214 protein-coding genes and 1 tRNA gene (2 of these 215 cut by a window edge) are annotated in these 224,349 nt (G+C 64.1%); 100 read left to right on the top strand and 115 right to left on the bottom strand.

All coding sequences use genetic code 11. From position 1 onward, the window contains the following. The 4 genes from SA496_RS27660 to SA496_RS27645 form a co-directional block, all read left to right on the top strand. Window positions 1-699: the 3' portion of a CapA family protein gene (locus SA496_RS27660; protein ID WP_330114778.1), read on the top strand. The gene continues 774 nt to the left of window position 1, outside the view; only the last 699 of its 1,473 coding nucleotides appear in the window; the start codon falls outside the window, past its left edge; the stop codon is at window positions 697-699. Window positions 700-843: 144 nt separating this feature from the next. Further along, the gene (locus SA496_RS27655) at window positions 844-1,920 is read left to right on the top strand and encodes a M14 family metallopeptidase (protein WP_330114777.1); all 1,077 of its coding nucleotides are present in this window, start codon (window positions 844-846) and stop codon (window positions 1,918-1,920) included. Between the two features lie 112 nt (window positions 1,921-2,032). After that, entirely contained in the window at window positions 2,033-2,794 is a 762-nt protein-coding gene (locus SA496_RS27650; protein ID WP_330114776.1) for a substrate-binding periplasmic protein, read from the top strand. Between the two features lie 181 nt (window positions 2,795-2,975). Next, window positions 2,976-4,955: a DEAD/DEAH box helicase gene (locus SA496_RS27645; protein WP_330114775.1), complete on the top strand. Its 1,980-nt coding sequence runs from the start codon at window positions 2,976-2,978 to the stop codon at window positions 4,953-4,955. 260 nt (window positions 4,956-5,215) lie between these two features. On the opposite strand, the gene SA496_RS27640 is transcribed toward SA496_RS27645, so the two are convergent. The 3 genes from SA496_RS27640 to SA496_RS27630 all read right to left on the bottom strand — a co-directional run bounded on the left by SA496_RS27640 (window position 5,216) and on the right by SA496_RS27630 (window position 8,087). Next, window positions 5,216-5,791: a YceI family protein gene (locus tag SA496_RS27640; RefSeq protein WP_120653536.1), complete on the bottom strand. Its 576-nt coding sequence runs from the start codon at window positions 5,789-5,791 to the stop codon at window positions 5,216-5,218. A 31-nt stretch (window positions 5,792-5,822) separates the two neighbouring features. Next, window positions 5,823-6,377 carry a cytochrome b gene (locus SA496_RS27635; protein WP_120653537.1) on the bottom strand — a complete coding sequence of 185 codons (555 nt, stop codon included), beginning with the start codon at window positions 6,375-6,377 and terminating at the stop codon, window positions 5,823-5,825. 234 nt (window positions 6,378-6,611) lie between these two features. Then, a complete protein-coding gene (locus SA496_RS27630; RefSeq protein ID WP_120653538.1) occupies window positions 6,612-8,087 on the bottom strand; it encodes a flavin monoamine oxidase family protein in 1,476 nt (491 codons plus the stop codon). Between the two features lie 162 nt (window positions 8,088-8,249). On the opposite strand from SA496_RS27630, the gene SA496_RS27625 reads away from it, so the two are divergent. Beyond that, window positions 8,250-9,656 carry an adenosylmethionine--8-amino-7-oxononanoate transaminase gene (locus SA496_RS27625; RefSeq protein WP_330114774.1) on the top strand — a complete coding sequence of 469 codons (1,407 nt, stop codon included), beginning with the start codon at window positions 8,250-8,252 and terminating at the stop codon, window positions 9,654-9,656. A 156-nt stretch (window positions 9,657-9,812) separates the two neighbouring features. Beyond that, entirely contained in the window at window positions 9,813-10,532 is a 720-nt protein-coding gene (locus SA496_RS27620) for a 16S rRNA (uracil(1498)-N(3))-methyltransferase (protein ID WP_330114773.1), read from the top strand. 115 nt (window positions 10,533-10,647) lie between these two features. Here the strand turns inward: SA496_RS27620 and SA496_RS27615 are convergent, their stop codons facing one another. The 8 genes from SA496_RS27615 to pilG all read right to left on the bottom strand — a co-directional run bounded on the left by SA496_RS27615 (window position 10,648) and on the right by pilG (window position 24,568). Beyond that, a complete protein-coding gene (locus SA496_RS27615) occupies window positions 10,648-11,118 on the bottom strand; it encodes a chemotaxis protein CheW (RefSeq protein ID WP_153918760.1) in 471 nt (156 codons plus the stop codon). A 10-nt stretch (window positions 11,119-11,128) separates the two neighbouring features. Continuing rightward, a complete protein-coding gene (locus tag SA496_RS27610; RefSeq protein ID WP_120653542.1) occupies window positions 11,129-12,148 on the bottom strand; it encodes a chemotaxis protein CheB in 1,020 nt (339 codons plus the stop codon). Further along, a complete protein-coding gene (locus SA496_RS27605) occupies window positions 12,145-20,037 on the bottom strand; it encodes an Hpt domain-containing protein (RefSeq protein WP_330114772.1) in 7,893 nt (2,630 codons plus the stop codon). Before SA496_RS27605 ends, SA496_RS27610 begins: the two co-directional genes overlap by 4 nt. A 9-nt stretch (window positions 20,038-20,046) precedes the next feature. Further along, the gene (locus tag SA496_RS27600) at window positions 20,047-20,907 is read right to left on the bottom strand and encodes a protein-glutamate O-methyltransferase (RefSeq protein ID WP_120655302.1); all 861 of its coding nucleotides are present in this window, start codon (window positions 20,905-20,907) and stop codon (window positions 20,047-20,049) included. A gap of 62 nt (window positions 20,908-20,969) precedes the next feature. Beyond that, on the bottom strand, window positions 20,970-23,018 hold the full coding sequence (locus SA496_RS27595; protein WP_153918756.1) for a methyl-accepting chemotaxis protein: 2,049 nt from the start codon (window positions 23,016-23,018) through the stop codon (window positions 20,970-20,972). 139 nt (window positions 23,019-23,157) lie between these two features. Further along, window positions 23,158-23,694 carry a chemotaxis protein CheW gene (locus tag SA496_RS27590; RefSeq protein WP_120653545.1) on the bottom strand — a complete coding sequence of 179 codons (537 nt, stop codon included), beginning with the start codon at window positions 23,692-23,694 and terminating at the stop codon, window positions 23,158-23,160. 55 nt (window positions 23,695-23,749) lie between these two features. Continuing rightward, entirely contained in the window at window positions 23,750-24,115 is a 366-nt protein-coding gene (gene pilH / locus SA496_RS27585; protein WP_077524194.1) for a twitching motility response regulator PilH, read from the bottom strand. Between the two features lie 45 nt (window positions 24,116-24,160). Continuing rightward, the gene (gene pilG / locus SA496_RS27580) at window positions 24,161-24,568 is read right to left on the bottom strand and encodes a twitching motility response regulator PilG (protein WP_003455569.1); all 408 of its coding nucleotides are present in this window, start codon (window positions 24,566-24,568) and stop codon (window positions 24,161-24,163) included. 267 nt (window positions 24,569-24,835) lie between these two features. Here pilG and gshB point away from each other — a divergent pair, with 267 nt between their 5' ends. The 7 genes from gshB to SA496_RS27545 all read left to right on the top strand — a co-directional run bounded on the left by gshB (window position 24,836) and on the right by SA496_RS27545 (window position 30,718). Further along, window positions 24,836-25,798: a glutathione synthase gene (gshB, locus tag SA496_RS27575; protein WP_153918755.1), complete on the top strand. Its 963-nt coding sequence runs from the start codon at window positions 24,836-24,838 to the stop codon at window positions 25,796-25,798. Between the two features lie 56 nt (window positions 25,799-25,854). Then, entirely contained in the window at window positions 25,855-26,748 is an 894-nt protein-coding gene (locus SA496_RS27570; protein WP_120653547.1) for an energy transducer TonB, read from the top strand. Window positions 26,749-26,861: 113 nt separating this feature from the next. Next, the gene (locus tag SA496_RS27565) at window positions 26,862-27,428 is read left to right on the top strand and encodes a YqgE/AlgH family protein (RefSeq protein ID WP_120653548.1); all 567 of its coding nucleotides are present in this window, start codon (window positions 26,862-26,864) and stop codon (window positions 27,426-27,428) included. After that, on the top strand, window positions 27,428-27,868 hold the full coding sequence (ruvX, locus tag SA496_RS27560; RefSeq protein WP_120653549.1) for a Holliday junction resolvase RuvX: 441 nt from the start codon (window positions 27,428-27,430) through the stop codon (window positions 27,866-27,868). Before SA496_RS27565 ends, ruvX begins: the two co-directional genes overlap by 1 nt. Window positions 27,869-27,890: 22 nt before the next feature. Further along, on the top strand, window positions 27,891-28,403 hold the full coding sequence (pyrR, locus tag SA496_RS27555) for a bifunctional pyr operon transcriptional regulator/uracil phosphoribosyltransferase PyrR (protein WP_120653550.1): 513 nt from the start codon (window positions 27,891-27,893) through the stop codon (window positions 28,401-28,403). Window positions 28,404-28,439: 36 nt separating this feature from the next. Further along, complete coding sequence (locus tag SA496_RS27550) at window positions 28,440-29,447, top strand: aspartate carbamoyltransferase catalytic subunit (RefSeq protein ID WP_120653551.1); 1,008 nt, start codon at window positions 28,440-28,442, stop codon at window positions 29,445-29,447. Further along, window positions 29,447-30,718 carry a dihydroorotase gene (locus SA496_RS27545; protein WP_120653552.1) on the top strand — a complete coding sequence of 424 codons (1,272 nt, stop codon included), beginning with the start codon at window positions 29,447-29,449 and terminating at the stop codon, window positions 30,716-30,718. The genes SA496_RS27550 and SA496_RS27545 overlap by 1 nt, the downstream gene beginning before the upstream one ends. Before the next feature lie 60 nt (window positions 30,719-30,778). On the opposite strand, the gene SA496_RS27540 is transcribed toward SA496_RS27545, so the two are convergent. From SA496_RS27540 to SA496_RS27530, 3 genes are all read right to left on the bottom strand, one after another. Further along, entirely contained in the window at window positions 30,779-31,813 is a 1,035-nt protein-coding gene (locus SA496_RS27540; protein WP_120653553.1) for a sensor domain-containing diguanylate cyclase, read from the bottom strand. Window positions 31,814-31,895: 82 nt separating this feature from the next. Then, on the bottom strand, window positions 31,896-34,175 hold the full coding sequence (gene ptsP / locus SA496_RS27535; RefSeq protein WP_120653554.1) for a phosphoenolpyruvate--protein phosphotransferase: 2,280 nt from the start codon (window positions 34,173-34,175) through the stop codon (window positions 31,896-31,898). Between the two features lie 22 nt (window positions 34,176-34,197). After that, window positions 34,198-34,677, bottom strand: a complete 480-nt coding sequence (locus SA496_RS27530; protein ID WP_077524243.1) for an RNA pyrophosphohydrolase — start codon at window positions 34,675-34,677, stop codon at window positions 34,198-34,200. Window positions 34,678-34,822: 145 nt separating this feature from the next. On the opposite strand from SA496_RS27530, the gene SA496_RS27525 reads away from it, so the two are divergent. Then, window positions 34,823-35,476, top strand: a complete 654-nt coding sequence (locus tag SA496_RS27525) for an HAD family hydrolase (RefSeq protein ID WP_120653555.1) — start codon at window positions 34,823-34,825, stop codon at window positions 35,474-35,476. A gap of 75 nt (window positions 35,477-35,551) precedes the next feature. Here SA496_RS27525 and SA496_RS27520 read toward each other — a convergent pair whose 3' ends face one another. From SA496_RS27520 to ilvA, 3 genes are all read right to left on the bottom strand, one after another. After that, window positions 35,552-36,019: a DUF2269 domain-containing protein gene (locus SA496_RS27520; RefSeq protein WP_120653556.1), complete on the bottom strand. Its 468-nt coding sequence runs from the start codon at window positions 36,017-36,019 to the stop codon at window positions 35,552-35,554. A gap of 19 nt (window positions 36,020-36,038) precedes the next feature. Further along, complete coding sequence (locus tag SA496_RS27515; RefSeq protein WP_153918747.1) at window positions 36,039-36,497, bottom strand: DUF2269 domain-containing protein; 459 nt, start codon at window positions 36,495-36,497, stop codon at window positions 36,039-36,041. Window positions 36,498-36,570: 73 nt separating this feature from the next. Continuing rightward, the gene (ilvA, locus tag SA496_RS27510; RefSeq protein WP_256660882.1) at window positions 36,571-38,085 is read right to left on the bottom strand and encodes a threonine ammonia-lyase, biosynthetic; all 1,515 of its coding nucleotides are present in this window, start codon (window positions 38,083-38,085) and stop codon (window positions 36,571-36,573) included. Window positions 38,086-38,228: 143 nt separating this feature from the next. On the opposite strand from ilvA, the gene rpiA reads away from it, so the two are divergent. Further along, window positions 38,229-38,900, top strand: coding sequence for a ribose-5-phosphate isomerase RpiA (rpiA, locus tag SA496_RS27505; protein WP_120653559.1), 672 nt, complete (start codon window positions 38,229-38,231; stop codon window positions 38,898-38,900). Between the two features lie 90 nt (window positions 38,901-38,990). Next, window positions 38,991-39,323, top strand: coding sequence for a YegP family protein (locus tag SA496_RS27500; protein WP_120653560.1), 333 nt, complete (start codon window positions 38,991-38,993; stop codon window positions 39,321-39,323). Here the strand turns inward: SA496_RS27500 and SA496_RS27495 are convergent, their stop codons facing one another. Next, entirely contained in the window at window positions 39,324-40,247 is a 924-nt protein-coding gene (locus tag SA496_RS27495) for an SdiA-regulated domain-containing protein (RefSeq protein WP_120653561.1), read from the bottom strand. It abuts the gene before it with no gap. Window positions 40,248-40,366: 119 nt separating this feature from the next. Between SA496_RS27495 and SA496_RS27490 the strand changes: the two genes are divergently transcribed. From SA496_RS27490 to SA496_RS27460, 7 genes are all read left to right on the top strand, one after another. Further along, window positions 40,367-41,383, top strand: a complete 1,017-nt coding sequence (locus SA496_RS27490) for an AraC family transcriptional regulator (RefSeq protein WP_120653562.1) — start codon at window positions 40,367-40,369, stop codon at window positions 41,381-41,383. A 229-nt stretch (window positions 41,384-41,612) separates the two neighbouring features. Beyond that, window positions 41,613-42,662, top strand: a complete 1,050-nt coding sequence (locus SA496_RS27485) for an ABC transporter ATP-binding protein (RefSeq protein ID WP_330114771.1) — start codon at window positions 41,613-41,615, stop codon at window positions 42,660-42,662. Further along, window positions 42,659-43,573, top strand: coding sequence for an ABC transporter permease (locus SA496_RS27480; protein WP_330114770.1), 915 nt, complete (start codon window positions 42,659-42,661; stop codon window positions 43,571-43,573). The genes SA496_RS27485 and SA496_RS27480 overlap by 4 nt, the downstream gene beginning before the upstream one ends. Further along, window positions 43,570-44,358 (top strand): ABC transporter permease, encoded by a 789-nt coding sequence (locus tag SA496_RS27475; RefSeq protein ID WP_153918739.1) that lies wholly within the window; start codon window positions 43,570-43,572, stop codon window positions 44,356-44,358. The genes SA496_RS27480 and SA496_RS27475 overlap by 4 nt, the downstream gene beginning before the upstream one ends. 29 nt (window positions 44,359-44,387) lie before the next feature. After that, window positions 44,388-45,431, top strand: a complete 1,044-nt coding sequence (locus SA496_RS27470; protein ID WP_120653565.1) for an ABC transporter substrate-binding protein — start codon at window positions 44,388-44,390, stop codon at window positions 45,429-45,431. Between the two features lie 536 nt (window positions 45,432-45,967). Next, a complete protein-coding gene (locus tag SA496_RS27465) occupies window positions 45,968-47,359 on the top strand; it encodes an APC family permease (protein ID WP_153918737.1) in 1,392 nt (463 codons plus the stop codon). A 34-nt stretch (window positions 47,360-47,393) separates the two neighbouring features. Next, window positions 47,394-48,425, top strand: a complete 1,032-nt coding sequence (locus SA496_RS27460; RefSeq protein ID WP_120653567.1) for a histone deacetylase family protein — start codon at window positions 47,394-47,396, stop codon at window positions 48,423-48,425. Window positions 48,426-48,482: 57 nt separating this feature from the next. Here the strand turns inward: SA496_RS27460 and SA496_RS27455 are convergent, their stop codons facing one another. The 4 genes from SA496_RS27455 to SA496_RS27440 all read right to left on the bottom strand — a co-directional run bounded on the left by SA496_RS27455 (window position 48,483) and on the right by SA496_RS27440 (window position 52,096). Beyond that, window positions 48,483-48,830, bottom strand: coding sequence for a NirD/YgiW/YdeI family stress tolerance protein (locus SA496_RS27455; RefSeq protein ID WP_120653568.1), 348 nt, complete (start codon window positions 48,828-48,830; stop codon window positions 48,483-48,485). Window positions 48,831-48,945: 115 nt separating this feature from the next. Continuing rightward, window positions 48,946-49,887: an SdiA-regulated domain-containing protein gene (locus SA496_RS27450; protein ID WP_120653569.1), complete on the bottom strand. Its 942-nt coding sequence runs from the start codon at window positions 49,885-49,887 to the stop codon at window positions 48,946-48,948. Between the two features lie 85 nt (window positions 49,888-49,972). Next, the gene (locus SA496_RS27445; protein WP_153918731.1) at window positions 49,973-50,638 is read right to left on the bottom strand and encodes a fumarylacetoacetate hydrolase family protein; all 666 of its coding nucleotides are present in this window, start codon (window positions 50,636-50,638) and stop codon (window positions 49,973-49,975) included. Between the two features lie 66 nt (window positions 50,639-50,704). After that, window positions 50,705-52,096 carry an FAD-binding oxidoreductase gene (locus SA496_RS27440; RefSeq protein ID WP_120653571.1) on the bottom strand — a complete coding sequence of 464 codons (1,392 nt, stop codon included), beginning with the start codon at window positions 52,094-52,096 and terminating at the stop codon, window positions 50,705-50,707. 188 nt (window positions 52,097-52,284) lie between these two features. On the opposite strand from SA496_RS27440, the gene serA reads away from it, so the two are divergent. Beyond that, on the top strand, window positions 52,285-53,514 hold the full coding sequence (gene serA, locus SA496_RS27435; RefSeq protein WP_120653572.1) for a phosphoglycerate dehydrogenase: 1,230 nt from the start codon (window positions 52,285-52,287) through the stop codon (window positions 53,512-53,514). An 82-nt stretch (window positions 53,515-53,596) separates the two neighbouring features. On the opposite strand, the gene SA496_RS27430 is transcribed toward serA, so the two are convergent. Further along, the gene (locus SA496_RS27430; protein WP_280358634.1) at window positions 53,597-54,028 is read right to left on the bottom strand and encodes a DUF4399 domain-containing protein; all 432 of its coding nucleotides are present in this window, start codon (window positions 54,026-54,028) and stop codon (window positions 53,597-53,599) included. Window positions 54,029-54,153: 125 nt separating this feature from the next. Between SA496_RS27430 and SA496_RS27425 the strand changes: the two genes are divergently transcribed. Further along, window positions 54,154-54,684 (top strand): transporter substrate-binding domain-containing protein, encoded by a 531-nt coding sequence (locus SA496_RS27425; RefSeq protein WP_120653574.1) that lies wholly within the window; start codon window positions 54,154-54,156, stop codon window positions 54,682-54,684. Between the two features lie 3 nt (window positions 54,685-54,687). On the opposite strand, the gene SA496_RS27420 is transcribed toward SA496_RS27425, so the two are convergent. Then, window positions 54,688-55,179, bottom strand: a complete 492-nt coding sequence (locus tag SA496_RS27420; protein ID WP_330114768.1) for a DUF523 domain-containing protein — start codon at window positions 55,177-55,179, stop codon at window positions 54,688-54,690. Window positions 55,180-55,401: 222 nt separating this feature from the next. On the opposite strand from SA496_RS27420, the gene SA496_RS27415 reads away from it, so the two are divergent. After that, entirely contained in the window at window positions 55,402-55,959 is a 558-nt protein-coding gene (locus tag SA496_RS27415; protein WP_330114767.1) for a DUF6160 family protein, read from the top strand. A gap of 12 nt (window positions 55,960-55,971) precedes the next feature. Here SA496_RS27415 and SA496_RS27410 read toward each other — a convergent pair whose 3' ends face one another. Beyond that, complete coding sequence (locus tag SA496_RS27410; protein ID WP_120653577.1) at window positions 55,972-56,589, bottom strand: 2OG-Fe(II) oxygenase; 618 nt, start codon at window positions 56,587-56,589, stop codon at window positions 55,972-55,974. Window positions 56,590-56,795: 206 nt separating this feature from the next. On the opposite strand from SA496_RS27410, the gene SA496_RS27405 reads away from it, so the two are divergent. Next, window positions 56,796-57,551 (top strand): hypothetical protein, encoded by a 756-nt coding sequence (locus SA496_RS27405; protein ID WP_330114766.1) that lies wholly within the window; start codon window positions 56,796-56,798, stop codon window positions 57,549-57,551. 80 nt (window positions 57,552-57,631) lie between these two features. Here SA496_RS27405 and SA496_RS27400 read toward each other — a convergent pair whose 3' ends face one another. Continuing rightward, entirely contained in the window at window positions 57,632-58,573 is a 942-nt protein-coding gene (locus tag SA496_RS27400; protein WP_120653579.1) for an alpha/beta hydrolase, read from the bottom strand. Window positions 58,574-58,694: 121 nt separating this feature from the next. On the opposite strand from SA496_RS27400, the gene SA496_RS27395 reads away from it, so the two are divergent. Beyond that, window positions 58,695-59,270, top strand: a complete 576-nt coding sequence (locus tag SA496_RS27395; protein ID WP_330114765.1) for a DUF6436 domain-containing protein — start codon at window positions 58,695-58,697, stop codon at window positions 59,268-59,270. Here the strand turns inward: SA496_RS27395 and SA496_RS27390 are convergent. Continuing rightward, a complete protein-coding gene (locus tag SA496_RS27390) occupies window positions 59,267-60,304 on the bottom strand; it encodes an AraC family transcriptional regulator (protein ID WP_120653581.1) in 1,038 nt (345 codons plus the stop codon). The two genes, SA496_RS27395 and SA496_RS27390, sit on opposite strands and share 4 nt — an antisense overlap. 112 nt (window positions 60,305-60,416) lie before the next feature. Between SA496_RS27390 and SA496_RS27385 the strand changes: the two genes are divergently transcribed. After that, window positions 60,417-62,798 (top strand): penicillin acylase family protein, encoded by a 2,382-nt coding sequence (locus SA496_RS27385; RefSeq protein ID WP_330114764.1) that lies wholly within the window; start codon window positions 60,417-60,419, stop codon window positions 62,796-62,798. A 142-nt stretch (window positions 62,799-62,940) separates the two neighbouring features. Here the strand turns inward: SA496_RS27385 and SA496_RS27380 are convergent, their stop codons facing one another. The 5 genes from SA496_RS27380 to pilT all read right to left on the bottom strand — a co-directional run bounded on the left by SA496_RS27380 (window position 62,941) and on the right by pilT (window position 68,325). Beyond that, the gene (locus SA496_RS27380) at window positions 62,941-64,125 is read right to left on the bottom strand and encodes a trans-sulfuration enzyme family protein (protein ID WP_330114763.1); all 1,185 of its coding nucleotides are present in this window, start codon (window positions 64,123-64,125) and stop codon (window positions 62,941-62,943) included. Beyond that, window positions 64,122-65,501, bottom strand: a complete 1,380-nt coding sequence (locus tag SA496_RS27375; RefSeq protein ID WP_330114762.1) for a pyridoxal-phosphate dependent enzyme — start codon at window positions 65,499-65,501, stop codon at window positions 64,122-64,124. The genes SA496_RS27380 and SA496_RS27375 overlap by 4 nt, the downstream gene beginning before the upstream one ends. A 145-nt stretch (window positions 65,502-65,646) precedes the next feature. After that, on the bottom strand, window positions 65,647-66,042 hold the full coding sequence (locus SA496_RS27370) for an NINE protein (RefSeq protein ID WP_120653585.1): 396 nt from the start codon (window positions 66,040-66,042) through the stop codon (window positions 65,647-65,649). A gap of 75 nt (window positions 66,043-66,117) precedes the next feature. Continuing rightward, entirely contained in the window at window positions 66,118-67,263 is a 1,146-nt protein-coding gene (locus SA496_RS27365; RefSeq protein WP_330114761.1) for a PilT/PilU family type 4a pilus ATPase, read from the bottom strand. A 27-nt stretch (window positions 67,264-67,290) separates the two neighbouring features. After that, window positions 67,291-68,325: a type IV pilus twitching motility protein PilT gene (pilT, locus tag SA496_RS27360; RefSeq protein WP_028629028.1), complete on the bottom strand. Its 1,035-nt coding sequence runs from the start codon at window positions 68,323-68,325 to the stop codon at window positions 67,291-67,293. Between the two features lie 163 nt (window positions 68,326-68,488). Here pilT and SA496_RS27355 point away from each other — a divergent pair, with 163 nt between their 5' ends. The 12 genes from SA496_RS27355 (at window position 68,489) to SA496_RS27300 (ending at window position 77,879) form a co-directional block, all read left to right on the top strand. After that, entirely contained in the window at window positions 68,489-69,184 is a 696-nt protein-coding gene (locus SA496_RS27355) for a YggS family pyridoxal phosphate-dependent enzyme (RefSeq protein ID WP_330114760.1), read from the top strand. A 10-nt stretch (window positions 69,185-69,194) separates the two neighbouring features. Beyond that, window positions 69,195-70,013 (top strand): pyrroline-5-carboxylate reductase, encoded by an 819-nt coding sequence (proC, locus tag SA496_RS27350; protein ID WP_120653588.1) that lies wholly within the window; start codon window positions 69,195-69,197, stop codon window positions 70,011-70,013. A gap of 10 nt (window positions 70,014-70,023) precedes the next feature. Beyond that, window positions 70,024-70,617 carry a YggT family protein gene (locus SA496_RS27345; protein WP_120653589.1) on the top strand — a complete coding sequence of 198 codons (594 nt, stop codon included), beginning with the start codon at window positions 70,024-70,026 and terminating at the stop codon, window positions 70,615-70,617. A gap of 7 nt (window positions 70,618-70,624) precedes the next feature. After that, window positions 70,625-70,921: a DUF167 domain-containing protein gene (locus SA496_RS27340; RefSeq protein ID WP_120653590.1), complete on the top strand. Its 297-nt coding sequence runs from the start codon at window positions 70,625-70,627 to the stop codon at window positions 70,919-70,921. A gap of 210 nt (window positions 70,922-71,131) precedes the next feature. Beyond that, entirely contained in the window at window positions 71,132-73,120 is a 1,989-nt protein-coding gene (locus SA496_RS27335) for a dynamin-like GTPase family protein (protein ID WP_330114759.1), read from the top strand. Between the two features lie 110 nt (window positions 73,121-73,230). Then, the gene (gene metX, locus SA496_RS27330) at window positions 73,231-74,370 is read left to right on the top strand and encodes a homoserine O-succinyltransferase MetX (RefSeq protein WP_120653592.1); all 1,140 of its coding nucleotides are present in this window, start codon (window positions 73,231-73,233) and stop codon (window positions 74,368-74,370) included. A gap of 3 nt (window positions 74,371-74,373) precedes the next feature. Continuing rightward, window positions 74,374-74,994 carry a methionine biosynthesis protein MetW gene (metW, locus tag SA496_RS27325; RefSeq protein WP_330114758.1) on the top strand — a complete coding sequence of 207 codons (621 nt, stop codon included), beginning with the start codon at window positions 74,374-74,376 and terminating at the stop codon, window positions 74,992-74,994. A gap of 16 nt (window positions 74,995-75,010) precedes the next feature. Continuing rightward, on the top strand, window positions 75,011-75,430 hold the full coding sequence (locus SA496_RS27320; RefSeq protein ID WP_077524144.1) for a DUF4426 domain-containing protein: 420 nt from the start codon (window positions 75,011-75,013) through the stop codon (window positions 75,428-75,430). Then, entirely contained in the window at window positions 75,427-76,020 is a 594-nt protein-coding gene (gene rdgB / locus SA496_RS27315) for an RdgB/HAM1 family non-canonical purine NTP pyrophosphatase (RefSeq protein ID WP_120653594.1), read from the top strand. Before SA496_RS27320 ends, rdgB begins: the two co-directional genes overlap by 4 nt. Next, complete coding sequence (gene hemW / locus SA496_RS27310) at window positions 76,017-77,201, top strand: radical SAM family heme chaperone HemW (protein ID WP_120653595.1); 1,185 nt, start codon at window positions 76,017-76,019, stop codon at window positions 77,199-77,201. Before rdgB ends, hemW begins: the two co-directional genes overlap by 4 nt. A gap of 60 nt (window positions 77,202-77,261) precedes the next feature. Next, the gene (locus SA496_RS27305; RefSeq protein WP_120653596.1) at window positions 77,262-77,585 is read left to right on the top strand and encodes a DUF3392 domain-containing protein; all 324 of its coding nucleotides are present in this window, start codon (window positions 77,262-77,264) and stop codon (window positions 77,583-77,585) included. Window positions 77,586-77,624: 39 nt separating this feature from the next. Continuing rightward, the gene (locus SA496_RS27300) at window positions 77,625-77,879 is read left to right on the top strand and encodes a hypothetical protein (RefSeq protein ID WP_120653597.1); all 255 of its coding nucleotides are present in this window, start codon (window positions 77,625-77,627) and stop codon (window positions 77,877-77,879) included. Window positions 77,880-78,090: 211 nt separating this feature from the next. Here SA496_RS27300 and SA496_RS27295 read toward each other — a convergent pair whose 3' ends face one another. The 5 genes from SA496_RS27295 to SA496_RS27275 all read right to left on the bottom strand — a co-directional run bounded on the left by SA496_RS27295 (window position 78,091) and on the right by SA496_RS27275 (window position 82,046). Next, window positions 78,091-79,434, bottom strand: a complete 1,344-nt coding sequence (locus SA496_RS27295) for a DUF1329 domain-containing protein (protein ID WP_120655304.1) — start codon at window positions 79,432-79,434, stop codon at window positions 78,091-78,093. A gap of 154 nt (window positions 79,435-79,588) precedes the next feature. Further along, a complete protein-coding gene (gene trmB / locus SA496_RS27290) occupies window positions 79,589-80,308 on the bottom strand; it encodes a tRNA (guanosine(46)-N7)-methyltransferase TrmB (protein WP_153918716.1) in 720 nt (239 codons plus the stop codon). Window positions 80,309-80,477: 169 nt separating this feature from the next. Further along, entirely contained in the window at window positions 80,478-81,272 is a 795-nt protein-coding gene (locus tag SA496_RS27285) for a thiazole synthase (protein WP_077524138.1), read from the bottom strand. 89 nt (window positions 81,273-81,361) lie between these two features. Beyond that, the gene (thiS, locus tag SA496_RS27280; RefSeq protein WP_120653599.1) at window positions 81,362-81,562 is read right to left on the bottom strand and encodes a sulfur carrier protein ThiS; all 201 of its coding nucleotides are present in this window, start codon (window positions 81,560-81,562) and stop codon (window positions 81,362-81,364) included. Window positions 81,563-81,668: 106 nt separating this feature from the next. Then, window positions 81,669-82,046: a DUF423 domain-containing protein gene (locus SA496_RS27275; protein WP_120653600.1), complete on the bottom strand. Its 378-nt coding sequence runs from the start codon at window positions 82,044-82,046 to the stop codon at window positions 81,669-81,671. 66 nt (window positions 82,047-82,112) lie between these two features. Here SA496_RS27275 and mtgA point away from each other — a divergent pair, with 66 nt between their 5' ends. Next, complete coding sequence (mtgA, locus tag SA496_RS27270) at window positions 82,113-82,805, top strand: monofunctional biosynthetic peptidoglycan transglycosylase (protein ID WP_120653601.1); 693 nt, start codon at window positions 82,113-82,115, stop codon at window positions 82,803-82,805. Window positions 82,806-82,933: 128 nt separating this feature from the next. Here mtgA and SA496_RS27265 read toward each other — a convergent pair whose 3' ends face one another. From SA496_RS27265 to ltrA, 6 genes are all read right to left on the bottom strand, one after another. Continuing rightward, window positions 82,934-83,536 carry a hypothetical protein gene (locus SA496_RS27265; RefSeq protein WP_120653602.1) on the bottom strand — a complete coding sequence of 201 codons (603 nt, stop codon included), beginning with the start codon at window positions 83,534-83,536 and terminating at the stop codon, window positions 82,934-82,936. 60 nt (window positions 83,537-83,596) lie between these two features. Further along, window positions 83,597-84,451, bottom strand: a complete 855-nt coding sequence (gene rpoH / locus SA496_RS27260) for an RNA polymerase sigma factor RpoH (protein WP_120653603.1) — start codon at window positions 84,449-84,451, stop codon at window positions 83,597-83,599. 113 nt (window positions 84,452-84,564) lie between these two features. Beyond that, complete coding sequence (gene ftsX, locus SA496_RS27255; RefSeq protein WP_153918714.1) at window positions 84,565-85,584, bottom strand: permease-like cell division protein FtsX; 1,020 nt, start codon at window positions 85,582-85,584, stop codon at window positions 84,565-84,567. Next, the gene (gene ftsE / locus SA496_RS27250) at window positions 85,584-86,252 is read right to left on the bottom strand and encodes a cell division ATP-binding protein FtsE (protein ID WP_069081568.1); all 669 of its coding nucleotides are present in this window, start codon (window positions 86,250-86,252) and stop codon (window positions 85,584-85,586) included. Before ftsE ends, ftsX begins: the two co-directional genes overlap by 1 nt. Next, window positions 86,249-87,664: a signal recognition particle-docking protein FtsY gene (ftsY, locus tag SA496_RS27245; protein ID WP_330114757.1), complete on the bottom strand. Its 1,416-nt coding sequence runs from the start codon at window positions 87,662-87,664 to the stop codon at window positions 86,249-86,251. Before ftsY ends, ftsE begins: the two co-directional genes overlap by 4 nt. A 205-nt stretch (window positions 87,665-87,869) precedes the next feature. Continuing rightward, window positions 87,870-89,603, bottom strand: a complete 1,734-nt coding sequence (ltrA, locus tag SA496_RS27240; RefSeq protein ID WP_330114756.1) for a group II intron reverse transcriptase/maturase — start codon at window positions 89,601-89,603, stop codon at window positions 87,870-87,872. A 1,137-nt stretch (window positions 89,604-90,740) separates the two neighbouring features. Between ltrA and SA496_RS27235 the strand changes: the two genes are divergently transcribed. The 4 genes from SA496_RS27235 to SA496_RS27220 are packed head-to-tail and all read left to right on the top strand — an operon-like array spanning window position 90,741 to window position 95,218. Then, window positions 90,741-92,096 (top strand): M16 family metallopeptidase, encoded by a 1,356-nt coding sequence (locus SA496_RS27235; RefSeq protein WP_330114755.1) that lies wholly within the window; start codon window positions 90,741-90,743, stop codon window positions 92,094-92,096. Next, on the top strand, window positions 92,089-93,576 hold the full coding sequence (locus SA496_RS27230) for a M16 family metallopeptidase (protein ID WP_120653607.1): 1,488 nt from the start codon (window positions 92,089-92,091) through the stop codon (window positions 93,574-93,576). Before SA496_RS27235 ends, SA496_RS27230 begins: the two co-directional genes overlap by 8 nt. Continuing rightward, a complete protein-coding gene (rsmD, locus tag SA496_RS27225; RefSeq protein ID WP_330114754.1) occupies window positions 93,576-94,193 on the top strand; it encodes a 16S rRNA (guanine(966)-N(2))-methyltransferase RsmD in 618 nt (205 codons plus the stop codon). The genes SA496_RS27230 and rsmD overlap by 1 nt, the downstream gene beginning before the upstream one ends. A 14-nt stretch (window positions 94,194-94,207) precedes the next feature. Beyond that, complete coding sequence (locus tag SA496_RS27220) at window positions 94,208-95,218, top strand: hydrolase (protein WP_330114753.1); 1,011 nt, start codon at window positions 94,208-94,210, stop codon at window positions 95,216-95,218. A 42-nt stretch (window positions 95,219-95,260) separates the two neighbouring features. Here the strand turns inward: SA496_RS27220 and SA496_RS27215 are convergent, their stop codons facing one another. After that, entirely contained in the window at window positions 95,261-95,926 is a 666-nt protein-coding gene (locus SA496_RS27215) for a TetR/AcrR family transcriptional regulator (protein ID WP_120653610.1), read from the bottom strand. Between the two features lie 259 nt (window positions 95,927-96,185). On the opposite strand from SA496_RS27215, the gene SA496_RS27210 reads away from it, so the two are divergent. The 7 genes from SA496_RS27210 (at window position 96,186) to ggt (ending at window position 102,880) form a co-directional block, all read left to right on the top strand. Then, window positions 96,186-97,616, top strand: a complete 1,431-nt coding sequence (locus tag SA496_RS27210; RefSeq protein ID WP_330114752.1) for a coniferyl aldehyde dehydrogenase — start codon at window positions 96,186-96,188, stop codon at window positions 97,614-97,616. Window positions 97,617-97,644: 28 nt separating this feature from the next. Beyond that, the gene (locus SA496_RS27205; RefSeq protein ID WP_330114751.1) at window positions 97,645-98,190 is read left to right on the top strand and encodes a twin-arginine translocation pathway signal protein; all 546 of its coding nucleotides are present in this window, start codon (window positions 97,645-97,647) and stop codon (window positions 98,188-98,190) included. A gap of 40 nt (window positions 98,191-98,230) precedes the next feature. Then, the gene (locus SA496_RS27200; RefSeq protein WP_330114750.1) at window positions 98,231-99,826 is read left to right on the top strand and encodes a GMC family oxidoreductase; all 1,596 of its coding nucleotides are present in this window, start codon (window positions 98,231-98,233) and stop codon (window positions 99,824-99,826) included. A 25-nt stretch (window positions 99,827-99,851) separates the two neighbouring features. After that, a complete protein-coding gene (locus tag SA496_RS27195; RefSeq protein WP_120653614.1) occupies window positions 99,852-100,235 on the top strand; it encodes a phosphopantetheine adenylyltransferase in 384 nt (127 codons plus the stop codon). A gap of 76 nt (window positions 100,236-100,311) precedes the next feature. Next, window positions 100,312-100,791 (top strand): pantetheine-phosphate adenylyltransferase, encoded by a 480-nt coding sequence (gene coaD, locus SA496_RS27190; RefSeq protein WP_028629060.1) that lies wholly within the window; start codon window positions 100,312-100,314, stop codon window positions 100,789-100,791. A gap of 130 nt (window positions 100,792-100,921) precedes the next feature. Then, entirely contained in the window at window positions 100,922-101,173 is a 252-nt protein-coding gene (locus SA496_RS27185) for a YfhL family 4Fe-4S dicluster ferredoxin (RefSeq protein WP_028629061.1), read from the top strand. A gap of 3 nt (window positions 101,174-101,176) precedes the next feature. Beyond that, a complete protein-coding gene (gene ggt, locus SA496_RS27180; RefSeq protein WP_153918701.1) occupies window positions 101,177-102,880 on the top strand; it encodes a gamma-glutamyltransferase in 1,704 nt (567 codons plus the stop codon). A 160-nt stretch (window positions 102,881-103,040) separates the two neighbouring features. Here ggt and SA496_RS27175 read toward each other — a convergent pair whose 3' ends face one another. The 5 genes from SA496_RS27175 to SA496_RS27155 form a co-directional block, all read right to left on the bottom strand. Continuing rightward, window positions 103,041-104,888, bottom strand: coding sequence for a Na/Pi cotransporter family protein (locus SA496_RS27175; RefSeq protein WP_330114749.1), 1,848 nt, complete (start codon window positions 104,886-104,888; stop codon window positions 103,041-103,043). 128 nt (window positions 104,889-105,016) lie between these two features. Beyond that, window positions 105,017-105,355, bottom strand: coding sequence for a multidrug transporter (locus SA496_RS27170; RefSeq protein ID WP_153918699.1), 339 nt, complete (start codon window positions 105,353-105,355; stop codon window positions 105,017-105,019). 72 nt (window positions 105,356-105,427) lie between these two features. Then, window positions 105,428-106,006: a lysophospholipid acyltransferase family protein gene (locus tag SA496_RS27165; protein ID WP_153918697.1), complete on the bottom strand. Its 579-nt coding sequence runs from the start codon at window positions 106,004-106,006 to the stop codon at window positions 105,428-105,430. A gap of 63 nt (window positions 106,007-106,069) precedes the next feature. Beyond that, the gene (gene mutM / locus SA496_RS27160) at window positions 106,070-106,882 is read right to left on the bottom strand and encodes a bifunctional DNA-formamidopyrimidine glycosylase/DNA-(apurinic or apyrimidinic site) lyase (RefSeq protein ID WP_153918695.1); all 813 of its coding nucleotides are present in this window, start codon (window positions 106,880-106,882) and stop codon (window positions 106,070-106,072) included. Window positions 106,883-106,906: 24 nt separating this feature from the next. Then, the gene (locus SA496_RS27155; RefSeq protein WP_162945905.1) at window positions 106,907-107,719 is read right to left on the bottom strand and encodes an HDOD domain-containing protein; all 813 of its coding nucleotides are present in this window, start codon (window positions 107,717-107,719) and stop codon (window positions 106,907-106,909) included. Between the two features lie 230 nt (window positions 107,720-107,949). On the opposite strand from SA496_RS27155, the gene SA496_RS27150 reads away from it, so the two are divergent. From SA496_RS27150 to SA496_RS27135, 4 genes are all read left to right on the top strand, one after another. Next, the gene (locus SA496_RS27150; protein WP_153918693.1) at window positions 107,950-109,146 is read left to right on the top strand and encodes a class I SAM-dependent rRNA methyltransferase; all 1,197 of its coding nucleotides are present in this window, start codon (window positions 107,950-107,952) and stop codon (window positions 109,144-109,146) included. Between the two features lie 259 nt (window positions 109,147-109,405). Beyond that, complete coding sequence (gene ilvD, locus SA496_RS27145; RefSeq protein WP_153918691.1) at window positions 109,406-111,244, top strand: dihydroxy-acid dehydratase; 1,839 nt, start codon at window positions 109,406-109,408, stop codon at window positions 111,242-111,244. 302 nt (window positions 111,245-111,546) lie between these two features. Beyond that, window positions 111,547-112,920, top strand: coding sequence for a nucleobase:cation symporter-2 family protein (locus SA496_RS27140; RefSeq protein ID WP_120653623.1), 1,374 nt, complete (start codon window positions 111,547-111,549; stop codon window positions 112,918-112,920). A gap of 43 nt (window positions 112,921-112,963) precedes the next feature. Continuing rightward, a complete protein-coding gene (locus SA496_RS27135) occupies window positions 112,964-113,428 on the top strand; it encodes a metallophosphoesterase family protein (RefSeq protein ID WP_153918689.1) in 465 nt (154 codons plus the stop codon). Between the two features lie 59 nt (window positions 113,429-113,487). Here the strand turns inward: SA496_RS27135 and SA496_RS27130 are convergent, their stop codons facing one another. Next, a complete protein-coding gene (locus SA496_RS27130; RefSeq protein ID WP_120653625.1) occupies window positions 113,488-114,000 on the bottom strand; it encodes a dihydrofolate reductase in 513 nt (170 codons plus the stop codon). Window positions 114,001-114,307: 307 nt separating this feature from the next. Here SA496_RS27130 and SA496_RS27125 point away from each other — a divergent pair, with 307 nt between their 5' ends. The 3 genes from SA496_RS27125 to SA496_RS27115 all read left to right on the top strand — a co-directional run bounded on the left by SA496_RS27125 (window position 114,308) and on the right by SA496_RS27115 (window position 118,703). Then, entirely contained in the window at window positions 114,308-115,846 is a 1,539-nt protein-coding gene (locus SA496_RS27125; protein WP_120653626.1) for a nucleobase:cation symporter-2 family protein, read from the top strand. A gap of 96 nt (window positions 115,847-115,942) precedes the next feature. Continuing rightward, entirely contained in the window at window positions 115,943-117,340 is a 1,398-nt protein-coding gene (locus SA496_RS27120; protein ID WP_330114748.1) for a DUF2868 domain-containing protein, read from the top strand. After that, the gene (locus tag SA496_RS27115) at window positions 117,333-118,703 is read left to right on the top strand and encodes a GTPase/DUF3482 domain-containing protein (protein ID WP_153918685.1); all 1,371 of its coding nucleotides are present in this window, start codon (window positions 117,333-117,335) and stop codon (window positions 118,701-118,703) included. The genes SA496_RS27120 and SA496_RS27115 overlap by 8 nt, the downstream gene beginning before the upstream one ends. A 15-nt stretch (window positions 118,704-118,718) precedes the next feature. Here SA496_RS27115 and SA496_RS27110 read toward each other — a convergent pair whose 3' ends face one another. The 4 genes from SA496_RS27110 to SA496_RS27095 are packed head-to-tail and all read right to left on the bottom strand — an operon-like array spanning window position 118,719 to window position 122,150. Beyond that, window positions 118,719-119,717: a ribonuclease T2 family protein gene (locus tag SA496_RS27110; protein WP_330114747.1), complete on the bottom strand. Its 999-nt coding sequence runs from the start codon at window positions 119,715-119,717 to the stop codon at window positions 118,719-118,721. A gap of 46 nt (window positions 119,718-119,763) precedes the next feature. Then, on the bottom strand, window positions 119,764-120,558 hold the full coding sequence (locus SA496_RS27105; protein WP_120653630.1) for a thymidylate synthase: 795 nt from the start codon (window positions 120,556-120,558) through the stop codon (window positions 119,764-119,766). After that, the gene (gene lgt / locus SA496_RS27100; protein WP_120653631.1) at window positions 120,558-121,358 is read right to left on the bottom strand and encodes a prolipoprotein diacylglyceryl transferase; all 801 of its coding nucleotides are present in this window, start codon (window positions 121,356-121,358) and stop codon (window positions 120,558-120,560) included. The genes SA496_RS27105 and lgt overlap by 1 nt, the downstream gene beginning before the upstream one ends. A 9-nt stretch (window positions 121,359-121,367) precedes the next feature. Next, on the bottom strand, window positions 121,368-122,150 hold the full coding sequence (locus SA496_RS27095) for a sulfite exporter TauE/SafE family protein (protein WP_120653632.1): 783 nt from the start codon (window positions 122,148-122,150) through the stop codon (window positions 121,368-121,370). A gap of 169 nt (window positions 122,151-122,319) precedes the next feature. Here SA496_RS27095 and SA496_RS27090 point away from each other — a divergent pair, with 169 nt between their 5' ends. After that, complete coding sequence (locus SA496_RS27090; protein ID WP_153918680.1) at window positions 122,320-123,072, top strand: NRDE family protein; 753 nt, start codon at window positions 122,320-122,322, stop codon at window positions 123,070-123,072. A 122-nt stretch (window positions 123,073-123,194) separates the two neighbouring features. Here SA496_RS27090 and SA496_RS27085 read toward each other — a convergent pair whose 3' ends face one another. The 8 genes from SA496_RS27085 to SA496_RS27050 form a co-directional block, all read right to left on the bottom strand. Next, window positions 123,195-124,079 carry an ABC transporter permease subunit gene (locus tag SA496_RS27085; RefSeq protein WP_120653634.1) on the bottom strand — a complete coding sequence of 295 codons (885 nt, stop codon included), beginning with the start codon at window positions 124,077-124,079 and terminating at the stop codon, window positions 123,195-123,197. Beyond that, window positions 124,076-124,957: an ABC transporter permease subunit gene (locus tag SA496_RS27080; protein WP_162945906.1), complete on the bottom strand. Its 882-nt coding sequence runs from the start codon at window positions 124,955-124,957 to the stop codon at window positions 124,076-124,078. The genes SA496_RS27085 and SA496_RS27080 overlap by 4 nt, the downstream gene beginning before the upstream one ends. Before the next feature lie 23 nt (window positions 124,958-124,980). Next, a complete protein-coding gene (locus tag SA496_RS27075; RefSeq protein WP_120653635.1) occupies window positions 124,981-126,123 on the bottom strand; it encodes an ABC transporter ATP-binding protein in 1,143 nt (380 codons plus the stop codon). Window positions 126,124-126,263: 140 nt separating this feature from the next. Further along, window positions 126,264-127,334 carry a polyamine ABC transporter substrate-binding protein gene (locus SA496_RS27070; RefSeq protein ID WP_371924425.1) on the bottom strand — a complete coding sequence of 357 codons (1,071 nt, stop codon included), beginning with the start codon at window positions 127,332-127,334 and terminating at the stop codon, window positions 126,264-126,266. A 162-nt stretch (window positions 127,335-127,496) separates the two neighbouring features. Beyond that, window positions 127,497-128,597, bottom strand: a complete 1,101-nt coding sequence (locus tag SA496_RS27065; RefSeq protein ID WP_153918676.1) for a polyamine ABC transporter substrate-binding protein — start codon at window positions 128,595-128,597, stop codon at window positions 127,497-127,499. A gap of 158 nt (window positions 128,598-128,755) precedes the next feature. Beyond that, window positions 128,756-130,123 (bottom strand): aspartate aminotransferase family protein, encoded by a 1,368-nt coding sequence (locus SA496_RS27060; protein WP_330114746.1) that lies wholly within the window; start codon window positions 130,121-130,123, stop codon window positions 128,756-128,758. 62 nt (window positions 130,124-130,185) lie between these two features. Further along, window positions 130,186-131,544: a glutamine synthetase family protein gene (locus tag SA496_RS27055; RefSeq protein WP_153918672.1), complete on the bottom strand. Its 1,359-nt coding sequence runs from the start codon at window positions 131,542-131,544 to the stop codon at window positions 130,186-130,188. A 141-nt stretch (window positions 131,545-131,685) separates the two neighbouring features. Continuing rightward, window positions 131,686-132,438: a gamma-glutamyl-gamma-aminobutyrate hydrolase family protein gene (locus SA496_RS27050; RefSeq protein WP_120653638.1), complete on the bottom strand. Its 753-nt coding sequence runs from the start codon at window positions 132,436-132,438 to the stop codon at window positions 131,686-131,688. Window positions 132,439-132,716: 278 nt separating this feature from the next. Here SA496_RS27050 and SA496_RS27045 point away from each other — a divergent pair, with 278 nt between their 5' ends. From SA496_RS27045 to aguA, 5 genes are all read left to right on the top strand, one after another. After that, window positions 132,717-134,102: a glutamine synthetase family protein gene (locus SA496_RS27045; RefSeq protein ID WP_120653639.1), complete on the top strand. Its 1,386-nt coding sequence runs from the start codon at window positions 132,717-132,719 to the stop codon at window positions 134,100-134,102. A 149-nt stretch (window positions 134,103-134,251) separates the two neighbouring features. Continuing rightward, window positions 134,252-135,310 (top strand): polyamine ABC transporter substrate-binding protein, encoded by a 1,059-nt coding sequence (locus SA496_RS27040; protein WP_330114745.1) that lies wholly within the window; start codon window positions 134,252-134,254, stop codon window positions 135,308-135,310. A gap of 236 nt (window positions 135,311-135,546) precedes the next feature. Beyond that, window positions 135,547-136,191, top strand: a complete 645-nt coding sequence (locus SA496_RS27035) for a TetR/AcrR family transcriptional regulator (protein ID WP_120653641.1) — start codon at window positions 135,547-135,549, stop codon at window positions 136,189-136,191. A gap of 195 nt (window positions 136,192-136,386) precedes the next feature. After that, entirely contained in the window at window positions 136,387-137,265 is an 879-nt protein-coding gene (gene aguB, locus SA496_RS27030; RefSeq protein WP_153918668.1) for an N-carbamoylputrescine amidase, read from the top strand. 221 nt (window positions 137,266-137,486) lie between these two features. After that, the gene (gene aguA / locus SA496_RS27025; RefSeq protein WP_153918666.1) at window positions 137,487-138,593 is read left to right on the top strand and encodes an agmatine deiminase; all 1,107 of its coding nucleotides are present in this window, start codon (window positions 137,487-137,489) and stop codon (window positions 138,591-138,593) included. 190 nt (window positions 138,594-138,783) lie between these two features. Here the strand turns inward: aguA and SA496_RS27020 are convergent, their stop codons facing one another. From SA496_RS27020 to SA496_RS26990, 7 genes are all read right to left on the bottom strand, one after another. Beyond that, on the bottom strand, window positions 138,784-138,999 hold the full coding sequence (locus tag SA496_RS27020; protein WP_003455791.1) for a TOBE domain-containing protein: 216 nt from the start codon (window positions 138,997-138,999) through the stop codon (window positions 138,784-138,786). 37 nt (window positions 139,000-139,036) lie between these two features. Next, window positions 139,037-139,846 (bottom strand): aliphatic sulfonates ABC transporter ATP-binding protein, encoded by an 810-nt coding sequence (gene ssuB / locus SA496_RS27015; protein WP_120653644.1) that lies wholly within the window; start codon window positions 139,844-139,846, stop codon window positions 139,037-139,039. Beyond that, window positions 139,843-140,628 (bottom strand): aliphatic sulfonate ABC transporter permease SsuC, encoded by a 786-nt coding sequence (gene ssuC / locus SA496_RS27010; protein ID WP_120653645.1) that lies wholly within the window; start codon window positions 140,626-140,628, stop codon window positions 139,843-139,845. The genes ssuB and ssuC overlap by 4 nt, the downstream gene beginning before the upstream one ends. Before the next feature lie 10 nt (window positions 140,629-140,638). Further along, entirely contained in the window at window positions 140,639-141,802 is a 1,164-nt protein-coding gene (ssuD, locus tag SA496_RS27005) for an FMNH2-dependent alkanesulfonate monooxygenase (RefSeq protein WP_330114744.1), read from the bottom strand. A 49-nt stretch (window positions 141,803-141,851) separates the two neighbouring features. Next, window positions 141,852-142,829, bottom strand: a complete 978-nt coding sequence (locus SA496_RS27000; protein ID WP_120653647.1) for a sulfonate ABC transporter substrate-binding protein — start codon at window positions 142,827-142,829, stop codon at window positions 141,852-141,854. A 100-nt stretch (window positions 142,830-142,929) separates the two neighbouring features. Then, complete coding sequence (locus SA496_RS26995) at window positions 142,930-143,568, bottom strand: peroxiredoxin (protein ID WP_120653648.1); 639 nt, start codon at window positions 143,566-143,568, stop codon at window positions 142,930-142,932. Between the two features lie 484 nt (window positions 143,569-144,052). Beyond that, window positions 144,053-145,384 carry an OprD family porin gene (locus SA496_RS26990; RefSeq protein ID WP_280357925.1) on the bottom strand — a complete coding sequence of 444 codons (1,332 nt, stop codon included), beginning with the start codon at window positions 145,382-145,384 and terminating at the stop codon, window positions 144,053-144,055. A 405-nt stretch (window positions 145,385-145,789) separates the two neighbouring features. Here SA496_RS26990 and tauA point away from each other — a divergent pair, with 405 nt between their 5' ends. From tauA to SA496_RS26965, 5 genes are all read left to right on the top strand, one after another. Beyond that, window positions 145,790-146,770 carry a taurine ABC transporter substrate-binding protein gene (gene tauA / locus SA496_RS26985; protein ID WP_330114743.1) on the top strand — a complete coding sequence of 327 codons (981 nt, stop codon included), beginning with the start codon at window positions 145,790-145,792 and terminating at the stop codon, window positions 146,768-146,770. A gap of 88 nt (window positions 146,771-146,858) precedes the next feature. Continuing rightward, a complete protein-coding gene (tauB, locus tag SA496_RS26980; RefSeq protein WP_120653650.1) occupies window positions 146,859-147,641 on the top strand; it encodes a taurine ABC transporter ATP-binding subunit in 783 nt (260 codons plus the stop codon). After that, window positions 147,638-148,471, top strand: a complete 834-nt coding sequence (gene tauC, locus SA496_RS26975; protein WP_120653651.1) for a taurine ABC transporter permease TauC — start codon at window positions 147,638-147,640, stop codon at window positions 148,469-148,471. Before tauB ends, tauC begins: the two co-directional genes overlap by 4 nt. Window positions 148,472-148,586: 115 nt before the next feature. Then, window positions 148,587-149,420 (top strand): taurine dioxygenase, encoded by an 834-nt coding sequence (gene tauD, locus SA496_RS26970; RefSeq protein WP_330114742.1) that lies wholly within the window; start codon window positions 148,587-148,589, stop codon window positions 149,418-149,420. A 71-nt stretch (window positions 149,421-149,491) separates the two neighbouring features. Then, window positions 149,492-151,546 carry an OPT family oligopeptide transporter gene (locus SA496_RS26965; protein WP_330114741.1) on the top strand — a complete coding sequence of 685 codons (2,055 nt, stop codon included), beginning with the start codon at window positions 149,492-149,494 and terminating at the stop codon, window positions 151,544-151,546. 77 nt (window positions 151,547-151,623) lie between these two features. Here the strand turns inward: SA496_RS26965 and SA496_RS26960 are convergent, their stop codons facing one another. The 10 genes from SA496_RS26960 to SA496_RS26915 all read right to left on the bottom strand — a co-directional run bounded on the left by SA496_RS26960 (window position 151,624) and on the right by SA496_RS26915 (window position 161,390). Next, complete coding sequence (locus SA496_RS26960) at window positions 151,624-151,920, bottom strand: DUF971 domain-containing protein (protein WP_120653654.1); 297 nt, start codon at window positions 151,918-151,920, stop codon at window positions 151,624-151,626. Continuing rightward, a complete protein-coding gene (locus SA496_RS26955) occupies window positions 151,920-152,885 on the bottom strand; it encodes a HEAT repeat domain-containing protein (RefSeq protein ID WP_120653655.1) in 966 nt (321 codons plus the stop codon). Before SA496_RS26955 ends, SA496_RS26960 begins: the two co-directional genes overlap by 1 nt. Next, entirely contained in the window at window positions 152,882-153,736 is an 855-nt protein-coding gene (locus tag SA496_RS26950; RefSeq protein WP_153919572.1) for an ABC transporter ATP-binding protein, read from the bottom strand. The genes SA496_RS26955 and SA496_RS26950 overlap by 4 nt, the downstream gene beginning before the upstream one ends. Further along, on the bottom strand, window positions 153,736-154,515 hold the full coding sequence (locus tag SA496_RS26945; RefSeq protein WP_330114740.1) for an ABC transporter permease: 780 nt from the start codon (window positions 154,513-154,515) through the stop codon (window positions 153,736-153,738). The genes SA496_RS26950 and SA496_RS26945 overlap by 1 nt, the downstream gene beginning before the upstream one ends. 89 nt (window positions 154,516-154,604) lie before the next feature. Continuing rightward, window positions 154,605-156,011, bottom strand: a complete 1,407-nt coding sequence (locus tag SA496_RS26940; protein WP_330114739.1) for an ABC transporter substrate-binding protein — start codon at window positions 156,009-156,011, stop codon at window positions 154,605-154,607. A 192-nt stretch (window positions 156,012-156,203) separates the two neighbouring features. Beyond that, complete coding sequence (locus SA496_RS26935; RefSeq protein ID WP_028629110.1) at window positions 156,204-156,449, bottom strand: 4Fe-4S dicluster domain-containing protein; 246 nt, start codon at window positions 156,447-156,449, stop codon at window positions 156,204-156,206. 79 nt (window positions 156,450-156,528) lie between these two features. Beyond that, window positions 156,529-158,253: a fumarate reductase/succinate dehydrogenase flavoprotein subunit gene (locus tag SA496_RS26930; protein ID WP_330114738.1), complete on the bottom strand. Its 1,725-nt coding sequence runs from the start codon at window positions 158,251-158,253 to the stop codon at window positions 156,529-156,531. Continuing rightward, on the bottom strand, window positions 158,250-158,999 hold the full coding sequence (locus tag SA496_RS26925) for a GntR family transcriptional regulator (protein WP_120653661.1): 750 nt from the start codon (window positions 158,997-158,999) through the stop codon (window positions 158,250-158,252). Before SA496_RS26925 ends, SA496_RS26930 begins: the two co-directional genes overlap by 4 nt. Before the next feature lie 180 nt (window positions 159,000-159,179). Continuing rightward, on the bottom strand, window positions 159,180-160,370 hold the full coding sequence (locus SA496_RS26920; RefSeq protein ID WP_120653662.1) for a trans-sulfuration enzyme family protein: 1,191 nt from the start codon (window positions 160,368-160,370) through the stop codon (window positions 159,180-159,182). Window positions 160,371-160,607: 237 nt separating this feature from the next. Then, on the bottom strand, window positions 160,608-161,390 hold the full coding sequence (locus SA496_RS26915) for a MetQ/NlpA family ABC transporter substrate-binding protein (RefSeq protein ID WP_280357935.1): 783 nt from the start codon (window positions 161,388-161,390) through the stop codon (window positions 160,608-160,610). 287 nt (window positions 161,391-161,677) lie between these two features. Between SA496_RS26915 and SA496_RS26910 the strand changes: the two genes are divergently transcribed. The 6 genes from SA496_RS26910 to SA496_RS26885 all read left to right on the top strand — a co-directional run bounded on the left by SA496_RS26910 (window position 161,678) and on the right by SA496_RS26885 (window position 167,044). Continuing rightward, window positions 161,678-162,679, top strand: coding sequence for a D-cysteine desulfhydrase (locus SA496_RS26910; protein WP_330114737.1), 1,002 nt, complete (start codon window positions 161,678-161,680; stop codon window positions 162,677-162,679). A 111-nt stretch (window positions 162,680-162,790) separates the two neighbouring features. After that, entirely contained in the window at window positions 162,791-163,588 is a 798-nt protein-coding gene (tcyJ, locus tag SA496_RS26905) for a cystine ABC transporter substrate-binding protein (RefSeq protein WP_120653665.1), read from the top strand. Next, entirely contained in the window at window positions 163,585-164,253 is a 669-nt protein-coding gene (gene tcyL / locus SA496_RS26900; protein ID WP_077521557.1) for a cystine ABC transporter permease, read from the top strand. Before tcyJ ends, tcyL begins: the two co-directional genes overlap by 4 nt. Continuing rightward, the gene (gene tcyN / locus SA496_RS26895) at window positions 164,253-164,999 is read left to right on the top strand and encodes an L-cystine ABC transporter ATP-binding protein TcyN (RefSeq protein ID WP_330114736.1); all 747 of its coding nucleotides are present in this window, start codon (window positions 164,253-164,255) and stop codon (window positions 164,997-164,999) included. The genes tcyL and tcyN overlap by 1 nt, the downstream gene beginning before the upstream one ends. A gap of 358 nt (window positions 165,000-165,357) precedes the next feature. Continuing rightward, window positions 165,358-166,545 carry an MFS transporter gene (locus tag SA496_RS26890; RefSeq protein WP_120653667.1) on the top strand — a complete coding sequence of 396 codons (1,188 nt, stop codon included), beginning with the start codon at window positions 165,358-165,360 and terminating at the stop codon, window positions 166,543-166,545. 124 nt (window positions 166,546-166,669) lie between these two features. Then, complete coding sequence (locus SA496_RS26885) at window positions 166,670-167,044, top strand: nuclear transport factor 2 family protein (protein ID WP_120653668.1); 375 nt, start codon at window positions 166,670-166,672, stop codon at window positions 167,042-167,044. Window positions 167,045-167,084: 40 nt separating this feature from the next. Here the strand turns inward: SA496_RS26885 and SA496_RS26880 are convergent, their stop codons facing one another. Beyond that, window positions 167,085-168,005 (bottom strand): sigma 54-interacting transcriptional regulator, encoded by a 921-nt coding sequence (locus SA496_RS26880; RefSeq protein WP_120653669.1) that lies wholly within the window; start codon window positions 168,003-168,005, stop codon window positions 167,085-167,087. Between the two features lie 68 nt (window positions 168,006-168,073). Next, the gene (locus SA496_RS26875) at window positions 168,074-168,655 is read right to left on the bottom strand and encodes an RBBP9/YdeN family alpha/beta hydrolase (protein ID WP_120653670.1); all 582 of its coding nucleotides are present in this window, start codon (window positions 168,653-168,655) and stop codon (window positions 168,074-168,076) included. A 214-nt stretch (window positions 168,656-168,869) separates the two neighbouring features. Here SA496_RS26875 and SA496_RS26870 point away from each other — a divergent pair, with 214 nt between their 5' ends. After that, window positions 168,870-169,787, top strand: a complete 918-nt coding sequence (locus SA496_RS26870; protein ID WP_330114735.1) for a LysR family transcriptional regulator — start codon at window positions 168,870-168,872, stop codon at window positions 169,785-169,787. A 48-nt stretch (window positions 169,788-169,835) separates the two neighbouring features. Here SA496_RS26870 and madM read toward each other — a convergent pair whose 3' ends face one another. The 13 genes from madM to SA496_RS26805 form a co-directional block, all read right to left on the bottom strand. Next, window positions 169,836-170,600: a malonate transporter subunit MadM gene (madM, locus tag SA496_RS26865; RefSeq protein WP_120653672.1), complete on the bottom strand. Its 765-nt coding sequence runs from the start codon at window positions 170,598-170,600 to the stop codon at window positions 169,836-169,838. Window positions 170,601-170,605: 5 nt separating this feature from the next. Then, window positions 170,606-171,007: a malonate transporter subunit MadL gene (gene madL, locus SA496_RS26860; RefSeq protein ID WP_120653673.1), complete on the bottom strand. Its 402-nt coding sequence runs from the start codon at window positions 171,005-171,007 to the stop codon at window positions 170,606-170,608. A 61-nt stretch (window positions 171,008-171,068) separates the two neighbouring features. Further along, window positions 171,069-171,989: a malonate decarboxylase subunit epsilon gene (gene mdcH / locus SA496_RS26855; protein WP_120653674.1), complete on the bottom strand. Its 921-nt coding sequence runs from the start codon at window positions 171,987-171,989 to the stop codon at window positions 171,069-171,071. Continuing rightward, a complete protein-coding gene (locus SA496_RS26850; protein ID WP_120653675.1) occupies window positions 171,986-172,603 on the bottom strand; it encodes a malonate decarboxylase holo-ACP synthase in 618 nt (205 codons plus the stop codon). The genes mdcH and SA496_RS26850 overlap by 4 nt, the downstream gene beginning before the upstream one ends. A gap of 92 nt (window positions 172,604-172,695) precedes the next feature. Further along, window positions 172,696-173,478, bottom strand: coding sequence for a biotin-independent malonate decarboxylase subunit gamma (gene mdcE, locus SA496_RS26845; RefSeq protein WP_330114734.1), 783 nt, complete (start codon window positions 173,476-173,478; stop codon window positions 172,696-172,698). Further along, window positions 173,475-174,329: a biotin-independent malonate decarboxylase subunit beta gene (locus tag SA496_RS26840; protein ID WP_330114733.1), complete on the bottom strand. Its 855-nt coding sequence runs from the start codon at window positions 174,327-174,329 to the stop codon at window positions 173,475-173,477. The genes mdcE and SA496_RS26840 overlap by 4 nt, the downstream gene beginning before the upstream one ends. Next, window positions 174,322-174,639, bottom strand: a complete 318-nt coding sequence (locus SA496_RS26835; protein WP_120653678.1) for a malonate decarboxylase subunit delta — start codon at window positions 174,637-174,639, stop codon at window positions 174,322-174,324. Before SA496_RS26835 ends, SA496_RS26840 begins: the two co-directional genes overlap by 8 nt. Window positions 174,640-174,641: 2 nt before the next feature. After that, entirely contained in the window at window positions 174,642-175,493 is an 852-nt protein-coding gene (locus tag SA496_RS26830; protein ID WP_120653679.1) for a triphosphoribosyl-dephospho-CoA synthase, read from the bottom strand. Beyond that, window positions 175,493-177,154 (bottom strand): malonate decarboxylase subunit alpha, encoded by a 1,662-nt coding sequence (gene mdcA, locus SA496_RS26825; RefSeq protein WP_120653680.1) that lies wholly within the window; start codon window positions 177,152-177,154, stop codon window positions 175,493-175,495. The genes SA496_RS26830 and mdcA overlap by 1 nt, the downstream gene beginning before the upstream one ends. Window positions 177,155-177,388: 234 nt before the next feature. Further along, window positions 177,389-177,790 (bottom strand): ExbD/TolR family protein, encoded by a 402-nt coding sequence (locus tag SA496_RS26820; protein ID WP_120653681.1) that lies wholly within the window; start codon window positions 177,788-177,790, stop codon window positions 177,389-177,391. 1 nt (window position 177,791) lies between these two features. Then, window positions 177,792-178,499 carry a MotA/TolQ/ExbB proton channel family protein gene (locus SA496_RS26815; protein WP_120653682.1) on the bottom strand — a complete coding sequence of 236 codons (708 nt, stop codon included), beginning with the start codon at window positions 178,497-178,499 and terminating at the stop codon, window positions 177,792-177,794. 33 nt (window positions 178,500-178,532) lie between these two features. Beyond that, complete coding sequence (locus SA496_RS26810) at window positions 178,533-179,360, bottom strand: energy transducer TonB (RefSeq protein ID WP_330114732.1); 828 nt, start codon at window positions 179,358-179,360, stop codon at window positions 178,533-178,535. A 383-nt stretch (window positions 179,361-179,743) separates the two neighbouring features. Further along, a complete protein-coding gene (locus SA496_RS26805) occupies window positions 179,744-180,646 on the bottom strand; it encodes a TauD/TfdA dioxygenase family protein (protein WP_120655309.1) in 903 nt (300 codons plus the stop codon). 162 nt (window positions 180,647-180,808) lie between these two features. On the opposite strand from SA496_RS26805, the gene SA496_RS26800 reads away from it, so the two are divergent. After that, a complete protein-coding gene (locus SA496_RS26800; RefSeq protein WP_330114731.1) occupies window positions 180,809-181,723 on the top strand; it encodes a LysR family transcriptional regulator in 915 nt (304 codons plus the stop codon). A gap of 280 nt (window positions 181,724-182,003) precedes the next feature. Here the strand turns inward: SA496_RS26800 and SA496_RS26795 are convergent, their stop codons facing one another. Further along, window positions 182,004-183,056 (bottom strand): ABC transporter substrate-binding protein, encoded by a 1,053-nt coding sequence (locus SA496_RS26795; protein ID WP_330114730.1) that lies wholly within the window; start codon window positions 183,054-183,056, stop codon window positions 182,004-182,006. A 303-nt stretch (window positions 183,057-183,359) separates the two neighbouring features. On the opposite strand from SA496_RS26795, the gene SA496_RS26790 reads away from it, so the two are divergent. Continuing rightward, a complete protein-coding gene (locus SA496_RS26790; RefSeq protein ID WP_371924242.1) occupies window positions 183,360-184,946 on the top strand; it encodes an ABC transporter permease in 1,587 nt (528 codons plus the stop codon). Beyond that, window positions 184,943-185,806, top strand: coding sequence for an ABC transporter ATP-binding protein (locus tag SA496_RS26785; RefSeq protein ID WP_120653687.1), 864 nt, complete (start codon window positions 184,943-184,945; stop codon window positions 185,804-185,806). The genes SA496_RS26790 and SA496_RS26785 overlap by 4 nt, the downstream gene beginning before the upstream one ends. A 67-nt stretch (window positions 185,807-185,873) precedes the next feature. Here SA496_RS26785 and SA496_RS26780 read toward each other — a convergent pair whose 3' ends face one another. From SA496_RS26780 to SA496_RS26770, 3 genes are all read right to left on the bottom strand, one after another. After that, the gene (locus tag SA496_RS26780) at window positions 185,874-186,845 is read right to left on the bottom strand and encodes a GGDEF domain-containing protein (protein ID WP_120653688.1); all 972 of its coding nucleotides are present in this window, start codon (window positions 186,843-186,845) and stop codon (window positions 185,874-185,876) included. A gap of 75 nt (window positions 186,846-186,920) precedes the next feature. Beyond that, window positions 186,921-187,949 carry a DUF2955 domain-containing protein gene (locus tag SA496_RS26775; RefSeq protein ID WP_120653689.1) on the bottom strand — a complete coding sequence of 343 codons (1,029 nt, stop codon included), beginning with the start codon at window positions 187,947-187,949 and terminating at the stop codon, window positions 186,921-186,923. Next, entirely contained in the window at window positions 187,949-189,010 is a 1,062-nt protein-coding gene (locus tag SA496_RS26770) for an HlyD family secretion protein (protein WP_120653690.1), read from the bottom strand. Before SA496_RS26770 ends, SA496_RS26775 begins: the two co-directional genes overlap by 1 nt. Before the next feature lie 154 nt (window positions 189,011-189,164). Here SA496_RS26770 and SA496_RS26765 point away from each other — a divergent pair, with 154 nt between their 5' ends. Together SA496_RS26765 and SA496_RS26760 are read left to right on the top strand one after the other, a co-directional pair. Continuing rightward, on the top strand, window positions 189,165-190,130 hold the full coding sequence (locus SA496_RS26765) for a LysR family transcriptional regulator (RefSeq protein ID WP_120653691.1): 966 nt from the start codon (window positions 189,165-189,167) through the stop codon (window positions 190,128-190,130). Window positions 190,131-190,219: 89 nt separating this feature from the next. Then, the gene (locus SA496_RS26760; RefSeq protein ID WP_153919523.1) at window positions 190,220-190,423 is read left to right on the top strand and encodes a hypothetical protein; all 204 of its coding nucleotides are present in this window, start codon (window positions 190,220-190,222) and stop codon (window positions 190,421-190,423) included. 306 nt (window positions 190,424-190,729) lie between these two features. On the opposite strand, the gene desA is transcribed toward SA496_RS26760, so the two are convergent. Further along, a complete protein-coding gene (desA, locus tag SA496_RS26755) occupies window positions 190,730-191,914 on the bottom strand; it encodes a delta-9 fatty acid desaturase DesA (protein ID WP_120653693.1) in 1,185 nt (394 codons plus the stop codon). Between the two features lie 172 nt (window positions 191,915-192,086). On the opposite strand from desA, the gene dibA reads away from it, so the two are divergent. From dibA to SA496_RS26720, 7 genes are all read left to right on the top strand, one after another. Next, window positions 192,087-193,991, top strand: a complete 1,905-nt coding sequence (gene dibA / locus SA496_RS26750; RefSeq protein WP_153919520.1) for a phosphodiesterase DibA — start codon at window positions 192,087-192,089, stop codon at window positions 193,989-193,991. 196 nt (window positions 193,992-194,187) lie between these two features. Beyond that, on the top strand, window positions 194,188-194,370 hold the full coding sequence (oscA, locus tag SA496_RS26745; RefSeq protein WP_077524552.1) for a sulfur starvation response protein OscA: 183 nt from the start codon (window positions 194,188-194,190) through the stop codon (window positions 194,368-194,370). Window positions 194,371-194,497: 127 nt separating this feature from the next. Then, entirely contained in the window at window positions 194,498-195,496 is a 999-nt protein-coding gene (locus SA496_RS26740) for a sulfate ABC transporter substrate-binding protein (RefSeq protein ID WP_120653695.1), read from the top strand. 134 nt (window positions 195,497-195,630) lie between these two features. Beyond that, on the top strand, window positions 195,631-196,449 hold the full coding sequence (gene cysT / locus SA496_RS26735; protein WP_120653696.1) for a sulfate ABC transporter permease subunit CysT: 819 nt from the start codon (window positions 195,631-195,633) through the stop codon (window positions 196,447-196,449). A gap of 10 nt (window positions 196,450-196,459) precedes the next feature. Next, on the top strand, window positions 196,460-197,332 hold the full coding sequence (cysW, locus tag SA496_RS26730; protein WP_120653697.1) for a sulfate ABC transporter permease subunit CysW: 873 nt from the start codon (window positions 196,460-196,462) through the stop codon (window positions 197,330-197,332). A gap of 5 nt (window positions 197,333-197,337) precedes the next feature. Next, window positions 197,338-198,327, top strand: coding sequence for a sulfate/molybdate ABC transporter ATP-binding protein (locus SA496_RS26725; RefSeq protein WP_330114729.1), 990 nt, complete (start codon window positions 197,338-197,340; stop codon window positions 198,325-198,327). A gap of 190 nt (window positions 198,328-198,517) precedes the next feature. Beyond that, window positions 198,518-199,270 (top strand): sulfite exporter TauE/SafE family protein, encoded by a 753-nt coding sequence (locus SA496_RS26720; RefSeq protein ID WP_442965068.1) that lies wholly within the window; start codon window positions 198,518-198,520, stop codon window positions 199,268-199,270. Between the two features lie 39 nt (window positions 199,271-199,309). Here SA496_RS26720 and SA496_RS26715 read toward each other — a convergent pair whose 3' ends face one another. Next, window positions 199,310-199,711, bottom strand: coding sequence for a hypothetical protein (locus SA496_RS26715; protein WP_330114728.1), 402 nt, complete (start codon window positions 199,709-199,711; stop codon window positions 199,310-199,312). 124 nt (window positions 199,712-199,835) lie between these two features. On the opposite strand from SA496_RS26715, the gene SA496_RS26710 reads away from it, so the two are divergent. Both SA496_RS26710 and SA496_RS26705 read left to right on the top strand, forming a co-directional pair. Further along, on the top strand, window positions 199,836-200,624 hold the full coding sequence (locus SA496_RS26710) for an MmyB family transcriptional regulator (RefSeq protein ID WP_330114727.1): 789 nt from the start codon (window positions 199,836-199,838) through the stop codon (window positions 200,622-200,624). A gap of 121 nt (window positions 200,625-200,745) precedes the next feature. Further along, window positions 200,746-201,492, top strand: coding sequence for a hypothetical protein (locus SA496_RS26705; RefSeq protein WP_120653701.1), 747 nt, complete (start codon window positions 200,746-200,748; stop codon window positions 201,490-201,492). Window positions 201,493-201,678: 186 nt separating this feature from the next. Here the strand turns inward: SA496_RS26705 and SA496_RS26700 are convergent, their stop codons facing one another. Continuing rightward, window positions 201,679-202,203, bottom strand: a complete 525-nt coding sequence (locus tag SA496_RS26700) for an Mpo1 family 2-hydroxy fatty acid dioxygenase (protein ID WP_153919515.1) — start codon at window positions 202,201-202,203, stop codon at window positions 201,679-201,681. 84 nt (window positions 202,204-202,287) lie between these two features. Between SA496_RS26700 and SA496_RS26695 the strand changes: the two genes are divergently transcribed. Next, window positions 202,288-202,983 (top strand): Crp/Fnr family transcriptional regulator, encoded by a 696-nt coding sequence (locus SA496_RS26695; RefSeq protein ID WP_330114726.1) that lies wholly within the window; start codon window positions 202,288-202,290, stop codon window positions 202,981-202,983. A gap of 126 nt (window positions 202,984-203,109) precedes the next feature. Here the strand turns inward: SA496_RS26695 and SA496_RS26690 are convergent, their stop codons facing one another. Continuing rightward, window positions 203,110-204,123 carry an AraC family transcriptional regulator gene (locus SA496_RS26690; protein ID WP_120653704.1) on the bottom strand — a complete coding sequence of 338 codons (1,014 nt, stop codon included), beginning with the start codon at window positions 204,121-204,123 and terminating at the stop codon, window positions 203,110-203,112. Window positions 204,124-204,223: 100 nt separating this feature from the next. Here SA496_RS26690 and SA496_RS26685 point away from each other — a divergent pair, with 100 nt between their 5' ends. Both SA496_RS26685 and SA496_RS26680 read left to right on the top strand, forming a co-directional pair. Next, a complete protein-coding gene (locus tag SA496_RS26685) occupies window positions 204,224-205,297 on the top strand; it encodes a fatty acid desaturase (protein WP_330114725.1) in 1,074 nt (357 codons plus the stop codon). A gap of 96 nt (window positions 205,298-205,393) precedes the next feature. After that, on the top strand, window positions 205,394-205,558 hold the full coding sequence (locus SA496_RS26680) for a rubredoxin (RefSeq protein ID WP_120653706.1): 165 nt from the start codon (window positions 205,394-205,396) through the stop codon (window positions 205,556-205,558). 138 nt (window positions 205,559-205,696) lie between these two features. Here SA496_RS26680 and SA496_RS26675 read toward each other — a convergent pair whose 3' ends face one another. Further along, a complete protein-coding gene (locus SA496_RS26675) occupies window positions 205,697-206,644 on the bottom strand; it encodes an autotransporter outer membrane beta-barrel domain-containing protein (RefSeq protein ID WP_256660885.1) in 948 nt (315 codons plus the stop codon). A 121-nt stretch (window positions 206,645-206,765) separates the two neighbouring features. Between SA496_RS26675 and SA496_RS26670 the strand changes: the two genes are divergently transcribed. Together SA496_RS26670 and SA496_RS26665 are read left to right on the top strand one after the other, a co-directional pair. Further along, window positions 206,766-207,668, top strand: coding sequence for a DMT family transporter (locus tag SA496_RS26670; protein WP_120653708.1), 903 nt, complete (start codon window positions 206,766-206,768; stop codon window positions 207,666-207,668). Window positions 207,669-207,728: 60 nt separating this feature from the next. Beyond that, window positions 207,729-208,649 carry a LysR family transcriptional regulator gene (locus SA496_RS26665; RefSeq protein WP_153919499.1) on the top strand — a complete coding sequence of 307 codons (921 nt, stop codon included), beginning with the start codon at window positions 207,729-207,731 and terminating at the stop codon, window positions 208,647-208,649. On the opposite strand, the gene SA496_RS26660 is transcribed toward SA496_RS26665, so the two are convergent. Next, the gene (locus SA496_RS26660; RefSeq protein WP_120653710.1) at window positions 208,638-209,210 is read right to left on the bottom strand and encodes a TetR/AcrR family transcriptional regulator; all 573 of its coding nucleotides are present in this window, start codon (window positions 209,208-209,210) and stop codon (window positions 208,638-208,640) included. The two genes, SA496_RS26665 and SA496_RS26660, sit on opposite strands and share 12 nt — an antisense overlap. 87 nt (window positions 209,211-209,297) lie before the next feature. Between SA496_RS26660 and SA496_RS26655 the strand changes: the two genes are divergently transcribed. Then, the gene (locus tag SA496_RS26655; RefSeq protein WP_120653711.1) at window positions 209,298-210,038 is read left to right on the top strand and encodes an SDR family oxidoreductase; all 741 of its coding nucleotides are present in this window, start codon (window positions 209,298-209,300) and stop codon (window positions 210,036-210,038) included. 103 nt (window positions 210,039-210,141) lie between these two features. Further along, window positions 210,142-210,732, top strand: a complete 591-nt coding sequence (locus tag SA496_RS26650) for a 2-hydroxychromene-2-carboxylate isomerase (RefSeq protein ID WP_120653712.1) — start codon at window positions 210,142-210,144, stop codon at window positions 210,730-210,732. Here SA496_RS26650 and SA496_RS26645 read toward each other — a convergent pair. From SA496_RS26645 to gabD, 4 genes are all read right to left on the bottom strand, one after another. After that, entirely contained in the window at window positions 210,693-211,949 is a 1,257-nt protein-coding gene (locus SA496_RS26645) for an HDOD domain-containing protein (protein ID WP_153919493.1), read from the bottom strand. The two genes, SA496_RS26650 and SA496_RS26645, sit on opposite strands and share 40 nt — an antisense overlap. A 119-nt stretch (window positions 211,950-212,068) precedes the next feature. Further along, window positions 212,069-213,280, bottom strand: a complete 1,212-nt coding sequence (locus tag SA496_RS26640; protein WP_330114724.1) for an HDOD domain-containing protein — start codon at window positions 213,278-213,280, stop codon at window positions 212,069-212,071. A 348-nt stretch (window positions 213,281-213,628) separates the two neighbouring features. Further along, complete coding sequence (gabT, locus tag SA496_RS26635) at window positions 213,629-214,906, bottom strand: 4-aminobutyrate--2-oxoglutarate transaminase (protein WP_153919487.1); 1,278 nt, start codon at window positions 214,904-214,906, stop codon at window positions 213,629-213,631. A gap of 169 nt (window positions 214,907-215,075) precedes the next feature. Further along, complete coding sequence (gene gabD / locus SA496_RS26630; protein ID WP_120653716.1) at window positions 215,076-216,527, bottom strand: NADP-dependent succinate-semialdehyde dehydrogenase; 1,452 nt, start codon at window positions 216,525-216,527, stop codon at window positions 215,076-215,078. A 321-nt stretch (window positions 216,528-216,848) separates the two neighbouring features. Here gabD and SA496_RS26625 point away from each other — a divergent pair. Beyond that, window positions 216,849-216,925 (top strand) — tRNA-Arg (locus SA496_RS26625). 60 nt (window positions 216,926-216,985) lie between these two features. Here SA496_RS26625 and SA496_RS26620 read toward each other — a convergent pair. From SA496_RS26620 to SA496_RS26590, 7 genes are all read right to left on the bottom strand, one after another. Then, the gene (locus SA496_RS26620; protein ID WP_120653717.1) at window positions 216,986-217,978 is read right to left on the bottom strand and encodes an asparaginase; all 993 of its coding nucleotides are present in this window, start codon (window positions 217,976-217,978) and stop codon (window positions 216,986-216,988) included. Between the two features lie 62 nt (window positions 217,979-218,040). After that, complete coding sequence (locus SA496_RS26615) at window positions 218,041-218,898, bottom strand: ABC transporter permease (RefSeq protein WP_153919484.1); 858 nt, start codon at window positions 218,896-218,898, stop codon at window positions 218,041-218,043. A gap of 4 nt (window positions 218,899-218,902) precedes the next feature. Then, entirely contained in the window at window positions 218,903-219,916 is a 1,014-nt protein-coding gene (locus SA496_RS26610) for an ABC transporter substrate-binding protein (protein ID WP_153919482.1), read from the bottom strand. 34 nt (window positions 219,917-219,950) lie between these two features. Further along, on the bottom strand, window positions 219,951-222,605 hold the full coding sequence (locus SA496_RS26605; protein WP_330114723.1) for a TonB-dependent receptor: 2,655 nt from the start codon (window positions 222,603-222,605) through the stop codon (window positions 219,951-219,953). 113 nt (window positions 222,606-222,718) lie between these two features. Beyond that, complete coding sequence (locus tag SA496_RS26600; RefSeq protein ID WP_120653721.1) at window positions 222,719-223,669, bottom strand: FecR domain-containing protein; 951 nt, start codon at window positions 223,667-223,669, stop codon at window positions 222,719-222,721. Continuing rightward, complete coding sequence (locus tag SA496_RS26595) at window positions 223,659-224,183, bottom strand: sigma-70 family RNA polymerase sigma factor (protein WP_120653722.1); 525 nt, start codon at window positions 224,181-224,183, stop codon at window positions 223,659-223,661. The genes SA496_RS26600 and SA496_RS26595 overlap by 11 nt, the downstream gene beginning before the upstream one ends. Window positions 224,184-224,301: 118 nt before the next feature. Beyond that, window positions 224,302-224,349, bottom strand: the 3' end of a protein-coding gene (locus SA496_RS26590) for a phosphate/phosphite/phosphonate ABC transporter substrate-binding protein (RefSeq protein WP_330114722.1). It continues 738 nt past the right edge of the window; the window shows 48 of its 786 coding nt (coding positions 739-786); its start codon lies beyond the right edge, outside the window; it ends in the stop codon at window positions 224,302-224,304.

Below are 224,349 nucleotides of genomic sequence, written 5' to 3'. Positions count from 1 at the left end.
GACAAGCGCGACCAGGCGGACATCCTGCTGAACCTGCGCCAGGCCAAGCAAACCTCCGACTTCACCATCGTCGCCCAGCACACCCACGAGCCGGACAACTTCACCTCCTCAGTGCCCAATTACCTGCCGGCACTGGCCCGCAGCCTGGTGGACAACGGCGCCGACATGCTCTGCGGCCATGGCCCGCACCAGATCCGCGGCATCGAGGTCTACAACGGCAAGCCGCTGCTCTACTCCCTGGGCAATTTCTGCTTCATGGACAACAGCCAGCAGGTGATTGCCCGTGACGAGTGGGAAGAAATGGAATGGTTGGCCGCCGAGGCCATCGTCGGCCCCAAGGGCATCACCAACCCGCGCATTTCCACTCCGGCCGAATTCCTCGAGTGGAAACGCGTGGTGGGCATCTTCAGTGAGCCGATCTGGTTCGAAAGCGTGGTTGCTGAATGCCGCTTCAACGCCGAAGGCCGCCTCAAGGAACTGCTGCTACACCCCATCGAACTGGGCTTCGAAGGACGTGACGCCGAGCGCGGCATTCCGCGCCTGGCCTTCGACAGCGAGGACAACCAGCAGCAGGCACGGCGCATCCTCGAGCGCCTGCAGGTGCTGTCCGCGGAATTCGGTACACGGATCGAGATCGACACCGTGGAGTTCGGCCAACGCATCAGCAGCATTGGCCGGGTGCTGATTCCGACAACCTGATCGACTCGCGCCACATCTGGCGGCCCACCCGGCCTCCGGACGCCCTCCAACCCTGATTCGCTGTCGCCAGGCGCCGGCCACAAGCCGGTGCCCGGGCACGGCTACGCCCGTGAACGACCAAAGGCGCCTGACCCGGAACCTGAAATGGACCTGACCTGTTTCTCTCGCGATTACGCGGAGGCCCGCGAAAAATTCCTCGAAATCTGCCACCAGCGCCGCCTCACCGTGGAATCCCATAACCACCCGATGCAGGGTCGCGACAATGAGCAACTTGCACTGGATGTGGCCTTCAGTGGCCCGCGCGACGCCGCCAACCTGCTGGTGATCAGCAGCGGCTGTCACGGCGTCGAGGGATTCTGCGGCTCGGCGATCCAGATCGACCGTCTGCGCGACGGAGACTGGAACGAGCGCTGCCGGCGCGACAACCTCGCCGTGCTTTACCTACACGCACTCAATCCCTACGGCTTCTCCTGGTTGCGGCGGGTGAACGAAGACAACGTCGACCTGAATCGCAACTTCGTCGACTTCGGCCAACCGCTGGCGAACAACCCCGATTACCGGGCGGTGGCCCCCTGGCTGATGCGGCCGGGGCTGCTGAGCGACTTGCGTCTGGTGGGCTATGCACTGCGTCATGGCAGGAAAAGCCTGCAGGCCGCTATTTCACGGGGCCAGCACAGTGACCCGCATGGCCTGTTCTTCGCCGGCGCCCGCCCAACCTGGAGCAACCTGACCCTGCGCCGGGTACTGCGCGAACACGCTCGCCAGTGCCGGCGTATCGCCTGGATCGACGTGCATACCGGGCTCGGACCACAGGGCGTCGGCGAGCGCATCTACAAAGGCCGCCAGCGTGCCGAAGACATCGCCCGCGCACGCCATTGGTGGGGCGAGCAAGTCACCAACAGCGCCGAAGGCAACTCGGTGTCGGCCCGACTCAACGGCACGCTCGACCAGATGGTGATGAGCGAATGCGCCCAGGCCCAGTACAACGGCCTGACCTTGGAATACGGCACGCTGCCCGGACGCAAGGTCCTCTCCGCACTACGTGCCGAGCAGTGGCTGCAAAACCACCCGAATACCGCTCCGGCGGTCCACCAGCGCATCAAGGAGCGCCTGCGCGGCGCGTTCTATCCGCAGCGGGACGGTTGGAAGCGCGAGGTGCTCGACCAGGCGCGCGAAGTGCTCGACCAGGCCCTGGCCGGGCTGGCCAGCCCCCTGGGTTGATGGCGACTGTAGCCGCCTTCGTGATCGCCCCAGTGGCGAAGGCGGTCACAGCTTCGGCGCATTGACCTTCGACTTACTACCCATCGCGCTTGCGGCCACGTAATCTGGCCACATGCCAGTACTTCGCATAGTCCTTCTCACCCTGCTCGCATGTCTCGGCTCAGCCGCCCTGGCCGAGCCCCTGCGCATTGTCAGCGAACCCTGGGCGCCCTACATATTCGAAGAAGAAGGTCAACTCCGTGGCCTGGATTACGAGGCCAGCGCCATCGTTTTCCAACGCATGGGCATCGAGGTCCAGTGGAGTCTGATGCCCTGGAAGCGCTGCCTGATGGAATTGGAAAACGGTCAGGCCGACGCGGTGCTGGACATCTTTCGCAATCAGGAACGCGAGTCGCAGATGGTCTTCCCCGCAGAACCGCTGTCGGAAGTGGAGTTCGTGCTGTTCTATGCGCGGCAACGACCCTACCCGTTCCAGCGCCTGGCCGATCTTCGGGGCCTCAAGATAGGTGTTTCCCCCGGTTACTGGTACGCCGACCAGGCTTTTCGTACCTCGCCACTGTTCACCCGCGAACCGGCGCCGACCCACGAGGCCAATCTCGGCAAGCTGGTGCGCGATCGGGTCGATCTCGTGGTCAACGACCGCCGCGCCGGCCTATACCTCGTCCACCAGATGGGCCTGGAAACGCAGATCGCCAGTCATCCCAGGGCGATCAGCCGCGACCGCTTGTACCTCGCCTTCCGCCGTCAATCGCAACTGGAAAGCCTGGCCGCGCCCTTCGGCGAAACGCTCAGGCGTTTCAAGCAGGAACCGGCGTACGCACAGCTCGTGGCCCGTTACCGCGAACCGGGCCAGGAAATCTCCAGCAACCGTTGAGCGCCGCGATGGCTGTACATTCTCGAGGAGCTGTTATACTCGGCGCTCCGTCAGGCATACGCCCGGATGCTGAGCCACCCTAGAGCCAGCAGGACCGGTCGGGATCGCGAGCCATCGCTGCGATTCGAGCCAGACAAGATCACCCTTTCGGGCCAGCCCCTAGAACTACACAGGATCTCCCATGTCCTTTGCTTCCCTCGGTCTCTCCGAGGCATTGGTCGGCGCTGTCGAAGCCGCCGGCTACGCCCAGCCCACCCCCGTGCAACAGCGGGCGATTCCCGCCGTGTTGCAAGGTCGCGACCTGATGGTTGCGGCCCAGACTGGCACCGGCAAGACTGCCGGTTTCGCGCTGCCGATTCTCGAGCGCCTGTTCCCCAACGGTCACCCAGACAAATCCCAGCGGCACGGCCCGCGCCAGACGCGTGTACTGGTCCTGACCCCAACCCGCGAACTCGCGGCCCAGGTCCATGACAGCTTCAAGCTCTATGCCCGTGACCTGCATCTGGTCAGCACCTGCATCTTCGGCGGCGTCGGCATGAATCCGCAGATCCAGGCCGTTTCCAAGGGCGTGGACATCCTGGTGGCCTGCCCCGGCCGCCTGCTCGACCTGGTTGGCCAGGGCGCCGTCGACCTCTCCCATGTGGAGATCCTGGTGCTCGACGAAGCCGACCGGATGCTCGACATGGGCTTCATTCACGATGTGAAGAAAGTCCTCGCCAGGCTGCCGTCCAAGCGCCAGAACCTGCTGTTCTCGGCGACCTTCTCGAAAGACATCGTCGACCTCGCCAACAAGCTGCTGCACGATCCCGAACGCATTGAAGTGACGCCGCCGAATACCACGGTGGAGCGCATCGAGCAGCGCGTGTTCCACCTGCCAGCCGGCCACAAGCGCGCCTTGCTGGCGCACCTGATCACGGTCGGTGCCTGGGAACAGGTGCTGGTCTTCACCCGCACCAAGCACGGCGCCAACCGTCTGGCCGAGTACCTGACCAAGCACGGTCTGCCCGCCGCGGCGATCCACGGCAACAAGAGCCAGAACGCTCGCACCAAGGCCCTGGCAGACTTCAAGGCCAACGACGTGCGTATCCTGGTGGCGACCGATATCGCTGCCCGCGGCCTGGACATCGACCAACTGCCCCATGTGGTCAACTTCGAACTGCCCAACGTCGAGGAAGACTATGTGCACCGCATCGGCCGTACCGGCCGTGCCGGCCGCAGTGGTGAAGCCATCTCCCTGGTTGCCCCGGACGAAGACAAGCTGCTCAAGGCCATCGAGCGCCTGACCAAGCAGAAGATCCCGGCCGGCGATACCCAGGGCTTTGACCCAGCGACTGTCGAAGCCGAACGCCCCGAGGCCCGGGCGCCGCGCCCCGAGCGCCAGCCGCGCGCCGACAAGCCCAAGCGCGAAGGCAAGCCGCAGCAAGCGTCCCAGGGTCCCAGTGAGGCCAAGGAAGCTGGCGACGACTCCGAAGCCAAGCCGCGCAAGAGCCGCAACCGCCGCAGGGGCAAAGGCAAAAGCCAGGAACAGCAGGGCCAGGGCCAGGAGCAGAAGGCTGCAGCCCCGCAGCAACAACCCAAACAGGCACGTCCGCAACGCCCGCCGCAGCCGGCGGCTGATCGTGACCCTGAAGAGTTCCTCGACGACGACGTGGACAACTTCGGCAATCGCGCCGACTACGTCAGCCCCTACCCGCCCAAAGGCCAGAACCAGGGTCGCAATCAGCGCCGTGGCGGCCAGGGCCAGGCTCAAGGCCAAAAACAGGGTCAGAAGCAGGGCCAGGGCCAGGGCCAGGGACAAGCCCAGGGCCGCAGCGGCCAGGGGCGTGGGCAAGGCCAGGGTGAGAACCAGGGCCGGCGCCAAGGCGGTGGTGGTCAGGGCAGCGGCCAGAAGCAACAGGGCCAGAAGCAAGGCCAGCAGCGTCAGGGCAAGCCCGCCAACAAGACTCGCGGCAACGGCCAGCGCCGTGGTGAAGATCAACTGGTATCCCGTAGTCGCGACGAGCCAGCGGTTCAGGATCCTCGCGCCAACAAACCGGCTCCGAAGATCATCATGAAAGAGTCCCGCGCCGACCGTTTCCCAACGCCGGAGCAGTTGGACGAGCTGCAGCAGAGCAACCGCCCGCGCGGTGAGAAACCAGCATTGCTGACCCGCAATCGCTGAGTCCCTCCTGCTCATGAAAACGCCGGCCCAGTGCCGGCGTTTTCGTTTCCGGGGGTTCGTGCATTTTCGGCAGGAGGGGTTTCAACCGCAATGCAGGTCAAAGGCCTGTCTGCACGAATCGGCGGAGCTGCCTCACGTCGATTTCGCGGATGATTTCGCTCCCACAACGCCGGGCATCCGAACGCCCGCACGTCCCATGGTGAGCCGGACAGCAAAACGCCGGCTGTGAGCCGGCGTCCTGATACTGCGGGAAAGCGAGCTTAGGAACGCACACCCTCGAAGGAGATGATCAGCTCGGCTTCCTGGGAGGCCGGGCCGAGGTCCTTCTGGATGGCGAAGTCCTTCAGCTTGATCGTGGTGGTGCCTTCGAAACCGGCACGGTAGCCGCCCCACGGATCGTCGCCCTGGCCAACGAACTTGGCCTTGATCACGACGGGTTTGGTCACGCCGTTCAGGGTCAGGTTGCCGGTCACGTCGGCAGTGCCCTGGCCGGTGGACTTGACCGAGGTCGACTCGAAGGTGGCGGTGGGGTTCTTGCTAACGTTCAGGAAGTCGCCGCTCTTGATGTGCTTGTCACGCTCGGCGTGGTTGGTATCAACGCTGGCGGTCTTCAGGGTGACCTTGATCTTGCTGGCCTCGGGGTTCTTCTCATCGAAGCTGAAGGTGCCGTCGAAATCCTTGAAGGTCCCGTAGATGTAGCTGTAGCCCAGGTGGCCGATCTTGAAGTTGACGAAGGCGTGCTGGCCTTCCTTGTCGATCACGTAGTCGGCGGCCATGGCCTGGCCAGCGAACAGTGCGGCACCGAGGGTCAGGGCAGCGAAGGTTTTCTTCAGCATCGGTGAATCTCCTTGTTGAAAGGTTGCAGCATTATTTGGCGGCGCGTCCGAGCATGCGGGTCAGGGTCGCGTCGCGGTCGATGAAATGGTGCTTGAGAGCGGCCAGGGCGTGTATACCGGCGAAAATCAGCAGGCCCCAGGCAAGGTATTCGTGGATGGCGCCGGCGACATCTTCCTGGTCAGGAATGGCGGTGAGGGTGGCGGGCACTTCGAACAGGCCGAACACGGCAATGCCACGGCCCTCGGCGGTGGAAATCAGGTAACCGGAAATCATCAGGGCGAAGAGGCCGACGTAGAGCACCAGGTGACCGACCTTGGAGCCCAGGCGGGTCATCGGACCATGGTTGGGCAGTGCCGGCGGCGGCGGGCTGATGAAGCGCCAGGCCAGGCGCGCGACCATCACCAGGAACAGCAGGATGCCGATGCCCTTGTGGATATCAGGAGCGGTCTTGTACCAGCTGCTGTAGTAGTTCAGACCGACCATCCACAGGCCCAGGGCGAACAGACCGACGAAGACGATGGCCACACCCCAATGCAGAAGAACACTGACCAGGCCGAAGCGGGACGGAGAGTTACGCCATTGCATGAAATGAATCCTTGGAAACACAGGCTGGGTGAACGCGACTGATAAAGCCTAGCGGCTAATCTATCGAATTAAAGCGGAAAATTTCGCTTTGAAATATCGAGCAATACGATCATTTATAACGAATGGATCTTTGCAGGATTTTGTCGAAGGAACTGACTGAAAGTTCGTCAGCCGCTGCCGAACGGCGCGGCGGAGGGGACCGGCGGCGGAAAGACCCGCCGCCGGAGGTGCAACTCAGTTGAACAGGCGGGAGAAGAAGCCCTTCTTCTCTGCCGTGGCAGCCGCCTTGGGCGTCGCTACAGGCTTGGCTTCGGCCACGGTTTCGACCGGACCCACGGCCTTGCCGGCCTTGAGGTCGGCCACCTGGGTGGCGGCGCGCTGGCCGCTGCGCAGGGCCCCTTCTAGGGTCCCTGGATACAGCGCATCGGTATGCTCGCCAGCAAACACCACGCGCCCCAGAGGCTGCTCCCACATGCGCCAGTAGAGGCTGATTTCGCCCGGCCCATAGGCCAGGTAGGCGCCACCGGCCAACGCATCCTTGCCGTAACGACGCAGTTCGAAGCCCTTGAACTGTTCGCGGGCGCCTGGGAAATGCTTGTCGAAGCGGATCAGCACCTGATCGACCATCTGCCGGTCGCCGAAAGCCTGCATCAGGCGGGCGTTGTCGCCGGACAGGTTGATCAGCAGGTTGGCGCCGCCCTTCAGGGCCGGCTCGACCCAGAGCATACCCAGCCCCTGGTCGCTATAGACCTCGCCGGAAAGGCGGCTCTTGCCCCATACCGGTTTCTTGAACTGCAGCAGCATCTGATCGCGCCAGCCGTAGTTGATGTCCTTCAGCGCGCGCAGCTGCAGGGCCGACAGAGAAGGCGTCATGCTGATCTTGCCCAGGGCCGGCAGCGGTACGGCAAGCACGACGTAATCAGCCTGGTAGCCAGCACCGCCGACCTTCACGGTCACGCCGTCCTTCTCCTGCACGATGGCGGAGACGCGGGCGTTGGTCTTGATGGTCTTGATCTGCTTGGCCATGGCCTGGGCCAACCCCTGGCTGCCGCCGGGCAGGCGAGCAGCGCGCATCTCGGTATCCGGCAGGCCACGATAGACGCGCGCCTGCTGGGCGAGGTAAAGCAGCGACAGGCGCGACGGCTCGTCGTAGCGCGAGCGGATGCGCTGATCCACCAGGGCCTTGGCAGTCGGCGGCAGGCTCAGCTTTTCCAGCCAGCGCGCCACGCTAATGGAGTCGAGGGTCTGCAGGGTGTGATTGGCCAGCGGCTTCATCGGATCGTCGATCGAGGCGGCCAGGTCATCCAGGCTCTTGTCGAAACGCTTCAGGCCTTCGACGGTACTGGGCGCTTCCTTGAGCAGGTCGGCCTCGGAGAAGTAGCGACCGTTCACCAGGTAGCCTGGATTGCGCACGTAGTCCGGCGCGGGCACGGCCTTCAGCTTGAACTGGTCGAGGTAACGATACAGGCTCGGCTGCAGCTTGGCGCTACCGACCCACTCGCTGGCGGCCAGGCCAGAGCGCCCGCCGATGCTCGGCTTGGCCTCCAGCACGGTGACCTGCCAGCCCTTCTGCTGCAGCTCGTAGGCCGAGGTCAGGCCCGCCATGCCGCCACCGATGACGATGGCCGTCGGCTGCTTGTCCTTGGCCAGCGCAGTCGCACTCAGCCCTCCCACTATGATCAGCGCCAAGGCGCGCCAGGCTGCTGGCATGAAAATCTCCCCCGGTAAAACAGTGTCGTTCTGAATTGGCGCGCAGGATACGCCAGCCCCGACGGCCCGAACAGACGTGCCTTCCGGGCGGCAGGCAGCGTCCTGCTTGTCCAGGGCGGAGGCATTGCATAGGCTTCGCCGATCGCTACAGGAGAACGACCCATGGGCCTCAATGCCGACTGGATGCAACGCGACCTCGCTGTGCTCTGGCACCCCTGCACCCAGATGAAAGATCACGAACGCTTGCCGGTGGTACCGATCCGCAGGGGCGAAGGCGTCTGGCTGGAGGACTTCGAGGGCAAGCGCTACCTGGATGCCGTCAGCTCCTGGTGGGTGAACGTCTTCGGCCACGCCAACCCACGTATCAACCAGCGCATCAAGGACCAGGTTGACCAGCTGGAGCACGTGATCCTCGCAGGCTTCAGCCACCAGCCGGTGATTGAACTGTCCGAGCGCCTGGTGAAGATCACCCCCAAGGGCCTGGACCGGGTTTTCTATGCCGACAACGGCTCCTCCGGCATCGAAGTGGCGCTGAAGATGAGCTATCACTTCTGGCGTAACCAGGGACTGGAACGCAAGAAGCGCTTCGTCACCCTGACCAACAGCTACCACGGGGAAACCGTTGCGGCGATGTCGGTGGGCGACGTCGCCCTGTTCACCGAAACCTACAAGTCGCTGCTGCTGGACACCCTCAAGGTGCCCAGCCCGGACTGCTTCCTGCGTCCCGACGGCATGGGCTGGGAGGAACACTCACGCGCCATGTTCGCCCACATGGAGCAGGCCCTGGCCGAGCACCATGACGAGGTCGCCGCCGTGATCGTCGAGCCGCTGATCCAAGGCGCCGGCGGGATGCGCATGTACCACCCGGTCTACCTCAAGCTGCTGCGGGAGGCCTGCGACCGCTATGGCGTGCACCTGATCCACGACGAGATCGCCGTCGGTTTCGGCCGCACCGGCACCATGTTCGCCTGCGAGCAGGCCGGTATTGCCCCGGACTTCCTGGTGCTGTCCAAGGCCCTGACAGGTGGTTACCTGCCAATGGCCGCAGTGCTCACCTCCGAGGCCGTGTACCAGGGCTTCTACGACGACTACCAGACCCTGCGAGCGTTCCTCCACTCGCACACCTACACCGGCAACCCGCTGGCTTGCGCCGCCGCCCTGGCCACTCTCGACATCTTCGAGCAGGACCGGGTGATCGAAGCCAACCGCAAGCTGGCGATGCGCATGACCACCGCAACCGCGCACCTGGCGGATCATCCGCACGTGGCAGAAGTGCGCCAGACCGGCATGGTGCTGGCCATCGAGATGGTCCAGGACAAGGCCAGCAAGGCGCCCTTCCCGTGGCAGGAACGCCGGGGACTGAAAGTCTTCCAGCACGCACTGGAGCGCGGCGCCCTGCTGCGCCCGCTGGGCAATGTGGTGTATTTCCTGCCGCCCTACGTGATCACCGAGGAACAGATCGACTTCCTTGCCGAGGTGGCCAGCGAAGGCATCGACATCGCCACCCGCGACTCGGTGAGCGTGCCGGTGGCGGCGGACCTGCACCCAAACCACCGCGATCCGGGCTGATCACCGCCTCTGCGCAGGTTAGGCCGAACTAGACGAGGCCCGACGATCCAGTCTTGAAACTCGATTGTTGGGCTTCGCTGCGCTCAGCACCAACCTACACGGCATCGCCGCCAGGCCTTAAACTGCGCGCCTTGTCCCACCTTTGTCCTAACGCCCATGCGCCTTTCCCGCTTTTTCATCGACGCCCCGCTCTCCCTCGGCCAGCACGAGCTGCCTGAGGCCCAGGCCCACTACATTGGCCGCGTCCTGCGCCTTGCCGCTGGAGATGCCGTACAGCTGTTCGACGGCTCCGGCCAGGAGTACCTCGGCGAACTGATCGAAGTGGGCAAGAAGTCTGTAAGGGTCGATCTGCGCGAGTCCTTCGCCGGTATGACTGAATCGCCTCTGCGGGTGCACCTGGGTCAGGGCCTGTCGCGTGGCGAACGCATGGACTGGGCGATCCAGAAGGCCACTGAACTGGGCGTGGCCGAGATCAGCCCGATCGTCAGCGAACGTTGTGAAGTGCGCCTGAAGGACGAGCGCGCCGACAAGCGCCTCGCCCACTGGCGCCAGATCGCGATCAGCGCCTGCGAGCAATGTGGCCGGTCGGTACTACCGGTTATCCACGCGCCAATCACGCTAGGCGATTGGCAGCGCGACATTCAGGCAGATCTCAAGCTGGTCCTGCACCCGGTAGCCGAGCCCCTGGCCAGCCACGCCAGGCCGGACAACCTGGCCTTCCTGATTGGCCCCGAGGGCGGGCTTTCCGAGGCTGAGGTGGATGCCGCAAAGGCAGCGGGCTTCCACGCCGCGCGACTGGGGCCACGGGTGCTGCGCACCGAAACGGCACCGGTAGTGGCGCTCAGTGTTGCTCAACAACTCTGGGGTGATTTCTAGCCCCATGCTCTGGCCAGGTTGGTCTGAGCTGCGCGAAGCCCAACGAGCGAAATAGCCGGAGAAATGCTGGGCCCCGTTGCACAAGGACCAACCCACGGCATTCAGCCCCGCTGAATCAGATCAAACCGGCATCGGCCAGCATCTGCTCCAGCGCTACAAGGTCGGGGATCTTCGCCACGTCGGTGCCGAGCTGCACCGAATCCAGCTCCAGCGCCGCCAGCGGCGCATTGGCACGGCGCACATCTTCTTCGAGCTTCAGCGAACGGGGAATACCTTGCAGCAACAAGGCAATGAACTTCACGTGCGGGCGACCGCCGAGGGCGTTGAGCACGGCCACCCGGGCACCTGAACCAACCTTCGCCTCACCACCGGCGGCGGCCTCGAAGGAGAGCAATGGCAGGCGCAGGTCGCGCCACGCCACCTGGCCCAGCAGCCAGGCCGGCAGTCCCGGTGTCGCCTGGGGAGCGCGATAGGGAATGAGTTCGGCCAACGCCACGTTGGGCACCAGCAGGGTACGGTCGGACAGCGGCAGCAGCAGCCCCGTAAGGCTGGCGGAACTGTTTTGGGTGGTAACGGCTTGGCTCATGTGAATTCCTTTAGCTGCACTGTGCGGCCAGATGTTCGACCAGCTTCGCCGCCAGCTCGCGCGGGTCGCCGCTGAAGCTGCTGTAGCCACCTTCGCGCAGACTGTCGGGCATGCTCGAGCAGGCGCAGCTCTCGGCGCTCTGTGTCCAGATCAGTCCACCTTGCCGGCGCAGGTAGGCAGCCGCGGCGCTGCCATCGCTCCCCATGCCGCTGAAGGCGATGACACCGCATTGGGCGCCGTAGTGCTGGGCCAGGTTGAGCATGGCCTGGTCGATGGACGGGCTGTAGGGCTCTGGCCAGGGGCGCTCGCTCACCTGCATCTGGCCGTCTTCGGTGAAATCCAGCTCACGGCTGATGGGCGCCACGACGACCTCGCCGCAGCGCACGGCATCGGCGTTACGAACCTGATTGACGTGCCACTGACTGTGGCGACCCACCGCCTGGGGCAGCGCGCCCTCGAAGCTGGGGTCGATGTGCTGGGCATAGATGAAGCCGATGGGCAGGCCACCGGGCAGGGCATCCAGGAACGCCTTGACCGCAGCCGGCCCGCCGAGGGAGGCGGCCAGCAGCCAAACCTGGCGTGCCGGCTCACCTGCCACCAGCGGTGTATCGGCCAGTGCCCTGGGCAATTCGAGACGCGCAGGACGCTGGGCATCCGCCAGCAGGCTCTCCAGGCTCGGCCCTACCGCCACCGCGGGGTCGCCGACGAGCTTCTTCAGCTTGCCGAACAGGCGCCGCTCCCAGCGCGGGTAGTGCTCGGAATGGCGTTCGGGAGCGTGGCCTTCGCCGAACAGGACCGGGGCGCTGGCATGTTCCAGCAGGCTGTCCACCAGGGGAGAGTCCTCGGACAGGGCCAGGTCCACCAGCCACAGGTCCGCCTCGCAGGCACCGAGGGCTTCGTCATCGAGGCGTGCCGGATCGCTGTTGAGTACGACCTGGTAGCCATTGCCGGTCAGAGCCTGCTGCAGCACATGGCGCTGCAGCGAAGTGTCGGCGAGCACGGCGATCCGTGCGGAAGTCTTCTCTGTCATGTCCGTTTGACCAGATGCTGGATGGATTCGAGCAGCAGCGATTCCTGGTAGGGCTTGCCCAGGTAGTCATTGACGCCGATGGCCATGGCGCGCTCACGGTGTTTCTCACCGGTACGCGAGGTGATCATGATGATCGGCAGGTCCTTCAGGCGTTCGTCGTGGCGGACCAGGGTCGCCACCTCGAAGCCATCCATGCGAGGCATCTCGATGTCCAGCAGCATGATGTCCGGACGCTGCTCCTGCAGCAGGGCGATGGCGTCCACCCCGTCCTTGGCGGTGAGTACGTTCATACCGTTGCGCTCCAGCAGGCGGCTGGTGACCTTGCGTACGGTCACCGAGTCGTCCACCACCATCACCAGCGGCGGACGTTCCAGATCCACCTCTGCCGGCAGGACTGTGGCGCTGGCCGAACGCAGTTGCGGCTGCACCAGGTGAGCGTGGCGCGTACGAATGGTCGCCAGCAGATCGAGGATCACGACCACGCGGCCATCACCGAGGATGGTGGCACCGGAGATACCGTGGACGCCGGCGAACTGCGGGCCGAGGCTCTTCACCACGATTTCGCGGGACCCCACAAGGGCGTCTACCTGCACGGCCACGGCGTGTTCGGAAGAGCGCACCAGAATCACCGGCAACGGCAGGCTCTGGCCCACCAGCTTGGGTTGCTGGCCGTTGTCCAGCAGGTCGCCCAGGTACTTCAGCTCGTAGTTCTGCCCGGCGTACTCGAAACGAGGCGCATCGGGCTGGTAGTAGGTTTCCAGCTCGTAGGGCGAAACACGCACGATGCCTTCGATGGTGTTCAGCGGGATTGCATAGAGGTCTTCGCCGGAAAGCACCATCAGCGCACGGTTCACCGACACGGTGAACGGAAGGCGGATAAGGAAGCGGCTACCCTCGCCCGGGATCGAGTCGATGCTCATGGTGCCACCGAGCTGCTTCACCTCGGAGTGCACCACGTCCATGCCGACGCCACGGCCGGAAATCTGGGTGACCTTGTCGGCCGTGGAGAAACCCGGTTCGAGGATGAACTGCAGCACTTCGTGGTCCGACAGGTCGGACTCCACGTCCATCATGCCGCGCTCGATCGCCTTGCGACGCACAGCTTCGAGCTTGATGCCGGCGCCGTCGTCAGCCAGGGTGAGGACAATGTCGCCACCCTCGCGGCCGAGATTCAGGCGGATGGTACCGCTCTCCGGCTTGCCGGCGGCGCGGCGCGCCTCGGCACTCTCAACGCCATGGTCGACCGCGTTGCGCAGCATGTGTTCCAGCGGCGCCACCATGCGTTCCAGCACGGTACGGTCCATCTCGCCTTCAGCGTTGCCGACGACGAATTCCACCTGCTTGTCGAGTTCGCTGGCCACTTGCCGGACGATACGGCGCAGACGGGGTACGAGGCGGTCGAAGGGCACCATGCGCGTACGCATCAGGCCTTCCTGCAACTCGGTGTTCACCCGCGCCTGTTGCAGCAGCAGGGTTTCCGCATCGCGGTTTTTCGCCGCCAGGGTTTCCTTGAGGTCGAGCAAGTCGGACGCGGACTCGAACAGCGCTCGCGACAGCTGTTGCAGCTGCGAGTGACGGTCCATTTCCAGCGGGTCGAAATCCTCGTAGCCAGCCCGCTCGGCTTCTGCCTGGTAGCGGCTGAGAATCTGCGCCTGGGTCTCGGTGTCGAGACGGCGCAACTGGTCACGCACCCGCTCGATGGTGGACTCCATCTCGCTCAAGGTGAAGCTGAAGTCGCTGACTTGCTGTTCCACCCGGCCACGGAAGATGGAGGTCTCACCCGCCAGGTTGACCAGGCCTTCGAGCAGTTCGGCAGGTACCTTCACCAGCTCCTGAGGCGCGCGACGCGCGGCGGCCTCCTGTGCGGCTTCACGGGCACGGTGAACGAACGGCAACACTCGTTCTTCACCGACCACCAGAGGCTGAACGCTGGCGGCGACGATTGGCGCGACCAATTGGGGCACTTCCGGCTGGTTCGATACGTGCGGCGGCGCCAGGTCTTCGGCGATGCTCTGATCGAGTTGCTGGCGCAAGTCTTCCAGCTCGGCCTGCAGACCTTCGTATCCCGATTGCACATCGAGGAACAGGCTTTCCGGCCAGGGTGCGCCCTGTTGCTGGGCCTCGACCAGGTGTTGTTCGAGATCGTGGGTGAGGTCGCCCAGGCGCTTCTGTCCGGCCAGCCGCGCACCGCCCTTGAGCGTGTGCAGCACGCGCAGAATCTCTTCCACATGGGCGCCGTCTTCGCGCGACTCCTCCCAGCGGCCGATAGCGGTTTCCATGGCCTCCAAGAGGTCGTCGGCCTCTTCCAGGAAGATGTCGAGGATATCTGCCTCGGCCACGGCTTCCAGGTCATCCGCGGCGGCAGGCTGCAGATGCACGGCACTCGGTACGCTCAACTGTTCGCTGGGATTGGTGCGCCAGCGCTGGATGGCGTCGATCAGTGCCTGCCCACCAGGCAAGGGGCGGCGTGCGCGCACCGCGTCGAGCATTTCGCTCAGACGGTCCTGGCAGGCCTGCAACAGACCGAACAGGGCCGGGCTGGCCCGCAGGCGACCGCCGCAAAGGCCTTCGTAGAGGAATTCCAGTTCATGGGCAAGGTCGCCGATGGGTCCGATCTCGGCCATCCGCGCACCGCCCTTGAGGGTGTGCAGGTCCCGTTGCAGGGACTCGACTTCCAGGCTGTTGTCCGGGTACTCGATCCAGCGCTGCAGGGCGGCACCGGCACTGTCGAGGATGTCGAAACCCTCCTCGAGGAAGATTTCCACCAACTCCGGGTCCTGGTCGCTATCGAAGGGCTGGGGGGCGCTATAGGCGGCCGGCTCTTCAGCAACGCGCATTTCCAGCAACTCGGACAGGGACGTTTCGTCCATGACCTGGGTGGCTACATCCAGCTCCGACTCTTCAAGCTCTTCGTTGGCGGCTGCCAACGGCTCGCCCGGACCAGCGGCGTCTTCGTCGTCGAAATCCTGCTCGTCGAAGGCTTCGGCTTCGGGTAACGGCTGCACTACAGCGGCGGACAGGCTCTGCGCACCACCCTGGCGAAAGCCCCGGATGTCCTGGATCAACTGCAGCGGATCGGTCAGGGCGCGGCGGGCCTGGAGCTGTTCCAGCAGCGAAGCGAGGCAGTCGTGGCTCTTCTGCAGCAGTTCGGCCAGGCGCGGCGAATGGCTGTAGCGGCGGTCCACCAGACCTTCGTAGAGGGATTCCAGTTCGTGGGCGAGATCGCCGATGGGGCGGATCTCAGCCATGCGCGCACCGCCCTTGAGAGTGTGCAGGTCACGCTGCAGGGCCAGCAGGGCCGGTTTATTGTCCGGCTCACCGAGCCAGCGTTCCAAGGCCTTGCCGGCACTATCGAGGATGTCCACTGCCTCTTCGAGGAAGATCGACACCATCTCTTCGTCCAGGGCAGCCGGAACCTCATCCAGTGGCTCGGTCTCGGGCGCCTGTTCGGGATCGAAGGACGCCAGCTCGGGCAATGCCACTTCCTGCAGGGCCAGCGGCGCTTCCACCAGTTCGGGCAGCGGCGGGATGTCGTCGACGCGCGCCCAATCGGCGGCGTCCGCGTCCAGCTCCTCGATCTCCAGATCGGGGATGCCAGGCTCCAGCAGCGCCAAGGCCGTCGGGTCGACCACGTCCTGCAGCAGGGTGCGCAGGGCCTGGGCACGCTCCGGCTGGGGCGTGACCTCCAGCGCTGCAGCGACCTGGTCCATCATGCCGATCAGGGCCTCGTGGGCAGCATCGGCTTCGCTGAAGAAGCGCTCGCTGACCGGCAGGCTGCCTTCGTCGACAGCGCCGTAGACATCCAGCAGGGCCTCGCAGAGTTCTTCGATCTGCGGCAGCTCGGCCATCTCGGCACCACGGCCGAGCGTATTCAGTTCTTCCAGCAGCGCGCCCAGTTCCTGGCGCTCGGCCGGGTGCTCACGCCAACGCCGCAGCAGATCTTCGGCGTCCAGCAGGATGTCCATGCCTTCCGCGAGGAACAGGGAGATCATCTGCGGATCGCGAGTCTCGCCCTTGTCATCACGGCGAGCGGCGCTGGCCGCGTCCAATCGGTCCTGATGCAGCTTCTGGATGCGCTCCAGCAGTTCATTGGTGCCGGGAATCGCCGCCAACGGCGTGCTGTCGAGCTGGGCCACGCCCTGATGCAGGAGGTTCAGCGCCTCGCGCAGCAGTTCGGCCTCGGAAAGGTCGATGCTGAGCAGGTTGGTCTTGTATTCCTTGGCCAGTTTTTCCAGCGGCGTGGCGATCTCGGCGATCGGCAGGATGCCCGCCATGTGCGCGCTGCCCTTGAGGGTGTGCAGGGCACGCTGGAGGTCATCGTTGATGGTCTGTGGCAATTCGTGGTCGCAGGCCTTGATGAAGCCGGCGAGGGTTTCCAGGTGCAGTTCCGCCTCGTTACGGAAGATTTCCAGCAGTTGCGGGTCCAGCGCCTCGCCGGACTCGGTGATGACCGGAGCATGCGGCTCGCCCACGGGCTCGATGGCCTGATCTGAACCCGGGGCTTCAGATTTTGGGAGGAGTTGCCCCTTGGCCAGGGCGTGAGCCGTGGCGGCCAACTGGTCGACGTCATCACGCTGGCGCTGGGCCTTGCCGGCGTAGTCCTCGACCAAGGCGGGAAGCAGGTCGACCACATCCTGGACCACCTGGTAGACCGGCTCACTGGTCTCGATGCTGCGATCCAGCACGCGGTTGAGCAGGTTCTCCACCGACCAGGACAGTTCGCCAATGACCAGTGCACGCACCATGCGTCCACTGCCCTTGAGGGTGTGGAAGGCGCGGCGCACTTCGCCCAGGGCGTCACGGTCATTGCTATCGGCACGCCAGCGCGGCAGGTACTCGGCCAGGGTCTCCAGCACTTCGCCGGCTTCTTCGATAAAGACTTCCTGCAGCTCGTCGTCCACGGGTTCTTCGTCGGCTGGCGGTGGCAGCAGACTCGGCGGCACCTCGCGGGCCGGCGGATTGAAGGCGGGCACCGGGGCTGCCATGACTTCGGCCAGCGACAGCGGCCGTTCCGCAGGCTCTTGCACCGGCGCTTCCTCCGGTGCGCTGGGCAACTCCACTTCCGGCAGGCCAAGTTCGGCGAGGGCGGCTTCGTCCCACTCCAGCGGAGCCGGCAGGTCCTCCAGGTTCATGGCTTCCAGCTCGACTACCGGTTCGGCGTCGGGCAGGGTATCCAACTCGTCGAAGTCCAGGCTCGGCAGCGCCTCGAGGTCGGCTTGCGGCATTTCCAGCGCCGGCTGATCACCAGGCAGGGCCGGCGGGAGTTCTTCCAGGTCGGCGAGGTCGAAGCTCGGCAACGGCTGGTTCTCGTCGAACTCCAGCGGCGTGTCGAGGCTGAAGTCGAGCAGTTCGCCGTCCTCCGCCAGCGGCTCCTCGGCCAAGGCGGGCAGGCTGTCCAGCTCGGCCAGATCAAGGCTGGGCAGGACCTCGTCACCCTTTATCGGCTCGAGTTCCAGGCTCGCAACGGCCTCGGGCTCCAGCGGAGTGTCCAGGCTGAGTTCGATGGTATCAGCCGCCTGCTCGGCCTCCAGCGCGTCCAGACTCCAATCGTCTTCGGAGAGCAGCAGTTCGCTTTCGGCAGTAGGTAGCTCGGCCGAAAGCTCCAGGGGAGCATCCAGGCTCAAGTCGATGCTTTCGGCGGCGGGTTCGGTCTCCAGCTCGCCCAGGCTCCAGTTGTCATCAGAGACCAGCAGTTCGCTCTCGGCGACCGGAACTTCAGCAGCAGCCAGTTCCAGCGGCGCGTCCAGGCCGAGGTCGATAGCTTTGGCGGCCGGCTCTGCCTCAAGATCGTCCAGGCTCCAGCTATCATTGGATGCGGTCAGTTCACTTGCAGCAGTTGGCGTTTCAGTCGCAGCAGCCAATTCCAGCGGTGCGTCCAGGCTGAGATCGATGCTATCGGCGGCCGGCTCGGCCTCAAGCTCTCCCAGGCTCCAGTTGTCATCGGAAACCAGCATTTCGCTCTCGACGGCCGATGTTGCGGCATCGCCAAGCGGTTCGGGCTCTACATCCAGGCCGAGGTCGACGCCATCGGCGGCCGGCACGAACGAGAATGCCTCGGGCATCACCGCTTCCGGCTCGTCTTCAGGATCAAGATGCTGGTGCAACTCCGACTCTTCGGCCGCCAGCACTTCGATTTCCTGAAGCGGATTGACCAGGGGGGCCGGGGCCTCGTCCTCATCCACCCGATCGAGGATGGATGGCTTTTCCTTCAACGGGTAACCCAGGGATTCCAGGCTTTCCTCGGCCACGTCGAGGATCAGGTCGCCCTGGGCAGCATGGTCCTCGGATAGGCGTTCGAGGTAGTACTCCACGCTGGTGATGGCATCGGCCAGGGTATCCAGGCTCTGCCAGTTGGGCACGGCCTTGCGGGCCAGCAGCTGTTCCTGGATGTAGCGGTTGCAGGCTTCCAGCAGGGCGGCGGCGCGCGGTAGCGGAATCATCGCCAGACCGCCTCGCGCCTGGGTCAGCAGCTCCGGGACGCGAGCCAGGTGCTCATGGTTCCACTGCGAAGCGATGAACTCGATAATCGCGTCCTTGGCCTGTTCCAGGCCATTGCGCGCCTCCTTGATGACCAATTGGTGAATCTGCGCCACGTCGGTGGTGGGCAGGTGGCTTTCTTCCGCAGCGCCTTCGTCCGCCGGACCGACCATGCCGGCCAGGGTGGCTTCGACGTAGAGCAGCGCGCCGGCGACATCCATCAGTACCGCGTCGCTGGGTTCACGCTGGCCAAGCGACAGGCCGTGAATAACGTCGATCTGATCGAGGATGACCTTGCGCGGCTGGCCGAAGCCCAGCACCGCCAGGGTGTCGGCGATCTGCTTGAGCGGCGGCAGCAGGGAGTCCAGTTCGGCGACCCCACTGCGGTCGCTGCGAACGAAGAGGTCGAGGCTGTCCTTGACCCGCACCAGCTCCTCACAGAGCGCAGTAACCACTGAGCGCATGGCATCGCGGTCGGGGCCGGCAAGGCGGGCGCGTTCCTCGTCTACCACGGCGGTGTCGGGCAGGGCTTCATCGAGGCGATAGCGCTCCTTCAGGGCGCGGATACGCGGCGACTGGGCCGGAGCCTTGGCGATATAGAACAGCAGGTTTTTCACCAGGTCTTCCGGAGCGGCCTGGTTGAAACCATCGGCGCCCTGTTCAAGCAGGCGCTTGAGCTCCTTGTCCACTTGGCGCAGCAGGTTGCGCACCGAGGAACCGTTGACCACCGAGCCATTGGCCAGGCCTTCCACCAGGCCCGAGGCGATCTGCCAGAGTGGGCCGAGAGGCGCGTCCTGGCAGAGTGATTCGAGGCGCGCGAACACTCGCGCCATGTAGCCGAGGTTGGCGGCCAGGTCCTGGTTGCGGATTACACCGACCAGGGCGGTTTGCAGCATCTGCCGCAGCTTGCGCAGGAGGACCGGTAGTTCGGCAGTACGCATGCGCGCCAAGGTGTCCATCGACAGCGCAGGCAGCATGCTGGAAAGGTCCGGCGCGAACAGACTGGTTTCCGAGAGCAGGTTGTCGCCGCGGGCGGCACGCAGGTCGTTGAGCAGCGGGAGCAGGACCATCGGCAAGTCACGACGGGCGCTCTGGATGCGGTCCAGGTAGGGAGGCAGCTGCAGGATGGCCTGCATCAGCACTTCCAGGGCCTCGCCCCGGTTGGCCGCTCGGCCTTCCATCAGCGCCTGGGCCAGTCGCTCCATTTCCTCGGCGAGCAGGGCCGCGCCATAGAACTCGACCATCTGCAGCGTGCCCTGGACCTGGTGGATATAGGTCAGGCAGAAACGCATGCGCGTCGGGTCCTGCGGGTTCTCGACGAAGGCCTCGAGGGCCTGCCGTGCCTGCTTCAGGGTTTCCGCGATCTCGCCCTTTACCCACTCGAGGGCAACGTAGTCGTGCCGATCAGTCATAGCCGTCTGCTATCCCTTCCGGGTGAATGCCAGAACCTGTTCATTGGCCACCGGCTCAAGGTCCGGATGTTGCCAACCTAATACTTCGCCCACGCCCAGCACCATCAGGCCTCCCGGCGCCAGGCTCTCGGCCAGGCGATTGAGAATTTCCCGACGGCGCCAGCGGCGGAAGTAGATCAACAGGTTCTGACAGAAAATTACGTCCATGCCGGACATTGGCGCCTTGGCCAGTTCCAGCACATTGAGCCGGGCACAGCACACCCGTGCGGCCAAGCTCGGCACTATCTTGTAGCGACCATCGTCCTGGGCCTGGAAATAGCGCTCGGTAAGCGCTTTTTCCAGTTGTTCCAGGCGGCGGGCGCCATACAGGCCCTCACGGGCCTTGGCCAGGGCATTGAGGCTGATGTCGGTGCCGGTGACGCCGAAATACTCCGGCTGCTCGGTGCCGCCCAGCGCCTCGGCCGCCACCATGGCCAGGGAATAGGGTTCTTCACCGCTGGAGCAACCCACGCTCCAGATCTCCAGGGGCCTTGCCAAGCCACCTTCGACACGCCCACGCAGGTAATTCGCAAGCAGTTCGAAGGATGCCGGGTGGCGGAAGAATCGAGTCTCCTGCACGGTCAGGCGATCCAGCAGGGTCGACCATTCCACCGCGCCACGCGGCCCGTCGGTGACCTGGCGGTAATAGCTGGCGTAGTCCTGGACCCCCAGCTCGCGCATGCGCGCGCTGAGATTGGCCTGGAGGAAGGACCGACGCTGGTCGCTGACCACCACGCCGGTGCGTTCCTCGAGTAGCTTCTGCCAGTCGTGAAACTCGGCTGTCGTCATGTCGGCCAGGGGTTTCAAGGCCCAGACGCCGCCCGACTGCATGCTGTCGTGCCCTTGATTCATGGCCATCGTGCCGCGACCTCAGGCCGCGGCGCCTCCCCTGGTCAGGCTATGTCCTGAGCTTCCGGCAGCTTGAAGCCGGAAACCGACTTGCGCATCTCGCTCGCCATCTTCGCCAGGTTGCCGATGCTCTTCGCGGTGGCGGTGGTACCGGCAGAGGTCTGCGAGGTGATCTCCTGAATCACGTTCATGGTGTTGGAGATATGGCCGGCGGAGGACGCTTGCTGACGAGCGGCGTTGGAGATGTTCTGGATGAGCGCCGCGAGGGTCTTGGATACCTTCTCGATCTCTTCCAGAGCCACACCGGCGTCCTGGGCCAGGCGAGCACCACGGACCACTTCGGAAGTGGTCTGCTCCATGGAGATAACCGCTTCGTTGGTGTCGGTCTGAATGGTCTTCACCAGCGCCTCGATCTGCTTGGTCGCGGCGGAGGAACGTTCTGCGAGGCGCTGTACCTCGTCCGCTACCACGGCGAAGCCGCGGCCCGCGTCACCGGCCATGGACGCCTGGATCGCAGCGTTAAGGGCGAGGATGTTGGTCTGGTCGGCGATGTCGTTGATCAGGCTCACGATGTCACCGATCTCCTGGGACGATTCACCGAGGCGTTTGATCCGCTTCGAGGTGTCCTGGATCTGCTCACGGATGTTGTCCATGCCGGTGATGGTGTTGTGCACCACTTCGTTGCCCTTGTTGGCGATGGCTACGGAGCGTTCCGCTACCGCCGAGGACTCGGAGGCGTTCGCCGATACCTGGTCAATGGACACGGCCATCTCGTTGATCGCGGCAGAGGCGCCGGCAATTTCCTGGGCCTGGTGCTCGGAAGCCTCGGCCAGGTGCATGGCGGTGGCCTGGGTTTCCTGGGCGGCGGCGGCCACCTGCACGGCAGTCAGGTTGATGGTTTCAACCAGCTCGCGGAGCTGGTCGATGGAGTAGTTGATGGAGTCCGCAATCGCACCGGTGAAGTCCTCGGTCACGGTCGCTGCCACGGTCAGGTCACCGTCGGCGAGGTCGGCAATTTCGTCGAGCAGACGCAGAATCGCCGCCTGGTTACGTTCGTTCTTCGCGGCGGTTTCGGCCAGTCGGCTACGGGTGCTCTGTACCATCACCAGGCCGATGAGGATGATCGCGCCCAGTGCGAGGGCGCCCAGCACGTAACCGGCCAGGGTGTTCAGGCCACGGCCATTGGCCAGGTTCTCGAAGCCGGTGGTCAGGGCGGACGCCTTGTCCAGCAGGGTCTGGGAGCCAGTGAAGATGGTGTTGGCGGATTCACGAACCTGGAAGAGTTCCGGCGAGGTCTCGAGGATCTCGTCCACCGAACCAGAAACGAATTCGAAGAGTTCGGAAATCTCCTGCAGGCGCTCCAGCGCCTCGGTGTTGGTGACCTTGGAGATATCCATCGCCGCGTTGCCTTCGAGCATCGCGTTCAGTACGCGGCCGAACAGGCTGGCGTCACGACCGAACATGTCGGCGGCCTGCACCGAATCTTCGTCACCGGCCAGAACCTTGTTCACCGAACCCAGGATACGTTCTGCCAGCAGCGACTGGCGTTGGGCCACGGAAACCTGGCTGGCGGGCGCGCCGCTTTCGAGGAGGATGTCCACGACTTCCTCGTACTCGACCTGCAGCTGCGGAATGGTTTCTGCAAGGGTGGCGGCTACCTGGTGCAGGGACAGTACGGTCTGTTCGCTGGCCAGGATGGCGTCGGCGTTCTTGCGCAGGCTGTCCCAATCCTTCTGCACCGTATCCACTTCGCCCTTCACGGCAACAGGTGCGGCAGGCAGGCCGGTAGAGGCGTCGCCCTTGACCAGGAAATTCCAGCGCTTCTCGAAGTCGTTACGTGCGTCTTTCAACAGAGCGAAGGCCTCGGCCTTGCCCGCCGCGGCCTCGGTGGAGTTCTTGGCGATACGCTGGGACAGCACGCGCAGCTCGCCTGCGTGGCTGATGTATTCCTTGTCGTAGTTCGCCTGGGTGTTGAGGTACGCGAAGTTCGCGAACAGCAGCACGATGGCGATGATCAGGACCACGAAGAGTCCAGCGATCAGCGACGTACTGCGCACCCCTGAAAACAGATTGCCTGCGTTTAGTCTTTTCATTATCGGGCCCCCGCCTGGACCAACCACTTTATTCCCATGTAACGCCAAAGGGCCGGCAAAGCCGGCCCAACCTTGAAGTCACGGCCCCGGGGTTCTGCCTCTGGGACCGATACAGGACGCTGGGCGCCCTGCGTAATAACTAGACAGCTACCTCGAGGAACTCCTGGTGCTGTGCGAGTGCGTGCGGGCTGAATACCAGCCAGGGCTGCTCGCGATGGAAAACACCATGGATGAAGGGCTGGATACTGGCCTCCAGGGGAGGCAACTCCTCACTGAAGGAATCCACCAGGAAATGCTGCATGCCGAAGACTTCGTCGACGATCAGCCCGGCGAAGATCTCCTGGTGGTCCACCACCAGGACGCGGCGCTGCTTGCGCAGGGGCGACAACTCGCTGCCGAAGAAACCGCATAGATCCATGACCGGCAACAGGCGTCCGCGCACGTTGGAAACGCCCTTGACCCAGGTCTTCACACCGGGAAGCGAAGTGTGGCGCGGCTCGTGCAGCACTTCACTGACCTCGCCCATAGGCGCCACGAACAGGCGCTCGCCCATTCGGAAACCAATGCCGCTCCAGCTCTGCACCACCTGCTGTTGCGCAGGCAGGCCCGCCGCCAGCGCGCGACAGCGCTGGTCGATTTCGAACAGGAGCTGGAAGGGAGTCTGCGAATCCGACATGACGACCGGCCTTGGCCTTTTTCTAATAATTATCTTGCAGGGACCGGCTCGGCATTCAACCGGCCAGTACTGCGCTCAGGGTCTTGATCAGGGTGTCTTCTTCAATCGGTTTGGTCAGGTAATCCTTGGCGCCCTGACGCTTGCCCCAGACCTTGTCGGTCTCTTGGTCCTTGGTGGTAACGATGATCACCGGGATGTGGCTGGTTTCGGCGTCCTTGGTCAGCTGACGGGTCGCCTGGAAACCATTGAGGCCGGGCATCACGATGTCCATCAGGACGGCATCCGGCTTCTCCTGGCGGGCCAGGGCCACGCCATCGGCGCCATTCTCGGCCTTGAGTACCTGGTGACCGTGCTTCTCGAGCATGGCGGTCAACTTGTACATCTCGGTAGGCGAGTCATCAACAATCAGAATTCGAGCCATGGTGTTCCCCATACGGAAAGGCTTCACCGGCCATAAGGCCGGACTTCAGGAGGCTTGCTCCACCGGGGTGAAATCGGGGACGTGAGTCTTGATCGCGCCGAGCAGCTCTTCCTTGCTGAAAGGCTTGGTGAGGTACTGATCGGAACCGACGATGCGACCCTTGGCCTTGTCGAACAGGCCGTCCTTGGAGGACAGCATGATCACCGGGGTGGATTTGAAAGCACTGTTGTTCTTGATCAGGGCGCAGGTCTGATAACCGTCCAGGCGCGGCATCATGATGTCGACGAAGATGATGTTCGGGTGGGAATCGGCGATCTTGGCCAAGGCGTCGAAACCATCAACTGCAGTGATGACCTCGCACCCCACTTTCTTGAGCAGAGTCTCGGCTGTGCGACGAATCGTTTTCGAATCGTCGATCACCATGACCTTCAAACCCTCGGAATGCTGTTCCATGTTCGCCCTACCATCGCCTCGGTGAGTCGTTATTCTGCTTTATATATGTGCCTGAGGCCCTACAACCGACGGGCTGCGACCCAATCGTCGGGCATTTTTAGCACAGTCTCCAGACGCAAGCTACACGGCGTCCGCATCTGCCTCACCTCCCCTGTCGAGGAAGGTTTTTCCCTTGACCGCAATCAATGCCGGCGCCACCCTGAGCGCCTTATCCAACCGGCCCGCCTGCCTTGGCGCGCCCCTTGAAACCTGTTGCGGAGACCCCCCATGAGCGTTCGCCTCGGGATCGTCATGGACCCCATTGCGCAAATCTCCTTCAAGAAGGACAGCTCCCTGGCCATGCTACTGGCCGCCCAGGAGCGCGGCTGGTCGCTGTTCTATATGGAGCAGCAGGACCTATACCAGAAAAACGGTGAAGCTCGCGCGCGCATGCGCCCACTGAAAGTTTTCCTCGACCCCGAACACTGGTTCGAACTGGAGGCCGAGGCTGACACCCCGCTTGCCGAGCTGGACGTGATCCTGATGCGCAAGGACCCGCCCTTCGACAACGAGTTCGTCTACTCCACCTACCTGCTGGAACAAGCCGAGCGGGCCGGCGTGCTGGTGGTGAACCGCCCGCAGAGCCTTCGCGACTGCAACGAGAAGTTCTTCGCCACCCTGTTCCCCGAGTACACGCCGCCAACCGTGGTCAGCCGACGAGCGGACATTCTGCGCGAGTTTGCCGAAGAACAGCGTGACATCATTCTCAAACCCCTGGATGGCATGGGTGGTTCCTCGATTTTCCGTCACCGCGCCGGAGACCCGAATCTCTCGGTGATCCTGGAAACCCTGACCGCCCACGGTAGCCAGCAGATCATGGCGCAGGGCTACCTGCCGGCGATCAAGGACGGCGACAAGCGCATTCTGATGATTGACGGCGAGCCGGTGCCCTACTGCCTGGCGCGCATTCCGGCTGCCGGCGAAACCCGCGGCAACCTGGCCGCAGGCGGTCGTGGCGAGGCCCGTCCGCTGACCGACCGCGACCGCGAGATCGCCACCGCTGTCGGCCCGACCCTGCGGGAGAAAGGCCTGCTGTTCGTCGGCCTGGACGTGATCGGCGAGCACCTCACGGAGATCAACGTCACCAGCCCCACCTGCATTCGCGAGATCGACAAGGCCTACGACACACGCATCGGCGAACGATTGATGGATGCGATCGCCCGCAAGCTCGAGGCGCGGAGTGCTTCATAGACTTTTATGCGGACGCTCGGCAGACTGCGCCGCTATCTGAAGCAAGCTGACTGTCGATGAACGCAGCCGTGAATACCTCCACCGAACTGTCCGCCGGCGTCCGCCCGGCGGATCGGTTGGGCTTTACCCTGTTCCTCGCCGCCGTGTTGCACGTCGCGCTGATTCTCGGCGTCGGTTTTACCGTTGCCGACCCGCAGCAAATCAGCAAGACCCTGGAAATCACCCTCGCGACTTTCAAGAGCGAAGAGAAGCCGAAGAAAGCCGACTTCCTCGCCCAGGCCAACCAGCAGGGCAGCGGGACGCTGGAGCACAAGGCCAAGCCGAAGACCACCGAGCAGGCGCCGTTCCAGGACAAGGAAATCCGCAAGACGACGCCACCTGCCGCCCCGCCCCAGGCCCCAAAGAAAGAAGCCCAAAAGGCAGCGGTGGCAACCAAGAGCCCGCAGCAGCAGAAGACCACGGTCAAGCGTGAGCAGACCAAGCCACAACCCGACAGTACGCCGGCACCATCCTTCGACAGCTCACAGCTGTCCGCCGAAATCGCCAGCCTCGAAGCGGAACTGGACAAGGAGCGCCAGCTCTATGCCAAGCGCCCACGCATCCACCGCCTCAACGCGGCCTCGACCATGCGCGACAAGGGCGCCTGGTACAAGGAGGAGTGGCGCAAGAAGATCGAGCGCGTCGGCAACCTCAATTATCCGGAAGAAGCCCGCCGCCAGCGCATCTACGGCAACCTTCGACTCCTGGTTTCAATCAACCGCGACGGCACTCTCTACGAAGTGCAGGTGCTGGAATCATCCGGCCAGACGGTACTGGACCAGGGTGCCATGCGCATCGTGCGCCTCGCGGCGCCCTTCGCGCCTTTCACCGGCGACCTGGCGGACATCGATCGCCTAGAAATCATTCGCACCTGGCGTTTCGAGCGCGGCGACCGCCTGTCGAGCAATTGAGAGCGGCAACTGCGTCTAGGCTCTAGGCTTCTATTCAGCGCCCCGCGACACAGGCGCTCACGCCTCAGCCTTGCCGCTTGAAGCCTGCCGTCTTAAGCCTGAAACTAGCCGACATGAAAAGCGCACCGAGCTACCTCAAGCACCACTTCCTGATCGCCATGCCGCACATGGCCGATCCGAACTTCGCCCAGACCGTCACCTACCTGGTGGAACACAACGAGCAGGGTGCGATGGGCCTGGTGATCAACCGCCCCAACGGCCTCAGCCTGAGCGATGTGCTCGAACAGCTGCGCCCGGAATTCACCCCGCCAGCACGTTGCCAGGGCCTGCCGATCTACGCCGGCGGCCCGGTACAGACTGACCGCGGATTCGTCCTGCATCCGAGCGGCCACAGCTTCCAGGCCACCCTGGAACTCGGCGAACTGGCACTTTCCACTTCCCAGGACGTTCTCTTCGCCATCGCCGATGGCGGCGGCCCGCAGAAGTGCCTGGTCGCGCTCGGATATGCCGGCTGGGACGCCGGCCAGCTGGAAGCTGAGCTCAGCGACAACGCCTGGCTGACCTGCCCAGCCGACCAGGCCATCCTCTTCGACACTCCGTCTGAACAGCGCCTGTCGGCTGCCGCTGCGCGACTGGGCGTGAATCTAAGCCTGCTCACCGCCCAGGCCGGGCACGCCTGATGGCCGACTCGAAACCCCTGCGTCTGCTGCTCGGCTTCGACTACGGCACCAGACAGATCGGCGTAGCCGTGGGCCAGGCTGTGACCGGCCAGGCCCGCGAGCTGAAAGTGTTGAAAGCCCAGAATGGTGTACCGGACTGGCAGCAGGTCGAATCCCTGATCCGTGAATGGCAACCCGATGCCATCGTCGTCGGCCTGCCGCTTAACATGGATGGCACACCCAGCGAAATGAGCGCCCGCGCGGAAAAATTCGCCCGGCGCCTGAATGGCCGCTTCAATCTGCCGGTATTCACTCACGACGAGCGCCTGACCACCTTCGAGGCCAAAGGCCAGAGACTGGCCCAGGGGCAGCGCGACGGCTACCGCGAGCGTCCGGTGGATGCTCTGGCTGCCGCCCTGCTGCTGGAAGGCTGGCTGGCCGAAAACTCCGCAACTTCCTGATTCCAGAACGCGAGGACCGCCGATGACCCTGCCCAAGCCCGCCGAGCTGCTGCCGAGGATGGCCAGCGACCTGAAAGCCCACCTGAAGTCCCGCGCCATCGCCGAGCCCCGCTACATAGGCATTCGCACCGGCGGCGTGTGGGTCGCCCAGGCTTTGCTGGAGCAACTGGGCGTATCGGGCCCGATGGGCACCCTGGACGTATCCTTTTATCGCGACGACTTTACCCAGAGCGGTCTGCATCCGCAGGTGCGCCCCTCAGAGCTGCCTTTCGAGGTCGAAGGCCAGCACCTGGTGCTGATCGACGACGTGCTCATGAGTGGTCGCACCGTACGCGCCGCCCTCAACGAGCTCTTCGACTACGGCCGCCCGGCCAGCGTGACATTGGTGTGCCTGCTCGACCTCAATGCCCGCGAGCTGCCGATCCGCCCGGATGTGGTCGGTGCGACCCTGTCCCTGGGCGCCACGGAACGGGTAAAATTGCTCGGCCCCGCGCCGCTCACCCTCGAGCGTCAGGACCTCGCTTCACCCGCCTGACCTCCCGATTTCTCGTAACCTTTCAGGGCCTGCCCCATGCCGACAGACGCCAAGCGCCCGCTGCAGCTCAACGATCAGGGCCAGCTGCGCCACTTCCTCTCGCTCGACGGTCTGCCCCGCGAGCTACTGACGGAAATCCTCGACACTGCCGACTCCTTCCTCGAAGTCGGCGCCCGCGCTGTGAAGAAAGTCCCGCTGCTGCGTGGCAAGACCGTGTGCAACGTGTTCTTCGAGAACTCCACTCGCACCCGCACCACCTTCGAGCTGGCGGCCCAGCGCCTGTCCGCCGACGTCATCACCCTCAACGTCTCCACCTCCTCTACCAGCAAGGGCGAGACGCTGTTCGACACCTTGCGCAACCTGGAGGCGATGGCCGCCGACATGTTCGTGGTGCGCCATGCCGATTCCGGCGCGGCCCACTTCATCGCCGAGCACGTGTGCCCGGACGTGGCCATCATCAACGGCGGTGACGGCCGCCACGCGCACCCGACCCAGGGCATGCTCGACATGCTCACCATTCGCCGCCACAAGGGCAGCTTCGAGAACCTCTCGGTGGCCATCGTCGGCGACATCCTGCACTCGCGCGTTGCCCGCTCGAACATGCTCGCGCTGCGCACGCTGGGCTGCCCGGACATTCGCGTGATCGGACCGAAGACCCTGATCCCGGTGGGTGTCGAGCAGTACGGCGTGAAGGTCTACACGGACCTCGCCGAAGGCCTTAAGGATGTAGATGTAGTGATCATGCTGCGCCTGCAGCGCGAACGCATGCAGGGCGGCCTGCTGCCCAGCGAGGGCGAGTTCTACAAGCTCTACGGCCTGAACTCCCAGCGCCTCATGCTGGCCAAACCGGATGCCATCGTCATGCACCCGGGTCCGATCAACCGCGGCGTCGAAATCGAGTCGGCGGTAGCCGACGGCGCGCAGTCAGTGATCCTCAACCAGGTCACCTACGGCATCGCCGTGCGCATGGCCGTGCTCTCCATGGCCATGAGCGGCCAGACCGCGCAACGCCAACTGAACCAGGAAGCCGAGGAGCTGAACTGATGCGTACCCATATCCTCGGTGCCCGGCTGATCGATCCAGCCAGCGGCCAGGACCAGATCACAGACCTCTTCCTCGAAAGTGGCAAGGTTGCCGCCATCGGCCAGGCGCCGGCAGGTTTCGAGGCGGACAAGACCCTCGACGCCAAGGGTCTGGTCGCTGCTCCCGGCCTGGTGGACCTGTCGGTCGCCCTGCGCGAGCCCGGCTACAGCCGCAAGGGCAGCATCGCCAGCGAAACCCTGGCCGCCGTGAGCGGCGGCGTCACCAGCCTCTGCTGCCCGCCACTGACCCGCCCGATCCTGGATACTCCGGCCGTGGCCGAGCTGATCCTCGACCGCGCCCAGGAAGCCGGTCACGCCAAGGTTTTCCCCATTGGTGCCCTGACCAAGGGCCTGGCCGGTGAGCAACTGTCCGAACTGGTCGCCCTGCGCGACGTGGGCTGCGTGGCCTTCGGCAATGGCCTGGCCAGCTTCGCCAGCAATCGCGTGCAGCGCCGCGCCATGGAGTACGCCGCCACCTTCGACCTGACCGTGGTCTTCCACTCCCAGGATGCATCCCTGGCCGAAGGCGGACTGGCCCACGAAGGCCCTACTGCAAGCTTCCTCGGCCTGGCCGGCATTCCGGAGTCCGCCGAAACCGTAGCACTCGCCCGAGATCTGCTGCTGGTGGAGCAGAGCGGCGTGCGCGCTCACTTCAGCCAGATCACCAGCGCGCGTGGCGCCGAGCTGATCGCCCAAGCCCAGGCCCGCGGCTTGCCAGTGACCGCTGACGTGGCCATGTACCAGTTGATCCTCACCGACGAGGCGCTGATCGACTTCTCCAGCCTCTATCACGTGCAGCCGCCGCTGCGCACACGCGCCGACCGGGACGGTCTGCGCGAAGCCGTGAAAAGCGGCGTGATTTCGGCCATCTCCAGCCACCATCAGCCCCATGAACCAGATGCCAAGCTCGCGCCCTTCGGCGCCACTGAGCCCGGCATCAGCAGCGTGGAGTTGCTGCTTCCGTTGGCCATGACCCTGGTTCAGGACGGCCTGCTAGATCTGCCGACCCTTCTCGCCCGCCTCACCGCCGGCCCCGCCCGCGCCCTACGCTTGCCCGCTGGCCGCCTGGCCGTCGGCGCGCCGGCGGACCTGGTACTGTTCGACCCGCAAGCGTCGACCCTGGCCGGCGAAACCTGGAACTCCAAGGGCGATAACTGCCCCTTCATCGGCCACTGCCTGCCGGGCAAAGTGCGCTATACCCTGGTGGACGGCCGGATCATCTTCCAGGCATGAAGTCGCTGTACGAAAAAGCCCGCCATTCGGCGGGCTTTTTCATTTCAGGCGTGGCGGGGATCAACAGGCCTCGATGCAGTTGCGCCGCTGCTTGGCACGATAGAGACCGTCATCCAGGCGCTTGAGCAGGGATTCGATCCCTTCTCCAGCCTGCATCCCTGCCACAGAGAAACTGGCCGTCAGCCCCAGCGGCAGGCTGGGATCGGCCTGGGCGACCAATAGGCGCAGGCGCTCGGCCAATTGCAATGCGGCGTCCTGGCCGGTTTCCGGCAGCAGGGCGATGAATTCCTCTCCCCCCCAACGGGCGAAGCAATCCTCTTCCCTGAGCGCTGTGCGCACGGTTCGGCTGACTGCCACCAGGGCGCGATCACCGATCTGGTGACCGTGGCTGTCGTTGATGCGTTTGAAGTGATCGAGATCGAACATCAAGAGCGATGTGACATGCCCGTGGCGCTGGAATCGCTGCCACTCGCTATGCAGGTTGCGCTCGAAATGGCGACGGTTGGATACCTGGGTCAGCGGGTCGGTCTCACTGAGACGCATGGCGCTTGCGACCTGCTGTGCAAGCGCCTCGTTGGCCTGGCGCAGGGCCTCGGTGCGCGCATCTACCAATGCCTCGAGCTTGCGGTTCAGGGCCAGCAGTTCCTCGTTCTTTCGCTGCAATTCCAGGCTGGCCATCTTGCGCTGATGGATATTGCGGTGAGCGCCGACCATTCGCGTCGGCTTGCCGGCACCGTCGAATTCGACGAAGCGGCCATGGTCGCTGACCCACAGATAACTGCCGTCGCGGCAGCGGCAGCGGTAGTCCTCGGCATAGATCAGGCTCTCGCCATCCAGGTAAGCCTGGAAGCTGCGCATCACCCGCTCGATATCGCCAGGATGGATCACCGATTTCCAGGTATTCACGTCCTCCGGCAGGCTATCCAGCGCATAGCCGAGCATGGAGTACCAGCCGGGGCTGCGTTTGACGTGGTTGGTGAGGATGTTCCAGTCCCAGATACCGTCGCTGACGATATCCAGGGCGAAGCGCAGGGTGCGCTCGATCTCTTCGAGGGTGGTGCCATAGCAATGGTCGAGGGGCTCAAGCTTGTCCATAAGCTTCCTGCGGGCCGAACGCCCGGTTGGGACCGCTACGCCCGGGCGTCTACCCGAGCGTCACAAACGCTTACCCCCGGTCTCAGGCCTGGATGGTCGCAGCCGGGTTGATCACCCGGCCGAGGCCCAGATTACGCAGGGCGAGATGCAGCGAGCTGTGGATGACCTGCGGGTTGTCGATGGCCAGCAGTTGATCCAGAAGCTCCTTGGCCTTGGTCATCGTGACCTGGCGCAGCAGCCACTTCACCTTGGGCAGGTTGGTAGCGTTCATCGACAGGCTGTCGAAACCCATGGCCAGCAGCAGCACGGCAGCTGCAGGATCACCTGCCATCTCACCGCAGATGCTCACCGGCTTGCCTTCGGCGTGGGCGTCATCCACCACTTTCTTCAGCGCCTGCAGCACCGCGGGGTGCAGGTAGTCATAGAGATCCGCCACGCGCGGGTTGTTGCGATCCACCGCCAGCAAGTACTGGGTGAGGTCATTGGAGCCCACCGAGAGGAAGTCCACCTGGCGCGACAGCTCCTTGGTCTGGTAGACAGCAGCGGGAATCTCGATCATCACCCCTACCGGCGGCATGGGGATGTCCACGCCCTCGTCACGCACCTCGCCCCAGGCGCGATGGATCAGGTGCAGCGCCTCCTCCAGCTCATGGGTGCCGGAGATCATCGGCAGCAGGATGCGCAGGTTGTCCAGGCCCTCGCTGGCCTTGAGCATGGCGCGCACCTGGACCAGGAAGATTTCCGGGTGGTCGAGGGTTACACGGATGCCGCGCCAGCCAAGGAAAGGGTTGCTTTCCTTGATCGGGAAGTACGACAGCGCCTTGTCGCCGCCGATATCCAGGGTACGCATGGTCACCGGCAGCGGGTGGAAGGCAGCGAGCTGCTCGCGGTAGATGGCGAGCTGTTCCTTTTCGCTGGGGAAGCGCTCGTTGATCATGAACGGCACTTCGGTGCGATACAGGCCGACGCCTTCGGCGCCGCGCTCCTGTGCACGGGTCACGTCGGCGAGCAGGCCAGTGTTCACCCAGAGCGGCATGCGCTGGCCGTCCAGGGTCTCGCAAGGCAGGCTGCGCAGCGCATCCAGGCCCTTGACCAGCTGGCGCTCCTCTTCCACCACTTCGCTGTACTGCTTGCGCAGTTGCGCCGAGGGGTTGGTGAAGACTTCGCCGTGGTAGCCGTCGACGATCAGTTCGATGCCGTCGACCTTGGAATACGGCAGGTCGACTACGCCCATCACGGTCGGGATGCCCATGGCGCGCGCAAGGATGGCAACGTGGGAGTTGCCCGAGCCCAGTACCGATACCAGGCCCACCAGCTTGCCTTCAGGCACCTCCCCGAGCATCGCTGGGGACAGCTCCTCGCTGACCAGGATGGTGTTTTCCTGGTAGACCAGGTTCTGCTTGCGCTCTTCCTGCAGGTAGGCGAGCAGGCGGCGGCCAAGATCCTTGACGTCGGAAGCGCGCTCGCGCAGATAGGCGTCGTCCATCAGTTCGAAGCGGGTGACGTGCTCCATTACGACCTGGCGCAGGGCACCCTGGGCCCACTGGCCGGTGCGGATCACGCGCTTGACCTCCATGCCGATGGAGGCGTCGTCGAGCATCATCAGGTAAACATCGAAGAGAGCACGCTCTTCGGGGCGCAGTTGGGTTTCCAGCTTGCTGGATAGCCGGCGCATGTCTTCGCGCACCGCCTCCAGGGCTTGCTTGAAGCGCTCGACTTCGGCCTCGATGTCATCGACCGTGCGATCAGGTACCACTTCCAGGTCGGCCGGCGGCAGCACCACCACCGCGGTACCCACCGCAGCACCGGGAGCGCCCGGCACACCGACGAACTTGGTTTCCTGGATCCCCTTGCCCTGGCGACCCAGGCCGCGAATGGAGCCGGTCGCTTCAGCGTGGGCGATAACGCCCGCGAGCTGCGCGCTCATGGTGACAAGGAAGGCTTCCTCGCCTTCGTCGAACTGGCGGCGCTCCTTTTGCTGCACCACCAATACGCCCATCACGCGACGGTGGTGGATGATCGGAGCGCCGAGGAAGGAGGCGAATCGCTCTTCACCGGTTTCGGCGAAGTAGCGGTAACGGGGGTGATCAGCGGCGTGCTCGAGGTTCAGCGGTTCCTCTCGGGTACCCACCAGGCCAACCAGGCCTTCGTTGGGAGCCATGCTGACCTTGCCGATGGAGCGCTTGTTCAGGCCCTCGGTTGCCATGAGCACGAAGCGGTTGGACTCCGGGTCCAACAGGTAGACCGAGCAGACCTGGCTGCCCATGGCCTCCTTGACCCGCTGCACGATGATCGCCAACGCCGCCTTCAGATCCTTGGCGGCGTTCACTTCCTGGACGATCTTGCGCAGCGTGTTGAGCATGGCTAGTCAGCCTTTCTCCGGGTCAGTCTTGCGCCAGGAGGCGCGGTGCTAGTTCCTTGAGGGCCCGGCGATAGACTTCACGTTTGAAGGTCACCACCTGGCCCAACGGGTACCAGTAACTGACCCAGCGCCAGCCGTCGAATTCGGGCTTGCCGGTCAGATCCATCCGTACCTTGTTCTCGTCCGACTGCAAACGCAGCAGGAACCACTTCTGTTTCTGGCCAATGCACAGCGGCTGGCTGTTTGTACGCACCAGACGCTGGGGCAGACGATAGCGCAACCAGCCACGAGTGCAGGCAAGAATCTTCACATCCCGCTCTTCCAGGCCGACTTCTTCGTTCAATTCCCGGAAAAGTGCCTCTTCAGGTGTCTCGCGCGGATTGATACCACCCTGCGGGAACTGCCAGGCATCCTGGTTGATGCGCCGAGCCCAAAGCACCTGCCCGACATCATTGGCGAGAATGATGCCGACATTCGGGCGAAAACCATCGGAATCGATCACGGCACTCAACCTCGCAAACGCATGTTTCGGCATTGTTCCATAAAGGCCGCAAACGCAGCAATGCGAGCCTTTCTCGCGATGGGCAGCTCCGCTCAAAGCGGCTATTCTGGCCGCCCTTCGAAGCCTTGATGCAAGGAAAAACGACGTGCGTTTGGCTCTTTTCGACCTCGACAACACCCTGCTGGCCGGCGATAGCGATCACGCCTGGGGCGACTATCTGTGCGAACGCGGCATCCTCGACGGGATTGCCTACAAGGCGCGCAACGACGAGTTCTATCAGGATTACCTGGCGGGTCGCCTGAACATCCAGGACTACCTGAACTTCAGCCTGGAAATCCTGGGTCGCACCGAAATGGTGCAGCTTGACCAATGGCATCGCGAATTCATGCGCGATTGCATCGAGCCGATCATCCTGCCGAAGGGCGAAGCCCTGCTGGAAGAGCACCGCGCCGCCGGCGACAAGCTATTGATCATCACCGCCACCAACCGCTTCGTCACTGCGCCGATCGCGAAGCGCCTGGGCGTGGAAACCCTGCTGGCCACCGAGTGTGAAATGGCCGATGGCCGCTTCACCGGCCGCACCACCGACGTGCCCTGCTTCCGGGAAGGCAAGGTCACCCGCCTGGCGCGCTGGCTGCAGGAAACCGGCCTCAGCCTGGACGGCAGCAGCTTCTATAGCGACTCCCTGAACGACCTGCCCCTTCTGGAACAGGTGAGCCATCCGGTGGCAGTGGACCCCGACCCGAAACTGCGCGCCGAAGCACAGCAACGCGGCTGGCCGGTAATTTCGCTGCGCTAGGGCAGACGGTAGCGTGCGCCATGTGTCCCGGCTGAACACGCAGCGCACCCTACGAGGAAAGCCGGCCCGGGTCGGTCAGAGCGGCTTGACCACCATCAGCGCGTACACCACCACCAGCAATACCAACGCGAGAACCGCCAGCCAGGTGCGCACAGCCACATGGCTGGCCACCTGAGGCGCGAGAGGCGTGCCATCCCGAAGCGCCCGGCGCGCCAGGTTGCGTATACGCACCTGCAGCCAGAGCAGAGGCAGCCAGCAGAGCGCAGCCAGTAGATAGATTCCTACACTCCACAACAACCATCGCTGACCCAACGGCCAGCCTCCGACATTGGCCAGCGCCACGCCACTCAACGGCAAGAGCACCGCGGAACTGGCGATCAACCAGAATTCCAGCCTCACCAGAGAAGCGAAGGTCGCGGCCATTTGCCGAGGATCAGCCTCTTTCCACGCCCGACGGGCAAAGAACAGCCCAGTCAGCGCCGCGCCGAAGAGCACGGCGGCCAGCAAGCCATGGAAGGTCTTGAGCAGGAAATAGAGGGTCATGCCTGGCGCTTGCACCGCATCAAAGCGGTTTGGCCAGCATCATTGCCAGCACGGAGATGAACAGCAGCAGGCCGGCCATACCGTAGGCAGCACCGAACTTGAGGCTGCGGCGAACAGGTGCGGAAGCTGGTCCGCCATCGGCCAGAGCCTGCTCCCGCAGTCGAGCAACACGCCGGAACAGCAACAGCCACGCGATACAACCGAACAGGTAGAGGATGGCGCCGCCGAGCAACCAGGTCTGACCCAGCGGCAGACCAGCCAGGTTGACCATCCACCAGCCGCTGACCGGCAGTGATACGGCGGCGAGAATCAGCAGCGGCACGCCAACCAGCAGGATGCGCCGCAGGCTCGGTCCAATCAGCGCGGCATCGCCGGAGCGAAAATTGCGCCAGCCATACCACCCCAGCCCTGCCAACCCGCCGAAGAACAGCACGGTGGCCAGGCCGTGGAGGATGCGAAATACCAGATAGTTTTCCATGAAACGGGTCCTTGTCAGCGTGGGCGGCTGAGTCAAAGCCTAGCAGCCGCCCAATCCAGCACCCCGGTTTACGTCAGCCCAGGAAGAGCTGGTATGCCGGGTTGTCGCTCTCATCCCAGTAGGGATAGCCGATCTCGTCGAGGGCGGCATGCACCAGCGAGCGCTCCTCGGCCGGAACCTGCAGACCGGCCACCACACGACCGTCGGCTGCGCCGTGGTTGCGGTAATGGAACATGGTGATGTTCCAGCGGCCACCCAGCTTGTTGAGGAAGTTGAACAGCGCACCCGGACGCTCGGGGAACTCGAAACGGAATACCAGTTCATCGCTGATTCGCGCTGCGTGCCCGCCGACCATGTGACGGATATGCAGCTTGGCCAACTCGTTGTCGGTGAGGTCCAGCACCGGGAAGCCCTGGCTGCGCAGGTTTTCCACCAGAACCGCACGTGGGTCGGTTTCCGGGTGAGTCTGCACGCCAACGAAGATGTGCGCTTCGGCGTCGGTGTTGTAGCGGTAGTTGAACTCGGTGATCTGACGCTTGCCGATGGCCTCGCAGAAAGCCTTGAAGCTGCCCGGGCGCTCCGGAATGGTCACGGCGATGATCGCCTCGCGCTTCTCGCCCAGCTCGGCGCGCTCAGCCACATGACGCAGGCGGTCGAAGTTGATGTTGGCGCCGGAGTCGATAGCCACCAGGGTTTGGTCGCGCACGCCTTCACGCTCGACGTACTTCTTGATCCCCGCCACCGCGAGGGCGCCGGCGGGCTCGGTGATGGAACGGGTATCGTCGTAGATGTCCTTGATCGCCGCACAGATTTCGTCGGTGCTGACGGTGATCACCTCATCCACATGCTGTTTGCAGATATCGAAGGTGTGCTGGCCGATCTGCGCCACGGCAACACCATCGGCGAACAACCCGACCTGTCCCAGCACCACACGCTCGCCAGCGGCCATGGCGGCCTGCAGGCAGTTGGAATCGTCCGGCTCGACGCCGATTACCTTCACCTCGGGGCGCAGGTATTTGACGAAGGCGGCGATGCCCGCGACCAGGCCGCCGCCTCCCACCGGCACGAAAATGGCGTCCAGGCGGCCGGGGTGTTGGCGAAGTATCTCCATCGCCACGGTGCCTTGGCCGGCGATCACTTCCGGATCATCGTAGGGATGGATGTAGACGTAGCCTTTCTCTTCCACCAGCTTCAGCGAGTGGGCCAGCGCCTCGGGGAAGGCATCACCGTGCAGTACAACCTTGCCGCCGCGGGCGCGAACGCCCTGCACCTTCAACTCCGGTGTAGTGCGCGGCATCACGATCGTCGCTTTCACGCCCAGCTCGCGGGCTGCCAGAGCAACGCCCTGGGCATGGTTGCCAGCCGATGCAGTGACCACACCTCGATTCAGCTCCTCGCGGGAGAGCTGGGCGATCTTGTTGTAAGCGCCTCGAATCTTGAAGGAATAGACCGGTTGCAGGTCCTCACGCTTGAGGAGGATCTGGTTGCCCAGGCGCTCGGTGAGCTGGCGGGCGGGCTGCAGCGGGGTTTCCACGGCGACGTCGTAGACGCGCGAGGTCAGGGTCTTCTTCACGTATTCTTCGAGCATCGCGGCTTCACTGGCGGGCATTTCACGGGAGGGCCGAGTCTACAGCAGGGATTCGTCGGGCGACCACAGAGAATGCGGGGTTTTGCCCAGCCGACCGGCTATAATTCGCGCCCTCGACACTCCTCCTATCGGACCTCCCCAGCATGACCCAGGACCAGCTCAAGCAGGCCGTCGCCCAGGCCGCCATCGACTTCATCCTCCCCAAGCTCGGTGAAAAGAGCATCGTCGGTGTCGGCACCGGCTCTACCGCCAACTTCTTCATCGATCTGCTGGCTCAGCACAAGATGGCCTTCGACGGCGCCGTAGCCAGCTCCGAGGCCACGGCCCAGCGCCTGAAGGGGCACGGCATTCCCGTATACGACCTGAACGGCGTCAGCGACCTGGAGTTCTATGTCGACGGCGCCGACGAGAGCAACGAGCGCCTCGAACTGATCAAAGGCGGTGGCGCTGCCCTCACCCGCGAGAAGATCGTCGCGGCGGTAGCCAAGACCTTCATCTGCATCGCCGACGAGAGCAAGCTGGTTCCGCTGCTTGGCGCCTTCCCGCTGCCGGTGGAAGTCATCCCCATGGCCCGCAGCCATGTGGCTCGCCAGCTGGTGAAACTGGGCGGCGACCCGGTTTACCGCGAAGGCGTGTTGACCGACAACGGCAACATCATCCTCGATGTGCACAACCTGCAGATCGACAGCCCGGTGAAGCTCGAAGAGCAGATCAACAACATCGTCGGCGTGGTCACCAACGGCCTGTTCGCTGCTCGCGCGGCCGACCTGCTGCTGCTCGGCACCAAGGACGGCGTCAGGAGCATGACCGCCTGACGCGGGCTCCCGGCCTGCGGGAAACCGTCTAGATTTGTTGGCTACGGCGTCTCTCGGCGCCGTCCACTGCCACGAACGAGGAGGTGCCCCATGGCCGGGAAATTCCACCTGAAGAAGGCCAACGATGGCCAGTTCCACTTCAATCTGAACGCCGGCAACGGCGAAACCATCCTCACCAGTGAACTGTACAAGGCCAAGGATTCCGCCTTGAACGGTATCGAGTCGGTCCGCAAGAACGCTGCTCGCGACGGTGCCTTTGAAAGCAAGACCGCCAGCAACGGCAAGTTCTATTTCGTGCTCAAGGCCACCAACGGCCAGGTCATCGGCCAGAGCCAGATGTACGCCAGCTCCTCCAGCGCCAGCGCGGGCATCGAATCGGTAAGAAACAACGCCCCCGGCGCCACCCTAAACGACGAAAGCTGATCAGTCGCTTGCCTGCTTACGGAACACGTAGAACAGGTTCGGCTCGCTGACCAGATAGAGGTTGCCGTCGTTATCCATGGCCACCCCTTCGGCCTGCGGCACCGCTCGCTGCAGGCCGTGCATGCCACGCAGCAGAGAGAGCGTGCTGATTGGGCGGCCATCGGCGTTAAGCTCCAGCACCAGCCGCGACTCGTCCGACAGCGCCAGCAAATGGCCGCTGCGCTCCTCGTATTGCAGGCTGGAAAGGTCACGAACGAAGAGCCGGGCATCACGCTTCGGGTCGTCCACCACGTGCACCGCGAACGGCTTGTCCGGATTGGTATGGGGGAATCCGTGGATCTCGTAGATGCGCACCGGGTCGCGTTCCTTGGCCACGAACAGGCGCTGCCCGATGGAGTCGTAGGCCAGGCCCTCGAAGCCCTTGTTTCCAGAAAGGCCGATGCCCAGGGACAGCTGCTGCGACGCACTGGCATCGATGGAGGTGGTGTTCTCTTCGACACGCACCTTGATGAGACGCTGCAGGCGCTCGTCGGTGATCACGTAGACGCCCTTGCTGATGTACTCGATGGCTTCCGGGTCGCCAAAACCCACCAACTGGATGCGGCGAATCAGGTTCCCGTCGAGGGACAGCTCGATGATTTCCGGACGCTGGTTGGTAACGGTAAAGAGGCTGTGGCGATCCGGGTCGTAGGTCAGCGCGGAGACGTCGTCCGACAATCCCTCGATGGGCTTGGCCTCGATGGCCACCTGGTAGTCCGGCAGCCAGATGGAACGCTCCCGCCACTCGGCGGCGTGGCGCCATTCTTGCAGCGCGAACAGACCGCGTTCGAAAAGCCGGAACTGCTGGGCGGCAATACCGAGCAGCACCAGCAGTAGCACCAGGAAAGCGCTGACCAGGCGCCACGGGGTCAAGAATGAACGCATCGATCAGGACTCTGGGGTTCAGGACGCGGCGAAGGATACAGAGCGCACCGGACTTCTACCTGAATTGAAGCTTAAAGCCCGCGGACAGGATATGGCGGGCGTTACAAAAGGGGACGGACATGGCCACCTCGCTGCTACCGGAAGAGCGCGCACTCACCACTCTGCACACTATCGCCCTGGCCGTGACCACATTGGCCAGCAGCGGCACCGACCGCCAGCTCCTGCTCGACGGCAGTGGCGTTTGCTGCGCCGATCTCGACACTCCCGACAAACTGATCACCCACGCCCAGGAATTGCGCGTCTTCGCCAATGCCCTGGCGATCACCCGCGATCCCTCGCTGGGCCTGTCCCTCGGCCTGCGCATGCACGTATCCGCCTACGGCATGCTCGGCTACCCGATGCTCGCCAGCCGCACCCTGCGCGATGCCCTGACCATCGCCCTCGGGCATCCGGCGCTGCTGGGCACCTACTTCAAGCTGAGCCTGGAGGAAAATGACGGCGAGGCGTGCCTCGTTGCGGTCGGCTACCGCTACGCGCCCGAGCTGACGGTGTTCAACAGCGAACTTTGCCTGACCTCGCTGCTCACCGTATTGCAGGACCTGCTCGGCACCAGCATTCGCCCGGCGCGGGTCTGCCTGTCCTATCGCCCGCCGCTGCATGCCGCCACCTATGAACAGATACTTGGCTGCCCAGCTGAATTCGGAGCCTCCCGCAATGCCCTCTGCTTCGATGCAGCCCTGCTCGACCGGACCCTGCCCCTGGCCGACCCGGTGACCTGCCACTACGGCCTGCAGCAATGCCTGAAGCTGGACGCCCAACTCAACAGCCGCCATGACGTGCTCGACCAGATCCGCCACCACCTGGCCGGCAACCTGCGCGACGCATGCGACCTGGACAGCGTCGCGCGCCAGTTGCACCGCTCCGAGCGCACCCTGCGTCGCCACCTGCAGCAGCTGAACACCAGTTTCCAGCGCCTGCTGGACGAAGTGCGCTACGACAAGGCGCGCCAGTTGCTGGTGCAGACCGACCTGCCCATCTACCTGATCGCCGAACAGCTCGGCTACAGCGAAACCGCGAGCTTCCGGCATGCCTTCCAGCGCTGGAGCGGGCAGTCACCGAGCCTGTATCGCCGCTAGGCCCGCCAGAGGCCATTGCGGGGGCGAATGAACTCGCCCCCGCAGGCTCCTTCTCGCCGCTTCGCAACCTTAATCACCGCCCGCAACTTGGCCGAAAATATCCCCTTTTGACCTGATCTATCGTTCTGCACCTACTAGGCTGCTGACAGAATCGGGACAAACAAGGGCCGCTTCACCAGCAGAAAAAGAAAAGCCCAATAAGAACAAATCCTTAGAGCTTGTGATCAGCATGACTAGCGCGATCAGCGTCGAACGTGTGTGCATGGAGTTCGGTGATCCGGGGCAGGGCGTGAAGGCCCTCGACGATGTTTCCCTGGAAATCCGCGCCAACGAGTTCTTCACCCTGCTCGGCCCGTCCGGCTGCGGCAAGACCACTCTCTTGAGGCTCATCGCGGGCTTCGAGCAACCCAGCTCCGGCGCCATCCGCCTGTACGGCGAGCCGATGCAGGGCCTCCCGCCATTCCGCCGCCCGGTCAACACCGTGTTCCAGAGCTACGCCCTGTTCCCCCACATGACCGTGGCCCAGAACATCGCCTTCGGCCTGGAGATGCGCGGGCTCTCCCGCAGCGAAATCGAGCAGACGGTGCAGCGCATGCTGGAACTGGTGAAGTTACCGAATGTGGGCAAACGCCGCGCCGACCAGCTTTCCGGCGGCCAGCAGCAGCGCATCGCTTTGGCGCGCGCGCTGGCCAACAAGCCCAAGGTGCTGCTACTGGACGAATCGCTCTCTGCGCTGGACCAGAAACTGCGCAAGGAAATGCAGATCGAGCTCAAACGCCTGCAGCACGAGACCGGCATCACCTTCATCTTCGTTACCCATGACCAGGAAGAAGCCCTGACCATGTCCGACCGCATCGCGGTGATGAGCAAGGGTCGCGTCCTCCAGGTCGGCACTCCGACGGAAATCTACGAAGCGCCCCTGAATCGCACGGTGGCGGACTTCATCGGCGAAACCAACTTCCTGGAGGGCGAAGCCCTGGAACGCGGAGTGCTGTTGCCCGACGGTCAGTTGCTCAGCGCCTTCAGCCCGCGCCGTGGTGCCGTGACCCTGGCGATCCGTCCGGAGCGCACCTGCCTAGACGAGCAGGGCAACCTGGCAGGTGAGATCGAGAACGTGGTCTATGTCGGCACCGATACCGTGTACCACCTGAATATCGCCGGGCAGAGCGGCTTCCGAGTTCGCCAGCAGAACCGCAATGGCGCGCTGAACGTCTATTCGGCCGGTGAGAAGGTGCGAGTACAGGTACCCGGTGAAGCCATCCGGGTACTGGTCGAATGAGCACCCTGCGCGCCCAGGCGGAACGCCGCCAATTACGTCGGCGCCTGGCACTGACCAGCCCGGCCATGCTCGCCCTGCTGGTGTTCCTGGTGCTCCCACTGGGGATCATGTTCCTGGTGTCGATCCTGGCCCCGGGCGACTATGGCGGCGTGAAATGGGACCAGTATTCGCTGGAGGCCTATGTCAACTTCCTCTACGAACGCGATCTGGATGACAGCCTGGTGTTCAACACCGACTACCTGCAGATCTTCCAGCGCTCGTTCTGGCTGTCGGTACTGACCACTGCCGGCTGCCTGCTGATCGGCTTCCCCACCGCGCTCTATCTGGCGCTACAGAGCGAGCGCAAACGCAACCTGCTGCTGTTCCTGGTCACCGTTCCCTTCTGGACCAACCTGCTGGTGCGGGTCTATGCGTGGATCCTGCTGCTACGCAACGGCGGTCTGGTGGACAGCGGCCTCGGCGTATTCGGGCTCTCGGACGGCGCGCTCGGCCTGCTGTACACGGATGTGGCGGTGGTAATCGGCCTGCTCTACACCTTCTTGCCGTTCATGGTGCTGCCCATTTACACCAGCCTGGAGAAGCTCGACTGGCGCCTGGTGGAAGCCGCCTTCGACCTCGGTGCCAACCGTTTCCAGGCCCTGCGCCGAGTCATCGTACCGCTGGCCATGCCCGGCATAGTCGCCGGCGCGATCCTGGTGTTCATCCCGTCGCTCGGCAACTACATCATTCCCGAGCTGCTCGGGGGTGGTAAGTCACTGATGATCGGCAACCTGATCCAGCTGCAGTTCGGTGCATCCCACAACTGGCCACTGGGCGCGGCACTGTCCTTCGCCCTGCTCGGCTTCGTGTTGCTGGCGATGCTGCTCTACAGCCTGCGCTTCAAGCAGGCCGCCGGCGGAGGCCATCCATGAACATGCAGAACCCGCTCTGGCGATTCACCGGCGTACGCCCCACCGCCTGGCTGTTCTTCGCCTTCCTCTATGTACCGATCCTGGTGCTGGTGGCACTGAGCTTCAACGGCGGGCAGTCGGCGACGATCTGGGAAAGCTTCAGCCTCAAGTGGTACTCGGTGGTAGCCAACGATCCGGAAATCGTCCGCGCTGCGAAGAACTCGCTGATCGTTGCCACCTTCGCCACACTGATCGCCACCGCCCTGGCCACCCTCGCCGCCCTGGGGATGCGCGGCCGCGCCTTCCGCGGACAGACATTGATGAGCGGGGTGCTCGGCCTGCCGCTGCTGGTGCCGGAGATCGTCACCGCCGTGGCCACCCTGATGTTCTTCGCCTTCATCGGCCTGAAGCTTTCGCTGTTCACCATCCTTATCGCCCACGTGGTGTTCTGCATTCCATTCGCCTACTTGCCAATCCGCGCCCGCCTGGAAGGCATGGACCCGCGCCTGGCCGAAGCCGCAGCCGATCTCTACGCCTCCCCCTGGAAGGCTTTCTGGAAGGTGACCTTCCCGCTGCTGATGCCCGGCATCCTTTCCGGCGCCATGCTCGCGTTCATCATTTCCATGGACGACTTCGTCATCACCTACTTCGTCGCCGGCGCCGGTTCCACGACCCTGCCGGTGTACATCTTCAGCTCGATCAGAATGGGTATTTCGCCAAAGATCAACGCGATATCCTCGATTATCCTCGTGATTTCCATAGCTTTCGTTGCATTGTCCTACTACGTCGGGCAGCGCAAGCGCTGACCCGTCCTCGACCAGCAAGGAGCTTGACCATGACACGTCGTACCCCGCTCGCACTTGCCGTACTGTTCGCCTCCGGCCTTGCCGGCTCGGCCCAGGCGGCAGGGACCCTGCACTTCGCCAACTGGTCGGACTACTACCCGCCGGAGCTGTTGAAGAAATTCGAGAAGGACACCGGCATCAAGGCCACCCTGGATGCCTACGACAGCAACGAGACCTTGCTGGCCAAGCTCAAGGCAGGCGGCGGCGCCTACGACGTGGTGGTGCCGTCCGATAGCTTCATCCAGATCATGGCCGGTGACGGACTGCTGCAGAAACTCGACAAGACCAAGCTACCCAACCTGAAGAACCTCAAGGCCAACTTCCAGACTCTCGACTTCGACCCTGGCCACGACTACAGCGTGCCTTACCTCTGGGGCACCACCGGCTACAGCTATGACAGCAAGCAGGTGCCGGGCGGCAAGCTGGACGAGAGCTGGAAGCCCTTCTTCGAGCCATCGGCCGAACTGAAGGGCAAGGTTGTCGCGTTGAACTCAATCGAAGACCTGTACATAGCCGCGTCTCACTATCTGTCGATCGACCAGTGCACCGAAGATCCGAAGGAAGCGAAGAAGATCCAGGACCTCCTGCTGGCACAGAAGCCGCTGCTCGCGATGTACAACAGCGATGGCACCATCGAGCGCATGGCCGCCGGCGAAGTGGCCATGCACATGCAGTGGAACGGCGCCTTCCATCGCGCCCACGCCCAGCGCGAAAGCCTGGTCTACGTCTATCCGAAGGAAGGCATCCACGTCTTCATCGATAACCTCGTGATCCCCAAGGACGCGGTGAACGTCGAGGAAGCCCACGCCTTCATCAACTGGATGATGCTGCCGGAGAACATCGCCGCCGCCTCCAACTTCGCCAAGTACAACAACGCCATCGAGGGCTCGGACAAGTTCATGGAGAAGGAGCTGTTCGACGATCCGGCCATCAACACCCCGCAAGACAAGCTTGATCGCCTGCGTACCTTCAAGCTCTGCTCGCCCAAGGCCCTGAGCCTGCGCAGCAAGGTATGGACGAAGCTGAAGAAGTAAGCCCCATTCGGAAGGGTGCGCGCAGCGCACCCTTCCCATTCTCGCCTGTCGCCCCCCGGTTCACGCCCAGAGCTTGCCGGGGAGCTGTCGCTTTTCAGATCGACCCATGGCGCCCTCCGAACCCTCGAATGATGGACTGGCGGAGCGCAGGACACCCTACGCACTGGTTCCTTCTTTCTTAGAGAGAGTCGTTACTCCGGCCAGCCATATTGGCCATTTCGATCCCTTTTTGACCCTTTGCGGGGTTCTTCGACTTGCCGGGCGCTGACAAAATCGAAGCGCATGCCACTAGCGGGCGCCTCACTGCGGCGCCGATTCAACAAAAAAAATGGCTAGAGAGATATGACGATGTCCCGTGCACCTGCTCCTCGAACCGCCCTTCCCTCTTCCGTCCAACGGACGCCGCAACTCCACCCTTACTGAATGCCCGCGCACAGCCGGATGCGCAACGGACCCGGCCTCGCACGCGCATGGATGGCTCGCATCGCGACCCAGGCGCCGCCCAGCGGCGCGCAGTAGATTGGAGAGAAGAATAAATGCCCACCCCGTCCGCCGGCCTCGAAAACAGCGGCAGCGTGCCCAACGATTTCACCCACAGCGCCCAGGGAACCTCCCTGCGCCGGATACTCGGGCTGCCCGCCCTGGTGTTCTTCGGCCTCGTCTACATGGTGCCGCTGACCATCTTCACCACCTACGGCGTGGTCACGCAGATGACTGGCGGCCGCACCGCCCTGGCCTACGTGGTCACTCTGCTGGCGATGATCTTCACCGCCTTGTCGTACAGCTTCATGGTCCGTCGCTATCCCATCGCCGGCTCCGCGTACTCCTATACCAGCCTCAGCTTCGGCGCCGGCGCGGGCTTCCTCACTGGCTGGTCGCTGCTGCTGGATTACCTGTTCCTGCCGATGATCAACTACCTGGTGATCGGCCTGTTCCTCAACGTGGCCTTCCCCGAAGTACCGGCCTGGGTCTTCGTGGTCAGCGCCATTGCCCTGGTCACCGCACTGAATGTTCGCGGCATCAATTCGGTGTCGAGCATGAGCAACCTGATCGTGGCCGCCCAGGTGATCTTCGTCCTGGTGTTCCTGGCCATGGCCGGCAAGAGCCTGTTCGGTGCCCCCATCGATTTCACCGCGCCCTTCGTCGGCGACGGTAGCCAGCCCGGCCTGGCGCCCCTGATGGCTGGTGCGGCAGTGCTCTGCCTGTCGTTCCTCGGGTTCGATGCGGTATCGACGCTGGCCGAGGAAGCCCGCGATCCGAGGCGCGACATCCCGCGCGCCATCGTCATCACCACCCTGATTGCCGGCGTGCTGTTCTTCGTCCTGGCGCTCGTCGCCCAGTTGGTATTCCCCGGCAGCGCCTTCCAGGACGTGGACGCCGCGGCCAATGAAGTGATGCTGAAAGCCGGTGGCCAGTTCCTCGCGGCCTTCTTCACTGCCATCTATGTTGCCGGCTCCGTCGGCTCGGCCCTGGCTTCCCAGGCCTCGGTGTCGCGCATCCTCTACAGCATGGGTCGCGACGGCATCCTTCCGCGTCGCCTGTTCGGCACCCTGTCCGGGCGCTTCCAGACGCCGACTACTGCCATCCTGATTGTCTCGGCTGTATCGCTGCTGGCGGTGGTTATCGACCTCGCGACCCTCGCTTCGATGATCAGCTTCGGCGCCCTGGTGGCCTTCTCCGCCGTGAACCTCGCGGTGATTCGCACCCACCTGTTCGACCGCCGCCCGCGCCAGTCGGGTGACCTGTTGCGCTACGGCCTGATCCCGGCCATCGGTTTCGCCCTGATCGCCTGGCTCTGGACCAGCCTCTCGGGCCTGACCCTGGCGATCGGCCTCGGCTGGTTCGTCGTAGGCGTGGCCTACCTCGCCGTGCAGACCAGCGGATTCCGCCGCAAGGCGCCGCACGTGCAATTCTCCGAATTCGAATGACCCAGATGAAACCGCTAGCCGAAAGGAGACGCTGATGCTGACGATCTATTCCGACGACCACCACCTGCACCACGGCAAGCACGAACTGATCGGGGGCCAATTCACCCCCTGCTTCGAGAAGCCAAGCCGCGCCGACATGGTGCTGGACCGCGCCAAGGCGGTGAACCTCGGCCCCATCCAGGCACCAGTTGACTTCGGCCTGTCGCCCATCCTGCGGGTGCACAGCGAAGGGTTCGTGAACTTCCTGAAGAACGCCTGGAGCGACTGGCAGGCCAAGGGCCGCAGCCATGACATGCTACCCATCGCCTGGCCGACCCGACGCCTGCGCCAGGTGGAACCCACCGACATCGATGGGCGCTTGGGCTACTACTCCTTCGATGCTGGCGCGCCCATCACCGCTGGCACCTGGCAGGCCATCACCAGCTCTGCCAATGTTGCCCTCAGCGGCGAGGCGGAACTGCGCAAAGGTGCTCGCGGCATCTTCTCCCTGTGCCGGCCACCGGGCCACCACGCCGCCGCCGACTACATGGGCGGCTACTGCTACCTGAACAACGCCGCCATTGCCGTGCAGTCCATGCTGGACGCTGGCGCCAAGCGGGTCGCAGTGCTGGACGTGGACTACCACCACGGCAACGGTACCCAGGACATCTTCTACGACCGCGCCGACGTACTCTTCACCTCGATCCACGGTGATCCGCGCTTCGAGTACCCCTACTACCTGGGCTTCGCCGACGAAAAAGGTGTGGGTGCGGGGGAAGGCTTCAATTTCAACTACCCACTGGCCTCGGGCATCGACTGGTCGGTATGGAGCCTCGCCCTCGCCGACGCCTGCCGGCAGATCGCCGAATACGCCCCAGATGCGCTGGTGGTTTCGCTGGGTGTGGACACCTACAAGGAAGACCCCATTTCGCAGTTCAAGCTGGATAGCCCGGACTACCTGCGCATGGGCGAAATCATCGGCAAGCTCGGCCTGCAGACGCTGTTCGTAATGGAAGGGGGTTATGCGGTGGAGGAGATCGGCATCAACGCGATCAATGTATTGCAGGGGTTCGATAGCGTGGCGTGAGGGGCCCTGGGAAATGGCATTTGTGGGGGCGAAATCATTCGCCCCCACAGAGTTTTATCAGTTGACCCGCTCGACGAATTCCACATCCACCTCGCGACCCATCAGGTCGCGATCCACTTCGCCGGTCAGCTTGACCGTAGCCTTGTCGTCGATGGACATCGGCGGCCAGTCTTCATCGTCGATTTCCACTTTCATGGTGCCAGTGGAGTCCTTGAACTCATAGATATCACCCTTGATGCGCTTGACGATCTGCCCCTGCAGCACCACCGGTGCATCGTCGGCGGCCTCCAGCGCGGCCGCGACAGTGGTGATCTGGGAAGTGGCGCCGGGGCCGGTGTAGCTGTTGGCCAAGGCGGCGGTGGAGAACAGCGGTACGGCCAGCAGAGCGAGGTATTTGGTTTTCATGGAGGTGTTCCCGTGCGTTCGTAGATGACGGGATCAGGCTAGGGCGGCCAGCTGAAACGAGGCTTAAAAGGGCCTTAAGCGAAGCTTAAAGACAGGCGCTCCCGGTGATCAGGATTCACCTGGTGGCTCGCCACCCGGCACTGGCCACCAACTCCTTGCGGAACACGTAGAACAGGTTTGGCTCACTGACGACGTAGATGTCGCCACTCTCGTCCATGGCCACGCCTTCGGCGCGGGGGATGCGGTTTTCCAGGCCATTCATGCCGCCGAGCAAGCTGATGAAGCTGACAGGCTCGCCCTGCTCGTCCAGCTCCAGCAGCAGATTGGACTGGGCGGAGAGCACCAGCAGATGGCCGGTGCGCGGATCGATGCTGAGTGCGGAGAGATTGCGCATACCCAGGCCATAGCTGGGCAACGGTCGAAGTACATCGCTGAGGCCTTCGCTGCCGTCGCTGCCGAGGCTGAACAACGCAACGGGGCCACGCTCCTTGCCGAGAATAAGCCGGCCCTGGGCCGGGTCCCAGGCGATGCCTTCGAAGCCCTTGTTGCCCGAGTCGGGGAAACCGAGGTCGAACTCAGGCGTACTACCGGCGCTCAACTCGCGGGTTTCCGGGTCCAGCTCGAAAATCGACAAGGTGCGGCGGCGTTCATCGGTCACCGCAACATGGCCACCTTCCAGCACGGCTACACCTTCGGGGTTGGAGAAGCCCTTCAGTGGAATCTTGCGCAGTACCTCGCCGTCTCGGCTCAGCTCCACCAGGGTGGGTGACTTGCCGGTGACGGTGAACAGGGTACCGGTAACCGGGTTGTAGGCCAGGTCGGAGGTTTCGTCGTTCTCCAGGCCCGCCAGGGGCTTGCCCTGCAGCACGGCCTTGTAGCCTGGCAGCCAGATGCTGGCGGCGCGCTGCTCCTGGCTCACCTGCTGCTCGCCGAACCACACCAGCGCACGGTCATCCCAGTGCATGTACCGGGTCAGCGCGGTGGCGCCGGCTGCAACGGCGACCAGGCCCAGGATCAGTCGGCGACGGCGAACGAACGACAGAAGGCGGCGCGGCATCGGGTACTACTCGAAGAAGGGGTCGGCAAGAGATAGCCAAATGCCAGTGAAAGTTCCGTAAAACCCCGACCGGCGGTCGGCCGGGTCAGATGACCCGGCTTTCGAAACTGCTGTGCCCTACCAGCTCCAGCACCAGCTCATCGCCCTGGTTCAGCGGGCCAACGCCCACCGGAGTACCGGTGAGGATGACGTCGCCCGGCTGCAGGCTGAAGTGGCCGGCCATGTGCTGGATGAGCGGCAGGATGGCGTTGAGCATGTCACGGCTGTTGCCGTCCTGGCGGACTTCTCCGTTGACGCTCAGGCGGATGCCGATGTCGTCGAGGCGCTCCGGGGCGTCGCCCGGCACGAAGGGCGCCAGCACACAGGCGCCATCGAAGGATTTGGCGATTTCCCAGGGCAGGCCCTTCTCCTTCAGTTTCGCCTGCACGTCGCGCAGGGTCAGGTCCAGTGCCGGGGCGAAGCCGGAAATGGCGTCGCGCACTTCCTCTTCATCGGGACGGCGCGACAGCGGCTTGCCGATCAGCACAGCGATTTCTGCCTCGTAGTGCACCGCACCACGATCCAGCGGAATGCTGAATCCACCCACCAGCGGCACCACGCAGGAACCGGGCTTGATGAACAGCAGCGGTTCGGTCGGCACGGGATTGTTCAGTTCCTTGGCGTGCTCGGCGTAGTTACGACCGACGCAAACCACCTTGCCCAGGGAAAAGTGGATAGGGGTGCCATCGACATACTGGTGCTGGTAGCTCATTTACCGACTCCTGAACGGTATCCATACGAAACAGGCGGTGGATCGCTCCACCGCCTGCCTGTCTGCTCAACTAAAGATTTTTCCGGGGTTCATGATCCCGTTGGGATCGAACACTGCCTTGATCGCCTTCATCACGGCAATCTCAGGCTCCGAGCGGCTATAGCCGAGGTAATCGCGCTTGGTCATCCCCACGCCGTGCTCGGCGGAGATGGAGCCGTTGTACTTCTGCACGGTCTCGAACACCCACTTGTTCACGGTGGCGCACTTGGCGAAGAACTCGTCCTTGGACAGGTTATCCGGCTTGAGAATGTTCAGGTGCAGGTTGCCGTCACCGATGTGGCCGAACCAGACCACTTCGAAGTCCGGGTAATTGGCTTCGACGATCGCATCGATGTCGTGCAGGAAGGCCGGCACTTTGGAAACGGTGACCGAAATGTCGTTCTTGTATGGCGTCCAGTGGGAGATGGTCTCGGAGATGTACTCGCGCAGCTTCCAAAGGTTCTGCAGCTGTTGCTCGCTCTGGCTCATGACGCCGTCCAGCACCCACCCCTGCTCGACGCAGTGCTCGAAGGTGGCCAGGGCATCGTTGGCGACTTCTTCACTGGCGGCTTCGAATTCCAGCAGCGCGTAGAACGGGCAATCGGTCTCGAAGGGCGCCGGCACGTCGCCGCGAGCCAGGACCTTGGCCATGGCCTTGTCGGAGAAGAACTCGAATGCGGTGAGGTCCAGCTTGCTCTGGAAGGCGTGGAGCACCGGCATGATGGAATCCAGGTCCGGCGACCCCAGCACCATGGCAGTGAGGTTCTTCGGCGCGCGATCCAGGCGCATGGTGGCTTCGACCACGAAGCCCAGGGTGCCTTCAGCGCCGATGAACAGCTGGCGCATGTCGTAGCCGGTGGCGTTCTTGATCAGGTCCTTGTTCAGCTCCAGCAGGTCACCGGCGCCAGTGACCACTTTCAGGCCGGCGACCCAGTTGCGGGTCATACCGTAGCGAATCACCTTGATTCCGCCAGCATTGGTGCCGATGTTGCCGCCAAGCTGGCTGGAACCGGCGGAAGCGAAGTCCACCGGGTAGTACAGGCCCTTTTCCTCAGCGAAGTTCTGCAGCTGCTCGGTGATCACGCCCGGCTGGCAGACCACGGTGCGGTCGAACTCGTTGAATTCGAGGATCTGGTTCATATAGTCGAAGGCGACGACCACTTCGCCGTTGGCCGCCACGGCTGCAGCGGACAGGCCGGTACGACCGCCGGACGGCACCAGCGCCACCTTGTGCTGATTGGCCCAGCGAACGATGGCCTGGACCTGCTCGATGCTCTTGGGAAACACGATGGCGCTGGGCGCGGGGGCGAAATGCTTGGTCCAGTCCTTGCCATAGGCGTCCAGGGAAGCGGCGTCGGTCAGCACCTTGCCGGGTTCAACCAGGGTCTTCAGCTCTTCGATCAGGGCAGCGTTGGTCATCAGCGAAACTCTCAAATCATTCATGGTCGCCCTGAGAACGTTTCAGGTCGCAACCGAGCAAGGAAAAAGGAGATCATGCTAGCATACGCACCCCGCGAATCGTGCGCTCCAGCCGACTTTCCGGGTAGCAGCCCGCGCTCCCCCACGGCCCGCTTCTGACATTTTTACCGGGATACATAGGTACGCAGATGAGCAAGACCTCTCTCGAAAAGAGCAAGATCAAGTTCCTTCTCCTCGAAGGCGTCCACCAGAACGCCGTGGACACCCTGAAGGCCGCCGGCTACACCAACATCGAGTACCTCAAGGGCGCACTCTCGGGTGACGAACTGAAGGAAAAGATCGCCGACGTGCATTTCATCGGCATCCGCTCGCGCACCCAGCTCACCGACGAGGTGTTCGACTGCGCCAAGAAGCTCATCGCCGTCGGCTGCTTCTGCATTGGCACCAACCAGGTCAACCTCAATGCCGCCCGCGAGCGTGGCATCGCCGTATTCAACGCCCCATACTCCAATACCCGTTCGGTAGCCGAACTGGTGCTGGCCGAGGCTATCCTGCTGCTGCGCGGTATTCCGGAGAAGAACGCCTCCTGCCACCGCGGCGGCTGGATCAAGTCCGCAGCCAACTCCTTCGAAATCCGCGGCAAGAAGCTGGGTATCGTCGGCTACGGCTCCATTGGCACCCAGCTCTCCGTGCTGGCCGAAGCGCTTGGCATGCAGGTGTTCTTCTATGACACCGTGACCAAGCTGCCGCTGGGCAACGCCACCCAGGTGGGCAACCTGCACGAACTGCTGGGCATGTCCGACATCGTCTCCCTGCACGTGCCCGAGCTGCCATCCACCCAGTGGATGATCGGCGAGAAGGAAATCCGCGCCATCAAGCCGGGCGGCATCCTGATCAACGCCGCCCGCGGCACCGTCGTGAAGCTGGACGCCCTGGCCGAAGCCATCAAGGACGAGCACCTGATCGGCGCCGCCATCGACGTGTTCCCGGTCGAACCCAAGTCCAACGACGAGGAGTTCGAGAGCCCGCTGCGTGGCCTGGACCGCGTGATCCTGACCCCGCACATCGGCGGCTCCACTGCCGAAGCCCAGGCCAACATCGGCCTGGAAGTGGCCGAGAAGCTGGTGAAGTACAGCGACAACGGCACCTCGGTGTCCTCCGTGAACTTCCCGGAAGTGGCCCTGCCGTCCCACCCGGGCAAGCACCGCCTGCTGCACATTCACGAGAACGTGCCGGGCGTGATGAGCGAGATCAACAAGGTGTTCGCCGACAACGGCATCAACATCTCCGGCCAGTACCTGCAGACCGACGAGAAAGTCGGCTACGTGGTGATCGATGTCGATGCCGACTACTCGGACCTCGCCCTCGAGAAGCTGCAGCACGTGAATGGCACCATCCGCAGCCGAGTCCTCTTCTGAATCGGGGCAGCTGCGAGTCGGCGATTATTCGCCGGACATGAAAAAGGGAGGCCTCGGCCTCCCTATTTCTTTTCCGGCGTCTTTACTTGACGATCACAGTGATCTTTTCCGCTATCACCGGCGGGTCCAGTGGCACATGGTTCTTGTCCCCCACCAGCAGTTGCAGGCTGTGTTTGCCGGGCGGAAGGGTGACCTGGGTTTCGGTCTGGCCCTTGCCGAAGTGGCGGACGTTATCGGTCATGGGCAGGGGCATATCCATCGCTGGCGCCTGGTCCAGGTCAATCAGCAGGTGGTGATGGCCAGTGGCGGGCGCATCGACGCCAGCCGGCGCGACGCCCATGCCCTGGAGGCCGAATTTCACCGTGAAGGTCTGGCCAACGGTGGCGCCATCAGCCGGTTCGATGAAGTACACCTTTGCGCCATCCGGCGCCGGGGTGCGCGGAACAGCCGCGTGGGTGGCGGTGGCGGCGCCAAGCAGCAGGGCGCCAAGGCTCAGGAAAGACAAAGTCCTCATTACACATCTCCATGTTTTTGTGAGCCAGACACCAGACCCGATGCAACCAGTTAGGTTCACTCGCTGTCCGAGCAAGGCGCTGCACCCGCGCCAGCGAAAAACATAACGAGACGAGGAAGTTCCCCATGCGCCTGCTTTACTGCCTGCCCACTCTATTCGCCCTATTGAGCCCCCTGGCCCAGGCCGAACTGCTTGACGATGTATGGGAACGCGGCAGCCTGCGCATTGCCCTGGAGGAGAACAATCCACCCTACAGCTACCGGGAAAACGACAAACTGACCGGCTTCGACGTGGCGCTGGGGCGCGCCCTGGCTGCGGAGATGAATGTGGATGCGGAGTTCGTCGTGGACGACGACGGCAAGATGCTCGAAGGCTTGCAGAGCGGTCGCTACGACATTGCCCTGGACCGCGTCGCGGCACCAGCTGAGGGCGAGCAGACCCTGGAGTTCAGCGAACCCTACGTCTTCCCGGTAAGCGAGAGCGAGGGCAACCTGGCGCAGCCTATGACGATTCCCTTCCAGAAGGGCAATCCCGCCTTCCGCGACACCCTCAACCGCGCCCTGACCAAGCTGCGCAGCGAGGGCAAGCTCGGTGCGTTGTCTGCGCAATGGCTGGGCAAGGATCTCAGCCAGCCCCCGGCTGCCGCCAAGCGTTGAACCTCAGTCTTCGTCCAGTTCGGCCAGGCGTGCAGCCGCCTGGGCCAGTTCCTCTTCGCTGAAGACTTCGACACCCGCGCGGCGCAGGGCTGCGGCGGTAACGCCTTCACCGGCGACTCGAACGCCGCTGAAACTACCGTCATAGTTTTCCCGATTGCCGCAGGATGGGCTGCGGGCCTTGAGCAACGCGATACGGATGCCGTTACGCGCCACCAGATCCAGAGCGATGCGCGCACCGGTGACGAACGCGTCGGTCACATCCTGGCCGTCGTCGGTGAGCACCGGCAGCTCGCCGTCCAGCACAGCGGCGCCGCGACCGCCGGCGATCTCGGCCGCTGCCCGCGGCGTCGGCAAGCCACCGGCCACTTCCGGGCAAAGCGGCACGATGCGCCCCTCCGCCTGCCAGCGCTCCAACAGGTCGAACGGGCCGTGGGCGCCACCGTCATAGCGTACTTTCTGCCCAAGCAGGCAACGACTGACCAGGATCTTCTGCATATTCATCTCCAGAGGGGCGCCTTCGAGGTCACCCCGGGTAACAACTGCGCCACCTGCGCGAAGTGGCGCCTGATCGAAGGTAGGGCCTGGGCCCGTTAACTGCCAAGCCGTTCTCAAAGGCAGGCGACAGGATTCCCCATCCTTCGGCGGGAAGCACTCTTCGCCACTGGCTGTGGCTCCCGCGGCCCTCCAGACTGCGCGCAACCTGTACAGGAGCGTGCCATGCCCAGAACAACGAACTACCTACGACTCGCACTGGCTTGCGGCACCGCCCTGCTCAGCGGCACCGGCCAGGCAGCCCTTGAATCCCTGGATAACCAGGCTCTCAGCGAAATCAGCGGCCAGGCCGGAATCAACCTGCGCCTGGATGTCATGGCGCGCATCGACAGCATCAGCTGGAACGACGATGGCGGCAGCCTGTCATTGCGTAATGTGCGCATCGACAACGGCTGCCTCAAGCCTGGCGACTGCCCCAATGGTGCGGGCGGCGGCTTTCCCCTGGGCGCTGCGCAACTCGGCCTCACGCTCCCCATCTTCGGCGTCGATCAGCCGACCCTGAAGGTCGACGTGGTGAAGAACTCAGCCGGTACCCAGCAAGTCCGCCTGGAACTGCCCGATCTCACCACCATCAACGAACAACTCCAGGGCAGTGGCATTCCGGCCCAGCGCATCCGCGTGCGGGTCGCCGCCGACATGCACATTGGCGAAAGCCGGATCGGTAGCCTGGAAATTCGCGATATCACCGACCTGCGCGGCAACTTCAGGGTCTGGGGCCACTGACAGGCACGAGCTTCAGAGCGGCCCGCCGCGGCGACGGAACCATCCGGCGAGGGACAGGCGCTCGCGGTTCGCCGGCAGGACCTCATGGGGCAGTTCCGCGGACAGGAACACCACCAGGCTGCCGCCCTCGGGCAGCACATCCCGTTCACCTTGCGCCAGGTACAGGCGCAAGGCACCGCCCTGCTCCGGCTGCCAGTCGGCATTCAGGTAGGCCACCACCGACACGGCCCTGCGGTCATCGTCGCGGAAACGGTCCAGGTGCTTCTGGTAGAAGGCCCCGGGCGGATAGCAGGCGAAGTGGCATTCGAAATCTTCCAGGCCCAGGTAAAGCTCACGGTTGAGGAGCTGGCGCAACTCGTCCATCAACGCAAGATAGGCATCACTGGCGGCCGACTGGCCGGGCTCCAGCCACTGGATACGATCACCGCGCACCCCTTCACGAATCTGCTGCCCTTCGCCACGCCCGACGGAAGCGGGCGCGAGTGTTCCGGCAGCCCCGCGAGCACGGCACTCATCCGCGAGGGCATTGGTGAGGTCGACGGGCAGCATCAGGCACTGGTGGGACCAGCCCTGGCTGGCCAGGTCATCAGCGATCGGGGTGAGCACGGGGTGATCTGCGGGTAGCGGCATGATTCCGGAATTCTACCAGCGAGCAGGAAATTACCTACATACACCGATGAAGATTCCGACACCTCGACAATAAAGCCCGAGTCCGCTGAGAATAGCCGCACGCTCAACCCCGCAACGCCCACCCGCCGCCACCGCCCTGCCCGCCGAACCGATGCCGTACGCGTGGGTCCGATACGAACAGCGGACTGCGTCATCAAGGAGACCCCATGCGCCTGCTCTTCGCCGTCACCCTCCTCCTCTTCGGTTTGCCTGCCCTGGCCGACGACCACGCCAGCCTTTACCAGGCGGCCGGCTGGCCGGAGCAGCGCGCGCACTTCAACGACGCCCTGACGGCGGCCCAGCAGCGTTACCAGAAGACCTTGCCGCCGGCGGTCTACCAGGCACTGGTGGACAACAGCAACCGTCGCTTCCAGCCCCAGGCCATCGACCAGCGCGCCCAGGTTGCGCTGCGTAGCCAATTACAGGACCCGCGTCCGGCACTGACCTTCTTCCAGTCGCCACTGGGCCGCAAGATCATTGCTGCAGAAACCCTGGCCACCCGCCGCGACCAGTTGGCGATGCACGCCAATGGCCTGCCGCGCATCGAGGCCGAAGCCACCCGCCGTCTGCTCATTGGCCACCTGGCCCAGGCCTTGCCGGCCCGTGAAGCCGGTGCGGAGGTCAGCCTGGCGCTGGCCGGCGTCGCTGCCGACAGCCTGAGTCAGATGCTTCCCGGCCTGCTCGGTGGCGGCCAGGCCCAGGGCATGATCGATGGCCAGCGCCAGCGCCTGATGGAGCAGATCGGCAACGATCTGGATAACACCCTGCTCTACGTCTATCGCGACCTTTCCGACCCGGAACTGGAAGAGTTCGTCACCTTTGCCGAATCAACCGACGGCAAGGCCTACTACCAGGCCGCGCTGGCCGCCGTGCGGGCCGGCCTTGCCGTGGGCCAGGACGCCTCCGCCAAGCAGGGGCTCTGAACGTTTCTCGCAGGTTGGCGCTGAGCGCAGTGAAGTCCGACAAAGGGGCCTTCAAGCAGCTCCGCCCCCACCTACGAAAACTACCCCAGCCTTTCTCGCAAGAAACTGAAGTACCGCTCCCGATAAGCCGGCGATTCATTCACCAGGTGATGGCCGGCCCCCTCCAGCATTAGCACTTCGGGCTGGTCGAACTTTTCAGCCAGCACCGCCAGGTTGTGACGCCAGTCCACCGTCATGTCACCGTCCCCCTGGATCACCAACGGCCGGCGCCGGCTGCGTTGCGCCTTCTCGATACGGGGCACCCAGCGTGCCAGGGCACCGACCCAGGCAGTGGGCAGGGTTTGTGGCTGCAGCGGGTCCTTGTGGTGGACGAATTCGATGAACTCGGCATCGCTGGAGTTGACGCTGAATCGACGGGGAATGCCTTCGACGAAATGCCGCATCAACTGATAGCTGAACTTCGACCAGGCCCAGGCACGCGGCCGCACCAACGGGGCGAACAGCAGGGTCTCGCCCAGCTCCGGGCGTGGCGTACCTGTTAGCAGGTAATCCAGCAGGATTGCACCGCCGGTGCTCTGCCCGGCCAGGTGCCAGGGCTGTGGCAGGCCCAACGCGTCAGCCTCGCCCAGCAGGGCCTGGAGAGCGGCCTGATACTCGGCGAAATCGCCGATGCTGGCCCGCGTCCCGCTGGACAGCCCGTGGCCGGGCAGGTCGCAGGCGATCACCGCGAAGCCCATGGCAAGCGCCCAGTCCACCAGATGGCCATAGAGTCCCATGTGGTCGTAGTAACCGTGCAGCATCACCAGGCTGGCGCGCGGCTCGGGCGGCAACCAGAGCTGGGTCACCAGCGAGTATCCGGCTGCCTCGACGCAACCCAGGCGTGCCTGCACCCCCGGATGGCGCGTAGCAAAGTCCAGCCGGTAAAAGGTGCGGTAGGTCTGTGCCTGGCGCAGGTCAGCGCCGCCTGCGGCCAAGGGTCGCAACAACGGGCGCAGGAGATCGGGCTGGAACGGGTCTGGCATCGGGCTTTCCCTGGATGAGGCAATTCTGTCCACAGGACCGCATGGGGTCCTGGCCGGCTGCCGATATTCTGCTGCCCGACGCAACGTGGCAAGCTACGCGCCCCCGCACAGGCCCGTCACAATGCGTGCACTCAATCCCAGAACCCTGATCACCAGCCTCGCCCTCCTCGCCTGCGTCGGCGCCATCCTGTTGGCCCTGCGCTGGTACGAGTCGCGCTATGTGCGCCCTTTCAATACACAGGCCACGGTGTTCTCCGGCGAGCAGCTGCGTCTACCGGCCGAGCTCGCCGGCCCGGGCCCGATCCGCCTGGTGCACTTCTGGGACCCGGCCTGCCCCTGCAACGCCGGCAACCAACAGCATCTCGCCGAACTGATTCAGCGCTTCACGCCCCAGGGCGTGACCTTCCATGCGGTGCAGAAACCCGGCAGCAAAGGCCATTTGCCCCCTGGCCTGGAAGCTCTGCAGCCGCTGGCTATGATGCCTGGTTCCGAGCAACTGCCGGCGGTGCCCGCTGTGGGCATCTGGGACCGTGACGGCCGCCTCGCCTACTTCGGCCCCTACAGCGAAGGCGCGGTCTGCAACTCGGCCAACAGCTTCATCGAGCCCATTCTCGAAGCCTTGATCGACAACCGCCCGGTAAGCGCCAGCAGCACCCTGGCGGCGGGTTGCTTCTGCGCCTGGCGAAAGCCGAGCTAGCCAGCGCCGAGACGCGCGCGCCAGGCTTCCGGCGGCATCCCGTACCAACGACGAAAGGCCCGGTAGAAGGGCGACAGCTCGGAGAAGCCGCACTCCCGGGCCACCTCGCGCATGGCCCGGCCCTCTTGCAACAGCTCCACCGCGCGCAACTGCTGCACCGACTCGCGTACCCCCCGCAGGCTGCTGCCCTGTCCGGCCAGCGCCCGCTGCAAGCCGCCGGCGCTGAAACCCAGCTCCGCCGCGCAGGCTTCCAGCGAGCAATCCGCCTTGCCCAGGCGAACACCCAGCAGGTAACGCAGGCGATTGAGCAGGTCGTTTCCCACCAGCGCCTCCATCTGCGCCTCGGCGTGCTTCCAGAGCAGTTGGTGCAACTCTGGATTGGCGGTGCGCGACGGGCGCTTCAGCAGGGCCGTCGGGAACAGCAGGGCATCATGCTCGCGGCCGAATACCGGCAACAGACCGAACAAGCGCTGGTGTTCGCTCACCCGCGCCGGTCGGGCATGGCGGAACTGCACGCCGTCCAGACGGAACTCACCATCAGTAATGAAGCCCAGCAGCTTGGTGAAGAGCAGCGCCAGGCATTCCATCTGCTGGCGCAGCGACGAGAAGCCCAGGTAGTTGAGGTCGATCACCAGGCGCGCCACCGCACCTTCCACATGCAACTGGGCGACGAAGCCGCCGGAAAGGATGTGCTGGAAACGCAGGAAGCTCGCCAAAGCCTCGCCCAGGTCACGGCTGGCCAGTAGCAGATAGCCCACCACATCGAGCAGGCGCGGCTTCATGACCTCGCCCAGATGCAGGCCGATGTCAGGGTCGCCGATCAGTGCGTCGGCGGCCAGCCAGAATTGCGGCGCATCGTCGTGGCGTAGGCGGCCGTCCACCGGCGGTGGTCCCAGTCGGCGGTGCTGGTTGACGCCAAGATAAACCCGGCCAGGGTCCAGGCCGAGCTCCGTCAGCGCTTCGTAGAGCAGGCGGCGCAAGGTAGCGGAGTGGGTCAGCGGGACGAAGCTGGCGTCTGGCTCGGTGACGGACATGGCGATTCCTCGTGCATTGACCAAAGACTTTCAGTTCGCGCGTGTTTGGTCAATGCCTGCCAGCCCTGCCTTGGGGAGAATGCCGCAACCATAACAACAAGGAATTTCGTGCATGAAACGCACCCTGACTGTCCTGGCCGTCCTGATCGCAGCGGCTGCCGGCGGCGCCACCTGGTACAGCGAGAGCAAGAAGCCCGTGCGCGACGGCGAGCTTGCCATGGCCAACCTCCAGGCCCCGGTGACAGTGCGCTACGACGAGCGTGGCGTACCCCATATCCAGGCCGCCAACGAAGCCGACATGTACCGTGCCCTGGGCTTCGTCCATGCCCAGGACCGCCTGTTCCAGATGGAAATGCTGCGCCGCCTGTCGCGCGGTGAGCTTGCCGAAATCCTCGGCGCCCGCCTGGTGGACACCGACCGCCTGTTCCGCACCCTGGGAATCCGCGCCCACGCCGACGCTTACGCCAGCAAGATGGACAAGGACAGCCCTGCCACAAAGGCCCTGCAGGCCTATCTCGACGGCATCAACCAGTATCAGGACAGCCGCCCGGCACCGGTGGAGTTCGACCTGCTGGGTATCGAGAAGCGCCCCTTTACCATCGCCGACACCATCTCCGTGGCCGGCTACATGGCCTACAGCTTCGCCGCCGCCTTCCGTACCGAGCCGGCGATCACCTACGTGCGTGATGAACTGGGCGCCGACTACCTGAAGGCCTTCGATCTCGACTGGCACCCCGAAGGCGTGATCGGCCAACCTCTCGCCCAGGGCGACTGGCAAGACCTCAACCGCCTCGCCAGGCTCAGCCAGCAAGCGCTGGTCGAAGCCGGCCTGCCACAGTTCGAGGGCAGCAATGCCTGGGCGGTTTCCGGCAGCCACACCGCCAGCGGCAAACCGCTGCTCGCCGGCGACCCGCATATCCGTTTCGCCGTTCCGGCGGTGTGGTACGAGGCGCAATTGAGCTATCCGGGCTTCGAGCTCTATGGCCACCACCAGGCCCTGAACCCGGTTGCGTCCCTGGGGCACAACCGGCAGTTCGCCTGGAGCCTGACCATGTTCCAGAACGATGACCTCGACCTGATCGCCGAAAAGAGCAATCCGGACAATCCCGACCAGGTCTGGTACCAGGGGCAGTGGGTCAACCTGGAAAGCCGCGAGGAAACCATCCAGGTCAAGGATGGCGAACCGGTGAAGCTGACCCTGCGCCGCTCGCCCCACGGCCCGATCATCAATGACGCCCTGGGCGCGGCCGCCGGCAAGACGCCGATCGCCATGTGGTGGGCCTTCCTGGAGACCGAGAACCCGATCCTCGATGCCTTCTACCAGCTCAACCGCGCGGACAGCCTGGACAAGGCCCGTGCCGCCTCCGAGAAAATCCATTCACCCGGCCTCAACATCATCTGGGCCAACGCCAGCGGTGACATCGGCTGGTGGGCTGCAGCGAAGCTGCCGCAACGCCCGGACGGCGTGAATCCCTACTTCATCCTCAACGGCAGTACCGGCGAAGCCGACAAGCCTGGCTATCTGCCCTTCAGCGCCAACCCCCACGAGGAAAATCCGCAGCGCGGCTTTATCGTCTCGGCCAACTATCAACCGCTGTCGCCGACCGGCGTCGCCATTCCGGGCTACTACAACTTGCCGGATCGCGGCGTACGCCTGAACCAGCGTCTGGCCGAGTCCGGCGTGAAGTGGGACGTGCAGAACAGCCAGGCGCTGCAACTGGACACCACCACCGGCTATGGCCCGCGCCTGCTCGCGCCGATCCTCGGCGACCTGCGTGCTGCCGCAACCGACGACGCCGAGCGCGGCCTGGTGGAGCAGCTCGCCAACTGGCAAGGCGACCACCCGCTGGATTCCACTGCCGCCACCCTGTTCAACCAGCTCACCTACGAGCTGTCCAATGCACTGATGCGCGACGAGCTGGGTGATGCCTTCTTCGACAGCCTGCTGCAGACGCGCATCCTGGACTCTGCCCTGCCGCGCCTGACCAATGAGCCGGCCTCGCCCTGGTGGGACAAACGCGATACACCGCAGAAGGAAACCCGCGCGGATGTGGTCAAGGCTGCCTGGCAGGCCAGCCTGGCGCACCTGAAGAAGACCCTCGGCGAAGACAGCTCGAAATGGCAGTGGGGCAACGGCCATACCCTGACCCACAGCCATCCGCTGGGGCAGCAGAAACCGCTGAACCTGCTGTTCAACGTCGGTCCCTTCGCCGCACCTGGCGGCCACGAAGTGCCCAACAACCTGTCCCAGCGCGTCGGCCCGGCACCCTGGGAAGTGTTCTATGGCCCCTCAACGCGCCGCCTGATCGACCTGGCGGACGCCGAACATGCCCTGGGCATCAACCCGGTGGGCCAGAGCGGCGTTCCTTTCGACCGTCACTACAAGGACCAGGCCGAGGCTTACATCCGTGGCGAGTACGTGCCGATGCACTTCGCCGAGGATGAGGTGAAAGCCAATAGCCGCGAGACGTTGAAGTTGGTGCCTGGGAACTGACTCCCTCCACCCGCCCCTCTCCCGCAAGCGGGAGAGGGGCGACTCAGGGCCTGACCTCCTGGCACAGAATGCCCCCTCTCCCTGAGGGAGAGGGCTGGGGAGAGGGGGAAGAGCCCCACCTCACGAAGTAGCGTTGACGTCCTCAAACCCTCCCCAACGCCTGCGCCAGGTCTGCGCGCAGGTCCTCCAGGTCTTCCACACCCACCGATAGCCGCACCAGCGAATCGCCAATGCCCAGCTCCGCGCGAATCTCCGCCGGGATGCTGGCATGGGTCATGATCGCCGGGTGCTCGATCAGACTCTCCACGCCGCCCAGGCTCTCGGCCAGGGTGAAGATTCGCACCGCTTCGAGGAAGCGCCGGGTTCCCGCCAGGTCGCTGGCCAGGTCCAGGGAGATCATCCCGCCGAAACCGTGCATCTGCCGCTGCGCCAGCACATGTTGCGGATGCGACTCCAGGCCAGGGTAGTAGACCCGCGCCACCTGAGGCTGGCGCTCCAGCCAGCGAGCCAGTTCCAGGGCATTGCTGCAGTGGCGCTCCATGCGTAACGCCAGGGTCTTCACCCCGCGCAGGGTGAGGAAGGCGTCGAAGGGCCCGGCGATTGCACCCACGGCGTTCTGCAGGAAACCCAGGCGCTCGCGCAGCGGCTCGCAGCGGCTGTCGCCGGAGACGATGGCGATGCCACCGATCACATCCGAGTGGCCATTGAGGTATTTGGTGGTGGAGTGCACCACCAGATCGAAGCCCAGGTCCAGCGGCCGCTGCACCCATGGGCTGGCGAAGGTGTTGTCGGCCGCGAGGATGATGCCGCGCCCTCGGCAAAGCGCCACGATGGCGCTGAGGTCGGCCAGGCGCAGTAGTGGGTTGCTCGGCGTTTCCACCCAGAGCATGCGGGTGTCGTCGGTGAGCGCCGCACCGATCGCACCGATGTCGCTGAAGTCGACGAAGCTGAAGCGGTGCCCGGCGCTGACCCTGCGCACCCGCTCGAACAGGCGGAAGGTGCCACCGTAGAGATCGTTGCTGGCGACGATGTGTGAACCGCTGTCGAGCAGCTCCAGCACCGTGGAGATTGCCGCCAACCCTGAGGCGAAGGCGAAGGCCTGGGCGCCGCCTTCAAGGTCCGCGACGCAGCGTTCCAGGGCCCAGCGCGTGGGGTTGTGGGAGCGCCCGTAGTCCAGCCCCTTGTGCACGCCGGGGCTTTCCTGCGCATAGGTGGAGTTGGCGTAGATCGGCGGCATGATGGCGCCGGTCGACGGGTCGGGCGCCTGGCCAGCATGGATCACGCGGGTGGCGAAGGCGCGCGGGAAGGTGTCGTCCTGCTGACTCATGCAAGGGTCCTCCGCAGGTGGTTAAGCAGGTCGGAACGGGTGATCAGGCCGTGGAAGCCAGACGCGTCGGCAATGATGGCGACCAGCCCACGGTCGAGCTCCGCCTGCAGTTCGGCCAGGCTGGCATTCGGCGCCAGGGTCTCCAGGCGGGCGGTCATGACGCTCGCCACCGGTTGGCGGAAGTGCGTGGCGTCGGTGTGCACGCCAAGCAGGATATCGGACTCATCCACCACCCCAGCCAGGTGCCCGTCCCGGAGCACCGGGAGCTGCGAGACATCCGCCAGGCGCATGCGCTGGAAGGCGGTGAGCAGGGTGTCGTCCGGCCCCACACTGATCACCCGGCCGTCCTCGTAACGCCGCGCGATGATGTCGCGCAGGTCGCCATAGCGCTTGCGCGCCAGCAGGCCCTGGTCGGTCATCCACTGGTCGTTGTAGATCTTAGAGAGGTAGCGGGTGCCGGTGTCGCAGACGAAGCTGACCACCCGCTTGGGCGTCTTCTGCTCGCGGCAATAGCGAAGCGCCGCGGCCAGCAGCGTGCCGGTGGATGAACCGCCGAGTATCCCCTCGTTACGCAGCAACTCGCGGGCATGGCCGAAGCTTTCCTCGTCGCTGATGGAGTAGGCACGTCCCACGCTGGAGAGGTCGGCGATCCCGGGGATGAAGTCCTCGCCAATGCCCTCCACCGCCCAGGAGCCAGGGGTACCGAGGGTGCCACTGCGGGTGTATTCGGCAACGATGGAGCCCACCGGATCGGCCAGGACCATTTCCAGGTCGGGCTGCACTCGGCGGAAATAGCGGGTCAGGCCGGTAAGGGTGCCCGCCGATCCGACACCAACCACTATGGCGTCCACGTCCTGTCCGGTTTGCTGCCAGATTTCCGGGCCTGTGGTGCATTCGTGGGCCAGCGGATTGGCCGGGTTATTGAACTGATCGGCGAAGAAGGCGCCGGGAATCTGCCCGGCGAGACGGCCAGCCAGGTCCTGGTAGTTCTCCGGATGGCCCTTGCCGACATCCGAGCGGGTAATGTGCACCTCGGCGCCCATGGCCTTCAGGTGCAGCACTTTCTCGGTGGACATCTTGTCCGGCACCACCAGTACCACGCGGTAGCCCTTGGCCCGGCCCACCAACGCCAGGCCCAGGCCAGTGTTGCCGGCCGTCGCCTCGACTATGGTGCCGCCGGGCTTCAACCGGCCATCACGCTCAGCGCTGCTGATCATGGCAATGCCGATGCGGTCCTTGATGGAGCCGCCGGGGTTCTGGGATTCGAGCTTGAGGAACAGGGTGCAGGGGCCGGTATCGAAGCGGGTGACCCGCACCAGCGGGGTGTTGCCGATCAGGTCGAGAACTGCGGGACGAACATCTTTGACACTGTTCATGGCGTCACCTCCTTGCGCAACCAGGCAGGGGGGCGAAGCGGGCGCCCCACGCTGGAACATAGGCCGCAAGGTGAGGTGTCGCCATGGGTTCCGACGAAGGGGGCGGCGCATCAGGGGCCGAGGCCCCCACAAGGAAAAGCGCAGTTCAGCGAGCGTTGAGCACCGAAACCTGGGTGTTCAGGGTCCAGAAGTCGTAGAGCACGCCGATCAGGAAGAAGCCGCCGGTTAGCAGGTAGAGGATGCCGCTGATCCACTTGCCCTGATACATGCGGTGCACGCCGAAGATGCCGAGGAAGGTCAGCAGGATCCAGGCGACGTTGTAGTCGTACTGGCCGGCGTTGAAGCGCAGGGCCGCTTCGCGGTCCATGGCGGGAATCAGGAACAGGTCGATGATCCAGCCGATGAAGAACAGGCCAAGGGTGAAGAACCAGATGGTCCCGGTCACTGGCTTGCCATAGTAGAAACGATGGGAACCCAGGAATCCGAAGATCCAGAGCAGGTAGCCGATGGCCTTGCTGTGGGTGTCCTGACGGGTGTTCATGCTGCCTCCTGCAGTGTGTAGTCGAATCGGGCAAGAAGAAGCCCGCCGAAGCGGGCTTTTCCCTGGAGCGCGAGCTTAACGGAAGCGGCGCCCCGGATCTTCTTCGCTCACCTGCAGCGACAGACCATCGCTCATGTGCTGCAGGTGCTCACCATCGGTTTCCGAACCGAGCTTGATCATCAGGCGCAGGTCGTTCGCCGAGTCGGCGTAGAGCAGCGCATCTTCGTAGGTGATCTCGCCCTGGGAATAGAGGTTGTAGAGCGCCTGGTCGAAGGTCTGCATGCCGTGTTCGGTAGAGCGTTTCATCAGGCCCTTGAGCTCGTGGACCTCGCCCTTGCGGATCAGATCGGCGACCAGCGGCGTGTTCAGCAGTACTTCGATCACCGCGCGACGCCCCTTGCCGTCGGGGGTCGGCACCAGTTGCTGGGCGACGATGGCCTTGAGGTTCAGCGACAGGTCCATCCACACCTGCTGCTGCCGATCGGCGGGGAAGAAGTTGATGATACGGTCCAGCGCCTGGTTGGCGTTGTTGGCGTGCAGGGTGGCCAGGCACAGGTGACCGGTTTCCGCAAAGGCGATGGCGTGGTCCATGGTCTCGCGGGTCCGCACTTCGCCGATCAGGATCACGTCTGGCGCCTGGCGCAGGGTGTTCTTCAGGGCCACCTCGAAGGATTCGGTGTCGATGCCCACTTCACGCTGGGTGACGATGCAGCTCTGATGCTGGTGGATGAACTCGATCGGGTCCTCGATGGAAATGATGTGACCGCTGCTGTTCTTGTTGCGGTGGCCGATCATCGCCGCCAGAGAGGTGGACTTACCGGTACCGGTGGCGCCGACGAAGAGCACCAGGCCGCGTTTGGTCAGCGACAGCTGCTTGAGGATTTCCGGCAGCTTCAGCTCGTCGATGGTGGGGATGGTGGTCTCGATCCGACGCAACACCATGCCTATCAGGTTGCGCTGGTAGAAGGCACTGACCCGGAAGCGACCAATGCCCCGCGCACTGATGGCGAAGTTGCACTCGTGGTTCTCTGCGAAGTCGCGCCGCTGCTGTTCATTCATCACGCCCATCACGGTTTCCCGCGTCATTTCCGGCGACATGGGGTTCTTGGTCACCGGCATGATCTTGCCATTGACCTTCATCGATGGCGGCACGCCCGCCGTGACGAAGAGGTCGGAACCGCCTTTTTCCACCATCAGGCGCAACAGTTTCTCGAATTCCATGACGTTCTCGCTGGCCGCTCAGGCGAATCAGAAGTTTTCCGGGCTCTTGGCCTTTTCCCGCGCGCTTTCACGACTGACCAGTCCCTTGGCGACAAGCCCCTTGAGGCACATGTCGAGGGTCTGCATGCCGAGCGAGCCGCCGGTCTGGATGGCGGAATACATCTGCGCCACCTTGTCTTCGCGAATCAGGTTACGGATTGCCGGGGTGCCGATCATGATCTCGTGAGCCGCCACCCGACCGCCGCCGATCTTCTTCAGCAGGGTCTGGGAAATCACCGACTGCAGGGACTCGGAGAGCATGGAGCGGACCATGGACTTTTCCTCGGCAGGGAATACGTCGACCACGCGGTCGATGGTCTTGGCCGCGGAGGTGGTGTGCAGGGTGCCGAATACCAGGTGACCGGTTTCCGCGGCGGTCAGCGCCAGGCGGATGGTCTCCAGGTCACGCATCTCACCCACCAGGATGATGTCCGGGTCTTCACGCAGTGCCGAGCGCAGGGCTTCGTTGAAGCCGAGCGTATCGCGGTGCACTTCCCGCTGGTTGATCAGGCACTTCTTCGATTCGTGGACGAATTCGATCGGATCTTCCACGGTGAGGATGTGGTGGTACTTGGTGCTGTTCAGGTAGTCGAGCATCGCCGCCAGCGTGGTGGACTTGCCCGAGCCGGTGGGGCCGGTGACCAGCACCAGGCCGCGGGGAACGTCTGAGATCTTCTTGAAGATCTCTCCCATCCCCAGGTCCTCCATGCTCAACACCTTGGAAGGAATGGTCCGGAACACGGCGCCGGCGCCGCGGTTCTGGTTGAAGGCGTTGACCCGGAAACGTGCGACGCCCGGGACTTCGAAGGAGAAGTCTGTCTCGAGGAACTCCTCGAAATCCTTGCGCTGCTTGTCGTTCATGATGTCGTAGATCAACGCGTGGACCTGCTTGTGGTCCAGGGCCGGAAGGTTGATCCGGCGCACGTCGCCATCGACGCGAATCATGGGTGGCAGGCCGGCCGAGAGATGCAGGTCCGAAGCGCCCTGCTTGGCGCTGAAGGCAAGCAGCTCAGTAATGTCCATGGGGCTCCCCAATTCGAAGCAAACGGTTTGCAGACCGCTGAATGATCACTGCGCCAGGCTAGCGGCTCGCGAAGCCGACAAGCCTGGCCGTCGCTCGCTACATTTTTCAGCGGCAGTTAGAATGCCGCAGACCCCACTCAGGCCGGGCTGTAGAGCGCAGGTAATGTCCACGATAGCAGACAATATTGCAAAGGTTCGCGCGCGTATCCGTGAGGCGGCGCAAGCCTCCGGGAGAGAATTTTCCAGTATCGGCCTGCTGGCCGTGAGCAAGACCAAACCCGCAGCCGCAATCCGCGACGCGTTCGCCTCAGGAATCGTCGATTTCGGCGAAAACTATCTGCAGGAAGCCCTGACCAAGCAAATCGAGCTGGCCGACCTTCCGCTGACCTGGCATTTCATCGGCCCGATTCAGTCGAACAAGACCAAATCCATTGCTGAACATTTCGACTGGGTGCATTCGGTGGACCGCCTGAAGATCGCCGAGCGCCTTTCCGCCCAGCGCCCCGCCGGGATGCCGCCGCTGAACATCTGTCTACAGGTGAACGTCAGTGGCGAGGCCAGCAAATCCGGCTGCACCCCTGAGGAGCTGCCGGCCCTTGCCGTCGCCGTGAGCGACTTGCCGAACTTGCGCCTGCGCGGCCTGATGGCTATCCCGGAACCTACTGATGACCTGGCGGAGCAGCATGCCGCCTTCGCTCGCCTGCGCCAGTTGCAGGCAGCACTGAACCCCTCCCTGGACACCCTGTCCATGGGCATGAGCCATGACCTCGAAGCGGCCATCGCCGAAGGCGCCACCTGGGTGCGGATCGGCACCGCGCTATTCGGCGCCCGCGACTACGGCCAGCCTTCGCATTCATAAGGAAGCATTGATGAGCACTCCCCGCATTGCATTCATCGGCGCCGGCAACATGGCCGCCAGCCTGATCGGCGGCCTGCGCGCCCAGGGCGTCGCCGCCGACCATATCCGCGCCAGCGACCCCGGTGCAGAGCAGCGCGCGAAAGTCGCCGCCGAGCACGGCATAGAAGTGGTGGAAAGCAACGCCGACGCTGTACAAGGTGCGGACGTGGTGGTTCTCGCAACCAAGCCGCAAGTCATGAAAACCGTTTGCCAGGCCCTTGCGCCCAGCCTCAAGGACGGCCAACTGGTGGTCTCCATTGCCGCCGGCATCACCTGCGCCAGCCTGTCCACCTGGCTTGGCGCGCGCCCGATCGTACGCTGCATGCCCAACACTCCGGCGCTGCTGCGCCAGGGCGTCAGCGGCCTGTACGCCAACGCCGAGGTCAGCGCCGCCCAGCGCGAACAGGCCGAGCAGCTGCTGTCTGCCGTGGGCATCGCACTATGGCTGGACGAAGAGAAGCTGATCGACGCCGTGACCGCTGTATCCGGCAGCGGCCCGGCCTACTTCTTCCTGCTGATGGAAGCGATGACCGCCGCCGGCGAAAAACTCGGCCTGCCCCGCGCCACCGCCGAGCAGTTGACCTTGCAAACCGCCCTGGGTGCCGCGCGCATGGCGGTATCCAGTGACGTGGACGCCGCCGAGCTGCGCCGGCGCGTCACCTCGCCCAACGGCACCACCGAAGCGGCGATCAAGACTTTCCAGGCCGGAGGCTTTGAAGCCCTGGTGCAACAGGCCCTGAACGCCGCCGACCGGCGTTCTGCCGAACTGGCCGAACAACTGGGCCAATAAGGAGCTTTCGATGACCGGACTCAACACCGCCGCCATCTACGTGATCCAGACCCTCGGCAGCCTCTACCTGCTGATCGTCCTGCTGCGTTTCATCCTGCAACTGGTGCGCGCCGACTTCTACAACCCCCTGAGCCAGTTCGTGGTGCGCGCCACCAAACCGCTGCTCAACCCTCTGCGCAAGATCATCCCCGGCTTCGGCGGGCTCGATCTCGCCTCACTGGTGCTGGCGATCCTGGTCCAGCTCCTGCTGATGGTCGTCACCCTGACCCTGATGGGCTACGGCGTCGGCGGCTACCTGCTGCAGTTGCTGATCTGGTCGATCATTGGCGTCACCTCGCTGTTCCTGAAGGTGTTCTTCTTCGCCCTGATCATCAGCGTGATCCTGTCCTGGGTCGCGCCGGGCAGCTACAACCCCGGCGCGCAGCTGGTGAACCAGATCTGCGAGCCGCTGCTGATGCCGTTCCGCAAGCTGTTACCGAATCTCGGCGGCTTGGATATTTCGCCGATCTTCGCCTTCATTGCGCTGAAACTGCTGGATATGCTGGTCATCGGCAACCTCGCCGCCATGACCGGCATGCCGCAGATCCTCAGCCCATTCCTCTGATCTCCCCATGAGCTGGTATCGCTGGGCAGGAGAGGACCTGATCCTCGACTGCCACCTGCAGCCCAAGGCGAGCCGAGACGAGTTCGCCGGGCTGCACGGCGAGCGCCTGAAGATCCGCCTCACCGCACCACCGGTGGAAGGCAAGGCCAATACCCACCTGATGGCCTTCCTGGCGGAGGCCTTCGGTGTCTCCAAGAGCCAGGTGACCCTGGAAAGCGGTGAACTGAACCGCCAGAAGCGGGTACGTATCCGGTCCCCGCGAGCCCTCCCAGACCTTCCCGGATTGACCGCTCGGCAACCCTGACCGACCTTAAGGCGGGCATCGCCTGCCCGGCGATTGACGGCCATCCCCCAAGGCGCATAATGCCGAGCAATGACAGGCTGGCACTCTGCCTTTACCTCGTCCCGGAGCCGATCTCCGGCGGGCGTGGTGCGACCACCAGCGTCGTCGACAACCCGATTCGAGTTTTATCCATTCCCGTACGCAGGATGCGTGTTCACGAGGAGAGCCTGAATGAGCATGGAGCGTCTCAGTCAGCAAGTCGACGCCTACGTCGCCTGGAAACGTGAGTTGTTGCGGGAGATCACCCGCTATAGAAGCTGGCTGGAACATAACCGGCTCAACTCCGACGCACTCTCCACCAAACTGGAACGTGCTCAGCGCCTCCTGCGCACCGACCACATCACCCTGGCCTTCGTCGGCGAGTTCTCCCGCGGCAAGACCGAGCTGATCAACTGCCTGTTCTTCTCCGAGTTTGGCCAGCGCATGCTGCCATCCCAGGCTGGGCGCACGACCATGTGCCCCACCGAGCTGTTCTACGATCCTCGCTCCGAACGCTCTTACATCCGCCTGCTGCCCATCGAGTCACGCATGGCCGAAGCCAGCGTCTCTCAGTTCAAGCGGGCGCCCCGACACTGGGTGAACATCCCTCTGGACCCAAGCGACCCGGACAACATGATCCAGGCCTTCGCCCAGGTTGCGCGTACCAAGCCGATGCCAGTGGAGCAGGCCATCCAGCTCGGTTTCCACCCGGACATGCTCGACCCCACCGGCCGCCCCGGCGAAGTGCTGGTCCCGGCCTGGCGCCACGCCATGGTCAACTTCGATCATCCGCTGCTGCGCCAGGGCCTGCGCATCCTCGACACCCCCGGCCTGAATGCCCTCGGCAGCGAACCGGAGCTGACCCTGTCGATGTTGCCCGCCGCCCAGGCCATCGTCTTCCTGCTCTCAGCCGATACCGGCGTCACCGCCAGTGACATGGACGTCTGGCAGCAGCACATCCGCCAGCTTGATGAAGACACCCAGTCTCATCTGTTCGCGGTACTGAACAAGATCGACGTGCTCTGGGACGACCTCGCCGGCGAGAAATTTGTGCAGAACGCCATCCGCCGCATCCAGGAAACCACTGCCCGCCAGCTCGGTATCCGCAGCGACGAAGTGCTGCCGTTGTCGGCCAAGCAGGCGCTGCTGGCCAAGGTGCGCAACGACAGGGAGCTTCTCGCGCGCAGCCAGATCGGCGCGCTGGAAGAGCTGCTCTGCGATCGGATCGTCACGCAGAAGGAGCGCCTGATCGAGGATCACGTGGCGCATCAGATGATGGCCCTGCTGCAGAACAGCCTGCATGTGCTCAACCTGCGCCTGGAAAAAGTGCGAGAGCAGCAGGCGATGCTCGACAGCCACCAACAGGACAACGGCCAGATGCTCTTCGAGCTGACGGCGCGCACCAAACAGGATCATGCTCAGCACCACCGCCGCCTCCTCGGCCTGAAGACTAACCAGCGCCTGCTCAAGCGCCAGGGCGACGCCCTGCGCAATGCCGCCCGTACGGAGCACCTGGAAGAACACCTGGCACGTCTGCGCCGCGAACTCACCGGCAGCTGGACAACCGTCGGCATCAACCAGGGCATCCTGCACTTCTTCCGTTCCGTGGCGCTCGACCTGCACAACCTCGAACACGAAGCCGAGATGGCCAACAAGATGGTTGCGGCCATCTACCGCCGGCACAACGAAGAGAACCCGCTGAACGGGGTCGATGCGCCGCAGTTCAATGTGCAGCGCTACCTGCGCGAGCTTGGACAGCTGCGCTCCAAGGCCGACCAGTTCCGCCTGCATCCCAAGACCCTGCTGACCGAGCAACGCCAGCTCGGCAAACGTTTCTTCGACACTCTGGTGCAGGAAGTCATCGGCATGCACCAGCGCCTGCGCCTGGAAGTCGCACAATGGGCTGGCGATGCGCTGATGCCGCTGATGCAGCACACCCTGGAGCACAAGCAGCTTCTGGAAACCCACATGTTGCGCCTGAAGGCCCTGGCCCAGGAAACCCAGCTCACCCGCCAACGCGGTCAGCAGCTGGAGCGCTACACCGAGGAACTGGAGCAGCAGATCAGCGAAGCCAACGAAATGCTCCGGACTTTCCGCCTTCCCTCGCCGATGCAGCGGATGGGCAAGGTGGTCAACCTGCCTGTGGCAGCTCGCAAACATCACGGTGGCGAGTCCGCCTGAACGCCCGCAGCGCCTGATTATTCAACGCTTTAGCCGCCGCCCCCTGCGCTTGCCGCAGGGGGCGGCGCTCTTTAGACTGGCGCCCTTCCCAGATTGAGAGCAGGGTCGCGATGCCCACCGCCATTCCCGCAGATTCCGTCGGCCTGGTCAGCCCCCAGGTACAGCACTTCAGCGAACCGCTGGCACTGGCCTGCGGCCGCAGCCTCGCCAATTACGAACTGGTTTATGAAACCTACGGCGAGCTGAATGCCGACCACAGCAATGCAGTGCTGATCTGCCATGCGCTCTCCGGCCATCATCACGCCGCTGGCTACCACAGCATGGAGGATCGCAAGCCGGGCTGGTGGGACAGTTGCATCGGTCCGGGCAAGCCCATCGACACTCTGAAGTTCTTCGTCGTCAGCCTGAACAACCTCGGCGGTTGCAACGGTTCTACCGGCCCCTCCAGCATCAACCCGGCCACCGGTACCCCCTTCGGGGCCGACTTCCCGGTGATGACGGTGGAAGACTGGGTCCACAGCCAGGCGCGCCTCGCCGATACCCTGGGCATCCAGCAATGGGCCGCAGTGGTTGGCGGCAGCCTCGGCGGCATGCAGGCCCTGCAGTGGACCATCAGCTACCCGGACCGTGTACGCCACTGCCTGGCCATTGCCTCCGCGCCAAAGCTCTCGGCACAGAACATCGCCTTCAACGAGGTGGCGCGCCAGGCCATCCTCACCGACCCGGACTTCCACGGCGGGCACTTCCAGGACCAGGGCGTGATCCCCAAGCGCGGCCTGATGTTGGCGCGCATGGTCGGCCACATCACCTACCTGTCGGACGACGCCATGGGTGAGAAATTCGGCCGTGGCCTGAAAAGCGAGAAGCTCAACTACGACTTCCACAGCGTGGAGTTCCAGGTGGAAAGCTACCTGCGCTACCAGGGCGAGGAGTTCTCCGGGCGCTTCGACGCCAACACCTACCTGCTGATGACCAAGGCGCTGGACTACTTCGACCCGGCCGGTCCTCATGACGGCGACCTGGCACGCACCCTGGCTGGAGCCAAGGCGGACTTCTGCGTGATGTCCTTCACCACCGACTGGCGCTTCTCCCCGGCCCGCTCGCGGGAAATCGTCGATGCCCTCATCGCCGCGCGAAAGAACGTCAACTACCTGGAAATCGACGCCCCCCAGGGCCACGATGCCTTCCTCATGCCGATTCCGCGCTACCTCCAGGCCTTCAGCAGCTACATGAAAAGGATTGCGGTGTAACCCATGCGTGCCGACCTAGAAATCATCCAGGACTGGATTCCCGCCGGCAGCCGGGTGCTCGACCTTGGCTGCGGCCGTGGCGAGTTGCTGGCCTGGCTGCGCGACAACAAGCAGGTCAGCGGCTATGGCCTGGAAATCGACTCGGAAAACATCGCTCACTGCATTGACCGGGGCGTGAACGTGATCGAGCAGGACCTGGACAAGGGCCTGGGCAATTTCGCCAGCAACAGCTTCGACGTCGTGGTGATGACCCAGGCGCTGCAGGCCGTGCACTACCCCGATCGCATCCTCCAGGAAATGCTGCGGGTCGGCCGTGAGTGCATCATCACCTTCCCCAACTTCGGCCACTGGCGCTGCCGCTGGCACCTCGCTCGCTACGGCCGCATGCCGGTATCGGAATTCCTGCCCTACACCTGGTACAACACGCCGAACATCCACTTCTGCACCTTCAAGGACTTCGAGGCGCTATGCCGCCAAATGCACGTGAAAGTGCTCGACCGACTCGCCGTGGACAACGAGCACCGGCACAACCTGCCCAGCCGCGTTTGGCCTAATCTGTTGGGTGAGATCGGCATCTATCGCGTCAGCGGCCCGAGTCTTGCGGATCACCGCGTCGCGGTCTGAACAAAGGAGGCACACCATGCGTCGTCTAGCCCTGTTCCTTTTCGCCCTTTGCCTGGCGCTGCCGGCAGCCGCCGAGCGCAAACAGACCTTTGGCGACCTGGACGTGCACTACAACGCGTTCAACTCGAGTTTCCTGCAGCCGGACATCGCCGCCGCCGTGGGCCTGACCCGCAGCAAGACCCAAGGCGTGGTCAACGTCGCTGTGCTCAAGGCTGGCAAGGCCAGCACGGCCCAGGTCAGCGGCCAGGTGAAGAACCTGCTTGGCCAGGTCACGCCACTGCAGTTCAAGCAAATCAGCGAAGGCGAGGCCATTTACTACCTCGCGCAGTTCCCCTTCAACGAGCGTGAAATGCTCAATTTCACCCTCAATGTGCAACGCGGAGACGAAGCCGCCCACAGCTTCAGCTTCGACCAGGAATTCTTCCCCGACGAATGATGCCCTTCAATGAACTGGTGCTGGCCAGCCACAACGCCGGCAAACTCAAGGAACTCCAGGCCATGCTCGGCGACAGCGTGAAAGTGCGCTCCATCGCCGAGTTCAGCGACGTCGAGCCGGAAGAAACCGGCCTGTCCTTCGTCGAGAACGCCATTCTCAAGGCCCGCAATGCGGCAAAGGTGTCCGGCTTGCCGGCGCTGGCCGACGACTCCGGCCTGGCGGTGGACTTCCTCGGCGGTGCGCCGGGCATCTACTCGGCACGCTATGCCGACGGCAAGGGCGACGCGGCGAACAACGCCAAACTGCTCGAGGCCCTGAGCGACGTCCCCGAGGCCGAGCGCGGCGCGCAGTTCATCTGCAGCCTGGCGCTGATGCGCCACGCCGATGACCCGCTGCCGATCCTCTGTGAAGGCATCTGGCGCGGCAGCATCCTGTTCGAAGCCCGTGGCGAGCAGGGCTTCGGCTACGACCCGCTGTTCTGGGTCCCCGAATGCGGCTGCTCCAGCGCCGAACTGTCTCCGATCGACAAGAACCAACTCAGCCACCGCGCCCGTGCCATGGCCCTGCTCAAGCAGCGGCTGGGTATATGAAAGGCACGGCCTCGCACCCGGAGGCTGGAGACCGGGAGATCGGCTTCCAGCTCCCGCCCCTGGCGCTCTATGTCCATATCCCCTGGTGCGTGCGCAAGTGCCCCTACTGCGACTTCAACTCCCATGCCGCAGGCTCCGAACTGCCTGAAGAGGCCTACATCGATGCCCTGCTTGCGGACATGGACCAGGACCTCGGCCATGTCCATGGTCGCTCACTGACGTCGATCTTCTTCGGTGGCGGCACACCCAGCCTGTTCAGTGCCAACGCCATCGGAAGGTTGCTGGATGGCGTGGAGCAGCGGGTACCCTTCGCCCGCGATATCGAGATCACCCTCGAAGCCAACCCCGGCACCTTCGAGCAGGCCAAGTTCGCCGCGTACCGGCAGCTCGGCATCAACCGTCTCTCCATCGGCGTACAGAGCTTCCAGGAAGCCAAGCTCAAGGCCCTGGGACGCATCCACAACGGCGAAGAAGCCGTGCGCGCTGCCGACATGGCTCGCAAGGCCGGCTTCGATAATTTCAACCTGGATCTGATGCACGGCCTGCCCGACCAGTCCCAGGAAGATGCCCTGGAAGACCTGCGCACAGCCATCGCCCAGGGACCGACGCACCTCTCCTGGTACCAGCTGACCATGGAGCCAAACACGGTGTTCTGGAACCAGCCGCCGGAGCTGCCCGAGGACGACATCCTTTGGGACATCCAGGAGGCCGGTCAGGCGCTACTGGCCGAAGAGGGGTACGCGCAGTACGAAGTGTCCGCCTATGCCCGTGACGGCCAGCGCGCACGGCACAACCTCAACTACTGGAGCTTCGGCGACTTCCTCGGCATCGGTGCCGGCGCCCACGCCAAAATGAGCAGCCCGGAAGGCCGCATCATCCGCAGCTGGAAAACCCGCCTGCCGAAGGACTATCTGGATTCCTCCAAACGCTTCCAGGCCGGCGAACGCCACCTCGACCATGACGAACTGCCCTTCGAATTCCTCATGAACGTGCTGCGCCTCACGGACGGCGTGCCCGCGGAGTTGTTCACTCAGCGCACCGGCATGCCGCTGGCCAGCCTGGCAGCGGCGCGTAGCGAAGCAGAGGCCCGCGGTCTACTGCTGAAGGACCCGCAACGCCTGGTTGCCACCCGCGAAGGCCAGCTGTTCCTCAACGACCTGCTGCAGCATTTCCTGCCTTGACGGGCACACCACGGATTTGGAATCGTCTGCCCCCGAACCATTTCGCCAAGGACCCTCTGGATGGAAGTCGTACTGGACCTGATCGCCACCCTCTCGCGCTGGAGCCGCGGCCACCTGCACGATATTGCCCTGGCCATAATGGCCACCGTCCTGGTGCTGTTCGGGCCCGCCCTGAACGCCTGGGTGCAGCAGCGCATCGGTAGCCTCAACTTCCTGTTCCGCACCCTGCTCTTCGTACTGCTCTGCGCGGTGGGCTACGGACTGGCGATGATCTACCTGACGCCCTGGCTGGCCAAAGGTCTGGGCTACTTCAACAACTACACCCTGGCGCCCGTCCTGCTACTAGTCTTCTTCGTGATCGGTGTGATCGCCGATCGCAACTAGGATCGGCGGCTCCCGGCCGCCACCGCCGGGAGCACGCCCATGAAACCGATCAAGCACCTCTATCTGCACTTCCAGGACGGCCAACGCCTGGCCTTGCGCTTTCCCCAGCAAACCGCCAACCCGGTAGAAATCGCCCGGGGACTGCGTATCCAGCTGGAATCTCCCTTCCTCAGCATCGAAGTGGATGGCGACCTGCTGCTGATCCCGCGGGAAAGCATCAAGTACATGCAGATAAGCCCCGCACCGCCGACTCTGCCCGAGGCGACGCTGACTGGCGCGGAACTCATCAATTAGTGCGGCCTTCCGGATAGGGTGGACCACGCTTCACCGCTCGGGTTTGAAAGCGCTCAGCGGATGGATGTGAAAAGCGAAATCCACCCTGCGAAACGACGGAACCTGCGGTGTGGACGGTAGGGTGCGCCTCCCGCGCACAGCGCCCCTACGAAACACCCGCCCATTAAAAAGCCGCCCCGAGGGGCGGCTGGGATGGCCAGGCAGGCCGGAATCAGTTGCCTTCGCGCCGTAGCGCCTGGGGCGTGAAGTCCCTCGGGCTGAGCGGGGCGTTGAAATCATACATGGGTTCGTTGTTGTCGAGACCGTCGACGAAGTAACGGTCACCCACGAAATCGTAGATGGTTTCCAACGTACTGCCGAACATCGGCACATCGTAGTAGCTGATCGGGTGGCTTTCCTGCATGCCGCTCAAGCGCCCGTCCTTGTCGTAGAGATCTACAGCGAGAATCTGCCAGCTGTCCTCATCCAGGTAGAAACGACGCTTGGCGTAGGGATGGGTGAAGCCCTTGCGCAGGGTCGCTTCCACCACCCAGACGCGATGCTGCTCGTAGCGCAGCAGGTCGGGGTTCACGTAGCTGGACTTGAGGATCTGCTCGTAGGGAATGCCCTTCTGATGCACGGCGTAGCTGTTGTAGGGCACCAGCATTTCCTGCTTGCCCAGTAGCTGCCACTCGTAGCGGTCCGGCGCACCGTTATAGGAGTCCACTACGTCAGCCGTGGCCAGGCCATTGGTGTCGGGCTGCAGAGTGTCGTACGCCAGCATCGGCAAACGCCGGACACGACGCTCACCACGGTTGAACCGCCAGGCCTTGCGGATCGACAGCACCTGGTCGAGGGTTTCCTGTACCACCAGCGCCGAACCCGACAGCTTGGCCGGGGCGACGACGCGGTACTTGTAGAAGAACAGGGTGTTCTCCAGGTTCCCCGGAGTCATGCCGTCGCGGCCATAGACGAAGTAGATGTCCCGTTCCAGCTTCAGCAGGTTGTAGCTGCCATTGGCCAGGACTGCTGCCTGGTTGGTAGTGAAGTGAATCTGCTCACCGCGATAGCGCAGGATGTGGTTCCAGATGGCTTCCAGGCCGCTTGCCGGCATCGGGAAGGGAACACCCGCAGCCACGCCCTCGACACCGTTGCCGCCAGCGATCAGCGAACCGTTCACGGCATTGAAGCGGGTGGCGTCATAGATGCGCTGTGGCGCCGCGGCGCTGCGATGGGTCGGGAAGACCCGCAGCTTGTATTCCGGGTGCTCCTGCAGCAGGGCCTTGTATCCCGGCGTCAGGATCTGCTCGTACTGAGCGAGGTTCTTGCCGTCTATGACGAAGCGCGGGGCTTCACCGGCGTAGGGGTCAGGGTGATGCATGCCCGGCTGGTAGCCGGCCGGCGGGGTGGCAAGACCGCCATCCCAGGCCGGGATGGTGCCCGCGGTATTGCCGGCACGTTCGCCGCCAAGGGGGGTGAGGTCCTGCCCGAGACGGGCGGCCTGGGTAGCGTCGACCTTGGCCTGGGCTTGCAGGGCGCAGCCAGCCAGGAGCAGATATCCGAATGTTCTCAACAACACAGCCTTCTCCTCACGACGTAATAGGCATTACGTCGCTCTTATTCTTATGCCGCCCGCTCAATGAGCAGACGTTGCTATCGTCGGATCAGGTGAGGTGCCGGGTTGTCCCGGTCTAGTCAGGTGCGCCGGTGCGCCGCTGAGCGGCGCCCGGTCAATCGATGCGTTGGAACTTGAGGTCCCAGACGCCATGGCCGAGGCGCTCGCCGCGGCGCTCGAACTTGGTGATCGGGCGCTCTTCCGGGCGCGGCACGTAGCGGCCGTCCTCGGCCAGGTTGCGGTAACCCGGTGCGACGCTCATCACTTCCAGCATGTGCTCGGCGTAGTGCTCCCAGTCGGTGGCCATGTGCAGGACGCCGCCAACCTTGAGCTTCTGCCGCACCAGCTCGGCGAACGCCGGCTGCACGATCCGCCGCTTGTGGTGACGGGACTTGTGCCAGGGGTCAGGAAAGAACAACAGCACGCGGTCCAGGCTCGCATCTGCAACACAGTCACGCAGCACCTCAAGGGCATCGCAGCTGTACACGCGGATGTTGGAGAGCCCCTGGGTCATGGCGCCATTCAACAGGGCGCCGACGCCGGGACGGTGCACTTCGACACCGATGAAGTCCTGCTCCGGCGCGGCAGCGGCCATCTCCAGGGTGGCATGGCCCATGCCGAAACCGATCTCGAAGGTGCGCGGCGCACTGCGACCGAACAGGGCATCGAAGTCCTGCGGGCCGTCGGCCAGCTCCAGGCCGAACTTCGGCCAGCCCTGGTCGAGGCCGCGCTGTTGACCTTCGGTCATGCGCCCGGCACGCATCACGAAACTCTTGATGGTGCGGTGATGGCGCGTTTCGTCGGCGGCGGCCGGCGAGCCCTGTTCTTCAATCATCTTGCGAAAACCTTTCAGTGGAACTCAGCAGAATCTGTTCACGATCTTGCGAGTAAAAGACATGCCAGGCAAAAACAGGCGAGGAAGCGGATTTTACAGCTGTAAATGAGCATTCCGAGCCTGTTCTTAACGCCCCAGGGCCAACACGCAGCTGATCGTGACCAGTTTCTCAGCGGATCAGACCATCCAGCGGCGAAGACGCGCTGGCGTAGAGCTTGCGCGGCATACGCCCGGCCAGGTAGGCGAGGCGGCCGGCAACGATGGCGTGTTTCATGGCCTCGGCCATCATCACGGGGTTCTGCGCATGGGCGATGGCGGTGTTCATCAACACGGCTTCGCAGCCCAGCTCCATGGCGATAGTGGCGTCGGAAGCGGTGCCCACACCGGCGTCGACCAGCACCGGAACCTTGGCTTCTTCGAGGATGATGCGCAGGTTCCAGGGGTTGCAGATGCCCATACCCGAGCCAATCAGACCGGCCAGGGGCATCACGGCGATGCAGCCCATCTCGGCCAATTGGCGGGCGATGATGGGATCGTCGCTCGTGTAGACCATGACGTCGAAGCCGTCCTTGACCAGTTGCTCGGCGGCCTTGAGGGTTTCGACGACGTTGGGGAAGAGGGTTTTCTGGTCAGCCAGGACTTCCAGCTTGACCAGGTTGTGGCCATCCAGCAGCTCGCGAGCCAGGCGGCAGGTGCGCACGGCTTCTTCGGCGTTATAGCAACCGGCGGTGTTCGGCAGGATGGTGTACTTGTCCGGGGAAATCACGTCCAGCAGGTTCGGTTCGCCCGGGTTCTGGCCGATGTTGGTACGGCGCACGGCCACAGTGACGATCTCGGCGCCGGAGGCCTCGATGGCGACACGGGTTTCTTCGAGGTCCTTGTACTTGCCGGTGCCCACCAGCAGACGCGATTCATAGGTGCGGCCCGCGAGGGTAAAGGGCTTGTCGATCGGCGTTTGGCTCATGCTGGACTCCTGGCGGGCAGAGGGAATTGCTTGATACGCGGAACAGGTGCTGCGGATGGCGTGGCTGGGCAGGTTGGAAACCCACTCTACTAGCCGCCGCCTATGGCTTGGACCACCTCGACGCGATCGCCTTCGCACAGGGCGGTGGCGGCGTGCTGGCTTCGCGGCACGATATCGAGATTGAGCTCGACCGCAACGCGGCGGCCGGCCAGGTCCAGGCGGGAAATGAGGTCCGCGACGGTCTGGCCGTCGGGTAACTCGAAGGATTCGCCGTTCAACTGAATGCGCATGACGGATCAGTCACAACTGGAAAGGGGACGGCATTCTAGCCCGATAGGCGCGCGGCACCAAGGCAAAAGGACGCCATTCGTCCCGCAATTTGACGCCACGGTCAAGTTAGCGATTCGCAAGATTCCAGGCCGAGAGCCCCAGGCATAGCCAACCGGCGAGGAAGGCCAGACCGCCGAAGGGCGTGATGATGCCAAGCTTGCCGACACCGCTGAGGGTCAGCAGGTAGAGGCTTCCGGAGAACAGCAGGATACCGAGGGCGAAGAAGCCACCGGCCAGATTCACCAGGCGGCCAGGTGCATGCAGCGCCAGCAGGGCCACGCCGAACAGAGCCAGGGCATGGATCAGCTGGTAGTGGGTGCCTGTCTGGAACACCGCCAGGTACTCGGGCGTCAGCCTGCTTTTCAGGCCGTGGGCGGCAAAAGCCCCCAGGGCCACCCCGGTAAAACCGGCGAATGCGGAAAGCAGCAGGAACAGGCGAGCCATGGGGACTCCAGACAGAGGGAAGACGGCCGCTATAATGGCGCGCTAATTTCCCCGGGCCAAGCCAGAATGTTTCACACGATTCGCCGCAGTCTATTCAAATTGCTGCTCTGGTTCGCGGCGGCGTCCGTGCTGCTGGTGATTCTGTTTCGCTGGGTACCGCCGCCCGGCTCGATGCTGATGGTGGAGCGCAAGATCGAGTCGTGGATCGACGGCAAACCGATCGACGTCAAGCGTGATTGGGTGTCCTGGGATGAACTGCCGGATGACCTGAAGATCGCGGTGATCGCCGCCGAAGACCAGAAGTTTGCCGAACATTGGGGTTTCGATATCCCTGCTATCCGCAAGGCCTTCGCGCACAACGAGCGCGGCGGGTCGATCCGTGGCGCCAGCACCCTCAGCCAGCAGGTGGCGAAGAACGTATTCCTCTGGTCCGGCCGCAATTGGATCCGCAAGGGTCTGGAGGTCTGGTTTACCGGCCTTATCGAATTGTTCTGGCCGAAGCACCGCATCCTTGAGGTCTACCTGAACAGCGTCGAGTGGGGCAATGGCGTGTTCGGTGCCGAAGCCGCAGCGCGCCAGCACTTCGGTGTCCACGCCACACGCCTATCCCGCCAGCAGGCGGCCTTGCTGGCGGCGGTGCTGCCCAACCCGCGCAAATGGAGCCCTTCCCGGCCGAGCGGCTATGTCGCGACCCGCGCCGGCTGGATTCGCCGACAAATGAGCCAGCTCGGCGGTAGCAGCTACCTGCAACAGCTTTGATGACGGGGCATCGGCGTAGCCTGCGCCAGACCTGCGCGATGCCCAACATCTCCGCCGCCGTGCCTGCTTCGTTGGGCCTGGCTATACGCAGCCACAACTTGTAGAAGCGCTCGAGCTTCAAGCTCCGATCAGTGCTTCATCGCCTCGCGCGGAACCAGATGCAGGAGCTGCACATTGCCTTCCAGCAGATGCGCGCTGAGCCCCTGCTGTGGATAGATCCACGCCTCACCCTCACCGGTACGCAGGCGAAGCCGGGGAGGCCCAATGCTTGCGGCAAGCCGTGCGGCCGACACTTCGGCCATGGGCACCATGTTCAGCACCGATACCCGGTGCCCGCCCAGCTGTTCCAGCATCTCGCCACTCAGGGGCTGCTCGTCAGTGCCTTTTCCGAGGGCCTTGGACAAGCTGTCCCGCTCGCCGTCGCTGAGCTCCAGCTCCCCTTCGAGGCGCCAGACGCCCTCTTCCCGCTCTTGCTTGGTGCGATAGACCAGACGCGGGCCTTCGTCGCGAGGCTGCAACCAAAGCTCCCCCGGTGCCAGTTCGGCTAGTTTCTCCAGAGGCAGGTCACCTTCAGCCATGGGCACGATCACCGACTCCTGCCAATCCACCAGCCAGGGCAGCGGTTCAGCGCGGTCGGACTGCTTGCTCATCCACAGCGCCAGGGAAAAGAACAGCACGGCGACCGAGGCGAACAGCAGCCAATGGCTGGTACGCAGGGATGGCATGGTCATGGCGGTTTTCTCCAGGCAGAAAAAAGCCGCACCGAAGTGCGGCTTTTCCGGGTTTTAGCGTCACGCCTGAATGAAGCCCTTGAGCTTGTTCATGGCGTTCTTCTCCAACTGGCGAATACGCTCGGCGGAGACGTTGTACTTGGCCGCCAGATCGTGCAGCGTCGATTTCTCTTCTGCCAGCCAGCGCTGGTAGAGGATGTCGCGGCTACGCTCATCCAGGCCATCCAGCGCTTCGTGGAGGTTGGCGGTGGAGCTGTCGCTCCAGTCCGCATCTTCCAGCTGACGCGCCGGGTCGTAGCGGTGGTCTTCCAGGTAATGCGCCGGAGCCTGGAAGGCAGCGTCGTCGTCAGCATCTGCCGCCGGGTCGAACGCCATGTCCTGACCGGTCAGCCGGCTTTCCATCTCGCGCACTTCATGGGGCTCGACGCCAAGGGTGTTGGCCACCGCATGGACTTCATCGTTGTTCAGCCAGGTCAGACGCTTCTTCTGGCTACGCAGGTTGAAGAACAACTTACGCTGCGCCTTGGTGGTGGCGACCTTGACGATTCGCCAGTTGCGCAGGATGAACTCATGGATCTCGGCCTTGATCCAATGCACAGCGAAAGACACCAGGCGCACACCCATTTCGGGGTTGAAGCGCTTGACGGCCTTCATCAGGCCGACGTTGCCTTCCTGGATGAGGTCGGCCTGGGCCAGACCGTAGCCGGAATAACTCTTGGCGATGTGTACGACGAAGCGCAGGTGCGCCAACACCATTTGCCGTGCCGCTTCCAGATCTTGTTCATAGAAGAGGCGTTCGGCCAGTTCGCGCTCCTGCTCGACAGTCAGCAGCGGGATGCCGTTGACCGCATGCACGTATGCCTCCAGGTTCGCACCGGGGGCAAGGGCATAGACAGGTTGCAGGGAAGTGGTCATGCGAATCCTCCGATTCACTAAAGCTCGCGCAGTGTAGCACTGGCCTATATGACTGCAAGGGGGTGTAAAAGTTTCCTTACACCCCTCGCAACACCCACAGAAAACGATGGGTTCTAACGCGGCGCCAGCTCACTGAGATGACGGGCCACGGCCAGCCAGGCGCCAATGTAACCCAGCAGGACAGCGCCCAGAAGCAGGGATAGACCATCGGCTAGTGGTACGCCCACCAGGGCGAAGTCGCTGCCGTAGAGACCGGCCAGACGCACCACGGAATCGTTCAGCCAGTCCAGGCCGTAGGCCAGCACCAGCCAGGCCAGCAGGCCCGCACCAGTGCCGTAGAGCGCGCCCATATAAAGGAAGGGACGGCGCACGTAGCTATCGGTCCCGCCCACTAGCTTGATCACCTCGATCTCGGTGCGGCGGTTCTCGATATGCAGACGAATGGTATTACCGATGACCAGCAGCAAGGCCAGGATCAGCAATACCGCCAGGCCGAAGACGAAACGCTCCCCCAGCTTGAGGATCGCCGACAGGCGCTCGACCCAGACCAGGTCCAGCTGCGCCTGCTCGATGCCGGACATTTCCGACAAGCGTTGACGCAGTGCTTCCAGAGCAGCCTTGTCGACTTCCTTGGGCGTCACCAGGATCACACCGGGCAGCGGGTTCTGCGGCAGTTCCTTAAGGGCCTCGCCCAGGCCGGACTGCTGCTGCAGCTCGGCCAGCGCCTGCTCGCGGCTGATCCACTCTGCCTCGGCAACATCCGGCATGCCGGCAATTTCGTCTCGCAGCTTCTGCCCCTGGGACTCGCTGGCATCCATTTTCATGAACAGAGAAATCTGCGCCGCGCGCTGCCAGGACCCACCCAGTCGCTCAACGTTGCTGAGCAGCAGGGACAGCCCCATAGGCAGGCTAAGGGCGATAGCCATCACCAGGCAGGTAAAGAAACTACCAACCGGCTGGCGACCCAGGCGACGCAGGCTGTCCATCAGGCTGGCGCGGTGGCTTTCCAGCCAGGCATGCAGCAGGGTTCTGAAATCCGGGCCGTCGTCGCCTTTCTCCGGCGAATCAACATGCCGGGGCGAGGCCCCTACTCGTTCGGCGGGCTTCGGCGGCGGCATCTGCTTGGCGCTCATCAGACTGCCTCCCCGTCGCCGATCAGGCGGCCGCGTTGCAGGGTGAGCAGACGGTGGCGCATGCGCGCGATCAGCGCCAGGTCGTGACTGGCGATCAGCACTGTGGTGCCCAAGCGATTGATGTCCTCGAATACGCCCATGATCTCGGCGGCTAGGCGCGGGTCCAGGTTACCGGTGGGTTCGTCCGCCAGCAGCAGGGCCGGGCGGTGAACGACGGCGCGAGCAATGCCTACTCGCTGCTGCTGACCGGTGGAAAGGTCGGCCGGGTAGAGCTCGGCCTTGTCCGCCAGGGACACGCGTTCCAGCGCCACACTCACCCGCTTGGCGATCTCCGCCTTGGACAGGCCGTGGATCTGCAGCGGCAACGCGACGTTGTCGAACACACTGCGGTCGAACAGCAACTGGTGATTCTGGAACACGACACCAATCTGGCGGCGCAGGAAAGGAATCTGCGAGTTGGTGATGGTCGACAGGTCCTGCCCGGCCAGCAGCAGTTTGCCGGTGGTAGGACGCTCCATTGCCAGCAGCAGACGCAATAGGGTGCTCTTGCCGGCGCCGGAGTGACCGGTGACGAAGAGGAACTCGCCGCGGCGAACGCGGAAGCTCAGTTCGTGCAGGCCAACGTGGCCATTTGGATAGCGTTTGCCGACCTGCTCGAATCGAATCATGCGGACTCCCGCTCAGCGAAGAGGGCCTTCACGAAGGCGTCGGCTTCGAAGGTACGTAGGTCGTCGATGCCTTCGCCCACGCCGATGTAACGGATCGGCAGGCTGAACTGCTTGGCCAGGGCGAAGATCACCCCACCCTTGGCGGTGCCGTCCAGTTTGGTCAGTGCCAGGCCGGACAGGCTGACCGCCTGGTGGAACTGCTTGGCCTGGTTGATGGCGTTCTGCCCGGTACCGGCATCCAGCACCAACAGCACTTCGTGGGGAGCGGTCTCGTCCAGCTTGCCGATCACGCGGCGCACCTTCTTCAGCTCCTCCATCAGGTTGTCCTTGGTGTGCAGGCGACCGGCGGTGTCGGCGATCAACACATCGACACCCCGGGCCTTGGCAGCCTGCACGGCATCGAAGATGACCGAAGCGGAGTCGGCGCCAGTGTGCTGAGCGATTACGGCGATGTTGTTGCGCTCGCCCCAGATCTGCAATTGCTCCACCGCCGCGGCGCGGAAGGTGTCACCGGCGGCCAGCATGACTTTCTTGCCATCGAGCTGCAGCTTCTTGGCCAGCTTGCCGATGGTGGTGGTCTTGCCAACGCCGTTAACGCCGACCACGAGGATTACATAGGGTGAGCAGCCGCTGTCGATCTTCAGCGGCTGCTCGACCGGACGCAGCAGCGCCGCCAGCTCGTCCTGCAAGGCCTTGTAGAGAGCGTCGGCATCGGCCAGCTGCTTGCGCGCGACTTTCTGGGTCAGGCTCTGGACGATGGCGGTGGTGGCTTCCACACCGACATCAGCGGTCAGCAGGCGGGTCTCGATCTCATCCAGCAAGTCGTCGTCGATGGCTTTGCGGCCAAGGAACAGGCTGGCCATGCCTTCGCCGATACTGGCGCTGGTCTTTGACAGGCCCTGCTTGAGACGGGAGAAGAAGCTGGACTTGGCGGGCTCGGCCTGGACGGCGGGAACGGCGGTTGGCTCGACAACCAGAGCGGGGGCGACCACCGGAGTCGGTTGCTCGGCGACAGGTGCAGGTGCAGGTGCAGGTGCAGGTGCAGGTGCAGGTGCAGGTGCAGGTGCAGCAGGCTCGGCGACTACCCGCGCTTCGGCAATAACCGAAGCGGACGCTTCATTTACGACCGGGGCGGGGACCGGCGCGGGCACTTCGACGGGCGCGGGCGCTGACGCCGGGGCTTCGGTAACGATCGGAGCCGGCGCAGTTACCGGCTCAACGACCGGTTGCACGGCCGAAGCAACTTCAGTCGTGGGAGCAGGTGCGGCCGGCGCCTCGGCCTCGACAGGGGCCACCGGTTCCGCCGGAGCGACGGGAGCGGTTTCCTGGGGCTTTTTGCGCAGCCAGCCGAACAAGGATTTCTTTTCCCCGGCCTGGGCCGGAGCTTTCTTGTCGTCGTTGGAACCAAACATGAGTCGATTGCATCTCAAGGGAGCGGCCGTACTGGCTCTATGCCGGCCAGCTTCGCCGCCCCGGGAAGTCGGGTAGCCCCGGACCATTACCTGGTCCGGAGCCCCCTAAGAACCGTGCGTGCGACTTTAACCGCACACGGCTCAAGCCTACATGAAGTCAAGAAGCTTGACCGGTACGCACGGAGTGTTGCGCGCGACTTTACCACTATAAGCCGCTGTAGAGCAGAGTTACCTCTTGTCGCCGACTGTGGATCAGCGAGTGGCAGTTGGGGTGCAGGAGTACGCGGTTGTTCGGCTTATCCGAGCCGCCGTCCACTCGTCGGATGACGTGGTGGTCGTGCCAGCCGGTTTCCTTACTGACCGCGTGACCGCATAGGGCGCAAACCCCGCGTTGTCGCTGGAAGAGCCTGAGAATTTGTCCCCGGTATTGCAGTTTGTGCTGCATCCGTTTCACTCGCAGATCCTCCCACTTCAACTCCTGTTCAGCGTCATAAGGCTGGTACGCCAGCGGTAGACGCTTACCCCTCCTTATTTCCGTGCTAGCCAGCAAGAACAACTGCCGGTAGCCGGTTTTCCCGTTGCCACTTTTATAGGGGTGCGCAAACACCCATTTTCGACCGCCTATGTAGTGGAAGTACTTCTTCTTAATCCATTTGGCGGACTTATTAGGATGCCTGCGCTTCGCCCACCTCCAGATTCGCCAGTGAATCATGTGATCTAGCTTGCTGAAGGTGCGTTTTGCCACTACTTGGGAGTGGTACTGTGCCCACCCCTTCAGTACCGGGTTCAGCTGGCCGATTAGCGCGTCCTGCGTTAGCGCCCCGCTGTCTCTAACGATCTCGCTCACTTTCCGGTAGAACGCCGAGGCGTTTTTCCTTGAGGGCTTGATGAGCAGCTTGGTCTTCCGTTTGGGCGATTTCGGCACGTACTTCCTGAAGTTCCACCCTAGGAAGTCGAATCCGTCCAGGATGTGTGTGATGTGCGTTTTCTCCCTGGATAGCTCAACCCCTCGAACCGCTAGGAATTGTTCTACCCAAGGTCGGACCTCGTCCTCCAGCAGCTCTTTCGAGTCTGCAGTGATGACAAAGTCGTCCGCATACCTTACTACCTGAACCTTCGTCTTCTCGGCCTTTTTGACCCCAAGCTTCTGTGCCAGGTGGCGCTTCAGCTGAGTTTCCAGACCGTTCAGAGTGACGTTCGCCAGACAGGGAGAGATGATCCCACCCTGTGGCGTCCCGGCTTCTGTAGCTGCGAATTGTCTCCGGTCGACCACCCCGGCCCTCAACCATTTCCTGAGCATCATCTTGTCCATGGGGACGTTTTTGATCAGCCAGTCATGGTTGATGTTGTCAAAGAACCCTTTTATGTCCCCTTCCATCACCCAAGTCGGAGCCACTGGCGTGGCCAGCAGATGAAAGAGTTCTACCATCGCATCAGTGGTTGCCCGATCTGGCCTGAAGCCATAACTCCTCGGGTCGCTGGTGCTTTCGACGACAGGTTCTAGGGCAAGTAGATACAGCGCTTGCATGGCACGATCCAACATGGTCGGGATGCCTAGCGGTCGCCTTTCCGCCTTGCCGGGTTTGGGAATCCACACCCGCCGGAGCGGTTGGGCCCTGTATCCCCTTTTCTTGGACAGACTCATCACAGCCCGTAGTTTGGCGCTGGGCGTTGCCCATGTTGCTCCATCTACGCCCGGAGTCTTGCGACCCCGGTTCTCCGTGACTCGTCTCACTGCTAAACAGCGGCCGTGAAACGAGTGGGTCAGTAACCGTTGCAGGCGTTTAACCCTGCGCCAATTACCCTCCCCAGTAGCCTGCGCGATTTTCAGCTGCGTCTTCCGAACGGAGACTTGGATGTTCGCCCAGTCAAGACTGTGCCATTCCTCTGTCCCGTCGAAGGACGCAGACTTCACCGGTGTAGCTGGCGTCGTTTTCATACTGTCCTCCTGGTGGTAATGAGACCTTCAGGACGGACCGCCCCTAGGGGGCGGTTCACCCCTAGGGTCGTTGTTACGCTGGAATCAGCGGTTGATATCGCACTTGTAGACCAGGTGCACGTCGGCCAGGGTTGACCCCTGCCAGCGATGTTTCAGCTGGTATGCCTCCCATTACAGGCGGCCGTTCGCTTCTTGCACCCTCCTATTCCCCACACCCATCAGCGCCCCTTGCGGGTAGCCTGCCGCCGTTACTGCTGGTTAGGCGGGTGGTCGGGATTGCCACGTTCCCCAGATCGCATCAATTCCCCGTTTAGGCTCCGTCTTTCCCCCGGTAGTGCGGTGGTACCGCAGCGCATCGTCCTACTGCGCTGACCGACTACGTTGCCATTTTGGCCGGGGCCTAATTGCCGTTGGCCCGAAGATACTGACGAAGGTTCTGACGACGGTTCACATGTGTTAGCCATGCGGGTTTGGTCACTAGCCTCTAGAAAGCCGGGCAATTCGGCGATCTTGCGCTCCCCGTTGCCGGGGTGCGGTTCCCTAGGAAGGGAGAGACATTGTCGATCGGGCTTCACACCCCGAGGTTGGTCCCCGGAGCATGCCGATCCAGTGAACTGATGGGTACACATCAGGCTCGGTGCTCCCTGAATCAGCGGAGTTGAGCAATGCGGTCTGGAGCTCACGCTCCGTGCTTGGACTTGGTGCCTCCAACATCTCGCGACGGTGGTTACGGGCAAGTTATCCAGAGGCCTTTAATAGGTGGGAGCAGCCCCTAAGGGTCGCTTTATCACCCTTGAGGCATGAAATATCTTGAAACAATCCCCAGAGTGGGAATTGCCTTTTGATGCGCCTAACCGAACGAATTTCAACCATTGGAGGTCGGATTCGAGGCGTAGTTACCCCCTGACGGAGATTTACCAACACCCCCGCAAGCGGGTCGATTTGAGCTGGTCAAACCAGGCACAAGTGCTTTATTTAGACTGTAGCCCCTTGATATCAAAGGACTTGGCGTCAGGGAGAAAGCTCTCCGACCAAGCACGACACGATCATACGTGTCGCACAGGATGGGGTATCCTAGCACCTCTTCGCCCGCAGGCGGTACGACCGCCGGGGCCGTCCGACAGGTCAAGAACATCAATGAAAGCCATTGCCCGACAAGCCGCCGGCTTGCTGTACTGCGCTCTCTGTCTGCCCGTTTTTGCTATCGCTGCAGACAATCAGCCCACCCACGAGTTCACCCTGGACAACGGCCTCAAGGTCGTCGTCCGTGAAGACCATCGCGCGCCCGTAGTGGTGTCCCAGCTCTGGTACAAGGTCGGCTCGAGCTACGAAACATCTGGCCAGACCGGCCTCTCCCACGCCCTCGAGCACATGATGTTCAAGGGCAGCCGCAAGCTCGGCCCCGGTGAAGCCTCGCGCATCCTGCGAGAACTCGGCGCCGAAGAAAATGCCTTCACCAGCGACGACTACACCGCCTATTACCAGGTGCTGGCCCGCGACCGCCTAGGCGTCGCATTCGAGTTGGAAGCCGACCGCCTCGCCAGCCTCAAGCTGCCGCCGGAGGAGTTCACCCGCGAGATCGAAGTGATCAAGGAAGAGCGCCGTCTTCGCACAGACGACAAGCCCACTGCCAAGGCCTTCGAGCGCTTCAAAGCAATGGCCTATCCGGCAAGCGGCTACCACATCCCCACCATTGGCTGGATGGCCGACCTCAACCGCATGAAGGTCGAGGAACTGCGCCACTGGTACGAATCCTGGTACGTGCCGAACAACGCCACTCTGGTGGTGGTGGGCGATGTCACCCCGGATGAGGTCAGGGGCCTCGCCGAACGCTATTTCGCCAGCATTCCGAAGCGTGATGTGCCGCCCGCGAAGAAACCGCTGGAACTGGCCACCCCTGGGGAGCGTCGCCTCACGCTGCACGTGCGCACCCAGTTGCCGAGCCTGCTCATGGGCTTCAACGTGCCAGGCCTCGCCACCGCCAAGGACGCCCGCCAGGTCCATGCGCTGCGCCTGATCTCCACCCTGCTCGACGGTGGCTACAGTGCCCGTCTGGCCAGCCGGCTGGAACGCGGCGAAGAACTGGTCAGCGGCGCTTCCGCCTGGTATGACGGTTTCCCTCGTGGCGACAGCCTGTTCGTCATCAGCGCGACCCCCAACACGCAGAAGGGCAAGACCCTCGATCAGACCGAGGCCGGCATCTGGCGCCAGCTGGAAGACCTGAAGAACACACCTCCCAGTGCCGAAGAGCTGAAGCGCGTTCGGGCCCAGGCGATTGCCGACCTGGTCTACCAGCGCGACTCCATCACCAGCCAAGCCACCACCATCGGCCAACTGGAAACCGTAGGCCTTTCCTGGAAACTGATGGATCAGGACCTCGCAGCACTCGAGTCCGTGACCCCCGCCGATATCCAGGCCGCCGCCAAGACCTTCTTCACCCGCGACCGCCTTAGCGTCGCCCACATCCTGCCCGAGGAGGCTCGCAATGAGTGAGCGCAACGGCCTGCGTTACGGCCTGCTCGGCCTGGCCCTGATCGTCCTGCTCGGCGTGCTCGGCTTCATCGCCAATCGCCCGGAAACCACCGCCACCGCCGAAACCACCACCCCTGCACCGACCGAGGGGCTGCAATCGCTGGCAGAGCTGGGCAGCAAGGCGCCTAGCCGCCGCAGCCTGGACATCCAGAGCTGGACCACTGCCGAAGGGGCCAAGGTGCTCTTCGTCGCCGCTCCCGAGCTGCCGATGTTCGACCTGCGCCTGACCTTCGCTGCCGGCAGCAGCCAGGACGGCGCTACTTCCGGCCTGGCAACCCTGACCAACGCCATGCTCAACGAGGGCGTGAAAGGCAAGGATGTCACCGCCATCGCCGAGGGCTTCGAGAGCCTGGGCGCGGAGTTCGGCAACGGTGCCTATCGCGACATGGCTATCGCCAGCCTGCGCAGCCTCACCGCCCCCGAGCAGCGCACGCCGGCCCTGGAACTGTTCACCCAGGTAATCGGGGCGCCAACTTTCCCTGAAGACTCCCTGGCGCGAATCAAGAATCAGATGCTCGCTGGCTTCGAGTATCAGAAGCAGAACCCCGGCAAGCTCGCCGGCCTGGAGCTCTTCGAGAAACTCTACGGCCAGCATCCGTACGCGCACTCCAGCGAAGGCGACGCAAAGTCCGTCCCCGGCATTACCGTGGCCCAGATGCGTGCGTTCCACCAGAAGGCCTATGCCGCCGGCAATGTAGTGATCGCCCTGGTCGGCGACCTGTCCCGTGCCGACGCCGAAGCCATTGCCAACCAGGTATCCCGCGCACTGCCGAAGGGCCCGGCCCTGGCCAAACTGCCGGAGCCTGATGTACCCAAACCCGGCCTCAACCACATCGAGTTCCCGTCCAAGCAGACCCACCTGATGCTGGCCCAGCTGGGTATCGACCGGAACGACCCCGATTACGCCGCGCTCTACCTGGGCAACCAGATTCTCGGCGGTGGCGGCTTCGGCACCCGACTGATGGAAGAGGTGCGCGAGAAGCGCGGCCTGACCTACGGTGTCAGCTCCGGCTTTACCGCCATGCAGGTGCGCGGCCCGTTCATGATCGGCCTGCAGACCCGCGCCGAGATGAGCCAGGGCACCCTCAAGCTGATCCAGGACATCGTCCGCCAGTACCTGGCCGACGGCCCGACCCAGAAAGAACTGGATGATGCCAAGCGCGAGCTGGCGGGCAGCTTCCCACTGTCCACCGCGAGCAATGCCGACATCGTCGGCCAGCTGGGTGCCATCGGCTTCTACAACCTGCCGCTGACCTACCTGGAAGACTTCATGACCAAGGTCCAGGCACTCGATGTCGCCCAGGTGAAGGCCGCCATGGCCAAACATCTGAACCCCGACCAGTTCGTCATCGTCACCGCCGGTCCGACCGTTCCCCAAAAGGACCTGCCGCCGCCCACCGACAAGCCCGCCGAAATGCCCAGCGGCGTACCGGAGCACTGATGCGCAAGCCGACCCCCAGACCCGCCACGCCGAAACACGGCGGCCAGGGCCAACTCCGCATCATCGGCGGCGAATGGCGCTCGCGGCGCTTCGCCTTCCCCAATGGCCCCGGCCTGCGCCCCACTCCCGACCGGGTACGCGAGACGCTGTTCAACTGGCTTGCACCCTATATGGAAGGCGCGCGGGTGCTCGACCCCTTCGCAGGCAGCGGCGCGCTCTATCTGGAGGCACTGTCCCGGGGTGCCGTCGAGGGCCTGGCGCTGGACCTGAACCCCGACTCGGTAGCCGCCTTGCGCGGTCACCTGGAGACGTTGCGCTGCGGCAAGGGCCAACTGCTGCAGAGCGACGCGCTGCGCTACCTGGACACGCAGTCGCCCAGCGTCTTCGACGTCGTTTTCCTCGACCCGCCCTTCAACAAAGACCTGCTGCAACCCGTCTGCGACCTCCTGGAGAGTCGCGGCTGGCTCGCCCCCCGAGCCTGGGTCTATACCGAAAGCGAGAGCCCGCCCTCCGCGCTGGGTCTACCGGGTAACTGGCGCCTGCACCGCGAGAAGAAAGCCGGACAGGTGTACTACGCCCTGTGGCAACGCTCGGCCGGGGAAACCTCCGACGCCTGATCGACGGCACGCCGATGAATCAGTTCCATCCGCCAGCGGCCACCCGTGCCGGCTTCCAGCCGGCCTGGTGGTTGCCGGGGCCGCACCTGCAGACCTTGTGGTCGCCCTTTTGTCGCAAGCCACCCCGGCTTTCGCGACAGCGGGAGCGCCTGTGGCTGGAAGATGGAGATTTCCTCGACCTGGACTGGCACGGCCCCCACGAAGCCGACGCGCCACTGGTGCTGGCTCTGCATGGACTGACCGGCTCATCCAGCTCGCTGTATGTGCTTGGCCTGCAACAGGAGTTGGCCGATCGTGGCTGGGCCAGCGTGGCCATCAACTGGCGTGGCTGTTCGGGCGAACCCAACCTGTTGCCCCGCGGCTACCACTCGGGCGTCAGCGAAGACCTGGCCACCACCGTCCAGCACCTGCGCGCCAGCCGTCCACTGGCGCCTCTCTATGCGGTGGGTTATTCGCTGGGCGGCAACGTGCTGCTCAAGTACCTCGGAGAAACGGGTGACGACTGCGGCCTGCAAGGCGCAGTGGCGGTCTCGGTACCTTATCGGCTGGACCAATGTGCCGACCGCATCGCCCTGGGATTCTCACGGGTCTACCAGGCACACTTCATGCGGGAGATGGTGGCCTACGTGAAGAACAAGCAGCGCCTGTTCGCCCACCAGGGCCAGGGCGAGCACCTGTCTACCCTGGAACGGCTCGGTTCACTGGAAAACATGCGTACCTTCTGGGACTTCGACGGCCGCATCACTGCGCCCTTGCATGGTTTCAGCGATGCCCACGACTACTACCGCCGGGCGTCCAGCCGCTACTACCTTGGTGGTGTACGCATTCCCACCCTGCTGATCCAGTCCGTCGACGACCCCTTCGTCTTTCGCCATAGCCTGCCAGAGGCCCATGAGCTTTCGGCCTCGACCCGCATGGAACTGCATGCGCGTGGCGGTCACGTGGGTTTCGTCGAAGGGTCTCCGCAGCAGCCCGCCTATTACCTGGAACGGCGAATTCCGGACTGGCTGGGAAGCTGCCGCTAGGGCTGCTCGCACGTCAGCCGCAAGCAACAGCTGGCTACAACACTAGTTCGGCACTACCTGATCCAACGGCACGTACAGCTTCTCGTATAGCGCCTTGACCGCAGGCTGTGCCTCGGGCGCAAGGTAGCCGCCTTCCAGCGCCAGAACCTGATAAATGCCCCGACGCAGCAGTTCCTGGCTGAGATCGCCGGCATCACCACGGGTGGTGCAGAGGAAGCGCACCCAGGAGGTAACGATGATCCAGCTGTTAAGGGTCAGTGCCTCGACCTGGGCGGGATTCATGCGCAAGATGCCGGCGCCGACGAAGCCGCGGTAGATGGCCTGGGCATGATCCAGACAGCGCTGAGCGAACAGGCGATAGCGCGAGGCAAGCTCGGCATCCGATTCCAGCAGGTGCTCCAGGTCCCGGTGCAGGAAGCGGAAATCCCACATGGCCGCCAGCAGCGACTCGAGGTAGAAGGTCTTGTCCTCCACCGTCACGGGCCGACCTTCCGGCAGGCGCAAGAAGCTATCCACCCTCGCCTCGTACAGTCCGAACAGCTCGGCGATGATCTCCTGCTTGTTGCGGAAGTGGTAATAGAGATTGCCCGGCGACATGCCCAGGTGAGCGGCGATGTGGTTCGTGGTGACGTTACGCTCGCCCTGGGTGTTGAACAGCCCTAGGCTCTCCAGAACGATTCGGTCGCGGGTCTTGGGTCGTGGGGACATCAGGTGGAAATTCCTGCAATCGATGGAACGCGGCGAGCGCTAAAGGTACACCGCAAGGCGCTCCGGAAACACCCGGTGTTACCGGGACCGGGCACGCCCAGCTTTTCGATGGGCTGCCGACGGACGGGCCACAGGGCAAGCTAATTTGACAGATTAGAGCAATTGCTCTAAAAATCCAGCGACATCACAAGAACAGAGCCTTACCGTGTCCGTACAGCGGATGCGAGTGGCTCGTCCGGAGCCGCCGAGGAGCAGCGCCATGGTCGCCGACATCGCTTACCTGCAACAGACTCAACAGCAGATCAGCCAGCTGGAGTCTCTCTTCCAGCGCCAGCGCGAAGCATTTCGCGCCAACCCCATGCCCAGCGCAGCGCAACGCATCCAGTGGCTGAAATCGCTGCGCGAGCTCCTGCTCACCGAGAAGGAAGCCCTGATCGCGGCCATTTCCCAGGACTTCAGCAATCGCGCGGCGGAAGAGACGCTGCTCGCAGAGATCATGCCCAGCCTCCATGGCATCCACTACGTCAGCAAGCGCATCCGCAAATGGATGAAGCCCTCCCGACGCAGCGTCGGCATGGCCTTCCAACCGGCGTCGGCCAAGGTGGTCTACCAGCCCCTGGGCGTCGTCGGCGTCATCGTGCCCTGGAACTATCCCCTGTACCTGGCCATCGGCCCGCTGGTCGGCGCCCTGGCGGCGGGCAACCGGGTAATGATCAAGATGAGCGAATCCACCCCGGCAACTGCCCAGTTGCTCCAGGACCTGCTGGCCCGCGTCTTCCCTGAAGACCTGGTTGCAGTGGTCCAGGGCGAGGCCGAGGTCGGGGTGGCGTTCTCCCGCCAGCCCTTCGACCACCTGCTGTTCACCGGTGCAACCAGCATCGGCAAGCACGTGATGCGCGCGGCCGCCGAGAACCTGACTCCGGTGACCCTGGAACTGGGCGGCAAGTCGCCAGCCATCGTCTCCGCAGACGTGCCCCTGGCCGACGCCGCCGAGCGCATCGCCTTCGGCAAGACCATGAATGCGGGCCAGACCTGCGTGGCCCCGGACTACGTGCTGGTACCGGAAGATCGCATCGACGGCTTCGTCGAGGCCTATCGTCTGGCCGTGAAGGGTTTCTACCCGCAGCTGACCGACAATCCCGACTACACCGCCATCATCAATGAACGCCAGTTGAGCCGCCTCAAGGGCTACCTGGTCGACGCCGAAGCCAAGGGCGCGCGCCTGGTCCCGCTGTTCCCGGAAGCCCAGGGACGCCGCCTGCCGCACACCGTCGTGCTGGGAGCCACCGATGAGATGAAGCTGATGCAGGAGGAGATCTTCGGCCCCCTGCTGCCGATCGTTCCTTATCGCGCCATCGACGATGCCTTCGCCTACATCAACGATCGTCCGCGCCCGCTGGCCCTTTACTACTTCGGCTACGGCAAGGCCGAACAGCAGCGCGTGCTGCACGAGACCCACTCTGGCGGCGTGTGCCTGAACGACACACTGCTCCATGTGGCTCAGGACGACATGCCGTTCGGCGGCATCGGTCCCTCCGGCATGGGTCACTATCACGGCCATGAAGGTTTCCTCACCTTCAGCAAGGCCAAGTCGGTGTTCATCAAGCAGCGTTTCAATGCCGCGAAGATGATCTATCCGCCCTACGGCAAGGCCATCCAGAAGCTGGTCTATAAACTTTTCGTCCGCTGAACCGGGCCTTCGCAGGCAGATTATAAAAATGAGCGAAACCACCCTCGAAGCGCCGGGGCTATCCCGGCGCAACCTGCTCAAGGTCGGCCTGCTCGGCTCGGCCTTTCTCGCCACCGCCGGTGTGACCGCAAGCCTCACCGGCTGCTCGGCCAGCGTTCCCGCAGGTGGCTTTGCCGTGCTCCGTGAGTCCGACCTGCCCTTCCTGCGCGCGCTGGTGCCAGTGATGCTGGACGGCGCCGTGCCGGCCCAAGGCATTCCGACGGCGGTGGATGGTGCCCTGCAAAGCCTGGATTACGCCCTGCATCGCCTGTCCCCGGAAATGCTCAAGCTGACCATGCAACTGTTCGATGTGCTCGCGCTACCGGTCACCCGTGGCCCGCTGACGGGCGTCTGGGGCAGTTGGGAGAAGGCCAGCGCCCAGCACGTCCATGACTTCCTCACGCGCTGGGAAAACAGCTCCATTGGCCTGTTGAAGATGGGCCACGCGTCCCTGCTGCAACTGGTGATGATGGCCTGGTACGGCAGGCCGGAGTCCTGGGCGCACTGCGGCTACCCCGGCCCGCCCAGCGTGTGATCCACGCCGATAACGACAAGAACTCGCTCGAGACCCTGACATGCCTGTACCCGATCTGTTCGCCGAAGGCCTTGCCCGCGGCTGGAAAACCCACAACGGCTCGCGCCTGGAGCAGGACCTGACGCTGGAGGCCGACGTCGCGATCGTCGGCAGCGGCGCCGGCGGAGGTACCACCGCGGAAATTCTCAGCGCGGCAGGCTTCAAGGTATTGCTGATCGAGGAAGGCCCGCTCAAGACCAGCTCCGACTTCAAGATGCAAGAGGCCGAGGCCTACCCGAGCCTGTACCAGGAAGGCATTGGCCGCATGACCAAGGATGGCGCCATCACCATCCTCCAGGGTCGCGCCGTGGGCGGCACCACCTTGGTGAACTGGACGTCCAGCTTCCGTACTCCGGACCTGACGCTGGAGCACTGGGCCAGCGAACACGGCGTAAAGGGCCTGTCGGTGGCCGAGATGGCGCCTTGGTTCGAGAAGATGGAGCAACGCCTTGGCGTCGCGCCCTGGGCAATTCCGCCAAACCCGAACAACGATGTGATCCGCCTCGGCTGCGAAAAACTCGGGCTGCACTGGAAGGTGATTCCACGCAACGTGCGCGGCTGCTGGAACCTCGGTTACTGCGGCATGGGCTGCCCGACCAACGCCAAGCAGTCGATGCTGGTCACCACCATTCCAACCACCCTGGAGAAGGGCGGCGAGCTGCTCTATCTGGCCCGAGCGGAAAAGCTGCTGACCGAGGGAGACAAGGTCACCGGCATCGAATGCCTTGGCCTGGACGAGCGCTGCGTGGCACCCAATGGCCGCAAGATCACCGTCAAGGCGCGTCACTATGTGCTTTCCGGCGGTGGCATCAACACCCCGGGCCTGCTTCTGCGCTCCAACGCACCGGACCCGCACGGCCGCGTCGGAAAGCGCACATTCCTGCACGTGGTGAACTTCTCCGCGGCGCAGTTCGACCGGGTGATCAACCCCTTCTACGGCGCACCGCAGTCGATCTACTCAGACCATTACCAGTGGGATGACGGCGCCACCGGACGCATGTCTTACAAGCTCGAAGTGCCGCCACTGCAACCGGCGCTCACCAGCACCCTCCTGGGTCGTTTTGGCGTCGACAACGCACTGCGCATGGAACAGCTACCGCACACCAACGTGATGCTCGCCCTGATGCGCGACGGCTTCCACCCGGACAGCGCCGAGGGCTCGGTGGAACTGCGCGGCGACGGCAGCCCGGTGCTCGACTACCGCATGACCGACTACACCTGGGACGGCATTCGCCGGGCATTCCACGTCATGGCCGAGATCCAGTTTGCCGCTGGCGCACGCGCCGTCCTCCCCATGCACAATGACGCCGACTACGTGAAGACTCTGGCCGAAGCCCGCAGCCTAATCGACAACCTGCCGCTGGAGCTCTACCGCGCCCGTCTTGGCAGCGCCCACGTGATGGGCGGCTGTGCGATGGGCGAGGACCCGAAGCTGGCAGTGACCGACAGCCTGGGCCGCCACCACCAGTTGGCCAACCTGTCGATCCACGACGGCTCGCTGTTCCCCACCAGCATCGGTGCCAATCCCCAGCTCTCGGTCTATGGCCTGACGGCGAAGCTGGCCAGCGCGCTGGCCGAGCGGATAGGCAAGGCGTGACGGGCTACCGCTCGAGGACAAAACCATGGACAAGCTCATCTCCGCGCTGCTGATCGTCGCCGGCATCATTCACCTGCTACCGATCAGCGGCCTGCTCGGGGCTGAACGACTCGCGGCGCTCTATGGCCTGTCGTTCAGCGAACCCAACCTGCTGATCCTGATGCGCCACCGCGCGGTGCTCTTCGGGCTGCTCGGCGCGCTGCTCGTCTGGGCCGCCTTTCGTCCGTCGCTGCAACCGGCGGCCATGCTGGGCGGGCTGGTAAGCGTGTTGTCGTTCCTCCTGCTGGCCTGGCTCACGCCGGGCTACAACGCCGCGCTACGCAAGGTGGTGATCGCCGACTGGGTAGCCTTGGTCTGCCTGGCATTGGCCATCGTGATCTGGCTGGTGCGCCGGCCGGCTGCGACCTGATGAGCGCACTTCTTGGCCGCGGGGTTTCGCTGCGCTACCATCCGATTCCCTTTCGGTCCCCTGCCAGGACGTCGCGATGAACCGAGTGTTGTATCCGGGCACTTTCGACCCCATCACCAAGGGTCATGGCGATCTGATCGAACGCGCCTCGCGCCTGTTCGATACCGTGATCATCGCCGTTGCCGCGAGCCCGAAGAAGAATCCGCTGTTCAGCCTGGAGCAGCGTGTGGAGCTGGCGCGCGAAGTCACCAAACACCTGCCGAACGTCGAAGTGGTGGGCTTCTCCACCCTGCTGGCGCATTTCGTCAAGGAGCAGAACGCCAATGTCTTCCTGCGTGGCCTGCGCGCGGTATCCGACTTCGAGTACGAATTCCAACTGGCCAACATGAACCGCCAGTTGGCGCCGGATGTGGAGAGCATGTTCCTCACCCCGTCGGAACGGTATTCCTTCATCTCCTCCACCCTGGTACGTGAAATAGCGGCCCTGGGCGGCGATATCAGCAAGTTCGTCCATCCGGCCGTCGCGGCGGCATTGGCCGAGCGTTTCAAGCGCTGATACTGAAGGCTCGCCAGGGCCGGCCCTGAACCATGGCGATCGGCGCGTGCGCCGATCGCGGCAATCCGGCACAATTCCGCTATTTTCTGTTCAAGGCCGCCGCTGCCTGGCGACGGCAGGAGTTGTTCCCATGTCCCTCAAGATCACCGACGACTGCATCAATTGCGACGTCTGCGAACCCGAGTGCCCGAATGGCGCGATCTCCCAGGGCGAAGAGATCTACGTGATCGATCCCAACCTGTGCACCGAATGCGTCGGCCACTACGACGAACCCCAGTGCCAACAGGTCTGCCCCGTCGATTGCATTCCGCTCGACGAAACCCATGTCGAAAGCAAGGATGAGCTGATGCAGAAGTACCTGAAGCTCACCGGCAAGGCCTGACCCATGGGCCGCCCGGTACGCGGCTCCTATCGTGGCGCGTTGCTGGCGTCGCTGCTTCTGCTCGCGGGCATTTCCCAAGCTGCCGAGCCTGGCCGCGCGGCAGTCGCCACGCCGCATCCGTCAGCCACCGTGGCAGGCCTGGAAACCCTGGCCCAGGGCGGCAACGCCTTCGATGCCGCGGTGGCCATCAGCGCCGCCCTGGCAGTCGCCGAACCTTACGGTTCAGGCCTGGGCGGCGGTGGATTCTTCCTGCTCCGTCAGGGGGGCGAAAAACCCGCCTACCGCTTCCTCGATGCCCGCGAACGCGCGCCGCTGGCCGCGAACGCGCGCCTGTACGTCCGCGACGGAAAGGTCGATCCGGCCCTGTCCCTGGACGGCCCGCTGGCCGCCGCAATTCCCGGCCTGCCTGCCGCCCTCGTGGACCTCGCCAGCCGCTACGGCCGCCTGCCGCTGGCCGACAGCCTGACACCGGCCATCCGCCTGGCTCGCGACGGCATTTCGGTGGATCGCATCTACCGCGAACGCGCCTCCTGGCGGCTGTCGTCCATGCGCGACGACCGGGAGACGGCGCGCCTGTTCCTCGACCACAAGGGTGAAATCCCGGAGGAATTCAGCCTGCTGCGCCAGCCGGAGCTGGGCAACACCCTCGAGCGCATCGCCCGTTATGGCAAGGCCGGGTTCTATAGCGGCCCCACCGCGGAGAAGCTGGTGCAAGGTGTGAACGCCGCCGGCGGCATCTGGAGCCTGCGCGACCTGGCCGAATACCAGACCGTGGAACGCCAGCCGATTCGCTTCCGCCTTGCCGATGGCCGTGAGCTGATCGGCGCCCCGCCGCCCTCGGCCGGCGGCATCGCCCTGGCCCAGAGCCTGGCCATGCTGCAGGAACTGCCGTGGCGCAAGGCCGAGCGCGTACAGCGCACCCACTACGTGGTAGAGGTACTGCGCCGCGCGTACCGCGACCGTGGGCTGCTCGGCGATCCGGATTTCGTCGCGATTCCACAGGCCCGGCTGCTCGATGTCGGCTACCTGAAAGACCTCGCCAAAGGTATCGATGCCCGCCGTGCTACCCCGAGCAGCAGCCTGCCGCCATCACCGCCGTGGCGCGAGGGTGACCACACTACTCACTTCGCAGTCATCGACAAGGATGGCAACGCAGTGGCCGCCACCCTGTCCATCAACCTGCCCTTCGGCGCCGCCTTCACCGTGCCCGGCACCGGCGTGTTGCTGAACGACGAGATGGACGACTTCGCCGCGAACCCCGAAGGTGCCAACGCCTATGGACTCGCCGCCAGCCAGGCCAATGCTGTGGGTTCGGGAAAACGCCCACTGTCGTCCATGAGCCCGACCTTCATCGAGAGCGAAGAGGAGTTCGCCGCGTTCGGCACTCCAGGTGGCAGCCGGATTCCCAGCATGGTGCTGTTGTCGGTGCTGGAGTACCTGGACGGTCAGCCAGTGAACCGCTGGCCGGCGGTGGCGCGCTATCACCACCAGTACCTGCCGGACCAGATCGAGCACGAGCCCGGCGCCTTCAGCAGCAGCGAAATCGCCGAACTGCGCGCCCGCGGCTACAGCCTCAAGCCGCTGGAACGCAACTACGGCAATCAGCAGGTGCTGTTCTGGAACAAGGCCAAGGGCAACCTCGAAGCCGCCAGCGATCCGCGCGGGCTGGGCCTCTCTGAAATACTCGAAATCGAGCAGATCAAGTAGGAGCGAATTCATTCGCCCCTACTGTAGGTTGGCGCCGAGTCCGCGAGGCCCAACACGCAAGGCCGAGGCCTGGCATCGTTGGGCTTCGCTGCGCTCTGCACCAACCTACGGGCGCTCCGCCTCCAGGCATTGCACGGTATACCGGCACTCACCGCACACCTTACGGACGATCGCCGTCCAGCACGATCAGTGACTCTTCATCCTGTTCCAGCCGTCGCAGCTCGCGGAACAGCAACTGCCCTTCACCCAGCATCAGCACATTTCGCAGGCTCTGGAAAATCCGGCTCGCATATCCCAGATCGTTCATTAGGGAACTGGTCATCAGGCCATCCAGTTCACCTTTGCGCACTGAATTGAACAGCCGGGTACGGAAGCTGCCATCGAAGGTCGCGGCCTGCTCGTCCAGCCAACCCAGACGCTCGTTCCATGCCTCTTCCGGCAGGTCGGAGCGGCCCAGCTCGCGCAGCTCATGGAGCATCGCCAGCAAGTGGCGGCGCAGGTCCACATAGGCATCACGAAGGGGAGCAGGCTCCTGGTCCAGGTAACGCCCGAGGTTCTTCTGCAGGTGCTTGGCATCCTTCACCGCATCCACCAGTTGCAGCGCGGCCAGCTGGCAACTGACCCAGAACTGTTGGTGTGCCTCATCCAGAGGCAGATCGAGCCGCCCCATGAAGCTCAGCAGGTCGCCATACACACCTTTGATATGCCGCTGGTAGAGCGCTTCGGCGTCCAGATGATGGCGCTCCGGCCGAGCCTGCAGCAGGCGCTCATCGCCTTGCGCCTTTGCCAGTTGGTCCACCGGCAGGTAAAGCGCGTGGCAGATCACTTCCATGCTCAAGCGACCGAGGTGGCGCAGTTCGCGCACCACGGCGCTGGCAGCGGCATCCACCGAATCCAGGGCGCGCTCGTTGAGGTAGCGCGCGCGGGTACGCAGCAGTTCCTCCGGCCCGACAGCCAGCTCGGTGATCAGCACCTGGGGCTCTTCGCGTTCCGGCAACCAGCGCACCAGCCAGTAAGCGAGGCGTTCTTGCAGCGGCCAGAACAGCAGCACACCCATGGCGTTGATAAGGCTGTGGAACATGGCCAGCTGGATCAGCTCGTTGTCGCCCAGCCCGGTGATGCCGGCGATCCGATCGACCATCAAGCTCAACGGCCCCAGCAGGATGAAAGCCAAGGTGCAGGTAACTACGTTGAACAACACGTGGGCCAACGCCAGCCGTTGTCCACTGCGGTTTCCGTCAAGGGAGCCGACGAAGGCGGTGGTGACGCTGCTGCCGACGTTGGAGCCGATGGCAATGGCGAAAGCCTGGGCCAGCTCCAGCTGACCACCGGCCAGGGCCGCCAGCGTCAGCATCAGCGTGGCATGGCTGGATTGCAGTACCACGGTCACCAGCAGCCCCACCAAAGCGAACAGCAAGCTTCCCATCAGCCCGTCGGCCTGGAAGGCGGTGAGGTCGAGGCCGTCGCCGAAGCTGGCGAAGCCGTCCTTGATCTGGTCGATGCCGAGGAAGATGAAGGCAATTCCGAGGACGATGCGCCCGGCCGCCTTGCTCTTCTCGCCGAGGAAACCACCGAGCACGCCGAAGACCAGCAGCGGCAACGCCAGCGGGCTCAGGCTGAGGTTCTGCCCCGCCAAGGCCAGCAGCCAGATACCACTGGTAGCCCCCAAGTTGGCACCGAAGAGGATGGCGATACCGCCGGCGAGCTGGATCAGCCCGGCACTGATGAAGGCGATGGTGAGCAGCGATACCAGCGTGCTGGACTGCAACAGCAAGGTGCCGCAGATGCCGAACATCAGCCCCTTGAAGGAGGTGGCGGTGCTGCTGGCCAGTAGTTGCTCGAGCTTGCTGCCGGCCAGCTGGCGCAGCCCCTCTTCCAGGCACTGCATCCCGAACAGGAACAGCGCAAGGCCGGCGCAGAGCTCCAGCCAGCCGGAACTGAACCAGAAACTCAATGCCAGCCCGACAGTAGCCAGGGCAAGCAGGATGATGCGCGAGTTGTGCTTCACGGGCGGTATTCCTTCACCAGACAGGGCTCAGCTATTACCCGATACAGTCGTCTGACGGCAACCCGCATGGCGCCCGAAAACGCCGACGGCCCCGAAAGGGGCCGTCGCAATGGAGTCGGGGGAAGGAATCAGTCGTGCTTGTAGCCACTGATCGTGCAGCCCAGGCAGCGCACGAAGGCTTCTCTGCCCGGCTCGACGACCAGCGCATTGGCCGCCTCGCCGACATTACCGCCCAGCGCGGAGAACGGCAGGCTGATGATGAACAGGCCCGCACCGATCACGGTGGCGCCGATTAGCAGCGGGCGGGCGATGATGATATCGCCGGCCATGCTGTAACCGGTGGGAGCATTGGCTGTGTACATCGGGTCACCGCTGGTGTTTTCCTGAACCACTTCCGCGTGAGCCGGCAGCGCCAGCAGGCCAGTGGTCAGCGCCAGGACAGCAGCGGTTGTGCGGAGCAGGTTCATACGGGCGATCCTTCAGATAGTGGTGTACGAAAAACTATAACAGCGCATGGCACATTGGCAGCGTGACGGCCTTCAATCGCCATTGAAAGCGTAGTCGGGTTTTTTCGGCACGTAAGGGCGGTAGAAGGTCAGCAACTGGCGCAGATCGGCGTGCTCGTCACCCGTGGGGTAGAACGGCTCGCCGATCACCACCCGGCGATTGGCGTAGTCCAGGGCAGCCGGGACTATAGGCACTCCGGCGCCGCAAGCGATGTGGTAGAAGCCCATTTTCCAGCGATCCACGCGTTTGCGGGTGCCTTCCGGCGAGATCACCAGCATGAACTCGCGATTCTCGCGGAAGCGCTCCACCGCTTGATCCACCATGTTCAGCTTGAGATGCCGATGGATCGGCACGCCTCCCCAGCGTTGCAGCAGCCCGGCGAAGGGCCAGCGGAAGATGGTGTGCTTGCCGAACCAGCGGGCATTCAGACGCAGCACGAACTTCACTGCGAGGAACAACACGAAGTCCCAGTTGGAAGTGTGGTGGGCGCCGATGATCACGAACTTGTCGAGGGGTGGCAGGCGCCCCTCGATACGCCAGCCCATCAGACGCAGCACGCCGTGGCCAATCGCCTCGGCAAAGGGATTGCGGGGCAGGTAATTACCGTACATAGGACAGACTTCTTTTCTTGTTCTAGGAATGCTCGACGCCGAGTCTCGCGACCCGGCGAGGGATTAGCGTTGGCAGCGCGGACAATAGACGCTGGCGCGCTGGCCCAGGCGGATTTCCCGCAAGGTCGAGCCGCACTGCTTGCAGAACTCGCCAGCACGGCCGTAGACGAACAACTCCTGCTGGAAGTAGCCCGGTTTGCCGTCGCCGCCGACAAAGTCGCGCAGGGTAGTGCCACCACACTCGATGGCCTGCGCAAGGATGCGTTTGATTTCCTCGGCCAGCTTCAGGTAGCGGGCCCGCGAGATGGAGCCCGCTTCGCGGCGCGGGTCGATTCCGGCGGCGAACAGCGCCTCGCTGGCGTAGATGTTGCCGACCCCGACCACCACGGCGTTGTCCATGATGAAGGGTTTCACCGCCATGCTGCGGCCACGGGACAGCTGGAACAGGCGCTCGCCGTCGAACAGGCCAGTCAGCGGCTCCGGCCCCAGGTGGCGCAACAGCTCGTGGTTCAGTGGGTCATCGCTCCAAAGCAGCGCGCCGAAGCGGCGTGGGTCGGTGTAGCGCAGGGCCATGCCCGACTCCAACTCGATATCCACATGCTCGTGCTTGGCCGCGACCAACCCAGCCTCCACCAGGCGCAGGCTGCCGGACATGCCGAGGTGGCTGATCAGGGTGCCGACTTCGGCCTGCAGCAACAGGTACTTGGCACGGCGCTCCACATGCAGGATGCGCTGGCCGGACAGGCGCATATCCAGGTCTTCGGGAATCGGCCAGCGCAGGCGGCGCTCACGCACGATCACCCGGCTGACGCGCTGGCCTTCGAGGAAGGGCGCGATGCCGCGGCGGGTCGTTTCGACTTCGGGTAGTTCAGGCATCTGAATCTCGGTACTCGGCGCGACTCAGCTAACGCCAAGCTCGCGGATGCTTTCCTTGAGGTTCTCGAAGTCGTACTCCGACAACCCGACATAGTCCAGCACCTGGGAGCGGATGCTCATCCACTCGTAATCCTCCGCCTGGTTACCCAGCACCAGATGCGAGGCGCAGATGTGCTCCGCCATCTTCAGGATGGCCAGCAGGGTCTTGAGCTGGGCATCGCGCCCGGAGTCGTCGGTGAAGATCGACAGGGCGTTGTGATGGTTGGCGATGGCTTCGCAGAGGTGTTCCGGCAGGCGCCATGAGCGCGCAGTGAAATAACCGACCACGGCGTGGTTGGTGTTCAGCAGGCGGTTCTCGGTGTCCACCACGCGGCGCTCGGGGCCTGCGCTGGCGTAGGCCTCCTCCAGCACCATCATGTAGTCCGGGAAGCGCTTGAGCATCAGCGGGATGCCGCAATTGTGGAACAGGCCGAGCGCGTAGGCTTCGTCGGCGGACTGGTAGCCGATGCGCTTGGCCAGGGTCAGGCTGGTCATGGCCACGTCCTGGGCGGTGTCCCAGAAGCGGTTCAGCGTAACGATGGTCTCATCGGTCATCTCGCCCTTGATCGACTGCGCGTTGATCAGGTTGATCACCGTGTTGCAGCCCAGCAGATTCACCGCCTGCTGGATCGAGGCAATGCGGTTGGTCAGGCCGAAAAAGGGTGAATTGACGATCTTCAGCAACGCACCGGACAGGCCCGGGTCCTGGCTGATCAGGCGGGCGATGGATTTCAGGTCCGGGGTCGGCATGACCTGCTCCATTTGCAGGTCGACCATGATCTGCGGCTGCGGCGGCACGCTGATGCCCTGCAGGACCTGACGGATCTGATCTGCGGATAGTTCTTGAGCCATGGGAATGGGGGGGAAGTTTGACCGAATCGACAGTCTACCCGGTTGCACCTGCCGTTTGCGCGGGATTTCCGGCGATTTTCCGACCATCGTGCCAGGTCGCCCATGGCACCGCCGGGCGGCCCCCGGAGCCCGCACGGGCTGGGGTATAATCCCCGCCTTTTTCCGGAGAGCGACACATGTCCCTGCCCAGCCTGCGCCTCAAAGCCAATGCCGATCGACGCCTGCGCGCCGGCCACCTGTGGGTCTACAGCAACGAAGTGGACGTGGTCGCCACCCCGCTGAACCTCTTTCAGCCGGGTGACCAGGCCATCCTCGAAGCCGCTGGCGGCAAACCCCTGGGCGTTGTCGCCATCTCTCCGAACAACCTGATCTGCGCTCGCCTGGTATCCCGCGACACCAAGCACACCCTGGACAAGTCCCTGCTGGTGCACCGCATCAACGTCGCCCTGAGCCTGCGCGAGCGTCTTTTCGACAAGCCCTTCTACCGCCTGGTCTACGGCGACTCCGACCTGCTGCCGGGCCTGGTGGTGGACCGCTTCGGCGATCACCTGGTGGTGCAGCTCGCCTCCGCCGCCATGGAGCGCAACAAGGCCGCCGTGCTCGACGCCCTGGTGCAAGTCCTCAAGCCGCGCGGTGTGCTCTGGAAGAACGACTCCAGCGCGCGTGAAGCCGAAGGCCTGGAGCGTTACGTGGACACCGCCTTCGGCGTGGTGCCCGAGTGGGTCGCCCTGGAAGAGAATGGCGTGAAGTTCGAGGCCCCGGTGATGGAAGGCCAGAAGACCGGCTGGTTCTATGACCACCGCATGAACCGTGCACGCCTGGCGCCCTACGTCAAAGGCAAGCGCGTACTCGACCTGTTCAGCTACATCGGCGGCTGGGGCGTGCAGGCTGCAGCCTTCGGCGCCAGCGAAGTGTTCTGCGTCGACGCCTCCGGTTTCGCCCTCGACGGTGTAGAGCGCAACGCCACCCTCAATGGCGTGGCTGAGCAGGTTACCTGCGTGGAAGGTGACGTGTTCGAAGCCCTCAAGGAACTGAAAGCCGCCGAAGAGCGCTTCGACGTGGTCGTCGCCGACCCGCCGGCCTTCATCAAACGCAAGAAGGACCTGAAGAACGGCGAGGCCGCCTATCGCCGCCTCAACGAGCAAGCCATGCGCCTGCTGAACAAGGACGGCATCCTGGTCAGCGCCTCCTGCTCCATGCACCTGCCGGAAGACGACCTGCAGAACATCCTGCTCAACAGCGCCCGTCACCTGGACCGCAATATCCAGCTGCTGGAGCGCGGAGGCCAGGGCCCGGACCACCCGGTGCACCCGGCCATCGTCGAGACCCGCTACATCAAGAGCCTGACCGTTCGCCTGCTGCCCAACAGCTAAGCACCTCTGCCCGGCACTGGGCCGGCCGCTGCGCCGGCCCGACCGCCAGCCTTTCCCTGCCGGCCAGGCCCGGCGTAGAATCGGGCAATTCCTCGCCAACCATCCTCCGGCGGGCCAGTGAGCCCCGGCCGAGCGAGCGGTGACCCCGCCCCGCCTTCCGGCCACCACCGACCGAATGGCCATCTGCCGTTTGCATCCGGTATGTTCCGCGCTCACGATGAGACTCTTACAGACACCTGATTAGCCGCAGGAAACCGTCATGCCCGATTACCGCTCGAAAACCTCCACCCACGGCCGCAACATGGCTGGCGCTCGTGCCCTGTGGCGCGCCACCGGGATGAAGGACGAGGACTTCAAGAAGCCGATCATTGCCATCGCCAACTCCTTCACCCAGTTCGTGCCCGGCCATGTGCACCTGAAAGACCTGGGCCAGCTGGTCGCCCGCGAGATCGAGAAGCACGGCGGTGTGGCGAAGGAATTCAACACCATCGCCGTAGACGACGGCATCGCCATGGGCCACGACGGCATGCTCTATTCCCTGCCGAGCCGCGAGATCATCGCCGACTCCGTGGAATACATGGTCAACGCTCACTGCGCCGACGCCATCGTCTGCATTTCCAACTGCGACAAGATCACCCCCGGCATGCTGATGGCCGCCCTGCGCCTGAACATCCCGGTGGTCTTCGTCTCAGGTGGCCCAATGGAAGCCGGCAAGACCAAGCTGGCCAACCACGGCCTGGACCTGGTAGACGCCATGGTCGTGGCGGCCGACGATTCCTGCTCCGACGAAAAGGTCGCCGAGTACGAGCGCAGCGCCTGCCCGACCTGCGGTTCCTGCTCCGGCATGTTCACCGCCAACTCCATGAACTGCCTGACCGAAGCCCTCGGCCTGTCGCTGCCGGGCAACGGCTCCACCCTGGCCACCCACGCAGACCGCGAGCAGCTGTTCCTGCGCGCCGGCCGCCTGGCCGTCGAGCTGTGCCAGCGCTACTACGGCGAGGGCGACGACAGTGTGCTGCCGCGCAACATCGCCAACTTCAAGGCATTCGAGAACGCCATGACCCTGGACATCGCCATGGGCGGCTCCACCAACACCATCCTGCACCTGCTGGCCGCAGCCCAGGAGGGCGAGGTGGCGTTCGACCTGCGCGACATCGATCGCCTGTCCCGCAAGGTCCCGCAGCTGTGCAAGGTGGCGCCGAACATCCAGAAGTACCACATGGAAGACGTGCACCGTGCCGGCGGCATCTTCTCGATTCTCGGTGAACTGGCCCGTGGCGGCCTGCTGCACACCGACGTCGCCACCGTGCACAGCCCGAGCATGGCCGACGCCATCGCCCAGTGGGACATCACCCAAACCAAGGATGAAGCCGTCCACACCTTCTTCAAGGCGGGCCCGGCCGGCATCCCCACCCAGGTTGCCTTCAGCCAGTCCACGCGCTGGGACACCCTGGACGACGACCGCGCCGAAGGCTGCATCCGCAGTGTCGAGCACGCCTACTCCCAGGAAGGCGGCCTGGCTGTCCTTTACGGCAACATCGCCCTCGACGGCTGCGTGGTGAAAACCGCTGGCGTGGATGAGTCCATCCATGTCTTCGAAGGCACCGCGAAGATCTTCGAAAGCCAGGACAGCGCCGTGAAAGGCATCCTCGCTGACGAAGTGAAGGCCGGCGACATTGTGATCATCCGCTACGAAGGCCCGAAAGGTGGCCCGGGCATGCAGGAAATGCTGTACCCGACCAGCTACCTGAAGTCCAAGGGCCTGGGCAAGCAATGCGCCCTGCTCACCGACGGCCGCTTCTCCGGTGGCACCTCCGGCCTGTCCATCGGCCACGCCTCTCCGGAAGCCGCCGCAGGCGGCGCCATCGGCCTGGTGCAGGACGGCGACAAGGTCCTTATCGACATCCCCAACCGCAGCATCAACCTGCTGGTTTCGGATGAAGAACTGGCCGCCCGCCGCGTGGAACAGGACAAGAAAGGCTGGAAGCCGGTCGCCCCGCGTGCGCGCAAAGTGACCACCGCGCTGAAAGCCTACGCCCTGCTCGCCACCAGCGCCGACAAGGGCGCGGTACGCGACAAGTCGATGCTCGACGGCTGAGCCTGGTAGCAGATGGTAGAAAGCCCGGCCATACGCCGGGCTTTCTGCTTTCCGTGGGGGCGATTTCAATCGCCAACGGGCGTTAGCGGTTGCGAGAGATCTACCATCGGGTCAAGAACCTTGTAGGAGCTGGCTTGCCGGCGAAACGGGGCCATTCGCTGGCAAGTCAGCTCCTACGGCCAGTACATCTGCTTGAAACACGTAATGCAGAAATAACCAATGAATTGCCCCCACAAGATCCAGCCTCCCTCACCAAACCTGACCACTCAGGTAGAATCGCCGCTTTTTTGCGGTCGATCACCATGACTTCACTGGAAAAGCCCCCCGTCCCCGAGACTCGCAACGAGCTGCTCTACGGCCTGGAAGACAAGCCACGCCCCGTCGCCGCCCTGCTCGCCGCGCTGCAGCACCTGCTGGCCATCATCGTCCCCATCGTCACCCCTGGCCTGCTGATCTGCCAGGCGCTGGGCGTGTCGGCGCGGGATACCAACCTGATCGTCTCCATGTCCCTGGTGGTGTCTGGTATCGCCACCTACGTTCAATGCAAGCGCTTCGGGCCGTTCGGCGCCGGGCTGTTGATCGTCCAGGGCACCAGCTTCAACTTTGTCGGCCCGCTGATCGCCGGTGGTGCACTCATGGTCAAGCAAGGCACTCCGGTTGAGGCAGTGATGGCCGCTATCTTCGGCGTGGTAATGGCCGGTGCCTTCGTCGAAATGGGCATTTCCCGCGTGCTGCCCTTCGTCAAACGACTGATCAATCCGCTGGTGACCGGTATCGTCGTGCTGATGATCGGCCTGACCCTGATCAAGGTGGGCCTGATCAGCATGGGTGGCGGCTTCGGCGCGATGGCCAACGGCACCTTCGCCAACGGCGAGAACCTGCTGCTGTCCGGTACCGTGCTCGGCGTGATCCTGCTGCTCAACCGCATCCCGCTGGTGTGGATGCGCAGCTGCGCCATCGTCATCGCACTGCTGGCGGGCTACGCCCTGGCCGCCTGGCTCGGCCGCCTCGATTTCAGCGGCCTGCACGACGCGCCGCTGCTGCAGGTGCCGGTACCGTTGCACTTTGGCCTGGGGTTCTCCTGGTCACTGTTCGTACCGATGCTCGTGATCTACCTGGTCACTTCGCTTGAAGCCATCGGTGACGTCACCGCCACCAGCAAGGTTTCGCGCCAGCCGGTGGAAGGCCCGTTATGGATGCAAAGGATCAAGGGCGGCGTGCTGGTCAACGGCGCCAACTCCCTGCTTGCCGGCCTGTTCAATACCTTCCCTAGCTCAGTCTTCGCCCAGAACAACGGCGTGATCCAGCTCACCGGCATCGCCAGCCGCCATATCGGCATCTGGATTGCTCTTATGCTGGTGTTGCTGGGCCTGTTCCCGGCCGTGGCTGGCGTGCTGCAAGCCATTCCCGAACCCGTGCTGGGGGGCGCCGCCATGGTGATGTTCGGTGCAGTAGCCGCTTCCGGCATCAATATCCTCGCTGGCACCACCCTGGATCGCCGAGCGCTGCTGATCATCGCCGTATCGCTCGCCCTGGGTCTCGGCGTGTCGCAGGTGCCGGAATTCCTCGCCCATATGCCGGCGGCACTGCGCAACATCCTCGAATCCGGTGTGGCCACCGGCGGTCTCTGCGCCCTGCTGCTGAACTGGTTCCTGCCAGAAACCACGCGCACGTAAGAGTGATGCAGAATGGGCCTCGTTTCCCGCCGAGGCCCATGCCATGAAGCCCCTCCGTATCGGCCTGATCTCCGACACCCACGGCCTGCTACGTCCGCAGGCGCTTGCGGCGCTGGAGGGCTGCGACCACATTCTCCACGCTGGCGACATCGGAAAAGCCGAAATACTCGACACCCTTTCCGGGCTGGCGCCGCTGACGGCCGTGCGAGGCAACAACGACGAGGGGCCCTGGGCGCAGGCCATTCGCAAGGTGGAAGCGGTTCAACTGGGCGGGATCGGCATCTATTTGGTGCATGACCAGGCGGATATTCCTGACGACCTTGCCCAGCGCGGCTTCAGGGTCGTGGTCACTGGCCATTCGCACAAACCCCTGATCAACGAGCATTCAGGATTACTGCACGTGAACCCAGGCAGCGCAGGCCCGCGCCGTTTCAAGCTGCCAGTGTCGGTGGGGTTTCTCTTGATTGACGATGACGCTCGGGCGGAGCTTCGCGAGCTGGTCCTATAACCTGTGTGAGCAAATTCTTTCGCGAATGAATTCGCTCACACAGGACAGGATCGGGGGCCTCAGCGCTTTTCCCACACCTCGAAGGCGTAGGCCGGCGTGTCCGTCGTCGCCTCGTGCTCGATGCTGGAGGCCAAGCGCCAGTCCTGCTGCGACACTTCAGGGAAGAATGCATCGCCCTCCGGAGCCAGCTCAACGCGAGTCAGGTAGAGGCGGTCGGCCTGGACCAGGCCCTGGGCATAGAGTTCTGCGCCGCCGATCAGCATCAGTTCCTCGGCCTCTTCCGCACGCGCCCAGGCATCAGCGCGTTCGATCGCAGCTTCCAGGCTCGGAAAGACTTCCGCGCCTTCCAGCACCAGAGAGCTCTGGCGGCTGACCACCAGATTGAGCCGGCCCGGCAGCGGGCGACCAAGGGAGTCCCAGGTCTTGCGGCCCATGATGATCGGCTTGCCGAGGGTCATGGCCTTGAAGTGCTTGAGGTCCGCCGGCAGGTGCCAGGGCAGTTGGTTGTCGCGACCGATCACGCGGTTCTGCGCGAGGGCGGCAATCAGGCATAGGGGCAGGGTCTTTTTCATGGCGGCGAGAATACCGGCTGCCGTCCGTGAGAGAAAGCCAACGGAGGATGGGCGCCCGAATCACACATTTCCGGCACGGCCTGTGCATCCCCAAAATGAATGGTTCGACGAGCGACCTCCATTCGTCGCCAATCACTTTCCTGACCACATGGTCAATGATTGATTCTACTTATTTCGGCGCCTTTATAAGAATTAACGCAGGAGATAGGCGAAAAAGCTTGCCTAAAAAATTGTATACAAACCACTAGTCAATAGGCCGGTTAATTGTCTACAGTTGCCAGCACAATAACAAAACCGAGAGCCCACCATGACAGTCCCATCCGCAAGTCCGTCTCCGGTGCAACGACCGGAAGATGAAAACCTCGGCATTGGAGCCAACCTCGCCTACGGTCTGCAGCATGTGCTGACCATGTACGGCGGAATTGTCGCGGTACCCCTGATCATCGGCCAGGCTGCCGGGCTTTCGCCCGCAGACATCGGCCTGCTGATCGCAGCCTCACTGTTCGCCGGTGGCCTGGCCACCTTGCTACAAACGATCGGTCTCCCCTTCTTCGGCTGTCAGCTGCCTCTGGTGCAAGGCGTGTCCTTCGCTGGTGTGGCAACCATGATCGCCATCATCGGCAGCGACGGCGCCGGTGGAATCCCCGCAGTGCTGGGCGCGGTAATCGCTGCCTCGCTGATAGGCCTGCTGATTACCCCGGTGTTCTCACGGATCACCAAGTTCTTCCCGCCACTGGTGACCGGCATCGTGATCACCACCATTGGCCTCACCCTGATGCCCGTCGCGGCACGCTGGGCCATGGGCGGCAACAGCCAGTCGCCGGAATTCGGCAGCGTGGCAAACATAAGCCTGGCTGCCTTCACCCTTGGAACCGTGCTGCTGCTGAGCAAACTGGGCAGCGCCAGCATTTCGCGCCTGTCCATCCTCCTGGCGATGATCATCGGCACCGTGGCGGCAGTGTTCTTCGGCATGGCGGACTTCTCCAAGGTGCTTGAAGGCCCGCTGGTCGCCATGCCTTCGCCGCTGCACTTCGGCATGCCGGAGTTCCATATCGCGGCGATCCTGTCGATGCTGATCGTGATCATCGTGACCCTGGTGGAGACCTCCGCAGACATTCTTGCCGTGGGCGAGATCATCGGCACCAAGGTCGACTCCAAGCGCCTCGGCAACGGCCTGCGCGCCGACATGATTTCCAGCTCGCTGGCCCCGCTGTTCGGCTCCTTCACCCAGAGCGCCTTCGCCCAGAACGTCGGTCTGGTAGCCGTGACCGGCGTGAAGAGCCGCTACGTGGTCGCCACCGCCGGCCTGATCCTGGTGACCCTCGGTCTGTTGCCGGTTATGGGCCGCCTGATCGCCGCTGTCCCCACTTCGGTACTGGGTGGCGCAGGCGTGGTGCTGTTCGGCACCGTGGCCGCCTCCGGCATCCGTACCCTGGCGCAGGTGGACTATCGCAACAACATGAACCTGATCATCGTCGCCACCTCCATCGGCTTCGGCATGATCCCGATCGCCGCGCCGACCTTCTACCACCACTTCCCCGCCTGGTTCGAAACCATCTTCCACTCCGGCATCAGCTCAGCCGCGATCATGGCGATCCTGCTGAACCTGATCTTCAACCACCTGAAGGCCGGCAACTCGGACCAGCAGTCGGTATTCGTCGCCGCCAACGAACGCACCCTGCGCTACCAGGACGTCGCCGCCCTGAACGAGGGTGATTACTTCCGCGACGGCAAGCTGTATGACTGCGACGGCAACGAAGTGAAAGTGGTGACCGACCACGACGACCACCACGACGCGCCAACAGCCCCCCGAGTGAAAGTGGCGGCAGGTTCCCACAGCCACTGACAGGTAAAGGCCGGCGCACAGCGCCGGCCTTCTCTTGATGAAGGGCCCGCCTTCAGCGGTTATTCTCAGTGCTCACCCTTGGCCAAGAGGCCCTTCGTGAGCGAACCCAATCGAGCCTCCCTCCCTCCTCTCTCCGCCCTCGACCGGCTCTGGCTGACCGAGGCCATCCGCCTGCGCGAAGAACACGCCGGCCCTCTCGAAGACTCAGAGGCAAACCGTCGTGCCAATGCCGCAGGGGGAAATCTGGCGGCGCGCATCGAAGCCCGCGCCCTCTGGCTGGCCCAACGCGACGGGCAGCTCCCGGCCCTGCAGCACTGGCGCCAGGGCGCACGACTCGCCGGCCTGTTACTGGTGATGCTTGCGCTGATTAGCGGTGCTGGCCTGGCCGTTGCCGCACTCGGTGATGGCCAGCGTCCGGTCAACCTGTTCTGGGCCCTGGGCAGCCTGCTCGGCTTGCACTTGCTGATGCTGCTCGGCTGGGCCCTGTCGCTCTGCCTCGGCAACAGCGCCAGCGTGCTGGGTCGCATCTGGTTATGGCTAAGCGGCAAGCTCGCCCGCGACGCCCAGGCTGCGCACCTGGCTCCCGCGCTGCTCCTGCTGCTGCAGCGCCAGCGCCTGACCCGCTGGGGACTGGGCGCCCTGGTGCACGGAGCATGGTTGCTGACCCTGGGCAGCGCTCTGGTGGTGCTCCTGCTCCTGCTCGCGACCCGTCGCTATGGTTTCGTCTGGGAAACCACCATCCTCGGCAGCGATACATTCGTCTTCCTGACCCAAGCCCTCGGCGCCCTTCCCAGCCTTCTCGGGTTCAGCCTGCCGGACGCCGCGACCATCCGCGCCAGTAGTGCCGTGGTCAGCGAAGAAGCCGCGCGTCAGGCCTGGTCAGGCTGGCTCCTGGGGATCACCTTCACCTACGGCCTGCTGCCGCGCCTGCTGCTGGGCCTATTCTGCTTCTGGCGTTGGTCGCAAGGGCGCGCGCGCCTTGGCCTCGACCTCAGCCTGCCTGGCTACAGCTTGCTACGCGAACGTCTGCAGCCAGCCAGCGAGCGCCTGGGCGTCTGTGATGCCGCGCCCGCCGAGCAGGTCGAACCCCGCGCCGGCAGCCTGAATGGCGCCAGCCAGGGTGCACTGCTGGTGGCGATCGAACTGGATGACCGCCGCCCCTGGCCGCCGTCCCTGCCCAAGGGCGTGGGTGATGCCGGCGTGCTGGACAGCCGCGAGCAGCGCCAACGTCTGCTCGACCAACTCAGCCGTTTTCCACCTGAGCGCCTCGCAGTAGCTTGCGATCCTCGTCGCTCGCCGGATCGCGGCACCCTGGCATTGATCGGCGAACTTGCGCGCAGCGCGGGTCAGACCCGCATCTGGCTGCTCCCTCCACCCGCCGGCGACGCTCTTGATAGCCAGCGCCTGGAAGACTGGCACCAGGCACTCGACCGCCTGTCCCTGCCCCATGCCCAGGGTGCGCCCCTGCACTGGCTGGAGACTGGCCATGACTAAACCGTTGAAGCTCGCCGTGGTCGGTCACACCAACGTTGGCAAGACCTCGTTGCTGCGTACCCTGCTGCGTGATCGCTCGTTTGGCGAGGTCTCCCATCGACCCAGCACCACCCGGCATGTGGAGGGCGCGCGGCTGTCAGTGGACGGCCAGCCGCTGCTGGAACTGTATGACACGCCGGGACTGGAGGACGCCATCGCCCTCCTGGATCACCTGGAGCGACTGGATCGCCCAGGCGAGCGCCTGGATGGCCCGGCACGTCTCGCCCGTTTCCTCGACGGCAGCGAAGCCCGCCAGCGCTTCGAGCAGGAAGCCAAGGTGCTGCGCCAGTTGTTGACCTCGGATGCCGGGCTCTATGTGATTGATGCCCGCGAACCGGTGCTGGCCAAGTACCGCGATGAACTGGCAGTGCTCGCGATGTGCGGACGACCGCTGCTGCCAGTGCTGAACTTTGTCGCCAGCGAGAGCCACCGCGAAGCCGATTGGCGCGAGGCCCTTGCCCGCCTTGGCCTGCATGCACTGGTACGCTTCGACAGCGTGGCCCCGCCGCTGGATGGCGAGGAGCGTCTCTACGACAGCCTGGCCCTCCTGCTCGAGCGAGCACGCCCTCAGTTGCAGCGACTGGTGGAGGATCACCAGGCGCAACGCCGCCTGCGCCTGGAGGCAGGTAGTCGACTGATCGCTGAACTGTTGCTGGACGTCGCAGCCTGCCGCCGCAGTGTGCCGGCCCAGGAAGCTGCCCTGCAGGCCGCCACCGAGACACTGCGCCAACAGGTGCGCCAGCGCGAGCAACGTTGCGTGGAAGCACTGCTGCGGCTTTACGCATTCGCCCAGGACGATGCCGCCACCAGCGATCTGCCACTGCTAGGCGGCCGTTGGGGCGACGATCTATTCAACCCGGAAACGCTCAAACAGCTGGGTGTGCGCCTGGGCGGCGGCATGGCTGCCGGTGCGGCGGCTGGCGCAAGTGTCGACTTGCTGGTGGGTGGCCTCACGCTGGGTGCCGCAGCGGCACTCGGCGCCATAGCCGGCGGCGCCTGGCAGACCTTCGGTCACTATGGCGAACGGCTGTTGGGCAAGATCAAGGGACAACGCGAACTGACCGTGGACGACTCCATCCTGCGCCTGCTGGCCCTGCGTCAACGCCAGCTACTGGCGGCGCTGGACGCCCGCGGCCATGCGGCTTTCGAGGCAGTGCGCGTCGACACTCCGGAGGAAAGGCAGTGGCAGGAGGGCAAGCTGCCGGCCGTGCTGGGCAAGGCGCGCGCCCATCCGGAATGGTCGTCGCTGAATCCAGGCGCCGAGCTGGAGCAGGCGGAGCGCCAGGGTTGGGTCGCAGCCCTGGCGGAAGGCTTGCGGCCCTGAAATCAGGGCCGGCGGTCAGCGGCCGCCGGCCTCGATCAGGATGCGGTCGGAGCTGCACTCACTGCGATCGCGCGCGCGACTCTCGGCGAACTGACCATCGACCACCCCAACCAGATTGTCAGCCTGCTTCAGCGCACGAGGCAGCGAAACGCGTACCTCCTGCAGATACTTGCCGCTGCAAATGAGCAGGAAATTGTTCTGCGCATCTCGGCTACCGAAGTCCTGTTCCACGCGCTCGTAGAACGCGCGCTTGGAAATGGCACCACCGATGTTGGCAACGATGTACTGACCCGCAGCCGACTGATCCAGCTGGCGCACCAGGTCCGCCGCGCGACGGAAGTAGGTATCGTCGTCCATTTGCGTCTGACAGACACCGTGCTTGTCCCATTGATAGCGGCCGAAACTGGTGCCATAGCGGAAGTTCGGCATCCATGGGCGGACGTAGGCCAGCGTGTCACCGCTGAGCTTCATCCCTGGCCCGACGCAGTGGCCGTAGTCCTTGCCGCAGGACCGGCGATTGGGCCAGAGGCCATGCAGGGTCAGGTGGGAGATTTGTAGCTCACCGGAATCCAGGCCTTCACACTCAGGCTTCTTGCCGTTGTAGCGGGCATGCTCACAAAAGCCCGGCTGCCAGGTGGCGGCCAACACATAGCCGTCGTGCTGGTCGGGCACATTGCAGGCGCCTGCGCTCTCTCCGGAGGCGGCAGGCTTGCCGGTATTGAAGGCAATCCCCTCGGCCGAGCCGCAGTCGGCGGAGACCCAGCGCAAGGGCGTGGCACTGCCCGGAATGCGAATGCGCAGCCAGTCGTAATCGCGCTTGTTGACCTCCACCACTTCGTAGCGGCGACCTGGTTCCAACTTGAGGTCGTCCGGGTTGCTCTGCTTGCGGATGGACTGGAAAGCCTCGCAACGCTGACTGGCAATGAAACTTCCCTGGGCTGGCTCGGCCCAGGTGGAAAAGGACGACCAGAGGCCGAAAAGCCCCGTGAGCAGGGCTGCAAGCGGGGCTTTCATGGTGACTCCTGTCATCGGAAGGCCGGGACGTCTCCGCCCCAGCAGGTCAGACGGCGACAGGCGCCTTGATGTGCGGATGCGCCTGGTAGCCCACCAGTTCGAAGTCCTCGAACTTGAAGGCGAACAGGTCCTTCACGTCCGGGTTGATCTTCATGGTCGGCAACGGCAGCGGCTCGCGCGTGAGCTGCAGGTCGGTCTGCTCGATGTGGTTGGCATAGAGGTGGCAGTCGCCGCCGGTCCAGATGAACTCGCCCGGTTCCAGGTCGCAGACCTGGGCCACCATAAGAGTCAGCAGGGCATAACTGGCGATGTTGAAGGGTACGCCGAGGAAGATGTCGGCCGAACGCTGGTACAGCTGGCAGCTCAACTTGCCGTTGGCCACGTAGAACTGGAACAGCGCGTGGCAGGGCGGCAGGGCCATCTCGTCCACCAGGGCGGGGTTCCAGGCGGAAACGATCAGCCGGCGCGAGTCCGGGTTCTTCTTGATCATTTCCACCACCTTGGTGATCTGGTCGATGGACTCGCCATTGGGTGCCGGCCAGGAACGCCACTGATAGCCATAGACCGGTCCGAGGTTGCCCTCTTCGTCAGCCCATTCGTCCCAGATGGAGACGCCGTTGTCCTTCAGGTACCTGATGTTGGTATCGCCCTGGAGGAACCACAGCAGCTCATGGACGATGGATTTCAGGTGGCACTTCTTGGTGGTCACGAGGGGGAAGCCTTCGGCCAGGTCGAAGCGCATCTGGTGGCCGAACACGCTGTAGGTGCCCGTGCCGGTGCGGTCGCTCTTGAAGGTGCCGGTCTCGCGCACGCGGCGCATCAGGTCGAGATACTGTTTCATCAGACGACTCCTTGGGCGGCCTGGCGGCGATGGGCCCAGACAATCAGGGCGATGCCGCCGATGATCATCGGCAGGCAGAGGATCTGGCCCATGGTCAGCCAGCCGAAGGCCAGGTAACCGAGCTGGGCGTCAGGGACGCGGACGAACTCCACCGCGAAGCGGAAAATACCGTAGAACAGCGCGAACATGCCGGAAACCGCCATGGTCGGGCGTGGCTTGCGCGAGTAGAACCAGAGGATGGCGAACAACGCCACGCCTTCCAGAGCGAACTGGTAGAGCTGCGACGGATGGCGCGGCAACTGGGCCGGGTCAGTGGGGAAGATCATCGCCCAGGGAACGTCGGTGGCCTTTCCCCAGAGCTCGGCATTGATGAAGTTGCCGATACGGCCAGCACCCAGACCGATAGGTACCAGGGGCGCGATGAAGTCCATCAGCTGGAAGAAGCTCTTGTTGTTGCGCTTGCCGAACCAGAGGGTCGCCAGCATCACGCCGATCAGGCCGCCATGGAACGACATGCCGCCCTTCCAGACCTCGAAGATCAGTAGCGGATTGGCGATGTAGGCCGACAGATCGTAGAACAACACATAGCCGAGACGACCACCGGCGATTACGCCAAGCGCGACCCAGAACACCAGGTCGGAGAGTTTCTCCTTGCTCCAGCTGGGATCGAAGGCGTTCAGGCGGCGCGAGGCCAGCCACCACGCACCACCGATGCCAATGAGGTACATCAGACCGTACCAATGGATTTTCAGCGGGCCGATAGCCAGCGCTACCGGGTCGATCTGGGGATAAGCCAGCATTACAGCTCCTTAGATCAGGAAGTTCAGGCCCACTGACAGCAGCAGCAGGGCGAACAGGCGCTTCAGCAAGCGCGGCGAAAGCCTGTGGGCCAGGCGCGCGCCGAAGCGGGCGAAAAACATGCTGGTGACGGCAATGCCAACCAGCGCCGGAAGGTAAATGAAGCCAACGCTGTAGGGCGGTAGATTGGTGTTGTTCCAGCCCAGCACCATGAACGACAGCGCGCTCGCCGCGGCGATCGGCAGTCCGCAGGCCGCGGAGGTGGCCACCGCCTGCTGGATCGGTACGCTGCGCCAGGTCAGGAAGGGTACGGTCAGGGAACCACCACCGATACCGAAGATGGCCGAGGCCCAACCGATCACCACACCTGCCAGGGTCAGGCCCGGCTTGCCGGGAACGGCGCGGCTGGCCTTGGGCTTCAGGTCCAGCCCCATCTGTATGGCTACCAGTATGGCGAAGATACCAATGATCTTCTGCAACATCGGGCCCTGAATGGCAGCTGCGGTCAGGGCACCGAAGCCGGCGCCGATGAGGATTCCGACCGCCATCCAGGCAAAGATCGGCCAGCGCACCGCACCTTTGCGATGATGCTCGCGCACCGAATTGATCGAGGTGAAGATGATGGTGGCCAGGGACGTGCCAACTGCCAGGTGCGTGAGAATGCCGGGATCGAATCCATGGGCGGTGAAGCTGAACACCAGCACCGGCACGATGATCATGCCGCCGCCGACGCCGAACAGCCCGGCCAGCACTCCGGCGCAGGCGCCGAGTACCAGGTAGAGCAGGAATTCCATGGACACCCCCGAAAACAAAGCGGCATGTTAACGGAAGGCCGTTTCTCGCTCCACCGGGTGGAGATGGACGTTCAACGCAAGCTGCCGATAACCCGGAAGTGGACATTTGCAGCTGATGTAGTTTTCCTACCTGCTGCTACACTCCGGCTCATAAAAAGGAGACGACTCCATGTGCCTGATCGTATTCGCATGGCGCCCCGGACACGAAGTCCCGCTGGTGCTCGCTGCAAACCGAGATGAATTCTATGCACGCCCCACGCTTTCCATGGCGAACTGGGAAGACGCACCCGGCGTAATCGCTGGGCGCGACCTCGAAGCCGGCGGCACCTGGCTTGGCGCCGGGCCCAAAGGCCGCTTCGCCGCCCTCACCAACATCCGCGATCCCCGAACGCCGCCGGTCGGCCGCACCCGCGGCGAGCTCTGCGTGCAATTCCTGCGAGGAACCATGGGGCCGGGCGAGTTCCTCGAGGACGCGCTGCGCCGGGCTGGCGACTATTCGGGCTTCAACTTGCTGGTGGGGGACGACCGCGAGCTGTGGTTCCTCAATCCGCGCAGCGGCGGACCGATCAACCTCAAGCCGGGCATCTACGGGGTATCCAACGCCGATCTGGATACGCCCTGGCCCAAGGTCGAGCGCGGCAAGGCGGCCATCGCCGAATGCCTGAATCCTCCCTCGACGGACGCGCTGCTCAACCTGCTGCACGACCCGGAGGTTGCCCAGGACCACATTCTGCCGGACACCGGCGTGGGGCTGAACACCGAGCGCATGCTCTCCAGCGTGTTCATCGCCACCCGCACCTACGGCACCCGCGCCAGTTCGGCCCTGATCGTCCGCGCCGACGGCAGCCGTGAGCTGGTGGAGCGCAGCTACGGCCCCTACGGCGCGAAGCTGGGGGATGTGCGGATGGAACTGCGGGACTAGACCCGGCACCCTGTGGGAGCGATTTCAATCGCGAATGAATTCGCTCCCACAAGACAAGATTTCCTACATCCTGAAAATACAAAGGCCACCCGAAGGTGGCCTTTGTATTTTCAGCGCTGGATTCAGGCGACCTGGGTGGCGGCCGGTTTCCAGTTGGAGGAAGCGGCTTCCTCGGCCATGGTTTCCATCGCCTGCTGGATGGCACGCTTGCGACGCTCCTCGGCCCGGCGGGTGAAGAACCAGGCAAAGAAGGTGAACAGCGAGACGGTCAACAGGATCAGGCTGGCCACGGCGTTGATTTCCGGTTTCACGCCCAGGCGCACGGCGGAGAAGACCTCCATTGGCAGGGTGGTGGAACCGGGACCGGAGACGAAGCTCGCCAGCACCAGATCATCCAGGGAAAGGGCGAAGGACATCATGCCGCCTGCCGCCAGGGACGGCGCGATCATCGGGATGGTGATCAGGATGAACACCTTCCACGGACGCGCACCCAGGTCCATGGCCGCTTCTTCGATGGACAGGTCCAGCTCGCGCAGGCGCGCCGACACCACGATGGCCACGTAGGCCGAGCAGAAGGTGGTGTGGGCGATCCAGATGGTGACGATGCCACGCTCCTGGGGCCAGCCGATCAGTTGCGCCATGGCCACGAAGAGCAGCAGCAGCGACAGACCGGTGATGACCTCGGGCATGACCAGCGGCGCGGTGACCATGCCGCCGAACATCGTGCGCCCGCGGAAACGCGGAATGCGGGTCAGCACGAAGGCAGCCAGGGTACCCAGGGCCACAGCGGCGATCGCAGTATAAATGGCGATCTCCAGCGAGCGACCCACCGAGTTCATCAGTTGGGAGTTGTCCAGCAGGCCCACGTACCACTTCACCGACCAGCCGCCCCACACGGTTACCAGCTTGGAAGCGTTGAAGGAGTAGATAACCAGGATGACCATCGGCAGGTAGATGAACAGCAGGCCTGCCCAGAGCATCAGGGTGGAGAAACCGAAGCGTTTCATACTTTGCCCTCCAGTTCCTTCGCCTGGTTACGGTTGAAGAGAATGATGGGCACGAGCAGGATCGCCAGCATCACCACTGCCAGGGCGGACGCCACCGGCCAGTCACGGTTGTTGAAGAACTCCTGCCACAGCACCTTGCCGATCATCAGGGTCTCCGGGCCGCCGAGCAGTTCCGGAATCACGAACTCGCCCACCACCGGGATGAACACCAGCATCGAGCCGGCGATGATGCCGTTTTTCGACAGTGGCACGGTGATTTTCCAGAAGCTGTTGAACGTGCTCGAACCGAGGTCCGAAGCAGCCTCCAACAGGCTGGGATCATGCTTCACCAGGTTGGCGTAGAGCGGCAGGATCATGAACGGCAGGTACGAATAGACGACGCCGATGTACACCGCCAGGTTGGTGTTGAGGATCTGCAGCGGCTCGTCGATCAGACCGATGCCCATCAGGAATGCATTGAGCAGGCCGTTGTTGCTGAGGATGCCCATCCAGGCGTAGACGCGGATCAGGATCGCAGTCCAGGTCGGCATCATGATCAGCAGCAGCAACACGGTCTGGGCTTCCTTGCTGGCACGGGCGATGGCGTAGGCCATCGGGTAGCCGATCAGCAGGCAGATCAGGGTGCTGACGAAGGCGATCTTCAGCGAGCCCAGGTACGCCGCCAGGTACAGTTCGTCCTCGTTGAGAATCAGGTAGTTGCCCAGGTTGAGGATGAGCTGCAGCTGATTGTCCGCCCAGGTGTAGATATCCGTGTACGGAGGGATCGCCACGTCGGCTTCTGCGAAGCTGATCTTCAGCACAATGGCGAAGGGCAGCAGGAAGAACAGGAACAGCCAGAAGAACGGTACCCCGATAACGAGGTGCCGGCCGGTCGGCAACAGGTTTTTCAGTTTGGGAGCTTTCATGACCGCAGTACCACGCCGCTGTCGTCTTCCCACCACACGAACACTTCGTCATCCCAGGTCGGACGGGCGCCACGACGCTCGGCGTTGGCGACGAAGGACTGGACGACGGTGCCGTTCGGCAGCTTGACGTAGAACACCGAGTGACCGCCCAGGTAGGCGATGTCGTGAACCCGGCCACGCGACCAGTTGTACTCGCAGGTCGGCTGCTCGGTGGTCACCAGCAGTTTCTCCGGACGCAGGGCGTAGGTGATGCGCTTGTCCTGCACTGAGGTGGTCACGCCGTGGCCGACGAAGATCGGGCGCTCCAGTTGCGGGCAGGCAATCAGCGCGTGGGCCTCGGCGTCTTCTACCACTTCGCCGTCGAAGAGATTGACGTTACCGATGAACTCGCACACCAGGCGGCTGATGGGCGTCTCGTAGATATCCACAGGGCTGCCGATCTGCTCGATGCAACCCAGGTGCATGATCGCGATGCGCTGGGCCATGGTCATGGCCTCTTCCTGGTCGTGGGTCACCATCACGCAGGTCACGCCCACGCGCTCGATGATCTCCACCAGCTCCAGCTGCATCTGCGAGCGCAGCTTCTTGTCCAGCGCGCCCATGGGCTCGTCGAGCAGCAGCAGCTTCGGACGCTTGGCCAGCGAGCGAGCCAGGGCCACGCGCTGACGCTGGCCACCGGACAGCTGGTGCGGCTTGCGCTTGGCGTACTGGGTCATCTGCACGAGCTTGAGCATCTCGTTGACACGCTCGTCGACCTCTGCGGCCGGGAGCCTGTCCTGTTTGAGTCCGAAGGCGATGTTCTGCGCAACAGTCATATGCGGGAAGAGCGCATAGGACTGGAACATCATGTTGATCGGGCGCTCGTAGGGCGGCATATCGGTGATATCGACGCCGTCGAGGAAGATGCGCCCTTCAGACGGCCGCTCGAACCCAGCGAGCATCCGCAGCAAAGTTGATTTACCCGAACCGGAACCACCGAGCAGGGCGAAAATCTCGCCTTTCTTGATGTCCAGGGACACGCTGTCCACGGCCACCGTCTCGTCGAACTTCTTGGTTACCCGGTCGATCTTTACCAGCACCTCTTTGGGTTGCTGGTTGCCCTCGAGGGCTTTCTTGTAGGCACCGGAGGCTATTGCCATTACCACACTCCCAGAAATTGCTACCCGACCACCGCGGCCGGGCGGGTTTGTACAGCATGGGCGTGAATCAGGCGTCCTGCCTGATGCCGCCTGGGTTGAGCCAGCGCGCCCGCCACACTACGGGCAGCGCCGGCCTTGCATCACTTGCCCGACTTGACCTTGGTCCAGCTGCGGGTCATCAGCCGCTGGACCTTCGGCGGCAGCTCCGCCGAAACATAGAGCTTGTCCAGCACCGCTTGTGGCGGGTAGACGGACTCATCGGTGCGTACTTCCTGATCCATGAACTCCCCAGACTTGAGGTTGGGGTTTGCATACCCGACGTAATCGCTGACTTTCGCGATCACCTCAGGCTTGAGCAGATAGTTGATGAAAGCGTGGGCGTCCTTGGCGTTCGCTGCATCGACCGGAATGGCCAGCATGTCGAACCAGAGGTTGCCGCCTTCTTTCGGGATCGCGTAGGCGATCTGGATGCCCTTGCCTGCTTCCTCGGCGCGCGAGGCGGCCTGGAAGATGTCACCGGAGAAGCCGGCGGCGACGCAGATGTCACCATTGGCCAGATCGCCGATGTACTTGGACGAGTGGAAGTAGGTCACGTAGGGACGTACCGCCATCAGCTTCTCCTCGGCCTTCTTGTAGTCGTCCGGGTTGGTGCTGTTCGGGTCCAGGCCCATGTAGTTCAGCACGGCGGGGATCATCTCATCCGCCGAGTCGAGGAAGGCCACGCCACACTGGCTGAGCTTCTTGATGTTCTCGGGTTCGAAGATCGCCGCCCACGAATCGATGTGGTCGACACCAAGCGCGGCCTTGACCTTCTCGACGTTGTAACCGATGCCATTGGTGCCCCACAGGTAGGGAACGGCGTACAGGTTGCCCGCGTCATTGCGCTCGAGTTGCTTGAGCAGGTTGGGGTCCAGGTTCTGCCAGTTGGGCAGCTGGCTGCGGTCGAGTTTCTGGAACGCGCCCGCCTTGATCTGTTTGCCGAGGAAGTGGTTCGACGGCACAACCACGTCATAACCGGTGCGGCCCGCCAGCAACTTGCCTTCCAGGGTCTCGTTGGAGTCGAAGACGTCATACACCGGCTTGATGCCGGTTTCCTTCTGGAAATCCGCCAGGGTGGTCTCGCCGATGTAGTCCGACCAGTTGTAGATATGCACCGTCTGATCCGCCTGGACCTGGGAAACCAGGGTCAGGGTGGCGGCGGCAGTGATCATCATCTTGCGGATGGGGGATTGCACAGGTTCGTCCTCTTGTTGTCTCCGGACAGTGCCGGAAGGAGCCCAGGTTTTTCCTGCAACCCAGGCAAGTCAACTTGCGGTGTACCGCAGCGCGGTCCGGGCACCGGCGGGAAAACCCGCCGGGCACGGCAGCCGTGCTTACTTGCCCGACTTGATGGTGGTCCAGGTACGGGTCATGGCGCGTTGCACCTTGGCCGGCAGATCAGGGAAAGCATAGAGCTTGGCCATGGTCTCCTGGGTCGGGTAGATACCCGGGTCCTTGCGGATAGCCTCATCGACCAGCGCAGTGGCAGCGGCGTTGCCGTTGGGGAACTGCACCTCGTTGGTGATCTCGGCCATGATTTCCGGCTTCATCAGGAAGTTCATGAAGGCATAGGCGGCATCCGGGTTGGCGGCATCGGCCGGGATGGCGACCATGTCGAAGAAGGTGCCTGCGCCTTCTTTCGGAATGTTATAGGCGACCGTCACACCACCCTTGGCCTCCTCGGCGCGGGACTTGGCCTGGTACACGTCACCCGAGTAGCCCACTGCCACGCAGAGGTTGCCGTTGGCCAGGTCGGAGATGTACTTGGAGGAGTGGAAATAGGTGACGTACGGACGGATCTTGAGGAACAGCGCCTCGGCTTCCTTCAGCTGCTTCGGGTCCTGGCTCAATGGATCGTGACCCAGGTACTTCAGCGCAATAGGCAGGATCTCGGTCGGCGAGTCGAGGAAGGAGACGCCGCAGGACTTCAGCTTCTCGATATTCTCCGGCTTGAACAGCAAGTCCCAGGAATCGACCGGAGCGCTGTCGCCCAGTACAGCCTTGACCTTTTCCGGGTTGTAGCCGATGCCGATGGAGCCCCACATGTAGGGGAAGGCGTACTGGTTACCCGGGTCGGAAACTTCGACGGTTTTCAGCAGATTCGGGTCCAGGTTCTTCCAGTTCGGCAGCTTGGACTTGTCCAGCGGCTGGTAAACCTTGGCCTTGATCTGCTTGGCCAGGAAGTTGTTGGACGGCACCACGATGTCGTAACCCGACTTGCCAGCCAGCAGCTTGGCTTCAAGGGTCTCGTTGGAGTCGAAGACGTCGTAGACGACCTTGATGCCGGTTTCCTTGGTGAACTTCTCGACCGTATTCGGGGCGATGTAGTCCGACCAGTTGTAGACGTGCAGCACCTTGTCGTCAGCCTGTGCCATACCGGCCACGGCACCCGCCAGGGTCATGGCGAGCAGGGTCTTGCCGAAGGTTTTGATCATGCGGGTAGCTCCATTTTTGTTGAAGTGTCCGAGTGGCGTCGTACCGAATACGCCACCACTCGGTGAGCCTGGCCAACGCACCGGCGAAGTCTGGCAAGGTAGAGGGCTTGCTTACAACAGGCGGCACCTCTAAATGCCACCATCAAGCCCTCTTTTTCTTAGCCTTTTACTTCGGCCGCGGTGAGGTCCAGGCACTTGCGTGCCTTGGTCACCAGTTCGTCGACTTCATCTTTGCTGATCACAAGCGGCGGCGAGATGATCATGGTGTCACCCACCGCGCGCATGATCAGGCCATTACGGAAGCAGTGCTCACGGCACAGCATCCCGATGCCACCAGCGAAACGCTCACGGGTCTGCTTGTTCTTGACCAGTTCAAGGGCCGCAACCATGCCGACACCGCGCGCTTCGCCAACCAACGGGTGATCGGCCAGCTCCTGCCAGCGCGTCTGCAAATACGGTGCCGTTTCGGCCTTCACTTTCTCGACGATCTTCTCTTCACGCAGGATGCGGATGTTCTCCAGCGCCACCGCCGCCGCCACCGGATGACCAGAGTAGGTGAAGCCGTGGTAGAACTCCCCACCCTCATTCAGGGTATGGACGATCTCGTCGCGGACAATCACGCCGCCCATGGGGATGTAACCGGAGGTCAGGCCCTTGGCGATCGGCATCAAATCCGGGGCGTTGCCGTAATACTGGCTGCCGAACCATTCGCCGGTACGGCCAAAGCCGCAGATCACTTCGTCGGCGATGAACAGGATGTCGTACTTGGCGAGGATTTCACGGATCTTCGGCCAGTAGGTTTCCGGCGGGACAATCACGCCACCCGCGCCCTGGATGGGCTCGGCGATGAAGGCGGCAATCTTGTCCTCGCCCACTTCGAGAATCTTCTTCTCCAGCTGCTCGGCAGCCCAGACGCCGAACTCGGCCGGCGCCATGTCGCCACCCTCGCCGAACCAGTAAGGCTGGGCGATGTGCTCGATACCCGGAATCGGCAGGTCACCCTGCCCGTGCAGCGCCTTCATGCCGCCGAGGCTGACACCGGCCACGGTGGAGCCGTGGTAACCGTTCCAGCGGCCGATGACGACTTTCTTCTGGGGCTGCCCCTTGATCGCCCAGTAGTGGCGAACCATGCGCAGCACGGTGTCGTTGGCTTCAGAACCCGAACCGGTGAAGAACACATGGTTCATGCCTTCCGGAGCGATCTCGGCGATCGCCTTGGAGAGCTCCACCGCCGGAGGGTGAGCGGTCTGGAAGAACAGGTTGTAGAAGGGCAGTTCACGCATCTGCCGGGTAGCCGCCTGAACCAGCTCCTCACGGCCGTAGCCGACGTTGACGCACCACAGGCCAGCCATGCCATCGAGGATCTTGTTGCCTTCGCTATCCCAGATGTACACGCCTTCGGCCTTGGTGATGATCCGCGCACCCTTGGCATTCAGCGCCTTGTAGTCGGTGAACGGCGGCAGGTGGTGGTCACGACCGAGCGCTTGCCATTCAAGGGTCTTGGGGTTGGTCACTTGGCTATTCATTTCTATACCTCAGTAAACACACGTCTGGAGGGCCGGCCGAGGCGGCCGGCCTCCGTTCCGGATCAGACGGAGAGCAGCAGGAACTCACGTTCCCAGGAGCTGATCACCCGTTTGAAGTTTTCATGCTCGGCACGCTTGACCGCCACATAGGCCGTCACGAACTTGCCGCCCAGATATTTCTCGATGTCCCGGCAGGACTCCATGCGCTCCAGCGCTGCTTCAAGGGTCAGCGGCAGGCGCAGGTTGCGGCGCTCATAGCCGCGCCCCTTCACCGGTGCGCTCGGTTTCACACCCTCCACCATGCCGATGTAGCCGCACAGCAGGCTGGCGGCGATGGCCAGGTAGGGGTTTGCGTCGGCGCCGGCCAGGCGGTTCTCCACACGGCGGTTCTGCGGACCGGCATCCGGTACACGCAGGCCCACGGTGCGGTTCTCCTCACCCCACTCCACGTTCACCGGCGCGGAGGTGTCCGGCAGGAAACGGCGGAAGGAGTTAACGTTCGGCGCGAACAGCGGCAGGACCTCGGGGATGTACTTCTGCAGACCGCCGATGTGGCTCAGGAACAGCTCGCTCATAGAGCCGTCATCATTGGAGAAGATATTCTTCCCGGTCTTGATGTCGACCACGCTCTGGTGCAGGTGCATGGCACTGCCCGGCTCGTCGGTGATCGGCTTGGCCATGAAGGTCGCCGCCACGTTGTGCTTGAGGGCGGCCTCGCGCATCGTGCGCTTGAACACCAGGATCTGGTCGGCCAGGTCGAGCGCGTCGCCATGACGGAAGTTGATTTCCATCTGCGCCGGGCCTTCCTCGTGGATCAGGGTGTCGAGGTCCAGGTCCTGCGTCTCGCACCAGTCGTACATGTCTTCGAACAGTGGGTCGAATTCGTTCGCTGCATCGATGGAGAAGGACTGGCGACCGGTTTCCGGGCGACCCGAACGACCCAGCGGGGCTTGCAGCGGGAAGTCAGGGTCGTCGCAGCGCTTGGTCAGGTAGAACTCCATTTCCGGCGCGACGATGGGCTTCCAGCCTTTATCTGCGTATAGCTTCAGCACCTTCTTCAGGAGGTTGCGCGGGGACAGCTCGATAGGGTTGCCCTGCTTGTCGAAGGTGTCGTGGATAACCATGGCGGTGGGCTCGATGGCCCAGGGCACCAGGTATACGGCAGCCTGGTCCGGACGGCAGAACATATCGATGTCCGCCGGATCGAGCAGCTCGTAATAAATGTCGTCCTCAACATAGTCGCCGGTTACGGTCTGCAGCAGCACGCTCTCGGGGAGACGCATGCCCTTCTCGTCCAGGAACTTGTTGGTCGGCGAAATCTTACCGCGGGCAATGCCAGTAAGATCGCTGATCATGCATTCAACTTCGGTGATTTTGCGTTCTTTCAGCCAGCTGGTCAGCTGGTCGAGCTTGGTAGTCATAAAGACCTCAGGGTTGAGAGCTTCGCTAGAAGGCATCAGCAGGTTCGTGGCATTCACGCCCATCGAGGCACCGGCCGCGATCAGTACAGTCCGAACTGCGCGACACGGCAACTTCGCCGGTTTCCTGAAGAGTTCTCCCGCTCAGCGTTTCCCCGCCTTCTCCCTGCAAGCCTCACCAAAGGCCTGGAAGATGGCGAGATAGTTCGGGTTGGTCCGCACTTGCCACTCGGGATGCCATTGCACCCCAAGGGCAAAGCTCCTGGCGCCTTCGACCGAAAAGGCCTCGACCAACCCATCAGGCGCCAGAGCCTCTACACGCAGGCCCGGCGCCAGACGTTCAACGCCCTGGCCATGAATGGAGTTGACTAGAATCTCGGACGGCAAGCCGATGCCGTCGAGTACACCGCCCGGCTGCACCTGGAGCGGGTGCCGGGGAGCGTATTGCACCTCGAGCGGCTCGTCGGCCGGCTCGCGGTGGTCCATGAATCCTTCTACTAGATGCACACGCTGGTGCAGGGTGCCGCCAAAGGCCACGTTCATTTCCTGGAAACCACGGCAAATGCCCAGAACGGGAATCCCGGCGGCGATGGCCGCACGGACCAGAGGCAGAGTAGTGCGATCCCGGGCGGGATCGTGACGGGTGCCGGGCTCGGATGCGGTGCCCTGGTAATGATGGGGCTCCACATTCGAGGGGGAGCCGGTAAAGAGGAAACCGTCCAGGCTTGCCAGGAGGGTCGCTTGGTCCATCAGTTCAGCCAGGGCCGGAATTACCAGCGGAATACCGCCAGCTCCGACCGCCACCGCACGCAGATACTTTTCACCAGCTATATGATAGGTCTGAGGACCGATCTCTCTGGTGCAAGCGGATACGCCGATCAACGGCAGGCGAGACATGAGACACCCGTATTATTTGTCTGATTTGGGTTTCGACCGAGCTTAGCGTTGTTCATTTTTTTACACAATAGGGCTGTAAAAAATTGAACACGCCCCGCTGAGCACCGCAGCCGTCATGGTTCGGAGAGAGGTTCGGATGCCCCGGAACGCCCCAAAACTGGCCATCAAGCCCGTTTTTGGGGCAAAATAGGGCTCGCTTGACATCAAGGGGTGATTCGGATTGACTCACACCTTAGATTGAGCGTGATTGATATTTTTAACAAAAAAGGTGTTGCATCATGTCGGTACCCCCGCGTGCCGTTCAGCTTCAAGAAGCGAACGAGTTCCTTAAGGAGCATCCTGAGGTCCAGTTCGTCGACCTGTTGATTGCAGATATGAATGGAGTGGTACGAGGCAAGCGAATCGAACGCGCCAGCCTGACCAAAGTCTACGAGAAAGGCATCAACCTCCCCGCTTCGATCTTCGCTCTCGATATCAATGGCTCCACCGTCGAAAGCACCGGCCTCGGCCTGGACATCGGCGACGCAGACCGTATCTGCTATCCCATCCCCGACACCCTCAGTGACGAGCCTTGGCAGAAGCGCCCGACCGCGCAGCTGCTGATGACCATGCATGAGGTCGAAGGTGAAGGCGAACCCTTCTTTGCCGACCCGCGCGAAGTACTGCGTCGTGTGGTGGAGAAATTCGACGAGCTTGGCCTGACCATCTGCGCCGCTTTCGAGCTGGAGTTCTACCTGATCGACCAGGAGAACATCAACGGCCGTCCGCAGCCTCCGCGTTCGCCTATCTCCGGCAAGCGCCCGCAGTCCACCCAGGTTTACTTGATCGACGACCTCGACGAATACGCCGATTGCCTGCAGGACATCCTCGAAGGTGCCAAGGTCCAGGGTATCCCGGCCGATGCCATCGTGAAGGAAAGCGCCCCGGCCCAGTTCGAGGTCAACCTGCACCACGTCGAAGATGCCCTGAAGGCCTGCGACTACGCCGTGCTGCTCAAGCGCCTGATCAAGAACATCGCCTACGACCATGAGATGGACACCACCTTCATGGCCAAGCCCTACCCGGGCCAGGCGGGCAACGGCCTGCATGTGCATATCTCGCTGATCGACAAGAAGACCGGCAAGAACATCTTCACCTCAGATGATCCCGAGCAGAACGCCGCTTTGCGTCACGCGGTCGGCGGTGTGCTCGAGACCATGCCTGCGTCCATGGGCTTCCTGTGCCCGAACGTGAACTCCTACCGCCGTTTCGGCGCGCAGTTCTACGTACCGAACGCGCCGAGCTGGGGCCTGGACAACCGCACCGTGGCCGTCCGCGTGCCTACCGGCAGTGCGGATGCCGTGCGCATCGAGCACCGCGTAGCCGGTGCCGACGCCAACCCCTACCTGATGATGTCGGCCATCCTGGCCGGTATTCACCATGGACTGACCAACAAGATCGAGCCGAGCACACCTATCGAAGGCAACTCGTACGAGCAGTTGGAGCAGAGCCTGCCGAACAACCTGCGCGATGCCCTGCGCGAGCTGGACGACAGCGAAGTCCTGGCCAAGTACATCAGCCCGGATTACATCGACATCTTCGTTGCGTGTAAGGAAAGCGAGCTGGAAGAGTTCGAACACTCCATCTCCGACCTCGAGTACAACTGGTACCTGCATACCGTGTAAGCGAGTCCACAACGCCGGCCCCAGGGCCGGCGTTTTTGTATCTGCAACCTTTGCAATACCTGGCGCGGCGTGTCATCCAGGCTGCCGACGCCATGCAGCACCGCAAGCCAGAACAAACAGCACCCGCATGCTCTATTAGGGAGGACGTCATGCCCCGTTTGCTCGCCCCACTGTTGCTCGCATTGCTCCCCGCACTGGCCCAGGCCGAAGACCTGATCCGTGTCTACAACTGGAACGACTACATCGCCCCAGAGGTACTGGAAGCATTCCAGAAAGAGACCGGCATCAAGGTCGATTACCGCACCTTCAGCAGCGCCGATGAACTGGACAAGGCACTGGCCAGTGGCGAGCCGATCGACATCGCCGTGCCCTCCCATAACGACCTGCCCCGACTGATCAGGCAAGGCCGCCTGCAGCCCCTGGACTTCTCCCGTCTGCCCAACCGCCAGCACCTGGACAAGCAGTTGCTGAGCAAACTGGCCGCGATGGACCCGAACAACCAGCATGCCGTGCCTTACCTCTGGGGTGCTGTCGGCCTGGCCGTGAATACTCCCCAGGCGGAAAAAGCCTTCGGCGGCCCGCTGCCCCATAGCTGGAGCCTGCTGTTCGATGCCGAGCAGAGCGCGCGCCTCGGCCAGTGCGGCATCAGCCTGCTGGACGCCCCCGACGAAACCCTCTCCGTGCTGCTCAACTATCAGGGTCGCAACCTGGCGCGCAGCGCGCCAAGCCGTCTCAAGCGCAGCGCCGAAACCCTCACAAGCCTGCGCCCGCACCTGCGCTACGTCGACAGCGAGCGTTATATAGCCGACCTCAATGCCGGCAACCTCTGCGTCGCCATGGCCTGGGTCGGCGATGCCCTGAACGCTGCCGCGGCCGGCCAACCGGTGACCTTCATGGTCCCGGACGAAGGCTCGGTGGTCTTCATCGACAATCTGGTGATCCCCTCCAACGCCAATCGCGCCGACCTCGCGCACAAGTTCATCGATTTCATGCTGCGCCCGCAGATAGCGGCAAAGGTCACCGGCGCGACCCTCTACCCCAGCGGCAACGCCGACGCCCGTCAGTACCTGGACGAGTCCCTGCGCAACCAGCCGGGCCTGTATCCGGACAAGGACACCAAGCGGCGCCTGTTCCCGGTCGAGCCTGTGCCGGAGAAACTCAGCGCCACCCGTGACGAGGTCTGGTCCGCTTTCCGCGAAGGCCTGTAGGGGTGAATTTGTTCGCCCGGCAGGACGCAGTCCTGCCGGAAAGGCCCTCTCCCCGTCCCCGCCCTGCGCCCCAGCCTGATCGCTTCGTGCTCAGGCGCTCATCGGCACCGGAAGCAGTGCTTCCGGAAGGCGTGCCTCTTCGCCCCGCACGCGGGAGGGTGGGGCCATGCATTCGCTCTCTTGCTCCCGAACCACCGCCTGGCGTCCAATAGCGGCTCTTCGGAAAGGAGCTCCCCATGCCGCGCCCCGCCACCGCTCGCAAGCCCCGCGCCAGTAGCCAACTGCGCATCGCCGGGATTCTCGACGCCGCCCGCACGTTGCTCGCGGAACAGGGTGTGGCCAACCTGTCGATCTACAGTGTCGCCGAGCGCGCGGAAATGCCGCCCTCCTCCGTCTACCACTTCTTCTCCAGCGTCCCGGCGATTCTCGAAGCCCTCACCGCAGATATCCACGCAGCGTTCCGCGCCTGCCTGCAGGAACCCATCGAGCATGACGGCCTGCGCCACTGGCACGACCTGTCGCGACTGGTGGAAGAGCGCATGTTGTCTATCTACGCCGCCGACGCCGCTGCGCGCCAGTTGATCCTCGCCCAGCACGGCCTCACCGAAGTCACCCAGGCCGACCGCCAGCACGACATCGAACTGGGCCGACTCATGCATGCCCTGTTCGAGCGGCACTTCGAGCTGCCAGTACTGCCCGACGATGTCGATGTCTTCGCCCTCGCCATGGAACTGGGCGACCGCGTCTACGCCCGTTCGGTGCAGCTACACGGCGAAATCACCCCACGCCTGGCCGAGGAAGGCATGCGCGTGTTCGACGCCTACCTTGGTCTCTACCTGCCGCCCTACCTGCCAAAGCGCCGCCTGCACAAGGCCGACTGAGTCGATAAAACCCGATATTTATCTGCAAATAAATCAGAATTCACTTCCTGATAGATAAATCGCGCTTCAAATGCGGATTTTTATCGGATATAAAGTCGCCATCCGCACGGCGGCACACTCCGCCAGCACGGAAAAACCACCGATTGCCGATAGATATCCGGTAACCGGTCCTGATTCGTTCTGACGAGGTGTCCCATGTCCCGCATCGTTACCGTCGCCGCCACCCAAATGGCCTGTTCCTGGAATCGCGCCGCAAATATCGCCAACGCCGAGAAACTGGTTCGCCAGGCCGCAGCCAAGGGCGCCCAGATCATCCTGATCCAGGAGCTCTTCGAGACGCCTTACTTCTGCCAGAAGCCGAACCCGGACTACCTACAGCTGGCGACGTCGACCGAGACCAACGAAGCCATCGCGCACTTCCAGAATGTCGCCCGCGAATTGCAGGTCGTGCTGCCCATCAGCTACTTCGAGCAGGCTGGTCGTGCGCGCTTCAACAGCATCGCTATCATCGATGCCGATGGCAGCAACCTCGGCGTCTACCGCAAGAGCCACATCCCGGACGGCCCCGGCTACCACGAGAAGTACTACTTCAACCCGGGCGACACCGGCTTCAAGGTCTGGAACACCCGCTACGCCAAGATCGGCGTGGGCATCTGCTGGGATCAGTGGTTCCCGGAAGCCGCGCGCAGCATGGCCCTGCTGGGTGCCGAGATCCTCTTCTACCCGACCGCCATCGGCAGCGAGCCGCACGACGCCAACATCACCTCCCGTGACCACTGGCAGCGCGTGCAGCAGGGCCATGCCGGCGCGAACCTGATGCCGCTGGTGGCGTCCAACCGCATCGGCAAGGAAGAGCAGGACGGCTACGACATCACCTTCTACGGCTCCTCCTTCATCGCCGACCAGTTCGGCGCCAAGGTCGAGGAACTCAACGAGACCGAAGAAGGCATCCTGGTGCACAGCTTCGACCTGGACAAACTGGAGCACGTACGCAGCGCCTGGGGTGTGTTCCGCGACCGCCGCCCGAACCTATACTCCCCGATCAAGACCCTGGACGGCTCCCTCGAGTCGTAATGCCCGAACCCAGGGGCCAGCCCGATGGCGATGCACTGTTCGCCAGCGGGTTGGCCCCTGCTCTTTCAAAAGCTGCTCGGGATCTCGCGAGCTAGAGAAGAACAAGGCGAGAATGGCTGAGGGCGCGAAGTTTACGAGCGGTATGAGCAAGCCCGAAGCCATTCTCAACGCAGTTATTCCGACGCGCAGCAGACCCTGAACAGACTGACGGTGAATTGTCGATGAACACACTTGATAGCCTCCCCCGCGACGACGGCTTCCGCATGCCCGCCGAGTGGGAACCCCATACCCGCACCTGGATGGTCTGGCCTGAGCGTCCTGACAACTGGCGCCTTGGCGGTAAGCCCGCGCAAGCGGCCTTCACCGCTGTGGCCAAGGCCATCGCCCGCTTCGAACCGGTGACCGTCTGCGTCTCCGCCACCCAGTACGAAAACGCCCGCGCACGCCTCGATGAGCCGAACATCCGCGTAGTGGAAATCAGCACCGACGATGCCTGGGTCCGTGATACCGGCCCGACCTTCGTGGTCAACGACAACGGCGACGTACGCGGCGTGGACTGGACCTTCAACGCCTGGGGCGGCTTCGATGGCGGCCTGTACTTCCCCTGGAACCGCGACGACCAGGTTGCGCGCAAGGTTCTCGAGATCGAAGGCTCCAAACGCTACCGCACCGATGGCTTCGTGCTGGAAGGCGGTTCGATCCATGTGGACGGCGAAGGCACCCTGATCACCACCGAGGAATGCCTGCTGAACAAGAACCGCAACCCGCACCTCTCCCGCGAGGAAATCGAGGCGGTGCTGCGCGAACAACTCGCGGTGCAAACCGTGATCTGGCTACCGGATGGCCTCTACAACGACGAAACCGACGGCCACGTGGACAACTTCTGCTGCTACGTGCGCCCAGGCGAAGTCCTGCTGGCCTGGACCGATGACCCGCACGACCCGAACTTCCCGCGCTGCCAGGCCGCCATGAAGGTGCTGGAGCACGCCCGTGACGCCAAGGGTCGCCAGCTGGTGGTGCACAAGATGCCGATCCCCGGCCCGATCTACGCCACCGAGGAAGAATGCGCCGGCGTGGACCTGGTGGAAGGCACCCAGGAACGCGATCCGTCGATCCGCCTGGCTGGCTCCTACGTGAACTTCCTGATCGTCAACGGCGGCATCATTGCGCCGAAGTTCGACGACGCAAAGGACGCCACGGCCGAAGCCATCCTCAAGCGCATCTTCCCGCAGCACGAAGTGGTGATGGTGCCCGGCCGCGAGATTCTCCTCGGCGGTGGCAACATCCACTGCATTACCCAGCAGCAGCCGGCGCCGCAGAAGCGCTGAGTGAAAACCGGATAAAGCGAACCCCCGCACTTGCGGGGGTTCGTTTTTTCAGGCCTGTCGGGGCGACATCCTGTAGGGGCGAATTCATTCGCCAAGGGCAACGCAGCGGCCCCCTGATGCCTTGCAGGGCAGGCCTTCGGCCTGCTTGGCGAATGAGTTCGCCCCTACAACAGAGCCTCCATTACCCGCCTTACAGCTTCGCGATGGAAACCTCGGTGGACTTCACGAAGGCGATCACCTCGGAGCCAATGCCCAGCTCCAGCTCGCGCACGGAGCGAGTGGTGATCACCGAAGTGACGATACCGGCGGCGGTCTGCACGTCGATCTCGGAAAGCACCGGGCCCTCGATGATTTCCTTGATGGTGCCCTTGAACTGGTTACGGACGTTGATGGCTTTGATGGTCATGGCGGTTATTCCTTTGCTCGGGGTATTGGGGTTTGGGTCAAAGCGCCCAACGCAACTGCGTGGGCAGGGGGGAAACGGGTTCGGGTTCCGGTGGCGCCGGCGGCAGCGCCAGCACCCGGTCCAGCACTTCGGCTTCCAGCGCGGCCAGGCGGGCCGAGCCACGGGCTCGCGGACGGTGCAGCTCAATCGGCAGATCCAGGCCGATGGCACCGTCCTCGATCAGGATCACCCGGTCGGCTACGGCCACCGCCTCGTTCACGTCATGGGTCACCAGCAGGACAGTGAATCCGTGCTGCTGCCAGAGGCGCTCAATCAGTTGCTGCATCTCGATGCGGGTCAGCGCATCCAGCGCTCCCAACGGTTCGTCCAGCAGTAACAGACGTGGCTGGTGGATCAGGGCGCGGGCCAGGGCCACGCGCTGCTTCTGGCCACCGGAGAGCGCCGCCGGCCACTCATGCGCACGGTCGGCCAGGCCTACCGCTTCAAGCGCTTCCAGGGCGCGCGGGCGCCAGTTGCCGGAGAGGCCCAGACCGACGTTGTCGATCACCCGTTTCCAGGGCAACAGACGTGCATCCTGGAACATCAGGCGGGTGTCCTCGCGGGCGTCTTCCAGCGGCGCCGAGCCGGCCAGCAGCTCACCACGAGATGGTTTGTCCAGACCTGCCAACAGGCGCAGCAAGGTGCTCTTGCCGCAGCCACTGCGACCGACCACGGCGACGAACTGGCCGGCAGGAATCAGCAGGTCGATGCCCTTGAGCACTTCACGCTCGCCAAAGGCCTTGCCAATTCCGCGCAGCGCCAGCGGTATGCCGCGCTTGAGACGTTGCGGAACCTGGGCAACAGTCATGCGGCACCTCCCTTGGCCTGGTAGGCCGGGTGCCAACGCAACCAGATGCGCTCGAGGCCACGAGCGGCGACGTCGGCCAGCTTGCCGAGCACCGCGTAGAGCAGGATCGCCAGAACCACCACATCGGTTTGCAGGAACTCGCGGGCGTTCATCGCCAGGTAGCCGATGCCGGAGCTGGCGGAAATCGTCTCGGCGACGATCAGCGTCAGCCACATGAATCCGAGGGCGAAACGCACGCCCACCAGGATCGAAGGCAGCGCGCCGGGCAGGATGACCTGGCGGAACAGCGCGAAACCGGACAACCCGTAGCTGCGCGCCATTTCCACCAGCGCCGGGTCGACGTTGCGGATGCCGTGGTAAGTGTTGAGGTAGATGGGGAACAGGGTGCCGAGGGCAACCAGGAAAATCTTCGCCGACTCATCGATGCCGAACCACAGGATCACCAGTGGAATCAGCGCCAGGTGGGGCACGTTGCGGATCATCTGCACGGAGCTATCCAGCAGGCGCTCGCCCCATTTCGACAGGCCAGTGATGAAGCCCAGCAACAGGCCGAGGCCGCCGCCGATGGAGAAACCGATACCCGCGCGCCAGCCGCTGATGGCCAGATGGGTCCAGATCTCGCCGCTGGAAAGCAGGTCCCAGCCCGCCGCCAGCACCGCGCTTGGCGCTGGCAGGATGCGGGTGGACAGCAGGCCGGTTTCCACCGCGATCTGCCAGATCGCCAGCAGCGCCACGGGCAAGGCCCAGGGCGCCAGGCGCAGAAGTATGGATTCGAGTTTCATCCCCGCGCCCTCAGCTCTGCGACGCCAGCTTGTGCAGCTTGGCCTCGGGCAGGGCTTCGTTGGCCACCATCTCACCGAAGGGACTGACAAAGCCCAGTCCGTCGTTGGTACGGGGACGGGCCACGTCGAGGTGGGGGAACAGAAGTTCGGCGACGCGATAAGACTCTTCCAGGTGCGGATAGCCGGAGAAGATGAAAGTATCGATACCGAGGTCGGCGTACTCCTTCACCCGCGCGGCCACGGTCGGACCGTCACCCACCAGGGCAGTGCCGGCACCACCCCGTACCAGGCCGACACCGGCCCAGAGATTGGGGCTGACTTCCAGCTTGTCGCGCCGACCGTTATGCAGGGCAGCCATGCGCTGCTGGCCCACGGAGTCGAAGCGGGCGAAGGCCGCCTGGGCCTTCGCGATGGTGGCGTCATCGAGGTTTTCGATCAGGCGGTCGGCAGCGGCCCAGGCGGCCTCAACGGTTTCGCGCACGATCACGTGCAGGCGGATGCCAAAGCGCACAGTGCGGCCCTGTTGGGCGGCCTTGGCGCGTACCTGTTCGATCTTCTCCTTCACCGCTGCCGGCGGCTCGCCCCAGGTCAGGTACAGCTCCACCTGCTCGGCCGCCAGGTCCTGGGCGGCGTCGGAGGAGCCACCGAAGTACAGCGGCGGACGCGGCTGTTGTAGCGGCGGGTAGAACAATTTGGCGCCCTTCACTTGGATGTGCTTGCCGTCGTAGTCGACGGTTTCGCCCTCCAGCACACGGCGCCAGATACGGGTGAACTCCACTGCGGCTTCGTAACGTTCTTCATGGTTCAAGTGCAGGCCGTCGGCGGCCAGTTCGTCCGGGTCGCCCCCAGTCACCAGGTTGAACAGCGCGCGGCCACCGGACAGGCGATCCAGGGTCGCCGCCTGGCGCGCGGCCACGGTCGGCGAAATGATCCCGGGGCGCAGGGCCACGAGGAATTTCAGGCGTTGGGTTACCGGGATCAGCGAAGCCGCCACCAGCCAGGAATCCTCGCAGGAACGCCCGGTGGGGATCAGCACGCCGCCAAAGCCGAGGCGGTCGGCTGCCTGGGCGATCTGTTGCAGGTAGCCGTGGTCAACCGCGCGGGCGCCCTCGGATGTGCCGAGGTAGTGGCCGTCGCCGTGGGTCGGCAGGAACCAGAAGATGTTCAAGCTCATGGAGTGGTCTCCTTAAATTCCCCCCTCTCCGTCTGGAGAGGGGTTCAAGTCACTGCTGCGCGACTTTTGCGGGTGGTACCGAAGCCGGCTGCGTCCAGATCACATCGGCGATGCTGAGTTTTTTCGGGATCAGCTTCAGCCCTGTGAAGGTGTCGGCGATTTTCTGCTGCGCAGCGACAACCTCCGGGCTCAGCGGCTGGGCACCGTAGCCCTGACGCTTCACCGCGATGGAGGTGATGTCCTTGGGCAGGCCCAGCAACGGCGCCACCTGTTCGGTGACCTTGTCCGGATCGGCCTTGGAGTCCTCGCCCACGGCGCGCACTTCCTCGATCAGGGTGCTGATCACCTGAGGATGCTTCTGCGCAAAAGTCCGAGTGGCCAGGTAGAACTGATGGTTATCCACAAGCCCTTCGCCATTGCGCAGGGTGCGGGCCTCCAGTTGCTTCTCGGCGGCCGCCTGGAAGGGGTCCCAGATCACCCAGGCATCCACGCTGCCGCGCTCGAAGGCAGCACGGGCATCGGCCGGGGGCAGGTAGACGGGCTGGATATCGCTGTACTTCAGACCGGCATCTTCCAACGCACGCACCAGCAGGTAATGCACGTTGGAGCCCTTGTTCAGGGCGACCTTCTTGCCGGCCAACTCCTTCACCGACTGGATGGGCGAACCCTTGGGCACCAGGATCGCCTCGCTTTGCGGTGCCGGCGGTTCAAAGGCCACGTAGAGCAGATCAGCGCCTGCGGCCTGGGCGAACACCGGCGGCGTCTCGCCGGTTACGCCGAAGTCGATGGAGCCGACGTTAAGGCCTTCCAGCAGCTGCGGGCCGCCGGGGAACTCGGTCCATTTCACCTCGATGCCCTGATCGGCCAGACGCTTCTCCAGCGAGCCCTTGGCCTTGAGCAGCACGAGGGTGCCGTACTTCTGGTAGCCGATCCGCAAGGTTTCAGCCTGTGCTTGAGTGATGGCGCCGAAAGCCAGGGCAGCCGCGAACAGGGCAGCCAGGCTCCGACGCAAAGTGATGGTGCGCATGGCGCTCTCCTCATGACTTTGCTTGTGGTGTCGTTGCCTGCTTCCCGTTGGCGGGTGAGTAAGGCGGGGGTCGTTCAGGGCGCGCGAGGCGCCGGATGAATCAGCGGTTGGGTTGCGGAGTCAGGCGCAGGTACGGCCGGACAGCCTTGTAGCCGCGCGGGAAGCGCTGGCGAATCTCGTCTTCATCCTTGAGCGAGGGGACGATCACCACGTCGTCACCGTCCTGCCAGTTGGCCGGGGTGGCAACCTTGTGGTTGTCGGTCAGCTGCAGGGAGTCGATCACCCGCAGGATCTCGTTGAAGTTGCGCCCAGTGCTGGCCGGGTAGGTGATGATCAGGCGCACCTTCTTGTTCGGATCGATGATGAACAGCGAACGCACGGTGAGGGTGTCGTTGGCGTTCGGGTGGATCAGGTCGTACAGGTCGGACACCTGGCGGTCGGCGTCAGCGATGATCGGGAAATTCACCAGGGTGCCCTGGGTGTCGTTGATGTCATCGATCCAGCGGTGATGGGAGTCCACCGGATCGACGGAAAGGGCGATCGCCTTGACCCCGCGAGCGGCGAATTCATCTTTCAGCTTGGCGGTGAAACCGAGCTCGGTAGTGCACACCGGAGTGAAGTCGGCCGGATGCGAGAACAGCACGCCCCAGCTGCTGCCCAGCCATTCGTGGAAGCGGATGCGGCCTTCGCTGGAATCCTGTTCGAAGTCGGGGGCGATGTCGCCAAGGCGGATACTCATGGTGCTGCTCCTGTGTCTGGATGTCGTTCCGTGGGGCTCACTATGCGTAGTCGCGCTGAAAGTTAAAAAGAATAAATAACAATTTGTTTATGCAATTAAAGAATATTAAATCGAGGGCGTAAAAAAGCCGGGAAGGCCTCTGGAATGAGGTTCCCGGCGGTTTACGGTATTCACTGCTGGGCCGTTGCCCCCACCCCAACCCTCTCCCTGAAGGGAGAGGGGGCTGTCCGTGCCAGCGTTCGGGCCAGACACCTCCCTGTAGGGGCGAATTCATTCGCCAAGGGCCGCCCAGCGGCCTCGTAGGTTGGCCCAAGCCTGCAAGGCCCAACACAACGAAGCTCCGGGCGGGCCTTATTTGCCTCCCCCCAACCCTCTCTCGCAAACGGGAGAGGGAGTCGTCCGTGCTGAGGCCTGGCATGGGAACCATCCCTGTAGGAGCGAATTCATTCGCGATTGAAATCGCTCCCACAGGCCCCAGGGCGCTTTACAGCAAGGTCAGGGTGTAGCTCAGGATCAGACGGTTCTCGTCCTGGTCGCGGGCTGCGTCGCTGCGCAGTGCGGCGTTGCGCCAGGACACGCCGAGCCCCTTCAGCGGACCGTCCTGCAGCACGTAGTCGAGGCGGAAGTCGCGCTCCCACTCGCCCTGGTCGCTGCCCTGGGTCTCGATGTTGCTGCCCTTCAGGTAGGTGCCCACCGCCTTCAGCCCCGGCACGCCGAGCTTGGCGAAGTCGTAGCCGTATTCGGCCACCCAGGTGCGCTCGCCGGCGCTGAGGAACTTGCCGATCTGGCGGTCGGTGATCAGGTAGGCGGTGGCGCCATCCCCCTGGTTGAGGAAGGGGAAGGCACTGTCGCCGGAGACCTGCTGGTAGCCCAGGCTGGCCGCGTGGCCGCCGAGGGTGTAGGTGAACAGCGCGCTCCAGGTGCGGTTGTCCACTTCATAGCGGTCCGGGTCGTTGGCCGCCCAGTTGCCCGAGCTGCGGAAGCCTTCGCGGCGGCCGGCCACGCTGGCGTTCTTGCCGTCGGAATCGCTGTAGAAGTAGCGCAGGTCGGACTTCAGCGCGCCCACCGGCAGCGCCCAGTTGTGGGTCAGGCCGAGGAAGTGCTGGTTGTAGAAGTCTTCCAGGTTGCCGTAGTAGTACTGCGCGAGCAGGTTGTCGCTGACCTTGTAGTCGCCCCCGGCGAAGTAGAACTTGTTGACGAACTGGCCGCTGCGGGCGTTGTTCGCGCCGGCGATCGACAGGCCACGGGCGTCGCTGGAGTTACGCCCCTTGGCGTGTTCCAGCTGGCCACCGACCAGGGTCAGGCCGGCGATCTCGCTGGAGGTCACCTGGCCACCCTCGAAGGTCTGCGGCAGCAGGCGGCCGTCGTTGTAGGTCACCACCGGCAGCTTCGGCAGCAGGGTGCCGATACGCGCTTCGGTCTTGGAAATGCGCACCTTGCCGGTCACGCCGAGGCTGCCGAAATCGTCCTTGGCGCGGCCGTCGTTGTCGGTCGGGAACACGGTGCCGCCGTAGCTGGCGCTGGTCGGGTTGTAGTGGCGGCCCTTGCCGGAATCCAGCTTCACGCCCAACAGGCCGAGGGCATCGACGCCAACCCCGACGGTGCCTTCGGTGTAGCCGGAGGCGTAGTTGAAGAGGAAGCCCTGGCCCCACTCTTCCTGCTTGGACGGCGCGTCGGCGAACTGGCGGTTGTCCGAGTTGATGTAGAAGTTGCGCAGGGTCAGGCTGGCCTTGCTGTCTTCGATGAAACCGCCAGCGGCGGCTTGCTGGGCCAGCACGCCGAGGGCGACAGCCAGGGCGAGGGACGACTTGTTCATGCTCGATGCTCCATTGCGATCTTGTAAGGGTGTGAGATGCCCGGAGCAGGAGCAGACGCGAAGCGCCGCTGCGTGACCTTCGAAGCCACTGTCTTTTTCACAGGCTCCGGTGCAAGTGCGATGCGGCGGTCCGCTTTCGGCAGGCCGCCACTCTAGAAGGCGAAGACTAATTTCTAAAAAGAATTATTTTTCAGATACAAATAACTTTCAGCAATAAGCAATTTTACGGAGACCACCCCCGCCTCCGATCCAGCTGACCTAAGCTAATGCTAAAAAATTATTTATTTCAGCTTTTTTAGATCATTTAGATTCTCTCCACCGGACCACCGGACATCCCAGAACGCACCACCCTGTCCCGTGGACCGGCCTCCGAGACCGGCCCCCAAGCCCGTTGAGGAGCGCACCATGATTCCGACCCTGTTCCCCCGTCGCCTGCTGGCGGCCCTGACCCTTGGCGGCCTGGCACTGAGCGCCCAGGCTGCGGACTTCACCGTCGCCTACCAGACCACTGTCGACCCGGCCAAGGTGGCCCAGGCCGATGGTGCCTATGAGAAAGCCAGCAAATCCGAGATCGACTGGCGCAAGTTCGACAGCGGCGCTGAAGTCATCACCGCCGTCGCCTCCGGTGACGTGCAGATCGGCTATGTCGGCTCCAGCCCCCTGGCAGCCGCCGCCACTCGCCAGCTACCAATCCAGACCTTCCTCATCGCCACCCAGATCGGCGATGCCGAAGCCCTGGTGGCACGTAACGGTGCCGGCATCACCAAGCCCGAAGACCTGATCGGCAAGAAGATCGCCGTGCCCTTCGTTTCCACCGGCCACTACAGCCTGCTGGCGGCCCTCAAGCACTGGCAGATCGATCCCACCAAAGTGACCATCCTCAACCTCGCGCCGCTGGCCATCGTCGCTGCCTGGCAGCGCGGCGACATCGATGCCACCTATGTCTGGGACCCGGCGCTGGGCGTCGCCAAATCCAGCGGCAAGGTCCTCATCAGCTCTGCCGAACTGAGCAAGCTGGGCGCCCCCACCTTCGACGCCTGGATCGTGCGCAAGGACTTCGCCGAGAAGCACCCTGAAGTCGTCCGCGCCTTCGCCAAGGTGACGCTCGACGCCTACGCCGACTACCGCAAGGACCCGCAAGCCTGGCTGGCCGACAAGGGCAATATCGACAAGCTGGTGAAGCTCTCCGGCGCCAAGGCCGAAGACATTCCGCTGCTGCTGCAAGGCAACGTCTTCCCGCTGGCCGCCGACCAGGCGACCGCCCTGGGTGCCCCCACCACCCAGGCCATCAGCGAGACCGCGCGCTTCCTCAAGGAGCAAGGCAAGGTCGACGCCGTACTGCCTGACTACGCGCCCTACGTCAGCGCCAAGTACGTCACCAATTGATCCGCGGCGCATCGGCGGGGCGCTCTTGAAAACGACGCCCCGTCAGCGCTTGTTCGATCAGAAACCCTTGCAGAAGAGCGTTAGAAAAATGGCCTTACTCCAGCTGGAGCGCATCAGCGCACAGTACCCAGGCGCGGCCGAGCCGGTACTGACGGACATATCCTTCGACCTCGGCCCCGGCGAACTGCTGGTAGCCCTCGGCCCATCCGGCAGCGGCAAGACCACCCTGCTCAATCTCATGGCCGGTTTCGTCAGCCCCAGCGCCGGACGCATCAGCCTCGACGGGGCGCCCGTCAGCGGCCCCAGCGCCGAGCGTGGCGTGGTGTTCCAGGACGATGCCCTACTGCCCTGGCAAGACGTGCTCGGCAATGTCGCCTTCGGTCTCGAACTGGCCGGCGTGCCCCGTACCGAGCGTGAGGCGCGTGCCCGTGAAATGCTCGCCCTGGTGGACCTGGCCGGCTTCGACAAGCGCCGCATCTGGGAGCTTTCCGGCGGACAGAAACAACGCGTCGGTATCGCTCGTGCCCTGGCGGCCGATCCGCGCGTGCTGCTGATGGACGAGCCATTCGGCGCCCTCGATGCCTTCACCCGCGAGCAGATGCAGGAGTTGTTGCTGCAGGTCTGGCGACGCGCCGCGAAGCCGGTATTCCTGATCACCCACGACATCGAGGAAGCGGTCTTCCTCGCCACCGAACTCATCCTGCTGTCGCCTAATCCGGGACGCATCAGCGAACGCCTGCGCCTGGACTTCGGCCAGCGTTACGCCGCCGGAGAAAGCGCACGGGCGATCAAGTCCGATCCGCAGTTCATCGAGACGCGCGAGCACGTGCTCGCCCAGGTCTTCGCCGAACGCCAGAGGAGAAGCGCATGAGCAGCCTCGAACTCCCCGTGGCCAGCAAGCTCGTCCCGACCGTGAATCCACGCCAGCGCCGCCCGCTGAGCACCCTGTCGATCAGCCTGCTGACCCTCGGCAGCCTGCTGCTGGCCTGGTGGGCCGTGACCACCGCCGGCTTGATCGAACCCCTGTTCCTGCCCAGTCCGCAGGCCATCGCCCGCAAGGGCTGGGTGCTGCTGACCCAGGGCTACATGGACGCCAGCCTCTGGCAGCACCTGGGCGCAAGCCTCGGGCGCATCGGCCTGGCTCTGCTGGCAGCGGCACTGACTGCCGTTCCGCTCGGCATCGCCATCGGCCGCAACCGTATCGCTCGCGGCATCTTCGACCCCCTGATCGAGTTCTACCGACCCATTCCACCGCTGGCCTATCTGCCCCTGATCGTCATCTGGTGCGGCATCGGCGAGCTGTCGAAGGTGCTGCTGATCTTCCTCGCGATCTTCGCTCCCATCGCCATCGCCACTGCCACCGGTGTGCGCAACGTCGACCCGGCGCGGTTGCGGGCGGCGCAGTCGCTGGGAGCAAGCCAGGCGCAACTGATCCGTCATGTGATCCTGCCCAGCGCCCTGCCGGACATCCTCACCGGCGTGCGCATCGGTCTCGGTGTCGGCTGGTCCACCCTGGTGGCCGCCGAACTGGTGGCCGCCACCCGTGGACTGGGTTTCATGGTGCAGTCGGCAGCGCAGTTCCTCGTTACCGACGTGGTGATCCTCGGCATCCTCGTCATCGCCCTGATCGCCTTCGCCCTCGAACTCGGCCTGCGCGCCCTGCAACGCAAGCTCGTGCCCTGGCATGGGCAGAGCCACTGAACAACTTTCGTTGGGCTTCGCGCAGCTCGCGGAACTCCGCCCGCCCCAACCTACGCACCGGTAGGTTGGCCAGAGCGCAGCGAAGCCCAACAACTCCGGACTCCGAGACACAGCCATGACCCTGCACATCACCCCGCTCTCCCCCGCCCTCGGCGCCGTGGTCGAAGGGCTCGACCTCAGCAAGCCGCTCGACGCCTCGCTGCGCGCTGCGGTGGAGCAAGCCCTGCTCAACCACCAGGTACTGTTCTTCCGCGACCAGCCGCTGAACCCGCAGCAGCAGGCCGCCTTCGCCCGCAACTTCGGCGACCTGCACATCCACCCGATCTACCCGAACATCCCCGATCAGCCGGAAGTGCTGGTACTGGATACCGCCGTGACCGACGTGCGCGACAACGCCCTCTGGCACACCGACGTGACCTTCCTGGAAACACCGGCACTCGGTGCGGTGCTTGCCGCCAAGCAGCTCCCGCCCTACGGCGGTGACACGCTCTGGGCGAGCAGCAGCGCGGCCTATGACGCGCTGTCGAAACCCATCCAGCAATTGCTCGAAGGCCTCACCGCCACCCACGATCTGTCTCGTTCCTTCCCCGAGGAGCGTTTCAGCCTCACCGCTGAAGAACACGAGCGCCTGGAAGACGCCAAGCGCACGCACCCACCGCGCAGTCATCCGGTGGTGCGCACCCACCCGGTCACCGGACGCAAGGGACTGTTCGTCAACGAAGGCTTCACCACCCGCATCAACGAACTGTCGGCGGCAGAAAGCGATGCACTGCTGCGCCTTCTCTTCGCCCACGCCACCCGCCCGGAGTTCACCATTCGCTGGCGTTGGCAGGCCAACGACGTGGCCTTCTGGGACAACCGCATCACTCAGCATTTCGCGGTGGACGACTACCGCCCCCAGCGCCGCGTGATGCACCGCGCGACCATCCTGGGTGATAGGCCGTTCTGATCGGGCGGCGCCCTGTGGTCTAGGCTTTCCGTGCCGGCGCCACGCCGCCAGCGTGTTCTCAGGAGAGCAGCATGACGGACCGCGTCCCCGACCACCTCGACTTGCCCGAACTCACCCTGCGCGGATTGATCCTGGGTGCGCTGATCACGCTGGTGTTCACCGCATCCAATGTCTATCTCGGCCTCAAGGTCGGCCTGACTTTCGCGTCGTCGATACCCGCTGCCGTGATCTCCATGGCGGTGCTGCGCTATTTCAAGGGTTCGAACATCCTCGAGAACAACATGGTGCAGACCCAGGCGTCGGCGGCCGGCACCCTGTCCTCGATCATCTTCATCCTTCCCGGCCTGTTGATGATCGGTTACTGGGCGGGCTTCCCCTTCTGGCAGACCGCGATGATCTGCGCCATCGGCGGCATCCTCGGCGTGCTCTACACCATCCCCCTGCGCCGCGTGATGGTGGTGCAGAGCGAACTGCCCTACCCCGAAGGTGTGGCGGCGGCGGAGATTCTCCGGGTCGGCAGCAGTGACGACGGCGACGACAAGGACGCGGCACAACGCCGGGGCGAGCCGGGCCTGCGCGACATCCTCGGCGGCGGCCTGGTAGCAGCGGCCTTCAGCCTGTGCAGCAGCGGCTTCAAGGTGCTCGGCGAGAGCATCAGCCTGTGGGTCGGCGCCGGGCAGGCGGCTTTCCGTTTCTCCACCGGTTTCTCCTTCGCCCTGGTCGGTGCGGGCTACCTGATGGGCATCACTGCGGGCATCGCCATCCTCATCGGCGTGCTGATCTGCTGGGGCGTGGCGGTGCCACTGCTGACGTTCAATGCCACACCGGCCGAAGACCTGGGGCTGAGTGAACTGGCCACCCAGCTCTGGAGTTCACAGGTACGTTTCCTCGGCGCAGGCACCATCGGCATTGCTGCACTCTGGACCCTGGCCACCCTGTTCAAACCCATGGCGCAAGGCGTGTGGACATCTCTGCGCGCCGTTCGCGGCAAGGGTGGGACGAGCACCGCGCGCACCGAGCGCGACATGCCGCCCAACGCCCTCCTGCTGCTGTCCGGCCTGCTCCTGCTGGCCCTGCTCGGTGTCTTCGCGACCTTCCTCCACGAGGCAGCGCCAGACCTGTCCGGACTGGGGTTCTGGAGCTTCGTGGCCGGCTGCGTGTTCTTCGCCTTCTTCTTCGGTTTCCTGATCGCCGCCGCCTGCGGCTACATGGCCGGACTCGTGGGTTCGTCCAGCAGTCCGATCTCCGGCATCGGCATCATCGCGGTGATCCTGGTATCGCTGCTGATCCTCGGCATGGGCAGCCTGGAGTCCGGCCTGCTGCAACTGGCCGGCGGCAAGGTTGCCATCGCCCTGGCCCTGTTCACCACGTCGGTGGTACTGGCCATCGCAGCCATCTCCAACGACAACCTGCAGGACCTCAAGACCGGTTACCTGGTCGGCGCCACACCCTGGCGTCAGCAAGTGGCGCTGATCGTCGGCTGCCTGGTCGGCGCGATGGTGATCCCGCCGGTACTCGACCTGCTGTACAGCGCCTATGGCTTCTCCGGCGCCCTGCCTCGCGAAGGCATGGACCCGCAGCAGGCCCTGGCGGCGCCGCAGGCGACCCTGCTCACCGCCATCGCCAGCGGCATTTTCAAGAACGCGCTGAACTGGAACATGATCCTGATCGGCGTCGTGCTGGGTATCGCGCTGATCCTCGTCGACCTGGCCCTGCGCCGCACCAGCAAGGCGAGCCTGCCGGTACTGGCGGTGGGTCTGGGCATCTACCTGCCACCGACCATCGGCATGACCCTGGTGATCGGTGCCGCGCTGGGCTGGCTGATCGACAGCCGCCTGGCCAGGCGCACTCAGGCCACGGGGCAGGAGCTGGACCGCTATGCCGAAGTGCCGCGTCGCCGTGGTGTGTTGCTGGCCACGGGGCTGATCGTCGGCGAGAGTCTGATGGGCATCCTGCTCGCCAGTCTGATCGGCACCACCGGCAAGGATGCACCGCTGGCCCTCGTCGGACCCGGTTTCAGTGGTACGGCCGAATGGCTCGGCCTCGTCGTCTTCGCCCTGGTCTGCGCCGCGTTCTGCCGGCATGTGCTCGGTACGCAACGAGGGAGCGAGCTCATTCGCGAATGAATTCGCACAATCCAACATATAGGAGCGAGCTTGCTCGCGAACGGTCCGTGCACAACCTTTCGCGAGCAAGCTCGCTCCTACAGGTCAGTGCCCGCTCCGCCTAAATCACGCAGGTACTCCCAGGGATAGATCCCGCGCTCGTGCCCATCGCTGAACACCAGCTGCACGCCATAGCCCTGCAGCGCGATGCGTTCCAGGCGCACGTCTTGATCCACCAGCCCGATCACCCCACGCAGCCGCGCCGCCTTGCACTGCGAGCAAGGGCAGGCGCCGCGCAGGCGTGTATGGCTGATCTGCTGCTGCTCGCCGTCATCCCACTCCAGGCTCAGGCGCGCCTGGCTACGGGAGTTGCGCAGGGCTCTGGGGGCACCCATCAGGCGGCTCCCTGCAGTTGCGCCAGGGCGATACGCACGGCCTTGCGCACTTCCGGATCGCTGTCAGCTTCCGCGGCGCGCAGTGCAGGCAGCCCGGCGGCGTCACCCAGTTCCCCCAGGGCCAGTGCCGCCTCCTTGCGCAGGTTGGCAATGCCATGGCCGAGCAGTCCGGCCAGTTCGCCCAGGGCTTGCCGATAACGCAGGCGCCCCAGGGCACGGGCAGCGCGCAGGCGGACCTGCCAGTAATCGTCCTCCAGGGCCAGCACCAGCGCCGAACCGGCTTCAGCCAGGCCGACCTTGCCGAGGGTGGTGGCGGCTTCCTCACGGACCTGCCAAGTGCTATCACGCAGCGCTGCGTACAGGGCCGGCAACACGCCGGCATCACGGGCAAGACCAAGGGCTCCGGTGGCGGCGCGGCGCACTTCGAAGTCGGCATCGTCACTGGCCAGGCGCGCCAGTTGTGGCAGCGCAGCTTCGTGCTTGAGCCAGCCAAGGATGCCCACCGCCTCGCGGCGCACTGCGGCGTCGGCATCGGCCAGTGCCAGCAGCGCCGGGCCGGCTGCGTCCTCCAGGCGCAGTTCGCGCAAGGCACGCAATGCGCTACTGCGCACGAAGGCATCGGCATGGGTCACCCAGGGCAGAATCAACTGCCCGGCCTCCAGGCTCTTCAGCTCGCTCAGGCTCTGGGCGGCGGCCAGGCGCACGGGGTCGGCGGCGTCCGCCAGTGCGGCACAAAGCGCCTGCACCACTTCGGGTTCTTCCCAGGCCTCCAGCAGGCGCGCGGCCTCGGCGCGCACCTCGGCGGCCGGGTCCACCACCAGCGCATCGGTGAGCCAGGGCAGGCCCTCCGGGTCTTCCAGGTCGGCGAGTTCGATCAGGGCAATGCGGCGCACACCAGCATCGTCATCCACCAGGCGTGGCAGCAGCTCGAGGATCTCAGGGTTGTCGGTCTCACGATTGGTCATAGGGCGACTCGCAATGGCGGGTGGTCGGTGGGCAGTCCCAGCGGCGTCAGGCGTGGCAGCTCGCGGCCTTCTTCATGACGCAGCAGTTCCAGGCAATGACGCTTCAGGTGGGTGAAGCCAGGGCTGGTAAGCAGGCTGGCACGGCGAGGCCGGGGGAAGTCCAGGCGCAGGTCTTCGATGAAGCGCCCGGGGCGCGGGCTCATTACCAGGATGCGATCGGCGAGGAACAGTGCTTCGTCGATGTCGTGGGTAACGAACACCACGGTGGTGCGGATGCGCGTCCAGATATCCAGCAGCAGCTCCTGCATGCGCGAGCGGGTCTGCGCGTCCAGGGCGCCGAAGGGCTCGTCCATCAACAAAAGCCGTGGGCGGTTGATCAGCACGCGAGCGATCTCGGCGCGCTGCTGCATGCCGCCGGAGAGCTGGCTGGGCCAGCGTCCGGCGAAGTCGCCCAGCCCCACCAGGCCGAGGAACTCTGCGGCACGACGCTGCCTTTCGAGCTTGCCGATGCCCTGCATCTTCAGGCCGAAGGCGACGTTGTCGAGCACGCTGCGCCAGGGCAGAAGCGTGTGATGCTGGAACACCATGCCGCGCTCGGGAGAAGGTCCCTCAACCGGCTGGCCATCCACCTCCAGGCTTCCGGCGCAGGGCTTGAGGTGGCCCGCCAGGGCGCCGAGCAAGGTGGACTTGCCGCAGCCGGAGGGGCCGAGGATGCAGACGAACTCTCCCGGCGCGATGGCGAAATCCAGGGCCTGCACCGCCTCGAAGGCATCGCGGCCCTGTCCCAGGCGGATGGAGACGCCCCGAGCCTCGATGCGGCCGGGTTCCACTGCGCGTTCGAAGCTGCTCATCAGGCGTTCCTCCGCGCGTGGTACCAAGGGGTGGCGAGCGCGCCCAGGCGTTTGACCAGGGCGCTGCTGCCCATGCCGAGCAGGCCGATCAGCAGCATGCCGACGACGATGTCGGCGTAGTTCTGCACCACGTAGGACTCCCAGGTGTAATAACCGATGCCGAACTGCCCGGAGATCATCTCCGCGGTGACCAGGCAGAACCACGACGTGCCCATGCCGATGGCAAGGCCGGTGACGATGCTCGGCGCCGCGCCGGGCAGGATCACCTCGCGCAGGATCGCCAGTCGCCCGGCCCCCAGGCTGCGCGCCGAGGCGATCAGGCGCGGGTCCACCGCTTCCACGCCATGCACGGTGTTGAGCAGGATCGGAAACAGCGCGCCGGTGAAGGTGATGAACACCATCGACAGTTCGGACGAGGGGAACATCAGGATGGCCAGGGGAATCCAGGCCACCGCGGGAATCGGCCGCAATACTTCCAGCGGCGGCAACAGGCTGTCCTCGGCCCATTTCGAGCGGCCGATGACCAGCCCCAGCAGCACACCCAGCAGGGCCGCGGCGAGGTAGCCGGCGAAGACTCGCGACAGGCTGCTGGCGAGGTGCGGCAGCAGCTTGCTGGAGTGCGCCAGCTGCCAGGCCGCGTCGAGCACGGCGGCGGGCGTGGGCACGTAGGTGAAGGTGAACAGCCCGAGGTCCAGTCGCGCATTGGCAGCCAGCTGCCAGAACAGCAGGCAGACGGCCAATGAGGCGAGGCGCAGGGGCCAGCGGTAAAGGTTGGTCATGGAGCTCCTCCGATTCCCGCAGGGTGCGCCGTGTGCACCGGGAAGTCCGCGTTGGGGTTCCGGTGCGCGCAGCGCACCCTACGTTGGCATCAGCGCTGGGCTACCAGCTTCTGGTTGGCACTGACGAAATCGAGCGCGGTGCCGCCATGCTGCTGGGCGTACTGCTCGGCCTGCGACTTGAGCAGGAAGGCGCTCAATTCACCCTTGTCGCTGCGCACGAACCAGGCCTGGTTGGCCAGCAGCTTGATGCCGCTGTCGGTGGCCTGGGCGTAGATGGCACGGATGTCCTTGCCCTCCTGCTCCAGCTGCGCCAGCGCGGTCAGTGCCGCTTCCGGCGAGGCGTAATGGCGCACCTTGTCTTCGCCGCGCACCCAGATCTGCGCCAGGCGCTTGAAGTCGGTAATGGGCTTGCCGGTGACGGCGTCGTTGGCCTTGAGCGGCAGCGGGGCGTAATCCTTCAGGGCCTTGTCGTAGTCCTGACCCGCCGCCTTGAACGCCGCACGGATGTACTGGTCGTCGATGAACTTGGCGGTATCCAGGCCACGGTCGGTTTTTTTCAGGAGCTTCAGGGTATCGATGGAGGTGGCCACAGCCTTGCGGTACTCGGGCTTCCAGGTGAGGTCACGGGTCTGCAGGCCGAGCGGACCGTGGAACAGGTAGTTCACCTCGGCCTCGATGCCGGTGACCTTCTCGATCAGCTCGCTGTACTTCTCCGGTTCGGCGGCGAACAGGCGGTCGGCCTCCAGGCTGGCGCGCAGATAGGCGGTGACGATTTCCGGGTATTTCTTCGCATAGGCCGCATCCACCAGCGCCCCGTGGAAGGTAGGCGCCTCGGCCTGGGAGCCGTCGTAGATCTTGCGGGCGAAGCCACGGTTGGGGAACAGCTCGGCGAAGGGCACGAAGTCGGCGTGGGCCTCGATGCGGTTGCTGCGCAGGGCCGAGCCGGCGATCTCCGGCGGCTGGGCGATGATGCGCACGTCTTTCTCCGGGTCCCAGCCCTGGGCGGCAACGGCGCGCAGCAACATGCCGTGGGCAGTGGAGGCGAAGGGTACGGAAATGGTCTTGCCCTTGAGCTCGGCCAGCGATTGAACCGGCGACGAAGCCGGCACCACGATGCCGTTGCCGCTGCCCCGGGTGCTGCCCGACAGCACGCTGATGAACAGGCTCTGCTTGCCGGCATCCAGGTGGGCGACGCCGTTGAACGAGCCGGGGAAGTCGGCCATGGCGCCGAAGTCCAGCTTGCCGGCGACCATCTCGTTGGTCAGCGGCGCGCCGCTGGTGAAGTTCTTCCACTCCACCTGGTAGTGGGCGTCCTTGTACTTGCCGTCATGGGGCAGGTACTTCTCCAGCAGGCCCAGCTCACGGATGAGCAGGCCGCCGGTGGCGCAGTTGATGGTGGTGTCCTGGGTGCCGATGGCGATACGGATGGTTTCCGCGGACGCGGACAGGCTGGAGATGGCCAGCGCGAGGCCGGCGAAGGTTGCACGAAGACGCATGGGTTTTCCCCTCGAATCATGAGTGTTGGAATCGTCTCCGCCACGCGGTTGGGTGGTGGGAAACGAGGGGCTTTCAGGTTGGGCGTCCGGGGGTTGGCCGGATGGCGGATTGCGTTTCAGTAGGAGCCAGCTTGCTGGCGAAGCTCTTGCCTGCAGGTCCGTTGTTCGCTCCTACAGGCTTCTCACGCTCGGTCAGCGCAGCAGGTAAGGAATCTCCACCTTCACCGCGCCGGTCGGGCAGTCCTTTTCGCAAGGCATGCAGTACCAGCACTCGTCGAAGGCCATGTAAGCCTTCTGGGTAGCCGGGTTGATGGCCAAGAGGTCCATCGGGCAGACCTCGACGCAAACGGTGCAGCCCTTCTCGGCGATGCACTTGTCTTCGTCGATGGTCACCGGCGCGCTGCTGCGGAAGAAGATTTCCTGGGGTTGATGGGCCATTTCACGATTCCTTGGAGCCTGTGGCTCTCGGCTTTCTCTTTTGTGGGAGCGGCTGAAGCCGCTCCCACAGATACCTGCGTCATGCGGCGTCACTGCGGACCCGCAGGCGGTCATAGGCCTGCTGCTCCTCGGCATCCAGCGGGATCAGGTACGGCTCCACCGCTTTCTTGAAGCTGGTCATGCGGCCGTCCTCGCCCTTCTTCAGGTGACAGTGGCAGAACCACTCGGCGTCATTGCGTTCGGGGAAGTCCACGCGGTGGTGGTACAGGCCCCAGCGGCTCTCGGCGCGGAACAGCGAGGCGCGAGCGGCCATCTCGGCGCAGTCGCGGATTACCGCCACTTCCATCGCCCGCATCAGCTCATGGGGATTGCTGGCCTTCATCTGCGCCAGGTCCCGTTCGATCTCGGCGAAGCGCGCGAGACCGATCTCCATTTTCTTCGTCACCTTGGGCGGCTGCAGGTAGTCGTTGACCATGCGCCGCAGCTTGTATTCCACCTGCGCCGGCGGCAGGCCGTGCTCTCGCTCCAGCGGGGCGAAGACCCGCGCCCGCTCACGCGCCACCTGATCGGCATCGATCTCGGCGAAGTCGCGACCGGCCACGTAGTCCGCCGCGTTGACCCCGGCGAACCAGCCATAGGTGAAGGCGCCGAGCATGTAGTTGTGCGGCACCGCAGCCATGTCGCCCGCCGCGTACAGGCCTTTCACGGAAGTTTCGGCCTTCTCGTTGACCCACACGCCCGAGGCCGAATGGCCGGAGCAGAAGCCGATCTCGGAGATGTGCATCTCGACCATCTGCGAGCGGTAGTCGGTGCCCCGGTTGGCGTGGAACTGGCCACGACTGGGGCGCTCGTTGCTGTGCAGGATTTCCTCGATGGTCTGGATGGTTTCCTCGGCCAGGTGGTCGAGCTTGAGGAACACCGGGCCGTTGCCGCCTTCGAGTTCCTGGTGGAACTCCCACATCATCTGGCCGCTCCAGTAGTCGCACTCGATGAAGCGCTCGCCCTTGCTGTTGGTGGTGTAGCCGCCCAGCGGGCCGGTGACGTAGGCGCAGGCCGGGCCGTTGTAGTCCTTGATCAGCGGGTTGATCTGGAAGCACTCCAGGTTCGAAAGCTCCGCCCCGGCGTGATAGGCCATGGCGTAACCGTCGCCCGCATTGGTGGGGTTCTCGTACGTTCCCATCAGGTGACCGGAAGACGGCAGGCCGAGGCGGCCCGCAGCGCCGCAGGCGAGGATCACCGCCTTGGCGCGTATCACCCGGAATTCGCCACTGCGGCAGTCGAAGCCCATCACCCCGCAGGCCGCGCCTTCGCCATCCAGCAGCAGGCGGGTGCAGACGACGCGGTTGCTGATTTCCACACGCGCACGCTTGAGCTGGCGGTAAAGCACCTTCTTGATGTCGTGCCCTTCGGGCATCGGCAGCACGTAGGCGCCCATGTGGTGGACCTTCTTCACCGCGTAGTCGCCAGTCTCGTCCTTCTCGAACTTCACGCCCCAGCGGTCGAGTTGCTCGATGGTTTCGAAACTGTGGGTGGCATAGGCGTGCACGGTCGCCTGATTGACGATGCCGTCGTTGGCGACGGTGATTTCCTTGGTGTACTGCTCGGGCGTCGCGTGGCCGGGAATGATGGCGTTGTTCAGGCCGTCCATGCCCATGCTGATGGCGCCACTGCGCTTGACGTTGGCCTTGTCCAGCAACAGCACGCGCAGCTCGCGATTCTTTTCCTTGGCTTTGATCGCGGCCATCGGGCCGGCGGTGCCACCGCCGATGACGACGATGTCGTATTCCTGTTCTCGGGTGCTCATGCCTGGGGCCCCTTCTGACGGTCGATGCGCAGGCGGTACTGGAAGGCGTCGCCGCGGTAGTAGAGATGTTCGAAGTCCAGCGGCGTGCCGTCGGCAGCGTGGGTCAGGCGCTCGATACGCATGATCGGCGAGCCCTCCTCCACTTCCAGCGCCTGGGTCAGGTCGCCGTCGGCAAGCACCGCGTCGATGGCGAGATCGGCGTGACCCAAGGGAATGCCGCAATCGTTCTCGAGGATGAGGAAAATGTCGCGGGTGGCGAGGTCGGCCTTTTCCAGCTTCTCGCCCACCGCCTTCGGCAACCAGGTGATTTCCAGGGAGACCGGCTCGCGATTGATCAGGCGCACACGGCGGATTTCGGTCACCGGGCTGCCTTCCTCCACCTGCAGGCGCGCGGCGACCGGAGCGCTGGCCGGTACGTGCTTGAAACTGCGCAGGCGGTTGAGGACTTCGTAGCCCATCTGGGTCATGGACTCGGCCAGGCCCTGCAACGTGCTGACGTTCTGGAAGGCCTTGGGCTTGGCAACGAAGGTGCCCTTGCCGTGGATCTTGAAGATCAGGCCTTCCTTCTGCAGGTCGCCCAGCGCCTGGCGCACGGTAATGCGGCTGACGCCGAACGCCTTGCCCAGCTCGCTTTCCGAAGGCATGCGGCTGTGAGGCGGGTAGGTACCGTCGAGAATGCGTCCGCGCAGCAGCTCCTTGAGCTGGCTGTAGAGCGGTACCGGGGAGAGGGGTAGCAATTCGGCCATGTCGTTGTTCGCTCGTGATCCTGACTTGTTATAACAAGTTGTGGCGAGAGAATAGCGAGCATAAGAACGCGCCGTGAAATACCGATAACGAATAAGGTTAGAAGCGTGCCCGGGTGAGTTCCTGCAGGGGCGATTTCAGTCGCCCCTGCAGGATTCGACGTCGCCTGACACGAGGGGGGATCAGAGGCTATCCAGCGCCTGCACGAAGTCCGCGACGATGTCGGCCGCATCCTCGATACCCACCGACACACGGATGGTGCCGTCGTGAATATCCAGTTCGGCCAGCGCCTCCGGAGAGAGCGCGCGGTGGGAGGTCTTGCCGGGGTGGGTGATGCTGCTGGCGACCCCAGCGAGCGACGGCGCGAATGCCGTGTTCTTAAGGGCGCGGATCAGTGCATCCACCTCGGCCAGGCCGCCGTGCAGGGTGAAGCTGAGCATGCCCGAGGCGCCCTTGGGGAACAGCCGTTGTGCCAGGGCGTGGTCCGGGTGCGACGGCAGGCCGGGGTAGAACACCTGGGCCACCTTCGGATGGGCTTCCAGGGCTTCGGCCAGGGCCTGGGCGTTGGCCGAATGGGCCTTCATGCGCAAGGCAAGGGTCTTGGCGCCACGGAAGGTCAGCCAGGCTTCGAAGGGGCTGGCGCTGCCGCCAGCGTTGATCTGGAAGCGGCGCGCCTGGGCGATCCATTCGGCATCGCCGACGAGGATGCCGCCGGTGGCGTCGCTGTGGCCGTTGAGGTACTTGGTGGTGCTGTGCAGCACCAGGTCGGCGCCCTCGGCCAACGGGTTGTAGAGCGCAGGGGACAGGAAAGTGTTGTCCACCAGTAACTTCAGGCCGCGTGCCCTGGCGAGCCTTGCCAGCGCCGGCACATTGCTGACCCGCACCAGCGGGTTGGAGGCGGTTTCTGTGTAGATGAGCTTCGTCGCCGGGGTAATGGCCGCTTCCACCGCCGCCAGGTCGTTGATCTCCACCAGGGTGGCCGTGATGCCGAAGCGCACCAGCTCCTTCTCGATCAGACTCTGGGTGGTGCCGTACAGCTCGCGACTGGCGATCAGGTGGTCACCGGCACTCAGCCTCCCCAATAGTGCCGCGCTCACCGAGGCCATGCCGGACGCGGAGAACAGGGCCGCCGAACCACCTTCCAGCTGGCACACCAAGTCTTCCACCGCCGCCTGGTTTGGGTTGGCGATACGCGTGTACATGTAGTTGTCGGGGTTGCCGGCGAGGAAGTCGTCCACCTGCTCCAGCGAGTCGTAGACGAATACCGAAGATTCGTAGATGGGCAGGCTCTTGGGCCGGGTGACCATCCTGCGGTCGACATCGTTGCCGCTGTGGACCGAACGGGTGGAAAGGCCGGGTTTGGGGGTGGACATGGTGGGCTCCAGGGCGGGCAAGGGTTCCTGTAGGGGCGAATTCATTCGCCAAGGACCGCGAAGCGGGCCCCGACTCTGCAGGGCAGGCCTTCGGCCTGCTTGGCGAATGAATTCGCCCCTACAAGTTTCCTCGCCCCTGCAGAGCCGCTGCAGAAAAAAAGAACGCCGACGATAGTCGAGACTCGTCGGCGTGAGGAGGGGCGCACTGGCCAGTGCGCCACCGTGGCTAGCAGGTGATCAGAACGCCGGCACCACTGCGCCGGAGTACTTCTGCTCGATGAAGGCTTTCACTTCCGGGCTGGTCAGCGCGGCGGAGAGTTTCTTGATGGCGTCGCTGTCCTTGTTGTCCGGACGGGCCACCAGGTAGTTCACGTAGGGCGAGGTGCGGTCTTCCAGCACCAGCGCGTCCTTGGCCGGGTTCAGCTTGGCTTCCAGCGCGTAGTTGGTGTTGATCAGGGCCAGGTCAACCTGGTCCAGCACGCGCGGCAGCAGGGCCGCTTCCAGTTCCTTGAACTTGAAGTTGTGCGGGTTCTCGGCGATGTCCTTCGGCGTGGCCAGGGCGTTTTTCGGGTCTTTCAGCTTGAGCAGGCCGGACTTCTGCAGCAGGAGCAGGGCGCGACCGCTGTTGCTGCCTTCGTTGGGGATGGCGATGGTGGCGCCGTCCGGCAGCTCTTTCAGGGACTTGTGCTTGCTGGAGTAACCGCCGAAGGGTTCGACATGGACGCCCTTGACGATCACCAGGTGGGTGCCTTTGCCGCTATTGAAGTTGTCCAGATAGGGCTTGGTCTGGAAGTAGTTGGCGTCCAGGTGCTTCTGGTCGACTTGCAGGTTGGGCTGCACGTAGTCGGTGAAGACCTTCACTTCCAGGTCCACGCCTTCCTTGGCCAGCTGAGGTTTGACCAGCTCGAGGATTTCGGCGTGCGGTACCGGGGTGGCGGCAACTACGAGCTTCTCGCCGGCCTGGGCGAGGGTGACGGAGAGGGCAGCGGCCAGGGCGGTCAACAGCAAGGTCTTCTTCATGGTGGTCCTTTTCGAATCTGCGGCTCCGGCTGGATCTTCAGCCGCGAGCGAATGTTGGGATGCCCCGGTCTGGGTGTGCCGGGTTGAAGGCGACACTACGGTGATTTTTTATAGCCAACAAATACTGTTTTCTTATTCTGATATTCCATTTTTGACATATAAACGAGTCACCCCGACAGCGCTCACAACCTGACCGGCCGGTACTTTCATGTCGCGTCTGCGAATTGCCTGCAAGACCCCGGCTCACTAGAGTGGCAGCCTTCGCAACCGCTTATCGGAACCACACCATGCTCGATGCATCCCTCGCCCGCTTTGCCCGCCTGGAACTGGTTCCCTTGCCCACCCCGCTGGAGAAGCTTGCGCACCTGTCGCAGAAGCTCGGCCGTGGCGTCTACGTGAAGCGAGACGACCTCACGCCCTTCGCCCTTGGCGGCAACAAGGTGCGCAAACTGGAGTTCCTCGCCGCCGAGGCACTGGCCCAGGGCGCAGACACCCTGGTCACCGCCGGCGCCATCCAGTCCAACCACGTTCGCCAGACTGCCGCCCTCGCCGCGCGCCTTGGCCTGGGTTGCGTAGCGTTGCTGGAAAACCCCATTGGTACCGCCGACAGCAACTACCTCGGCAATGGCAACCGCCTGCTGCTGGACCTGTTCGGCACCGAGTGCGAGCTGGTACCCAACCTCGACAACGCCGACGAACTACTGGCCGCCGCGGCTGAGCGCCTGCGCGCCGCTGGCAAGAAGCCCTACCTGGTGCCCATCGGTGGCTCCAACGCCCTGGGTGCGCTGGGTTATGTACGCGCTGGCCTGGAACTGGCCGAGCAGATCAAGGCCAGCGGCGAGCACTTCTCCGCCGTGGTCCTGGCCTCCGGTAGCGCCGGTACCCATGCGGGCCTCGCCCTGGCACTGGAATACGCCCTGCCCGGCACGCGCGTGGTCGGCGTCACCGTCTCACGCCCGGACGCCACCCAACGCCCGAAAGTGGAAGGCCTGCTGCAGCGCACCGCCGAACTGCTCGGCGTGCCGGTCCCGGACGGACTCAAGGTTGAGCTGTGGGACCAGTATTTCTTCCCACGCTATGGCGAGCCGAATGCCGGCACCCTGGACGCCGTGCGCCAGGTCGCCAGCCTGGAAGGTCTGCTGCTGGACCCGGTGTACACCGGCAAGGCCTTCGCCGGCCTGCTCGATGGCATCGCCAATGCCGCCTTCAGCGGCAATGGCCCGGTGCTGTTCCTGCACACCGGTGGCTCACCCGCGCTGTTCGCCTATCATCCTGCGGGTACCCCGTGACATCTACTTATGCTCTATTTGCAGCAATAGATAATTTTTAATTATTTTATTGCATATAACCAAATCCCTAGAGTTGCGACACCTTTAGCCACCCTGCCCCGTGAGGCTCATATGACATTTGCAACCCTGCGTCGCCAGTTCATCCTCGGTAGCCTGAGCCTGGTGCTCGGCGCGAGCTTCGTCGGCACCAGCGCCGCCGCCGACCTGCTCCAGGACATCCAGCAGAAAGGCGCGATCAAGGTCGGCCTGGAAGGCACCTACCCGCCCTTCAACTACCAGGACGAGAGCGGCAAGCTGACCGGCTTCGAAGTGGAACTGGCCGAGGCCCTGGCCAAGGAGCTGGGCGTGAAGGCCGAGTTCCAGCCGACCAAGTGGGACGGCATCCTCGCTGCGCTGGAGTCCAAGCGCCTGGACGTGGTGATCAACCAGGTGACCATCTCCGACGAGCGCAAGAAGAAGTACGACTTCTCCACCCCTTACACCGTCTCCGGTATCCAGGCGCTGGTGCGCAAGGGCACCGAGGGTGACATCAAGACCTCCGCGGACCTGGCCGGCAAGAAGGTTGGCGTGGGCCTGGGCACCAACTACGAACAGTGGCTGAAGGAAAACGTCCCGCAGGCCGACATCCGCACCTACGATGACGACCCCACCAAGTTCCAGGACCTCAACGTCGGCCGCATCGACGCCATCCTGGTGGACCGCCTGGCCGCCTTCGAAATGGTCGAGAAAACCGGTGGCAAGCTGGCCGTGACCGGCGAACCCTTCTCCCGTCAGGAAGCCGGCATCGCACTGCGCAAGGGCAACCCCGAACTGCTGGCCGCCATCGACAAGGCCCTTGCCAAGCTGAAAGCCGACGGCACCCTGAAAAAACTCTCCGAGAAATGGTTCAAGGCTGACGTGACCCAATGATCGACGCAAGCCTTCAACTTGCGCTGGATTCCGCGCCCTTCCTGTTGAAGGGCGCGGTCTTTACGGTAGTACTGAGCCTCGGCGGCATGTTCTTCGGACTGCTGCTGGGCTTCGTCCTCGCCCTGATGCGCCTATACGGTTTCACCGCCCTGCAATGGCTGTCGCGGATCTACGTTTCGTTCTTCCGCGGCACGCCACTGCTGGTGCAGTTGTTCATGATCTATTACGGCCTGCCGCAGCTGGGTATCCAGCTCGAACCGCTACCCGCGGCGCTGATCGGCTTCTCGCTGAACATGGCCGCCTACACCTCGGAGATCCTCCGCGCCGCCATTGCCTCCATCGACCGGGGCCAATGGGAAGCCGCCGCCAGCATCGGCATGAGCCGTACCCAGACGCTGGTCCGCGCCATCCTGCCGCAGGCTGCGCGCACCGCCCTGCCGCCACTGGGCAACAGCTTCATCTCGCTGGTCAAGGACACCGCCCTGGCCGCCACCATCCAGGTGCCGGAACTGTTCCGCCAGGCGCAGTTGATCACCGCGCGCACCTTCGAAATCTTCACCATGTATCTGGCCGCCGCGCTGATCTACTGGGTGCTGGCCACCGTGCTGTCGCATTTCCAGAGTCGCCTAGAGGCGCGGGTCAACCAGCATGAGCAGGACAGCTGATGATCACCGTCCGTAACCTGACCAAATCCTTCAAAGGCCAGGAGGTGCTCAAGGGCATCGACCTGACCATCGAGCCGGGCGAAGTGGTGGCCATCATCGGCCCCAGCGGCTCGGGCAAGACCACCTTGCTGCGCTGCCTCAACCTGCTGGAAGTGCCCAGTGGCGGCTTGATTAAGGTGGGCGACATCGAAATCGACGCGAGCAAGCCGCTGAAACAGCAGCAGACGCTGATCCGCAAGCTGCGTCAGCACGTCGGCTTCGTCTTCCAGAACTTCAACCTCTTCCCCCATCGCACCGCGCTGGAGAACGTCATCGAAGGCCCGGTGGTGGTAAAGAAGGAACCTCGCGAGCGCGCGATCGAACGCGCCCGCAAGCTGCTGGCCAAGGTTGGTCTGGCAGGCAAGGAAGACGCCTACCCCAAGCGCCTCTCCGGCGGCCAGCAACAGCGTGTGGCCATCGCCCGCGCCCTGGCCATGGAGCCTGACGTGATCCTCTTCGACGAACCCACCTCGGCGCTCGACCCGGAGCTGGTGGGCGAGGTGCTCGCCACCATTCGCGGCCTGGCCGAAGAGAACCGCACCATGGTCATCGTCACCCACGAAATGAGCTTCGCTCGTGACGTGGCCAACCGCGCGATCTTCATCGACAAGGGCGTGATCGTCGAACAGGGCGACGCCAAGGCTCTGTTCAGTGCGCCGAAGGAAGAACGTACCAAGCAGTTCCTGAGCAAGTTCCTCGGCAGCTGATGCGGCGGGTCCTTGTCGGGGCGAATAAATTGGATATGTCTGCACGACGTGTTGTAGGCAACTGCATTGCCTGTAGGAGCTGGCCTGCCAGCGAATGGCGGCGTTTCACTCGCATGCCAGCTCCTACAAGGCGCTTGGCCCGAGGGTAAATCTCTCGCAACAGCTCACGCAGACATAGCCAATTCATTCGCCAAGCAGGCCTGCCATTCGAGCATTCATGGGGCAGCTACGCTGCCCTTGGCGAATGAGTTCGCCACTACAGGATTCGCGCCCCATCCGTTCCATCGGTAAGCCCCCTGCAAGGAAATGCGCGTAGAATCCGCGCCCCTCGCAATACAGCCCCTCCACCGGAACACGCATGAACCCGAGCACCCTCCTCTCTCTGCCGCTGCTGGCCCTCGCCCTGGGCGGCTTCGTCGTTGGCAGCAGCGAATTCATCATCATGGGCCTGCTGCCCGAAGTGGCCAGCGACCTCCAGGTCAGCCTTTCCGACGCCGGCTTGCTGGTCAGCGCCTACGCCATGGGGGTGGTGATCGGTGCGCCATTGCTGGGTCCGCTGCTCGGCCGCCTGCCGCGCCGCCAGGCGCTGCTCTGGCTGATGGGTGCCTACGCCCTGGGCAACCTCGGCTGCGCCCTGGCACCCAACTACGAGTGGCTGTTGGCGATGCGCATGTTCACCGCCTTCAGCCACGCCGGCTTCTTCGGCTGCGCCACCCTGCTCGCCGCCGAACTGGCACCCCCGCACCGCCGGGCTTCGGCCATGGCCCTGGTGCTCAGCGGCCTTACCATCGCCAACGTGCTCGGCGTTCCTGCCGGCGCCTGGCTGGGCCAGGCCACCAGTTGGCGGGTGACCTTCATGGTGGTAGCGGCCCTCGGTTTCCTCACCCTGCTGGCGCAAGCACTCTGGCTTCCCGCCACGCCCAAGCCACAAACCAATGCCGCCGGCGCCTGGGACGGCATCTTGCGGCGCCCGGTGCTGCATGCGCTGTTCGTCTGCAGCCTCTCTTCGGTGGCGCTGTTCGGCGTGTTCACCTACATCAGCCCGCTGCTGCGCGATGTCTCGGGCTTCAGCCCGGAACACGCCAACTTCGCCCTGCTGCTGTTCGGCATCGGCTTGACCGTGGGCAACCTGCTGGGCGGGCGCCTGGCCGACAAGGGATTCCGCTATGCACTGCCGATGGCCTTCACCGTGAGCACGTTGTGCCTGCTGGGGCTGTTCGTCTTCGCGCAGATTCCGGTCCTCGCCCTGGGCTGCCTGTTCCTCTGGGGCGTGGCCAGCTTCGCCATTTCCTCGCCGCTGCAATTGCTGCTGGTCGAGCAGGCTGGCGAATCGGCGAGCCTCGCCGCCACCCTCAGCCACGCAGCATTCAACCTGGGCAACGCCAGCGGCGCCTTCCTCGGTGGCCTCTGGCTGAGCAGCATGGGGCTGTCCAATCTGCCGCTGATGGGCGTGGGGGTGCTGGCATTGACCATCCTCGTCTGCCTTCCACTGCCGCGCTTGCGCGCGGTACGTGATCGGCTCAAGGAAAGCGGACAGATTCACTGACGAGCGCGCGGAGATCGATTCGGAAGCACTCCCCACGCGCTTATTCGCAATGGATCGCTCGCGCCGCACCGGGCGAACTAGCATTCGGCTTGGCTGATTCGCCGATATCAACGGAGCGCGCGAAATGACTGCCCACGAGACTGACCAAGACGCCATCCACCGCGTCGTGCGCGACTATGTCGAAGGCATGGTGTTCGCCGACGAACACCGTCTGCGCCGTGCCTTTCACCCGCAGAGCCGCATCATCGGCCACTTCCAGGGCGAGCTCGAATGGCTCTCGGTAGACGACTTCGCGGGCGCCATCCTCGACGCCGGCCCGGTGCTGGCTGAAGACGAAACGCCCGTCTGGACTATCCAGGCGCTGGACATCACCGGCGACGCCGCCTCGGCGAAGGTAGTCGACGACTACGCCGACATGCGCTTCACCGACTTCCTCTCGCTGCTGAAAATCGGCGGTCGCTGGAGCATCATCAACAAGCTCTACTACCTGCACGAGTAGCGCCCGCCGCAATCTCGAACGGTGGACCGGTGAAGCATGGCTACCCTGCCAGCACCTCGGCGAAAAGCTGGCGCAGGTGATCGCGCTCTTCGTCGTTAGCCGCCAGCCGGCGCAGTTGCACGGCGAGCTGGGCGTAGCCCGGCAACGGTGGAAGGTTGAGGTGCTCGGGGAGAATCTCGACGCCTTCGCTCACCAGCAGGGCGAAGTGCACGCTGTTCTCCAGCTCACGGGTATTGCCCGGCCAGGGGTAGGCCTCGAGCGCTGACTGGGCTGCTGTGCTGATCAAGGGGAGAGGCAGGTCCAGCCGCTGGGCGTAGATACCGAGGAAATACTCGGCCAACGGCAGGATATCGTCCGGCCGTTCGCGCAATGGCGGCAGCTCCACCCGTCCCTCGTCCAGGTACTGATAGAGCCGCGCATTGAACTTGCCAACGCGCACCGCCTTGGCCAGGTCGATGCTGGTAGCTGCTACCAGACGCACGTCCACCGGGGTCGGCTGGTGGGCGCCGACGCGAATCACTTCGCGGCTTTCAAGCGCCGCCAACAACTTGGTCTGCAGGGGCAATGGCAGGTCGCCGATCTCATCCAGGTAAAGCGTTCCGCCATTGGCCGAACCGAACCAACCGGCGCGGCTGCTGGCCGAGCCGCTGTGAGCGCCGGCCGTGTGACCGAAGAGCTCGGCCTCGGCGTAGGCCTTGCTGATGGCGCTGCAGCTCACCGCCACGAACAGGCCGGGACGGTCGCTGGAACGATGGATCTGTCGCGCCAGCAATTCCTTGCCGGTGCCGGTTTCACCCTGGATCAGCACGGGCAGGGTGCTCGGCGCGAGCTGATCGACCTCCTCGCGCAACCGCCGCGAGCGCTCGTCGACGAACACCAGCGCACGGGCGCGGATGCTGAGGGGGCTGCGGTCGGCATCGGCGAAAGTCAGCAGCGGTTGACCGGGGTTTTCCTTGCTCATGGCGAAATCTCCCGCCGGGCCCAGGCTGCGATGCAGCGGGCCCTGACGTATTGCTGAATTGGATTGGATCAGGCGCGTTTTCTGGACGATTGCTCGACGCGCGCTTGCAAGCGATAGAGGTGGGCGAAGCCTTGTTCCCAACGGTGATGCCCGGACTTCACATTGATGTGCCCGGCGCCGGTGAGGATCGCGGCTTCCGAGCCCCAGTCACGGGCTATTTCCAGCGCTCGCGCGGGGCTGGCCGCATGGTCGTTGTCCGAACCCACCAGCAGGCTGGGGAAGGGCAGCAGGTCACGCGGGATGGGCGCGAAGCCCTTGAGCGGCTCGGGGCAACCGGGGCGCTGTACATCCGCCGGGGCCACCAGCAGCGCACCACGCACGCGACGCAGTACATCCGGGTCGGACTGTGCGGCCCAGTGGGCCACGGTCACGCAGCCCAGGCTGTGGGCGATGAGGATCACCGGGGTACGCTCGGCATCGATGGCGCGCTCCAGCGCTTCCACCCAGGACGCACGGTCCGGGTTGTTCCAGTCGGCCTGCTCGACCCGGGTGGCATTGGGCAGGCTGCGTTGCCAGTGGCTTTGCCAATGCTCGTCGGGGGAGCCCTGCCATCCCGGCAGGATCAGGTAGCGAATGGCCTGGCTGCGCATGGCGAGCCCTCCTTGCTGAATTTCGATGCTGGGCAGTCTAGGTGCTCGCCATATATCTGTTAAGGAATAAGAATTTATTTGCTTATTCCTAATTAGCTTATTCACTTAAAGTCCCCCTCCGCAGCGCCACGGCCACTCTGTAGGATGGGTCGGGCGGCGCTCCGCGAACGGAGCGATACCCATCCACAAACGCGATGAAGGCAGCCGGGCGCCCATGCAGATCGACGAAGAACTGACCCTGAAGAAGCTGGAGACCTTCCTCGCCTTCATGCGCAGCGGCAACCTGTCCCGCGCAGCGGCCGAACTGAACACCAGCAACGTCAGCGTGCATCGCGCCATCCATTCCCTGGAAAGCGCCCTGCGCTGCCCGCTGTTCAAGCATGAAGGCCGCAACCTGACGCCACTGGAAAGCGCCTATGTGCTGGAAGAGAAAGCGCAGAAGCTGATCCAGGACACCGTCGAAATGGTCCGTCTGACCCGCGAGGCGGCCGGCTTCTCTGCCGAACGCTTCAAGCTCGGCGCGCTCTATTCGCTGACCGTGAAGACCGTGCCGCAGCTGGTCATGGGCCTGAAGCTGCGACGCAGCGAGCTGAACATCGATCTCACCCTGGGCTCCAACGTCGACCTGCTCTACCGCCTGAAGAACATGGAACTGGACGCCATCCTGGTCTCCCTGGATGACAGCGTGAACGACCCGGATTGCGAGCAACTGCCGCTGTTCTCCGACGACATCTTCCTCGCCGTCCCCACCGATTCGCCCTTCGCCGACCAGGACGAAGTGGACCTGGCGGACCTCGCCGACTCCACCTTCATCACCCTGACCCAGGGTTTCGCCACCCACCGCGACGGCGCAAGAGTGTTCCAGCAGGCCGGCTTCGAGCCCAAGGTGGCGATGCAGGTGAACGACATCTTCACCCTGCTCAGCATGGTCAGTTCCGGGGTCGGCTACGCGCTGCTGCCCGGGCGCATCGCGGCGGTCTACGAAAACAGGGTGAAGCTGATCCGCCTGCAGGCGCGCTATCGCCTGCTGCAACACATCGGCGTGGTCTTCCTGAAAGCCCGCGAGCGCGACCCGAACCTGCTCGCGCTGATCGCCGAGTGCCGCATGTACAGCCTGCGCAACGAGGGCTGAAACGACAACGCCCCGGCACTGGCCGGGGCGTTGTCGGGCAGGGCGGGGTCAGCCCGTGATGCCGCGCATGGCGAAGAACAGCAGTGACGGCCCAAGCAGACAGCCGAGCGCCGTGTAGAAGGCCGCGGTCAGGCAGCCATAGGGCACCAGTTTCGGATCGGTTGCGGCCAGGCCGCCCGCCACACCGCTGGAGGTGCCCATCAAGCCACCGAAGATGACCGCCGTGCGCGGGTTGTTCAGGCCGATCAATGGCGCCACGAAGGGTGTCACCACCATCACCAGGATGGCCTTCACCAGGCCGGCGGCAATGGACAGCGCCATGACCTCGGAACTGGCGCCGATGGCCGCACCGGTCACTGGGCCGACGATGTAGGTGACTGCGCCAGCGCCGATGGTGGTCAGGCTCACCGCATCCGTGTAGCCGAAAGCCAGGGCCACGCCGACACCGGCAACGAACGAAGTACCGATGCCGAAGAACAGCGACACCACGCCCGACACGCCGGCACGCTTGAGTTCCTCGATATTCACCCCGAAGGCCGTGGCGACAATGGCGAAGTCCCGCAGCATCGCACCGCCCAGTAGGCCAATGCCGGACAGCAACGGGATATCCACAAGGCCCTTCTGCCCGCCCGTCATCACGCCGCCGACATAGGACAGCACCAGGCCGAGGAAGATGGCGATGGCCGAGCCGTGCAGGCGGCCACGGGTGAGCTTGTCGGAGAACCAGTAGGACAGCCACATGGTCACACCGATCACGGCGAAACCGCTGATCAGGCCGTAACCGTTGATCACTTTCAGCATGGATTCGTACATGGCGGTCACCGCTGGGCAGGGGTCAGGGATTCAGCGGCGGCCGCCACCGGCTTCTTTTGCCCGAGCCGGTCGAGCACCGGGACCATGGCGAAACCAAGCACCACCGCGGCGACGCCGGCGAGTATGGCCATGGGGCCGCCGGACAGCGCGCCAAGCACATTCTGCTGGGCAGCCATGGCGACGACGATGGGGATGTAGATGGCGCTCCAGAACTCCACGCCCACCTCGGACCTGGCACTCATGAGGCCGCGCTTGTGCAGGTAGCTGCCGACGAATATCAGCAGGAGCATGGCGATACCGACGCCGCCGACATTCGCCGGGACGCCCAGCAGTTTGCCCAGCAGCTCACCGATGAACAGGCCTGCCAGGGTGCACAGGGCCAGGAAGGCCACACCGTAGATGATCATTGTTGTTGTCCTCGCATTCGGGTCGAAGTTGCTTGTTCTTGTCCTTCGAAGTGCATGGCGGTTATCGGGTCCGGCTTACCTCCTCACGCAGCAAGGCGTCCAGCGTATCCAGACGGGCGCCCTGGAAGGCGATCACCGTACCTTGGTCGAAGACCCGCCGCGCCAGACCGCTGAGCACGGTGCCGGGCGGCAGTTCGATATGCAGGCGCACGCCGCGCTCGTAGGCGGTGCGCAGGGTGGCGTGCCAGTCGATGACACGGCACATGTTGAAGGCGAGGTCGTCGCGCAGGCGCTCAGGATCGAAGATCGGCCGCGCCGTGCTACCGCTGAGGTAGCGGATCGCGGGGCGACGCAGTTCTACCCCGGCGAAGGCGGCGGCCAGTTCGCGCGCGGGTTGCTCCAGCAGTTCGCAGTGGGACGGCACGCTCATCGCCAGACGCTTCGCCGCACCGGCACCAAGCTTACGGGCACGCTCGGCGACGGCGGTCATGGCAGCCTCGCTACCGGCAATCACCAACTGGTTCTCGGCGTTGATGTTGGCGAGAAAGACCGGACCATCAGCCTCGGCCAGCAGGCGCTCCACGGTGCCCTGGTCAAGGCCGAGGATGGCAGTCATGCCGTAGCCCTGTGGATAAGCCCGCTGCATCAGTTCGCCACGCAGGGCCACCAGGCGCAGCGCATCGGCAAAGCCCAGCGAACCGGCGATCACCGCAGCGGCGTAGGCACCGATGGAGAGGCCCGCCACATAGTCCGGCGCCGGCCCGCGTTCGAGCAGCAAGCGCGCGCAAGAAACTCCGGCCACCAACAGGCAGAGCTGCACCGCGCGAGTGGATTGCAACGCCTCTGCCGAATCCAGCGCCAGCACGTCCTCCCCCAGCACATCGCTGGCCTCTACCAGGCTGGCCGTAGCCTCCGGCGGCAGCTGGTGAAGCATGCCCGCCTGCTGCGCGCCCTGGCCGGGAAAGGCAAACAGGCTGCTCACGCGGCGTGCTCCAGGACGTGCCATGGGTTGTCCACAAGACGGGCGCCTTCAGCGCATTTCAGCAGCACGCGGCGCGCCTCGCCGGCCCACTCGCGCAGGGCCACGGCGCCGTTGGGGGTTTCCAGTTGCAGGTCGATACGGCAAGGCGCGTCGGCCAGTACCTCCAGCAGCGCGCGAGCATGCTGGCGGCTGAAAGGCATCGACGTACGCAGGATCAGGTCGAGGTCGCTGGCCTCGTGCAGCACAGCAATGCCGGTGGCGAGCTGGAATCCGACGCTGCCGGTGGGGCCCCAGGGCAGGCTGGTGGCAGCGAGTATCGGGGCGACGGCTTCCAGCGACCGAAGCGCTGGGTATTGGGCGGCAGAACGAGGCCGCAGTTGTTCGGGGCTGAGCGCACGCTGGATGGCACGGATCGGCATCATCGCGGCGAAGCGCTGGTCACGTGTGGCGCCACGAATGCCGACGGCGATCAGGCCGGGCTCGCAGAGCGCACGACGCACCACCACGGGATGGCCGGCGGCCAGTGCCTGCCGCGCCCAGGCAGGGGCTTCAGCAGGCAGGTGGTCGAGGGTCATGCCCCAGAGCAGATCGTGGGGTTTTGGAGTCTTGTTCATTCGTGGCTCCTTGGTATCTGGGTGCCAGGGATTCCCCCTCTCCCCCGGCCCCTCTCCCTTCAGGGAGACGGGTGGGGGAGAGGGGCAGCGAACTACCACTGCGCCCGCAACATCTCCCTCACACGCGAAGACGCGGCTCGGTTCTCCGCACCCAGTCGCCCGGACAGGTCGGTACTCGAACCGATGTCGTCCACCGCCCGCAGCAAGCATTCGCGCACCCGACCAACATCGGCTTCGTTCGGCTGCTGCGCGTCGCCCACCGCAACCCGCTCCCACAGCAACCCAAGGGAGGCGTAGTTCTCCAGGTCGTAGGCCATGGGCGGCACCCTGGCGGCGAGGGCTTCCAGTTCCTCCACGCTGCGCAGGGTGATGCGCGCGGCGGCGGCCTTGCCCATGGCGTGGACCATCACCCCGCCGTCATCCAGCGCTATCAGGCGCTGGGCCTGGTAGCCGTGGGCGAGGAAGGCACCGGACATGGCCTTGCCCACCAGCAGCCCGATCACTGGGTGGCCGGCGTGGCGGGCACGAGCGTATGCGTCCACCGCTCCCGCCAGTGCCTGGTGAATGCCAAGGGCTTCCTCACGGCGGCCATAGGCCTGGCTGGGGACATCCACCAACGCCACGATCACGCGCTTGGCGCCGTCGCGATCAGCCTCGATGGCCTCATCCACCGCCTTGGCCAGGCCCCATCCCTCCAGCAAGCCGACCTCACCATTGCGGGCACGGGGGAAAGGATTCTGTGGATCGGACACAACGGCGATGAAGCGCGCGGCGCGATTGCCCAGCTCCCCGTCGATCACCTTCACCGAAGCCGGGAAGCCTTTCAGGGTTGCGCCGCCGGCAAGGCCGTGCAGCCAGTTCAGTCCACGGCTCATGTCCGTTCTCCTTGGTAAAGGGCACGCACAGCGGCAGCGTCCAGTTGTTCGCACTCTTCGCCCAGCTGCGCCAGGCGCTCGAGGAACCAGGCGTGCCGGCGACTGCGCGGCAGGCCCTGTTCCGGTTGGGCCAGCAGGCCTTGCAGGGTTTCGCGGATGGCCTCGATATCGTCAGCGACATAGGCGTCCACCAGGCCGCTGGCCATGCGCTGTTCGCCACCAGTGAGGCTCCAGATGAAGGGACGGTCGCGGGAGTCGTATTCCTCGATGCCGGCTTCCTGCTCGATCACCTGCGGGCCGTTGAGACCCAGGCGCGCTTCGCGGGTGACGATCAGGTGGCTGCACAGACCGGCAGCGATGGACATGCCGCCGAAGCAACCCACCGGACCGGCAACCAGGCCGATCACCGGCTGAAACTCCCGCAGCGCGACGATGGCCGCCTGGATTTCGGCGATGGCAGCCAGCCCGAGATTGGCTTCCTGCAGGCGCACGCCGCCGGTTTCCAGCAGCAGCACGGCGCAGGTAGGAATGCCCTGGCGGTTGTCTTCAGCCGCCAGTTCCAACGCACCGGCGATCTTGGCACCCCCGACTTCGCCCATGCTGCCGCCCTGGAAAGCACCTTCGATGGCGGCAATCACCGCTGGCTGGCCCATGATGCTGCCCTTGGCGACCACCACGCCGTCGTCGGCCTGGGGCACGATGCCCTGCTGCGGCAGCCAGGGGGAAATGACCCGGTCGAAGGGACCGATGAGTTCGCGGAAGCTACCGGCATCCAGCAGCTCGCGGGCGCGCTGGCGGGCGCCGAGTTCGACGAAACTGCGCGCTTCGAGCAGGCGTGCGATATCAGTCATGTGCGGGCTCCTCTTGAGAAGAAAGGGCCTCCAGCCCCTGTTCCAGGCGCAGGCGCACCACGCCGGGCGTGGCGCCGAAGTCGTGGATGTCGATGTTCAGGGCCGGCAGCGACTGACCGTCGAACAGGCGCTGGAACAGCTGCTGCCAACGCGGGCCGCTGCCATTCACCGAGGTCACCACCTGGATCGACAGGGTGCCGGCGCTGCCGGGCTCCAGCAGCACTTCGAGGTCGCCGGAGCCGACGCAGCCGACCAGGGCGCGGCCTCGGGCCGGTTGCCCGGCGGGGAATTGGAAGGACAGGGTTTCCATGGTCACAGGCTCCCGGCTTTATCGAGGAACAGGCAGGCGGCCAGCAGATCGGCGGCACCACCCGGCGAGGCGTTGAGTTGCAGCAGGCGGGCGTCCAGCGCGCGCAGTTGGCGGCGGCCGGCAAGGCTGGCACTGCCACCGGCGTCGAGTACGGCACGGGCGCCCTGCTGCATGGCGGCGAGACCTTCCAGGCCGGCGCGCCAGAGCACGCAGGTGTCAGCCAGGGTGGCCATGATCGCCAGCAGCGCATCGAGGCGGGCGTTCTGCTCGCCGGCGCCCGCTGCACGGCTGCGGGCCAGTTGCGGCAGGCCCTGTTCGATCACAGCGGGGAAGCCGAGCTGGGCTTCCTCCCGCGCGCCACGGGCACCGTAGCGACGGGCGACCTGGGCGCCGTGACTGTCGCTGTGGAGCACCGCACGGTCATCGATCAGGGCGATGCGCGCAGCGCGCAGGGCGATGGCGTGGGCGTCGCGGCTTTCAGGTTTCAGCGCCTGTGCCGCCACCAACAGGCCGAGGGCCCAGATGGCACCCCGGTGGGTATTCACCCCGCCGGTGATGCTGAGCATCGCCGCTTCACCTTCGCGGCCAATCCGGCCGAGGGCTTCGCGCAGCGGTTGACCGACGTCGCCAAGCTCCAGCGCCGCCTCGGCCATCTGCTTGAAGCAGGGCCAGAGAGACAACGCAGAGGCATGCATCAGGCCCAGGTGCAGGTCGCTGTGGGCGCCACTGCCGCGACGGTCCACCAGTGCCGGCTTGGGCGAGAGGTCGGCTTCGTCGATCAGGGCGTCCACCGCCAGGTCCGCCAGCCGGTCGGCCAGGGGCAGGTCGGTATTGCGGGCAATCAGTGCGCTCATCACCAACTCCTGAAGCGGGCTGGGGGGTTGTAAAGGCCGCCGGACCACTCCACCAGTTCGGCGATGCTCTTCGCCGCCAGCAGTTCCCGCGTGGCTTGTGTACGGCGGATGCCGAGGTCTTCCGGCAATGCGATCAGCCCTTCGCGACGCATGCGCAGGGTCTCTTTCGGGTCATGGCGCAGGCCGATGGCGGTGACGCCGGCGACCGCGGCGATCATCGCGCGGCGCTCTTCGAGGCTGCGCGCCTTGTAGAGGTAGGCGATGCCTTCTTCAGTGAGCAGGTGAGTGACGTCATCGCCGTAGATCATCACCGGCGCCAGGGGCATGCCGGCCTTCTTCGCCACGTCGACGGCGTCCAGCGTTTCGACGAAGGTGGGTTTGCCGCCTTCCTGGTAGGTCTCGACCATCTGCACCACCAGCTTCTTGCCGCGTTCGAGCATCGTCACCGGCTCGGTCATGTCGAGCCAGGCCGGGGTCGCATGGCGGCGGCCGCGGGGGTCGTGGCCCATGTTCGGCGCGCCGCCGAAGCCGGCCAGGCGGCCACGGGTGACGGTGGAGGAGTGGCCGTCGCCGTCCACCTGCAGGGTGGCGCCGATGAACAGGTCCACGGCGTACTGCCCGGCCAGCTGGCACATCATGCGGTTGGAACGCATGGAGCCGTCGCGGCCGGTGAAGAACACGTCCGGGCGCTGGGCGATGTAGTCCTCCATGCCCAGTTCGGTGCCGAAGCAGTGCACGCTCTCCACCCAGCCGGTCTCGATGGCGGGGATCAGGGTCGGATGCGGGTTGAGCGTCCAGTTGCGGCAGATCTTGCCCTTCAGGCCGAGGGATTCGCCGTAGGTGGGCAGGATCAGTTCGATGGCGGCGGTGTTGAAGCCGATGCCGTGGTTGAGCGACTGGACCTTGTGTTTTTCATAGATGCCGCGGATCGCCATCATCGCCATCAGCACGTGCACCGGCTTGATGTGGCGCGGGTCGCGGGTGAACAGCGGCTCGATGTAGAACGGCTTGTCGGCGACCACCACGAAGTCGACCCAGGAGGCGGGGATGTCCACGCGCGGCAGGTCGCGCACATCGTCCACCAGCTCGTTGACCTGGACGATGACGATGCCGTCGCTGAACGCGGTGGGTTCCACCAGGGCCGGCGTGTCTTCGGTACTGGGGCCGGTGTAGATGTTGCCTTCGCGGTCGGCCATGAAGCCGGCCACCAGGGCGACGTTGGGGATGAGGTCAACCAGCAGGCGCGAGTAGAGCTCGATGTAGGTATGGATGGCGCCGACTTCCAGCAGGCCGTCTTCGAGCAACTGGCCGATGCGCAGGCTCTGCGGGCCAGCGAAGGAGAAGTCGAGCTTGCGGGCGATGCCGCGTTCATAGAGATCGAGGTGCTCGGCGCGGCTGACGCTGGGCATGATCATGTGCAGGTCGTGCAGACGACCGGGATCGGCCTTGGCCAGGGAGCGGGAGAGGAAATCCGCCTGCTTCTGGTTGTTGCCTTCGAGCACCACACGGTCGCCAGGGGCGATCAGTGCTTCGAGGGCTTCGACGATCCGTTCGCTGGGCAGCACGACGCCATCGGCGAGGTTGCGTACCTGGTCGAGACGGCGCTGCTTTTCAGCGCGCCGACGCGACCACTGCGGCGGGGGAGAGGGTCTTGTTGTCATGGTGGCTCCACGAGTTCCGCTGTCGTGGAGCGAACCTTAGGAGCGCGACCGGTGGGTCATCAATCAAGCCCGGGGAGCAATCGTTACGATGAAGTTAATGATCGGCCCGGCCACCCTCCACCTGACGGGACGGAGTTGATCGGAGTCCAAGAATGACACCGCGCGCGTTCCCGTAGGTCGTTGCGAATAAAAAGGCCACCTTCCCCCTGCCTGAAGAAAGGTGACCAAAACTTGTCAGCGCGCAGTAATCACCGCGAGCTTGGTGATCCCCGCCCGCTCGATGGAGGCCATGGCACGGGCCACGGCGCCGTAGTCCACCTGGTCGTCGGCCTGCAGTTGCACGCGCAGTTCCGGGTCCTTGGTCTTGGCCGCTTCCAGGCTGGTCTGCAGCAGGTCGGGCTGGATCTCGTCCTTGTTGATGAACAGCTTGCCGGTGCCGTCGATGCTCACCACCAGCGGGTCCTTCTGCTCGGGCGGGGCCACGGCCTCGGTTTTCGGCAGGTTGATCGGGATGGCGTTGGTCAGCAGCGGCGCGGTGACGATGAACACCACCAGCAGCACCAGCATCACGTCCACCAGCGGGGTGACGTTGATCTCGGAAAGGACTTCGTCGTTGTCCTGGGTGGAGAAGGCCATGTCAGGACGCCTCCTTCACGGCGCCCGCGGCACGCGCCGGGGCGGGATTGACGAGCAGCTTGAAGGCGCTCTTCTGTGCCAGCAGGTAGAAGTCGTGGGCGAAGTCGTCGAGGTCGGCGGCGGTGAGCTTGAGGCTGCGCAGGAAGTAGTTGTAAACCAGCACCGCCGGCACCGCGACGGCGATGCCCACGCCGGTGGCGACCAGCGCCGCGCCGATCGGCCCGGCCACGGTTTCCAGGCTGGCCGAGCCGGCTGCGCTGATGCCCTTGAGGGCTTCCATGATGCCCCAGACGGTGCCGAACAGGCCGATGAAGGGCGAGGTGGAGCCGATCGAGGCGAGCACCGCCAGGCCCGACTCCAGGGAGCGGCGTTCCCGCTGGATCTGCTGGCGCAGGGCGCGTTCCAGACGGTCCTGATGGTTGATTGCCTGGCTCAGGTCGCCGGGTTGGCCCCCCTGCACCTGGATCGCGGCGAAACCGGCCTGGGCCACGTGAGCGGCGGCACCGGCATGCTGCTGCAGCTGTTCGGCGGCGCTGTCCAGGCTGGTGGCGCTCCAGAAGCGCTTCTGGAACTGGCGGTCGCGGCGCTTCAGGCGGGCGAACTGGATGCCCTTGACCAGGGCCAGGCCCCAGGTGACGACGGAGAAGCCGATGAGCAGCCAGATCACCAGGTGCTCGATGGAGGCGAAGGGGTTGGTTAGCAGGTCCATGGTGAATTCCTCTCTACAGGCAAAGTCGCTGAATCAGTTCAATTTGAAATCGATGGGCACGCTGACCCAGCCGTCGCGGGCGACTTCGCCCTGCTTGGCCGGCACGAAGGTCCAGCGCTTGACCGCGCGCACCGCGGCCTCGTCGAGCAGTTCGCGGCCGCTGCTCTTCTGCACCTGGACCTCGCTTGGCAGTCCCGTGGCGAGCACATGCACGCGCAGCAGCACGGTGCCCTCCCAGCCGCGCCGCTGGGCGAAGGCGGGGTACTCGGGCGCCGGGTTCTTCAGGTAGCCGGCGTTGGCCGAGGGTGGCGTCACCGGGGCCGGCGCCGGCGGAGCCGGTGGCGCGGGCGGGGCTTCGGCCTTGGGCGGTGCGGGCGGCGGTTCGACCGGCTTGGCCACGGGCTTCGGCGCGGGCTTGGGCGGCTGCGGTTTCGGCTTGGGTTTGGGTTTGGGTTTGGGCACCGGCTTGGGTGGCGGCGGCTTCACGGCCAGTTCCTCCACCACCGGGGGCGGCGGCTCGATCACGGGCGGCGGCGGCTCCGGCGGCGGCGGTTCCACCACCGGCGGGGCCGGGGCGGTGAACTCGATGGTCATGGGCGGAATCTGCGGCGGCACTTCCGGCAGCGGCGGGGTGGGCTTCTGGCTCAGCCAGTGCAGCACGGCGCCGTGCAGGACCAGGGCGAAGGCGCCCAGCAGCCAGGCCTCGCGGCGGCTGAGCACGCGGGTGGCGCCAGGGCTACGGAAGACCGTGCGGTCCAGCGCCTGGCGCACCGGTACGCCGAGGTCGCGGACCTCGCCTGGGCGGCGTACTTCCTGCCAGTGCAGTTCGCGGCCGCTATCGGCTTCGAGGACATTGCCCATCGGCAAGACTCCTGGAGTTGAAAAGCCCGGCTGTGCCGCCGGGCGTGTTGAACAGGCAACCGGCCAGTGACCGGCGAGATGGCCGAGCTAGAGCGGTCGGCCATGGGGAGATGATTGGCTGAACGACTTATCTCTAAAAGTAATTTTTAATGATTTACTAATTACCTTTAGAGATATGTGATTCATAAGTCGTTGAAAATAAAAGAAAAAAATTAATCGATGCTTTAGGGGCATTGAATATATGCCCGGCAGGCATCTAGCCCTCGCAAGGTGCGCTGCACGCACAACGCCTCTGGCGCAGGGATATCGGTGCGCGCAGCGCACCCTACAAAAGCAAAAAGCCCCCAGCGGATCGTTCCGGTGGGGGCTTGCTGGTGGGGGAATCAGCTCTTGCGAATGGTCTGGCTGTGCTGCCCGTCGATACTCACCGGTACGTCACCGGCCAGGGTCACGCGGCGGACGATGCGCGGCTGGGTGTCGTAGTCGTCGACTGCGTAATGCTGGGTCGCGCGGTTATCCCAGATCGCCACATCGCCAGCCTGCCAGCGCCAGCGCACGGTGTTTTCCAGGCGGGTGACATGCCCCTGGAGCACGGCGAACAGATGCGCTGAATCCGGCTGGGAGAGGCCCTTGATGCGTTTGACGAAGTGCCCCAGCACCAGCGTGCGCTCGCCGCTCACCGGATGCACCCGCACCACTGGGTGTTCAGTCTCATAGACGGTGGAAGTGAAGACCTTGCGGTACGCCTCCAGCTTCTCGGCGCTGACCTGGGGGCGCGTGGCGGCGTAGTCGTATTCGTTGCTGTGCACGGCCCAGAGCTTGTCGGCCAGCTCACGCAACGCCACCGGGAGGTCCTGGTAAGCGGTCGCGGTGTTGGCCCAGACAGTGTCGCCACCGGCAGCTGGAGCGGTCACGCTGCGCAGGATGGAAGCCTTGGGATAGGCGTCGACGAAGGTGACGTCTGTGTGCCAGGAGTTGGCGCGCTGCCCCTCGGCGCCGTCCAACTGCAGCAGGTAATGGGTACCCTCGCGCACTGGCACGGTGGGGTGCGCCACCGGCTCGCCAAGCAATTTGGCAAAGGCTTCCTGACCTTGGTCGTCCAGCTGGGTCTGGCCCCGGAAGAAGATCACCTTGTACTGAACCAGGGCTGCCTGGATGGCTTCGAGGATAGCGGCATCCAGATTGCCGGACAGCGTCACGCCCCGGATTTCGGCGCCGATTCGGCCGGCAACGGGATGGATATCGAGTTCGATGGCCTGCTGTTGGGCCAGTGCGGCATTGCTCATGGTGCGGTCCTCACGGTCAGGGAGATGAGCCATATGCTTATTCGATATACATCTAATAAATTATCGAATACTCATTTGACGGAATAAGAGCCTGCATTTAAAACCCCACGCAATGCCGCGACAAATGCCTTCGCCCTATATTTTCGATGCCGGAAAAGCACCATGGACCTGCGCCAGCTCCGTTACTTCATCGCCCTGCTCGAACACCGCAGCTTCGTCCGTGCGGCCGACGCCATGGGGATAACCCAACCGGCCTTCAGCCGCAGCATCCAGGGCCTGGAGCAGGATTTCGGCTGCCAGCTGGTGGACCGGGGCAGCAAGGACCTACGCCCCACGCCCGAAGGCCAGGTGGTGCTGCAGCACGCCCTGCGCCTGGTTCAGGGCGCGAGCAACCTGGCGCGCGAAATCGACCAGATGACCAAGCTGGATGCCGGCGAGTTGTACTTCGGCAGCGGCCCTGCGCCGGCCGCCAGGCTGGTGCCGGACGCCCTGGCCGATTTCATGCGGCGCTATCCGCGTATCCGCACCCATTTCGAGGTGAACAACTGGGAAGTACTGGGGCGCCGCCTGGCCAGGGACGAGATCGAGTTCTTCATCGCCGACGTGCGCCAGTTCGAGGCCGACCCGAGCTTCCAGACCCAGCCGCTGACGCCGCGATATGGCCGGTTCTTCTGCCGCCAGGGGCACCCGCTGCTGCTCAAGGAGAGCCTGTCGACCAATGACATGTTCGACTACCCGCTGGCCGCTACGCGGATGCCGGCAGGCATCCGCAAGCTGCTGGCAAGCTTCAGCGGCCTGGCGGATTTCCAGCTCAACCTGGAGTGCGACCATGTGCCCACGCTGGTACAGGTGGTGCGCCAGACCGATGCCATCGGCATCGCCCAGCAGGAAACCATCGCACCGCTGCTGGAGTGCGGTGCACTGGCCCTGCTGCACTGGCGCAACCTGCCAGACCGGATGGACAGCCTGGCCGCGCGCTGCGGCATCGTCACCCGCACAGGTTATCGCCTGTCACCGGCGGCGCGAGCGCTGATCGAAGTGCTGGTGGAGCTGGACTCGCTGGAGCAGGCGGCGTAAGGAGCGATCCGCCCTCCCCCCAACCCTCTGAGCTGTCTGTGCAGGTATTCAGGCCTGAGCGCCCCTGTAGGGGCGAATTCATTCGCCAGGCGGGTCGCAGGTTCGCGCATACATCGTCCGCCCTCTCCCTGAAGGGAGAGGGGGTTGTCTATGCAAGGATTCAGGCCTGTGCGCTGCTTGTGGGAGCGAATTCATTCGCGATGCCCTGTGGATAAAAAAGCCGCCTTGCGGCGGCCTCCACGACTTCCCTGTAAATGACTTCCTTGTCAGCGACTCCCTGTCAGCGCGAGGCCTGTCCCGGCCCCTGCAATGCCGCGTCGAGGAAACGCGGCTCCACCCAGTCGGAAACCTGGAAACCACGGCGGATCAGGCGTTCCTTGACAGCCAGGTCCACGCCCTGTTGCAGCAGGCCGACAAATTCAGCGTCAAGGTGTGGATCGAAATAGCGACTCAGGCTTTCCTGGGCCAGATCGCTGGCGAGGATGCCCGGCGGATAGCTGGCCAGGCCCGAAACCAGTTCGACGTAGGCACCTTTGTTGGCGTCGTCGCGCAGCCAGTTCACTGCCTTCTGTTGGGCCTTCACCAGGCGCCCCACCACATCCGGGTACTGGCGGATGAAGTCACCGGTAGCCACCAGCACCGCCTGGGTGCTGCCCGCGCCAGCGAGGTCTCGGGAGCTCAGCGGCAGTTCCGCGAGACCGCGCTCGCGCAGGGCGATCAAGTTGGAGAGACCCCAGGTCGCGTCGATCTGCTTGGCGGCCAGGGCCGCACTGGCGGCATTGAAATCGAGGTTGATCACTTTCAAGTCACGCTCGCTGAGACCCTGGCTGGCCAGGGCGCTGGCGAAGGAGAGCTGGAGGGCAGTGCCACGAAACACCGCCACGCGTTTGCCCTTGAGATCCTGCAGGGTCTTGATGCCCGAGCCCGGCACCACGCCGAGGTAACTCTTCACGCCACGGGTATTGGCGCTGATCACCCGGGTGTCCAGCCCATTGGCCTTGCCGACGATTGCCGCCAGGTCGCCCAGGTAGGCGAAGTCCACCTGGCCGTTGGCCAGGGCCTCGTTCACCACCGGCCCCGCGCCCTTGAAGAAGCGCCACTCGACACGGATTCCGTCCTTGGCGAATTCCTCTTCGAAGACCTTCTGGTCACGCAGTACGTCCACCACGCCACCGGCGCTGTGCTGCGTACCGGCACTGAGGTCGGGCACAGCGATGCGGATAGCTTCCGGCTTGGCCGCTTCGGCGTGGGCAGCCAGGGGGAACGCCCCGAGCACGCCGATCAGCAAGGGTGAGGCGAATGCCCCGAGTATTTGGTTGAGCAGGATTTTCATGGCGTGCGGGCTCCTTCACGGGCTGCCGCCGGCAGTGGCCGGCGCTGTGGGACGGAAGCTAGGCGCGACGCCATAGGCCAAACAAATATTAAAAAATCATTCTTTAATAATTTTTTTGCCTAAGTCAGGCACGACGCGGCCTGCACCGTGGCATGCAGAACCCGCATAAAAAATATGAGGAAAACGCATCGGCCTATCCCTTCCCGACGCTATCGACTCATGCTCTTATCCATTTCAGGAATCAATCATTATTTTATTATTCTTTTTAAGAATAATCTAAGAACCACCGTTCGGGAGATGGACATGAGCCGGACCTTTGCCTGGACGCCCGCCGCAATCGATCCAAGCGGCTGGTGGCGCGGCCATTCCGATGCCTTTCTGCCGTGGCTGCTGCCCCTTGGCCTGGCGCTGCTCTGGGTGCTGGCGAGCCACTACCATTGGATGAGCGCTCAGATACTGCCAGCGCCGTTACTGGTCTGGCAGAGCAGCCTCGAGTTCGGCTCCGGCGAGCTCTGGAGCCATCTGTGGATAAGTCTTCAGCGACTGTTCTGGGGGCTGTTGGCCGGGGTTGCCGGCGGGCTACTACTAGGTACCTGGCTGGGGGCTTCGAGGCGCGCCGAGGCGTTGGTCTATCCAACCTTCGTGGCCCTGGCGCAGATTCCCACCCTGGCGTGGATTCCTTTGTTCATGCTGTTCTTCGGCATCGGCGAGCTGCTCAAGCTGGTGGTGCTGATCAAGGCGGTGGTGGTGCCGGTGACCCTGCACACCCTGGTCGGCGTGCGCGATGCCCAGCCCAAGCTTCGTGAGGCCGCCGCCGTATTACGCTTGCCGCGCCACCTGCTGTTCCTGCGCCTGTTGCTGCCGGCTGCCCTGCCCGCCTTCCTCACCGGTTTCCGTCTGGCGCTGGCGACCGGCTGGACTTCGCTGCTGGCAGTAGAACTGCTGGCCTCCAGCGAAGGCCTGGGCTACCTGATGGTCTGGGGACGCCAGCTGTTCATGCTGGACCTGGTCTTCCTCTGCATCCTGCTCATCGGCCTGGTAGGCGCTCTGATGGATCGTGGCTTCGGGCTCGTCGAGCGGCGCTTGCTGCACTGGCCGCAACCGGCCACAGGGGAACAACGCCAGCACAGCGATGCACGGGGTTGGCGTCGCCTGCAGGGGGTCCTGCTGCCCACAGCGTTGCTGATTCTCTGGCAGGCCAGCAGCAGCCTCGGCTGGGTCGACCGCAATATCCTGGCGTCGCCGCTGGACGTGCTGCGCAGCCTGGCGGATGGCTTCGATGATGGTTCCCTGCCACATGCCATGCAGCTCAGCCTGCAGCGTGCCCTGGCTGGCCTGGTTGTCGGCGGTGGCGCCGGACTCCTGCTGGGATTGCTGCTGGGGCTTTCCAGCCACGCCGAGCGGGTGTTGGGGCCAAGCCTGTCGGCGTTGCGCCAGGTTGCGCTGTTCGCCTGGGTGCCGCTGCTCACTGCCTGGTTCGGCCTGGGCGAGGCGGCCAAGGTGGTGTTCGTCAGCCTGGCAGCCTTCTTCCCCCTGTTCATCGCGACCCAGCGCGGCATCGCCAGCCTGTCGCCGCAACTGGGCGAAGTGGCCCGCACCCTGCGTCTGGACCTGGCCAGACGTCTGCGCCTGCTGATCCTTCCCGGCGCGGCCCCGGCAATCTTCGCCGGCCTGCGGCTTTCGCTGATCTACGCCTGGCTGGGGACCATTGGCGCCGAGTACTTCATGCCATCCGACGGCGGCATCGCAAGCCTGATGCTCGGCGCCCAGCAGATGTTCCGCATGGACCAGGTAATGGCAGCCATGCTCCTGGTGGGCCTGGTCGGCGCCTTGCTCGGCGCTCTCGGACAACGCATCGAAACGCGCGCGACGCGCTGGAGAAACGCATGAACGCCTTCAACCCCTCGGCCCGGGATGCGGCCAACCAACCCCACGCCATCGCGCCGCTGGTCAGCTTCGACCGGGTCGGCAAGGTCTTCTCCGTGGATGGCCAGGCCTTCGAGGCCATCCAGGACTTCAGCCTGGCGATCAACGAAGGCGAGTTCATCGCCATCGTCGGTTCCAGTGGGTGCGGCAAGTCGACCCTGCTGCGCCTGCTGGTCGGTCTGGATACCGAATACAACGGCGAGATCCGCGTGGACGGCGCGCCGGTCCGGGGCATCGGTGGCGAGCGCGGCATCGTGTTCCAGGAGCACCGGCTGTTCCCCTGGTTGACCGTGGCGCAGAACATCGGCCTGGGGTTGGTGAACGAAAAACTGACCCAGGGCGAACGCGCTCGACGGGTACACGAGTTCGTGCAGCTGGTGGGGCTGACAGGCTTCGAGTCGGCCTACCCCCATCAGCTTTCCGGCGGCATGGCCCAGCGCGTGGCCATCGCCCGCGGCTTGGTAGCCAGCCCACGCATCCTGCTGCTGGATGAACCCTTCGGCGCCCTCGATGCGCTGACCCGCCAGCAGCTGCAGGACGAGCTGCTGGCCATCCGCGAACGCTCCGGCATCACGACCTTGCTGGTCACCCACGACGCCGAAGAGGCGATCTACCTGGCCGACCGCGTGGTGGTGATGGCGCCGCGGCCCGGACGGATCAAGTCGGTGGTGGAGATCGACCTGCCGCACCCGCGCCAGCGCACCGGCGCGGATTTCCACAGGTTGCGCGAACGCCTGCTCCACCAGCTCACCGGTGACGGCGATTACCTGCCGCCTGTGCTGCAGCGAGTGGAAGGCATGCGGCCAGAGTTCATTGCACTGTAGGTGCAGCCGCACCTGGGGGAGCTAAGTCATTCGCGATTGAAATCGCGCCCACAAGGTGGGATCGGGGTCAGTCGGCGAGGACGATCTGATTCTTCCCGCCGCGCTTGGCCTGGTACATGGCCGCGTCGGCGCGGGCGTAGAGGCTGTCGAGGTTGCCGTCGTCACGAAGGTTCGCCAGGCCCTGGCTGACGGTGACGCCGAAGCTCTTGCCGTCGACGGTGAAGCCCATCCGCTGGATTTCCCGCTGCAGGCGTTCGGCGATCTGCCACGCCAGTTCCGGCGGGCAACCGGGCAGGACGGCGGCGAACTCCTCGCCGCCGATACGGCCGAACAGGTCGCCCCGACGCAAGGTATTGCCGCCGCATTGGGCAATGCGTTGCAGCACCTGGTCCCCGATCTGGTGGCCATGGGTGTCGTTGATCTTCTTGAAGTCATCGACGTCCAGCAGGATGAACGCCAGCGGGCTGCCGAACTGCACCGAGTGCTCGAACTCGCGCTGGGCGCATTCGAAGAAGTGCCGTCGGTTGCTGCTCTTGGTCAGCACGTCGGTGGTCGCCAGGCGATGCAGTTCACCCTCCAGTTGCTTCTTCTCGGTGATGTCTTCGGCGATGCCGACAACGATGGTCGGCTGGCCTTCCCCGCCGCCCTGGCTGATGAAGCATTTGTCGCTGATCCAGCGCAGCTGGCCGTCGGCGCGGATGATGCGGTACTCGCGGGCCTCGATGGCCCCCTTCTCCAGCACTTCGGCGAAACTCTGCGCAGCGTATTCCAGGTCATCCGGGTAGATGCAGTTGCGCCACTCGCTGTAGTCCGCCAGCAGCAGCGCGGCGGAGCGCCCGAACATGGTCTCGTAGGCAGGGCTGACGTAGATGATCCGTTGCGCCTCCCAGTCGAAGGCCCAGAGCACGGCGTTCACGCTGCCCAGAAGGCTGCTGAAGATGGCCTCGCGTTCGCGCAGCCGTTCGACTTCGCCCCGGCTGTGAAGAAGGGCAAGGGTGAGTTTTTCCAGTTCGCTTGGAGATTCGAGGGACGTTTCCATTCGGCCGCTACCTTCATAGGACCTGCCTTCGACAGATTAGGCAGGCAAAAGTGCGGACGGCACGCGAGCCGACGGTCAGGCATGGCTGGCATGACGGAAGGCAACGAAACGGTTGAGCAACCGGTGCAGGACGAACACCGCGACCAGGGTGAGGAACACCGACACGCACACCGAGCTCAGGCGATAGGCGATGGAGTACACCACGTCGTGCTGCGGCGTGAGGTACTGGCCGAAGACGATGGCCAGGGTGGTCAGTGCGCCGAAACCAATGCCCTGCGCGCCTTCCAGCACATGCAGGCGAGCGCAGCAGAGGGCGGCGGTCCAGTACATCAGGGTCACCAGGGGCAGCACGTCGTAATGGCTGTAGAGCACCAGCTGCAGCACCAGCCCAATGGCGCAGCCCAGCAGGGTGCCGAGGGCGCGAATGCGGCCGGCGAAGCGGATGCCGTTCCAGTGCATGGGGAACAGGACCAGGATCGACGCCACCTGGGCCGACAGCGAATCTTTCAGGTCGAAGCTCTGGAACAGCATGAAGGACAGGGTGGCGATAGTCGCCCCGAGGATCGCCTCGTGGCGCTGGCTGGGCACGTCCTTGGCCGGTATCCGCTTCAGCGGACGCGGCTCGGCATCGGGGAAGAGGAAGAACATAAGCCAGGCGATCAGGACCGTCAGCCCCGCCGCCACCAGGTTGCTGGTGACCAGGTCGTAGAGGTGGGTTTCCGGGTAACTGGCGAAGTGAAGCTGGATGGAGAGGAACACGCTGCCCAGCGCGCCGAACATGAAGAGCGCCCCCTGGGCCATCAGACGGAAGCGCCAGAAGAAGGCCAGGAAAGCCAGCGGCACTATCATCTGCGGTCGGTCGCCAAACAGGCCGTAGATCACCAGTACCTCGACACTCACTACCACGGCCTGGAGCAGGAACTGCCGCACGATGTGGGCGTTGATGACCGGCGTGAGGCCGAGCAGGAGCATGGGATAGACGCAGAAGAACGAGCCGTTGTCCCAGCCCATCAACTTGCAGATGAACAGCCCGAGGGTGCCGCCCCCAGCGAGACGCAGGCATTGCCTCAGGTCGTTCTCGGTCAGAGCTGTCCTGCGGTTCATCAATACACGTAGTGCAGGATGCTGATCGCGGCGATCTGCAGACGGCCGAACAGGTCCGCCAGGTGCGAGTCGCCCGGGTAGAGCTGGACCGTCGCCTTGGCGCCGCTGGGCAGCGTATAGGGCAGGGTTTCGGTCAGGCTGACGTGCAGGCGCTGGCGCTGAGCGTCACGCACCCAGCGGTCGGAGATCGCCGGAGCGGCCAGATCGCCATTGGCGTCGAGCTGCCCCTCCTTCACGCCGGCGTCGATGGCGCTGACCCTGGCCGCAAAAATGTGGCCGGGGAGCGCGTCGAACACCACCGCAGCACCATCCTCCAGGCGCACATAGCGCAGGGCCTTCTCGCGGAAGTCGGCACTGATGTCCGCTTCATCCGCCACCAACGCGGCCACCGGATTGCCGGCATGCAGGAATGCGCCGGGGGACAGCTGCAGGTTGCTCAAGGTGCCGGCGCGCTCGGCACGCACTTCGCTGTATTCCAGTTGCAGGTGCGCCTGCTCCAGCGCGTTACGGGCCTGGCGCAGTCGCAGGTTGTCGTCGCCGACGGCGCCACGCTGGGCCACGAGCTCGCGAATGCGCGCACCGGCGGCACTCAGCTTGGCCTGGGCGGCCTGACGCTGCGCTTCGGTCTGCTCGAACAGCTGGCGCGATACGTGCTGGCTCTGCACCAGACGCCCGAGGCGCGCAGCCTCGCGTTGCAACTCACTGGCAGAAGCCTGGGCGGCGACCTGGTCGGCACGGGCCGCAGCGATAGCGGCGTCGAGTTGGCGGTTGTCCTGCTCGGCCTGTTCAAGCGCCAGCTCGGCGGCACGCACGGCCAGGCGGAAGGGTTCGGGGTCGAGACGGAACAGGACCTGGCCGGCCTCGACGTGCTGATTGTTGCTGACGGCGACGTCCAGCACCTGGCCGTCCACGCGTGGGGCGATGCGCAGCACCGGACGGGTCAGTTGCGCCTGGGGCGTGATGGGCATCCACAGGTCCGCCGCCAGGAAGTAGGCGAACAGCAGGACGAACAGGATGATGGCCGCCTGGACCCGCCGGGCGAATCTTTGATCCGGAGTCATGCGTACCTCGAAGGGACCCGCAGCGGATGCGGGTGGGGGAAAGACGGGAACGGCACGACCTCGGCCATTACCGCCCATGGGGACAAAGTATATTTAGCTGGGATTCGAGGATAATCTCCCACTTGCGAGAAGCAGCCTTACACAAGGGGTAACAATGGATACGCTCCACAGCATGCGGGTTTTCGTGCGGGTGATAGACACCGGCAGTTTTACCGCCGCAGCCCAGGCCATGGACCTGTCCACCGCGCAGGTATCAAGGCTGGTATCGGAGCTGGAACAGCAGCTCCAGGCCCGCCTGCTGCATCGCACCACCCGCCGTCTCGCGCTGACCGAAGTGGGCGAGCGCTACCTGCAACGCTGCCGGCAAATCCTCGGTGAAGTGGACGAGGCCGCCGCCGAGGCACGCGGTGCCCATCTCAAGCCCCATGGCCGCCTGCGCGTACACACCATGACCGGCCTGGGCCTGCAGCACCTCACCCCCCTGGTGGCACGCTACAGCGAGCTCTATCCGGAAGTGGTGGTGGAACTGACCCTGTCGCAGCGCACCCCCGACCTGCTGGAAGATGGCCACGACGTCATCATCACCTTCGCCCGCGAGCTGCCCGATTCGCAGATGGTCGCCCAGGTACTGGGGCCGATGTTCAGCGTGCTCTGCGCAGCCCCCGGTTATCTGAAGAAGCACGGCGTACCCCTCAGCCCGGTGGACCTGCAGCAGCATCGCTATCTGCGGCTGCTGGACCCGCTGTATGAGGACAGCTGGGTGTTCAATGGCGAGCAGGGTGAATTCAACGTACTCCCCGCCGAGAGCTTCCAGGTGAACGTGGCCGAGTCGTTGGCCAAGGCCGCGCAGGCCGGCATGGGCATCTGCCTGCTGCCCTCTTTCGTCGCCTGCCCGCCCGTGCGTGAAGGCAAGCTGCTGCGGCTCCTGCCGGATTACCGCCTGCGCGAGCGCAACATCTACGCCATCTACCCGTCGCGGCGTTTCCTCGACGCCAAGATCAAAACCTGGGTCGAGTTCCTCAAGGCCGAATTGCCGCCGCTACTGACCCAGGACGAAGCCCTGCTCGAAGATCCGAATCGCTGGGCGATCAACGCGAAACTATTGCGCAAAGAGAAATAGTTCTTCACTGAAACCGCTATTTTTCCCCTTTCCTGACCTCCCTAAGATGGCGCCATGTTTCGCAAGAAACCATCTGAGAGGTTCAAGATATGCAACGCAACGCGATTTTTACTGCCGTTTTCGCCGTATTTTCTCTATTTTTCTCGCAATTGACCCTGGCCGAAGAATCCAACGCCTTTGTTGCACGCAACGCAGCTCTGGCCGAGCAGCGCGCCGACGCGGCCCAGCAGGAAGCCATCGCCAAGCAAGGCGCTGAGCAACAGAAGCAGTCCGACGCCCACCAGGACAGCTGATCCCTGTCACTCCCTGTTCTCCACCTCCTGACGTTGATGCGTGACAGCTCCTATATCGACGTCCTGTTCAGGCCGCTCATGACGAGCGGCCTTTTTTTGCCTACAGGAAATGCCGGTGGCGACGGGCGACTTGAGGGGCAGTTGCGCTGCCCTTGGCGATTGAAATCGCCCCTACAGGAACAGCCTGTCCCCGCCTTGTACGGGCGAATACATTCGCCAACCGAACCACCGGTTCGGCCTGCGATGCGTCCGCAGAAAGCAAAAAGGCCGGCATCTCTGCCGGCCTTTCTCATGGGCTCGCAAGCGTCAGGCGGCGGCCGGACGCAGGGAGTAGGTCTTCAACTGCTCGGCGAAATCGCGCAGGGACTGGATACCGCTGGCTTCGGCCTCGTGAATCCATTCCTTGATGGCGGCGAGCATGTCGTGGCCATTGGCGCTGGTCTTCACCCAGATCTGCTGCAGCGCCAGGCGCTTCTCGTAGATCACCTTGAGGGCCTGGCTCTGTTCCAGCATGGCGGCGATGCGCGCCTGGTGGCCTTCGTCGAGCAGGCTGGTCTCGCGGGAAAGCAGGCGTTTGGCGCGGCGGAACAGGTGGCGTACCGACTCGTCGGCCTTGGCCAGTTCCTGCTTCACCAGCGGAGCGATCACCAGCTTGCGGTACTGGGCCATGATCTGGAAACGGTTGTTGAGGATGGCCATGGCGGTGTCCATGTCCAGGTTGCCCTTGCCTTCGACGCGGTGGGCGATCGGTGCCACGCGCTGCACCTTGGCCATGCCGAGGATGCTGAACAGCTTGATCCAGGCCCAGCCCATGTCGAACTCCCACTTCTTCACCGACAGCTTGGCGGAGTTCGGATAGGTGTGGTGGTTGTTGTGCAGCTCTTCACCGCCAATCAGGATGCCCCAGGGCACCAGGTTGGTGGCGGCATCACGGCATTCGAAGTTACGGTAGCCGATGGCATGGCCCAGGCCATTTACGACGCCTGCAGCCCAGACCGGTATCCACATCATCTGCACAGCCCAGATGGTGATGCCGCCCGCGCCGAACAGCGCCAGGTCGATCAGAGCCATAAGGGTGACACCACCGATGGGGTAGCGGCTGTAGACGTTGCGCTCCATCCAGTCATCCGGGCAGTTCTTGCCGTAGATGCGCAACGTCTCTTCATTTTTCGCCTCTTCCGCGTACAGTTCCGCGCCTTGGCGCAGTACGGTCCACAGGCCTTTGACCACCGGGCTGTGGGGGTCGTCAGCAGTTTCGCACTTGGCGTGGTGCTTGCGGTGGATGGCGGTCCACTCGCGGGTATTCATGGCGGTGGTCAGCCACAACCAGAAACGGAAGAAATGCTTGAGCGCCGGATGCAGTTCCAGCGAGCGGTGCGCCGAGTAGCGGTGCAGATAGACAGTGACGCTGACGATGGTGATGTGGGTCATCACCAGGGTGACAGCCACCAGCTGCCACAGCGACAGGTCGAGAAAGCCGTTGTACCACATGGATGGTGTTGCCTCGGGTAAAGTGAGCGGGGCTTATCGCGTATAGCTCCTCGGATTATCACAAAGCGCCCGGAGAAAACCATCCTGTCTTTTAGATAGAAGCCCTCCGGTCGTCGGTTGCTTCTATAATCCGCCAATTGCCCGTTTCACCCATGCCAGGAAGGCCGCACCCATGCGTTTCAAGTTCAGTGCCCTGCGATTGGTGCTGCCCTACTTCATTCTCGCTAGCCTGTGGGTGCTGTTCAGTGACCGCGCACTCTATTCCCTGGTGGGCGACCGTGTACTGCTGGCCGAGCTGCAGACCACCAAGGGACTGCTCTTCGTGCTGGTTACCAGCCTCCTGTTGTTCACCCTTGTCTGCCTGCACCTGCACCGCCTGAAGGACTATCTGGATGCCCGCCGCGAACACGAAAGCAGCCTGCGCCAGGCCGCCGCTGTGTTCGACAGCACCCAGGAGGGCGTGCTGGTCACAGATGCCGAAAGCCGCATCGTCCACGTCAACCGTGCCTTTTCCCGCATCACCGGCTTCGATGAAGCACAAGTACTGGGCAAGAATCCGCGCATCTTCAGCTCCGGCCGCCACGCCCCGGGCTTCTACAAGGCCATGTGGAATGCCCTGGACAACCGCCGCGAATGGAGCGGTGAAGTGTGGAACCGGCGCAAGAACGGCGAGATCTATCCGCTCTGGCAGAACATCCGCGCCATCCATGACGAAGACGGTCAGCTGACTCACTATGTGGCGGTATTCTCCGACGTCAGTGCGATCAAGCGCTCGCAGCACGAACTGGACTTCCTCGCCCACCACGATCCGCTGACCAACCTGCCCAACCGCCTGCTCTTCACCGAGCGTGTAGAACAGGCGCTGGAACGTGCCCACCGTGAGAAGCAGAACGGTGCAGTGCTGTTGCTGGACCTCGATCACTTCAAGCACATCAATGAAAGCTTCGGCCACTCCCATGGCGACCTGCTGCTGAAGATGGCCGGTGTGCGCCTCCAGGGGCTGATGGAAGGCGGCATGACCCTGGCGCGCCTGGGCGGCGACGAGTTCGGCGTGTTGTGGGAAAACTGCCCTCAGGCCGACCAGGCCGCAGCCCTGGCCGAGCGCATCCGCAGCGAACTGGCGACCCCCTTCCGACTGGACGGCCATGACCTGTTCATCAGCACAAGCCTGGGCATCAGCCTGTTCCCGAACGTCGACGCCAATGTCGAACAGGTGATGCGCAATGCCGACTCGGCCCTGTTCAAGGCCAAGAGCTCGGGCCGCGATTCCTATGCCTTCTACAGCCAGGAACTGACCGAGCAGGCGCGCCAGCGCGTCGAGTTGTTCAGCGCCCTGCGCCAGGCGATGGAGCTGGGTCAGCTGCAAGTCCACTACCAGCCCATCCAGCGCCTGGCCGACGGCCAACTGGTCGGTTTCGAGGCACTGGTGCGCTGGGCGCATCCCGAGCGTGGCCTGGTACCACCTGGTGAGTTCCTGCCAATCGCCGAGCAGAGTGGGTTGATCGCCAGCATCGACGTCTGGGTACTGGAACAGGCCTGCCGGCAGATGCGGTGCTGGCTGGAGCAGGGTCACGCATTGTCTTTCGTGGCGGTGAACCTGTCCTGCCGGCTGTTCCACCGCACCGAGCTGGATAGTGAAGTGGCCCGGGTGCTGGCCACCACGGGCCTTGCACCGGAGCGGCTGGAGCTGGAAATCACCGAAAGCGCGGTGATGGAGGACCCGGACGCCGCCGAGGCCCTGCTTGCTCGTCTGCGTGAACTGGGCGTGCGTCTGGCCATCGACGACTTCGGTACGGGCTACTCCTCGCTGCAGCGCCTCAAGCACCTGCCGGTGCAGAAGCTGAAGCTCGACCAGAGCTTCGTTCGTGGCCTGCCGGACGACAAGAACGATATCGCCATCGCTCGTGCCGTCACCGCCTTGGGCCACAGCCTGGGCATCAGCGTGCTGGCCGAAGGTATCGAGGTGGACGCCCAGGCCGGGTTCCTCCGTGAGCTGGGCTGCGACTACGGCCAGGGGTACCTGTTCAGCCGGCCCTTACCGGTGGAAGAACTCGAGCAGCTCTGGCCGGTAGCCTGAAGACGGCAGATTCGGCTTCGCCAGGCGTTGGCCCCCCCTGTCGGCAGCATCTGCGTCGCTCGAAAGCAATTTCGGTTATATAAAAATTCTTAAATAGTATTTTTAAGAATATTACCCGCTTGCTTAAGATTCGCTCCACGCCACGCGGAATACCTTCCTGAACCATGCCGCGGGCCCCATTTCTAGGAGCACGACCATGAGCGCAACCCTTCGTAGCGTGGAAGGCCAGGACGAGGCCAGCATCCTGCGTGAAATCCAGAGTGCCCTGCACGGCCTGCGTTTCGGCTCGGTGGAAATCACCGTGCACAACGGCCAGGTAGTGCAAATCGAACGCAAGGAAAAATTCCGCCTGCAGCAACCGAACCAGCGCGGTAACTGATTCACAGGACACCGTTCAAGCCTCACGAGGCTTGAAGCCCGACCGGACTGCCGGAGGGCGTTTCGACGAACACCAGTAAACAGCCCTAGCCAACACCTAAAAAAATTCCAGTTCCAGGAGCTTGATAATGTCGATTCGCCGCTTCGCCCTCGCCGCCCTCGCCAGCGCCCTGATCGCCGGTCCGGCCGCCGCCGCCACCGAACTGCTCAACGTGTCCTACGACCCGACCCGCGAGCTCTACCAGGAATACAACGCCGCCTTCGCCAAGCACTGGAAGGCCGAAGGTGGCGACGATCTGAAGATCCAGCAATCCCATGGCGGCTCCGGCAAACAGGCCCGCGCCGTGATCGACGGCCTGAAGGCCGACGTGGTGACCCTGGCCCTGGCCGGCGACATCGACGAACTGCAGAAGCTCGGCAAGCTGATCCCGGAAAACTGGCAGGCTCGCCTGCCGCAGAACAGCACTCCTTACACCTCGACCATCGTGTTCCTGGTGCGCAAGGGCAACCCCAAAGGCATCAAGGACTGGGGCGACCTGACCAAGCAGGGCGTTGAAGTCATCACCCCGAACCCGAAGACCTCCGGCGGTGCACGCTGGAACTTCCTGGCCGCCTGGGCATGGGCCAAGAAGGAGTACGGCAGCGACGCCAAGGCACAGGAATACGTGAAGGAGCTGTACAAGCACGTACCGGTGCTGGATACCGGCGCCCGTGGCTCGACCATCACCTTCGTCAACAACCAGATCGGCGACGTGCTGCTGGCCTGGGAAAACGAAGCCTTCCTGGCTCTGAAAGAACAAGGCGGCGAGAACTTCGAGATCATTGCGCCGAGCCTGTCGATCCTGGCCGAACCGCCGGTATCGGTGGTCGACAAGAACGTCGACAAGAAGGGCACCCGCAAGGTTGCCGAAGCCTACCTGCAGTACCTGTACAGCGAGGAAGGCCAGCGCATCGCGGCGAAGAACTTCTACCGCCCGCGTAACGAGAAGGTCGCGGCCGAGTTCGCCAAGCAATTCCCGAAACTGGACCTCGTGACCGTGGACAAGGACTTCAACGGCTGGAAAGAAGCCCAACCCAAGTTCTTCAACGACGGCGGCATCTTCGACCAGATCTACCAGGCGCAGTAAGCGCGGAAGACGCCCCCTCTCCCCAACCCTCTCCCTGAAGGGAGAGGGGGCTCGAAGGCCTGATCTCCGGATCGGGCCTCTTTGCTGTCAGCGGGAGAGAAACCAAGCGTTCCAACGCAGAGTAAGGACAGAACATGTCGCGACGCATCTCCCCGGTCATACCCGGCTTCGGGCTGACCCTGGGATACACCCTGGTGTATCTCAGCCTCCTGGTCCTGATTCCCCTGGGTGCCCTGTTCCTCAAGACCACCGAGCTGACCTGGGTCCAGTTCTGGACCATCATCAGCGCCCCCCGCGTGATCGCCGCCCTCAAGCTCAGTTTCGGTACCGCCCTGGCGGCCGCCGTGATCAATGGCATCATCGGCACCCTGCTGGCCTGGGTGCTGGTGCGCTACGACTTCTTCGGCCGCAAGGTCATCGACGCCATGGTCGACCTGCCTTTCGCGCTGCCCACCGCGGTCGCCGGTATCGCCCTCACCGCGCTCTATGCGCCCGCGGGCCTGGTGGGCCAGTTCGCCACCGACCTCGGTTTCAAGATTGCCTACACCCCGCTCGGCATCACCCTGGCGCTGACGTTCGTGACCCTGCCCTTCGTGGTGCGGACGGTGCAGCCAGTACTGGCCGATATCCCCCGCGAGGTTGAGGAGGCCGCCGCCTGCCTGGGCGCCAAACCGCTGCAGATTTTCCGCCACGTGCTGGTGCCGGCGCTGCTGCCGGCCTGGCTGACCGGTTTCGCCCTGGCCTTCGCCCGTGGCGTGGGCGAGTACGGCTCGGTGATCTTCATCGCCGGCAACATGCCGATGAAAACCGAAATCCTGCCGCTGCTGATCATGGTCAAGCTGGACCAGTACGACTACACCGGCGCCACCGCCATCGGCGTGCTGATGCTGGTCGTCGCCTTCGTCCTGCTGCTGCTGATCAACCTGCTGCAACGCCGCATCGAAACCCCGTGAGGAGAGCGCCATGAGTTCCGCAAGCCTGACCGCCGCGTCCTCCGCCAACGCCGCCCGCCGGGGCAGCGCACTGGGTCGCCGTATCCTGATCGCCTTCGCCTGGCTGGCTTTCGCCCTGTTCCTTCTGCTGCCACTGCTAGTGGTCCTGAGCGAGGCGTTGAAGCAGGGCCTGGGTACCTTCTTCGAAGCCATTTTCGAGCCGGACGCCCTTTCCGCACTGAAACTGACCCTGATCGCCGTTTTTATCTCGGTGCCGCTCAACCTGGTGTTCGGCGTTGCCGCCGCCTGGTGCGTGAGCAAATACGAGTTTCGTGGCAAGAGCCTGCTGGTCACCCTGATCGACCTGCCGTTCTCGGTGTCGCCGGTCATCGCCGGCCTGATCTACGTGCTGCTGTTCGGCGCCCAGGGCTACTTCGGTGAATGGCTGCAGGACCGCGACATCCAGATCGTCTTCGCCGTGCCCGGCATCGTCCTGGCCACGATCTTCGTGACCTTCCCCTTCGTCGCCCGTGAGCTGATCCCGCTGATGCAGGAACAGGGCACGCAGGAGGAAGAAGCCGCACGCCTGCTCGGCGCCAACGGCTGGCAGATGTTCTGGCACGTGACCCTGCCGAACATCAAATGGGGCCTGATCTACGGCGTGGTGCTCTGCACCGCGCGGGCGATGGGCGAGTTCGGGGCGGTATCGGTGGTGTCCGGCCACATTCGTGGCGTCACCAACACCCTGCCCCTGCACGTCGAAATTCTCTACAACGAGTACAACCACGTCGCCGCCTTCAGCGTCGCCAGCCTGCTGCTGGTGCTCGCCCTGTGCATCCTCCTGCTCAAGCAGTGGAGCGAGTCGCGCCTGTCCCGTCTCAAGTCGAATGCTGATGAGGAGTAACCACCGTGAGCATTGAAATCCGCAACGTCAGCAAGAACTTCAACGCCTTCAAGGCGCTCAACGAAATCAACCTGGATATCCACAGCGGCGAACTGGTGGCGCTGCTTGGCCCGTCCGGCTGCGGCAAGACCACCCTGCTGCGGATCATCGCCGGTCTGGAAACCCCGGACCTGGGCAGCATCGTGTTCCACGGCGAAGACGTCTCCCAGCACGACGTACGCGATCGCAACGTCGGCTTCGTGTTTCAGCACTACGCGCTGTTCCGCCACATGACGGTGTTCGACAACGTCGCCTTCGGCCTGCGAATGAAGCCCAAGCGCGAACGTCCGAGCGAAAAGCAGATCGCCGAGAAGGTCCACGAGCTGCTGAACATGGTGCAGCTCGACTGGCTATCCGACCGTTACCCGGAACAACTCTCCGGTGGCCAGCGCCAGCGTATCGCCCTGGCCCGCGCTCTGGCGGTGGAGCCGAAGATCCTGCTGCTCGACGAACCCTTCGGTGCCCTCGACGCCAAGGTGCGCAAGGAGCTGCGCCGCTGGCTGGCGCGCCTGCACGAAGAGATCAACCTGACTTCCGTGTTCGTCACCCACGACCAGGAAGAAGCCATGGAAGTGGCCGACCGCATCGTGGTGATGAACAAGGGGGTGATCGAGCAGATCGGCGCACCGGGCGAGGTCTACGAGAATCCGGCCAGCGACTTCGTCTACCACTTCCTCGGCGACTCCAACCGCCTGCACCTGGGCGACGACCAGCACCTGCTGTTCCGCCCGCACGAAGTCTCGTTGTCGCGCTCCGAAGTGGCCGAGCATCGCGCCGCCGAAGTCCGCGACATCCGCCCCCTGGGCGCCATCACCCGGGTGACCCTGAAGGTGGACGGCCAGGACGAGCTGATCGAGGCCGAAGTGGTGAAGGACCACGACAGCCTGATCGGCCTGGTGCGTGGCGAAACGCTGTTCTTCAAGCCCAAGGCCTGGCAGAAGGCGGCGGGGTTCTGACCGAGCGGAGCCCCTCTCCCCCAGCCCCTCGCCCTTCAGGGAGAGGGGACGGGGAGAGGGCAGCCGGCGCACCAAACCTCCCCCTGCATTCCATATTTCACTCCACCCCGAATCGTCCCGATTCAGCGGCCCGGATACTGGCCACGTATCCATTGGCGCTATCCTGCGCCCCGACACAAGGAGTGAAACCGTGGCCGATTCCCTGATTACCTACCTGCCCCTGATTGCCGCCACCTTCCTGCTCGCCGGCACGGTGAAGGGCGTGGTCGGCCTGGGCCTGCCAACCATTTCCGTGGGCCTGCTGGGGCTGGTCATGCCTCCGATGCAGGCCGCCGCGCTGCTAATCGTGCCGTCCATGGTCACCAATATCTGGCAGCTCGCCGCCGGCAGCAGCCCCCTGGCGATGCTGCGCCGACTTTGGCCGATGCTCGCCGGGATCTTCGCCGGCACCTGGGCCATGACCTGGGTGGTGAATGCCGCTGACTTGCCCGGCGCGACCTCGATCCTCGGTGTCGCCCTGGTGATCTACGCGCTGCTCGGACTCGCTTCGGTGCGCTTCAGCGTGGCCCCGGCCAACGAAGACTGGCTGGGCCCGGTGATCGGTGCGGTGACCGGCGCCCTGACTGCACTGACCGGCGTCTTCGTTATCCCCGCGGTGCCTTACTTGCAGGCCATCGGCCTGGAGAAAGATGAACTGGTGCAGGCCCTTGGGCTGTCCTTCAGCGCCTCCACCATCGCCCTGGCAGTGAGCCTCGGACACAGCGGCGAACTGCTGCAACCAGCGGTGCTAGGCGCCTCGCTGCTGGCCCTGGTACCTGCGCTGCTGGGCATGGCCGGCGGGCAATGGTTGCGCAAGCGCATCAGTGCCGAACGCTTCCGTCGCTGGTTCTTCATCGGTTTGCTGCTACTGGGCAGCGACCTCGTCCTGCGCGGTCTGTTCTGAGCCATGAGCGCCGGCCGCACAGGCCGGCGCCGCTTCCGATCACGCGACCACTTCCTGGCAACGACGCAGACCAAAGAACTCCAGCTCGGCGAGCACGGCTACCGCCACCGCCTGACCGATCACGAAGACCTTGCCCAACAGGGTCGGCTCGACCCAACCCAGCGCCAGAAACGAGAGGCTGTCGATCACCCACACGGCGTTGATCGCCAGCACTGCCCAGATCCAGCCGCGCCGCAGCGTCTGACGATTGGCCAGCCAGCCAAGCGCCAGCGCGAAGGGCAGCAAGCCAATGCCGGCACCCAGAAGCAGCGCACGTGGCAGCCCCAGCAGTTCTTCCAGCGGGCCGGCTGCCAGCGTCAGCAACAACCCCATGGCGCCGCTGGCCAGGGCATCGGCTTGCAGGGCACGGCGCAGCATCGGGGACATATCGAGATGAGTCATGGTGGTTCTCCTGTCGATGGGGCGCCGGAGTGGCGCTTGGCGACAGATTTCCGCGAAACCCGCAGCGGGTCGATTACCTGCCAGGTAATGGCCGAGCTTCCCTCCCTGAACTATCGTCGGTGCCATGAATACATCTGCCCACCCCGTCGGCGCGCTGTTGCGCCAATGGCGCCAGCGGCGCCGCCTCAGCCAGCTCGACCTCGCCTGCGACGCGGAGATTTCCACGCGTCACCTGAGCTTCGTCGAGACCGGTCGCGCCCATCCCAGTCGCGAGATGCTGCTGCACCTGGCCGAGCAACTGGAGATTCCCCTGCGTGAGCGTAATCGCCTGCTGACCGCAGCCGGATATGCGCCGCTGTTCTCCCAACGTGCGCTCGACGACCCAGCCCTGGCCGGCGCGCGCACGGCGGTCGAGCAATTGCTCAAGGCCCACGAACCCAACCCGGCGCTGGCGGTGGACCGGCACTGGAACCTGCTGGCGGCCAATGGTGCTGTGGCGTCCCTGCTCTCGGGAGTGGCGCCGGAACTGCTGGCGCCGCCACTCAACGTGCTGCGGGTGTCACTGCACCCGAAGGGCCTGGCGCCCCATATCGTCAACCTCGGCCAGTGGCGCGCGCATCTGCTGGAACGCCTGCATCGGGATATCGAAGTCAGCGGCGACCCGGAACTACAGGCGCTGTTCGATGAGCTCAATGGCTACCCCGCACCACCTCCACCGGAAGGTCTGCCCAGCGATGCGGTGCTCGTGCCGCTGCAACTGCGCACATCTGTTGGCGTCATCAGTTTCATCAGCACCATCACGGTGTTCGGCACTCCGGTCGACGTCACCCTGGCCGAGCTTGGGCTAGAAACCCTGTTCCCCGCCGACCCAGTCAGCGCCGAGTTGCTGCGCAAGCTGCAGGGCAAAGCCTGAAAAACATCGATTCACCCACAACAAATCATTCTTTCGGGTAGTAGCGTGAGAGCCACGGCGCAGTAGGCTGTGCCGGCACCTTTATCGACTCCTCAGAACAACAAGAACAGGAGCACCCGCCATGATCCGCAAGGTTCTGCTGTATCCGCTGATCGCTCTTCTGCTGGGCGTCGCCATGCCCGGTCTCGCCACGGAACGCTCCCCTCTGGAACTGGTACAGGTCCACGCCAGCCGTGCCACGGCCAGCCTGCTGCTGTTTCGCGGGGAAGGCTTCCAGGACGTCCATGCCGAACGAATGCGTAGCGACCTCAAGGCGCTGGATGCCGACTACCAGCGCATCTCCACGCCGAGCGGGGACTTGCGCAAGGCCCATGACGCGTTTGTTACCCAGCTCGAACAGGGCGTTTCCTACGGCCGCAAGGAAGAAGACGTGCCGTGGCGCTTTCCCCAGGAGCTGGCCAAGGCTTTGCGCGACTTCCTCATCGCCGCACGCTCTCAGGCCGGCACGGGCGGAGCTGAGGAACTGCCCGCCAAGGTGGAGTACCTCAATGTCCAGTACCTGAGCCGGTCCTACATCGGCACCTTCGAAATTGCCCGCGAGAACGGCGATACCTATATCGGCCAGGACGAACGTCGCCTGCTGCCGGACATAGACAAGGAGCTGGCGCCGCTGGACGACAAGGCCGACCCGGCGCTGGCCAAGCTGAAGACTCGCTGGGGGTTCCTGAGGACTGCACTGAGCGACCTGAACAGCCAGAGCAACACACTGGTCAGCGCCTCCGGCCGGCCCTACGCGCCCATGATGGTGGACCGTCAGGCGCGGTCGATGAGTGGGCAGTTGCTGACGCTGGGCGACCTCTCCCCCTGATTCAGAAATAGGGGTGAGAAAGCCAGATACCGCAGGGAAATGCTCGGGACTGGACGCTCGCAGGGACAGCCCCCTCTCCCTTCAGGGAGAGGGCATCCGGGCCTGTTGGGCTTCGCTGCGCTCTGCACCAGCCTACGGGGCCGCTGCGCGCCCATGGGCGAATGAATCCGCCTCCGCCGGGATAAATCAAACCGCGGCCTTCTTCTCCCGAATGCACGTCGGGCCCGCACGCTCTTCTACCGCGTGCTCGATCTCCTTGCGCAGCCCCAGGAGGAAACCGAGCTCGGCAACCACGAACAGCGGCCCGATGATCAACCCGGTCAGGTCGTCGACGAAGGCCGGCTTGCGCCCCTCGTAGTAGTGCCCGATGAACTGGATCACCCAGCCCACGACGAACATCCCCAACCCGGCGCCAAGCCAGGCAGCGGTGCTTTGCACGGCGAGGGCAGCACCGAGCCACAAGCTCAACGCGAGCAGCGCTGTCATGACCAGGCCATATCGCAGGTCGAGGCGGAAGTAGTAGAGCGCAGAGACCAGGCTGACCAGCGCAGCCGGTGACCACCAAAGGCCGAAGGATTCGAAGCCGGGGCGCGACAGCAGCACGGCGACGGCGACCACGATCAGCGGAATGCCGACGAAATGGGTGGCGATGTTGCGGCGGTCACGGTGGTACTCGGCGTATTGGCCAAGTTGGTCGATGAGGGTTTTCATTGTTGTGTCCTCAGGTTTGCAGGCAATTGCGCCGATAATGGCGTCATGCCCGAAACAACCTCTGTCAGCTAGCCGACAAAGACCATGACCGAATTCAAGCACTACCTCGATCGTCTGCGCACTGGTCAATGGTTCAGCCAGTTACCCGCCGGCCTGCAGGAAGAACTGCTGACCATGGCGCAGCTCAGGCGCCTGGAGCCTGGTCAGCGTCTGTTCCGTCGTGGCGACCCACCCTGCGGGCTCTATGCGGTGCTGGAAGGCGCGATCCGGGTTGGCAGCATCAGCGAGAGCGGCAAGGAAGCGCTGCTGGTGCTGGTGGAGCCACCGCACTGGTTCGGCGAGATCTCCCTGTTCGACGGACAATCGCGTACCCACGACGCCTTCGCCGAGGGCCAGGTAACCCTGCTCAACCTGCCCCAGGCGCCGCTGCTGTCGCTGCTCAAACGCGAGCCTTGGCACTGGCGCGATTTCGCCCTGCTGATGAGCCAGAAGCTGCGCCTGGCCTTCATCGCCCTGGAGGAAATGAGCCTGCTGCCCGCGCCCCAGCGCCTGGCCAGGCGCTTGTTGATGATCGCCGAGGGTTACGGCGAGCGCTCCGGCCAACGGCGCGTCATCCAGTTGGCCCAGGAGCAGTTGGCAATGATGCTGGCGATATCCCGCCAGACCACCAACCAGATCCTCAAGGATCTGGAAGCCCAGGGTGCGCTGCGGCTGAACTATGGCGAGATCGAGATCCTCGATCCTGAACGGCTCAAGCGCGCGGCACAGGGCAAGCCGTAACCGGCAACTGCGGGTACGAATTCATTCGCCCAGGGTGGCGCAGCCGCCGTCTGCGATTACCTAGGGCGTACCGTCGGTTCGCTTGGCGATTGGAATCGCCCCTACACGTAACCAGCCTCGCTGCGCTCAGCGACCTGCGGTGAGGCTTTCGCGGTACTGGCTCGGGCTCTGTCCGGTCCAGCGCTTGAAGGCACGGCTGAAGCTACTGGTGTCGGCAAAGCCAAGCAGGTAGGCAATTTCACTGATGGAGCAGCGCGGGTCGCGCATATGGACCAGCGCCAGCGCCTGGCGGGTGTCGCCCAGAAGCTGCTCGTAGTTGCAGCCCTCATCCGCCAGGTGCCGCTGCAGGCTGCGCAAGCTGAGGTGCAGGGACTGGGCGATGCGCTCGGCTGAAGGTTCGCCATTCGGAAGCTGGGCCTCCAGGCAGGCACGCACCTTGCGCGACCAGGTGGGCTGCTGCAGTTGCTCCAGGGTTCGCTTGAGCACCGCTTCGTTGTGCTCGGCCAGTTCGGGATTGGAGTCCTCCAACGGTCGCTCGAAGTCGTCCGCCGCGAACTCCAGCAGGTTCTCATCGGCACCGAAGGCCAGCGGCGCGCGGAATACCGCGTGCCAGGGCTGCGGGTCAACCGGCTGCTGGCGGCGAAGGTGTACGGCGAGCGGCGCATAGTCTCGGCCGATGCGGTTGCGGCAGGTGCGCACGTAGATGGCGGCAAAGGCATCCACCGCTTCCGGCGCCGGCTCGAAGCCGTCTTCACGCACCCGCAGACGGAACAGGTAGCGCTCACCTTCGCGTGACAGCTCCAGCTCCAGCGCGTCGCTGACCACCTGGTGATAACGCACGATGCGCTCGAAGACTTCCCGCAGGCTGGCGCTGGCCACCAGGGCATAGCCCAGGGCGTGGAAGGTGGTGGGACTGACGTAGGTGGAAATCTTCAGCCCCAGGGCCGGGTCGCCGCTGGCGTCTACGGCCAACTGCCAGAGACGCGTGGTGGCGGACAGCGGGTAGCGCGCGTTGGGGTCGTCCATCAACGCCGGATCGAGCCGGGCCTGGCGGCAGAGTTCCGCGCTGTCGAGGCCGAGCGCGTCCAGCTGCTTGCGCAGGGCTCGGGTCCAACTGGCGAGGGTAGTGGGTTCGCTCATGCAGGTTGGCGTTTCCGGTCAACAGGTTGGCGTGCTCGGTCGGGCGCGGCGACGGCTCGGAACGGCACAGTAGAACCATCTCCGACAAGAGGATGGAAGCATGTTCGCCAAGCCTGCAAGCCCCCGCACGCTGAATGACCAGCAGCGATCAGCGCATATTCGTGAAGTGGTGATGGCCAGTGGCAACGCACTGCGCCAGCGATTTCCCGTGTTGCAACATCAGGACGCCATCGGCGCAGGCATCCTCGCCTTCGCCCTGACCGGCATGCTGGGTTCCGCCCTGCTCTATCTGAACGACCAGATCGCCTGGTGGGCCTGCCTGCTGCTCAACGCCTTCTTTGCGTCGCTGACCCACGAGCTGGAGCACGACCTGATTCACAGCATGTACTTCCGCAAGCGCAAGGTGCCGCACAACCTGATGATGGCGCTGGTCTGGATGGCGCGGCCAAGCACCATCAACCCCTGGATTCGTCGCCACCTGCACCTCAACCACCACAAGGTGTCCGGTACCGAGACCGACCTCGAAGAACGCGCCATCACCAACGGCGAACCCTGGGGCCTGGCGCGTCTGCTGATGGTCGGCGACAACGTGATGTCCTCGCTCATCCGCATGCTGCGAGCCAAGACCTGGACACAAAAGCGCGGCATCCTCTGGCGCACCCTGAAGGTCTACGCGCCGCTGGCGCTGCTGAACTGGGCCACTTGGTACGTCTTCCTCGGCTTCCACGCCATCGACACCCTGGCCTGGGCCCTGAATGCCCCTATCGCCTGGTCGGCCGGCACCCTTGAAGTGATGAGCATCGTCAACATCGCCGTGGTGGTGCTGGTGGGACCGAACGTACTGCGCACCTTCTGCCTGCACTTCGTCAGCTCCAACATGCACTACTACGGCGACGTCGAACTGGGCAACGTGATCCAGCAGACCCAGGTGCTCAACCCTTGGTGGATGTGGCCACTGCAAGCGTTCTGCTTCAACTTCGGCAGCACTCACGCCATCCATCATTTCGTGGTCAAGGAGCCGTTCTACATCCGTCAGTTGACGGCGCCGGTAGCGCACAGGGTGATGCGCGAGATGGGCGTGCGCTTCAACGATTTCGGCACCTTTGGCCGCGCCAACCGCTGGCACCCGAAGGAGCAGCCAGTCACCCAGCCCGCGCAACCCACCGTTGGATAGGGCACGGGCTGCGCGCCGCCGCCCCTATGATCGCGACAACGCGCGCCCCTGGGCGCACGCCTTCCCCGAGCACAGCTGCAAGCATGAGGTAGCGGCATGAAAACCTGGATTTGTGTGGTCTGCGGCCTGATTTACGACGAAGCCAAGGGCTGGCCCGACGAGGGCATCCCCGCCGGCACCTCCTGGAACGACGTGCCAGACGACTGGATCTGCCCGGACTGTGGCGTCGGCAAGAACGATTTCGACATGCAGGAAATCTGAGCCCGAATTCGCGGTGCCTCTTCCCTGTGGGAGCGAATTCATTCGCGATCGATACGACGCCAGCGTCATGAGGGGCAGCCCTTCGGCCTGCTTCGCGAATGAATTCGCTACAAGCTTCACCTCGTCGTCGATTCCGTCTCAAAACCTCAGGCTCACCCGCGCCGTCAACCCGTTGTCCCGCGCGTCTTCGGCATAGGTGCCGTTATAGAACAGCCCGGCGTAGGCCTGTTCGGTAAGCTGGTAATCCACCCCCGCGTCCAGCCTGAAAGCGTCCCGGGTCAGTGCCACGGCGGCGCCACTCTCGTCGTCGATCCGGCTGTCGCTGAAAGCATGCCGCCAACCCGAGCTGATGCGCGCGGTCAGGCGCCGCCCCGATTCAAGCTCGATGCGCGTGGTACCGCGCAGGCCGAAGGTGCTGTAGCCGATCTCGTCGCGCTGGCTACCGAGACTACCCCGCGAATCGCTGTCCAGGCGCACGTAGGCCAGCTCGCTGAAACCTTCTGCGCTGAAGTCACGAAAATCCAGGGAGTAGCTGAGCTCGCCGAACACCTGGCCGCTATCGGCATCGGCCGCGCGCGTGTCACCGTCGTGGCCACTCCAGGCCGCCCCCAACTTCACGCCGATCTGGTTGTAGATCTTGGTGCCGGCGTAGGCGCCCAGATGCAGGCTGTGGATATCCGCATCCACACCCTGCACCTCCACGGAGGTGGTCGAGTAGCCGCCCATCACACCAGCGAACCAGTTACCCAGCTTGCGCTCGCTGCCCAGCAAGAGTCCGCCGATATCCCGCTCACGGCGGGGCGCCCGGTGGTCCGCATCCGCCGAGCCGTGACTGCCGAAAGCCCGCGCCCAAGCCGGCGTCTGTCCCTCTTCCAGGGGCGGTTCACGGAAGGAAAAACGGATCTGCTGGATGCGCTCGGATGCGGCATCGCGGAGGAAGTGGCTGTCTTCCAGCAAGCTGGCGCGACTGGACGCGGCAAAGGGGTCGCCAAGGGCCTGCGCGCTCAGCAACAAGGAGCAGAGACCGGCAATGACGACGCGCGGCGATGGATGCTGGCCCATGCAGGGCACCTCCAGACGGGGCATGTGGATAACTCTAGTTCGATGCTGGGCAATTCAATTTCCCGAATCCACCCCCGAGTTTCTGATTTGCCGGAGATTCACGACGCTGGCGCAATGGCCACCGGCACACATAAGGAACCTGCCCATGCGCCCGCTGCTTTCCCCCGGCCTCAATGCCCATGCCTCGATGCTGCTCTGGGCATTGCTGGTAGCGCTATCGTTCTTCGCCGCTGCCCAGCTGAACCCGGCGCTCGACGCCCTGCCACTCACCGCATTGCGCCTGCTGCTTTCAGGAAGCCTGTTCTTGCCCTTGCTTCTGTTTCGCCGCCCCGGTCTTCCTGGCGGACGCGCACTGTTGGCGCATGTGGTGCTGGGTGGGTTGTTGGCACTCTATTTCGGCAGCCTGTTCGAAGCGCTGAAACACACCAAGGCACTGGACACCGCGCTGCTTTACGTCAGCGTGCCGCTGCTGACGCTCGGCGGTGAACGCCTGCTGCTGGGCAAACCGGTGCTGCAACGGCTTTGGCCGACCCTCATCGCCGCGCTCGGCGCCCTGGCCCTGCTCGGCCTCGACAATGCCCATTTCGATACCTATGCCTATACGGTCTACGGTATCGGCTGTCTCGCCATGGCGCTCTATGCCCCACTCAGCCAGCGTCTGAAACCCTGGCTCGGTGCCGAACGCGGCGCCGCTTCCCTGGCCTGCGGCAACCTGCTGGCAGGTGGCTTGCTGCTCGTCCTGGTCAGCACCCTCGGCCAGCGCTGGGACGGCCTGCAAGGCATCGCCCTGCGCGACATCGGTTGGCTGTTCTACCTGGCCCTGACCGCTACCCTCGCGACCTTCTGGCTCCTGCACAGGGCCATCCATTGGCTGCCACCGGCAACAGTGATCGCCTACAGCTACCTGAGCGGCCTGTTCGCCCTGCTGCTGCAGAGCGTCTGGCTGCACAAGGTACCCGCGCCGCTGGCCTGGGCCGGTGCCGTGCTGATTGTCCTCGGCATGCTCTGGCTGGCTCGCCTGAGCCCGGCGCGCACGGCCACCGCCTGAGTGCTTGCCATGTCGACAGGCTCGGGTTCTGATGGCGTTCCTGCCCCATGGAACCCGACCATGCTGCTCGCGAACGGACTACGCAAGATCGATTTCCAGGACCTCTTGGTGTTTCTCGAAATCTACGAGCGGCAGCACCTGGGGGAAGTCGCGGAGGTACTGAACCTCAGTGCCTCCAGCGTCAGCTACAGCCTGAGAAAACTCCGCGGTACCCTCGACGATGAGCTCTTCATCGCCACTCGCAGCGGCATGCGACCCACCCGCAAGGCCCTGGCCATGCGCCCCCACGCCCGCGCCATGATCGATCTGATGAACGCCTGCTTCAGCGAGTCCCGCGCCTTCGACCCCAGCCAGGCACCGCGTACGTTCCGCCTCTGCGCGCCGGAGTACTTCGAGCTGCTGATCCTGCCGCCTTTGCTGCGCCGACTGAGCGATGCGGGCTACCCGGTGAGCCTGGAGGTGCAACGCCTGGGCCGGGAAATTCCCGCCGAGGCCCTGGTGCAGGGTGAGCTCGACCTGGCCCTGGGCTTCGGCCCGAATCAGCACCGCGCCCACCCCGGAATAGTGAGCCTGGCGCTGCTCAAGGATGAGCTGCTCTGCGTACGTGCCGCCGAAACGGAGCCCGTGGCGGACCTGGATGCATTCTGCGCACGACGCCAGGTGTTCCCCACACCCTGGGACTCGGATCGCAACATGATCGATGGCTGGCTGCAGCAGCAAGGCCGCTCCCGGCAGTTCGCCGCCCGCACCAACAATTACCTGGCCGCCCTGCAACTGATCCCGGCCAGCGAGTTGCTGCTGGTGCTGCCGGCGCGGGTGTATGAGCTATTGGGTAACCCCCGTACCGCCGCAAGTCCATTGCCCGACCTGCCAAGCTTTTCCCTGGAGCTGCTCTGGGCTCAGCCCTTCGACCAGGACCCGGCAAACATCTGGCTGCGCGAGCAGATTCTGAGCGTCTGCGCCGAGCAGTCACTTCTCTAGCAGGTCATCCACCACCCGGCCGAGGAAACCGCGACTCGCGTTCAGCACCTCGGCCTGGGTCTCTTCGCGGGCGAGCATGCGCGCCACCACCAATGCACCGACGCACTGGGAAATCATCGCCCAGGCCAGCTCGCCGTCTTCAAGGATTTCCGCCCAGGCACGCTGCAACTGCAGCATCCAGTGCTCGGCCTCCTCACGAACGGGAAGGTCGGCGCGGGCGATTTCAGCCCCCAGCGCCGGGATGGCGCAGCCGGTGTCGGGGTTCTGCAGATGGGCCATGCTCAGATAGCGGTCGAGGCAGCGCTCCAGCTTGTCACGGCAGAAGCCTTCGCCACGGGCGACGTGGCCGATCAGGCTCTGTGAAAGTTCGCGCTGGACGATGGCAGTGAAGAGGTCGTTCTTCGACGGGAAGTGGCTGTAGAAGGCGCCTCCGGTCAAGCCGATGGCTTTCATCAAGCCGTCGACGCCGGTGGTGGAAAAGCCGCCGAGCTTGGCAATGGCACCACTGCTTTCCAGCAGTTTTTGCCGGGTTTCTTCCTTGTGGGTGGCTGAATAACGCACGACGACCTCCGGTGGACTGGCTTGACGCACTGGCGAGCATAGCATAACGTCCGTTCAGCTAACGATCGTTCAGTAAAGGTGAACAGCATGGCTAGCGATACCGAGAACAAGAAAGTGGTACTGGTAATTGGTGCCGGTGACGCCACCGGCGGCGCCATCGCCCGGCGCTTCGCCCGCGAAGGGTATGTCGCCTGCGTGACCCGGCGAAGCGCCGACAAACTGCAGCCCCTGGTGGATGCCATTCGTGCCGAAGGTGGCGAAGCTCACGGCTTCGCCTCCGATGCACGCAAGGAAGAAGAGGTCGCCGAGTTGGTTGAAACCATCGAACGCGACATCGGCCCGATCGAAGCTTTCGTCTTCAACATCGGCGCCAACGTGCCCTGCAGCATCCTTGAGGAAACGGCGCGCAAGTACTTCAAGATCTGGGAGATGGCCTGCTTCTCGGGCTTCCTCACCAGCCAGGCGGTCGCCCGTCGCATGGTCACGCGCGAGCGCGGCACCATCCTCTTCACCGGCGCCACCGCCGGACTGCGCGGTGCCGCCGGGTTCGCCGCCTTCGCCGGGGCCAAGCACGGCATTCGCGCCCTGGCCCAGAGCATGGCGCGCGAGCTTGGCCCGCGAAATATCCACGTCGCCCACGTTGTGGTGGACGGTGCCATCGACACCGAATTCATCCGCGACAGCTTCCCCGAGCGCTACGCACTGAAGGACCAGGACGGCATCCTCGATCCCGACCACATCGCTGAGAACTACTGGTACCTGCACAGCCAGCCGCGCGATGCGTGGACGTTCGAACTGGATCTGCGGCCCTGGATGGAACGCTGGTGATCCCATAGGAGCGAGCTTGCTCGCGAAATGCTCCCGCACGGCCTCGTTCGCGAGCACGCTCGCTCCTACCTGGCCGTAGCCGAAACCAACGACGAGAACCCTCATGACCAAAACCGTCGAATTCTTCTTCGACCTCGGCAGCCCGGCCAGCTACCTGGCCTGGACCCAGCTGCCGGGGATCTGCGCCAGGACCGGCGCCACGCTGCACTATCGCCCAATGCTGCTGGGCGGTGTGTTCCAGGCCACCGGCAATGCCTCGCCTGCCGCCGTTCCGGCCAAGGCGCGGCACACCATGATCGATATGCAGCGCTTCGCCCGACGCTATGACGTACCGATGCACTTCAACCCCTTCTTCCCCATCAACACGCTGACGCTGATGCGCGCCGCCATCGGCGTGCAGATGCGTCAGCCAGAACGCTTTGGAGCCTATCTGGATGCCATGTTCCGCGCGCTCTGGCAGGACAAGCGCAATCTCGGCGACCCCGTCGTGCTGGCCGCCGTCCTGCAGGAGGCCGGCTTCGATCCCCAGGCGATGCTGGCCCTGGTGGGTGAACAGGAGGTGAAGGACGCGCTTAAGGCAGTTACCGAAGAAGCAGTGAAACGCGGAGTATTCGGCGCACCCACCTGTTTTGTCGGTGAAGAGATGTTCTTCGGTCAGGATCGGCTGGATTTCGTCGAGGAAGCACTGGCCTGAGTCGACATCCCGAGCTTCGGCAGCGACGCCAGCAATGCGGCGTCGAGGCCGAGCATTCGCGCAGCCTTGTGTTTGGCCAGTTGGGCCGCGTCCTCGCCTTCCGGAAGCTCGGCGGCCAGCTTGGCGATGTGCAGGATGAGCGCATCCTTGGAGTAGACACCTCCGCCCAATTGGTACGCGGCCGCGATCAGCTGGCGCAGTTCCAGGGGCAGGCGCCAGCGCGTGCGCAGGGCCGAGCCGTATGGAGCGCCATGCGTACGCAGTGCCTCTTCGACCTGCTCGGCCGTCAGCTCCTCGCCTCCCAGGTCGCGCCAGCTCTGGATGCTGCGCAATACCGCCAGATCGCCGAGCAGGTGCAACAGGCCAGCGGTGTAGCAACGCTCGCCATCCCCCTCCAGGCATTGAGCCAGCCAGCGTGCCAGCTCGGCGGTGCGCTGGCATTGCTGCCAGATGCGTTCGCCGTGGGGTAGCAGCAGTGGGTCCGTCAGGTCGACACTGCGTTGCAGCGCCAGCCCCTGCGCCAGGTTGAGGCTGTGCTGCGACCCCAGCCGGGCAACGGCCTGATCCAGGGTCTGGCAACTGTTGCCCAGGTGCTGGCCAGCACTGTTCGCGGCGGCAATCAACTGACCGGTAAGCTGCGGGTCCTGGAGAAACAGGGGCTGCAGTTCGGCCAGGTCGCGCTTGTGAGACTGCATGGCGTGATCCAACGCCTCATGTACCACCTTCAACAACGGCGCCCCGGATGAGGTTTCACGCGCTTTGCCCAGGTACTCCTCCAGGCTCTGCATGTTCGGGACGGACGGAACCGGGCAGGCTAGCTCCTCGCCCGGTTCCAGCAACAGGTTACGCAGGCGCTGCAGCAGGTCCTCGGCATTGAAGGGCTTGGCCAGGTAGGCGGTAGGAGCCAATGGCAAGGCTGCGCGAACGCTGGCGGCGTCCACGCGCTCGGTGATCAGGAAAAAGGGGACTGGCGGATGGCGTCGCTGCCGCCGGACTTCGCGCAGCAGCTCAAGGCCACCGATGCCCGGCAGCCCGTAGTCGACAATCAGCAAGTCCGGCCAACCTGTGCGGCAATGCTCGAGCACGCTCTGGCTGTCCGGCAGCACCTCGAGATGTGCGTCGCATCGCGCCTTGCGCACCAGCTCGACAAGCAGCTCGGCACTCCAGCGGTCAGGGTCGGCAATCAGCACCTTGGGTGCCCGCTCCATATCTGCCATGCGTGGCGATCCAGTTCAGCTGTAACTCTGGGTGAAAAATCCTGTACGGCTCGTACAAGAAGTGCGAGCACTTCAGCAGACTAGACAATGCGGGCGCTCGCGCGCCAGCCCGGACAACGTCAGGGCAGCACGCGCGCCGGAAGACGTTCCAGTAGTGCGGGATCGAGCCGCAGCAATCGTGCTGCTCGTTGTTCCATCAGGCTTGTCGGGGCTGCACCGTGCGACAGGCACAGCAGGGCCGCACAGAGGTTGAGTACCAGCGCTTCGCGGGAGAACACGCCAGCGCCCAGACCGTGGAAAGCCGCCACCAGTTCGCGCAGACCGAACGGCAAGCGCCAACGGATGCGCAGGGCCGAGCCGAAGCCCGCCGCCCTCCGCTGCATCACATCCTGCAGTTCATCGTTGCTCAGGCTGCCCCCGGAATCCTGCCAATCCTGCAGACTGCGCAGCAGGGCCAGTTCACCCAAGTTGTGCAACAGTCCGGCGGTGTAGCAGAGCTCGGCATCCAGCTCCAGTTCGCTGGCCAGCCAGTAGCCCAGCTCGGCACTGCGCTGGGCGGCCTGCCAGGCCAGTTCGGCCAGCTCCGCCAGGCGCGGGTCGTGCAGCCGCGCGTTGCGCTCCAGGGCCATGCCGAGCACAAGATTGAGGACGCGGGTGACGCCGAGTCGCTGCATGGCCTGACCCAGCGTCTGGCAGGGCATGCCGAAGTGCTGGGCAGCGCTGTTGGCGGCGGCGATCAGCCGTGCGGTGATCTGCGGGTCGCGGGAGAAGATTTCATCGAGGTCGCGCAGGTCGACCTGATCGGCGTGCAGGCATTGGCTGACCGCCTCGCGAACATCATCCAGCAGCGGTGCCCCCTGCCCCTCCTCGCGCACACTGTCGAGGTACTCCTTGAGGTTGTTGAGCAACAGCGCGGGCGCCTGGCCGCCGACAACGGAGTCGCTGGCCGGCAGCAGTGTGCTGAGGCGCTTGCGCAGCTTGGCCGCATTGAACGGCTTACCCAGGTAGGCCGTCGGCGCCAAGGGCCGCACGGCACGCACGCTGGCTGCATCCACGCGGGCGCTGATCAACACAAAAGGTAACGCGGGGGTGCGGGGGTGGCGACGCAGTTGGCGCAGCAGTTCGACTCCATCGATGCCGCCCAACTCTCCATCGGCAATTACCAGCTCCGGCAAGCGCCGCTTGCAGCGTGCCAGGGCTTCGAGGCCATCGGCCACCTGCAACACTTTGGCGGTGCCGCATATGTCCAACACGAGCTGGGCGAGTAGCTCCGACGTCCACGGATCGGCCTCGGCAATCAGGACTTCCGGGGCCTGGGCTAGGACGGGCATGGATACCTCGGGTGGCAGATAGGTCGTCACCGACAATCTACGCAGGGCCGGGAAATGGCCGAGAGGCAGGTCGGATTCGTCGTCAGAACAGAAGGCCGGCAGTCTAAACCGGGGGCCAGGCAGAGGATAGTGATCTAGGCCAAGGTCGGTAGCGAAAAACAACCTCATGCGGTTCCTGTCGTAGAGGGGATCTCGTTCGCCAGGTAGACCTAAGGATTGTTCTGCGGAGCTTCATACGCAGCCCTGCGCGACCCGCTCCCAGAGGGCGGGAGAGTCGTACGTGTCACTCCTGATCATCCAGGCAAAAAAAGACCCGCCGAAGCGGGTCTCTTTTCACTACCTGGGGAATCAGGCCAGTTCGTCGAAGCACTCGGCGACAATGGCGATGCCCTTGTCCAGTTGTGCGTCGGGAATGGTGACCGGCATCAGGAAGCGGATGACGTTGTAGTAGGTGCCGCAGGACAGCAGGATCAGGCCTTTCTCACGAGCGCGAGCCACGATCTTGCCAACCAGTTCGGCGGCCGGCTTGCTTTCGTCGCCGCCTTCGAACAGCTCGATGGCAACCATCGAACCCAGGCCGCGGACGTCACCGATGACCTTGTGCTTGGCTGCGATTTCACGCAGGCCGGCCTTCAGGCGCTCGCCTACAGCCTGGCTGCGCTCCAGCAGTTTCTCTTCGTCGAACACTTTCAGCACGGCCAGGGCCGCGGCACAAGCGATCGGGCTACCGGCGTAGGTGCCGCCCAGGCCGCCGGGAGCGATGCTGTCCATGACTTCGGCCTTGCCGACCACGCCGGAGATCGGGAAGCCACCGCCAACGGACTTGGCGAAGGTGGTCAGGTCAGGCACGACGCCCAGTTGCTCGGTGGCGAAGAAGGTGCCGGTACGGCCAGCGCCAGTCTGTACTTCGTCGGCGATCAGCAGGATGCCGTGCTGGTCGCACAGGGCGCGCAGGCGCTGCATGAAGGCCTTGGAGTTGACGTAGAAACCACCTTCGCCCTGAACCGGCTCGATGATGATGGCAGCGATGTCTTGCGGCTGGGCATCGTTCTTGAAGATGCGCTCGATGCTGGCGATGGACTCGTCTTCGCTGATGCCGTGCAGTTCGCACGGAGCCAGGGCACGGAACACGCCGCCCGGCATCAGGCCCATACCAGCGGAGTACGGAACCACCTTGCCGGTCAGGGACAGGGTCATCATGGTGCGGCCGTGGTAGGCGCCGGTGAAGGCGATCACGCCAGCGCGGCCGGTGGCGGCGCGAGCGATCTTCACGGCGTTCTCAACGGCTTCGGAGCCGGAGGTCACCAGCAGGGTCTTCTTGGCGAAGTCGCCCGGCACGCGCTTGGCGATCTCTTCGCAAAGCTCGATGTAGGGCTCGTAGGCCAGCACCTGGAAGCAGGTGTGGGTCAGCTTGGTCAGCTGCTCCTGAACGGCCTCGATCACTTTCGGGTGCAGGTGGCCGGTGTTCAGTACGGCGATACCGCCGGCGAAGTCGATGTACTCGCGGCCGTCGACGTCCCAGACGGTGGCGTTCTCGGCGCGCTCGGCGACGATCGGGTGGATCTGGCTGACACCGCGGGCAACAGCGGCGGCACGGCGTTTCAGCAGGGATTCGTTCTTGCTCATAAGTTCCTCACGGCCGCTCATCGGGCGGCGCAATCTCAAGGATTAATGCCCCCGGTAGGGGCCAGCGCAGCATTCGATGATCGACTGCGCGGGCTTGCCGGAGGCTCGTTTTCTCTAGGGGTGGAACTGGGGCGCCGCGCGCTCTTTCGCGCCTTGCCCCGTCTTTGGATCAGATACCGCCGAGGCAGAGATACTTGATCTCCAGGTAATCCTCGATGCCGTATTTGGAACCTTCGCGGCCCAGGCCAGAAGCCTTCACGCCGCCGAAGGGCGCCACTTCGTTGGAGATCAGGCCGGTGTTGATGCCCACCATGCCGTACTCCAGGGCCTCGGCCACGCGGAATACGCGGCCCAGATCACGGGCGTAGAAGTAGGAAGCCAGGCCGAATTCGGTGTCGTTCGCCATGGCGATGACGTCGGCTTCGTCCTTGAAGCGGAACAGTGGAGCCAGCGGACCGAAGGTCTCTTCCTTGGCCACGGCAGCGTTCTTCGGTACGTCGACCAGGATGGTCGGCTCGAAGAAGGTGCCACCCAGGGCGTGCGGTTTGCCACCGGCAACCACTTTGGCGCCCTTGGAAACGGCGTCGGCGATGTGCTCCTGGACCTTGGCCACGGCTTTCTCGTCGATCAGCGGGCCGGTGGTGGTGCCGTCTTCCAGACCGTTGCCGATCTTCAGCTTGGCCACAGCAGCCTTCAGCTTCTCGGCGAAGGCTTCATAGATGCCGTCCTGCACGTACAGGCGGTTGGCGCAGACGCAGGTCTGGCCGTTGTTGCGGTACTTGGAGATCAGCGCGCCTTCAACGGCGGCGTCCAGGTCGGCGTCATCGAAGACGATGAACGGAGCGTTACCGCCCAGTTCCAGGGAGACCTTCTTGATGTCCTTGGCGCACTCGGCCATCAGCTGACGGCCGATCTCGGTGGAGCCGGTGAAGGACAGCTTGCGCACGACCGGGTTGCTGGTCAGCTCGCCACCGACTTCGCCGGCACTGCCGGTGACCACGCTCAGCACGCCTTTCGGGATGCCGGCACGTTCGGCCAGTTCGACCAGGGCCAGGGCGGAGTAAGGAGTCTGGGAAGCGGGCTTGATCACCATGGTGCAGCCGGCGGCCAGAGCCGGGCCGGCCTTGCGGGTGATCATCGCGGCAGGGAAGTTCCACGGGGTGATGGCAGCGGTCACACCGATCGGCTGCTTGATCACGATCAGGCGCTTGTCGGGCTGGTGGCCGGGGATCACGTCACCGTAGACGCGCTTGGCTTCTTCGGCGAACCACTCGATGAAGGAAGCGGCGTAGGCGATCTCGCCCTTGGCCTCGGCCAGCGGCTTGCCCTGTTCGATGGTCATCAGACGGCCCAGGTCGTCCTGGTTTTCCATCAGCAGTTCGAACCAGCGACGCAGTTTGTTGGCGCGTTCCTTGGCGGTCAGCGCACGCCAGGCCGGCAGAGCACGCTCGGCAGCCTCGATGGCGCGGCGGGTCTCGGCGGTGCCCATCTTCGGCACGGTGCCGATGATTTCGCCAGTGGCCGGGTTGTTGACCTTGATGGTCTGGCCGCTGTCGGCGTCCAGCCAGGTGCCGTCGATATAGGCTTGCTGGCGGAACAGCTTGGCGTCTTTCAATTGCATCTCTGTCTCCTTCACACCGGCGCTACACGGGCGCCGGGGCAGGTTGTTGTTCTTCAGCCAATGCGGGATTGGCCAGGACGGAGTGATTGGAACGGCCCGGCTTATGGAGGGGCGAGGGGGCGTTTGAAATCTCAAACGGAATCCTAGGGTGCGAGAAACTTAAGGGCAATAGGCCGTTCGATAAAATCAACAAAAAGTGGGTGCAGTTTGTCGAAATCCTGATCAAAGATGACCAGAAGCGGCACCATCGTTCAACATTGCGAACAAGGTTTTGCCGCATGGACGCAAGGGTCTGACATCGGTATCATGGCGCCCCCATACGCATCCGTAGCTCAGCTGGATAGAGTACTGCCCTCCGAAGGCAGGGGTCGTGGGTTCGAATCCCGCCGGATGCGCCAAATCAGAAAGCCCGCCAAGTGCGGGCTTTCGCGTTTCTGGTCGAAAGGCGACGTGCGCTGTCAGTCAGCTGATTCCCCGCAGAGATCGAGCGCAAGCCAGCGCTCCACTTCTGCCTGAGCCAGGCCAGCACCAAGCAGACTGAATAGTTTGCCCAGGGCTGCCTCGCGGGTCATGCCATCGCAGGAGACCAGGCCGCTGCTGGCCAGCTGGCTGCCGGCAGCATAGACGCCGAACTTCACTGCGCCTTCAGGGCATTGGCTGATAGCCGCCAGGACTACGCCGCGTGCGTGGGCGTCCTTGAGGGCGCTGAGGATGTCGGCGTTGTCCGAAGGGCCGGTGCCGCTGCCATAGCACTCCAGCAGGAGCCCCTGGACGCCGCTATCCAGCACCGCGCGCAGCTGCGTTGCGGCGAGACCGGGGAACAGCGGCTGCACGGCGAGGCTGACCGGCTGGCGCTGCATGTGGTAGTCCAGCTCGGCCGGGAATGTCGAGGCGCGCTGGCCATTGCGCAAGCGCCGGGCTTCGATGAAGGCGTCAAAGGCATCGCTCTTCTGCTTGCTGGCGCGAGTGCCATTGAGCAGCAGACCGTTGAAATAAAGGTGCACGCCGGGAGCAACGCCTGCGGCCAGCAGCGCCAGGGCGCCAAACAGGTTTGGCCAGGCATCGCCGCCATCGACGCCGGCAGGCTGCATCGAGCCGGTAAGCACTACCGGCACCGGTAGGCCGAGAAGCAGAAAGGACAGTGCAGCGGCGCTGTAGGCCAGGGTGTCGGTGCCATGCAACACCAGTACCGCATCGCAACTGTCCCGCTCCACTCCTTCGACGATGGCATCGCGCATAGTCAACCAGTTGGCCTGGGTCATGTTGGCGCTGTCCAGCAGCGGCAGCAGTTCGCGGAACATCCATGGTGGCGTCGGACGCTGCGGCTGGGTGGCCTGCTCGGCGCGTAGCCGGGCCTCGAATCCCGAGGCCGGTGCGAGGCCGGCATCGGTCATCTGCATGCCGATGGTGCCACCGGTATAGAGCACCAGGAGTTTGCGGGAGGGGGACATGTTTTCTCCGTTCTTATTAGTACTGCAGTCCTCCGCATCCTAATCCCGCGTCCCCTGGCGGCCTATCTGATTCTGCCGGCCCGCTGCGCCGGATCGCCGTATCCCTGGGTGATGCGATCGATCACCACGGCCAGCGCCACGATGGCCAGGCCCGCTTCGAAACCCAGGCCCACGTTCAGGGTCTGGATACCGGTCAGCACGTCCTCGCCCAATCCGCGGGCGCCGATCATGGACGCGACCACCACCATGGACAGGGCCATCATCACCGTCTGGTTGAGGCCGGCCATGATGGTCGGCAGGGCCAGGGGCAACTGTACGTAGCGCAGGCTCTGCCAGCGATTGGCGCCCAGGCAGGCAGCAGCCTCGGTGACCGATACATCCACTTGGCGGACACCCAGCTCGGTGAGTCGGATCAGCGGCGGCAGGGCATAGACCAGGGTGGCGAAAATGGCCGGCACCTTGCCGAGGCCGAAGAGCATCAGCACCGGGATCAGGTAGACGAAACTCGGCAGCGTCTGCATGACGTCCAGCATCGGCATCAGAAGGCGCCGCGCCAGTGGCTTACGTGCCAGAAGGATGCCGATGGGCACGCCCACCAGAACGCTCAGGCAGGTCGACACCAGCACCAGGGCGCAGGTCTGCAGCAGCTTGTCCCAGAGACCGACCACGCCGATGAGGAAGAGCAGCCCCACCAGGACAGCCGCCCGGCGCCAACTGCGCGAGGCATGCCAGGCAAGACCACCGACCAGGGACAGGAGCAGCCACCAGGGACAGACGCGCAGCAGGCCTTCGATGCCGGCGACCAGCTGCAGAAGACTGTCGGAGACCTCGCGGAAAGCATCGCCGTAATGGAGAACGAGCCAGTCGACGAAGCGGTTCACCGCGTCGGCGATGGAGTAGTGCAGGGATTGCGGGAACATGACGTCAGAGACTCCCGCGCACGCGCTCAGCGACGTCGGCTGGTACCCATGCCTGCCAGATGGCGGGCTGTTCGCGGAGGAAGCGTTCGGCTACCTGGCGCGGCGGCAGTCGTTTCTCGCTCATCTCCGCCAGAGTGCTGTTGAGCAGCCCGATGGGCAGGTCGACCTTCTCGAAGAAGGTCACCAGCTCCGGGTACTCGGTGCGGAAGGGGGCGGAGACACCGATGGTCAGCCGCGCCGGCATGGAGCGCGTGCCGCGCGGATTGGGGTTTCGCGCATCGGCCAGGGTCTTCCACGCTTCGGCGTTGAAAGGCGGTTCTTCCAATTGCACCAGCTTGTAGCGACCCAGCAGCGGGGTCGGCGACCAGTAGTAGAAGAGCACCGGTTTGCCGCGGCGTATGGCCGAGCCGATTTCGGCATCCAGCGCCGCGCCGGAGCCGGTGCGGAAATTGACGAAGCTGTCGGTGAGGCCATAGGCCTTGAGCTTCTGGCTGTTGACGATTTCCGAAGTCCAGCCGGTGGGGCTGTTGAGGAAGCGACCCTTCTCGGGGCTTTCCGGGTCACGAAAGACCGCTTTGTAGCGCGGCAAGTCCGCCACCGAGCGCAGGTCCGGCGCCAGGGCCGGGATGCCACGCTCCGGGTCACCCTTGATCACATACTCGGGCACCCACCAACCTTCGGTGGCGTGCTTGACGGTATCGCCGAGGGCGAACACCTTGCCCTCGCCTTCGGCCTTGATCCAGGCCGGACTGCGCCCGGCCCACTCCTCGCCTATGACTTGCACGTCGTCCCGCACCAGGGCCGCCTCCAGGCTGACAGTGCTGCCGGGCAGGGTTTCAGTGCGATAGCCATAACCCTTCTCCACCAGCAGGCGGAGTAGCTCGGTGATCAGGCTGCCGCTTTCCCAGGTGATGTCGGCGAAATGGATGGGTTGGCGCTGCTCCGCCGCAGGCAGGGACTGCGCAAGCAGCCCCAGGGCCAGCAGCGAGCCGCCCAGCAGTTTCTTGATGGTGGTCATGGGCACCTCATAGCGTCCTTGGATGGGTGGCCGGTCAGAAGTCGTAGCTGAGCCGGGTGTAATAGAAGGCCCCTTCCGGCGCTGCCGGGGCCAGGTAGCTGTACTGCTGCGCTGGGGTCTGCCGCAGGCGCGGGTTGAAGTCGTCGGGATGGCTGTCGAAGAGGTTGTTGGCGCCCACCGAAAGGCGCAGCTGCTGGGTGAACGCATAGTTCACATCCAGGTCGGTGACCCACTGGGCGGAGAAGGTCTGGTCGAACTGGGCATTGCTGGCGGAGGCGGCGTACTTGCGGTACTCGCCGTAGCGGGTCTGGTAGAGGCTGACCGTCCAGGGCCCCAGGCGATGCACGGCGCCCAGCACGAGCTTGTCTTCCGGGTAGCCGTGTTCCAGGTAGCCACGGGACTCACGGGTGACCGTCTCGAAACCGTGGGGGTTGGCGTGGACCTTCTCGATGCGGGTGCGGGTCCGTGTGTAGCCGGCGGAAAGGTCGAGGTCACCGTAGACGTCCAGGTCGATCTCGTACTTGCCGACGATATCGACGCCGCGGGTGCGGGTATCGGCGGCGTTGGTCATGAACTGCGCCCAGGCGTACTGGCCAAAGCCCGCAGCGGTGAGAATCGCCTCGGCCTCCGGGCCGGAGATTCCGCCGCTGAATAGAATGCGATCGCGGATGTCGATCTGATACGCATCGATGGTCAGCGAAGCATGGTCGCTGGGGCGAAACACCAGGCCGAGGGAGTAGTTGGTGGACTTCTCCGGCTTGAGGTCCTGGGCACCGAGGGCCTGCGCGGCCGGGTGGCTGACCGGCAGCATGCGGGTGAGTACAGGATTGCCGTTGGCGTCGACGTTGGTGGTGGTGGTCCAGGAGGTACCGATCTGCCCCAGGGTGGGCGCCCGGTACGCATTGTTGAGGGTGCCGCGCACGCCAATCTCCGGGGTCAGCTCGTAGCGCGCCGAGATCTTGCCGGTGCTGGTGGTGCCGAAGTCATCGTAGTGCTCGGTGCGTCCGGCCAGGCCGAACTGGAATTTCTCGGTGAGTTGGGTTTCCAGGCCGAGGTAGATGCCGCCGACCTCGCGCTTGTAGGTGCCGGCATCGTCCGGTTGCAGGCCGGAAGCCTGTATGGCACCCACTTGCACGCCATCGATACCGCCGAAGGAGTAGGAGGCAAAGTCGCCTTCCTCCAGTCGGTATTCCTCTTCACGCCAGGCCGCGCCGGCGGAGAAGGTCAACGGACTGGCGGCCCAGTCGACATCGAGATCGCGGACGTAGTCCAGGGCAAGGTTGGTCTGCTCGTTGATCAGGGTGGCGACTTCGAAGCGTGTCGGGCTCGCCGCCCCATAGCTCGGGTTGACGGTGTTGAAGGCCTTCTCGTGATGCTTGTCGCGGCCGTAGGTGGCACTGAAATCGAAGCGACCGATGTCGGCATCCTCGAAACGAGAACCCAAGGTCAGCGCCCCGTCTTCATAGCGATAGCGATACTTGGGAATGGTGCCGTCGGGGTAGATCGCCGGCACGTTGTTCGGGCTGCCGGCCAGCAGCGGCGGGGTGTTGTTGAAGGATTCGTCCTGGCCGTAGGTAGCGAAACTGTAGAGACGCCAGCGGTCGTCCAGGCCGACTTCGGCATTGGCCGCCAGATTGTACTTCTCGCGGCTGGCACCACCCCAACGCGGGTCTTGCACCTTGCCTTCGGCGACGAACTTGTCGCCGATATCGGTGGGCTTGTTGTTCAGCCCATTGGCACTGAGGGTGAGGAAACCATCGCCGGGCAAGGCCAGGCCGTGCCAGACATCCGCGGACTTGCTGAAGCCGTCGCCTTGGCCGTACTGGCCAACGCGTGCGTTGGCCTGGCCACCGTTGTCGCGCTCCTTGAGGACGATGTTGATCACCCCGGCCACGGCATCCGAGCCGTACTGTGCGGAGGCACCGTCGCGCAGCACTTCGATGTGGTCGACGGCGCTGATCGGGATCATGTCCAGGTCTACCGGCTGGGCGCCGATGAATGGCACGCCGCCAGAGATATTGACCACCGCTGAGGCATGGCGTCGCTTGCCGTTCACCAGCACGAGGGTCTGATCCGGGGACAGGCCTCGCAGGGATGCGCCCTTGGGGTCTTGGCCACGAGTGGCGCTCTGGTTCTGCGGGAAGTTGAACGAGGGCAGCAGCTGGAACAGCGCTTGGTTTAGGCTGGTGGCCCCGATGCGGACCAGTTCCTTGCTGTCGATGACATCCACTGGGGCAGCACTGGTCAGGGCAGTAGTGTCGTGGCGGCGGGTACCGACGGAGATTACTCGCTCCAGCACCGGCTCCTCCGGCACTGCGGCCCGGGGCACGACCTGGGTGGATGGCGGCGCGACGGGACGCTCGCCGCTGCCCTTGACGATGAAGGCGCCAGCCGGGGTGACCTGCAGCTCAAGACCAGTGCCCCGCAGGGCAGCATTCACTGCCTGGGTTGCCGAAAGATCGCCTTCCACGGCGGCAGCGGAAAAGCGGCCCACTTCAGGCGTAAAGGAGATGACCTGCCCACTCTGACGACTGATGCTGAGCAGTACCTCGTCCAGCGGACCGGGTGCGATGTGGAAGCTGTGCCGGGTTTCTTCGGCCGCGTATGCGCAAGTGAGGATGAAGCTGGCCAGCGGGCCGAGGGCAAAGGCCGCAAGACGGCGGCGATTCGAAGCAGCGATAGGACGCAAGATGACTCCCCCAAGGAATCCATTGTGGTGCTGCTCCCTGCAGCGCCTTCGCATGGGGTGTGCATCGGCGCTGCGGAATCTTGCAGATCGTTTGGTTATGGCCTTAGAACCGCTCAGGCGGGGAGCAGGCTTATCCACAGGTTGGTGCGGCGGACGATGCGCAACGGCAAGGTACGGCTGAGGGCGTCCAGCACCTGATCGCTGGCGTCCAGGCGGAACAGGCCGCTGACGCGCATGCTTTCAAGCGCTGGGTGAACGCGCAGGATGCCCGCACGGTAGGGGCGCAGCGCTGCTATCACGTCCCGCAGCGGGATATCGCGGACCTCCAGTAGTCCGTCGACCCAGGCAGTTTCGCCAAGCCTCGCCTGCAGCACCGGCCCGAAGCGATGGGGGTCGAAATCCACCGCCTGGCCGGCGGGAAGTCGCAGCCGAACACCGCTTCGGTTAACCAGCTCCAGCGGGCCGCCAAGGGCGAGGACCCGACTCCGGCCATCCCGTTCGGCGACCATCATTCCGGCACCGGCGGAAGACACCCGGCCTATGCTGGTTTGCACGACGAAGGGTCTGCGATCTGCGCGCGCCACCTGGGCAAGTAGTTCGCCACCTCGCAGGCGCACGAGCCGTCTGCTGTCATCAAAGTCCAGGTCCACTGCGCTGCGAGCATTGAGTACCAAGCGGCTGCCGTCTGCCGCGTGCAAGCTACGACGCTGGCCAGTGCTGGTACGAAGATCGGCGGTCAGTTCGTCCAATGGCGTGAAGCGATTACCCAGCACGCCGGCACCGATCACCACGCCACTGCCCACCAGGGCGCGATGCAATAGCTGACGCCGGCTGGAGGGCGCCTCGAGTACCCGTTGCAGCAACTCGCTACCGGCGTCCTGCACCACCGGGCGCCGGAAGACGCCGAGGGTTTGCTCGAGGTGCGTACAGAGGCGTTCGTGGCGCGGGTCCTGCGCACGCCAGGAACTGAACGCGTGGAAGTCTGCATCGCTGGCGGCTCCCGAGCGTAACAACACTATCCAGCGTGAAGCCTGTTCGATCAGGGCGTCCTGCTCATTGCTCATGTCGGTACTCCAGGCTAACGCGCAGGCAGCGGGTGATGGCCTTGCCCATGTAGTCGCTCACTGAACGCAGTGAGATACCCAGTTCCGCGGCTATTTCGGGATAGGTCAGGCCGTTGACCTGGGACAGCAGGAAAGTGGCTTTTACCTTGGCTGGAAGACCGTCCAGCAGGCGGTCGATCTCCTCCAGGGCCTGGAGCATCTGTGCCAGCGCTTCCGGCGAGGGCGCCTCATGTTCGGGTTCGTTGAGCAGGGCATCGAGGTAGGCGCGCTCCAGGTCGCGGCGACGCCAGACCTGGTAGACCAGGCGCTGGGCGATGGTGGTCAACAAGGCTCGGGGCTGACGGATGGGCTCGATGAGCGGCGCGCTAAGCAACTGGACGAAGGTGTCGGCCGCGACGTCCTCAGCGCTGGCCGGGGAATCCAGGTAGCGGCGCAAGCGTCCGCAGAGCCAGGTGTAATGACTGCTGAATAGCGTGCCCACGTAAAGGCTGTGGGAGTTCTCGGCGCCGGACATGGCCACTCCATAAATCGGTCAATGCAGGGAGGGGTCCGGTGTTCCGGTGGATGAATCCTAGCAAGGCGTCTTATACGACAAAAATATTTAAATTCTATTTTTATAGATCATTAATGAATTAGAGGAGCTCCGCATAACCTTGCTCGATGGCCTGTTGTTGGTAGTC

It is taken from the genome of Pseudomonas sp. JS3066 (assembly GCF_036328175.1).
GTDB lineage: Bacteria > Pseudomonadota > Gammaproteobacteria > Pseudomonadales > Pseudomonadaceae > Metapseudomonas.
Note: the sequence above shows the minus strand (reverse complement) of the source record. Positions and strands in the feature narration are given on the sequence as shown.

Bases quoted from the DNA above. Each gene is read 5' to 3' on its own strand.
- SA496_RS27655 (WP_330114777.1), top strand. From the start codon at position 844: ATGGACCTGACCTGTTTCTCTCGCGATTACGCGGAGGCCCGCGAAAAA.
- SA496_RS27650 (WP_330114776.1), top strand. From the start codon at position 2,033: ATGCCAGTACTTCGCATAGTCCTTCTCACCCTGCTCGCATGTCTCGGC.
- SA496_RS27645 (WP_330114775.1), top strand. From the start codon at position 2,976: ATGTCCTTTGCTTCCCTCGGTCTCTCCGAGGCATTGGTCGGCGCTGTC.
- SA496_RS27640 (WP_120653536.1), bottom strand. From the start codon at position 5,791: ATGCTGAAGAAAACCTTCGCTGCCCTGACCCTCGGTGCCGCACTGTTC.
- SA496_RS27635 (WP_120653537.1), bottom strand. From the start codon at position 6,377: ATGCAATGGCGTAACTCTCCGTCCCGCTTCGGCCTGGTCAGTGTTCTT.
- SA496_RS27630 (WP_120653538.1), bottom strand. From the start codon at position 8,087: ATGCCAGCAGCCTGGCGCGCCTTGGCGCTGATCATAGTGGGAGGGCTG.
- SA496_RS27625 (WP_330114774.1), top strand. From the start codon at position 8,250: ATGGGCCTCAATGCCGACTGGATGCAACGCGACCTCGCTGTGCTCTGG.
- SA496_RS27620 (WP_330114773.1), top strand. From the start codon at position 9,813: ATGCGCCTTTCCCGCTTTTTCATCGACGCCCCGCTCTCCCTCGGCCAG.
- SA496_RS27615 (WP_153918760.1), bottom strand. From the start codon at position 11,118: ATGAGCCAAGCCGTTACCACCCAAAACAGTTCCGCCAGCCTTACGGGG.
- SA496_RS27610 (WP_120653542.1), bottom strand. From the start codon at position 12,148: ATGACAGAGAAGACTTCCGCACGGATCGCCGTGCTCGCCGACACTTCG.
- SA496_RS27605 (WP_330114772.1), bottom strand. From the start codon at position 20,037: ATGACTGATCGGCACGACTACGTTGCCCTCGAGTGGGTAAAGGGCGAG.
- SA496_RS27600 (WP_120655302.1), bottom strand. From the start codon at position 20,907: ATGCAGTCGGGCGGCGTCTGGGCCTTGAAACCCCTGGCCGACATGACG.
- SA496_RS27595 (WP_153918756.1), bottom strand. From the start codon at position 23,018: ATGAAAAGACTAAACGCAGGCAATCTGTTTTCAGGGGTGCGCAGTACG.
- SA496_RS27590 (WP_120653545.1), bottom strand. From the start codon at position 23,694: ATGTCGGATTCGCAGACTCCCTTCCAGCTCCTGTTCGAAATCGACCAG.
- pilH (WP_077524194.1), bottom strand. From the start codon at position 24,115: ATGGCTCGAATTCTGATTGTTGATGACTCGCCTACCGAGATGTACAAG.
- pilG (WP_003455569.1), bottom strand. From the start codon at position 24,568: ATGGAACAGCATTCCGAGGGTTTGAAGGTCATGGTGATCGACGATTCG.
- gshB (WP_153918755.1), top strand. From the start codon at position 24,836: ATGAGCGTTCGCCTCGGGATCGTCATGGACCCCATTGCGCAAATCTCC.
- SA496_RS27570 (WP_120653547.1), top strand. From the start codon at position 25,855: ATGAACGCAGCCGTGAATACCTCCACCGAACTGTCCGCCGGCGTCCGC.
- SA496_RS27565 (WP_120653548.1), top strand. From the start codon at position 26,862: ATGAAAAGCGCACCGAGCTACCTCAAGCACCACTTCCTGATCGCCATG.
- ruvX (WP_120653549.1), top strand. From the start codon at position 27,428: ATGGCCGACTCGAAACCCCTGCGTCTGCTGCTCGGCTTCGACTACGGC.
- pyrR (WP_120653550.1), top strand. From the start codon at position 27,891: ATGACCCTGCCCAAGCCCGCCGAGCTGCTGCCGAGGATGGCCAGCGAC.
- SA496_RS27550 (WP_120653551.1), top strand. From the start codon at position 28,440: ATGCCGACAGACGCCAAGCGCCCGCTGCAGCTCAACGATCAGGGCCAG.
- SA496_RS27545 (WP_120653552.1), top strand. From the start codon at position 29,447: ATGCGTACCCATATCCTCGGTGCCCGGCTGATCGATCCAGCCAGCGGC.
- SA496_RS27540 (WP_120653553.1), bottom strand. From the start codon at position 31,813: ATGGACAAGCTTGAGCCCCTCGACCATTGCTATGGCACCACCCTCGAA.
- ptsP (WP_120653554.1), bottom strand. From the start codon at position 34,175: ATGCTCAACACGCTGCGCAAGATCGTCCAGGAAGTGAACGCCGCCAAG.
- SA496_RS27520 (WP_120653556.1), bottom strand. From the start codon at position 36,019: ATGACCCTCTATTTCCTGCTCAAGACCTTCCATGGCTTGCTGGCCGCC.
- SA496_RS27515 (WP_153918747.1), bottom strand. From the start codon at position 36,497: ATGGAAAACTATCTGGTATTTCGCATCCTCCACGGCCTGGCCACCGTG.
- ilvA (WP_256660882.1), bottom strand. From the start codon at position 38,085: ATGCTCGAAGAATACGTGAAGAAGACCCTGACCTCGCGCGTCTACGAC.
- rpiA (WP_120653559.1), top strand. From the start codon at position 38,229: ATGACCCAGGACCAGCTCAAGCAGGCCGTCGCCCAGGCCGCCATCGAC.
- SA496_RS27500 (WP_120653560.1), top strand. From the start codon at position 38,991: ATGGCCGGGAAATTCCACCTGAAGAAGGCCAACGATGGCCAGTTCCAC.
- SA496_RS27495 (WP_120653561.1), bottom strand. From the start codon at position 40,247: ATGCGTTCATTCTTGACCCCGTGGCGCCTGGTCAGCGCTTTCCTGGTG.
- SA496_RS27490 (WP_120653562.1), top strand. From the start codon at position 40,367: ATGGCCACCTCGCTGCTACCGGAAGAGCGCGCACTCACCACTCTGCAC.
- SA496_RS27485 (WP_330114771.1), top strand. From the start codon at position 41,613: ATGACTAGCGCGATCAGCGTCGAACGTGTGTGCATGGAGTTCGGTGAT.
- SA496_RS27480 (WP_330114770.1), top strand. From the start codon at position 42,659: ATGAGCACCCTGCGCGCCCAGGCGGAACGCCGCCAATTACGTCGGCGC.
- SA496_RS27475 (WP_153918739.1), top strand. From the start codon at position 43,570: ATGAACATGCAGAACCCGCTCTGGCGATTCACCGGCGTACGCCCCACC.
- SA496_RS27470 (WP_120653565.1), top strand. From the start codon at position 44,388: ATGACACGTCGTACCCCGCTCGCACTTGCCGTACTGTTCGCCTCCGGC.
- SA496_RS27465 (WP_153918737.1), top strand. From the start codon at position 45,968: ATGCCCACCCCGTCCGCCGGCCTCGAAAACAGCGGCAGCGTGCCCAAC.
- SA496_RS27460 (WP_120653567.1), top strand. From the start codon at position 47,394: ATGCTGACGATCTATTCCGACGACCACCACCTGCACCACGGCAAGCAC.
- SA496_RS27455 (WP_120653568.1), bottom strand. From the start codon at position 48,830: ATGAAAACCAAATACCTCGCTCTGCTGGCCGTACCGCTGTTCTCCACC.
- SA496_RS27450 (WP_120653569.1), bottom strand. From the start codon at position 49,887: ATGCCGCGCCGCCTTCTGTCGTTCGTTCGCCGTCGCCGACTGATCCTG.
- SA496_RS27445 (WP_153918731.1), bottom strand. From the start codon at position 50,638: ATGAGCTACCAGCACCAGTATGTCGATGGCACCCCTATCCACTTTTCC.
- SA496_RS27440 (WP_120653571.1), bottom strand. From the start codon at position 52,096: ATGACCAACGCTGCCCTGATCGAAGAGCTGAAGACCCTGGTTGAACCC.
- serA (WP_120653572.1), top strand. From the start codon at position 52,285: ATGAGCAAGACCTCTCTCGAAAAGAGCAAGATCAAGTTCCTTCTCCTC.
- SA496_RS27430 (WP_280358634.1), bottom strand. From the start codon at position 54,028: ATGAGGACTTTGTCTTTCCTGAGCCTTGGCGCCCTGCTGCTTGGCGCC.
- SA496_RS27425 (WP_120653574.1), top strand. From the start codon at position 54,154: ATGCGCCTGCTTTACTGCCTGCCCACTCTATTCGCCCTATTGAGCCCC.
- SA496_RS27420 (WP_330114768.1), bottom strand. From the start codon at position 55,179: ATGCAGAAGATCCTGGTCAGTCGTTGCCTGCTTGGGCAGAAAGTACGC.
- SA496_RS27415 (WP_330114767.1), top strand. From the start codon at position 55,402: ATGCCCAGAACAACGAACTACCTACGACTCGCACTGGCTTGCGGCACC.
- SA496_RS27410 (WP_120653577.1), bottom strand. From the start codon at position 56,589: ATGCCGCTACCCGCAGATCACCCCGTGCTCACCCCGATCGCTGATGAC.
- SA496_RS27405 (WP_330114766.1), top strand. From the start codon at position 56,796: ATGCGCCTGCTCTTCGCCGTCACCCTCCTCCTCTTCGGTTTGCCTGCC.
- SA496_RS27400 (WP_120653579.1), bottom strand. From the start codon at position 58,573: ATGCCAGACCCGTTCCAGCCCGATCTCCTGCGCCCGTTGTTGCGACCC.
- SA496_RS27395 (WP_330114765.1), top strand. From the start codon at position 58,695: ATGCGTGCACTCAATCCCAGAACCCTGATCACCAGCCTCGCCCTCCTC.
- SA496_RS27390 (WP_120653581.1), bottom strand. From the start codon at position 60,304: ATGTCCGTCACCGAGCCAGACGCCAGCTTCGTCCCGCTGACCCACTCC.
- SA496_RS27385 (WP_330114764.1), top strand. From the start codon at position 60,417: ATGAAACGCACCCTGACTGTCCTGGCCGTCCTGATCGCAGCGGCTGCC.
- SA496_RS27380 (WP_330114763.1), bottom strand. From the start codon at position 64,125: ATGAGTCAGCAGGACGACACCTTCCCGCGCGCCTTCGCCACCCGCGTG.
- SA496_RS27375 (WP_330114762.1), bottom strand. From the start codon at position 65,501: ATGAACAGTGTCAAAGATGTTCGTCCCGCAGTTCTCGACCTGATCGGC.
- SA496_RS27370 (WP_120653585.1), bottom strand. From the start codon at position 66,042: ATGAACACCCGTCAGGACACCCACAGCAAGGCCATCGGCTACCTGCTC.
- SA496_RS27365 (WP_330114761.1), bottom strand. From the start codon at position 67,263: ATGGAATTCGAGAAACTGTTGCGCCTGATGGTGGAAAAAGGCGGTTCC.
- pilT (WP_028629028.1), bottom strand. From the start codon at position 68,325: ATGGACATTACTGAGCTGCTTGCCTTCAGCGCCAAGCAGGGCGCTTCG.
- SA496_RS27355 (WP_330114760.1), top strand. From the start codon at position 68,489: ATGTCCACGATAGCAGACAATATTGCAAAGGTTCGCGCGCGTATCCGT.
- proC (WP_120653588.1), top strand. From the start codon at position 69,195: ATGAGCACTCCCCGCATTGCATTCATCGGCGCCGGCAACATGGCCGCC.
- SA496_RS27345 (WP_120653589.1), top strand. From the start codon at position 70,024: ATGACCGGACTCAACACCGCCGCCATCTACGTGATCCAGACCCTCGGC.
- SA496_RS27340 (WP_120653590.1), top strand. From the start codon at position 70,625: ATGAGCTGGTATCGCTGGGCAGGAGAGGACCTGATCCTCGACTGCCAC.
- SA496_RS27335 (WP_330114759.1), top strand. From the start codon at position 71,132: ATGAGCATGGAGCGTCTCAGTCAGCAAGTCGACGCCTACGTCGCCTGG.
- metX (WP_120653592.1), top strand. From the start codon at position 73,231: ATGCCCACCGCCATTCCCGCAGATTCCGTCGGCCTGGTCAGCCCCCAG.
- metW (WP_330114758.1), top strand. From the start codon at position 74,374: ATGCGTGCCGACCTAGAAATCATCCAGGACTGGATTCCCGCCGGCAGC.
- SA496_RS27320 (WP_077524144.1), top strand. From the start codon at position 75,011: ATGCGTCGTCTAGCCCTGTTCCTTTTCGCCCTTTGCCTGGCGCTGCCG.
- rdgB (WP_120653594.1), top strand. From the start codon at position 75,427: ATGATGCCCTTCAATGAACTGGTGCTGGCCAGCCACAACGCCGGCAAA.
- hemW (WP_120653595.1), top strand. From the start codon at position 76,017: ATGAAAGGCACGGCCTCGCACCCGGAGGCTGGAGACCGGGAGATCGGC.
- SA496_RS27305 (WP_120653596.1), top strand. From the start codon at position 77,262: ATGGAAGTCGTACTGGACCTGATCGCCACCCTCTCGCGCTGGAGCCGC.
- SA496_RS27300 (WP_120653597.1), top strand. From the start codon at position 77,625: ATGAAACCGATCAAGCACCTCTATCTGCACTTCCAGGACGGCCAACGC.
- trmB (WP_153918716.1), bottom strand. From the start codon at position 80,308: ATGATTGAAGAACAGGGCTCGCCGGCCGCCGCCGACGAAACGCGCCAT.
- SA496_RS27285 (WP_077524138.1), bottom strand. From the start codon at position 81,272: ATGAGCCAAACGCCGATCGACAAGCCCTTTACCCTCGCGGGCCGCACC.
- thiS (WP_120653599.1), bottom strand. From the start codon at position 81,562: ATGCGCATTCAGTTGAACGGCGAATCCTTCGAGTTACCCGACGGCCAG.
- SA496_RS27275 (WP_120653600.1), bottom strand. From the start codon at position 82,046: ATGGCTCGCCTGTTCCTGCTGCTTTCCGCATTCGCCGGTTTTACCGGG.
- mtgA (WP_120653601.1), top strand. From the start codon at position 82,113: ATGTTTCACACGATTCGCCGCAGTCTATTCAAATTGCTGCTCTGGTTC.
- SA496_RS27265 (WP_120653602.1), bottom strand. From the start codon at position 83,536: ATGACCATGCCATCCCTGCGTACCAGCCATTGGCTGCTGTTCGCCTCG.
- rpoH (WP_120653603.1), bottom strand. From the start codon at position 84,451: ATGACCACTTCCCTGCAACCTGTCTATGCCCTTGCCCCCGGTGCGAAC.
- ftsX (WP_153918714.1), bottom strand. From the start codon at position 85,584: ATGAGCGCCAAGCAGATGCCGCCGCCGAAGCCCGCCGAACGAGTAGGG.
- ftsE (WP_069081568.1), bottom strand. From the start codon at position 86,252: ATGATTCGATTCGAGCAGGTCGGCAAACGCTATCCAAATGGCCACGTT.
- ftsY (WP_330114757.1), bottom strand. From the start codon at position 87,664: ATGTTTGGTTCCAACGACGACAAGAAAGCTCCGGCCCAGGCCGGGGAA.
- ltrA (WP_330114756.1), bottom strand. From the start codon at position 89,603: ATGAAAACGACGCCAGCTACACCGGTGAAGTCTGCGTCCTTCGACGGG.
- SA496_RS27235 (WP_330114755.1), top strand. From the start codon at position 90,741: ATGAAAGCCATTGCCCGACAAGCCGCCGGCTTGCTGTACTGCGCTCTC.
- SA496_RS27230 (WP_120653607.1), top strand. From the start codon at position 92,089: ATGAGTGAGCGCAACGGCCTGCGTTACGGCCTGCTCGGCCTGGCCCTG.
- rsmD (WP_330114754.1), top strand. From the start codon at position 93,576: ATGCGCAAGCCGACCCCCAGACCCGCCACGCCGAAACACGGCGGCCAG.
- SA496_RS27220 (WP_330114753.1), top strand. From the start codon at position 94,208: ATGAATCAGTTCCATCCGCCAGCGGCCACCCGTGCCGGCTTCCAGCCG.
- SA496_RS27215 (WP_120653610.1), bottom strand. From the start codon at position 95,926: ATGTCCCCACGACCCAAGACCCGCGACCGAATCGTTCTGGAGAGCCTA.
- SA496_RS27210 (WP_330114752.1), top strand. From the start codon at position 96,186: ATGGTCGCCGACATCGCTTACCTGCAACAGACTCAACAGCAGATCAGC.
- SA496_RS27205 (WP_330114751.1), top strand. From the start codon at position 97,645: ATGAGCGAAACCACCCTCGAAGCGCCGGGGCTATCCCGGCGCAACCTG.
- SA496_RS27200 (WP_330114750.1), top strand. From the start codon at position 98,231: ATGCCTGTACCCGATCTGTTCGCCGAAGGCCTTGCCCGCGGCTGGAAA.
- SA496_RS27195 (WP_120653614.1), top strand. From the start codon at position 99,852: ATGGACAAGCTCATCTCCGCGCTGCTGATCGTCGCCGGCATCATTCAC.
- coaD (WP_028629060.1), top strand. From the start codon at position 100,312: ATGAACCGAGTGTTGTATCCGGGCACTTTCGACCCCATCACCAAGGGT.
- SA496_RS27185 (WP_028629061.1), top strand. From the start codon at position 100,922: ATGTCCCTCAAGATCACCGACGACTGCATCAATTGCGACGTCTGCGAA.
- ggt (WP_153918701.1), top strand. From the start codon at position 101,177: ATGGGCCGCCCGGTACGCGGCTCCTATCGTGGCGCGTTGCTGGCGTCG.
- SA496_RS27170 (WP_153918699.1), bottom strand. From the start codon at position 105,355: ATGAACCTGCTCCGCACAACCGCTGCTGTCCTGGCGCTGACCACTGGC.
- SA496_RS27165 (WP_153918697.1), bottom strand. From the start codon at position 106,006: ATGTACGGTAATTACCTGCCCCGCAATCCCTTTGCCGAGGCGATTGGC.
- mutM (WP_153918695.1), bottom strand. From the start codon at position 106,882: ATGCCTGAACTACCCGAAGTCGAAACGACCCGCCGCGGCATCGCGCCC.
- SA496_RS27150 (WP_153918693.1), top strand. From the start codon at position 107,950: ATGTCCCTGCCCAGCCTGCGCCTCAAAGCCAATGCCGATCGACGCCTG.
- ilvD (WP_153918691.1), top strand. From the start codon at position 109,406: ATGCCCGATTACCGCTCGAAAACCTCCACCCACGGCCGCAACATGGCT.
- SA496_RS27140 (WP_120653623.1), top strand. From the start codon at position 111,547: ATGACTTCACTGGAAAAGCCCCCCGTCCCCGAGACTCGCAACGAGCTG.
- SA496_RS27135 (WP_153918689.1), top strand. From the start codon at position 112,964: ATGAAGCCCCTCCGTATCGGCCTGATCTCCGACACCCACGGCCTGCTA.
- SA496_RS27130 (WP_120653625.1), bottom strand. From the start codon at position 114,000: ATGAAAAAGACCCTGCCCCTATGCCTGATTGCCGCCCTCGCGCAGAAC.
- SA496_RS27125 (WP_120653626.1), top strand. From the start codon at position 114,308: ATGACAGTCCCATCCGCAAGTCCGTCTCCGGTGCAACGACCGGAAGAT.
- SA496_RS27115 (WP_153918685.1), top strand. From the start codon at position 117,333: ATGACTAAACCGTTGAAGCTCGCCGTGGTCGGTCACACCAACGTTGGC.
- SA496_RS27110 (WP_330114747.1), bottom strand. From the start codon at position 119,717: ATGAAAGCCCCGCTTGCAGCCCTGCTCACGGGGCTTTTCGGCCTCTGG.
- SA496_RS27105 (WP_120653630.1), bottom strand. From the start codon at position 120,558: ATGAAACAGTATCTCGACCTGATGCGCCGCGTGCGCGAGACCGGCACC.
- lgt (WP_120653631.1), bottom strand. From the start codon at position 121,358: ATGCTGGCTTATCCCCAGATCGACCCGGTAGCGCTGGCTATCGGCCCG.
- SA496_RS27095 (WP_120653632.1), bottom strand. From the start codon at position 122,150: ATGGAATTCCTGCTCTACCTGGTACTCGGCGCCTGCGCCGGAGTGCTG.
- SA496_RS27090 (WP_153918680.1), top strand. From the start codon at position 122,320: ATGTGCCTGATCGTATTCGCATGGCGCCCCGGACACGAAGTCCCGCTG.
- SA496_RS27085 (WP_120653634.1), bottom strand. From the start codon at position 124,079: ATGAAACGCTTCGGTTTCTCCACCCTGATGCTCTGGGCAGGCCTGCTG.
- SA496_RS27075 (WP_120653635.1), bottom strand. From the start codon at position 126,123: ATGGCAATAGCCTCCGGTGCCTACAAGAAAGCCCTCGAGGGCAACCAG.
- SA496_RS27070 (WP_371924425.1), bottom strand. From the start codon at position 127,334: ATGATCACTGCCGCCGCCACCCTGACCCTGGTTTCCCAGGTCCAGGCG.
- SA496_RS27065 (WP_153918676.1), bottom strand. From the start codon at position 128,597: ATGATCAAAACCTTCGGCAAGACCCTGCTCGCCATGACCCTGGCGGGT.
- SA496_RS27060 (WP_330114746.1), bottom strand. From the start codon at position 130,123: ATGAATAGCCAAGTGACCAACCCCAAGACCCTTGAATGGCAAGCGCTC.
- SA496_RS27055 (WP_153918672.1), bottom strand. From the start codon at position 131,544: ATGACTACCAAGCTCGACCAGCTGACCAGCTGGCTGAAAGAACGCAAA.
- SA496_RS27050 (WP_120653638.1), bottom strand. From the start codon at position 132,438: ATGTCTCGCCTGCCGTTGATCGGCGTATCCGCTTGCACCAGAGAGATC.
- SA496_RS27045 (WP_120653639.1), top strand. From the start codon at position 132,717: ATGTCGGTACCCCCGCGTGCCGTTCAGCTTCAAGAAGCGAACGAGTTC.
- SA496_RS27040 (WP_330114745.1), top strand. From the start codon at position 134,252: ATGCCCCGTTTGCTCGCCCCACTGTTGCTCGCATTGCTCCCCGCACTG.
- SA496_RS27035 (WP_120653641.1), top strand. From the start codon at position 135,547: ATGCCGCGCCCCGCCACCGCTCGCAAGCCCCGCGCCAGTAGCCAACTG.
- aguB (WP_153918668.1), top strand. From the start codon at position 136,387: ATGTCCCGCATCGTTACCGTCGCCGCCACCCAAATGGCCTGTTCCTGG.
- aguA (WP_153918666.1), top strand. From the start codon at position 137,487: ATGAACACACTTGATAGCCTCCCCCGCGACGACGGCTTCCGCATGCCC.
- SA496_RS27020 (WP_003455791.1), bottom strand. From the start codon at position 138,999: ATGACCATCAAAGCCATCAACGTCCGTAACCAGTTCAAGGGCACCATC.
- ssuB (WP_120653644.1), bottom strand. From the start codon at position 139,846: ATGACTGTTGCCCAGGTTCCGCAACGTCTCAAGCGCGGCATACCGCTG.
- ssuC (WP_120653645.1), bottom strand. From the start codon at position 140,628: ATGAAACTCGAATCCATACTTCTGCGCCTGGCGCCCTGGGCCTTGCCC.
- ssuD (WP_330114744.1), bottom strand. From the start codon at position 141,802: ATGAGCTTGAACATCTTCTGGTTCCTGCCGACCCACGGCGACGGCCAC.
- SA496_RS27000 (WP_120653647.1), bottom strand. From the start codon at position 142,829: ATGCGCACCATCACTTTGCGTCGGAGCCTGGCTGCCCTGTTCGCGGCT.
- SA496_RS26995 (WP_120653648.1), bottom strand. From the start codon at position 143,568: ATGAGTATCCGCCTTGGCGACATCGCCCCCGACTTCGAACAGGATTCC.
- SA496_RS26990 (WP_280357925.1), bottom strand. From the start codon at position 145,384: ATGAACAAGTCGTCCCTCGCCCTGGCTGTCGCCCTCGGCGTGCTGGCC.
- tauA (WP_330114743.1), top strand. From the start codon at position 145,790: ATGATTCCGACCCTGTTCCCCCGTCGCCTGCTGGCGGCCCTGACCCTT.
- tauB (WP_120653650.1), top strand. From the start codon at position 146,859: ATGGCCTTACTCCAGCTGGAGCGCATCAGCGCACAGTACCCAGGCGCG.
- tauC (WP_120653651.1), top strand. From the start codon at position 147,638: ATGAGCAGCCTCGAACTCCCCGTGGCCAGCAAGCTCGTCCCGACCGTG.
- tauD (WP_330114742.1), top strand. From the start codon at position 148,587: ATGACCCTGCACATCACCCCGCTCTCCCCCGCCCTCGGCGCCGTGGTC.
- SA496_RS26965 (WP_330114741.1), top strand. From the start codon at position 149,492: ATGACGGACCGCGTCCCCGACCACCTCGACTTGCCCGAACTCACCCTG.
- SA496_RS26960 (WP_120653654.1), bottom strand. From the start codon at position 151,920: ATGGGTGCCCCCAGAGCCCTGCGCAACTCCCGTAGCCAGGCGCGCCTG.
- SA496_RS26955 (WP_120653655.1), bottom strand. From the start codon at position 152,885: ATGACCAATCGTGAGACCGACAACCCTGAGATCCTCGAGCTGCTGCCA.
- SA496_RS26950 (WP_153919572.1), bottom strand. From the start codon at position 153,736: ATGAGCAGCTTCGAACGCGCAGTGGAACCCGGCCGCATCGAGGCTCGG.
- SA496_RS26945 (WP_330114740.1), bottom strand. From the start codon at position 154,515: ATGACCAACCTTTACCGCTGGCCCCTGCGCCTCGCCTCATTGGCCGTC.
- SA496_RS26940 (WP_330114739.1), bottom strand. From the start codon at position 156,011: ATGCGTCTTCGTGCAACCTTCGCCGGCCTCGCGCTGGCCATCTCCAGC.
- SA496_RS26935 (WP_028629110.1), bottom strand. From the start codon at position 156,449: ATGGCCCATCAACCCCAGGAAATCTTCTTCCGCAGCAGCGCGCCGGTG.
- SA496_RS26930 (WP_330114738.1), bottom strand. From the start codon at position 158,253: ATGAGCACCCGAGAACAGGAATACGACATCGTCGTCATCGGCGGTGGC.
- SA496_RS26925 (WP_120653661.1), bottom strand. From the start codon at position 158,999: ATGGCCGAATTGCTACCCCTCTCCCCGGTACCGCTCTACAGCCAGCTC.
- SA496_RS26920 (WP_120653662.1), bottom strand. From the start codon at position 160,370: ATGTCCACCCCCAAACCCGGCCTTTCCACCCGTTCGGTCCACAGCGGC.
- SA496_RS26915 (WP_280357935.1), bottom strand. From the start codon at position 161,390: ATGAAGAAGACCTTGCTGTTGACCGCCCTGGCCGCTGCCCTCTCCGTC.
- SA496_RS26910 (WP_330114737.1), top strand. From the start codon at position 161,678: ATGCTCGATGCATCCCTCGCCCGCTTTGCCCGCCTGGAACTGGTTCCC.
- tcyJ (WP_120653665.1), top strand. From the start codon at position 162,791: ATGACATTTGCAACCCTGCGTCGCCAGTTCATCCTCGGTAGCCTGAGC.
- tcyL (WP_077521557.1), top strand. From the start codon at position 163,585: ATGATCGACGCAAGCCTTCAACTTGCGCTGGATTCCGCGCCCTTCCTG.
- tcyN (WP_330114736.1), top strand. From the start codon at position 164,253: ATGATCACCGTCCGTAACCTGACCAAATCCTTCAAAGGCCAGGAGGTG.
- SA496_RS26890 (WP_120653667.1), top strand. From the start codon at position 165,358: ATGAACCCGAGCACCCTCCTCTCTCTGCCGCTGCTGGCCCTCGCCCTG.
- SA496_RS26885 (WP_120653668.1), top strand. From the start codon at position 166,670: ATGACTGCCCACGAGACTGACCAAGACGCCATCCACCGCGTCGTGCGC.
- SA496_RS26880 (WP_120653669.1), bottom strand. From the start codon at position 168,005: ATGAGCAAGGAAAACCCCGGTCAACCGCTGCTGACTTTCGCCGATGCC.
- SA496_RS26875 (WP_120653670.1), bottom strand. From the start codon at position 168,655: ATGCGCAGCCAGGCCATTCGCTACCTGATCCTGCCGGGATGGCAGGGC.
- SA496_RS26870 (WP_330114735.1), top strand. From the start codon at position 168,870: ATGCAGATCGACGAAGAACTGACCCTGAAGAAGCTGGAGACCTTCCTC.
- madM (WP_120653672.1), bottom strand. From the start codon at position 170,600: ATGTACGAATCCATGCTGAAAGTGATCAACGGTTACGGCCTGATCAGC.
- madL (WP_120653673.1), bottom strand. From the start codon at position 171,007: ATGATCATCTACGGTGTGGCCTTCCTGGCCCTGTGCACCCTGGCAGGC.
- SA496_RS26850 (WP_120653675.1), bottom strand. From the start codon at position 172,603: ATGAACAAGACTCCAAAACCCCACGATCTGCTCTGGGGCATGACCCTC.
- mdcE (WP_330114734.1), bottom strand. From the start codon at position 173,478: ATGAGCCGTGGACTGAACTGGCTGCACGGCCTTGCCGGCGGCGCAACC.
- SA496_RS26840 (WP_330114733.1), bottom strand. From the start codon at position 174,329: ATGACTGATATCGCACGCCTGCTCGAAGCGCGCAGTTTCGTCGAACTC.
- SA496_RS26835 (WP_120653678.1), bottom strand. From the start codon at position 174,639: ATGGAAACCCTGTCCTTCCAATTCCCCGCCGGGCAACCGGCCCGAGGC.
- SA496_RS26830 (WP_120653679.1), bottom strand. From the start codon at position 175,493: ATGAGCGCACTGATTGCCCGCAATACCGACCTGCCCCTGGCCGACCGG.
- mdcA (WP_120653680.1), bottom strand. From the start codon at position 177,154: ATGACAACAAGACCCTCTCCCCCGCCGCAGTGGTCGCGTCGGCGCGCT.
- SA496_RS26820 (WP_120653681.1), bottom strand. From the start codon at position 177,790: ATGGCCTTCTCCACCCAGGACAACGACGAAGTCCTTTCCGAGATCAAC.
- SA496_RS26815 (WP_120653682.1), bottom strand. From the start codon at position 178,499: ATGGACCTGCTAACCAACCCCTTCGCCTCCATCGAGCACCTGGTGATC.
- SA496_RS26810 (WP_330114732.1), bottom strand. From the start codon at position 179,360: ATGGGCAATGTCCTCGAAGCCGATAGCGGCCGCGAACTGCACTGGCAG.
- SA496_RS26805 (WP_120655309.1), bottom strand. From the start codon at position 180,646: ATGAGCAATGCCGCACTGGCCCAACAGCAGGCCATCGAACTCGATATC.
- SA496_RS26800 (WP_330114731.1), top strand. From the start codon at position 180,809: ATGGACCTGCGCCAGCTCCGTTACTTCATCGCCCTGCTCGAACACCGC.
- SA496_RS26795 (WP_330114730.1), bottom strand. From the start codon at position 183,056: ATGAAAATCCTGCTCAACCAAATACTCGGGGCATTCGCCTCACCCTTG.
- SA496_RS26790 (WP_371924242.1), top strand. From the start codon at position 183,360: ATGAGCCGGACCTTTGCCTGGACGCCCGCCGCAATCGATCCAAGCGGC.
- SA496_RS26785 (WP_120653687.1), top strand. From the start codon at position 184,943: ATGAACGCCTTCAACCCCTCGGCCCGGGATGCGGCCAACCAACCCCAC.
- SA496_RS26780 (WP_120653688.1), bottom strand. From the start codon at position 186,845: ATGGAAACGTCCCTCGAATCTCCAAGCGAACTGGAAAAACTCACCCTT.
- SA496_RS26775 (WP_120653689.1), bottom strand. From the start codon at position 187,949: ATGAACCGCAGGACAGCTCTGACCGAGAACGACCTGAGGCAATGCCTG.
- SA496_RS26770 (WP_120653690.1), bottom strand. From the start codon at position 189,010: ATGACTCCGGATCAAAGATTCGCCCGGCGGGTCCAGGCGGCCATCATC.
- SA496_RS26765 (WP_120653691.1), top strand. From the start codon at position 189,165: ATGGATACGCTCCACAGCATGCGGGTTTTCGTGCGGGTGATAGACACC.
- SA496_RS26760 (WP_153919523.1), top strand. From the start codon at position 190,220: ATGCAACGCAACGCGATTTTTACTGCCGTTTTCGCCGTATTTTCTCTA.
- desA (WP_120653693.1), bottom strand. From the start codon at position 191,914: ATGTGGTACAACGGCTTTCTCGACCTGTCGCTGTGGCAGCTGGTGGCT.
- dibA (WP_153919520.1), top strand. From the start codon at position 192,087: ATGCGTTTCAAGTTCAGTGCCCTGCGATTGGTGCTGCCCTACTTCATT.
- oscA (WP_077524552.1), top strand. From the start codon at position 194,188: ATGAGCGCAACCCTTCGTAGCGTGGAAGGCCAGGACGAGGCCAGCATC.
- SA496_RS26740 (WP_120653695.1), top strand. From the start codon at position 194,498: ATGTCGATTCGCCGCTTCGCCCTCGCCGCCCTCGCCAGCGCCCTGATC.
- cysT (WP_120653696.1), top strand. From the start codon at position 195,631: ATGTCGCGACGCATCTCCCCGGTCATACCCGGCTTCGGGCTGACCCTG.
- cysW (WP_120653697.1), top strand. From the start codon at position 196,460: ATGAGTTCCGCAAGCCTGACCGCCGCGTCCTCCGCCAACGCCGCCCGC.
- SA496_RS26715 (WP_330114728.1), bottom strand. From the start codon at position 199,711: ATGACTCATCTCGATATGTCCCCGATGCTGCGCCGTGCCCTGCAAGCC.
- SA496_RS26710 (WP_330114727.1), top strand. From the start codon at position 199,836: ATGAATACATCTGCCCACCCCGTCGGCGCGCTGTTGCGCCAATGGCGC.
- SA496_RS26705 (WP_120653701.1), top strand. From the start codon at position 200,746: ATGATCCGCAAGGTTCTGCTGTATCCGCTGATCGCTCTTCTGCTGGGC.
- SA496_RS26700 (WP_153919515.1), bottom strand. From the start codon at position 202,203: ATGAAAACCCTCATCGACCAACTTGGCCAATACGCCGAGTACCACCGT.
- SA496_RS26695 (WP_330114726.1), top strand. From the start codon at position 202,288: ATGACCGAATTCAAGCACTACCTCGATCGTCTGCGCACTGGTCAATGG.
- SA496_RS26690 (WP_120653704.1), bottom strand. From the start codon at position 204,123: ATGAGCGAACCCACTACCCTCGCCAGTTGGACCCGAGCCCTGCGCAAG.
- SA496_RS26685 (WP_330114725.1), top strand. From the start codon at position 204,224: ATGTTCGCCAAGCCTGCAAGCCCCCGCACGCTGAATGACCAGCAGCGA.
- SA496_RS26680 (WP_120653706.1), top strand. From the start codon at position 205,394: ATGAAAACCTGGATTTGTGTGGTCTGCGGCCTGATTTACGACGAAGCC.
- SA496_RS26675 (WP_256660885.1), bottom strand. From the start codon at position 206,644: ATGCCCCGTCTGGAGGTGCCCTGCATGGGCCAGCATCCATCGCCGCGC.
- SA496_RS26670 (WP_120653708.1), top strand. From the start codon at position 206,766: ATGCGCCCGCTGCTTTCCCCCGGCCTCAATGCCCATGCCTCGATGCTG.
- SA496_RS26665 (WP_153919499.1), top strand. From the start codon at position 207,729: ATGCTGCTCGCGAACGGACTACGCAAGATCGATTTCCAGGACCTCTTG.
- SA496_RS26655 (WP_120653711.1), top strand. From the start codon at position 209,298: ATGGCTAGCGATACCGAGAACAAGAAAGTGGTACTGGTAATTGGTGCC.
- SA496_RS26650 (WP_120653712.1), top strand. From the start codon at position 210,142: ATGACCAAAACCGTCGAATTCTTCTTCGACCTCGGCAGCCCGGCCAGC.
- SA496_RS26645 (WP_153919493.1), bottom strand. From the start codon at position 211,949: ATGGCAGATATGGAGCGGGCACCCAAGGTGCTGATTGCCGACCCTGAC.
- SA496_RS26640 (WP_330114724.1), bottom strand. From the start codon at position 213,280: ATGCCCGTCCTAGCCCAGGCCCCGGAAGTCCTGATTGCCGAGGCCGAT.
- gabT (WP_153919487.1), bottom strand. From the start codon at position 214,906: ATGAGCAAGAACGAATCCCTGCTGAAACGCCGTGCCGCCGCTGTTGCC.
- gabD (WP_120653716.1), bottom strand. From the start codon at position 216,527: ATGCAATTGAAAGACGCCAAGCTGTTCCGCCAGCAAGCCTATATCGAC.
- SA496_RS26620 (WP_120653717.1), bottom strand. From the start codon at position 217,978: ATGTCCCCCTCCCGCAAACTCCTGGTGCTCTATACCGGTGGCACCATC.
- SA496_RS26615 (WP_153919484.1), bottom strand. From the start codon at position 218,898: ATGTTCCCGCAATCCCTGCACTACTCCATCGCCGACGCGGTGAACCGC.
- SA496_RS26610 (WP_153919482.1), bottom strand. From the start codon at position 219,916: ATGACCACCATCAAGAAACTGCTGGGCGGCTCGCTGCTGGCCCTGGGG.
- SA496_RS26600 (WP_120653721.1), bottom strand. From the start codon at position 223,669: ATGAGCAATGAGCAGGACGCCCTGATCGAACAGGCTTCACGCTGGATA.
- SA496_RS26595 (WP_120653722.1), bottom strand. From the start codon at position 224,183: ATGTCCGGCGCCGAGAACTCCCACAGCCTTTACGTGGGCACGCTATTC.